Annotated in this window: 163 protein-coding genes and 7 pseudogenes; 106 read left to right on the top strand and 64 right to left on the bottom strand. The window is 60.9% G+C overall.

Going from position 1 to position 168,444, the window contains the following annotated elements:
• Positions 1 to 988 precede the first annotated feature (988 nt).
• Positions 989 to 1,720, bottom strand: a complete 732-nt coding sequence (locus ACMGE0_RS21440) for an SDR family oxidoreductase (protein ID WP_436817922.1) — start codon at positions 1,718 to 1,720, stop codon at positions 989 to 991.
• A gap of 135 nt (positions 1,721 to 1,855) precedes the next feature.
• On the opposite strand from ACMGE0_RS21440, the gene ACMGE0_RS21445 reads away from it, so the two are divergent.
• Positions 1,856 to 2,494, top strand: coding sequence for a TetR/AcrR family transcriptional regulator (locus ACMGE0_RS21445; RefSeq protein WP_436818073.1), 639 nt, complete (start codon positions 1,856 to 1,858; stop codon positions 2,492 to 2,494).
• 504 nt (positions 2,495 to 2,998) lie between these two features.
• On the opposite strand, the gene ACMGE0_RS21450 is transcribed toward ACMGE0_RS21445, so the two are convergent.
• Entirely contained in the window at positions 2,999 to 3,400 is a 402-nt protein-coding gene (locus ACMGE0_RS21450) for a hypothetical protein (protein WP_436817923.1), read from the bottom strand.
• A 493-nt stretch (positions 3,401 to 3,893) separates the two neighbouring features.
• Here ACMGE0_RS21450 and ACMGE0_RS21455 point away from each other — a divergent pair, with 493 nt between their 5' ends.
• Both ACMGE0_RS21455 and ACMGE0_RS21460 read left to right on the top strand, forming a co-directional pair.
• Complete coding sequence (locus ACMGE0_RS21455; RefSeq protein ID WP_436817924.1) at positions 3,894 to 4,319, top strand: AraC family ligand binding domain-containing protein; 426 nt, start codon at positions 3,894 to 3,896, stop codon at positions 4,317 to 4,319.
• A 73-nt stretch (positions 4,320 to 4,392) separates the two neighbouring features.
• Positions 4,393 to 4,689: a helix-turn-helix domain-containing protein gene (locus tag ACMGE0_RS21460; RefSeq protein ID WP_436817925.1), complete on the top strand. Its 297-nt coding sequence runs from the start codon at positions 4,393 to 4,395 to the stop codon at positions 4,687 to 4,689.
• A 377-nt stretch (positions 4,690 to 5,066) separates the two neighbouring features.
• Here ACMGE0_RS21460 and ACMGE0_RS21465 read toward each other — a convergent pair whose 3' ends face one another.
• A complete protein-coding gene (locus ACMGE0_RS21465; protein WP_436817926.1) occupies positions 5,067 to 5,438 on the bottom strand; it encodes a winged helix-turn-helix transcriptional regulator in 372 nt (123 codons plus the stop codon).
• 96 nt (positions 5,439 to 5,534) lie between these two features.
• Here ACMGE0_RS21465 and ACMGE0_RS21470 point away from each other — a divergent pair.
• The 3 genes and pseudogenes from ACMGE0_RS21470 (at position 5,535) to curA (ending at position 8,593) form a co-directional block, all read left to right on the top strand.
• Positions 5,535 to 6,259: pseudogene (locus ACMGE0_RS21470) on the top strand (SDR family NAD(P)-dependent oxidoreductase).
• Positions 6,260 to 6,287: 28 nt separating this feature from the next.
• On the top strand, positions 6,288 to 7,511 hold the full coding sequence (locus ACMGE0_RS21475; protein WP_436817927.1) for an alpha/beta fold hydrolase: 1,224 nt from the start codon (positions 6,288 to 6,290) through the stop codon (positions 7,509 to 7,511).
• A gap of 59 nt (positions 7,512 to 7,570) precedes the next feature.
• Positions 7,571 to 8,593: an NADPH-dependent curcumin/dihydrocurcumin reductase gene (gene curA, locus ACMGE0_RS21480; protein WP_436817928.1), complete on the top strand. Its 1,023-nt coding sequence runs from the start codon at positions 7,571 to 7,573 to the stop codon at positions 8,591 to 8,593.
• Between the two features lie 562 nt (positions 8,594 to 9,155).
• Here curA and ACMGE0_RS21485 read toward each other — a convergent pair.
• Positions 9,156 to 9,779, bottom strand: a complete 624-nt coding sequence (locus ACMGE0_RS21485) for a TetR/AcrR family transcriptional regulator (protein ID WP_436817929.1) — start codon at positions 9,777 to 9,779, stop codon at positions 9,156 to 9,158.
• Between the two features lie 74 nt (positions 9,780 to 9,853).
• Here ACMGE0_RS21485 and ACMGE0_RS21490 point away from each other — a divergent pair, with 74 nt between their 5' ends.
• Together ACMGE0_RS21490 and ACMGE0_RS21495 are read left to right on the top strand one after the other, a co-directional pair.
• Positions 9,854 to 10,291, top strand: a complete 438-nt coding sequence (locus tag ACMGE0_RS21490; RefSeq protein ID WP_436817930.1) for a DoxX family protein — start codon at positions 9,854 to 9,856, stop codon at positions 10,289 to 10,291.
• Between the two features lie 284 nt (positions 10,292 to 10,575).
• The gene (locus tag ACMGE0_RS21495; protein WP_436817931.1) at positions 10,576 to 11,667 is read left to right on the top strand and encodes an FAD-dependent oxidoreductase; all 1,092 of its coding nucleotides are present in this window, start codon (positions 10,576 to 10,578) and stop codon (positions 11,665 to 11,667) included.
• 302 nt (positions 11,668 to 11,969) lie between these two features.
• Here ACMGE0_RS21495 and scpB (ACMGE0_RS21500) read toward each other — a convergent pair whose 3' ends face one another.
• Together scpB (ACMGE0_RS21500) and ACMGE0_RS21505 are read right to left on the bottom strand one after the other, a co-directional pair.
• Positions 11,970 to 12,680, bottom strand: a complete 711-nt coding sequence (gene scpB / locus ACMGE0_RS21500; RefSeq protein ID WP_436817932.1) for an SMC-Scp complex subunit ScpB — start codon at positions 12,678 to 12,680, stop codon at positions 11,970 to 11,972.
• 3 nt (positions 12,681 to 12,683) lie between these two features.
• Complete coding sequence (locus ACMGE0_RS21505) at positions 12,684 to 13,586, bottom strand: DUF1403 family protein (protein WP_436817933.1); 903 nt, start codon at positions 13,584 to 13,586, stop codon at positions 12,684 to 12,686.
• 321 nt (positions 13,587 to 13,907) lie between these two features.
• On the opposite strand from ACMGE0_RS21505, the gene ACMGE0_RS21510 reads away from it, so the two are divergent.
• From ACMGE0_RS21510 to ACMGE0_RS21520, 3 genes are read left to right on the top strand one after another with little or no spacing between them, the layout of a single operon-like run.
• Positions 13,908 to 14,162: a type II toxin-antitoxin system VapB family antitoxin gene (locus ACMGE0_RS21510; protein WP_436817934.1), complete on the top strand. Its 255-nt coding sequence runs from the start codon at positions 13,908 to 13,910 to the stop codon at positions 14,160 to 14,162.
• Positions 14,162 to 14,548, top strand: coding sequence for a type II toxin-antitoxin system VapC family toxin (locus ACMGE0_RS21515; RefSeq protein ID WP_436817935.1), 387 nt, complete (start codon positions 14,162 to 14,164; stop codon positions 14,546 to 14,548). Before ACMGE0_RS21510 ends, ACMGE0_RS21515 begins: the two co-directional genes overlap by 1 nt.
• Positions 14,545 to 15,615 (top strand): site-specific integrase, encoded by a 1,071-nt coding sequence (locus ACMGE0_RS21520; RefSeq protein WP_436817936.1) that lies wholly within the window; start codon positions 14,545 to 14,547, stop codon positions 15,613 to 15,615. Before ACMGE0_RS21515 ends, ACMGE0_RS21520 begins: the two co-directional genes overlap by 4 nt.
• 20 nt (positions 15,616 to 15,635) lie before the next feature.
• On the opposite strand, the gene ACMGE0_RS21525 is transcribed toward ACMGE0_RS21520, so the two are convergent.
• Both ACMGE0_RS21525 and ACMGE0_RS21530 read right to left on the bottom strand, forming a co-directional pair.
• Complete coding sequence (locus ACMGE0_RS21525) at positions 15,636 to 15,764, bottom strand: hypothetical protein (RefSeq protein ID WP_436817937.1); 129 nt, start codon at positions 15,762 to 15,764, stop codon at positions 15,636 to 15,638.
• 483 nt (positions 15,765 to 16,247) lie between these two features.
• Positions 16,248 to 17,342: a PAS domain S-box protein gene (locus ACMGE0_RS21530; RefSeq protein WP_436817938.1), complete on the bottom strand. Its 1,095-nt coding sequence runs from the start codon at positions 17,340 to 17,342 to the stop codon at positions 16,248 to 16,250.
• A gap of 176 nt (positions 17,343 to 17,518) precedes the next feature.
• On the opposite strand from ACMGE0_RS21530, the gene ACMGE0_RS21535 reads away from it, so the two are divergent.
• Positions 17,519 to 18,961: a DUF7125 family protein gene (locus ACMGE0_RS21535; RefSeq protein WP_436817939.1), complete on the top strand. Its 1,443-nt coding sequence runs from the start codon at positions 17,519 to 17,521 to the stop codon at positions 18,959 to 18,961.
• Positions 18,958 to 19,362 (top strand): response regulator, encoded by a 405-nt coding sequence (locus tag ACMGE0_RS21540; protein ID WP_436817940.1) that lies wholly within the window; start codon positions 18,958 to 18,960, stop codon positions 19,360 to 19,362. The genes ACMGE0_RS21535 and ACMGE0_RS21540 overlap by 4 nt, the downstream gene beginning before the upstream one ends.
• 571 nt (positions 19,363 to 19,933) lie before the next feature.
• Here ACMGE0_RS21540 and ACMGE0_RS21545 read toward each other — a convergent pair.
• Positions 19,934 to 20,673, bottom strand: a pseudogene (locus ACMGE0_RS21545) (HipA domain-containing protein); the annotation flags it as partial.
• Positions 20,666 to 21,000 (bottom strand): annotated as a pseudogene (locus ACMGE0_RS21550) (helix-turn-helix domain-containing protein). The pseudogenes ACMGE0_RS21550 and ACMGE0_RS21545, both read right to left, overlap by 8 nt.
• A gap of 230 nt (positions 21,001 to 21,230) precedes the next feature.
• Here ACMGE0_RS21550 and ACMGE0_RS21555 point away from each other — a divergent pair.
• From ACMGE0_RS21555 to ACMGE0_RS21595, 9 genes are all read left to right on the top strand, one after another.
• Entirely contained in the window at positions 21,231 to 21,776 is a 546-nt protein-coding gene (locus ACMGE0_RS21555) for a hypothetical protein (RefSeq protein ID WP_436817941.1), read from the top strand.
• A gap of 18 nt (positions 21,777 to 21,794) precedes the next feature.
• A complete protein-coding gene (locus tag ACMGE0_RS21560; protein ID WP_436818074.1) occupies positions 21,795 to 23,588 on the top strand; it encodes a hypothetical protein in 1,794 nt (597 codons plus the stop codon).
• A 175-nt stretch (positions 23,589 to 23,763) separates the two neighbouring features.
• Entirely contained in the window at positions 23,764 to 24,789 is a 1,026-nt protein-coding gene (locus tag ACMGE0_RS21565; RefSeq protein ID WP_436817942.1) for a LacI family DNA-binding transcriptional regulator, read from the top strand.
• 68 nt (positions 24,790 to 24,857) lie between these two features.
• Positions 24,858 to 26,099 carry an ABC transporter substrate-binding protein gene (locus ACMGE0_RS21570; protein WP_436817943.1) on the top strand — a complete coding sequence of 414 codons (1,242 nt, stop codon included), beginning with the start codon at positions 24,858 to 24,860 and terminating at the stop codon, positions 26,097 to 26,099.
• A 93-nt stretch (positions 26,100 to 26,192) separates the two neighbouring features.
• The gene (locus ACMGE0_RS21575) at positions 26,193 to 27,122 is read left to right on the top strand and encodes a carbohydrate ABC transporter permease (RefSeq protein WP_436817944.1); all 930 of its coding nucleotides are present in this window, start codon (positions 26,193 to 26,195) and stop codon (positions 27,120 to 27,122) included.
• Positions 27,122 to 27,982 (top strand): carbohydrate ABC transporter permease, encoded by an 861-nt coding sequence (locus ACMGE0_RS21580; RefSeq protein WP_436817945.1) that lies wholly within the window; start codon positions 27,122 to 27,124, stop codon positions 27,980 to 27,982. Before ACMGE0_RS21575 ends, ACMGE0_RS21580 begins: the two co-directional genes overlap by 1 nt.
• Before the next feature lie 33 nt (positions 27,983 to 28,015).
• Complete coding sequence (locus ACMGE0_RS21585; protein WP_436817946.1) at positions 28,016 to 29,959, top strand: glycoside hydrolase family 127 protein; 1,944 nt, start codon at positions 28,016 to 28,018, stop codon at positions 29,957 to 29,959.
• A complete protein-coding gene (locus ACMGE0_RS21590; RefSeq protein ID WP_436817947.1) occupies positions 29,956 to 31,074 on the top strand; it encodes an ABC transporter ATP-binding protein in 1,119 nt (372 codons plus the stop codon). The genes ACMGE0_RS21585 and ACMGE0_RS21590 overlap by 4 nt, the downstream gene beginning before the upstream one ends.
• Positions 31,071 to 32,111 carry a 4-hydroxythreonine-4-phosphate dehydrogenase PdxA gene (locus ACMGE0_RS21595; RefSeq protein WP_436817948.1) on the top strand — a complete coding sequence of 347 codons (1,041 nt, stop codon included), beginning with the start codon at positions 31,071 to 31,073 and terminating at the stop codon, positions 32,109 to 32,111. The genes ACMGE0_RS21590 and ACMGE0_RS21595 overlap by 4 nt, the downstream gene beginning before the upstream one ends.
• A 230-nt stretch (positions 32,112 to 32,341) precedes the next feature.
• Here ACMGE0_RS21595 and scpB (ACMGE0_RS21600) read toward each other — a convergent pair whose 3' ends face one another.
• Entirely contained in the window at positions 32,342 to 33,040 is a 699-nt protein-coding gene (gene scpB / locus ACMGE0_RS21600) for an SMC-Scp complex subunit ScpB (protein WP_436818075.1), read from the bottom strand.
• A gap of 2 nt (positions 33,041 to 33,042) precedes the next feature.
• Positions 33,043 to 33,675: a DUF1403 family protein gene (locus ACMGE0_RS21605; RefSeq protein ID WP_436817949.1), complete on the bottom strand. Its 633-nt coding sequence runs from the start codon at positions 33,673 to 33,675 to the stop codon at positions 33,043 to 33,045.
• On the opposite strand from ACMGE0_RS21605, the gene ACMGE0_RS21610 reads away from it, so the two are divergent.
• From ACMGE0_RS21610 to ACMGE0_RS21625, 4 genes and pseudogenes are all read left to right on the top strand, one after another.
• A complete protein-coding gene (locus ACMGE0_RS21610) occupies positions 33,584 to 33,943 on the top strand; it encodes a hypothetical protein (protein WP_436818083.1) in 360 nt (119 codons plus the stop codon). The two genes, ACMGE0_RS21605 and ACMGE0_RS21610, sit on opposite strands and share 92 nt — an antisense overlap.
• A 71-nt stretch (positions 33,944 to 34,014) precedes the next feature.
• Positions 34,015 to 34,269, top strand: a complete 255-nt coding sequence (locus ACMGE0_RS21615) for a type II toxin-antitoxin system Phd/YefM family antitoxin (protein ID WP_436817950.1) — start codon at positions 34,015 to 34,017, stop codon at positions 34,267 to 34,269.
• Entirely contained in the window at positions 34,269 to 34,676 is a 408-nt protein-coding gene (locus tag ACMGE0_RS21620; RefSeq protein WP_436817951.1) for a type II toxin-antitoxin system VapC family toxin, read from the top strand. Before ACMGE0_RS21615 ends, ACMGE0_RS21620 begins: the two co-directional genes overlap by 1 nt.
• 86 nt (positions 34,677 to 34,762) lie before the next feature.
• Positions 34,763 to 35,775 (top strand): annotated as a pseudogene (locus ACMGE0_RS21625) (tyrosine-type recombinase/integrase); the annotation flags it as partial.
• A gap of 37 nt (positions 35,776 to 35,812) precedes the next feature.
• Here ACMGE0_RS21625 and ACMGE0_RS21630 read toward each other — a convergent pair.
• From ACMGE0_RS21630 to ACMGE0_RS21650, 5 genes are all read right to left on the bottom strand, one after another.
• Positions 35,813 to 36,292 carry a cupin domain-containing protein gene (locus ACMGE0_RS21630; RefSeq protein WP_436817952.1) on the bottom strand — a complete coding sequence of 160 codons (480 nt, stop codon included), beginning with the start codon at positions 36,290 to 36,292 and terminating at the stop codon, positions 35,813 to 35,815.
• A 21-nt stretch (positions 36,293 to 36,313) separates the two neighbouring features.
• Positions 36,314 to 37,321 carry a plasmid partitioning protein RepB gene (gene repB / locus ACMGE0_RS21635; RefSeq protein ID WP_436817953.1) on the bottom strand — a complete coding sequence of 336 codons (1,008 nt, stop codon included), beginning with the start codon at positions 37,319 to 37,321 and terminating at the stop codon, positions 36,314 to 36,316.
• Between the two features lie 97 nt (positions 37,322 to 37,418).
• Complete coding sequence (gene repA, locus ACMGE0_RS21640; protein ID WP_436817954.1) at positions 37,419 to 38,627, bottom strand: plasmid partitioning protein RepA; 1,209 nt, start codon at positions 38,625 to 38,627, stop codon at positions 37,419 to 37,421.
• A gap of 97 nt (positions 38,628 to 38,724) precedes the next feature.
• Entirely contained in the window at positions 38,725 to 39,282 is a 558-nt protein-coding gene (locus ACMGE0_RS21645) for an alcohol dehydrogenase catalytic domain-containing protein (protein WP_436817955.1), read from the bottom strand.
• An 86-nt stretch (positions 39,283 to 39,368) separates the two neighbouring features.
• Complete coding sequence (locus ACMGE0_RS21650) at positions 39,369 to 39,731, bottom strand: RidA family protein (protein ID WP_436817956.1); 363 nt, start codon at positions 39,729 to 39,731, stop codon at positions 39,369 to 39,371.
• 399 nt (positions 39,732 to 40,130) lie between these two features.
• Here ACMGE0_RS21650 and ACMGE0_RS21655 point away from each other — a divergent pair, with 399 nt between their 5' ends.
• Positions 40,131 to 40,598, top strand: a complete 468-nt coding sequence (locus ACMGE0_RS21655; protein ID WP_436817957.1) for a hypothetical protein — start codon at positions 40,131 to 40,133, stop codon at positions 40,596 to 40,598.
• Positions 40,599 to 40,705: 107 nt separating this feature from the next.
• Here ACMGE0_RS21655 and ACMGE0_RS21660 read toward each other — a convergent pair whose 3' ends face one another.
• The 5 genes from ACMGE0_RS21660 to ACMGE0_RS21680 form a co-directional block, all read right to left on the bottom strand.
• On the bottom strand, positions 40,706 to 41,104 hold the full coding sequence (locus tag ACMGE0_RS21660) for a hypothetical protein (RefSeq protein WP_436817958.1): 399 nt from the start codon (positions 41,102 to 41,104) through the stop codon (positions 40,706 to 40,708).
• Positions 41,101 to 41,754: an acyl-homoserine-lactone synthase gene (locus tag ACMGE0_RS21665; RefSeq protein ID WP_436817959.1), complete on the bottom strand. Its 654-nt coding sequence runs from the start codon at positions 41,752 to 41,754 to the stop codon at positions 41,101 to 41,103. Before ACMGE0_RS21665 ends, ACMGE0_RS21660 begins: the two co-directional genes overlap by 4 nt.
• Positions 41,755 to 41,819: 65 nt before the next feature.
• The gene (locus ACMGE0_RS21670) at positions 41,820 to 42,569 is read right to left on the bottom strand and encodes a LuxR family transcriptional regulator (RefSeq protein WP_436817960.1); all 750 of its coding nucleotides are present in this window, start codon (positions 42,567 to 42,569) and stop codon (positions 41,820 to 41,822) included.
• Positions 42,570 to 42,590: 21 nt separating this feature from the next.
• The gene (locus ACMGE0_RS21675) at positions 42,591 to 42,902 is read right to left on the bottom strand and encodes a helix-turn-helix domain-containing protein (RefSeq protein ID WP_436817961.1); all 312 of its coding nucleotides are present in this window, start codon (positions 42,900 to 42,902) and stop codon (positions 42,591 to 42,593) included.
• A 268-nt stretch (positions 42,903 to 43,170) separates the two neighbouring features.
• The gene (locus tag ACMGE0_RS21680; RefSeq protein WP_436817962.1) at positions 43,171 to 43,458 is read right to left on the bottom strand and encodes a MarR family transcriptional regulator; all 288 of its coding nucleotides are present in this window, start codon (positions 43,456 to 43,458) and stop codon (positions 43,171 to 43,173) included.
• Between the two features lie 350 nt (positions 43,459 to 43,808).
• Here ACMGE0_RS21680 and ACMGE0_RS21685 point away from each other — a divergent pair, with 350 nt between their 5' ends.
• The 16 genes and pseudogenes from ACMGE0_RS21685 to ACMGE0_RS21760 all read left to right on the top strand — a co-directional run bounded on the left by ACMGE0_RS21685 (position 43,809) and on the right by ACMGE0_RS21760 (position 57,457).
• Positions 43,809 to 44,135 (top strand): hypothetical protein, encoded by a 327-nt coding sequence (locus ACMGE0_RS21685; protein ID WP_436817963.1) that lies wholly within the window; start codon positions 43,809 to 43,811, stop codon positions 44,133 to 44,135.
• A 5-nt stretch (positions 44,136 to 44,140) separates the two neighbouring features.
• Complete coding sequence (locus ACMGE0_RS21690; RefSeq protein ID WP_436817964.1) at positions 44,141 to 44,836, top strand: lysozyme family protein; 696 nt, start codon at positions 44,141 to 44,143, stop codon at positions 44,834 to 44,836.
• A gap of 3 nt (positions 44,837 to 44,839) precedes the next feature.
• Positions 44,840 to 45,136, top strand: a complete 297-nt coding sequence (locus ACMGE0_RS21695) for a TrbC/VirB2 family protein (protein ID WP_436817965.1) — start codon at positions 44,840 to 44,842, stop codon at positions 45,134 to 45,136.
• Between the two features lie 5 nt (positions 45,137 to 45,141).
• Positions 45,142 to 45,480 (top strand): VirB3 family type IV secretion system protein, encoded by a 339-nt coding sequence (locus tag ACMGE0_RS21700; RefSeq protein ID WP_436817966.1) that lies wholly within the window; start codon positions 45,142 to 45,144, stop codon positions 45,478 to 45,480.
• The gene (locus ACMGE0_RS21705) at positions 45,473 to 47,854 is read left to right on the top strand and encodes a VirB4 family type IV secretion/conjugal transfer ATPase (RefSeq protein ID WP_436817967.1); all 2,382 of its coding nucleotides are present in this window, start codon (positions 45,473 to 45,475) and stop codon (positions 47,852 to 47,854) included. The genes ACMGE0_RS21700 and ACMGE0_RS21705 overlap by 8 nt, the downstream gene beginning before the upstream one ends.
• Positions 47,854 to 48,549 (top strand): P-type DNA transfer protein VirB5, encoded by a 696-nt coding sequence (virB5, locus tag ACMGE0_RS21710; protein WP_436817968.1) that lies wholly within the window; start codon positions 47,854 to 47,856, stop codon positions 48,547 to 48,549. The genes ACMGE0_RS21705 and virB5 overlap by 1 nt, the downstream gene beginning before the upstream one ends.
• On the top strand, positions 48,546 to 48,812 hold the full coding sequence (locus ACMGE0_RS21715; RefSeq protein WP_436817969.1) for an EexN family lipoprotein: 267 nt from the start codon (positions 48,546 to 48,548) through the stop codon (positions 48,810 to 48,812). Before virB5 ends, ACMGE0_RS21715 begins: the two co-directional genes overlap by 4 nt.
• Before the next feature lie 3 nt (positions 48,813 to 48,815).
• Complete coding sequence (locus ACMGE0_RS21720; protein WP_436817970.1) at positions 48,816 to 49,748, top strand: TrbL/VirB6 family protein; 933 nt, start codon at positions 48,816 to 48,818, stop codon at positions 49,746 to 49,748.
• Positions 49,749 to 50,056: 308 nt separating this feature from the next.
• Entirely contained in the window at positions 50,057 to 50,728 is a 672-nt protein-coding gene (locus ACMGE0_RS21725) for a VirB8 family type IV secretion system protein (RefSeq protein WP_436817971.1), read from the top strand.
• Positions 50,728 to 51,588 carry a P-type conjugative transfer protein VirB9 gene (virB9, locus tag ACMGE0_RS21730; protein ID WP_436818076.1) on the top strand — a complete coding sequence of 287 codons (861 nt, stop codon included), beginning with the start codon at positions 50,728 to 50,730 and terminating at the stop codon, positions 51,586 to 51,588. The genes ACMGE0_RS21725 and virB9 overlap by 1 nt, the downstream gene beginning before the upstream one ends.
• Positions 51,589 to 51,599: 11 nt before the next feature.
• Positions 51,600 to 52,753 (top strand): annotated as a pseudogene (gene virB10, locus ACMGE0_RS21735) (type IV secretion system protein VirB10).
• On the top strand, positions 52,750 to 53,760 hold the full coding sequence (gene virB11 / locus ACMGE0_RS21740; protein ID WP_436817972.1) for a P-type DNA transfer ATPase VirB11: 1,011 nt from the start codon (positions 52,750 to 52,752) through the stop codon (positions 53,758 to 53,760). The pseudogene virB10 and the gene virB11 overlap by 4 nt, the downstream one beginning before the upstream one ends.
• Before the next feature lie 279 nt (positions 53,761 to 54,039).
• Entirely contained in the window at positions 54,040 to 54,618 is a 579-nt protein-coding gene (locus tag ACMGE0_RS21745) for an alanyl-tRNA editing protein (protein ID WP_436818084.1), read from the top strand.
• On the top strand, positions 54,528 to 54,716 hold the full coding sequence (locus ACMGE0_RS21750) for an alanyl-tRNA editing protein (RefSeq protein ID WP_436818077.1): 189 nt from the start codon (positions 54,528 to 54,530) through the stop codon (positions 54,714 to 54,716). The genes ACMGE0_RS21745 and ACMGE0_RS21750 overlap by 91 nt, the downstream gene beginning before the upstream one ends.
• A 455-nt stretch (positions 54,717 to 55,171) precedes the next feature.
• Complete coding sequence (locus ACMGE0_RS21755; RefSeq protein ID WP_436817973.1) at positions 55,172 to 55,558, top strand: molybdopterin cofactor-binding domain-containing protein; 387 nt, start codon at positions 55,172 to 55,174, stop codon at positions 55,556 to 55,558.
• Positions 55,559 to 56,983: 1,425 nt separating this feature from the next.
• On the top strand, positions 56,984 to 57,457 hold the full coding sequence (locus ACMGE0_RS21760; protein ID WP_436817974.1) for a ProQ/FINO family protein: 474 nt from the start codon (positions 56,984 to 56,986) through the stop codon (positions 57,455 to 57,457).
• Positions 57,458 to 57,642: 185 nt separating this feature from the next.
• On the opposite strand, the gene repC is transcribed toward ACMGE0_RS21760, so the two are convergent.
• The 3 genes from repC to repA (ACMGE0_RS21775) all read right to left on the bottom strand — a co-directional run bounded on the left by repC (position 57,643) and on the right by repA (ACMGE0_RS21775) (position 61,397).
• Positions 57,643 to 58,926 carry a plasmid replication protein RepC gene (repC, locus tag ACMGE0_RS21765; protein ID WP_436817975.1) on the bottom strand — a complete coding sequence of 428 codons (1,284 nt, stop codon included), beginning with the start codon at positions 58,924 to 58,926 and terminating at the stop codon, positions 57,643 to 57,645.
• A gap of 225 nt (positions 58,927 to 59,151) precedes the next feature.
• Complete coding sequence (gene repB, locus ACMGE0_RS21770) at positions 59,152 to 60,174, bottom strand: plasmid partitioning protein RepB (protein WP_436817976.1); 1,023 nt, start codon at positions 60,172 to 60,174, stop codon at positions 59,152 to 59,154.
• On the bottom strand, positions 60,171 to 61,397 hold the full coding sequence (repA, locus tag ACMGE0_RS21775) for a plasmid partitioning protein RepA (protein WP_436818078.1): 1,227 nt from the start codon (positions 61,395 to 61,397) through the stop codon (positions 60,171 to 60,173). The genes repB (ACMGE0_RS21770) and repA (ACMGE0_RS21775) overlap by 4 nt, the downstream gene beginning before the upstream one ends.
• A 765-nt stretch (positions 61,398 to 62,162) precedes the next feature.
• Between repA (ACMGE0_RS21775) and ACMGE0_RS21780 the strand changes: the two genes are divergently transcribed.
• Both ACMGE0_RS21780 and ACMGE0_RS21785 read left to right on the top strand, forming a co-directional pair.
• Positions 62,163 to 63,296 carry an RHE_PE00001 family protein gene (locus tag ACMGE0_RS21780; RefSeq protein ID WP_436817977.1) on the top strand — a complete coding sequence of 378 codons (1,134 nt, stop codon included), beginning with the start codon at positions 62,163 to 62,165 and terminating at the stop codon, positions 63,294 to 63,296.
• Between the two features lie 294 nt (positions 63,297 to 63,590).
• Positions 63,591 to 63,758 carry a hypothetical protein gene (locus ACMGE0_RS21785; protein WP_436817978.1) on the top strand — a complete coding sequence of 56 codons (168 nt, stop codon included), beginning with the start codon at positions 63,591 to 63,593 and terminating at the stop codon, positions 63,756 to 63,758.
• 430 nt (positions 63,759 to 64,188) lie between these two features.
• On the opposite strand, the gene ACMGE0_RS21790 is transcribed toward ACMGE0_RS21785, so the two are convergent.
• The 3 genes from ACMGE0_RS21790 to ACMGE0_RS21800 are packed head-to-tail and all read right to left on the bottom strand — an operon-like array spanning position 64,189 to position 67,690.
• Positions 64,189 to 65,910, bottom strand: a complete 1,722-nt coding sequence (locus ACMGE0_RS21790; RefSeq protein ID WP_436817979.1) for a hydantoinase/carbamoylase family amidase — start codon at positions 65,908 to 65,910, stop codon at positions 64,189 to 64,191.
• A complete protein-coding gene (locus tag ACMGE0_RS21795; RefSeq protein WP_436817980.1) occupies positions 65,907 to 66,842 on the bottom strand; it encodes a dihydroorotate dehydrogenase in 936 nt (311 codons plus the stop codon). The genes ACMGE0_RS21790 and ACMGE0_RS21795 overlap by 4 nt, the downstream gene beginning before the upstream one ends.
• Positions 66,842 to 67,690, bottom strand: a complete 849-nt coding sequence (locus ACMGE0_RS21800; RefSeq protein WP_436817981.1) for a dihydroorotate dehydrogenase electron transfer subunit — start codon at positions 67,688 to 67,690, stop codon at positions 66,842 to 66,844. The genes ACMGE0_RS21795 and ACMGE0_RS21800 overlap by 1 nt, the downstream gene beginning before the upstream one ends.
• Before the next feature lie 341 nt (positions 67,691 to 68,031).
• Here ACMGE0_RS21800 and ACMGE0_RS21805 point away from each other — a divergent pair, with 341 nt between their 5' ends.
• From ACMGE0_RS21805 to ACMGE0_RS21835, 7 genes are all read left to right on the top strand, one after another.
• A complete protein-coding gene (locus tag ACMGE0_RS21805; protein ID WP_436818079.1) occupies positions 68,032 to 68,919 on the top strand; it encodes a helix-turn-helix domain-containing protein in 888 nt (295 codons plus the stop codon).
• 185 nt (positions 68,920 to 69,104) lie between these two features.
• Positions 69,105 to 69,878 (top strand): ABC transporter ATP-binding protein, encoded by a 774-nt coding sequence (locus ACMGE0_RS21810; RefSeq protein ID WP_436817982.1) that lies wholly within the window; start codon positions 69,105 to 69,107, stop codon positions 69,876 to 69,878.
• Complete coding sequence (locus ACMGE0_RS21815) at positions 69,878 to 70,645, top strand: ABC transporter permease (protein WP_436817983.1); 768 nt, start codon at positions 69,878 to 69,880, stop codon at positions 70,643 to 70,645. The genes ACMGE0_RS21810 and ACMGE0_RS21815 overlap by 1 nt, the downstream gene beginning before the upstream one ends.
• Complete coding sequence (locus tag ACMGE0_RS21820) at positions 70,638 to 71,435, top strand: nucleoside phosphorylase (protein WP_436817984.1); 798 nt, start codon at positions 70,638 to 70,640, stop codon at positions 71,433 to 71,435. The genes ACMGE0_RS21815 and ACMGE0_RS21820 overlap by 8 nt, the downstream gene beginning before the upstream one ends.
• On the top strand, positions 71,432 to 72,436 hold the full coding sequence (locus tag ACMGE0_RS21825; protein WP_436817985.1) for an ABC transporter substrate-binding protein: 1,005 nt from the start codon (positions 71,432 to 71,434) through the stop codon (positions 72,434 to 72,436). Before ACMGE0_RS21820 ends, ACMGE0_RS21825 begins: the two co-directional genes overlap by 4 nt.
• Before the next feature lie 2 nt (positions 72,437 to 72,438).
• Positions 72,439 to 73,182, top strand: a complete 744-nt coding sequence (locus ACMGE0_RS21830; RefSeq protein WP_436817986.1) for an ABC transporter permease — start codon at positions 72,439 to 72,441, stop codon at positions 73,180 to 73,182.
• A 9-nt stretch (positions 73,183 to 73,191) separates the two neighbouring features.
• A complete protein-coding gene (locus ACMGE0_RS21835; protein WP_436817987.1) occupies positions 73,192 to 74,376 on the top strand; it encodes a phosphopentomutase in 1,185 nt (394 codons plus the stop codon).
• A gap of 23 nt (positions 74,377 to 74,399) precedes the next feature.
• On the opposite strand, the gene ACMGE0_RS21840 is transcribed toward ACMGE0_RS21835, so the two are convergent.
• Positions 74,400 to 75,401 carry a LacI family DNA-binding transcriptional regulator gene (locus ACMGE0_RS21840; RefSeq protein WP_436817988.1) on the bottom strand — a complete coding sequence of 334 codons (1,002 nt, stop codon included), beginning with the start codon at positions 75,399 to 75,401 and terminating at the stop codon, positions 74,400 to 74,402.
• A 180-nt stretch (positions 75,402 to 75,581) separates the two neighbouring features.
• On the opposite strand from ACMGE0_RS21840, the gene ACMGE0_RS21845 reads away from it, so the two are divergent.
• The 14 genes from ACMGE0_RS21845 to ACMGE0_RS21910 all read left to right on the top strand — a co-directional run bounded on the left by ACMGE0_RS21845 (position 75,582) and on the right by ACMGE0_RS21910 (position 87,661).
• On the top strand, positions 75,582 to 76,100 hold the full coding sequence (locus tag ACMGE0_RS21845) for an NAD(P)-dependent oxidoreductase (protein ID WP_436817989.1): 519 nt from the start codon (positions 75,582 to 75,584) through the stop codon (positions 76,098 to 76,100).
• Complete coding sequence (locus ACMGE0_RS21850) at positions 76,097 to 76,486, top strand: NAD-binding protein (RefSeq protein WP_436817990.1); 390 nt, start codon at positions 76,097 to 76,099, stop codon at positions 76,484 to 76,486. Before ACMGE0_RS21845 ends, ACMGE0_RS21850 begins: the two co-directional genes overlap by 4 nt.
• Positions 76,486 to 76,689, top strand: a complete 204-nt coding sequence (locus tag ACMGE0_RS21855) for a hypothetical protein (protein ID WP_436817991.1) — start codon at positions 76,486 to 76,488, stop codon at positions 76,687 to 76,689. The genes ACMGE0_RS21850 and ACMGE0_RS21855 overlap by 1 nt, the downstream gene beginning before the upstream one ends.
• 1 nt (position 76,690) lies before the next feature.
• The gene (locus ACMGE0_RS21860; protein ID WP_436817992.1) at positions 76,691 to 77,455 is read left to right on the top strand and encodes a hydroxypyruvate isomerase family protein; all 765 of its coding nucleotides are present in this window, start codon (positions 76,691 to 76,693) and stop codon (positions 77,453 to 77,455) included.
• A gap of 120 nt (positions 77,456 to 77,575) precedes the next feature.
• A complete protein-coding gene (gene denD, locus ACMGE0_RS21865; protein ID WP_436817993.1) occupies positions 77,576 to 78,562 on the top strand; it encodes a D-erythronate dehydrogenase in 987 nt (328 codons plus the stop codon).
• Entirely contained in the window at positions 78,559 to 79,335 is a 777-nt protein-coding gene (locus ACMGE0_RS21870) for an SDR family oxidoreductase (protein WP_436817994.1), read from the top strand. The genes denD and ACMGE0_RS21870 overlap by 4 nt, the downstream gene beginning before the upstream one ends.
• 78 nt (positions 79,336 to 79,413) lie before the next feature.
• Entirely contained in the window at positions 79,414 to 80,481 is a 1,068-nt protein-coding gene (locus tag ACMGE0_RS21875) for an ABC transporter ATP-binding protein (protein WP_436817995.1), read from the top strand.
• Positions 80,482 to 80,635: 154 nt separating this feature from the next.
• Positions 80,636 to 81,940: an ABC transporter substrate-binding protein gene (locus ACMGE0_RS21880; RefSeq protein WP_436817996.1), complete on the top strand. Its 1,305-nt coding sequence runs from the start codon at positions 80,636 to 80,638 to the stop codon at positions 81,938 to 81,940.
• Between the two features lie 82 nt (positions 81,941 to 82,022).
• Positions 82,023 to 82,955, top strand: coding sequence for a carbohydrate ABC transporter permease (locus tag ACMGE0_RS21885; protein WP_436817997.1), 933 nt, complete (start codon positions 82,023 to 82,025; stop codon positions 82,953 to 82,955).
• Between the two features lie 10 nt (positions 82,956 to 82,965).
• Positions 82,966 to 83,865 carry a carbohydrate ABC transporter permease gene (locus tag ACMGE0_RS21890; RefSeq protein WP_436817998.1) on the top strand — a complete coding sequence of 300 codons (900 nt, stop codon included), beginning with the start codon at positions 82,966 to 82,968 and terminating at the stop codon, positions 83,863 to 83,865.
• Between the two features lie 361 nt (positions 83,866 to 84,226).
• Positions 84,227 to 85,459, top strand: coding sequence for a glycine betaine/L-proline ABC transporter ATP-binding protein ProV (gene proV / locus ACMGE0_RS21895; RefSeq protein ID WP_436817999.1), 1,233 nt, complete (start codon positions 84,227 to 84,229; stop codon positions 85,457 to 85,459).
• Positions 85,460 to 85,480: 21 nt separating this feature from the next.
• A complete protein-coding gene (locus ACMGE0_RS21900) occupies positions 85,481 to 86,362 on the top strand; it encodes an ABC transporter permease (RefSeq protein ID WP_436818000.1) in 882 nt (293 codons plus the stop codon).
• Positions 86,363 to 86,424: 62 nt separating this feature from the next.
• Positions 86,425 to 87,300 carry a glycine betaine ABC transporter substrate-binding protein gene (locus tag ACMGE0_RS21905; protein WP_436818001.1) on the top strand — a complete coding sequence of 292 codons (876 nt, stop codon included), beginning with the start codon at positions 86,425 to 86,427 and terminating at the stop codon, positions 87,298 to 87,300.
• A 61-nt stretch (positions 87,301 to 87,361) separates the two neighbouring features.
• On the top strand, positions 87,362 to 87,661 hold the full coding sequence (locus tag ACMGE0_RS21910; protein WP_436818002.1) for a helix-turn-helix domain-containing protein: 300 nt from the start codon (positions 87,362 to 87,364) through the stop codon (positions 87,659 to 87,661).
• A gap of 58 nt (positions 87,662 to 87,719) precedes the next feature.
• On the opposite strand, the gene ACMGE0_RS21915 is transcribed toward ACMGE0_RS21910, so the two are convergent.
• A complete protein-coding gene (locus tag ACMGE0_RS21915) occupies positions 87,720 to 88,811 on the bottom strand; it encodes an ROK family transcriptional regulator (RefSeq protein WP_436818003.1) in 1,092 nt (363 codons plus the stop codon).
• Between the two features lie 227 nt (positions 88,812 to 89,038).
• Between ACMGE0_RS21915 and ACMGE0_RS21920 the strand changes: the two genes are divergently transcribed.
• The 6 genes from ACMGE0_RS21920 (at position 89,039) to ACMGE0_RS21945 (ending at position 95,041) form a co-directional block, all read left to right on the top strand.
• Complete coding sequence (locus tag ACMGE0_RS21920; protein ID WP_436818004.1) at positions 89,039 to 90,610, top strand: ABC transporter substrate-binding protein; 1,572 nt, start codon at positions 89,039 to 89,041, stop codon at positions 90,608 to 90,610.
• 68 nt (positions 90,611 to 90,678) lie between these two features.
• Positions 90,679 to 91,647 carry an ABC transporter ATP-binding protein gene (locus ACMGE0_RS21925; protein WP_436818005.1) on the top strand — a complete coding sequence of 323 codons (969 nt, stop codon included), beginning with the start codon at positions 90,679 to 90,681 and terminating at the stop codon, positions 91,645 to 91,647.
• A complete protein-coding gene (locus ACMGE0_RS21930; protein ID WP_436818006.1) occupies positions 91,644 to 92,468 on the top strand; it encodes an ATP-binding cassette domain-containing protein in 825 nt (274 codons plus the stop codon). Before ACMGE0_RS21925 ends, ACMGE0_RS21930 begins: the two co-directional genes overlap by 4 nt.
• A gap of 16 nt (positions 92,469 to 92,484) precedes the next feature.
• Positions 92,485 to 93,216, top strand: coding sequence for a glycerophosphodiester phosphodiesterase (locus ACMGE0_RS21935; protein WP_436818007.1), 732 nt, complete (start codon positions 92,485 to 92,487; stop codon positions 93,214 to 93,216).
• Positions 93,213 to 94,151: an ABC transporter permease gene (locus ACMGE0_RS21940; RefSeq protein ID WP_436818008.1), complete on the top strand. Its 939-nt coding sequence runs from the start codon at positions 93,213 to 93,215 to the stop codon at positions 94,149 to 94,151. Before ACMGE0_RS21935 ends, ACMGE0_RS21940 begins: the two co-directional genes overlap by 4 nt.
• On the top strand, positions 94,148 to 95,041 hold the full coding sequence (locus ACMGE0_RS21945) for an ABC transporter permease (RefSeq protein ID WP_436818009.1): 894 nt from the start codon (positions 94,148 to 94,150) through the stop codon (positions 95,039 to 95,041). The genes ACMGE0_RS21940 and ACMGE0_RS21945 overlap by 4 nt, the downstream gene beginning before the upstream one ends.
• A 7-nt stretch (positions 95,042 to 95,048) precedes the next feature.
• Here the strand turns inward: ACMGE0_RS21945 and ACMGE0_RS21950 are convergent, their stop codons facing one another.
• Together ACMGE0_RS21950 and ACMGE0_RS21955 are read right to left on the bottom strand one after the other, a co-directional pair.
• Complete coding sequence (locus ACMGE0_RS21950; RefSeq protein WP_436818010.1) at positions 95,049 to 96,167, bottom strand: glycosyltransferase; 1,119 nt, start codon at positions 96,165 to 96,167, stop codon at positions 95,049 to 95,051.
• A gap of 8 nt (positions 96,168 to 96,175) precedes the next feature.
• Positions 96,176 to 97,564 (bottom strand): GumC family protein, encoded by a 1,389-nt coding sequence (locus tag ACMGE0_RS21955; protein WP_436818011.1) that lies wholly within the window; start codon positions 97,562 to 97,564, stop codon positions 96,176 to 96,178.
• Between the two features lie 258 nt (positions 97,565 to 97,822).
• Here ACMGE0_RS21955 and ACMGE0_RS21960 point away from each other — a divergent pair, with 258 nt between their 5' ends.
• Entirely contained in the window at positions 97,823 to 99,124 is a 1,302-nt protein-coding gene (locus ACMGE0_RS21960; protein ID WP_436818012.1) for a VpsF family polysaccharide biosynthesis protein, read from the top strand.
• Here the strand turns inward: ACMGE0_RS21960 and ACMGE0_RS21965 are convergent.
• The gene (locus tag ACMGE0_RS21965) at positions 99,105 to 100,544 is read right to left on the bottom strand and encodes a glucosamine inositolphosphorylceramide transferase family protein (RefSeq protein ID WP_436818013.1); all 1,440 of its coding nucleotides are present in this window, start codon (positions 100,542 to 100,544) and stop codon (positions 99,105 to 99,107) included. The genes ACMGE0_RS21960 and ACMGE0_RS21965 overlap by 20 nt on opposite strands.
• Before the next feature lie 213 nt (positions 100,545 to 100,757).
• Between ACMGE0_RS21965 and wecB the strand changes: the two genes are divergently transcribed.
• From wecB to ACMGE0_RS21980, 3 genes are read left to right on the top strand one after another with little or no spacing between them, the layout of a single operon-like run.
• Positions 100,758 to 101,909: a non-hydrolyzing UDP-N-acetylglucosamine 2-epimerase gene (gene wecB, locus ACMGE0_RS21970; RefSeq protein WP_436818014.1), complete on the top strand. Its 1,152-nt coding sequence runs from the start codon at positions 100,758 to 100,760 to the stop codon at positions 101,907 to 101,909.
• Positions 101,902 to 103,236: a UDP-N-acetyl-D-mannosamine dehydrogenase gene (gene wecC, locus ACMGE0_RS21975; RefSeq protein ID WP_436818015.1), complete on the top strand. Its 1,335-nt coding sequence runs from the start codon at positions 101,902 to 101,904 to the stop codon at positions 103,234 to 103,236. The genes wecB and wecC overlap by 8 nt, the downstream gene beginning before the upstream one ends.
• Positions 103,233 to 104,027: a WecB/TagA/CpsF family glycosyltransferase gene (locus ACMGE0_RS21980; protein WP_436818016.1), complete on the top strand. Its 795-nt coding sequence runs from the start codon at positions 103,233 to 103,235 to the stop codon at positions 104,025 to 104,027. Before wecC ends, ACMGE0_RS21980 begins: the two co-directional genes overlap by 4 nt.
• A 97-nt stretch (positions 104,028 to 104,124) precedes the next feature.
• Here ACMGE0_RS21980 and ACMGE0_RS21985 read toward each other — a convergent pair whose 3' ends face one another.
• Positions 104,125 to 105,567, bottom strand: coding sequence for a lipopolysaccharide biosynthesis protein (locus ACMGE0_RS21985; protein ID WP_436818017.1), 1,443 nt, complete (start codon positions 105,565 to 105,567; stop codon positions 104,125 to 104,127).
• Between the two features lie 145 nt (positions 105,568 to 105,712).
• On the opposite strand from ACMGE0_RS21985, the gene ACMGE0_RS21990 reads away from it, so the two are divergent.
• Together ACMGE0_RS21990 and ACMGE0_RS21995 are read left to right on the top strand one after the other, a co-directional pair.
• Positions 105,713 to 106,837 carry a glycosyltransferase family 4 protein gene (locus tag ACMGE0_RS21990; RefSeq protein ID WP_436818018.1) on the top strand — a complete coding sequence of 375 codons (1,125 nt, stop codon included), beginning with the start codon at positions 105,713 to 105,715 and terminating at the stop codon, positions 106,835 to 106,837.
• Positions 106,834 to 108,252: a phenylacetate--CoA ligase family protein gene (locus tag ACMGE0_RS21995; RefSeq protein ID WP_436818019.1), complete on the top strand. Its 1,419-nt coding sequence runs from the start codon at positions 106,834 to 106,836 to the stop codon at positions 108,250 to 108,252. The genes ACMGE0_RS21990 and ACMGE0_RS21995 overlap by 4 nt, the downstream gene beginning before the upstream one ends.
• Here the strand turns inward: ACMGE0_RS21995 and ACMGE0_RS22000 are convergent.
• Positions 108,246 to 109,499: a glycoside hydrolase family 5 protein gene (locus ACMGE0_RS22000; RefSeq protein WP_436818020.1), complete on the bottom strand. Its 1,254-nt coding sequence runs from the start codon at positions 109,497 to 109,499 to the stop codon at positions 108,246 to 108,248. The genes ACMGE0_RS21995 and ACMGE0_RS22000 overlap by 7 nt on opposite strands.
• 113 nt (positions 109,500 to 109,612) lie before the next feature.
• On the opposite strand from ACMGE0_RS22000, the gene ACMGE0_RS22005 reads away from it, so the two are divergent.
• Together ACMGE0_RS22005 and ACMGE0_RS22010 are read left to right on the top strand one after the other, a co-directional pair.
• The gene (locus tag ACMGE0_RS22005; RefSeq protein ID WP_436818021.1) at positions 109,613 to 111,526 is read left to right on the top strand and encodes a heparinase II/III family protein; all 1,914 of its coding nucleotides are present in this window, start codon (positions 109,613 to 109,615) and stop codon (positions 111,524 to 111,526) included.
• A gap of 120 nt (positions 111,527 to 111,646) precedes the next feature.
• Positions 111,647 to 113,449 carry an alpha/beta fold hydrolase gene (locus ACMGE0_RS22010; protein WP_436818022.1) on the top strand — a complete coding sequence of 601 codons (1,803 nt, stop codon included), beginning with the start codon at positions 111,647 to 111,649 and terminating at the stop codon, positions 113,447 to 113,449.
• 97 nt (positions 113,450 to 113,546) lie between these two features.
• Here ACMGE0_RS22010 and ACMGE0_RS22015 read toward each other — a convergent pair whose 3' ends face one another.
• From ACMGE0_RS22015 to ACMGE0_RS22045, 7 genes are all read right to left on the bottom strand, one after another.
• Complete coding sequence (locus tag ACMGE0_RS22015) at positions 113,547 to 114,050, bottom strand: cupin domain-containing protein (RefSeq protein ID WP_436818023.1); 504 nt, start codon at positions 114,048 to 114,050, stop codon at positions 113,547 to 113,549.
• A gap of 653 nt (positions 114,051 to 114,703) precedes the next feature.
• Entirely contained in the window at positions 114,704 to 115,129 is a 426-nt protein-coding gene (locus ACMGE0_RS22020) for a MarR family winged helix-turn-helix transcriptional regulator (RefSeq protein ID WP_436818024.1), read from the bottom strand.
• Between the two features lie 49 nt (positions 115,130 to 115,178).
• Entirely contained in the window at positions 115,179 to 115,673 is a 495-nt protein-coding gene (locus ACMGE0_RS22025; protein WP_436818025.1) for a MarR family winged helix-turn-helix transcriptional regulator, read from the bottom strand.
• Positions 115,674 to 115,699: 26 nt separating this feature from the next.
• On the bottom strand, positions 115,700 to 116,962 hold the full coding sequence (locus tag ACMGE0_RS22030) for a TRAP transporter large permease (protein WP_436818026.1): 1,263 nt from the start codon (positions 116,960 to 116,962) through the stop codon (positions 115,700 to 115,702).
• Positions 116,959 to 117,498: a TRAP transporter small permease gene (locus ACMGE0_RS22035; protein ID WP_436818027.1), complete on the bottom strand. Its 540-nt coding sequence runs from the start codon at positions 117,496 to 117,498 to the stop codon at positions 116,959 to 116,961. Before ACMGE0_RS22035 ends, ACMGE0_RS22030 begins: the two co-directional genes overlap by 4 nt.
• Positions 117,491 to 118,654 carry an NADH:flavin oxidoreductase/NADH oxidase gene (locus tag ACMGE0_RS22040; protein ID WP_436818028.1) on the bottom strand — a complete coding sequence of 388 codons (1,164 nt, stop codon included), beginning with the start codon at positions 118,652 to 118,654 and terminating at the stop codon, positions 117,491 to 117,493. The genes ACMGE0_RS22035 and ACMGE0_RS22040 overlap by 8 nt, the downstream gene beginning before the upstream one ends.
• A gap of 16 nt (positions 118,655 to 118,670) precedes the next feature.
• Positions 118,671 to 119,669 (bottom strand): TRAP transporter substrate-binding protein, encoded by a 999-nt coding sequence (locus tag ACMGE0_RS22045; RefSeq protein WP_436818029.1) that lies wholly within the window; start codon positions 119,667 to 119,669, stop codon positions 118,671 to 118,673.
• Positions 119,670 to 119,827: 158 nt separating this feature from the next.
• Here ACMGE0_RS22045 and ACMGE0_RS22050 point away from each other — a divergent pair, with 158 nt between their 5' ends.
• Positions 119,828 to 120,352, top strand: a complete 525-nt coding sequence (locus tag ACMGE0_RS22050; protein ID WP_436818030.1) for a nuclear transport factor 2 family protein — start codon at positions 119,828 to 119,830, stop codon at positions 120,350 to 120,352.
• 394 nt (positions 120,353 to 120,746) lie between these two features.
• On the opposite strand, the gene ACMGE0_RS22055 is transcribed toward ACMGE0_RS22050, so the two are convergent.
• From ACMGE0_RS22055 to pstS, 4 genes are all read right to left on the bottom strand, one after another.
• Positions 120,747 to 121,712 (bottom strand): magnesium and cobalt transport protein CorA, encoded by a 966-nt coding sequence (locus ACMGE0_RS22055; RefSeq protein WP_436818031.1) that lies wholly within the window; start codon positions 121,710 to 121,712, stop codon positions 120,747 to 120,749.
• 127 nt (positions 121,713 to 121,839) lie between these two features.
• Positions 121,840 to 122,838, bottom strand: coding sequence for a DUF808 domain-containing protein (locus tag ACMGE0_RS22060; protein ID WP_436818032.1), 999 nt, complete (start codon positions 122,836 to 122,838; stop codon positions 121,840 to 121,842).
• 107 nt (positions 122,839 to 122,945) lie between these two features.
• The gene (locus ACMGE0_RS22065; RefSeq protein WP_436818033.1) at positions 122,946 to 124,676 is read right to left on the bottom strand and encodes a Na/Pi cotransporter family protein; all 1,731 of its coding nucleotides are present in this window, start codon (positions 124,674 to 124,676) and stop codon (positions 122,946 to 122,948) included.
• A 42-nt stretch (positions 124,677 to 124,718) separates the two neighbouring features.
• Positions 124,719 to 125,792, bottom strand: coding sequence for a phosphate ABC transporter substrate-binding protein PstS (gene pstS, locus ACMGE0_RS22070; protein ID WP_436818034.1), 1,074 nt, complete (start codon positions 125,790 to 125,792; stop codon positions 124,719 to 124,721).
• Positions 125,793 to 126,081: 289 nt separating this feature from the next.
• On the opposite strand from pstS, the gene ACMGE0_RS22075 reads away from it, so the two are divergent.
• From ACMGE0_RS22075 to ACMGE0_RS22090, 4 genes are all read left to right on the top strand, one after another.
• Positions 126,082 to 126,888, top strand: a complete 807-nt coding sequence (locus tag ACMGE0_RS22075; protein ID WP_436818035.1) for a 3-hydroxybutyrate dehydrogenase — start codon at positions 126,082 to 126,084, stop codon at positions 126,886 to 126,888.
• Between the two features lie 40 nt (positions 126,889 to 126,928).
• Positions 126,929 to 127,672 carry an acetoacetate decarboxylase gene (locus tag ACMGE0_RS22080; protein ID WP_436818036.1) on the top strand — a complete coding sequence of 248 codons (744 nt, stop codon included), beginning with the start codon at positions 126,929 to 126,931 and terminating at the stop codon, positions 127,670 to 127,672.
• Positions 127,673 to 127,820: 148 nt separating this feature from the next.
• Entirely contained in the window at positions 127,821 to 128,951 is a 1,131-nt protein-coding gene (locus ACMGE0_RS22085) for a patatin-like phospholipase family protein (RefSeq protein ID WP_436818080.1), read from the top strand.
• Between the two features lie 187 nt (positions 128,952 to 129,138).
• A complete protein-coding gene (locus tag ACMGE0_RS22090; RefSeq protein WP_436818037.1) occupies positions 129,139 to 129,411 on the top strand; it encodes an amphi-Trp domain-containing protein in 273 nt (90 codons plus the stop codon).
• 428 nt (positions 129,412 to 129,839) lie between these two features.
• Here ACMGE0_RS22090 and ACMGE0_RS22095 read toward each other — a convergent pair whose 3' ends face one another.
• The 3 genes from ACMGE0_RS22095 to ACMGE0_RS22105 all read right to left on the bottom strand — a co-directional run bounded on the left by ACMGE0_RS22095 (position 129,840) and on the right by ACMGE0_RS22105 (position 132,319).
• The gene (locus ACMGE0_RS22095) at positions 129,840 to 130,517 is read right to left on the bottom strand and encodes a DUF1028 domain-containing protein (protein WP_436818038.1); all 678 of its coding nucleotides are present in this window, start codon (positions 130,515 to 130,517) and stop codon (positions 129,840 to 129,842) included.
• Positions 130,518 to 130,601: 84 nt separating this feature from the next.
• The gene (locus tag ACMGE0_RS22100) at positions 130,602 to 131,015 is read right to left on the bottom strand and encodes a RidA family protein (RefSeq protein ID WP_436818039.1); all 414 of its coding nucleotides are present in this window, start codon (positions 131,013 to 131,015) and stop codon (positions 130,602 to 130,604) included.
• A gap of 20 nt (positions 131,016 to 131,035) precedes the next feature.
• The gene (locus ACMGE0_RS22105; RefSeq protein ID WP_436818040.1) at positions 131,036 to 132,319 is read right to left on the bottom strand and encodes a flavin-containing monooxygenase; all 1,284 of its coding nucleotides are present in this window, start codon (positions 132,317 to 132,319) and stop codon (positions 131,036 to 131,038) included.
• A gap of 273 nt (positions 132,320 to 132,592) precedes the next feature.
• Here ACMGE0_RS22105 and ACMGE0_RS22110 point away from each other — a divergent pair, with 273 nt between their 5' ends.
• The 8 genes and pseudogenes from ACMGE0_RS22110 (at position 132,593) to ACMGE0_RS22145 (ending at position 142,249) form a co-directional block, all read left to right on the top strand.
• Positions 132,593 to 133,546, top strand: coding sequence for a LysR family transcriptional regulator (locus tag ACMGE0_RS22110; protein WP_436818041.1), 954 nt, complete (start codon positions 132,593 to 132,595; stop codon positions 133,544 to 133,546).
• A gap of 121 nt (positions 133,547 to 133,667) precedes the next feature.
• Positions 133,668 to 136,010, top strand: a complete 2,343-nt coding sequence (locus ACMGE0_RS22115) for a glycoside hydrolase family 3 C-terminal domain-containing protein (protein ID WP_436818042.1) — start codon at positions 133,668 to 133,670, stop codon at positions 136,008 to 136,010.
• Positions 136,007 to 137,212 (top strand): acetylornithine deacetylase, encoded by a 1,206-nt coding sequence (gene argE, locus ACMGE0_RS22120; RefSeq protein WP_436818043.1) that lies wholly within the window; start codon positions 136,007 to 136,009, stop codon positions 137,210 to 137,212. Before ACMGE0_RS22115 ends, argE begins: the two co-directional genes overlap by 4 nt.
• Before the next feature lie 70 nt (positions 137,213 to 137,282).
• A complete protein-coding gene (locus ACMGE0_RS22125) occupies positions 137,283 to 138,353 on the top strand; it encodes an ABC transporter substrate-binding protein (protein WP_436818044.1) in 1,071 nt (356 codons plus the stop codon).
• Positions 138,354 to 138,465: 112 nt separating this feature from the next.
• On the top strand, positions 138,466 to 140,202 hold the full coding sequence (locus tag ACMGE0_RS22130; protein WP_436818045.1) for an ABC transporter permease subunit: 1,737 nt from the start codon (positions 138,466 to 138,468) through the stop codon (positions 140,200 to 140,202).
• Between the two features lie 49 nt (positions 140,203 to 140,251).
• The gene (locus tag ACMGE0_RS22135) at positions 140,252 to 141,310 is read left to right on the top strand and encodes an ABC transporter ATP-binding protein (RefSeq protein WP_436818046.1); all 1,059 of its coding nucleotides are present in this window, start codon (positions 140,252 to 140,254) and stop codon (positions 141,308 to 141,310) included.
• 16 nt (positions 141,311 to 141,326) lie between these two features.
• A pseudogene (locus ACMGE0_RS22140) lies at positions 141,327 to 141,542 on the top strand (nucleoside hydrolase); the annotation flags it as partial.
• A gap of 29 nt (positions 141,543 to 141,571) precedes the next feature.
• Complete coding sequence (locus ACMGE0_RS22145; RefSeq protein ID WP_436818047.1) at positions 141,572 to 142,249, top strand: nucleoside hydrolase; 678 nt, start codon at positions 141,572 to 141,574, stop codon at positions 142,247 to 142,249.
• 23 nt (positions 142,250 to 142,272) lie between these two features.
• Here ACMGE0_RS22145 and ACMGE0_RS22150 read toward each other — a convergent pair whose 3' ends face one another.
• A complete protein-coding gene (locus ACMGE0_RS22150; protein ID WP_436818048.1) occupies positions 142,273 to 143,064 on the bottom strand; it encodes a DUF2243 domain-containing protein in 792 nt (263 codons plus the stop codon).
• Positions 143,065 to 143,194: 130 nt separating this feature from the next.
• A complete protein-coding gene (locus tag ACMGE0_RS22155) occupies positions 143,195 to 143,725 on the bottom strand; it encodes a DUF4142 domain-containing protein (RefSeq protein ID WP_436818049.1) in 531 nt (176 codons plus the stop codon).
• A 113-nt stretch (positions 143,726 to 143,838) separates the two neighbouring features.
• Between ACMGE0_RS22155 and ACMGE0_RS22160 the strand changes: the two genes are divergently transcribed.
• Together ACMGE0_RS22160 and ACMGE0_RS22165 are read left to right on the top strand one after the other, a co-directional pair.
• Entirely contained in the window at positions 143,839 to 144,075 is a 237-nt protein-coding gene (locus ACMGE0_RS22160) for a hypothetical protein (RefSeq protein ID WP_436818050.1), read from the top strand.
• An 82-nt stretch (positions 144,076 to 144,157) separates the two neighbouring features.
• Entirely contained in the window at positions 144,158 to 144,694 is a 537-nt protein-coding gene (locus ACMGE0_RS22165; RefSeq protein ID WP_436818051.1) for a metallophosphoesterase family protein, read from the top strand.
• Between the two features lie 514 nt (positions 144,695 to 145,208).
• Here the strand turns inward: ACMGE0_RS22165 and ACMGE0_RS22170 are convergent.
• The 5 genes from ACMGE0_RS22170 to ACMGE0_RS22190 form a co-directional block, all read right to left on the bottom strand.
• Positions 145,209 to 145,763: a flavin reductase family protein gene (locus ACMGE0_RS22170; protein WP_436818052.1), complete on the bottom strand. Its 555-nt coding sequence runs from the start codon at positions 145,761 to 145,763 to the stop codon at positions 145,209 to 145,211.
• Positions 145,756 to 146,136, bottom strand: a complete 381-nt coding sequence (locus tag ACMGE0_RS22175; protein ID WP_436818053.1) for a carboxymuconolactone decarboxylase family protein — start codon at positions 146,134 to 146,136, stop codon at positions 145,756 to 145,758. The genes ACMGE0_RS22170 and ACMGE0_RS22175 overlap by 8 nt, the downstream gene beginning before the upstream one ends.
• On the bottom strand, positions 146,133 to 147,332 hold the full coding sequence (locus tag ACMGE0_RS22180) for an LLM class flavin-dependent oxidoreductase (RefSeq protein ID WP_436818054.1): 1,200 nt from the start codon (positions 147,330 to 147,332) through the stop codon (positions 146,133 to 146,135). Before ACMGE0_RS22180 ends, ACMGE0_RS22175 begins: the two co-directional genes overlap by 4 nt.
• The gene (locus tag ACMGE0_RS22185; RefSeq protein WP_436818055.1) at positions 147,310 to 148,110 is read right to left on the bottom strand and encodes an alpha/beta fold hydrolase; all 801 of its coding nucleotides are present in this window, start codon (positions 148,108 to 148,110) and stop codon (positions 147,310 to 147,312) included. The genes ACMGE0_RS22180 and ACMGE0_RS22185 overlap by 23 nt, the downstream gene beginning before the upstream one ends.
• 136 nt (positions 148,111 to 148,246) lie before the next feature.
• Positions 148,247 to 149,158, bottom strand: a complete 912-nt coding sequence (locus tag ACMGE0_RS22190; protein WP_436818056.1) for a LysR family transcriptional regulator — start codon at positions 149,156 to 149,158, stop codon at positions 148,247 to 148,249.
• A gap of 116 nt (positions 149,159 to 149,274) precedes the next feature.
• On the opposite strand from ACMGE0_RS22190, the gene ACMGE0_RS22195 reads away from it, so the two are divergent.
• From ACMGE0_RS22195 to ACMGE0_RS22210, 4 genes are all read left to right on the top strand, one after another.
• Positions 149,275 to 150,000 carry an SDR family NAD(P)-dependent oxidoreductase gene (locus tag ACMGE0_RS22195; protein ID WP_436818057.1) on the top strand — a complete coding sequence of 242 codons (726 nt, stop codon included), beginning with the start codon at positions 149,275 to 149,277 and terminating at the stop codon, positions 149,998 to 150,000.
• An 83-nt stretch (positions 150,001 to 150,083) separates the two neighbouring features.
• On the top strand, positions 150,084 to 151,043 hold the full coding sequence (locus ACMGE0_RS22200) for a Bug family tripartite tricarboxylate transporter substrate binding protein (protein ID WP_436818058.1): 960 nt from the start codon (positions 150,084 to 150,086) through the stop codon (positions 151,041 to 151,043).
• A gap of 53 nt (positions 151,044 to 151,096) precedes the next feature.
• Positions 151,097 to 152,068 carry a Bug family tripartite tricarboxylate transporter substrate binding protein gene (locus ACMGE0_RS22205; protein ID WP_436818059.1) on the top strand — a complete coding sequence of 324 codons (972 nt, stop codon included), beginning with the start codon at positions 151,097 to 151,099 and terminating at the stop codon, positions 152,066 to 152,068.
• A 69-nt stretch (positions 152,069 to 152,137) separates the two neighbouring features.
• The gene (locus ACMGE0_RS22210) at positions 152,138 to 153,304 is read left to right on the top strand and encodes a serine hydrolase domain-containing protein (protein ID WP_436818060.1); all 1,167 of its coding nucleotides are present in this window, start codon (positions 152,138 to 152,140) and stop codon (positions 153,302 to 153,304) included.
• Positions 153,305 to 153,504: 200 nt separating this feature from the next.
• Here the strand turns inward: ACMGE0_RS22210 and ACMGE0_RS22215 are convergent, their stop codons facing one another.
• The 3 genes from ACMGE0_RS22215 to ACMGE0_RS22225 form a co-directional block, all read right to left on the bottom strand.
• On the bottom strand, positions 153,505 to 155,115 hold the full coding sequence (locus tag ACMGE0_RS22215; RefSeq protein WP_436818061.1) for a GMC family oxidoreductase: 1,611 nt from the start codon (positions 155,113 to 155,115) through the stop codon (positions 153,505 to 153,507).
• 53 nt (positions 155,116 to 155,168) lie between these two features.
• Complete coding sequence (locus ACMGE0_RS22220) at positions 155,169 to 156,131, bottom strand: Bug family tripartite tricarboxylate transporter substrate binding protein (protein ID WP_436818062.1); 963 nt, start codon at positions 156,129 to 156,131, stop codon at positions 155,169 to 155,171.
• 117 nt (positions 156,132 to 156,248) lie between these two features.
• Positions 156,249 to 157,745, bottom strand: a complete 1,497-nt coding sequence (locus tag ACMGE0_RS22225; protein WP_436818063.1) for an aldehyde dehydrogenase family protein — start codon at positions 157,743 to 157,745, stop codon at positions 156,249 to 156,251.
• Positions 157,746 to 157,878: 133 nt separating this feature from the next.
• On the opposite strand from ACMGE0_RS22225, the gene ACMGE0_RS22230 reads away from it, so the two are divergent.
• The 4 genes and pseudogenes from ACMGE0_RS22230 to ACMGE0_RS22245 all read left to right on the top strand — a co-directional run bounded on the left by ACMGE0_RS22230 (position 157,879) and on the right by ACMGE0_RS22245 (position 160,388).
• Complete coding sequence (locus ACMGE0_RS22230; protein ID WP_436818064.1) at positions 157,879 to 158,781, top strand: NAD(P)-dependent oxidoreductase; 903 nt, start codon at positions 157,879 to 157,881, stop codon at positions 158,779 to 158,781.
• Positions 158,771 to 159,244 (top strand): GMC family oxidoreductase N-terminal domain-containing protein, encoded by a 474-nt coding sequence (locus ACMGE0_RS22235; RefSeq protein WP_436818065.1) that lies wholly within the window; start codon positions 158,771 to 158,773, stop codon positions 159,242 to 159,244. Before ACMGE0_RS22230 ends, ACMGE0_RS22235 begins: the two co-directional genes overlap by 11 nt.
• Before the next feature lie 11 nt (positions 159,245 to 159,255).
• A pseudogene (locus tag ACMGE0_RS22240) lies at positions 159,256 to 159,599 on the top strand (GMC family oxidoreductase N-terminal domain-containing protein); the annotation flags it as partial.
• Positions 159,600 to 159,737: 138 nt separating this feature from the next.
• Positions 159,738 to 160,388 (top strand): GMC family oxidoreductase, encoded by a 651-nt coding sequence (locus ACMGE0_RS22245; protein ID WP_436818081.1) that lies wholly within the window; start codon positions 159,738 to 159,740, stop codon positions 160,386 to 160,388.
• A 43-nt stretch (positions 160,389 to 160,431) separates the two neighbouring features.
• On the opposite strand, the gene ACMGE0_RS22250 is transcribed toward ACMGE0_RS22245, so the two are convergent.
• Positions 160,432 to 161,406, bottom strand: coding sequence for a Bug family tripartite tricarboxylate transporter substrate binding protein (locus ACMGE0_RS22250; RefSeq protein ID WP_436818066.1), 975 nt, complete (start codon positions 161,404 to 161,406; stop codon positions 160,432 to 160,434).
• Positions 161,407 to 161,610: 204 nt separating this feature from the next.
• Between ACMGE0_RS22250 and ACMGE0_RS22255 the strand changes: the two genes are divergently transcribed.
• Both ACMGE0_RS22255 and ACMGE0_RS22260 read left to right on the top strand, forming a co-directional pair.
• Positions 161,611 to 162,714 (top strand): NAD(P)-dependent alcohol dehydrogenase, encoded by a 1,104-nt coding sequence (locus tag ACMGE0_RS22255; RefSeq protein ID WP_436818067.1) that lies wholly within the window; start codon positions 161,611 to 161,613, stop codon positions 162,712 to 162,714.
• A 76-nt stretch (positions 162,715 to 162,790) separates the two neighbouring features.
• Positions 162,791 to 163,405: a hypothetical protein gene (locus ACMGE0_RS22260; protein ID WP_436818068.1), complete on the top strand. Its 615-nt coding sequence runs from the start codon at positions 162,791 to 162,793 to the stop codon at positions 163,403 to 163,405.
• 259 nt (positions 163,406 to 163,664) lie between these two features.
• Here ACMGE0_RS22260 and ACMGE0_RS22265 read toward each other — a convergent pair whose 3' ends face one another.
• The 4 genes from ACMGE0_RS22265 to ACMGE0_RS22280 all read right to left on the bottom strand — a co-directional run bounded on the left by ACMGE0_RS22265 (position 163,665) and on the right by ACMGE0_RS22280 (position 168,043).
• Positions 163,665 to 164,312, bottom strand: coding sequence for a 2-hydroxychromene-2-carboxylate isomerase (locus tag ACMGE0_RS22265; RefSeq protein ID WP_436818069.1), 648 nt, complete (start codon positions 164,310 to 164,312; stop codon positions 163,665 to 163,667).
• Positions 164,309 to 165,901, bottom strand: a complete 1,593-nt coding sequence (locus tag ACMGE0_RS22270; protein ID WP_436818070.1) for a class I adenylate-forming enzyme family protein — start codon at positions 165,899 to 165,901, stop codon at positions 164,309 to 164,311. Before ACMGE0_RS22270 ends, ACMGE0_RS22265 begins: the two co-directional genes overlap by 4 nt.
• A 37-nt stretch (positions 165,902 to 165,938) precedes the next feature.
• Positions 165,939 to 166,910 carry a Bug family tripartite tricarboxylate transporter substrate binding protein gene (locus ACMGE0_RS22275; RefSeq protein WP_436818071.1) on the bottom strand — a complete coding sequence of 324 codons (972 nt, stop codon included), beginning with the start codon at positions 166,908 to 166,910 and terminating at the stop codon, positions 165,939 to 165,941.
• A gap of 212 nt (positions 166,911 to 167,122) precedes the next feature.
• Entirely contained in the window at positions 167,123 to 168,043 is a 921-nt protein-coding gene (locus tag ACMGE0_RS22280; RefSeq protein ID WP_436818072.1) for a LysR family transcriptional regulator, read from the bottom strand.
• 297 nt (positions 168,044 to 168,340) lie between these two features.
• Between ACMGE0_RS22280 and ACMGE0_RS22285 the strand changes: the two genes are divergently transcribed.
• The coding region (locus ACMGE0_RS22285; RefSeq protein ID WP_436818082.1) for a transposase at positions 168,341 to 168,444 on the top strand (104 nt) is incomplete at its 3' end.

Below are 168,444 nucleotides of genomic sequence, written 5' to 3' on the forward strand. Positions count from 1 at the left end.
GCCTTCCTTTATGCCGCATCCATCATGACCCTCGTCAGACGGATCGCACGCCGCTCATGAATTCTCGGACGGACTCTGAGGAGATCTACAATGCCAAGCGGCTGCACTCGGCCCTTGGCTACATGTCGCCAGCAGAATTTGAAACCCAACTCGCCCAGCAGGCGGCTTAGTTTGAAGCGCCTCGCTGGTCCAGCCCGAGGGGTTCACTCCAATCCCGGGTCAGCTCTCAGTGCAAATCAACAAGGAGACGTTCGTCGCGATCGTGGACGGAACCATCGGTAGCAATTGGCATGGCCAGCACTATAGGGGACCATCGACGGCTATTGAAGTAGATTCGGATGATGCCGTTTTGCTTTGAGCCGCCCTTCACGGCTAGCTTCGTCGGGCCTGAACGAAAGGCCGCTTCCCGACACCAAATGACGGCACTTGAATGACTGGCAGGGGTCGGAAGCAGCCGATACGGGTCTTCCCGCGGTACGCCATATTCGATTTCCGCGTACGTGGCCATGTGGCAATCGGCAGTGTTTGCATATCCATAGCGCGGAATATCGCACCATGACGTAGAATCGGCGGGATGGCGGACACGCCCGATGAAGATGAGCACTATGCGATCATCATAACCGTTTGATAATTATGAGTTACCCCGTGATTATGCGGCAATCGGCGGTTTTCGACGGCATAGATGGCTAACGGCGGCCATTTTTTGACTTTGACGGGGCAGTTCCGTTTCGCTCGCCAATTGCCACCATGCAGTCACTTCTTGGATCTGTCGTTCGTCCATCCTTCGCCACTGTTCGATCAAACGTCGGGAACTGGGACGAAGCCGTCATCCCGACACGATCTGAAAAACGGGGCTTTGGTTAGATTGGGTCGTTCACGAACCGGCTCCTCTTTTTACCACCCCTATACACAAGTCGCTAGCTAATGCTCGGTCCGCTTAAGGCAGGCAGACCAAAATTCCGCTATTTTAGCGCAGGGGCGTGAGGGCCTACCAAGGCGTCTCGCCGCCCGGCTCGACAAACCGGCCTGACACGGCATTCTCGCCGAGCAGCGCGTACTGGACCGGCAGTTTCGCGCCTTCTTCCGGCGTCATGAAACCGTTGTGTCCGGTGAGGTCGGTCTTCACGTAGCCGGGGCTGACTGAGTTCACGACAATTGGCGTGTCGCGCAATTCCTGCGCGAGCTGTACCGTCAGCATGTTCACCGCCGCCTTGGAGGCGTTGTAGCCGATCAGGCGCGCCGAATAATAAGGGGACGTCGGATCGCCGTTCACCGACAGCGACCCCAGCGAGCTGGACAGGTTGACGATCCTTGCCGCCGGCGCCTTGCGCAATAGCGGGAGCATCGCCTGCGTCACCTCGAGGGTGCCGACGAAGTTCGTGTCCATGATCCGACGAGCGGCTTCGGCGGACGCAGTAGTCGGCGGTCCGTCCGCGGCATCGACGATACCGGCGTTGTTGACGAGGATGTCGAGCTTGCCATGCTCCGCGCGGATCGTCTCGGCAGCTGCCGAGATGGTTGCGTGGTCGGTCAGGTCGATCGAGACAGACTGCGCCTTCAATCCCTGCGATGCGAGATCGGCGACCGCCGCCTCGCCTCGTGCCGGATCGCGGGCGCCGATGATGACGATGACGCCGGCCTGCGCGAGTTGGCGGGCGATCTCCAGACCGATCCCCTTGTTGGCGCCCGTGACGAGCGCAATGCGATTGGTGTCGGGCATGATCGATCCTTCGATGCTGGGTTCTTCTGAAGCCCTATGATATGAACGATGCTTCAGTTTGAGGATTCGCTTATGGCTTCGGTCCCGCCGGCCCACCTAACTCCCCGGAAAAGGCCGCGTCAGGCGCGTGCGACGGTGACGTTGGACGCCATCTTCGAGGCGACGATTCAGGTTCTGGTGGCCGATGGCCCGCACCGCCTCACGACGACACGAGTGGCAGAGCGGGCGGGTGTTTCCGTCGGCACGATCTACCAATATTTCCCTCACAAGCAGGCGCTGTTCTACGCCGTGAACGAGCGCTACCTGGATGTTCTGGCCGAGAAGGTGGAAGCCTATTGCCGGACACAACAGGGGGCTTCGATCGAGCAGATGGTCGACGGGCTCGTGACAACCTATTGGAGCGCCAAGGCCGAACGCCCCGAGGTGACCCGCGCGCTGTACCGGTCCGTCGCCGAACTGGATAACGAGCAGTTGATCGAAGCGTTCGCTCGTCGCACCGACGCGGCGACCGCCGCGATGTTGAGCAGCGCATCCGATGCCGATTTTGCCGATCTTCCGACCGTGAATCTGACGCTGCTGGCCACCATCTTCGGCACGGTCCGCAACGTGTTCGAGCGCGATCTTTCCGCTTCCGAGATCAGCGCCGTGCTTCGGCAACTCGCCTTGATGTGCGTTGCGTATCTCGAGGCCGTCAAAATCACCTCGCCCCAGCGCAAATGCTGTATAGGCGCACTACCAAAAGGCCGGTTTGTGGGATCGCTGCCGATCGCTTGAAGGGCATAGAGTGGGGCGGCTTCCGCCCGGCCGCTACACGAAGCATAGACGGCTGCTCATGTCAGCACCGGACGTTCAGGCCCCACACGAGTAAACGTCGTGGTTTGGTCAAAAGCTCCCGCGCCGCCGTTCCAGGCACATAAGGATCGGACAATCGCGTGGAAACGGCGGTTCGCTATACCGCACGGTGGTGTGCGGTGATCGGCGGCAATAGGGGGCCATGGAGGGTAAACGGCGGCGAAGTGGCGGGCCATGCCCGACGATGATGAGCACTACGTCTACGCTATAGCCCTCTAACACCGCCTGAAAGTATGGGTCCGTCCGAACCGTTTTCGCCGGAGTCGACCATGATCGGGTATTTGGGTGCTCTATATCCGACCCTCAAGGGCGGGTATCTGCAACGGTCGTCACCGAGATGATGCCCACCTCTTCCCTAGACAGCGGGGTGCACCATGATCATGCTGAGGCGACGCTGAAGGCCGCGATAGACTGCAGGCATCGTTGTCAAGCTGCGGATCGTGCGTGTTCCGACAGCAGCTTTTCAGCGATCTCCATGCCCTCCTTCCGGGAAGAGGCGAGCATCAGCGGATATCCCCAGAATTTCGCGAAGACTATGCCGAAGGCTTTGAACCCCAGGCGCTTGGTGGCGCTCGGCTCGATCAGGATCATCGCCAGCACGAGCTGGCGCAACTCGGCCTTGTGCTTTTTCATCCACAACGAGGTGCGTTTCTTTTCTTCCTGTGTGTGCTCATGGTCCTCGGTCGGCACAGAATTGCTGAGGAGGACGAATGGCTCCCCCCGCTTCAGGTTCGCCTCGAACTCTTCGAAGTCCTTGACGGGATCATGATTGGAGCTTCGTGCGAGGTTCATCCAGACGAAAGGAAAATTTGAACTGTCCATAGACATAGATTGCGTCCTCATCGGTGATTGATGCAGATCAGGTGGCCCGGACGTGCCGCCAGGACATGGCGACAGCGAATGATCCGGGAATCATGATGGCCAACAATGCCAGGAAGACGAGATGGCCGTTTCAGGTGCTATCGGAAACGCCGCGGAGCGTATTCAGAACCACGAGGACTCCACCAATTTGCCAGCATGCCTCTCTTGGCGGAGGGCCTTCCAAGCAGAGCAAGCAAGGCTGGGATAACCCAGGCGGCCATAAACGGCCGACACGACCGAGTCGGACTTTTACTCTATGGATCACCTCAACACTCCCATCCGAATAATCGTCAAAGGGTCGTCGCGAGCCGCCGCCCATTGAAGAGGAATCCTATTCACTCGCCACCTTATGGAACCCAACATCCGACAACGATAGATCAAGTCGCGCATGGCGTCATTGGGTAATCCAGCCTATATATGTTTCAGTTCGGCCGCACTGAAATTCGAGGCTATTATGTATATGGACGTCCGGGGCGACTGGTCTTCATACGTCGATGGGGTTCCTCGCGATCTCGTCGCGGCCAACGCCGTCGGCAGTCTCGAGAGCATGGAGCAATCGCGGCGGCACTGTCATCGGAATGCGCAACTGCTCTACACGGTCCGTGGCATTATCAACTGCGAGGTTGACGAAGGCGTATGGATCGTGCCGCCGCAATGCGCCGTCTGGATTCCGGGCGGGCTGACCCATGCCGCTTTCGGCTCGGGCGAGGTCGAGTGTTGCTGTCTCTTCATCGAGCCCAACGCGGCTCCAAACCTGCCGGACAAATGCTGCACGATCACCGTTTCGAACCTGTTGCGGCATCTGCTAATCCGGGCCAATGACATCCCAGAGCGCTACGACATCGGCGGGCCGGACGATCGCATCGCCTCCGTTATTTTTCGATGAGCTGGCTGCGGCCCCAATCGAGGACCTCCGCCTGCCGATCCCTGCTGATGCACGCCTGAAGAAGCTCACCGAGTTGCTGGTCGCCGCGCCGGCGGATCACGCAACGGTCGCAGAATGGGCCTCCCGCATCGCGCTCAGCGAACGCAGCTTGAGCCGCATGTTGATGGCGGAGATCGGCATGAGTTTCGGCCGCTGGCGCCGGCAATTGCACGTCATCCTCGCCCTTCGGCACCTGAGTGCCGGCCAGACTGTCCAAGCCGTCGCGTCTGATCTCGGCTATGAAAGCGCCAGCAGTTTCGTGACCATGTTCCGAAAGATGCTCGGCAAGCCCCCATGCCGTTATCTCCTAGAGCAGCAGAAGTCGGCTTGAACCAGCTCCGATCTGGCCACCAGCCAAGCGGCAATCGGCGGCGTCTGCGTAGCCATCGCGCAGAATATCGCGCCATAGCGTAGAATTGGCGGGGCTGGCGGCGGGCCACGCCCGAAGAAGATGAGCACTCCGTCTACGCTATAGCCCTCTAACGCCGCATCGTGCGACTTCCAGTGCTAACTGACGCACTTCATCAGCAGTTTTGGCTATTTTCTGAATGGCCGGGTCTGGTGGACAGCGGTCCGGCAGGTTTCGGGAACACAGGTGGCTATAGCTGCCGCCATCCCGCATCACGGGCTTTCTCGAAACGATGGTATTTTGGGACAGTTTGGAAGGAGGAGCATACGTCTTGGTTGCTAGACCTCTTCTTTGAACCCTCAGTGCCTTCTCAATCCATCATAGGCAAGTTGCGCTTCTGTCAGCTTTGTTCCGTTTGCAAGTGACCAGTTGTAGAGCGCAGCGAAGGGCTCGCGCAGCGAGGCGCCAAGAGCCGTGATCGTGTACTCGACGCCGACCGGCTGCGTCGGGAGTATTCTACGGCTGATGAGACCGTTACGCTCCAGACGCTTCAAAGCCTCAGACAAAGCCTTGTGGGTGATGCCGTCGAGGCGGCGCTTGAGGTCGTTGAACCGCGCCGGCTGCGTGCACAGGACGCTGAGGATCAGCACCGTCCACTTGTTGGCGATCTGTTCGAGGATGGGCCGCGTCGCGGCCACGTCGAGCGGCAGTTCGAGTGCATCAGTGGTCATGGGTATACGCCTCTATATCTACGCACTACTAGGTGCGTTCTTGTGCTTAGATATAGGAATGATATCTAGATGTCATCACCAGTGAAGTGAGGACACATGAGCAGACTTTCAGGAAAGATCGCGGTCGTCGTCGGCGGCCATGACGGCATCGGCGGCGCCATCGCGCAGCGCTTCGCAGCGGAGGGCGCCACCGTCTATGCGACCAGCCGCCGCGCCGAAGAGGGCGACGTAGGCTACGGTGCCGGCACGTTGCGCACGCGCCGCGTCGACGCTTCCAACGTGACGGCGCTCGCCGCCTTCTTCGAGGCGGTGCGCAGCGACGCCGGACGGGTGGACGTGCTCGCCGTCAGCGCCGGCATCTCCGAGTTCGCAACCCTGGATGGAGTCAGCGAGGCTCACTTCGACCGCACTTTCGGCCTCAACGTGCGCGCGCTCCTATTCGCCGCTAAGGCCGCGACCGCGATCATGCCGGACGGCGGCTCTTTGGTTCTGGTAGGCTCGATCGCCGATGAGATCGGCACCAAGGGCTACGGCGTCTACGGGGCGACCAAGGTGGCGGTGCGCTCGTTTGCGCGCACCTGGGCCAACGAGCTTGCCCCCGCAACATCCGCGTCAACGTCGTGGCGCCTGGTCCGACCGACACCGCGATGTTTGCGGCGGCCTCCGACGAGGTGCGCGAGACGCTGACGACGCTGATCCCGCTCGGCCGCATGGGCCGGGCCGACGAGGTGGCCTCCGCCGCGCTGTTCCTCGCCAGCGAAGAGGCGAGCTTCATTACCGGGGCCGAGTTGCCGGTCGATGGCGGCATGGCGCAGGTCTGATCCCCCAACCAAAAGAGAAAGATGCAACATGACTCGTTTCCTCTCACGGACGGCTCGGCCCCTCGCCACTGCCTTCCTCGCCCTCGCGCTCGGCGTCACCAACCTTTTGCCGGTTGCTGCGGCCGACGCCGGGCCTTCGCCGGTCGTGCTGCGGTCGGCGACGGCGCAGCCGGCGGTCCTTGGCGTCAACGCTGACATCCGACTCCTGCACCACACCATGCTCGGAGTCGGTGGACAGCCAGTGCCGGCCACCACGCTGCTGCTGACGCCGAAGGGAGCGCCCCCGGCGGGTGGCTGGCCGGTCGTCGCCTGGGAACACGGCACGACCACGCCGGGACAGAAGACATGTGCGCCGAGCCAGACCCCCGAACTCGACGGCGGCCTGACCCGCGACGGGTTCAAGAGCGATTATTCCTGGCAGATTGGCCGGTTCATCGACGCGGGCTATGCCGTGGTAGCGCCTGACCTCGAAGGGCTTGGCCCCGACGCGACCACCCCGTACCCCTATTACAGCTTGTCGAGCCTTGCGCGCTCGCTGATCGCAGGCGTGGTGGCGGCGCGCGCGGCGGAACCGCGCTTGTCAGACCGCTGGGCGGCCGTCGGCCATTCGGATGGCGGCCACGGCGTCCTGGGTGCCGAGGCTCTTGCGGGCGAAGCAGCAGGCCTCACCTTTGTCGGCACGGTCGCCTCGGCGCCCTACGTCGCGATCGAAGCTCACGCTGCGCGCTTCGGAGCGGATGGCATGGCGGCGTCGAACGAAGCGGCGGCGCATCAGGGCCTGATGATGCAGCAGTTCCAAGGCGCACTGATGGCGACCGGCCTGACGGTCACACAACCATCCTTCGATGAAGCGTCGATCATGGGTCCGGACCTTGCCGCGACGCTACCGCGCTTCCGCTTGCTATGCTCGGTTGGGGCGATCGGGACGATCGACGCGGCGGTTAAGGCGAAAGGCAAAGCCTTCAAGGGGTTGAATGCCGATTGGGCTAGTCAGCCGCATATGCACGCCTTCCTGGCCGCCAACGATCCCGCAGTGACGCCGGGCTACACGTTGCACCAGCCCGTCCTGATCGTCCAAGGCAATGCCGACCCGTTTGTTCTTGAGACGCTTCAGACGCAGTTTGCAGACAAACTGAAGGCCGGCGGTGCGCCGCTTACCTACAAGGTCTACGACGGCGCGGACCACTTCAGCATCATCCGCCGGGCCGACGCCGACGTGCTGGACTTCCTGCGCCAACAGTTTGCCCGTTGATCCGCAGTGCGCCGGCCTCTTGGGGCCGGCGCATCAACCCACCCGCACGGAGGCCATCCATGACCAAAACCGTCAACCGGCAGGTACAACTCGTCAGGAGACCGCAGGGCGCGCCGGTGCCCGGCGACTTTCGCATCGTGGACTGCCCTGTGCCGATGCCAAGCGAGGGCGAACTGCTGCTGCGCAACCTCTACCTGTCGCTCGATCCCTACATGCGCGGCCGAATGAACGACAGCCACGAGTCCTACGCGCGCCCCTATGCGCTGGACGCGCCGCCGGGAGGCGGGACGGTAGCGCGGGTGGTGCGATCGCGCCTCGACAGCTTCGCCGAAGGTGACTTGGTGGTCACGCCCGACGCTGGCTGGCAGACCTTCGCGATATCGGATGGGACCGGTCTGCGCTGCCTTCCGAACGACATGGCGCAGCCGTCGCAGGCGCTAGGCGTCCTGGGCATGACTGGCTTCACGGCTTGGTGGGGGTTGACGGCGATCGGGCGGCCACAGGCCGGTGAAACGCTGGTGGTGTCGGCGGCGGCGGGCGCTGTAGGCTCCGTGGTCGGACAGATTGGCCGTCTCCTGGGTTGCCGCGTCGTCGGCATCGCGGGCGGAGCCGACAAATGCCGTCAGGTGGTGGAGGAACTGAGCTTCGACGCCTGCCTGAATTATCGCGCGCCCGACCTTGCCGGCCGGCTACGCGAGGCCGCGCCCGATGGGATCGATATCTACTTCGAGAATGTCGGCGGCGCCGTCCGCGAAGCCGTCTGGCCGCTTCTCAACAACGACGCGCGCGTGCCCATATGCGGGCTGGTGTCGGGCTACAACGGCGTCACAGAGGGAGCAGGCGGTGTCCACGCCTTGCTCATGTCCTTGATCGTCAAACGCATCCGTCTCCAAGGCTTTATGAACGCCGATCACCTCGACAGCTTTCCGGATTTCGAGCGGCAGATGCGGGGTTGGCTCGACGCCGGCCAACTCCGTGCGCACGAAACGATCGTGGACGGGTTGGATCAGGCACCCACCGCCTTCGTCGGGCTGTTCGAAGGACACAACACCGGCAAGTTGGTGGTTAGACTGTTGGAATAAGCCGGTCACATGCCAAAAACGGCTTGGCAACGCCGTCCCGCAAACGAACGTTCAGCGGGACACCCGAGGCTGGTCCGGCTGCACCGACGCCCACAGCGAAGCGTTTCTCCCGAAATCTGTTCCCGATTGCCTTTTCCCGAAATTAGCTGCTGGAGATGAGCAGAGTAGCGCCTCAGCGTAGAATCGGCGGGTGGCGGGCCACGACCGACGAAGATGAGCACTCCGTCTACGCTATAGCCCTCTAATGCCGCACGGTGCCACCTCCAGTGCCAATTGGCGCAGTTCATCAGGTTTTTTGCCCCTTTCTGAATGGCCGGGTCGGGGTGGATTGCAGACGGGCCGCTTTTAGTTTTGGCCGCACAAAAGGAGACTTGCGGTTAGATGTACGCCGCATCGGCACATAGTCGTCATCTCGCTGGCGAGCATTTTCATCATGATACGGGCGGCCATTTCTTGCAGCGGCTACCGTCGTCGGCGGGTGGGCTTGCCCAAGCAGAATGTGGAGCATATCGGCCCCGAGTATACAGGCGCGCTCATCCGCATGCGCAGCTATGCAAAGCGATCACGACTGCACCATGGACAGCACCGTGTCCGCCGCGAGTTCGACTTTCAGATTGTCGGTTCGTTCCGGCGGGCCATCCTCTCCAAGCAGGAGGCGCAGAACGTCCGCGCCCAACAGACAATCGACATAGATGCGTGCGGCTTCAGCGATCTTGTCTGTTGGCGCCGCCGCTTTGGTCTCGATGATCTCGGACGCCAAGCCCTCGAAATGGGCAATAAAGCTGTCATAGGCCAGCGGCAGCAAGTGAGGAAATGAAGAAGCCTCGGCGATAACCAGGCGCATGAGCGCCACGTTATCGCTTTGCATGATCCTCTTGCGCATATGGGTCGCGCTTGTGACCAGTAATTCGCGGAAAGGGAGGCCGATCAGGCCCTCGAAATACGCCCGTTCCTTATCATCCCGGACGCGGCAGGCATCGCTGATGGTTGCCGCAAACAGATCGTCCTTGCTTTCGGCATGCCGATAAAGCGTCATCAACGAGATACCGGCACGTTCCGCAATCGCATCCATGCTGGTGCCGGCATATCCGGTCTGAATGAAACATGCCTTTGCTGCATCCAGAATCTCTCTGCGTCTTCGGGCCATCGCCTTGGCTTTGGGATGGTTCTTCGGCCAATCCTTCACGCGCTTGACTCCATACGATAGTTTGGACTACCAAATATAAGTGATAGCTAAGACTATCGTATATCGGACATCAGATGCCTGACGCAACGGAGATTGCCATGAGAAAAAGCTTATTGTTGTGGAGCGGCCAAGCGCTGCTTGCCGTGTTCTTCGCCTATGCGGGATGGATGAAACTCAGCCAAACCCCGGACATGCTGTCTGACATGGGTTGGCATTGGGCAGCAGATATTCCTCCTGCCTTGATAACGTTCATTGGTCTGGCCGAGCTCCTGGGTGCCATGGGTATTGTCCTGCCGGCGGCTCTGCGGATACTGCCCTGGCTGACAACGGCAGCAGCGTCAGGAATGGTGCTCTTGCAAGTCGCGGCTATTGTCCTTCACGTCGCTCGTGGGGAGTTCTCAAATCTCTGGCTCAACGTGGTTGTGTTAGCGTTGGCCGGAGCAGTCGTGGCAGCGCGCCTGCCTGACGATGTAAAGAGTTTGCGTGGGCCTGGGATTGCGGTTTCGGACTAGGCTGCTGCGATGGTGAAGCCGAACGGGGCCACCTTCGCAGGCATCAGCTTCGGCTTGAACAATGCGCCGCAACGGTGGAACGGCAGCTTTCGAGATCATGCACCAACTGCCTTAGTCGTCCGCAAGGTGATCTGTCTCAGCCCTACCTTGACTTCACCAGCGGTGTGGAAAGCGAATGTCGCTGCCTAAATAGAGCTACGAGCGAATGGCTCAAATTGGTGGAAAACTGACAGGCTGGTTTCGGGGCCGCAAATGGCCAGAGCTGCTGTTGGCTGGGCGGCCTCATGTTGGCGCGTGTCCTGCATGTGAACGACATCCCCGCGACGGTGTATGAAGCCCAGGCGACGGCCGGCGCGAGGGCGCAGGGAGGCCTGCTCGACATCCACGAGCATAGCGGCCAGCGGGCGATAAAGGACGCTGGCCTGTTCAACGCATTTCTGAACCTCGTTCGCCCCGGCGAGGATGCCAAGCGCGTCGTCGACAAGGACGGCGCGATCCTGCTCGACAACCCCGGCGATCACGCCTCCACTCGCCCGGAAGTGGACAGGGGCGAGCTTCGGGATTTGCTGATCGGGTCGCTTCCGGCCGGGACGATCAGATGGGGCCGGAAGGTCACGTCCATCGCGACCGAAGGCGGCCGACACGCCGTCACCTTTGCCGACGGCGCGACGATCGCGACCGATGTCCTTGTCGGGGCGGACGGTGCCTGGTCGAAGGCCCGGCCACTGCTTTCGGATATCAAGCCCGTCTATGCCGGCACCTGCTTTATCGAAATCGCGCTTCTCGATGATGACGCACGCCACAAGGCGTCCATCGACGCGATCGGCAGCGGCACGCTCATGGCGGTCGCTCCGGGCAAGGGCATCATTGTACATCGCTACTCTGACAAGGCCGTCCGCGGCTATGTGGCGCTGAACAAGCCGGAGGACTGGATTCGCTCCATCGACTTCGGCGACGCGCGGGCAGGCCTGGCCCATGTCGCGAGTCAATTCGAGGGATGGGCGCCGCACCTGACGGCGTTCATCACGGACAGCGAGATCGATCCGGTGCTTCGCCCGATCTATGCGCTGCCAGTCGGATATCGGTGGAATCCGGTACCGGGACTCACCCTGGTCGGCGACGCGGCCCATCTTATGTCCCCTTTCGCCGGCGAGGGGGCCAATCTGGCCATGTATGACGGCGCGGAGCTTGCCAAGGCGATCCTACGCCATCCGGACGACATCGACGCTGCGCTCGCGGATTATGAACGCGACCTGTTTCCTCGCAGCGGCGAAATCGCCGAAGCGTCCGCGCGGAACCTTGCTCGGTTTTTCGGCGATGCCGCACCATGGAGCGTGGTCGAGCTTTTCAAACGTGTCGCGCGTGAAGAAGCGTGAAGCAGCTTGCCAGAAGGAGCGCTTCCGGGGCGAAGTGCCAACCGCCGCAACGCCGGGGCGTGGGTCGTGAACTGCCTTTATTGAGCTGAATCAGTTTGCAGTGGGGCCAAGATATTTAGGGCTGTAGCGTAGAATCGGCGGTTCGCTATGCCGCGTGTTAGGCGTGCGGTGACGGGCGGCAATAGCGAGCTATAGAGTGCAGTCGGCGGCGTTTGGCGGGCCGAGAGAGATTCGAACTGCTTTCTCGAGACAATCCAAATACCAAGTAATTTTGTAGCCAAGGAAGTCCTTCCCCCGCGCCCTCAGTCCGGCGCGTCTGACAGCGGATCGATCTCGCCGCCGTCAATCTCGACGTCATTCTCGTCATCGTCAGGTTCGTCGCCCATCGCGATCGGAATGTCGGGCGTAAGCAGCTTCTCCTTGCTGAGCAGACCCGCATCCTCGAGCGCCTCTATGTCGGGCAGATCGCGCAGGCTCTCCATCCCGAACTGCGACAGGAATGTTTTGGTGGTCACCAGGGTGTAGGGCGCCCCCGGCTGCGGGCTGCGGGGACCGGACGCCACGAGCCCCAACGAACGCAGATGCGCGATTGTATCACGGCTGACCTCCTTGCCGATGATCTTCGAGATTTCGCCGCGGGTGATCGGCTGATGATAGGCGACGATCGCCAGCACCAGCAGATCTGCCTGCGATAAGGCCCGCGTCTGCTGTTCCGTTCCAGTGACGCTGCGGATCGCGTCGGCGAACCGCGGCCGCGTCCGGTGCTGCCAGCCGCCGGCGACCGAGACGAGCTCGTAGGGCCGGTCGCGCAGTTCGCCACGGATGTCGTCGATCAGCAGATCGATGCTGCAGTCGCGTCCAACCAGCCCGGCCAGCGTCTCGCGGGCAACCGGCTCGGAAGAGGCGAAAATCAGCGCCTCTACCCGGCCCATCCATTCGCGCCAGCGCAGTTCCGGCGGCAGATCAGCAAGCTCCGTGTCAAATTCCTCTCTTGGACGCGGCCGCCGTCCCATCGCCTAAAGCCCGTACAGTCGAAAGGTCGACCGGCCTGTCAGTTCGCGCACGCCACCGAGCGCCACGAGGCGCTCGAACAGCCGCCGGCTGGAGCGGTCGCTCACCGTCCTGCCAGTCTGGGCGGGTTGAGCATCTTCACTGATCAGGATCGCCACCATGGCGTCGGCGTCCTTGCTGCGTAATTGCGGCGCCAGTGCCAGCAGCCGGGTCGCACGCCGCGCCAGATCGGCGTAAAGATCAAAGGCCACGGTCGCCCCTCGCCCATAGGCCAAGGCACAGGCGGTCCGCCACTCAACCGGATCAGCACGCGGACCGGCCGCAAGCCGCAAGTCGTCCCGCTTCAGATGCGCGGCCAGCAGCGGCACGGGAACCGGCCAGTTCAGACGTCGGGCCAGCACCGCATCGGCGAGCCACAGCGCCAGGGGTCGGCTGTCGGGACGCAGCGCCAAGCTGGCCGCGGCCGTCGCGCTCGCCGCCTCGATCGGGTTCCTTGTTCCGACGCTCGCGGCCAGGGCGGTATTGATCGCCTGCTGCGCCGGTTCGTCGATCGTGACTGACAAGAGGTCGGTGAAGATCACCGGCCAATCGCCGTTGAGCGCTGCAGGCCCAAGCGACGATCCCCTGGCCAGTGCCCGCCAGGCCTGCAGCAGCCGGCCGGCGGGACCCGGATCGTCGCCCGGTCGGGTGAGGTAGAGATGATCGCGCAGCGCCGCGGCGTCCTCGGTGCGGCCCAACAGGCGGACGACGGCTTCGGCGGATTGCAGCGCCAGGCGCTGCCGCCAGAGTTGGCCAAGGGGGTGGTCGCTGCGAGCGATCGGGTGGATGGCTCCCAGGGCTGCACCGGCGAAAAGCTCCGCGTCTCCAGTGGATTGGCGCGCACCGGCCGCCCGCGCCCAGTCCGGCATGGGCGGGAAAGACGGAGGCGGATCGGGCAGGGTTCGGGGTCGAGAAGCCATAAGTCACCTTAGCCAGCTACGGCGCTTTTGGCAATATGTGAGGGCAGAAAGCGCCGCACCTGTCGTGGAATAAAAACGTCCGATAACCTTCCCTTATCGGTCGTTTTGTGCTTTATATCAGAAATGGCGTTTTCGCGGTCTTCAGTCGCACCGGCACCCACTTTTCCGGGTGAGCGTCGTGAGAGAGTGCGTCGGCGGGATCGTCAAGATTTCCGGCCGCCACGCCGACCTGAGGCAGAATATATATAACAAGGAACCTGGACACCTGCAATGGCACTCAGCATCAAGGATCCCGAGACGGAGAAACTCGCACGCGCGCTAGCGGCACGCACCGGCGAAACCATCACCATAGCCACGCGGCGCGCGCTCGAGGATCGGCTCAAGCGGATGGGTTCGCAGGCCAAGAAGGCCGCCCTTCTTGAGGACATGGAGGCGATGCAGCGGCGCCTGAGCGTTCTGCCGGTCCTTGATGACCGCAGCGATGAAGAGATCATCGGCTATGACGAAAATGGTATCCCGAACTGATGGTGATTGATACGTCAGCGATCGTCGCGATCTTCTTCAACGAGCCGGATGCCCAGCATTATCGCGAACGCATCGCCGACGATCCCATTCGGCTCGTTTCGGCCGCGACGCTTGTTGAGGCCGCCATGGTGGTCGAAAGCCGCTTCGGTGAGGTTGGGGGGGCAGAGCTTGATCTGTGGTTGCACAAGGCGAAGGTCGAGGTCATTACGGTCACCGCCGAGCATGCCGATCAGGCGCGCCGGGCCTGGCGTCGTTACGGCAAGGGCCGCCATCCTGTCTCCCTGAACTACGGCGACTGCTTCTCCTATGCGCTTGCCAGCCTGACGGGCGAGCCGCTGCTGTTCAAAGGCAATGACTTCAAACAGACGGATATCGAGGCGGCATGACCGGGGAGCCTGATATTATTCTTGAGGAAGAGCCGCTAGAAGAAGCCCCCTTACCTGCCCTGCAGCCGGCGTCCGCCCTGCCGAATCATCTGCAGGATCTGACCGATCGCGCCCGCGGCTATGTCGAGGCGGCCAGCTCCGCCAACACCCGCCGCGCGTACGCCTCCGACTGGAAGCATTTTTCCGCCTGGTGCCGGCGCTCCGGGCTATCTCCCCTCCCCCCGCATCCGCAGACCGTCGGCCTCTACATCACCGCCTGTGCTTCCGGCACCGCCGAACGGGGCATGAAAGCGAATTCTGTCTCGACGATCGAGCGCCGCCTCTCGTCGATATCGTGGAATTATGCGCAACGCGGTTTGAGCCTCGATCGCAAGGACCGGCATATCGCCACCGTCATGGCTGGCATTCGCAACAGCCACGCTCGCCCGCCGGTTCAGAAGGAGGGGGTGATGGCTGACGATATCGTCGCCATGATCGAGACGCTTGACCGCGGCACCCTGCGCGGCCTGCGCGACCGGGCCATGCTGCTGATCGGCTATGCCGGCGGTTTGCGCCGTTCCGAAATCGTCGGCCTCGACCTCAAGGCCAATCAAACGGAAGACGGCCGCGGGTGGATCGAAGTCCTCGATAAGGGCATGCTGGTCATCCTACGCGGTAAGACAGGGTGGCGCGAAGTGGAGGTTGGTCGTGGCTCCTCTGATGCCACCTGCCCGGTCATTGCCATCGAGACATGGATCAAATTCGCCAAGCTTGCGCATGGTCCTCTTTTTCGCCGCGTCACGGGACAAGGGAAAGCGGTTGGGCCGGAACGGCTGAACGACAAGGAAGTGGCGCGACTGGTGAAGCGGGCCGCGACGGCCGCTGGCATTCGCGGCGATCTCAGCGAGATCGAGCGGGCCTTCAAATTCTCCGGCCACTCATTGCGGGCGGGTCTCGCCTCCTCTGCCGAAGTCGATGAACGCTACGTCCAGAAGCAGCTCGGGCATTCATCTGCGGAGATGACCCGCAGGTATCAGCGGCGTCGGGATCGCTTCCGCGTGAATCTGACCAAGGCTGCGGGACTCTAGCCTGGGCCTGGTCGGGATCGCTACGGCTTCATCGCCGCGATCAGGATGTAGACCGGGAGGCAAACGCTGACCGCAGTCGCCAGGATGACGCAGGCGAACTTGGTCAGGTACGCGCGGGGCGCCTTTCTTGCATTCCACTCGTACGGCATCGATCTTCCCTGCTTCACAAGAGCAGACAATCATCGGCATACCCTTTTGTCGAGTGACCGGCTGCAACAGTCGGTAAAAGATTTGATAGAATCTCCGCTCAGAGCATCAACCGGGTTGAGCTTCAATGCTCCCTTCTTCCGCCGCTTCGTTTCTCGCGCGGAAATAAAAAGCCCGGTGCGAGAGGAGGTGCACCGGGCTTCGATCCTGACTGACAACTTGGGAGGAGGAGTGCTGCCAGTCGCACAAAGCGGCCCGGGAGGAGGTGAGCGGCTCTGATGAGGCACTATGCGCCGCATCGCACAAGGTTGCAAGCCAATATTGTGCGATGCAGCATTCGATTTACGCATCAAACAGACGCCGTTAAGTGCGAGCGAGGAGTGAGCTGCCGCCTTCCCTCCACCTTTCTAACTCTACATGACAGCAAGTGTTAGAAGTGCGTCAAATTGTCGCTGCGGATTTCCTGCTGTTTGCTATGCCCGCTCTCAACTGGCCTGAGCCTGGACCGGCGCCGCGAAAGCGGCGCGGGGCATTGAAAGTTTAATCAGGAGGCCGTCCGGCTGCCAATCTCTGGAAACGTCTGCGTCGAGAGTGCGGATGATCATTTGTTCGAGCCTCGTGCCGAACCCCGCATCGTTCGGTGCCGCTTTGCTGGAAGGCGGTCCGCCGGACTCTTGCCACGAGATTTCGTACTGTTCGCCATGCGGATTAAGCGTCACGTCCAATCGTCCCTCCGCCAGCGACAACGATCCATATTTCACGGCATTGGTGGCGTATTCATGAAAGAGCAATGCGAGGCTAGTCACCCTTTCGGCGCTGATCGGTGCGTCTTGGCCATGGAGGCGCCACCGCTTCCCCTCCCCTTCATCGTACGGCGAAAGCAGGCTGGACAGCAGCTGGAATAGAGTCGTGGAACGCTCCTGAAATGCTTCGTCTCCTGTAAAGCTCGGCAGTGTCATCTCGTGGGCATGCGAGAGCGCGACAAGCCGGTCTTTCATTGACGAGGCGAGCTCGCCTGGCGTCTGCGCCGTGCGGGCCGCCAACGTGATGATGCTGCCGGTGATGGCAAACAGGTTCTTGACCCGATGATGCATCTCGCGCAGCAGGAGATCCTGACGTTCCGCCGCCCGTTTCCGATCCGAAATGTCACGGGCGATCTTCGAGGCCCCGATAATCTTCCCGTCGCTGTTGCGGATAGGCGAGATCGTCAGCGAAATGTCGAGCAAGGTGCCGTCTTTCCGACGCCTGATCGTTTCGAAATGGTCGACGCGTTCGCCGGCATGGATACGCGCAAGGATCGCTGGCTCCTCGTCGAGCCGGTCCTCAGGTATGAGAATGGTAATCGGCTTTCCGACAGCCTCGGCCGCGCTGTAGCCGAAAAGCCGCTCGGCGCCTTTGTTCCAGGTGATGATGATCCCCTGAAGGGACTTGCTTACGATGGCGTCCTCGGAGGACTCGATGATGGCAGCCAGGAAGGCGCCTGCGTCGTGTGCCGGCTTATCCGCTCCCACGACCGCTTCAGGCCCCTGGGAGCGTCCGTCGGTTCCGTCGCTATCGCCGCTATCAGTTCTGCCCGCCATCGGCGTTACATATCCCAGGATGTCATCGAGTGAAAATGAACGGAAGGCCCCCTGCCCCGCCGGGAACCTTAGCTTCCCACGTCAGGAAATAAAGCCTTTTGTGTGGCGCGGCTGTTGCAAAATCTCCTGACGGTCCTACGGTGCGGCCGAACCCCACATCCTGGACGACGACTCCGATGAATGAACTTCCAAGACTATCGACTGGCATTTCCGGCCTGGACACCATTCTTGGAGGCGGCCTTGTCGAGGGCGCGTCCTACATCATCCAGGGTCACCCTGGTGCGGGCAAGACCATCTTCGCCAACCAGGTTGCCTTTGCCAACCTTTCGCGAGGCGGCAAGGTGCTTTACGTCACTCTTCTCGCTGAAACCCATGACCGGCTGTTTCAATCGCTCGGCACACTCGAATTCTTCGACAAGGAGCATCTAGGAACCTCTATCACCTATGTCAGCGTCTTCCAGACGCTCAGGGATGAAGGCCTTTCCGCTGTCGTGAGCCTGATCCGCCAGGAAATCGCCAGGCAAGGGGCAACGCTGCTGGTCTTTGATGGCCTTCTCAGCGCTCGCGATCGGGCTGACACGCAGCTCGACGTCAAGACCTTTGTCGCTGAAGTCCAAAGCCAGGCGGCGTTTGTCGGATGCACCGTCCTGTTCTTGACCAGCACCCGGATTGCGGAGGACAGCCCCGAACACACCATGGTCGATGGCGTCATCGAGCTTCACGACGAGCTCGTTGGTGTGCGGTCAGTCCGGCGCCTGCAGGTCAGGAAGTCGAGAGGAAGTGCCGCTCTCGGCGGCTATCACCAGTTCGAGATTACATCGGCCGGCATGATCGCATACCCGCGGATGGAAGCGATCGTAGCCCCGACGGTTGCTCCGGACGATCATGACGCTCCCCCTCCCCTCTCAAGCGGCACAGATGGGCTGGATCGTTTGATGGGTGACGGCCTGCCTCGGAGCTCAGTCACGCTGATGTTCGGTCCTTCCGGTTGTGGAAAGACAGCGATGGGCCTCAACTTTTTAAGCCAAGCCAGCAGGCAAGAGCCCGCCCTCCACTTCGGCTTCTACGAGACGCCTGCCCGCCTTCAGGCAAAAGCCCGTGCCTTGGGCGTCGATCTCGATACTCCAATCGCATCCGGCGCCCTCGAGGTGATCTGGAACCCGATGACCGAAAACCTGCTCGACAAGCTGGGGCATCGTCTCCTGGAGGCGATCCGCGCGCGCGGCGTCAAGCGCCTGGTGATCGATGGCTTGGGCGGCTTCGAGCGCGCGGCCGTGCACCCGCCGCGGCTCGTGGAATTTTTCGCAACGTTGATGAACGAGATACGCAGGCTCGGCGTTACCACCGTTGCGACCTGGGAACTGCGGGACCTGTTTGGCCCGACTGTGGCGGCCCCGGGCTCGGAGATTTCAAGCCTGCTGGATAATCTGGTGATGCTGCGCCATGTAGAGATCGACTCGCGGTACAAGCGCACCATATCGGTCCTCAAAGTCAGGGACAGCGCCTATGAACCGGTCATTCGAGAGGTCGAGTTCGGATCGAGGGGAATAGCGGTGTCCAGACCACTTGAGGCTGTGACCGGCGCGGCAACCGGTGTGGCGACACCCTCGCGAGATTGAATTTCGATTGGCTAAAAGAGCATGAGCAGCAACAGATGCCATTGATCGTAATTGCCGAGGATGAGTTTCTGATCGCTGACGTCTTGGCCATCATGCTGGAAGATGCCGGTTACGAAGTCGCCGCGGCCTCGCATGGCAAGGCGGCCCTCGCTCTCGTGCGCGAAAAGCGTCCCTCGCTGGTGATCACGGATTTCATGATGCCATTGATGACAGGGCTTGAACTGGCTCAGGCAATGCGTAGGGATCGCGAGATCTCACATATTCCGATCATCCTGGTGAGTGGAGCACAGGGAAGCATCGGTCGTGCCAACCCGGATGTCTTCGACGCCGTCCTGGACAAGCCTTACAACGAGAAGAAACTGATCGCCGCGGTGAGAGCGCTCCTGACGGAACCGGAGTAGGTCAGCGCGAGAACGGCGGATATTCGCACCAGAGAGCGGAACAGGTTTGCCCGCCGACAGTTCTGAGCCCATGACACAGGAACCTCAAAAAGAGTTGGCAAACGTGATCCGGCGCTACGCCAGCGATCCTGTGGTCACGCGTCAGCTGCAAAGGCTTCCTGCCTTCGCGCTTCCCCACAGCTCGGCTGAGATGTTTCATGGCTTGCTGGAGAAGCTGGAACAGAGGGAGCAAGCTAAGGCAGTGGGTTCTGCCTGACTCCGCATTTTCCGACGGCGTCGCACCTGGACGGCCTGGATAATTGAGCCTCGTAGTCTTCGGCGATAAGGTTGACGGTGACACGTTTACCAACGACCGTTCGTGCTCGCCTGCAGCGCTTGGAATGTTTCACTATCGATAGGTACTGCTTATCGATGGTTACATCGAAAACGATCATTTATATTTGAAATAAGCTCATGAACGCGGGATACGTTCAAATAAGCCAATAAAGATTCAGGCCACTGCCTTCGTTACAGTGCCAGCGCTCGCTTCAGGTCGTCATGCTCAAAGGCGGTAGCCATGCGATTGATTTCAGATGGCGCCGCTACGATCGAAGCGTCGAGACAACATGACGGCTTTGCCGGCCACCTCGATAAGTCGTGTTGTGGAGTCGCGATACCGGCCTGGTCAGCGAGTCTAAATGCGATCTCCTCCCAGGTCTCCATGCTTTATTCGTCGGTCTCCTTCGGAAACTTGGCGATGGAAAGATGGCCATGCTGATCGACGACGGAGGCTTTCGGCCGTGCGCCGCCCAATGACGAGCCGGGGGCAAAGATGAGCTGTAGGTCTTCGTCTGTCTCCTCGTCACGCAGAATGCGCTCGGTGATCTGCAGGAGCCGACCAAGCTCGATAACGGCCGGGACACCGGTCTGAATGGGAGCTTGGAAGACCTCCTCCCGACCCACCGGAACCGCAGCGCGCCGAGACGGGTTTCGTCGACGACACCCAGCAGGTAGTCGCTTTCGGCGAGTGTGCGAACGGCTCGTACCTCGCGTTCTGCGCTGCGACGCTCCGCGCGCTGCATCAGCCGCAGCCCCCAGGTATCGGGAGCGGAGTCACCGATCGACCCGAACGTCGCCAGCCCTGCCGGCGGAGCGAAGGCTCCCCGGGTCAGTGCAAGCGCAGGTTCCAGCGAGAAGCGATCAGGATCCTTCAGCTAGGCATCGTCATACTCGAACAGTATGGTCTCAGAGCCGCGGATGCGATTGCTCCTCGCAAGACCAATTCTGCGGGTATCTCCCAGCAAGGTCGATATGAACTTCGAAGTCAGCCATCGCGAGATGATCCTGACGCAGGCTTCAGGCGAACGCACTTTGGCAGTCGGCGCTGGCAAGCGCCTGGCCAACACTGTCGTTGCTGATGTCAGCAACCTGGGTCAGCCCGTCGAGGAGGCCTAGGGCTTGAAGGACCCCGGCGTAGATGCCGATGCTGACATTCGTGTCGCCCGCCTCGATTTTTTGCAGCGTCGAGCGCGACGTAAAGGCTCGCTCTGCTACCACAGCCATCGGCAACTTACGTCGGCGACGTGCGTCCTGGATATCCGTACCAAGCTTTCGCAAAGCTCGCCGAACTGCTGCTGAGGGTTGATGTGGGGTAGGCATATGGGACCTTCGCGCTACAAAAACGGACTTTATGTAGCACCAAGCTCACAATATTTCCAGTATGGCGTACTGCTCCGTCGGAAGGCCAGGCTATGTATGCGGATGCTTCGTTAGACCCTTGCGACAGCCCTTACCTGCCTACCTGTTCATTCTGGGCGTTACATCCTTTGTTAAACGAGAGCTTCTATTTCGGCTCGCCCTCGGCATTGGGGCCGAGAGGGAATATTAGCATGCCAAAACAAGATATTGCCTCAAGTCAGTTTCAACGAAAAATCTCCGAATTCTGTGAGGTGCGCATCGCACCGGTCACATCGCGACGGGTCTTGGAAAATATCAAGCCTTACCTCATTAGCCTGGTCATTTATCGCAAGTCCCCGCCTTTGCTGAATGGCCGCATCAACTGGACGGCCATTGCGGATGCGTGCGGGATCGATGACGAGCTGACAGTGGAGCTAAAAAAGCAGCTCCGTCCCGGCCTTGACGCCATCATCCGATGGCTGGGCGCGCCGGCAGCCCTGGAGGACCTACGACCATCAAAGCCGAAAATCAAACCGGCCAAAACTGATATCCGGGCGCGGGGATCGACCACATTGTCCACCCGCAAGCCTCGACGAAGGGGCAGCGAGGGAGCTCCGGTTCAAGCTGCTTCAGCGCAGAGAGGCCCACAGCCAAAGCCGATCCGAGAATTCCCCGAACCGCTGTTTGAAGCGACGGACGACCCGGCAACCTTCCAGGACGCGCTCGTGTATCATATGCGCCGGTTCGGCGACAGCTAGTGGCAGCTCTATCGCGCGATCGTTCCCCTCGGCGAGAACTTTGACGCCAAGACGCTGCTCTCCTGGATCCAGGGCGAACGCGCACCAAGATCCATTGCCAGCTTCGAAATCCTCTCCCGCATCGAGCGGCGCTACCAGTTGCGACAAGGATATTTCAGGGAGAAGCTGCCGCACCAATCCCGGTCTCTTCATGGCCCCGACCTGGACGACATCAGCCCTGCCGAGCGACGAAGACTGGCCTGGCATCTGCCCGAAGATTTCGGCAGCCTGCCGTTCTCGAAGCGCGAGGAGATCCTCGACTGGGTACGGCGGGTCATCATTTCCGGCTCGACCGACTACCGCCGCTACCAGGCAGCGGCCAGCAAACAACGGTATGCCATCCGCTTTCCCGGCGTCACCTATGGCGGAGGCTCGTTGTCTCCGCGATCGCTCACGCTACCCGCCGGCGCCGATCGCGCTGCGGAAGAAACGTTCGAGGATCCAGACCTTTTGTCCGGCGTTGTCGACGCGCCGCCGCGGCTGGCGATGGAGATGGCGGATCTGATCCGCTTCAAGACCTCGACGCTGACAGCGATCGGCTTCCAGCGCAACGGTGTCTGGGGCGAAGAAACCGCATCGCAGAAGATCGAACATCTTGGGCTGATGTTCGGCGCGCTGGCTGCTTCGCCTATCGGCATCGTCAAGGGGCGCGGCGTGCCGCTCAGTCAGTTGACCTTCGGCCTGCTGATCTTTCCGGGCGTCTGGGATTGGTACCTGCAGTGGCGCGAGCAGCGGCGTGGCTTCTATACCAAGTGGGAAGAGGACATGCTGATGGTGGCGCAAGCCCTCACTCGGGCAGAGGTGGGCTGGATCCGGCAGCACCCGGAGCTTCTGAAGAATGTCAGGCCGATCGAAGGCCTCATCGCACCAGAGGAGATCGAGTTCGCTGCGCGCGATTGGCACGGCGCCTGCGATGCGTTCCATCGGCATGCTGCCAATCGATCCAAGGAGGTGCAGCGGGTGATGCGCGTGCACCGCGATCCGTTTGAGCCGATCATGGTGATCCTGGAAGCCAACAGTCCATTGGCGGAATATCGCAAGATCACCGATGAGATCTTGAAGCGCAAGCCGGACCAGGATCGTTATCCGCGACCGGCCGCAGAAGCTGTCCGCTCATTCCTGATGCTTCGGCTCGGATTGCATCTGGGACTTCGGCAGAAGAACCTTCGCCAGCTTCGCCTTTGCCCGCGTGGCCATTTTCCGACCTCCGAGCGCCGGTTGGAAGACATGAAGTGCGGAGAGCTGCGGTGGAGCGACCGGGAGCGCGGCTGGGAAGTGTTGATCCCGTCCGTTGCCTTCAAGAATTCCGGTTCATCCTTCTTCGGGCAAAAGCCGTTCCGGCTGATCCTCCCTGATCTGCTCGATCTCTACAAATATCTGGAGGCCTATATCGACCGGCATCGCGGTGTGTTGCTCGGCGGTGCCAAGGATCCCGGAACATTCTTCGTTAAAACCGTGAAGACGACGAGCTATGATGCGGCCTACGACTCGACAAAGTTTTATGAGGCCTGGCGGACGATCATCCAGCGCTATGGCATCTATAATCCCTATACCGGCCGCGGTGCGATCAAGGGCCTACTGCCACATGGGCCGCACAACGTTCGGGATATCCTGGCAACGCACATCCTCAAGCAGACCGGATCCTACGAGCAGGCGAGCTACGCGATCCAGGACACACCGGACGTGGTGCAGCAGCATTACGGCCGCTTCCTCCCTCAAGACAAGACGGCGCTCGCGGCAAAGATCTTGAACCGGGTTTGGGAGGCCGCTTAGTCAGGAAGGGTGGAGCATCCGAGCACTCCAACCGTTTCGCCCAAAGGAACTACCCCGAGGGGTGCTTCCAGATTAGTGCTCTGCAGCCCCGGCTCTGAACATTAAGAAATGACCATGGGAAACCCTTTTCTCATGAAGATTGTTATGGTATATGCGTCTGAGAAACCGGTTTCCCATGGAGACGATGAGCGTGGCCGCAGCCAATCTCGATGCTCGAATTACGATTTACGATGTGGCGGCGGCCGCGGGGGTCAGCACTGCGACTGCATCGAAAGCGCTCAATGGAACTGGGCGGGTGTCGAGTAATACGCGCGCCCGTATCAAGCAAGTGGCATTGGATCTCGGTTTTCGCCCGAATGCGCTCGCCCGCAGCCTCACTCGAAAGCGGAGCTTCACCGTGGGCCTTTTGACGGACGATACCTACGGACGCTTTACTCTGCCGGTGATGGCCGGGATCTCTGAGGGCCTGATCGACCATGGCGTTTCGGTCTTCCTGTGCGCCATCGAGGACAATCCGGAGCTCGCGAAGACGCATGTCGACGCGATGCTGGACAAGCAAATCGACGGGATTATCGCTACCGGCAAGCGCGTGGACCGGCTGCTTCCCGTTGATCTTACGCATCTTCCTATTCCGGTTGTCTACGCATTGACGGCCGGTCCGGACGATGCGGTAACGATTGTGCCAGACGACAGTCAAGGCACACGTGAGGCGGTTGGCCACCTCATTCGTCAGGGCCGCAGGCGAATTGTTCATATCACTGGCCCCGCGAGTTTCCGGGTGGTTGAAGAACGTGCCACGGCGTTCACAGAAAAGCTGCAAGCCGCCGGCCTGTCCATATCGGGGTCCGCCATCATGCGGGGATCCTGGTCCGAACTCTGGGGCCATGAAGCTGTCAATGTGCTTTGGTCAGGCAGTGACCGGCCGGACGGCATCTTCTGCGGCAACGACCAGATCGCCCGAGGCGTGGTCGATGCTCTTCGTGAGCGCAAGATCGATGTGCCCCGGGACGTGTCGGTCGTGGGTTTCGACAATTGGGAGATCGTCGCGGAGCAGACCCGGCCGCCGCTCACCACGATAGACATGAACTTGAAGGAACTCGGGCGGCAGGCGGGACAAACGCTTATGCGGCTCGTGAATGGCGAAGCTGTCGAACCGGGACTATGGAGGATGCCATGCACGCTCGTTGTGCGCGGCTCATGATGACTTCGTAAGGGTACCGCATGCCAGATACAGTTGGATAAATCGGTTCAAGAGGGAGGAGACCTCATATGAAACTGCTCAAGATCGCGGCTCTCGCCGCCACCGTCGTTGGCGCACTTTCGTCATCAGCACCAGCACAACAAAAACTTACCATGTGGTCCCGCTCGAGCAGCGAGGCCTTCATGCCGACGCTGATCAAAGCCTTCAACGAGAAGCATAAGACGCAGATCGAATTGCAGATCGTGCCCAATACCGAAATGGTGCAGAAATACGCAACCGCCGCGGCAGGTGGGTCTGCTCCGGATTTCGTGTCGCTCGACCTCGTCTATGCGCCGGCCTTCGCCAAGTCCGGCGTTCTGGAAGATTTGACCGACATGGCGAAGAGCCTGCCCTACTTCGACCAGCTGTCGAAGGCGCATGTTGGCGCCGGTACGTATGAAGGGCAGATCTACGCCCTGCCGATGTCGGCTGACGCTTCGGTTCTTCTATGGAACAAGAAGCTTTTCAAGCAAGCCGGACTTGATCCCAACAAAGGGCCGACCACCTGGGCGGAAATCGAGGAGGCTGCAGGCAAGGTGAACGCCTTGGGCGACGGCGTCAACGGCTTCTATTTCGCCGGAGCCTGCGGCGGCTGCAACGCCTTTACGTTCATGCCGCTGATTTGGGCATCCGGTGGCGATATCCTTGTTGACGACGGCAAGAAGGCTACGCTCGACTCGCCGCAGATGCACGATGCGATCAATTTCTATCGCGGCATGGTCGCCAAAGGCTACGTTCCGGAAAGTGCCAAGACGGATTCCGGCAAGAACTTCTTCGGCGGTTTCGCCACCGACAAGATCGGTTTGTCGCCGATCGGCGCCTTTGCCATCGGCAATCTCGTCAAGAACTATCCGACCGTCGATTTCGGCGTGACCTTCATTCCTGGCAAGAACGGCGGCAAGGCGTCATTTGGCGGCGGCGACAACTTCGTGGTTACGGCGGGACGGGACAATCTGAAGGCGGCCAAGGAGTTTCTGGAGTTCGTCTATTCGCTTGAAGGCCAGACTTTGCTCGCCAAGGGCGGCAGCCTGCCGACCCGCGCCGATGTAGCCACGGAAGCGATCAAGTCGCTCGACGACCGCTATCAGGTCGCGACGGAAGCCATGAAGATCGGCCGCACCCCGTCGTCTCCCGTCTACAATGATATCATCAACAGCAGCACCGGCCCCTGGAAGCAGATGCTGAACGAGGTCTTGTTTGGCGATGACGTGAAGGGCTCGGTCGCAAAGGCACAAGCAACCATGCAGTCGATCATCGACGCGTCGAACTGACCCTGCCAAGCAACTGACATCTGTCTCGCTGCCAGCCCGGGCGGTCGTCTGATCCGTCCCGGGAGGCGAGGCCGACGCTAGGGACGATTTGCCATGACCGCACTTCCACTTCAATCCGCTGCCGTCGTGCCTGTTCGCCGGCGCAGCACCCGGCTCCGCCGCAACCAGTTCGCCGGTCTGCTTTTCGTTGCCCCGGCCCTCGCTCTGGTCCTGATATTCTTCGTCATTCCGCTCGGCATGGCGTTCTGGATGTCCCTTCACAACTGGCCGCTACTCGGCAAGCCCCGGTTCATCGGGATCGGCAACTATACGCGGCTGCTGGAAGATGCGCAGTTCTGGAGGTCCCTGCGCTTTACGGTATATTACACCGTGATCGTTACGATCGCGATCTTCTCGGTGGCATTCCCCCTGGCGCTGTTTGCCGAGAAAACGCGACCGCTCGTCAAGTTTTACCGGACGGCCTTCTTCCTGCCGGTGGTGGTCGGCTTTGGCTCCGCCAGTCTGCTGTGGGCCTGGTTGCTTGACGTCGATTCCGGATTGTTCTCGCCGCTTCTGGCAAATCTGGGGCTCACGGCAAAACGCGTCAACCTGCTTGCCGAGTTCGATACGACATTCTGGTCCATCGTCGTCATGGTGGTCTGGAAGACGGCAGGCTTCAACATGATCATCCTGATGACGGGCCTGCAGGGTATATCTACAGAGGTTCAGGAGGCTGCCCGCATGGATGGCGCCTCCTCCTGGCAGCGCTTCCGCAGGATCACGCTTCCCCTGATGCGCCGGACGATTGCGCTTGCGCTGATCCTCTCGGTGGCGGGCTCCATGCTCGCCTTCGACCAGTTCTATATCATCGCGGACGGCGGCCCGCAAAACAGCACAGTGACGGCAGTCTATTGGATATTCAGCCAATCGTTCGGCTCGTTCCGCCTGGGATATGGCGCGGCCCTGTCAATGGTCCTGCTTGCCATTCTCGTCGTCATCAGCGTCGTGCAGTTGCGGCTGCTCCGCAATCCGGAGGGCCTGTGATGACTGCCACCAGAAACGCTTCTCCCCGTCAGCTGCTTAAAACCGTGCGATATCATGGCATCGGCATCTTTGCCGGCCTGTTGTTTCTCGCGCCCCTTGTCTGGAGCGTGCTGGTCAGCTTCAAACCTTCTGTTGAGGCCCGGCAACCGCCGCTGCCGCCTTGGCCTGTCGAGAGCTTCAGCACGCAAAGCTACGACAACCTGGCGAAATACGGCGCAGGCATCTGGACCTACACCGGTAACAGCCTCACCGTCTCCCTCGCGACCGTTGTTGCTTCCGTCGTTGTTAGTCTCTTTGCGGGCTACGGCTTCTCGCGGTTCAACTTTCCGTTCAAGAACACGCTGTTCGTGCTGATCATCTCCACTGTGATGATCCCGTTCCAGTCCATCCTGACGCCGCTCTTCCTGATCCTCACGAAGCTCGGTCTGCAAAACACTTTGACTGGGATCGTGCTCGTCTACGTCACGCTGCACCTTCCCTTTTCGATCTTCATGATGCGCAACGCCTTCGACGCGGTGCCGAAGGAGATCGAAGATGCCGCACGCGTCGATGGAGCATCGGTTTTCAGGATGCTTTACCGCATCATGCTGCCGCTCGTACTGCCGGGCGTGGTCACCGTCGCGATATTCGCTTTCCTGGCATCTTGGAACGAGTTCCTCGCGGCCCTGATCCTGCTGACCGACCAGAAGAAATACACCCTGCCTGTGCTGATGGCAGCGGTCCGTTCGGGTCAGTTCGGCACGATCGACTGGGGAGCGGTGCAATCCGGCGTGACGCTGATGATGGCGCCGTGTCTCGCCCTCTTCCTTCTGCTTCAGCGCTATTACATCCGCGGCCTGACCGCGGGCGCCGTCAAGTGACATCAACAACCGAACGAATGGATGATATTGCTCATGGCATCCCTGGAAAAACCCGTTGCTAATGGCTTCCGCCCGCCCGCCGTCCCGGATGTGGACGTCCATGGTTTCTGGGGCGACCGCATCGACGCCATCGCCGACAAGACCGTGCTGATACTCTACGACCGCTGCGTCGCAGCCGGCATGTTCGATCAGATCGATCCCGACCGGCCGGTGCCGGACGTGCGCATGCCGTTCCACCTGCGCCCGGATGGCTCGCCGGACACCGTGAATGTCCAGATGTTCTGGGATTCCGACGTTGCCAAGGTCATCGAGGCGGCAGCCTATGCCCTCTACCGGAAGCCTAACCCGGACCTCGAGGCCAGGATGGATGCCATCATCGAAATGTTCGCCAAACTGCAGCTCCCGGACGGCTATCTGAACTCATGGTTCATCCGCATGCAGCCCGGTAAGCGCTGGACCAACCTGCGCGACTGCCATGAACTCTACTGCGCCGGCCATCTCATGGAAGCCGCCGTCGCCTATTTCCATGCCACGAAAAAACGCACGCTCCTGGAAGTGATGTGCCGCTACGCCGACCACATCGACCAGACATTCGGGCTCGGCCCGGGGCAGAAACCCGGATATTGTGGCCACGAGGAAATCGAGCTTGCCCTGATCCGCCTTGGCCGTGCGACCGGCGAACAGCGTTACTTCAACCTCGCCCGCTATTTCGTGGAACAGCGCGGCCAGCAACCGCACTATTTCGACTTGGAAGCGGCCGAGCGCGGAGTCGATCCCCGGCAGTTCCGGCACCGGACCTACGAATACAACCAGTCGCACTTGCCGGTGCGGCAGCAGACGAAGGTCATCGGCCATGCGGTGCGCGCCATGTATCTCTATTCCGGCATGGCGGATGTCGCGACCGAATTCGGCGACGACAGCCTGACGGATGCCCTGAAGATCCTGTGGGATGATCTTACCACCAAGCAGATGTATGTCACCGGCGGCATCGGCCCGGCAGCCAGCAACGAAGGCTTCACCGACTATTACGACCTGCCGAACGAAAGCGCCTATGCGGAAACCTGCGCCGCCGTCGGCCTGATCATGGTGGCGAGTCGGATGCTGGGCCGCGGCCCGGACCGGGTCTATGCCGATATCATGGAGCAGGCGCTCTACAATGGCGCTCTGTCGGGGCTGGCCACCGATGGGGCGACGTTCTTCTACGACAACCCCCTGGAAAGCCGCGGAACCCATCATCGCTGGACCTGGCATCGCTGCCCCTGCTGCCCGCCGAACATAGCCCGCACCGTGGCTTCCATCGGAAGCTACATGTACGGAGTATCGGCGGACGAGGCGGCGGTACATCTCTATGGCGAAAGTACCGCCCGTTTGATGGTCGGTACGACGCAGCTTACGCTGACCCAGCGAACCGACTATCCGTGGGATGGCCGCATCACGATCAGCGTCGGGCTCGATGCGCCGGCGTCGTTTAAGCTTGCGTTGCGCGTGCCTAGCTGGTGCGGCAAGGCCTCGGTCTCGATAGATGGACAGCCTCTGGACGTCGCAGCGATCGAGGACAATGGCTACCTGAGGATAGACCGCCAGTGGCGCGGCGGAGAAACCGTCGAGCTCGACCTGCCCATGGACGTCCGCTTCATTTACGCCAATCCCAAGGTGAAGGCAGACCTCGGACGTGTCGCACTGGCCCGTGGGCCGATGATCTATTGCGCGGAGGAAGTTGACAATGCCGCAGGGTTGAACAGTCTCCTCGTCGCCGACGATGCAGCCAATGCAAAGCCTGCTTCGGCCGAAGGATTGGGCCGCGCCGTTGCCATCGACGTGAAGGCGTGCCGCGAACGCTGGAGCGGCTGGGACGGCAAACTCTACGATACGGAAACGCCGACGCTCGAAGAGGCCAGCGTTCGCTTCGTCCCGTACCACCTCTGGGACAACCGGGCGCCGGGGGAGATGCTTGTCTGGGTTAGGGTGCAAAGATGACAGCGACCTCACACGAAAAGGCAAAGATCGAACTGCGCGATGTCCGCAAGAGCTTCGGCGCCGTGAACATCATCCACGGCATCGACCTCTCCATCGACGGCGGCGAATTCATCGTCTTCGTCGGTCCTTCGGGGTGCGGAAAATCGACGTTGCTGCGCATGATCGCGGGGCTGGAAGATGTAACGTCGGGCGATATCCTCATCGCCGGCCGGGACGTCACCGATCTCGATCCAGCCAAGCGCGGCATTGCGATGGTGTTCCAGTCCTATGCGCTTTACCCGCATATGAGCGTTCGCGAAAACCTCGCCTTCGGCCTGGAAATGGCCAAGACACCCGCCGACGAAATCGAGCGGCAGGTGCAGGCCGCGGCCCAGATCCTCAAGATCGGTCCGCTGCTGCAGCGTCGCCCGGGCCAGCTCTCCGGCGGCCAGCGCCAGCGCGTGGCGATCGGCCGGGCCATCGTGAGAAAACCCCTCGCCTTCCTGTTCGACGAGCCGCTGAGCAATCTCGATGCCGAATTGCGCGTCAGCATGCGCATCGAGATCGCCCGGCTGCATCGGGAACTCGGCAACACGATGATCTACGTCACGCACGACCAGACCGAGGCGATGACGCTGGCGGATCGGATTGTCGTGCTGCGCGACGGCCGCATTGAGCAGGTCGGTACACCGCGGGAGGTCTACGAGGATCCAAACAACCTGTTCGTTGCCGGCTTCATCGGCTCGCCGCGCATGAACATCGTGGACGCCATCTATGCCGGCGACGGACGTGTGAAGGCGGCCGATGCGGTCATCGCATTCGATCATTCGCTGACGGGCGTGAGCGCGGGCGACCCGATCAAACTCGGCTTTCGACCCGAACATCTGCAGGTGGGCGCTGCATCCGGCACCGCATTTCGGGCCAAGGTCGATTTTTCCGAATATCTCGGCAGCACGCGTTACCTCTATTGTTATCTTCCGAGCGGAGAAAGCATCACTGTCGAGCAGCGCGACGGCAGCGACTATGCCTCTGGGGAGGAGGTCTGGCTGCACTGCGTCGCCGGAAGGCTTCGGCTTTTTTCCGTCGGTGGCGAGCGATTGCGGCCAATCGAAACGGTCAGGGCGGCCACGGCATGACGTCGAAACTCGAAACTAAGACCTATCGACCCCTTATTGCACTTGCGATGGGCGATCCCGCAGGTATCAGCTCCGAACTCACCGCGCGCGTCGTTGCATCGCGCAGGATCGCGTCCGCCACTCGGCTGGTGGTGGTCGGAGACCGACGCATCCTCGAACAAGGCGCCAGAGGTGTCGGCCTCACCTTGGACATCGAGACGCGGAGCGCCGACGAGATCGGGCCTGCCAACCGACCGGTTTTGATCGACCTCGGCAACCTCGACCCGAAAGAGGTGCCAATTGGTGAGGCGACGGCCGCCGGAGGACGATTTGCAGTCGAAAATTTCAAAACCGCTCTCACGCTCGCGAACCTCGGTCGGGTGGATGGCGTCTGCTACATGCCGTTCAACAAAAAGGCCATGCGTCTGGCCCACCCAGGCTATGACGACGAAAGCCGTTTCATCGCGGAACACCTGCGGCTTACGGATCGGGTCAGGGAGTTCAATGTGCTGGACACGATCTGGAATGCGCGGGTGACGTCGCATATTCCGCTCAAGGCCGTCGCTGCCACCCTGACTGTCGACAGTATCCGCGCCGAGATCGCCCTGACGGCGGAATGCCTGAAACGTTCAGGCATCAGTGGTCCGCGCATCCTTGTGGCAGCGCTGAACCCCCACGCAGGCGATGGCGGCAGCTTCGGCATGGAGGAAATCGACATCATCGGCCCCGCCGTCGCGGCCGCTGCTGCCGAAGGCTTCGACGTCTCCGGCCCGCATCCGGCAGACACGGTTTTCGTGACCGCTCTAAAGGGTCGATATCATGCCGTGTTGACACTGTATCACGACCAGGGGCAGATCGCCATGAAGCTGATTGGATTCGAACGCGGCGTCACGATGCTTGGAGGACTCCATTTCCCGGTGTGCACGCCGGCTCATGGAACTGCTTACGATATCGCCGGTCAGGGAATCGCCAATTCTTTGGCAAGCGAAGAAGCCGTTCTGCTCGCCGCCAAGATGACCGCGGTGGCTGACAAAGAAAGTATCGCGCCCGCCAGGTGATGTGCCTGTCGTAGATAAGCACGTGCCACCATTGAGCGACTGGCGCGACGCTTGTAAGACGCCGCAAAGGTCCGGCCGTTCGAGCAGATTAAAGCATGACAGCTACCTATTCCGATAACCGCACCGCTCCATCAGTTGCTTCTCTTCCCGATAAAGTTGAGCCTGTCGATCGCGCCGGCGCCGGCGGCGATGCCTATCAGCCCAGCGCTGATCGCCACGGCTAGCCGGCTTCAATCGATAGTCGACGATTCCTCATCCGTCTCGTTTTCGCCGCCCTCTGCGGCGGCGATTTCGTTTTGAACCGGATGTCGGCTCAGAAGGCCAGCGATGTTCGGCAGGTCGCGCAAAGTCTCCATGCCGATGGCCGAGAGAAAGTGTGGCGTCGTCACGTAGGTATATGGGGCACCTGGCGTCGGGCTGCGTGGCCCGGAGCCGATGAAACCCGCGCCCCGCAAACCGCCGATGACGTCGCGGCTGACTTCCCTGCCGAAGATTTTTGAGAGCTCGCCGCGCGTGACCGGCTGGAAATATCCCACCGCCATCAGCACCATCGCCTCGAACTCCGACAACGCTGCGGCCCCTCCACTTGTCGGCGCCAAGGAAGCGTGAATCGTCTCGGCGAACCGCGGTCGGGTCCGATGCTGCCAGCCGCCGGCGACTGACACCCACTCGTAAGGCCGCGAACCAAGTTCCTCGCGCAAATCGTCGATGAGCAGATCGATGCTGCAATCTTTTCCCACCACCCGCGCCAGCGTCTCGCGACTGACCGGCTCGGCGGAAGCGAAGATCACCGCCTCGACGCGCAGCATCCATTCGCGCCAGCGCAGTTCCGGCGGCAGATCCTCCAGCTCCCGGTCATACAACATAGCGTGTTGTGGATTCCTGTCCGACGGCCGGCGCCTGGTTTTCGCGGTGCTCGCTCCCGCCATCGTCACAACCCGAATATCCGAAACGAGGACCGGCCGGAGAGCTCGCGCACCGCCTCGAAACTTTCCAGACGCTCGAGCAGCCGGTTTGCTGCCCAGCGGCATAGATCGCTGCCAGGCGCCGAAGCGGCCACGGCGTCCTCGTTCAGCAGTTTGCGGATCACCGACTCGGCGCCTTTGGTCCGAACCTTTGGCGCAACCGCCAGCAGCCGTGCGGCCCGGCGGTCGATTTTGACCGCAGACCGCAGCGCGGCCTCAACGTCGTCGACCAATGCTTGGCAAATCGCTTTCGGATAGGCAGTCTCGCCCGGTCGAACGCGACCGCAGCCGCCGATGGTGCGGAACGCGGGCCCAAAGCGCTCGGGCAACAACAGTGGCGCAGGTTTCGGCCAGTTCAGTTTGTTCGCCAGGACGACGTCGGCCAGGCCGAGCGCCAGCACCTCGGCGTCCGGGCGAACCGCCGAGATCGCTGTGATCAGGTCCGCCACCGCGAAGGGTGCGGCTCGCCCAGACTGGGCGGCTGTATCGACCAGATCCGGAACCGCCATGGCCATCATCCCAGCGAAGTCCGAGAAGATCGGCCAGCTCCTCAACGAAGGACGTCGTGACCGGGCCGGATCGGATCGGCGCATCAGCATTCGGGTGGCCCAAAACAGCTTGCCGGCCTGGGATCATCTCCCGCGGCGGCCAGCAAAACCGGGTCGCGGATGCCATTCTCGTCCTCATCCGGCCGAGCATCCTGGCAGCGGTGACGGCCGATTTGAGGGCAAGGCGATCGGCCAGCAGCCGAGCCATGGCGGATTGGCGTGGATCAGATCGTCCAAGGATTTCAGCGCGACACCGCCCAGCTTGGCAGCCGTGGCGACCAGTTGTTGCAGTAGCGGTCGCGAACGAATCCTCTGCTGAACATCTGCGCTTTCACCGGCTGGTAAACTTTGGTATATAGCTAGACAGTCTAGCTAGTCTGGAGCAAAACGATGGAATGGCAGCTACAAGACGCCAAGAACCAGTTCTCGAAGGTGGTGCAGAAGGCGCGTCACGAAGGACCGCAGATCGTCACCCTGCGCGGCGAGCGCACGGCCGTGGTGCTGTCCGCCCATGACTACGACGCTCTGCGCGCTGGGCGGCCGACGTTGGTCGACGACCTGCTCGGCGGTACCGCGTGGGACGATGCGCTCGCCGACGCGGTCGAAGTGCGCGCGAAGGCCCCCAGCCGCGACGTGGTCTTCTGATGTATCTCGTCGATACCAGCATCGTCTCGGAGGCGCGACGCGGCAAGCCGCAGGCGGTCGCCTGGCTGCGCTCCGTCGATCCGCTCAGCGTTCATCTGAGTGCGCTGACACTCGGCGAAATCATGCGCGGCATTGCCCTCAAACAGAAATCAGATCCGAAGGCTGCGGCCCACCTCGCCGAATGGCTGCGCAAGCTGCGCCACGACCACGGTGACCGCATCCTGCCGGTGACCGACCAGATCGCGGTCGAGTGGGGCCGCATCGCCGCAATCCGGCCGCGTGGCGATATCGACGGTCTGATTGCCGCGACTGCCATTGTTCACGACCTGATCCTCGTGACGCGTAACGTCAAGGATGTCGAAGACACCGGTGCGTTCGTGATCAATCCATGGGAGGCGCCGGCATGAGCCGCCAGGCGACAGGACCGAAACCACCGAAGATCGATCTCTCCCCTGTCGGCGAGGTGGCGGCCGATACCGATCCCGTGGGCGCCATGTTCCCCTCCCCTCCTCCGCAAACCGGCGCAAACATGCCGACCCATCTCGCGCAGTTGGCGGCTCGGGCCCGCGGCTATGTCGAGGCCGCGAGCTCGAGCAATACCCGCAAGGCCTATGCCTCGGACTGGAAGCATTTTTCCGCCTGGTGCCGCCGCCAGAATCTGTCTCCGCTGCACCCGGATCCCCCGGTGGTCGGGCTCTATACCACCGCGTGTGCTGCGGGCACGGCGGAACGCGGCATGAAGCCCAATACAGTCTCGACGATCGAGCGGCGTCTTCTGCGATCGGCTGGAACTGTGCCAGCGCGGCATGCCGCTTGACCGTAAGGACCGCGCCATGCCACCGTGATGGCCGCCATTCGCAACAAACACGCCGCCCCACCCCGTCAGAAGGAAGCGATCCTGCCCGAGGACTTGGTCGCCATGCTGGAAACGCTCAACCGCGGTTCTCTGCGCGGCCTGCGCGACCGGGCGATGCTGCTGATCGGTTTTTCCGGCGGCCTGGGCCGCTCCGAGATCATCGGGCTCGATCTCGGCCGCGATCAGACGGCCGACGGCCGGGCTGGATCGAGATTTCGACAAAGGCCTGCTTGTGACGCTGCGCGGCGAGACCGGCTGGCGCGAGGTGGAGGTCGGCGGCGGCTCGTCCGACGCCACCTGCCTGATTGCCGCGCTCGAAACCTGGATCAAGTTCGCTTGGATCGCCAAGGCGCCGCTCTTCCGTCGCGTCACTGGCCAAGGAAAGTCCGTCGGCCCCGACCGCCTGAACGACCAGGAGGTGGCGCGCCTCGTCAAGAAGATTGCGATCGCGCCGGCATCCGTGGTGATCTGCCGGAAATCGAGCGAGGCCTGAAGTTTGCCGGCCACTCGCTGCACACCGGCCTTGCCTCTTCGGCCGAGTTCGACGAACACCATGTGCAGAAGCAGTTCGGCCACGCCTCGGCCGAGATGACCGCCGCTATCAGCGCCGGTGCGATCGGTTCCGCGTCAATCTGAGGAAAGCGGCGGGCTGGCCGGTATCAAGCAGTGACAGGGAGGCGACCAGCTTCAGTCTTTGCCGCCATTCGTTGAACGCCGGGTCGAGCTTGGCGTGAAAGCGCCGCTGCAGGGTCTTTCCGTCGCCTTGAGGCACCGAGCCCATTCCGCCAGCGGGATTGCTTGCAGCGCCGAAATCAGCGGGCGCAGAAGCGCATCCTCCGAAACGGGAAGAAAGCTTTCGCGCCGCGGCACCATCAGGAATTGGTCAACCAGCACCAGGCGCCGGTCGGCTTCGGTCTCCGGCACTTTGATGCCGCGATCGGCGAAATCCGCCAGAATGGCTCTGATCAGCGGGTTGAGTGCTAGGGTGCATGCCACTTGCGGCATGCTGGCGCACAGATTACGCGCGATATAAATTGACACGAAGCGGTCCAGGCCGGCGCTTCTGCGATCGCAGTCCGTTTCTGTCTTTGATCCGACCTCTCCCAGCGCGAACGGGGCAGACAATACGCCTAAAGCGGGGCAGATCCGGCCCGGCGAGTTTGCCACTTTAGGAGACGCATGCGGCGCTCATCCCTCGGACGATGGATTATCTCTCTTGAAGCTCTCATACAGACCGGGAAGCTGCTCCATCACGTAGACGGCGAAAGCCTCGTCACGGCCCCTGTCGATTTGGATCTTGCAGTGCTTCGCGGAGACGGAGAGCTTTGCGATCTCTGCGCCCGCTTTCGATCTGGCGACGGTCGGAGCAAGTGAATGTGCGGGATTGCTTTCGTCCGCCTTCTTCAGCGCGAGAACGACTGCTGCGAAGCGGTCGTCCGAGTCCTTGTGACCGAACGTTTTGTCCTCGGTCGCTTTGCGCGCCTTCACGTCGGACGTGGAGCTCTTAAACAGGTCAGCGAGTTCCTGCCACCGTCCTCGGCCAATCTTGGGAGCCCGACCGATCGCGGCGACGAGCCAATCGGGCACGGCCTGAGCCACGGCGATGAGCTTCGAGACCTCAGCCCTATCAACCGACAGAGCCGATTGAATCAAGGGCCGTTGGAACCCGGCTGCCTCCAGTCTATTGGCGAATGTCGCACGCTCGATAAAGCTGAGGTCTTCACGCGCGGAGTTTTCAATGCCCTGCGAGACCACGAGCCGATCGTCGTCTAGGTCACGAACATACGCCTTCACGGCGATTCCCAGCGCGGCCGCGGCACGCAGCCGGCGATGCCCGTAGGCGACCTGATACCGTCCCGCCACGGCAGGATGGGGACGAACAAGGATCGGGATCTCCTGGCCGTGCTCCTTGATCGACGCTTTGAGCGCCTCGATGGCGGCAACATCCTGATCCAGGAAGCGGTCAGCGAATGGAGAAGGATCGACAGAGCCAGCGTCCAGCTCGACGGGCAGGGCGCCATCAGACACACGCCGCTTCAGCGCCTCGTATTCGCGTTCGACCTGCGAAAAGGTATCCTGCAAAGATCGGACTGCTCCAGATGTGATCCGTTGGGTGGGTGCGCGGGTCTCACTTGTTTGAACCTCATCGGCACCGGCTGCAAACAGCGATCGGATCGATTGGGTGCGCTTGCTCATAGTCAGTCCTTTTCGATCGGAGGAGGAACTCTCGTCGTTAGCATGTTGTCCGCCGACAACATGCTAACGTCTTGTATTCTCTTGAAAACCCTAGCCACTACCTGCCCCAGACGCCATTGATCAAATCAATTGCTTCCCGGTTTACCGCGTTGATCGACTCCATCGCTCGATCATAGGTCGATCGCCCAACGGCGCCTCTGGAAAGCTCGTAGAGGGATTGCTTTGTAAGACCCGCATTGGCGATCGCGGTGGACTTCCACGCCGACGCGGCCATCACATTGCTTGAGAACACATCACGCAACAGTGCGACGATCTCCTGCTCCGGGACATCACGCGGGTCATGGCGGGTGATGAGAAACCGTAGGAAATCGTAGTCGAGCCTGCCGCCGGCTTCTTCTATGACGGACACGAGATCGGAGGTCATGAGCAGGAACTGACTCATGGAGGCGACATCGACCATTTGAGGATGCACAGTGACGATCATTCCGGTTGCGGCATTGAGCGCGCCCATCGTCAAGAAGCCAAGTTGAGGGGGGCAGTCGACGACGATGACGTCGAAGTCTTGCTCGACCTGGTCGATCGCACCCGCGACACGCCTGAAGAAGAGGTCTTCCGGACTTCCCCGGTTCTGGAGCATGAACCGCGGTGTCTGATGCTCGAATTCCATCAACTCGAGATTTCCAGGAACGATGCTGATTCCGGTGAAATACGTCGGTCGAACAACCTCCTTCATCGGCACACGCCGGTCGTCATAACGAATGGCGCCATAGAGCGTGGTGTTTTCGGCGACATCGAATTCCGGTTGGTAGCCAAACATCGCGGAAAGCGATGCTTGAGGATCGAGATCAATCGCAAGGACACGATATCCCTGCAAGGCGAGACCCTGAGCAAGATAGACCGCGGTGGTCGTCTTCGCTGATCCACCCTTGAAGTTCGCTACGGAAATGATTTGCAGCTTCTCGCCCTGGCGGCGACGGGGCCAAAACCGGCTTGCCTCCTTGGGCCGAGCGCGTGCCAGGTACTCACGCAGTTCGTTGATTTGCTCGAGGGTGTAGGACCGCCGGCCAGCCGTCCCGAGGCCGGGCGAGGGCCCAAGTCCGTCAAGCGACAGCTGTCTAAGGTAGCCATCGGAAATGCCGACGATCTCGGCGACTTCACCGGAGGTGAAGGACCGCAGGGACTTTTGCGCGGTCGGGGGAAAGGCTCGCTCCCCGACCGCCCTTAGTCTGGCCGACAACGCTTCCGCGCACCGGGTGATATGTGCGGAAGTGGATGCCTGATTGATGTGTCTGTCAATCACGTTCATGGCGACCTCTGATTTTCAGACGGTTTATGGGCGTCAGACGCGTTATTTCCGTCTCAAGGTAAGCCACGATTCCCACAATGTCGCAAGGGAAATAGGGTTAACAGGATCTTAACGGACGGCCGTGATCTTCTCCGGAAATCGTCTTTCGCCTTTCACTGCAGGATGTTAAGGGCGGTATCCAGCGACGTCGACTGGGATCCAAATGGGGATTTGCACATGTTTTCGCGCGCCGCTGAGCCGTAGTCGCATCGCAGCCGATGATCCGAACGCCGACTCGGCAGGCGGTTGCGGCCGCCATTTCCAGGCCCTCCGGCACGATCCAGGTCCTCGTGGTTTTGACAGCCCGCATGGCAGCGTGCGATCCGCTCATATCGAAGCTCGTCACCCTCTGGCCCACGAAACGGTCGTGAACTTCGGGGCCGACCGCCATGATCTCGCCTGAGGCTGCATAGCCCAGAACATATCCTGGCGATGGAGGCTTCGTGGACGCCCTATCGATGAGATCGCCGCCTTCGATGGAAATAGCTTGGACCCTGATAACAACTCCATCAGGAGGACAGGAAGGTTCGGCAATGTCCCTTTCCCGCAGTACGTTCGGGTCGCCCGGAAAATCGTAGACGGCTGCCTTCGTTGGGTATCCTTCCGTTTCGGTCATCCAGGCGCCTCGTCACCTCCATTGCGGAGCCTGACCGAAGTTCACTAGTGCGGGCTATGGGAGAGTTGAAGAAGTCGTCGACGGTGTCACTGGGTCTGTGGGATACGCGCGATCACCTTGATCTCGAAGTCGAAGCCCGCGAGCCAGTTCACACCCACGGCGGTCCAGTTGGGATAGGGTTCGTGTGGAAATATCTTCTCCTTGACCGCCATGACGGTGCCGAACTGCGATTGAGGATCGGTATGGAATGTCGTCACGTCCACGACGTCGTCGAACGTGCAACCTGCCGCCTTCAGAACCTCGCCAAGATTGGTAAAGGCGAGTTGGACTTGCTCCTCGAAAACAGGTTCTGGAGAGCTGTCCTCGCGGCTACCGACCTGCCCGGAGACGAAGAGCAGAATTCGTGACGTGATCGGTATTAGTCCGCATGGGCAGGAAAGTCGTCCCAATCGAAAGCAGCCTTGTCTGGCGCGATCCAATGTGTTTGCCAGAGCGTTCGGATCGGGCTTTCCATTCATTGATCCCTAGAGCGGACAGCCCCGGCCGAAATCGGTCATTTTATCCGCGCCGGGCCGGTACGCCGTCCGATCAGGTGAGCCACGAGACGATCCATCCGTTCACCGCCTTCGGTTGGCCGCCATGCATCAGGCTGTGACGGCAGCTACCGGAACATTCCTTAAAAATCTGGGTACGGTGGCCGCCAGCCGCTGCGGCCGCCCTTGACGTCGGCCGAATTCCAGTCCCCCCTAAATTTTCAGGGGCAATCCGTCCTGAAAATCGAACGTCCGGGCGGACGCCGAAAGACCCAAGGGTGGAGCATGCTTGAAATATCAGATTCGGATGCTTGCTTGGACGCGATTGAACGCGCGGCGCGAGCATTGTTCGATCACGAGCGCGAGACGTTTCGCCAGGGCTTGGCCGAGCACAAAATTTCTGAGACGTCGAGCCTCGATGATTCCGGAAGCTGGGTGGATGAATGTGAACGTGTTCGGCTGGCCTATCTTCGGCGAGGCTGCGCCGTTGTCATGGCAGCGCTTCAGGCACTTTCCGACGATGCTGAGCCGGGGCTGATCAATCTCACTCCGGCGGTTCTTGAGACCGCCGGCAAGTGTCTGTTCGACACCGAGCAAGGCGAGATCATGTACGCGATCGCGGACCATGACGCATCCGGCGATCAGGCGTTCGGCGACGCAATCGGCCGCGACATTCCGGAGTGGGAAAAAGAGACCGAAGAGTTGCGGGCGGGCTATCGGCGCCGTGCGGAGGCGATGCTGATCGCAGCCTTGGCGGAAGCCGAGCCCGCTCCGCATGGGTGAGGTCACTGACGCCTGCTTGTTGGCGGGGCGCCGCGATGGAACCGCGCGGCGATGCAGCCTCGCGGTCCCGTGAGCGATTCCGAAGCACGCCCTTGGCGCGAGCCGGTTCATGGCGAGTGGTCCCGCCAAGCTGTGATGACATCGGAGTCCGTCACTGGCACAAGGACGTCGTCCTCGTGGCCCGAGCCGGCCTGGCTTCGCAGAAAGCGGACTGCTCCGAGTTGCCCGAGCATGGCAACTGCGTCATCGAGACCAGGCTGATCCGTCACTAGCCGCCGCAGGTCGGACAGACGGGTCTGCTGTCGACTAGCGGTCCGGGCGAGGAGGAGGATCAAGATTCCCATGCCAAGATCGACCGTGCCATTTCTTGGCCAGCTAGCGAGAATCCGACCGAAGGCGGACTCACGCGAATCGCCTTGTTCGCTCTCGTGTCTTCGCATCATCCCGATCTGCGAACCGATCTTAGTCATGGCGAAACAACCTGCCTGCTCGGTCGCCAAGGTCATGCCGCCTCTGGCTCGCATTGCCGAGCCGATTCCAGGACCGGAGAGGAAAGATCACCGGCCCGTCCAAGCCGGCGGCGCATGTCGTCGCTGATCTCGAAGAGGCCGGCATAGGTCATCACCTTTCCGATGCGGGTCGGCGTGCCAATGACTTCCGCAGGGCAGTCGGCGGCCTTGAATATTCTGGCCATGCGTGCGTCATAGACGGAAACGACGAACCGAATGCCGGCGAGCTGGCATATCTCGACGATGCCGCACAGCAGCTCGATCGTAACTTGGTTCAACAGGCCGTTCGGCGCGCCTCCGGCGACGCGGTGAGGAATGTCCGGATTGATCGAAAACCTGGAACTTTCCCAGATCAACGGGCTTTCGACCACCTGGTCGGGCGGAAGCAGCACGGGAAACACGTCGCGAAGCATGTTCGGCCCGGTTGTGGGCAACAGCCTCAATGAGCCCTGGACGCGACCGGTATTCTCGTCAAGCGAAATCAAATAAAGCGGATTTTCGTCATCGAAGCGGTCGATCTCCCGACCGTTCGTGACCGTGACGTCCCACCCGAGACGATCGTTGAAGACAGCCGCGCGAATGCGGTACATCTCGTCAACCATGGAGGCATGCTGAACACGCCGATGACCTTCTACCACCCTGATCATGTGACGCTCCACAAAAGTTGTTGGAGCGCTTCAACTATCATCTGGGTTGTAGGGCCGACATACGGTTACTTGACCGGATTCTTGGTCGCCGAGAGAAGATTTAGGTTGATCGCTTTGACGACTGCCTGGGTATTGTTGACGACATCGAGTTTTCCACGCGCGTTCTCGAGATAGAACCGGACCGTCTTGGTCGACAGACCGAGGATTGTCGCGATCTCCGGCGCCGTCTTTCCCTCGGAGATCCACAGCAGCACTTCCCGCTCGCGCCTGGACAGCGCAACCGCTTTCGGCTTCACCCCTTCCAGTCGGAGGATCATTTCGTGGATATGGGCGGCAAGAACCTGAAAATCCCGCATGTAGATGCGACGCATCGCGGCCCATTCCGCCGCCGGCACATCACTTGTTATCGTGAACAAGGCTCTCTCGCCATGCTGGCCTCGGATGGGTACGGTCACTCCGTAGCGGCCGACGCCGAATTCCGCGGCTTCCCCGAAGAACTTCTTCAGGCGAGGCTTGGAGACCTCGAACTCATTCCATTCGAGTGGAAGGAGGCGCTTGAACCCATCAAGGATCACCGGGTCGCAATCGAGATAATTTTCCCTCTTGTAATGTTCGACCCAATCCTTCGAATAGGTGACCGCGAGGTAAGGGTGGTGGTCCGTGACGCCTGGAATGCTGGTCCCGAGATAGGCAATATTGCGAAGGTTGTAGAGGCGCGTGGCGCGCTCCAACAGGTCGTGGGCAGTGGCGAGGGAATCGACCTTCTCAATACCCTGGGCGATCTCCTCGAAAATTCGATCTAACCGTCTGTGCATGGTCAAAAGCTCCGAAATCACTCACCGGCCGGCCCTCGACCCTTTTTCGGTTGAGGGTTCATCGCGTTGCTGGCTTGGGGTCAGCAAGGTCGCGGGCGGGAGGTCCAAATGCTTCGCGATCTTAACAAGCATGTCCAAGGATGGATTTCTTCTTCCGCGCTCGATACCGGAAATGTACGTACGATCGATATTGGATTCGAGAGCGAACGCTTCCTGCGACAAACCCCTTGCGTTGCGGGCCTTTCGCAGGTTGTAAGCAAGTATCTTGCGGTACTCTTCCATACCGTAATCGCATCGGATATGGCCTAACCGTCCACGGACCGATCGTCTCATTTCTTCGATTCACGCGGACGTGTATTAACATGATCAACCTCGGTTTGAACCGACCCCCGCGAAGCGCCAACTTCCGTGCTCGCCTCCGTTTTGCCGCGTGATTTCTGCTAAGATTCATTTTGCCTGCTCATTCCTGGGTTAAGGACCCGCCAAGGCACTCGACCCGAAGCAGGCAGTATGAGCAAGCGTTTTGCAACGTGCAATACTGATCTAAACCATCGAATATAACGGTTCTCACGAGAGGCCCGCGGCCCTGTCCGCTGGTGCCTTACGCCTTTTCGAACGCTTCCAGCTTCTCGAAAATATGCGGCGAAATTTCGAATAGACGCGCGCGTCCTCGCCCCATGGAATTCCTTATCTTCTTCTCGATCAGAATATTCCGCTTGATGAGCTGATCAACGCTTTCGTTGATGCCGCCTCGGGTAAGCCCTGTTTCCTCAACGATATTCGAGAGCGTCAGCGGACGGCGCCCGATATACATGTAATAGAGGACACTCATCATCCCCACTTGCTTCAGGCGCGACTGCGCGGTCTCGCCGTCAAGGGGATTATCCATGATCAATCTTAGAATCATGGCTGAGAACGAAATCGCATGCCAATTGGAAGCTAAAGGTCTTGGCATCGGCTTAACTGCATTGTATAAGACAATAAAAGCTGACGAGATATGCCGGGTTGCCGGCATTCGACGCGAGCGGGGAAAGGGGGTGTCGCATGGATCGCGGTGTCATTCGGGCCTTTGGCGTGGTTGCGGGAGCCATGTCGTTATATCTCACACCAGCCGGTAAAGCGAAGGCAGACGACTGGGGCTGCCAAGTTCTTCTTTGCCTGTCGAACCCAGGCGGCCCGACACAGTTCTCCGAATGCCGCCCTCCCATGGAGAGGCTCTGGGATCATCTCGCGCGGGGAATGTCATTTCCCATCTGCAGGGGGATCGGCTTCAGCGCGTCGAGGCCGGGATACGAACCCTATTACTGCGATACCGGTTTTCGACTGACCCACCGTCGAGGCGACAGCGGCAACGAGGTCGCCTGCGTATCGAGCGAGGCGCGGACGGTGGGCGACAGCCTTTGCCGCAGAGATTACGATGGGGGTTCCCCGATCGGCCGATGGCGGTTCGAGGCTGGTCGCCGTGTCTGCAAGGCCGACATCGCCAAGCGGCCGAACATCCGCCAAAGACCTCGCTTCGTCGAGGTGACGATCGACGGCCTTGGTCGCCGGCGTGTCTGGTTCTGATGCCCATGCCGATCACATTCGCCGACCTTGCCCACACATGCGCTCCGACGATCGAAGTGACCACGCTCGCCGGCATCGCGAGCATCGAAAGCGAGTTGTCTCCATGGGCAATCCGGATCAACACGGGCTATCCACTTGCGAAGCAGCCAGGTAGCAAGGCCGAGGCGATCGAGGTTGCCTCCAGCATGATTGCCGAGGGGCACAGCCTCGATCTCGGCTTGGCCGGCGTGAACTCCTCGCAGATCTCGCGGCTCGGTCTGACGCTGTCCGACGCATTCGACGCATGCTCGAACCTTCGAGGCGCCGCAACGCTGCTTGAGGGCTATTACCGCATTGCCGTCAGCGGCGGGGCCACGCAAAGCGCCGCGAGTGCGACGATGCTGCGCTCCTACTACGGCCAAGGCGATGCCTCGGTCGGCGAGATGGTCGGATATGACCGGCGCGTCGGCGAGGAGGGACGGCATCTCTCCACCGCTCTGGCCACCCTCACTCTCGCGACCTCACCGCCGGCGCAGCTTCCGCAGCGGGAATTCGCCCGCTCATCTGCAAAGGCCGAGGCAGACACCGCCAGTCCACCTGCTCGGCCGCGAGAAGCCGAAACGGGAGTGGCCGCGGCGCGTACTGCAACTCCACATTGGGATGTCTTTGCGTCGGGGCGGAGTTCCTCCGTCCTCGTCTTTTCCAGTCAAGGGAAGGAATAGACCATGGATACAGCGTTTCGGTTAAGGCCATTGTTCGCCGTCATCGCGATGGCGGGCATCCTGTCGATCGGCTTGGCGGAGCCGGCTTTTGCCCAATCGGCCGGCATCGAGACGGTGCTGCAAAACATCGTCACCCTGTTGACCGGCAACATCGCGCGGTTGCTCGCGGTCATCGCCGTCATCGTCATCTGCATCGCCTGGATGTTCGGCTACATGGATCTGCGCAGGGCGGGATTCTGGATCATCGGCATCGGGGGGATTTTCGGCGCCACCGAACTCGTCAATACGATCGCCGGGTGACGCCGATGAACTCCTCAACGGTCCTCGAGGAAGACACGCTGTTCCTTGCCTGCACGCGTCCCGCGATGGTCGCGGGCGTCACGATGGAAGCGATGGCGGTCAACGTCATGCTGACGACGATCCTCTACATCGTCTCAGGCTCGATCCTATACGCCCTGGTCGGGGTGGTCTTCCACGTCGTCTTCAGGGCGCTCACCAAGCACGACCACAACATGTTCCGCATCCTGCTCGCCTGGATCGAGACCCGCGGCCGCTCGCGCAACGGTGCGTTTTGGGGCGGGGCGACACTCACGCCGCTCAAGCTTGTGAGGCGCTACGACGAAAGGGATCTCGCCCTTGCCTAGCGTCGCCCTCACCAAGGCCCGTGAACTTGAGCCGGAAACATTCATTCCCTACGTGCGGCACGTCGACGAACGAACGATCGCCCTTGATTCGCGAGCATTGATGGTCGTCATAGCGCTCGATGGCGTGTCCTTCGAGACCACCGATCCGCTCGACATCAACGCGTTGCACCGGGCACTCAATACGCTCTACCGGAATATCGCCGACGAGCGGCTCGCCATATGGACGCATGTGATCCGGCGGCGGGACAACACCTATCCGGAAGGCGAGTTCGCCGATCCGTTCTCAGCGCAGCTCAATGCGCGGTACCGCGAGCGAATGGTCACAGAGGAGCTTTTTCGCAACGACCTCTATGTCTCGCTGGTTTGGCATCCTGGGAAAGGTCCCGCCGAGCGCGCCGCCACGTTGCTGGCGCGTTTGCGGCGGGCAAGACGCGCCGGCGTCGAACTCGACCGGGAGGCGTTCAAGCATCTCCAGGACACCACCGTCGACGTGACGGCCGGATTGGCGCGTTTCGGACCGCGTGTCCTCTCCATCCATGAGCGCGACGGCATCCTGTTTTCCGAGCCGGCCGGGATGCTTCATCAACTGGTTGGGGGGCGGCGCGAGCCGGTGCCGTTGACGGACGGCCGCATATCGTCGGCGATCTATTCCGATCGGGTGATTTTCGGCCGCGAAACCGCCGAGATACGCCATGAGGCAGACACCCGCTTCACGGCCGTGTTCGGTTTCAAGGAGTATCCCGCCCGGACGCGGCCGGGCATGCTCAACGGCCTGTTGACGGCGCCATTTGAACTCATTCTGACGCAGTCCTTCAGCTTCGTCTCGAAGAGCGACGCCAAGACGATCATGGGACGCAAGCAGAACCAGATGCTGAGCGCCGGAGATAAAGCCAGTTCGCAGGTCGATGAGCTCGATGACGCGCTGGACGATCTGGAATCGAACCGCTTCGTCCTCGGCGAACACCACCTGACGCTCAGCGTCTTCGGCAATTCCATCAAGGAACTCACCGACAACCTCGCAAAGTCGCGATCGCATCTGACCAGTGGCGGGGCGGTGGTCTCGCGGGAGGATCTTGGGCTTGAGGCCGCCTGGTGGGCGCAACTGCCCGGCAACTTTCGCTATCGTGCCAGGTCCGGCGCCATCACCTCGAAGAATTTTGCCGCCTTCGCGCCGTTCCACTCCTATCCGCTGGGGAAGGCCGACGGCAATGAGTGGGGACCCGCCGTCGCCATGCTGAAGACGGCCTCCGGCTCGCCCTTCTACTTCAACTTCCATTACGGCGATCTCGGCAACACCTTCGTCTGCGGCCCCACCGGATCGGGCAAGACCGTCATCTTGAACTTCATGCTGTCGCAACTGCAGAAGCATGATCCGCATATTGTGCTGTTCGACAAGGACAGGGGCTCCGATCTTTTCGTGCGCGCCCTTGGCGGCACTTATCTGCCGCTGAAGAACGGGATGCCAACCGGATGCGCACCCCTCCAGGGCTTGCAGCTGACCGAACCGAACAAGGTCTTCCTGGCGCAGTGGGTCGCCAAACTGGTCGGCTCGAAAACGCGTGAGCTGAGCGTCGGAGATGTCCGCGATATAGCAAGCGCCATCGATGGGCTCGCCGACCTGCCGGTTCAACAGCGGACGATCGGCGCCTTGCGTACCTTCCTCAACAACACCGATCCTGAGGGCATCGGCGCGCGACTGCGCCGGTGGGAGCGGGGAGGGCCGCTCGGCTGGGTCTTCGACAACGTGATCGAGAACATCGGGGTCGGAGAATTCGGCGGCGGAGGCAAGTTCGTCGGCTACGACATGACCGACTTCCTCGACAACGAAGAGGTCCGCACGCCTCTGATGGCTTACCTATTCCATCGTGTCGAGCAGCTGATGGACGGCCGTCGCATTATCATTGTCATCGACGAATTCTGGAAGGCGCTGGCCGACGAGGGCTTCCGCGATCTTGCGCAGAATAAGCTGAAGACAATCCGCAAGCAGAACGGCTTGATGCTGTTTGCGACCCAAAGCCCCCGCGACGCGATTGCCTCGCCGATCGCGCACACGATCATCGAACAGTGCCCGACACAGGTGTTCCTGCCGAATTCGCGAGGCAACGCGGCCGACTACGTCGATGGTTTCAAGCTGACAGCGCGCGAATTCGAGCTGATTTCCCGCGAGCTTTCCAACGAGAGCCGCCGCTTCCTCGTGAAGCAGGGACACAACTCCGTCGTCGCGGAGCTCAATCTCTCCGGCTTCGACGACGAGCTCACCATCCTTTCGGGTCGAACCGCGAGCGTCGAACTGGTCGACGTGATCCGGGCGCAGGTGGGCGACCATCCGGAGGATTGGCTTTCCCGGTTCCAGCAACAGAGGAGTGCAGGATAATGCCACGATCAACAGCCCCTCTCGGGGCGGCAACCGCTCTCGCGCTCAGTGCCGGCGCCGCAATCGGGCAGGGCATCCCGGTCATCGATCAGGCCGCGATCCTGAAGCAGGTGGAGAGCATCGCTCAGCTGAAGTCGCAGCTCGATGCTCTGAACACGCAAATTCAGAAGGCTGATCAGCTCTTCGACGCTCTGAACAAGCTCACCAACATGGGCGACGTCGCGAACCTGCTCAACGACCCGGCGATCCGCGAGGCGTTGCCCCAGGATTTCGCGGCGCTCGAGGGGCTGTTCAAGGGCAACGGGTCGGGCGTTTTCGGCGAAAGCGCATCCCGGCATCTGGACGCCAACTCCACCTATCGGACCACGGCCAACGACTTCTATGCAGAGGAGCTCGCCCGCGTGCAGAAACGAAATGCCGGGCAGTTGAGCCTCGGCCAGCAGATATATGAGGCCGCCACCAAGCGGATCGACGGCATCGATCAATTGCGAAGGCATATATCGAGCGCCTCTGACGCTAAGGAGATCGCCGATCTGCAGGCAAGGCTCCAGGCCGAAAGCGCGTTTCTGCAGATCGACGTCTTGCGAATGCAGGGGCTCCAGATGATCCAGGCGGCGCAGGCGCAGGTCGACCAGCAGCGCCAGGTCGAAGACTGGCGCAAGCGCCTGGATGCAATGAAGGCGGCGTTGCAATGATCCGCGTCATCGCCGTTATCGTGGGAATCGCGGTCGGCGGGGCCGCCACCTGGAACGTCTACAGTTATTTCAGCCCTGGCCCGGAGGTCATCACAGTCCCGATGGTCGACGAATACCTTGCGGGCGAAAAGCCAATTGCCGATCAACTGGCCAAGTGCCGGAACGATCCGGGCGCGCGCTGCAACAGTCCGTCCTGCGTCAACGCCGAGGCCGCCGACGCAAGGGCGCGCCTTAAGCGGATGAACGAAGCATTAGGAGGCTGACGCGTGTATCAGGTCTTCTCGTTCGTCGACAGTCAGTTCCAGTTCCCGCTTCAGAACTTCATTTCGTCGGGCACCTCGAACATCGCGTCGTGGGCGACCGGGCCGCTGACCGCAGCGCTCACCCTTTATGTGGTCCTTTACGGCTACCTTGTCCTGAGGGGCTCTATTCAGGAGCCTATCCTGGACTTCGCGTTCCGAGCCATCAAACTCGCGATCATCCTGATGCTGGTGCGCAATGCCGCCGACTATCAGACCTATGTCAGCGACCTTTTCTTCGAAACATTGCCCAGGGAGATTTCCAGTGCTCTGAATGTCGGCACCCAGCCGAGTGCCTCGACCTTCGATGCGCTTCTCGACAAGGGTCAGAGTTCGGCCAATGACATCTGGTCGCGCGCCTCCTGGCCCGTCGATATCGTAACGGGGATCGGGGGCATGCTGGTCATCGGCGCGAGCTTCGTCGTCGCCGCGATCGGCTACATCGTCTCGCTCTATGCTCGGCTGGCATTGGCGATCGTGCTGGCGATCGGCCCGATCTTCGTCGCTCTTGCGATGTTCCAGAGCACGCGGCGATTCACCGAGGCGTGGATCGGCCAGCTCGTCAATTTCGTCATTCTGCAGGTTCTGGTCGTTGCCGTGGGTTCACTCCTGATTTCCAGCATCGACAGCACGTTTACGGCAATCGAATCCTATGCCGACGTGCTGATGCGCCCGATCGCCCTTTGCGCGATCTGCATCGCGTCGCTCTACGTCTTCTATCAATTGCCTGGCATCGCCTCGGCGCTGGCGGCGGGCGGGGCCTCGCTCACCTACGGTTACTCGGCCCAGCGGGACGCCCACGAAAGCACGCTGACCTGGGGCGCGGCCGTGGCTGGGCGCACGGCCGGCCGGGGCGTACGGGCGATTGCCCGCAGGTTTTCTGCAAGAGGGACCGGCTAGGCCCTGAGGGGAAGGAATACGATGACAGGTTGGCTCTTGATGTTTCGAGCAGCACTTTTGCTTCTTGTCGCAATCGCAGTGACTGGCTGCGCGAACATGTCCTATCCGCTTCCGAAGTGCGACGGCTACGCCAGGCGGACGCTCAATCGCTCGATGTGGCAATGGGTCAGCGATCGCGGTAGCGCCTCGGCGCCTGTGGCAATGGACGAGACGGCACGGCAAACAGCGGCCTTGTCCTACGCACTCTCAGAACCACGCCCTGACCAGTTGGCCTCTTTCCGCGCTTGCACGGCTTGAGGGTGTTGCTGATGACCACCTCAGACAGCCTCAAGGCCTATTTTGAAAAAGCGCGGCGCTTCGATCAGGACCGCCTCATTCAGGCGGAGCGCTCGAGACGTGTCGCGTGGTTCGTGGCACTCGTCTCCAGCACGCTCGCCTGCGTATCGATTGTCGCGCTCGCGGCGCTGACGCCTCTCAAGACCGTCGAGCCATTCGTCATCCGGGTCGACAATTCGACCGGCATCGTCGATGTCGTTTCCGCTCTCACCTCCACCGCCGGCACCTATGACGAGGAGGTCACGAAGTATTTCGCTGCGCGTTATGTCCGCGCCCGCGAGGGTTACGTCTGGTCGGAGGCCGAGGAGAACTTCCGGACCGTTTCGCTCCTGTCGACCCAGCCGGAGCAGTTGCGGTTCGCCTCCACCTATCGCGGCAGCAACCCGGAGTCTCCACAAAACATATATGGCCGCGCGGCGACCGCAAGGATCAGTGTCAAGTCGATCTCCCTCATCGGCTCGGCGGTCGTCTCCGTTCGCTACATGCAGACGGTAACACGCGGCGAGGACGTGCGGACCACCCATTGGGTCGCGACGCTCACCTATACCTATGCCAATGCTCCAATGTCCTCGACCGATCGGCTGGTGAACCCGCTCGGATTTGTCGTCAGCGAGTATCGGGCCGATCCGGAGGCCATCAATTGATCAGCAAGCGCCTTGTCTCAGGGACGATCCTTACAGCCTTTCTCTCCTCGGTTGCGCACGCGCTGGAGGTTCCGCGTGGCGCCGACCAGGACAACCGCGTGCGCTTCGTGAACTACCAGCCTTACAACATCACGAAGATCGTCGGCACGCTGAGGTCGTCCGTGCAGGTCGAGTTCGCGGTCGACGAGGAAATCGCCCATGTCGCTCTCGGCAACACCGTGGCGTGGGAAGTCGCGCCGGCGGGAAACATCCTGTTTCTCAAGCCGCGCGAGAACCAGCCGATCACGAACATCTCCGTGGTGACGACCCGGCGTGACGGCTCCAAGCGCTCCTACCAGATGGAGCTCACCGTCCGGGACGGATCGGTGGCGGCCGGCGAGAACACCTACTTCTATGTCAAGTTCCGCTATCCTCAGGACGAAGCGGAGCGCAGGCGCCTCGAAGCGGCCGCGCGAGCTCAGGCCGAACGGGCCGGTTTCGTCGACAAAGTGCTGAATGTTCACGAACAGTACGGCCCGCGCAATTGGCGCTATTCGGCGCAAGGCTCGGCGTCCATCGAGCCGCAAGCCGTCTACGACAACGGCAAGGTCACAACATTCACGTTTTCCGGCGATCAGGAGATGCCCGCAATCTATACCGAGAATTCGGACGGAAGCGAGAGCCTCGTGCCGAAGACAGTGTCCGGTGATCTGGTGATCGTCCATGCGATCAGCCGCAAATTCATCCTTCGCCGCGGCGGCGACACGCTGTGCATCTTCAACGAGGCATTTACGCCGGTTGGCATCAACCCCGGCACAAACACAACGTCGCCGTCGGTCGAGCGCGTCGTGAAAGTACCTAATCAGCCGAAATCGAACTAGGGAGGGCGGCGATGGCGGATGAACCGGAGAAGGTCATCATAGGCGAGCGAGCGGAGACGCAAGCATCCCGCAAGCAGGAGCACGTCATCCTAAAGCGCGGCGTCGTCGTCTTCGCCGTCGTCGCATTCATCGGATTTGCGCTCTGGTCGCTACGCACCCCGCAGCAATCCGGCGACGCCAAGCAGCCCGAACGGGTTGTCATTCGACAGACGACGGCGTTCGAACCCGCCAAAGAGGTGGCGGCTCCGGTCGCGCTGCCGGTCCCGCAGGTCCAGTTGCCTACACCGTCCGCGGCGCCGGCGGGCGTGCCTGCCGCCGACGAGCTCCTGGAGTCGGCACGACGCGCACCGGTTATGGCGTATGGCGGCGGGCGGTCGGGCTCAAACTCTGGCGCCGCGGTATCGAGCGGAGGCGCCCCGTACATTCCGGTCCCAGCCGATGGCGTCTTTCCGGGCCAGCCGCAGACCGAGAATGAGGATCAGCGCTTCAACCACATGCTGACACCGACGACGCTGCAGGGATCGAAGGCAGGTCATCTTGGCGACCGCAACTTCATCGTCGCCATGGGCACGTCGATCCCCTGCACTTTGGAAACGGCGATGTCCTCGGACCAGCCAGGCTTCGTGAGTTGCGTGATCAATCGCGACATCCTCTCCGACAACGGCCGCGTGGTCTTGATGGAGAAGGGCACCCAGGTCGTCGGAGAATATCGGGGAGGGCTTCGCCGCGGCCAGAACCGCCTGTTCGTGCTTTGGAACCGTGCAAAGACACCGACCGGTGTGATCGTGACACTGGCCTCGCCGGCAACGGATGCCCTGGGCCGGGCAGGGTTCGACGGCCATGTCGATACGCATTGGTGGGAGCGTTTCGGCAGCGCGCTGCTCTTGTCGATCGTCGGCGATCTCGCGAGTCATGCCGGCGGCGAGCTTCGCGATCAGGATATCGATGTACAGGGCACGACGAATGCCGGCAAGGATGCCGCGGCGATCGCCGTGGAGCAGTCGATCAACATTCCGCCGACACTCACAAAGCACCAGGGATCCCTGGTGTCGATCTTCGTTGCCCGCGATCTCGATTTCTCCGGGTGACTGAGCCGCGCACCAAGATCTACGACCGGGCGGTGATGGGTGACTTCAGTCCGGCATCGCGCGTGATCAGCAAATGAGCGAGCCTGCCGATGTCGGAGTGGTGCGCGAGCTGCTGAACCCCATCTCGGCGTTCCTGAAGGACGAGAGTCTCTACGAGGTCGTCATAAACCATCCGGGTGTCGTGCTGACGGAGGGCAGGGAAGGGTGGCGCACGCATGATGCGCCGGACCTCACCTACGACAAGCTCATGCGCCTCGCGAAGGCCGTGGCAAGCTATTCGCAGCAGGCGATCGACGAGACGCGGCCGCTGCTTTCGGCCACTCTTCCCAACGAGGAGCGCATCCAGATCGTTATCCCGCCGGCGACCACCAAGGGCACGGTCAGCATCACCCTGCGCAAGCCGTCAGCGCTGTCGCTGACGCTGAGCGACCTGGCAAGCGGCGGCCTGTTTTCGGAGGTGGCGCGGGTGACTGACGAGATCAGCCCGGCGGACATGAAGTTGCACGAGCTCTACAAGGCCGGTGACTATATGGCGTTCCTCGAGCAGGCGGTCATTGACCGGAAGAACATCATCATCTCCGGCGCGACGGGCTCGGGCAAGACGACCCTGTCGAAAGCGTTGATCCGACATATTCCGGACGATGAACGGCTTATCACCATAGAAGACACGCCGGAGCTTGCGGTTCCGCAATCCAATCACGTTCGGTTGTTTTACTCGAAGGGAGGGCAAGGGCTCGCGAAAGTTGGGGCGAAGGATCTGCTGGAAGCCTGCTTGCGCATGCGCCCGGATCGGATCCTGCTGCAGGAGCTGCGCGACGGGACGGCGTTCTACTATATTCGCAACGTAAACAGCGGCCATCCAGGTTCGATCACGACGGTTCACGCCAATTCGGCACGCCTGGCATTCGAGCAGCTGACCTTGCTGGTGAAGGAATCTGAAGGCGGCCAGGATCTGCAACGCGACGACATCCGCAATCTCCTGGTGACACTCGTCGACGTCATCGTCCAGTGCAAGAGGACCGGCAGCCGATTTCGCGTGACGGAGATCTATTTCGATCCAAAGCGGGGAAGGGCTCTCCGTTAGGCGGGCCACCACAACAGCATCGTAATTGCCGAGCGCGAGCGTCATAGCGCGTCAACGGACTATCATTATCTGAGAGGAGGAAAAAGCTTCCGCTCCACAAAGGATTGTGTCGACAACTCTACCGGAAGTGGCATGATGGCTGTCCTACAATGGAAGGTAATCAATTAAACCGCAAACAGAGGGTCAATCACAACAGCCGAGGAAACGATGCGTACGAGTTGCATTTTTATGAGGACCCGTATTGTCGGGAGATTCCGGCGCGCGTAACAGGAGTTGGAAATGGCGCGATCTTGCTCGATCGCACTGTCTTCTTTCCGGAAATCCCTCAATCTGCCGGGCGACCGGGGAACATTGCGGCATGGGGGCCGCGAATACCTGGTGAAAGCCGCCAAATGGGCTGAGCCGAACCGATCGCAAGTCATCCATATTGTGGCCGGCGACACCGGATCGTTCAAAATCGGCGACGACGTCATGGCGAGCATCGACTGGGAACTACGCTACTTGAGGATGCGCGCGCATACGGCGTTCATCTGGTGGCATCCGTCCTGCCATACCCAATTGTCGGCGGGGTCCTTCACGATGGGTATGGGCATAAGGATTTTTCGATCCTCAAGAGCGGCATGCAGCGGCATGACATTGAAAGCTTTGTCGCCTTTTTGGTCGGCCGCGCCCTTCCGGTCCGGGAGACTTGGGATACGCGCCACGCTCTGGAAAGACGGCGACAATTGCGCGTTGTCGGGCCGGGAACGGACGATCGGTCAGATCGCGTGCGTGCCATCGAGATTGGCTATCTCGAGCCGCAGCCTTGCGACGGCCTCCACGTCCGGAATACGTCTGAAGTTGGCTGCCTCGAAGTGACCTCCATCGAAAGGATCGGTGGCCCGCGTTGGCGGGTCTGGCTTCGGTTGCAGGATGCGAACGTTGTGTCCGACGCGAAGATCTGCGCTAGTGCCTGAGCCCGCGCCGCCCGGTCTGCAAGCCTGCAAAGCGATCCTCGTTCACTTCGGCAAAGAGGCGCGGGGCGGAACCGACTCAACCGTTCTGAGGCAAGGCGTCGGGACGTTGCCCACAACCACGCCATGACGAATGCCCAGAAGCTCAAATTTCCTCCGACCAAGCGACAGGTTCGCGGATTCTGCCAGTTCTTAGGCATTCGTGAAGAGGCCACGAAATCGGCCTTCGGTTCCATCCGCCGATGTCGACTCCTCGCCCCTCGAGAATCCGTGGCGCCTGCACATGGATGTCTCACTTGCCCGCAGTCTTGGTTTCCAGCCCGTAGTGCGGACCGTCTATCAGGCCGTGCAGGAAAAGCTGAAATGATACGCGCCACTTCGGCCATCTGCTCCACTCGCAACGTCTGGATGAAGTTGGGGCGCAGGAAATAGATCGCCTTGGCGCCTGCAACATCACGATGAATGGCGGCGCCTTCGGCCGTCGCAGCGATCAGGATGTGGTGGCCGAGGCGGCCTTCCTCGCGGCTCGGCACCGCCGGCGGCCGGTCAAGCTGATCTGGTCGCGCGAGGAGGACATCGGCCGTGGCCTGTTCCGCGGTCACGCCGCCGCGCGGCTGCGCGCTGCCCGTGGGCCGGACGGGCTGCCCGTCGCCTACGACGCGCTTGTCGCGGCGCAATCGACCATCCGGTCGGTCGCCGGTCGTAACCTGTCCTTCACGCCAAGCCCCGACGGCGATCCTCCGTCGGTCGAGGGCCAGCCGGTGCTGTCGTCAGTGGACTCCCCTGTGCTGTCAATGCCGCCCCATCAGGTCTATCGGATCAGACGCCGGCGTCCCATTCCCTAGTTCATGCATTCATTGGTCCCGGCCGCCCAAGTGTGCTCGACCTGCGCGAGAGCATTCACGTGGCCAAAGACGGCGTTCCGGCGGATCCAGGATCGTCGCCGGCGGCCGTCAACGTAACCCGTGTCGCGCCACGCGCTCTCCGCTTCGCCGCGGCCGAGCATTCTGGCGGCGACCTTGCCGATTTGAGGACAAGGCGATCACCCCCAGCAACCGAACCACAGTGGATCGAAGCGGTTCTGATCATCCGGCGATTTCGGAGCAATACCCGGCGGGGAAGCTGGCCTCGCATTCAGCGATATCGCGTCCGCGCCACCGCGCCCATCCTGGCCGACGAGGCGACCAGATCGAGGTTAGTTCCGTGATTGGGGAGGCGAATCTATGGGAGGAGTATAATAAGGTGCGCGCTTTTTGGTGAAAAAACCGCTATAAACCGCACGCGCTGTCGGCGATTAAAACGACCGTTGAGATTGCATTGCAACGTGTTTCCCTCCCGATCGAGACAGCAGTCGTTCATTGAGCCAAAGGACAAGCCCTACCCGGCTCGCTCTGCTCGCTCAAAAGGCTCTCTGAACGCCGTGCAACCTCTTTATGATGTGCTGCGCAGAGCGGATAGTGACAACGGGAGGGCCTGGCCCTCTTCATGAGGTCGAACATAAAAAATTTCGAAACAAATCGCCTGGCCTGCACGCCCACCGAATGTTGCAACAAACGCCATCACGATCGCCACGAGGCGTCCACTTGAAGAGCGCCTCGCCTGTCAGCTCTGGCATTTCCAAGGCCGCTCTTCGGAGAACGGCTGCGATGTGAAGGCGCTGAAGAGCGAAGGCTGTCATCGGCAACCGCGCCGCCTTGAGATCATCTTGTCGCTGAAATCGGTTGCCAGGCTAATGGACCCAATCTGCAATCGATATGGAGCGATCCCCAAAGGGCACGGTCTGCTTTTCGCTCTTATTATAGACCATGGTTGCCGAACGTCTCTCCCTCACCAGAGAGAGCCAGGTTTTTGTGGAGCGGAGCAGCCGTGCTGGGGATAGTCGAGTAGCACACTGCGAGGTCTGCGCGAGCGCGTCATACTGTTCTCGGGTTTGCCGAGGCAGGGGTATTCCGGTTCTCAGGCATTCGCCGTCCGGTGGACGACCGCCAACAGTGCCATAGTCTCCTCCTCGCCGCTGCGCTCCAAGCTCAAAGCACCCCTTGATCCGCCCGTCACGCCATTGCATTCGAATGCGGATTCAGACAGGCGATCAGCTGACTTTCGGCCACCCTGGGGGGTACCGCCTCGGTCGAGAGCCCCACAACGGACAGATGGCTTGTATCGGGAAGCTCTATGAGGCAATACCGCCGCCACCGTGATCCGATTGAAACACAAGATGCCTAGCATCAATTCCGACTCGGATCTTATGAAATCCGCATGGAGTGCAACCTATGGATAAACTCTGGAAAGTCAGCCGTGGACCGATCGCGGCAACGGAACTGGACGTGAAGAAGTCTGAAGCGATAAACGCAATGCTGATTCATCCAATCGGGGTTCTCCCTTCCAAGGTGGGTGATCCCATCCGCCCCTTCGCTCTTGGCCTTTTCCAGGAGATCAGATCGCTGCTAAATTCGGAATGCGGCGTGACTGCGCTGCGTCGAGCAACCGGAGCTTATGTTCGTTCAAAGCGTTATTATTTCGCCAGCGCGCAGCCCGATTCCATGCGTCACGATATTCATGGCAACCCTGTTGAGCCGTTGACGACAGAGGATCGTTCCGCCGCGCAGCAACGTTTCCTGAGTTTAAAGCAGGACCGGACGGAGGACATTTCCACGCAGGCGGCCACTCCTTCTGCTTCTCCGCAAGCAACCAGGACGGAGCAAATCCGGGCGGCCCTTCTCGGGCGACGAGCTGATCGGCGGTGATCGCCAAACGGACCGAAACCGGAGCCTATGGGCAGTATCTTGCGCAATTGGCGTTGGACCTTATTTCGGAAAAGTACTCACTTTGCGCCTCGTCAGTCACAGGTGTCGTGCGCAATTCCGTCGAACGGGCGCCAAACCTTGTCAGCTGACAAGGTTTCTTCGGATGTAGTTCCCGGGTGGCCTCGCTAGCTCGCCTGTCGGTCTAAGGTCCCATTGGCTCGTAGGAGCGCCATGAGCATCGGGCCAATGGCGAACTCGCCTCTTTCACTGCGCCTCGTGAGATCCCGCAAATACCCTCCAGGAGAATTGATATGGGCGCCTCGCTCGAGAACACAGGCGATAACGGTTGCGGCATTTTCCGGACCCATGATCTCGCAGGCATCGCGATACGCAGCGGCGCTCACATCCAAGGTCGTATGCGCGACAACGGCAGCTGACATCAGATCCCGCCAATTCGATACGGTGCCGCCAGGTCCATAGTACGCAATGGTGGGGCACGCCCTCAGCACCAGGCTCAACGGGAAAGACCTTACCGCCGCTCCAGCCGCGGCCTTTGCCGTCCCACGACGCAGCATGGGGTTGCTTGCGCATTCCTTCGGAACGAGTTCTTCGCAAACGTCTGATGGGTACGCATCTGTAATATCCGGACCGGTTTCGAAGCTCGGTTCAGATTCAAGATGGGAGTCAGATTGTGAATTCTGTATGTGCCGCTCAGTTTGATAGGCATTGCCGCTTACATTTTTCTCTTTTTCAAGAATGTTCAACTGCTTAAGCGCGTTCGCGTAGATATAGCTCAACTTGTCCAGGGCCCACTCCAGTTGGGGCCGGGTTGGCCGCCGCGGGAAGTCGCGCAGCATGCTGATAAACGCGACCTGCATTTCTTCCCAGTCACCCTGAAGCCGCTCCTCCAAGGCAGACTGGATCAACTTGCTGATATCCCGGCGGAGGAGCGACAGTTTTTCTTTCAGCCGCAAGAACGCCGATCGTTCGGCATCGACTTCCCGTGCAAGGGCGTCGATCTCTGATGCCCGGACAGCCAAAGGTCGCAGGGAAAACCCATAGGCGGCATCGATCGCGCCCGAACGATTTCGGCGAACATACCGCTTTCCATTGGGGCTGTCGCGACGGATCAGGAGACCCGCCGCAATGAGCACCGTCAGGTGGCGGCGAATGGTTTGTTCGGCCATTCCGTGGGTTCTGAGCGATAGCTGCGCGTTCGAAGGGAAGACGACAAGTGCCTCAGACGGGTCAAGTTCGTTTTGGGGATAAAAGCTCAAGAGCGCATTTAAGACCGCGAGAGCACGATCAGTCACTCCCAGCTTGTCCTTAGCATGACATAAGCTGCGAAACAGCTTCCACTTATCGACCGGCGCCTCCAGCGTTGCTTGCTCAACCCTCATTTGGGTTGCAAGCAGCGCAAGCGACATCGACCGCCGCCCGAAGGGCGTCGTTCCTATATTCGGGTCCATCTTCGCCTCTATGCTTCAGGCAAAACGAAAACGGTCACCGATACGGCGCGAAATCATTGACAACTGATTCGGGGAGAGCTATTGCTATCTTCGCTACAAGAATACCAAAGGCTCTCGAATGGTTCGCCGTTAGGGGGCCTTTTCTTTTGCCAGTTGCTACCTTTCTTTCCGATTAGGATCTCATTTCCATACTCAAACAGTGTGATGCGCGGCCGGGCGGCTGGCTTACTCGCTTGAGTCCCGCGCCTCGAACCGGTCGATCAAATCTGGCATCTGATCCTGGAGGAACGCCGCGAACGCCGCGCCCCGTTTACCTTCCAGCGTCATACGCAGCTCCTTGGACGAGATACGAAGCTTTCCCAAGGGGTCTCCGCTCTTGGCAATGAGCTCAAGGTCGTTTGATTGCGATGGCGGCTTCTTCGTCGTCAGCGCCGAGAAGATGTGCTGAAACCGCTCGTTGGAATCCCCCCGCACCTTGTCAGCTGACAAGGTCTTGCGCGCAGCGTCGATGGCGGCGTCATTAGCCAGAAGCTTGGCGAGCTCACCCCACCGTGGCCGGCCGATTTTGGGCGCGCGACCGATCGCTTCGATCAGATCCAATGGAACCGACCGGTACACAGACCGCATGCGGGTAAGCTCTGGATCGTCGATTGCAAGCGCGGCCTTGATATCTCGCGGTTTGATGCCTGCCTGTTCCATGCGCGAGGCGAAAAGTGCACGCTCGATCCAACTCAGATCCTGCCGACTTGCATTCTCGATGCCTTGGGAGACGGCGAGATCGTGGTCGGACATCTCAATGACGAGCGCTTTGACCTTTCGCCCGAGTTCTCGCGCTGCCCGAAGCCGCCGATGGCCATAGACGACCTCATAGCGGCCTGCCTTCGTAGGATGCGACCGCACCTGAATGGGAACTCTTTGGCCTTCGGCTTCCAGGTTTTGCTTGAAAAGTAGGAAATCTGTGTCGCCGTCATCAGGGAGGCGGTCGGGGAAAGGCGAGGGGTCTATTACGGCTGTGTCAAGCTCCACGGATCCGGCAGCTCCTGCATCCAGCAATGCCTGAAGCCGATCCCGCTCGTTGCGGATGTCGCTGATTGCCCGATGCGTGACGCTTATCACCCCCGCACCCACGCGCGCCGGCGCCGGGACGGGGGCGGCGTGTTCGGTGGGGGAGGGGGATCCCGCCCTGATATCGGCAGCTAAGGCTTGAAAGCTTGCGGTGATGGAAGACCGCTTGGGAGGCTTTGTCATGTTCTCCCCCAACTCTTCTTGATCAAGTCTACGATCGCTTCGTTCGCGCTGTCCAAGGCTTCCCGCGCGCGACGATGTGTGTCACGACCGATCTGCCCCATCTCCAGCTCGTAAAGGCTGCGTTTGGCGAGGCCGGCAGCTTCGATTGCCGTGCTTTCGATCGCTGTCGGCACGAATACATCCTCGCCAAAAAGGTGGCGAAGCATGGCGACGACCTGCGACTGCGGCTGATCGTTTGGATTATGGCGGGTCACCAGATACTTGAAGAAGTCCTGATGGAGCGTCGCCCCACTCTCATTCAGCACCTGCATCAGATCGCCCATCATCAGAAGAAACTGACTCATCGACGCAACGTCGAGCATCGCGGGATGGACGGTGATGATCATGCCGGTCGATGCGTAGATCGCGCCGAGAGTGAGGAAACCGAGCGAAGGGGGTGTATCCAGAATGACGACGTCATAATCAGAGTCCACCTCCGCCAGGGCAAGACGCAGGCGCTCGAAGAAGATCCCGCCCGATGATCCTGCTCGCTGTGCAAGAACGCGAGGGGTCTCATGCTCATACTCCATGACTTCGAGATTGCCGGGAATGAGATCGATGCCATCGAAATAGGTCTTGCGGATGATATCCCGCATGGGACGGCGTTCGTCGTCACCGTATCGGAGCGCGGCATAAATTGTCTCGTTCGCGTGAACGTCGACTTCCGGCTGCGCGCCGAACATGGCCGAAAGGGATGCCTGGGGGTCGAGATCAATTGCAAGCACGCGGAAGCCATGCAATGCGAGATATTGCGCCAAATGTACGCTCGTTGTGGTCTTGGCGCTTCCACCCTTGAAGTTGGCGATTGCCAAGACCTGCAAATGCTCGCCCGGCCGCCGATGGGGCAGGAACCGGAGGGCTTCTGCAGGCTTTTGCTCAGCCATCAAGACCCGCAATTCGTTGATTTGGGTAAGCGTATAGGCTCGGTGATTGTTCTCGAGCCGGCTGGGCACGGGACCCCGACCTTCATTGGACAGCAACTTGAGCGTCGAATCTGGTATCGACGTGAGCTTTGAAACTTCATTCGTCAGGAAATGCCGCAGGCCTTTCTGGGCTTTCGGCGGATACATCCGGGCTCGAAGCGTTTGCAACTGCGCCGATAACAGGTCGGCATGTCGGACGATCTTGCTTGCCGCATCCTCGAAACCGGTCGGTTCGTCTTGTTGCTGATTCCTTAGCGCCATCTTTCCCTCTTGGCGGCCAACCACCGTTTTATCGGCCAACTTCCGCCAACAATGGCCATGATTCCATTTCGGCGTCCAGAGAAATAAGGTTAGCGAGCCGTTAAAAAATTGGCATTCCACCGTTGCATGCCGCGCGGGAAAATTCGAAAATGTGTTTTTTGCCAATGAGTTGCGCGAAAGCATACTGTTTCCAATTGGAAAAGGGCCTCCGCATAATTTCGACTTGCAGTTCTAATTTCTGATCCCGTCTCATCGATAGATGCGTCGCAAAGGGGCAGAATCAGGGTGTAAAGGGACACTGAGTCGTCTTCCGCTTCAGTAAGCAGCAGGAAAGTTCCATTGCGGACGCGGTACGCGATGCCATGCCCATTTTGCATGAAAGTTCAGCCGTTCGCCGCCGGTCATAGGTCATCAGTCTGGCTGTGTGGCCTGATCTTCCTTCAGCATCGTTGTAATAGCTGGCAACTGGGTCATCGACTTGTGCAGCAATTGTTGTATTATCTCCGACAAAGGCATTCCACGATTTGCTGATTCCGCTCCAAAGCAGATCGGGACCCATGGGCGGAGACAGTTGTCTCATCAGGCCCCGGTCCGGCGTGCTCGACCCTTGAGACGGATCGCTTGAGATGGCAGGGATTCGTTGTTGGGCTGCGGAGGACGACAACTGGTTTCATTGGTCATTCAGATCCGGCATGGTTAACGCGGCAGTAGCGAAACCAAACACGGAATTCGCTTTCATAATGCGAATCGGCCATAATAACTTCAATGCGTTACGATCTCGCCAAGCTGCTCCTCCAGACGCTGGTTACCCCGGTCACGGCGGCGACCGCGGCGCTCACACGTCTCGATGAGCGCATATCCCGTTCGCCGGTCGGCCAGGGGTGGATCGAGCGGGTGCATTTCGCCGACGCGGCCGCGTCGCTGTGGATCGACGGCGAGCTCGTGCATATCGAGGACCTCGTCCTCTACGAGGCCGGCATGAGCATCCGCGCCCCGAGCCACGAACTCACCATCGCCCACGACGTGCTGCGAACCCGACGCCGGATTCTTGCCCACCCGCGGAGTTGGGCGCTCACTGCCGACGGGCTGCAAAGCTTACGCGGTGGGGGAGGGAGGGGCAGCCTGGCGTCAGGCCCCGCGACGCGTCCGATGGTTTCAGCGCCGGATGCGGAAGAGCCGGTGGAGCTGAAGTCGATCGGGGAGGAGGCTCTCTTCGATCCGTTCGCAAAAGAGCTGGCGGAAATGGATGCGGTGCTTGCCCGCTCCCAAGCGGTGCTATCCGGCGCGCTCCAGCCATCGCCATCGCCTCCGGCTCCACGCGAAAAAAATCCGCTCGTCTACGAGCCGGACTGGGATGAGGGCGAACGTCTTGCCGAATGGCGAATCGTCCTGTCCGAAACCGAAGGACTGCCGCCCCTGCTGCGCGCCGTGCTGCTTCTCGATGCCTGGAATCAGCTGCAGGTGCTGCAGCACGCGCCCTGGCTCGGTCGGCTGCTTGCCGCCTCGCTGTTGCGTGAGGCCGATATCACCGCAGTGCATTTGGCCGCGTTCAATCTCGGCCTCAAAGCCATCCCACGCGAGCGCCGCACCAGCCGCGATCGCAACATCCGACTACTCGCCTTTCTCGATGCGCTGGCCGCAGCTGCAGAAGCCGGACTGAAAGAGCATGATCGGCTGCTCTTGGCAAAGCAGCAGATGCAGCATCGGCTTGCCGGAAAACGCCAGTCATCAAGGCTGCCGCAGTTGATCGAGCTCGTGCTGGCGAAGCCCATGGTCTCGGCCGCCATGATCGCCGAAGTACTGGGGGTCACGCCGCAGGGCGCGCTGAAAATCGTCGGCGAGCTGAACCTGCGCGAGCTGACCGGGAGGGGGAGGTTTCGGGCATGGGGGATAATTTAAGCCGCATTCGATCCCGCTTCTCCTCTCCCAGGGGTCGATAAAGTGAAGCCCCGTCCGGCAGACTCGGACGCCAGGCCGATCTGCTTCGGTAGCCTGATCGGCGATCGACCCGGCCGTGGTCACTGCGTCTTTCCGGAAACGTCGCCCAGAGTTGAAGGGCGGCATCCAGCGGCGCGAGGCTTCATGTTAAGGGCCGGGACGACGCGGCGATTAATCGGACGGGAGCGAGATCGCGCAACCGAACAGATCGGAGTGATGCTTCCGGGAGGAAACACATGAGCAGGACGAGGGATCATGTTCGAATATCTGCGCCCTGTGCATTACGCGGTCGAGAATCTGGATGCCATCGTCGAATATCTGGAGATGGCCTTCGACATAAGGCCGACCGGATCGAGGTCAGCAAGGGCAACCATCCCGCTTGCCAGGCTGTATGTTATGCGGGGATTATCGAGATCCGCTTGACGAGCCACTGGATACGACCTCTTCTCTGGCTAAACACCTGACCAAACCTGGGCCGGGCGTCAATCAAGATATCACGTATCACGGGTGGAGAGGTCGATGACATTTTCGCCTGAACCACTCCGAAATGCGCCGTTCCATTGATATCGAACGATGTGATTTTCATCGCCTGCTCCCCCTCATCTGCAAGGCCGCAAAAAGAGTGGCTCGGTGCAGGCGGTATGACGGGCGGCGCATCGCTGCCGCCAATCAGATTCCTGTCGGCAGCCATTAAACACGTGGCGGGCTTCTTTCAGGCAATCTCGCAGAGTAGTTCGAGGCGGACCCCCGGCAGGTGCGGTGAGGAGCCGGAGCGACAATGCCGCTTCCCTCTGGCAACCCGCCGCTCGTCTTGCCGATGGCGGGAAATTTCAGTTGCGCGCCGGAGGTGCTTTCAGGATGTAACCTCATTGGCTTGACTTGTTTTGCTCTGGCCGGACGTGGATGCGGTTTCCTCAGGCCGCTGGCGGTGGCCAACCAGGCCCAGGGCCACCGTCGAGAGCGCATGAAGACGAACGTCGGCGTCCGGATTTGCAAATGCCGTATCCAGCATGCTGGCGTACCCGTCAAGTCTCGACAATTCCTGATCGAAAACATGGGCATGGAGGGGCTCACCATAATTGGCGTCCGCAAACTCCTGTGCCGCGAGGCCCAGCATGAAATAGCCTACGGCGCGATCCGGATCGACGATCGCGGCCTCCTGTGCGGCCGCAACGGCGGCGTGATAGGCACGCACCGCATTGCCCTTCTGACGGATGATATCGGTGATCTTGGTGAACATGGGACCGGTTTCCTTTGCAGTCTGGCTGGCAGCCTTGGCTGGGTGAAGGGCTTGGTTTGGATTACGCAGGAACTCGTAGAGGACGGAGGCGGCGGTCTTGAAATCGTCGATCTCCATCGCCTCTTGCGGATTGTGCGATCCGTTGCGGTTTCGAATGAAGATCATGCCGGATGGAATGCCGGCTTCGGAAAAGACGGCCGCATCATGGCCGCCTCCTGAGGGGATGAGCGCCGGCTGAATGCCGATCGTTTCCGCAGCCCGGGCAAGTGCTGCGATAAGCGGCTTGCTGCAGAGCGCCGGGCTGGTCCACAGCGCCGTGCCGAGATCGAAGCGGACGCTGCGTTCGCGCTCGATGCGGGCGACATGCTTGAGGACGAGAGCGTGCATGGTTTCCAGCATCTCGCGATCCTGGCTGCGTATGTCGAGGCTGAATTCGACGCTGTCCGGAATACGGGAAAGCGCGTGCTTCTGCTGGTCGGTCGAGACCATGCCGCTGGTGACGACGAGGTCGCGGCCCTTGGCGACGAAATCGTGCCAGGCAGCATCGAGCACATTCAGGAGTTCCGCCATGGCCAGCACCGGGTCGTGTCGGTATGCGAGGGGAACGGCGCCGGAATGGCCGGCCTCTCCGAAGCAGGCTATCTTCTTGTAGCGGAAGTTGCCGCGGATGCCGGACACGACCGCCGCCGGAAGGTTTCGCTCGATCAGCACCGGTCCCTGTTCGATATGCACTTCGAGGTAGGCCTTGACGGCGGCGCGGTTAAGAAGCGGCTTGCCGACGCGAACGGATGCCATGTCGATGCCGACAGCTTCCATATGCTCGTCAAGCGTGCGGCCGTCCTGCTTGTGGCAGGCGGCGAGTTCGGCCCTGGACAAGATGCCGAGCATCGCTTTCGAGCCTATGTAGCAGGGGCCGAACCAGGCGCTCTCTTCGCCACGCATGGCGATGACCTTGACCGGTTCGGCCAGACGTGAGCCTTCGCGCCTTGCCCGGACGAGGCAGAGAAGCCCGGCCAGCACGCCGGCCAGCCCGTCGAAATTGCCGCCGCGCGGCACGCTGTCTGCATGTGAGCCGACGAGGATGTATTGCGCGGCATCGGCATGCTCAGGCAGCGAAAAGACGGCGTTGCGGCCGGTGTCCCATTGCGCGGCGAGACCTTCCGAGCGGGCGAAGTCGGCCAGGAACTGCAGCGTGCCGGTCTCGATCTTCGAGAAGGCGGGGCGGCTGACGCCTTCGACGTCGGCGGTACGCGTGGCGATCTCGGCGAACAGCTTTTCTGCCAGGCTGCCGATATCAAAGCATGCGGGTCTTTCGAGAACGGCGGCATTCATCATACATACTCCGCAAGGGTGATGGCTTCGTCGGCGCCCTTGACCGTGCCGATCAGCCCGCTGACGGAAGAAAGGCCGCGTTCGTCGAGAACTTGGTCCAACTCATGGATGAGGCGCGGCATGGTAGTGGGGCTGATGAAGGTGGCTGTGCCGACCTGCACGGCGCGCGCGCCTGCGATCAGGTATTCGAGCACGTCGTCAATGGTGGCGATGCCGCCGCAGCCGATGACAGGAATGGAGACGGCGCGGGCGCATTGATAGGTCATGCGCAGCGTGATCGGCTTGAGCGCCGGACCGGAAAGCCCGCCCATGATATTGCCGAGCGTCACCCGGCCGGTGCGGCTGTCGATCGCCATGGCAAGCATGGTGTTGGCGCTAACGAGCGCATCGGCGCCCGCCGCTTCCGCTGCCTGCGCGACTTCGACGACCTCGCCTGTGTTGGGCGACAGCTTTGCCCAAAGCGGCAGGTGCGTTGCGGAACGTATCTTTCTGATGACGTCGCCGGTTGCGACCGGCCGCATGGCGAAGGCCTTGCCATCGTCTTCGATATTGGGGCAGGAAATATTGACTTCGATCGCCGCCACGCCTGGCACGCTCACCTCTTCGGCAAAGCGGGCGAATTCATCGGCCGTATTGGCGGAGACGCTGATCACCAGCGGTGCGTCGTAATCGGCGTAAAACGGCACGACGTTGTCGATGAATGCCTGAGCGCCCTTGCTCGGGATTCCGATCGAGTTCAGCATCGCACCATTGATTTCGCAGACGCGGGGTACGGGATTGCCGGCACGCTTGGCGCGCGTGATGGTCTTCGTCACATGAGCGCCGAGGCATTCGAGATCGAAGACCTCGGCAAGCTCCTCTGAGAATGTGCCGGAAGCCGGCATGATCGGGTTCTTGAGCGTCAGTGCGCCGATTTTCGTGGAAAGGTCGGCCATCACAGTACCTCCTGCAGGCCGAAGACAGGACCTTCGCGGCAAACCCGAAGATTTACCGCGCCGCCATCGCGCCGGAAGGGGCGCACGCAGGCCTGGCACATGCCGATGCCGCAGGCCATGTGCTGTTCGAGCGCGACCTGGCCCCCGATGCTGTGGCGGGCCCCGATCGCCTGCAGCATCCGGACGAGCCGCGCGGAACCGCAGGTGAAGAAGGCGTCGATGCCTCGGCTGCGGATCAGGCCTTCGACCAGCGGCGTCAGGTTTTCGACACCGGAATTGCCTTCTGTATCAGTGACGGTGATGACCTCCGCGCCAAAGGAGCGGAAGAGATCGGCCGACATCAGGAGTTCCGGTGAGCGGGCGCTGCAGATGGCCACCGGCCTCTTGCCGAGGCGGGCGTATTCTTGGGCGAGTGGCGCTAGCGTCGCAAGCCCGACGCCGCGGGCGAGCAGCAGCGGCCGCCGCCATTCTGGCCGGATTTGGAAACCTTGCCCGAGTGGTCCGACGACATTCAAGAATTCGCCCGGCCGAAGCTCCGCCATGGCGCCTGTGCCGGTGCCGGCGACCTTATAGAGGAAAGAGAGCTCGCCCTTCGACCGGTCATAGGAATAGATGCTCATAGGCCGACGCAGATAGGGCTGGAAACGGTCCGTCTGCGGGCAGAGAAGATGGAAGAACTGGCCCGGTTCGCAATTGAGGACGCAGGACGGAGCGGCAAGTACGAGCAGTCGGTATTGGCCGTTCACCTGTTCATGGGATTTGATGCGGCACTCCATCTCGTGGATCGAGACGTGCCTTGAAACGTCGGAAGAGGCTGAATCGGGAATGACGCAAAGGTTTATGGGCATGACAGTTTCCGGAATCGAAAAAAGAATGCCTTTCGGCGGTTCTGGCCGCCGGGCGAAGGCATGTCTGTTGGGAATGGACGACGTGGATCCCCGGGGCAAGCCCGGGTCGTCGCGCGCGGCCGGTCGCTAAGATCAGCGTCGGGCGAAATGGCGGTCGGACGTCATAGGGTGCTCCCTGCGTTCAAAAACAAAGCCTATTTTGAAAATGCGAGGACTGTCAAGACGATTCTCAAAAATGAGATTTTTCGCATGGTAATTATCTTCGTTGCGAATTGTCCATTTTTTGTATAGAGAGTCGAAGATTTAACAACAACGTGACGAGAGGAATCGCCTTGGACATCGTGAGTTCCACCGAGGATGTCGGGCGTCGCCTTCGCGCCTTTCGCATGGGAGCAGGGCTGACGCCGGAGGAGCTTGCCGTCAGGGCCGGCGTCTCCCGCGCAGCCATCTATCGCTACGAGTCCGGCAAGCCGCCCAAAGTCGATACGCTTGGCAAGATCGCCGACCTGCTCGGGGTTTCACTCCCGACATTGCTCGGTGTCGGAGTGGAATACATTGCCTCGGCGATCAGCTTCTTCGAACGCATGCGGCAGATGGAAGAGGATGTGGACCAGATCACCGTCATGTTCGGCCCCGTCTCCTATCTGTTGACCACCGACCGCTACGACGAGCTTTTGCCGAAAGTGCTGGACGAGAGCATTCCACAGGATGTGGGCGACAGGGCAGCCGCAATCCGCGAGATCGGCGCCCTGATGGAGATCCTCAAGACCCGCAAGGAAACCTTCCGCCGCCGCCGCCCGAATATCGTCAGCCTGGTATCGGCTGCCGAGCTGGAGGAGTTCGGCCGCGTCGGCTTCATCGGCGCTTACAATCCGCCAGGCGTCAAGTTGTCCGAGCGCCAGGCGGCGGCCCGCGATGAGATCGCCAATATCGTCCGCATGCTGCGCGAACAGCCGATCGGCGTGCAGATCGGCGTCGTGATCGATTCCATGCCGGGCGCAAGCTTCCAAATCTTCAAGCGGGCAGACAAGGCGCAGGTGGCCGTCAGTCCTTTCCGGCTTGGCTCCTTCGCCAATATCCGCGTCGGTGTTGCGACCATCACGGCGGCGGCTGAGGCGGTGGATCTCTATGGAGGCATGACCGATCAGCTATGGCGGCGCAGCCTGAAGGGCGATCAGGCGGCTGACTTCATCGAGACGAACGTTTTGAACAGACAGGCCGCTGCGTGAACGCCATTCCTATATTGAAGTTCGCCCGCGCAATTTTGATACAAATCTCAACTTTGAGATTTTTCTTGCGCCCGTGAAAGTTTTGTGAAAGCTTGGCCGCTTTCCCGGGTGGGCTGGCGGTCGCAGAGGACATCGTTCCTCCGAAAACCCAATGGCTCTCCCGCTTCTAAGGCATGGAGTTTTTAGTGGCGCAATCGGAGCGGATGATCGACATTGCGGGTGTTCACAAGACATTCGTCGCAGACCATGGGACGGTGACGGCGCTGGAGCCGGTTACCATCACCATCAGGCAAGGCGAGTTCATCTCGATCGTCGGTCCTTCCGGCTGCGGCAAGTCCACCTTGCTGCGCCTTATCTCCGGCCTCGACCATGCGACCGGCGGTACGATCACGCTCGACGTCTCCGGCCGCAAGCGCCCGGTCGGTTTCGTTTTCCAGGAGCCGGTATTGCTGCCGTGGAAAACGATCCTCGACAATGTCCGTTTCCCGCTCGACACTGCCGGGGTCAGCCGCGCCGAAGGCGACAAGGTGGCGCTCGACCTCATCAAGATGGTCGGGCTTTCTGGCTTTGAAAAGGCGCTGCCGCGCCAGCTTTCCGGCGGTATGCGCCAGCGCGCGGCGATCGCCCGCTCGCTCTCCGACGATCCGCCGATCCTGCTGATGGACGAGCCCTTCTCGGCTGTAGACCTTCTTACCCGCGATACGCTGAACGACGAGCTGCTGCGCATCTGGCAGTCGACCGGTAAGACCATCCTCTTGGTCACTCACAGTGTTGAGGAGGCCGCCTACCTCGCTGACCGGGTGATGGTGATGACCGCGCGCCCCGGCAAGCTGAAATGCGTCCACGATGTCGGTCTGCCCCGCCCGCGCGGCGAGGAGACCAAGCTCGATCCGGCCTATCATGCGCTCGTCGCGCAGCTTCGCCGTGATCTTCGGACGCCGGGCGGGGAGGCGCATTGATGCGCCGGCGCCTGACCGCTTGGATCGATTACGCGCTGGCACTTGTCGTGCTTCTCGTGGCCTGGTGGTTTGCGACCGGACCGATGGCGCTGCCGACCTATCTCCTGCCGTCGCCGGTGCGCACCTGGAATGCGCTGGTGGGCATCGCCCTGACCGGCGAGCTCTGGCTGCATCTCGGGTTCACCTTGCAGAACATCATACTCGGATTGGTGCTCGGCTGCATCGCGGGGATCGCACTCGCCTACACCATGACGCGGTTCCCCAAGCTCGCGGTCTGGCTTGACGGACCGCTCGTCATTCTCCAGACGGCACCGAAGATCGCGCTTGCGCCGCTCTTCGTCGTCTGGTTCGGCTTTGGCATCATGTCGAAGATCATCCTCATCTTCTCGCTCGTCTTCTTTCCGGTCTTCATCGGCGCGATCGCCGGCTTCCGGTCTCTCGACCCGAAGATGAAGGATCTCGCAAGACTTCTGGGCCTCAGCACCGTTCAGCGCTTCCGCCAGATCGAATTGCCGTCCGCGATGCCGGAAGTCTTCGTCGGGCTGAAGATCGGCGCTGTGCAGGCGCTGGTCGGCGCCGTGCTGGCGGAGTGGATGGCCGGCAAGTTCGGGTTGGGTTACCTGATGACCTTTGCCGCGGCGACTTACAAGACGCCCCTGCTTTTCGCCGCCGTCCTGATGACCGTGGTGCTCGGCTTGGCTCTGCACGTCGCGCTCACCATCCTGGAAAACCGGCTGCTCTCCTGGAAAGGCGCCAAGAATGGCTAGGACGAGCGCTGCTTTCCCCTGGAAGAACGGTCGTCCGCCGCATCTGCCCTGCGGGCCCGGCGACATCGCCGAAAACGTGCTGACGCCTGGAGATCCCGACCGCGTGCGGCTGCTCGCCGATATGCTGGAGGACGTCACCGATTTCGGCCGCAAGCGGGAGTTCGCCCTCATCACCGGCATCTATGAGGGCCAGCGACTGACCATCTGCTCCACCGGTATCGGCGGGCCGTCCACCGAGATCGCTTTGGTCGAACTCGCAATGCTGGGCGCCAAACGTATCATCCGCATCGGTGGCATGTCGTCGCTGGTGGCGGAATACGCGACCGGCAGCTTCGTCGCGGTCGACAGCGCGATCGGCGATACCGGCACGGCGTTGACCTATCGCGCCGCCGGCGGAAAGGCCAAGGCCTCCCCGCGCATCGTTACGGGCCTCGTGGCCGCCGCCGCGCAGCTTGGGCTGGTCTGCCGTCCCGGCATGGTCGCTTCGGCCGACAGCTATTATTTCGGCCAGGACCGCCGCTATCGTCCCGTTGACGACGGAAAGGACGTGGCCGGCAGTTTCATCGATCGCTTTGAGGCTCAGGGCGCCATCGGCGTCGAGATGGAAAGCGAGATCATCATGACCGTCGGCGGGGCCATCGGCCTCGAAACCGGCTGCCTTCTTGGTGTCCATGGAAATCGCGCCACCGACGATTGGCTCGACGACTATGAGGCAACCCAGCGAAACCTTCTGCGCATCGCAGGAAGGGCATTTTCCTCCACAGAATGGGAACTCAGGAGCCAACCATGATCCAGTTTCGCGTGACGACCGCAGCCAGTCTCGTCGCTCTGTTCGCCTCGCCGCTCTTTGCCGTGACCGCCGAAGCCGCCGACAAGGTCGTGCTGCAGATCGACGGCGCTGCTGCGCCTTTCTATGCGCCGCTTTACGCAGGCGTCGAAAACGGCATTTTCGAAAAGAACGGCATCGAGGTCGAATTCATCTATGCCGCTGCCGCCGACATCCTCACCAATATCGCAGCCGGCAACGTCGATTTCGGCTTCCCGAACGGCGACGCCGTCGTTGCCGCTGCCGCCAATGGCCTGCCGGTCAAGGTCGTCCACACCACCTACCAGCGGGGGATCGGCGCGCTGCTCGCCAAGGAAGAGAGCGGCATCAAGTCCTACAAGGACCTGAAGGGCAAGAAGATCGCCGTCACCAGCCTTGCCAGCCCGAATTACCTGCAACTCCAGGTCGGCCTGCAGCAGGCGGGCCTGACGCTTGACGACGTATCGGTCGAAGTCGTCGCCACTGGCGCCATCATGCAGTCGCTGCAGGCCGGACAGGTCGATGCGATCGTCTTCTCGGAACTGCGCAAGTACAATCTTGAAGCCGACGGCACCAAGGTCACGATGATCCTGTCGAACGACTTCCTGCCGTCCTTCGGCAACGTCGTCGTCACCAGCGACAAGAAGCTTGCCGAGAATGCAGATGTCGTGAAGCGCTTCACCACCGCCGTGAGCCAGTCCTATGAGTGGGTGATCGACGGCCATATTCCGGAAGCGCTCGACATCGCACTGACGAAGTACACGCCCACCTGGCCGAAGGATCAGAAGGGCATCCTGATCGCAGCCTTCGAGCAGACCTTCGTTCCCTCCGTCTGGCAAAGCCCGCTGACCAAGGAAAAGGGCCTCGGCGCGGCAGATTTGGCCGGCTGGCAGAAGAACGCCGATATCCTGGCGCAGTACAAGGTGATCGACAGCGCCCCCAACGCGGCCGATTTCGTCGTCGATCCCGGCACCATCGGTCAGTAAGCATGATTTTGCGTGGCATAGCGGGTCTGATCGCGACCCTTGTCCTCTGGACGGCGATCGTATTCATCTTCAACGTCCCGGCGTTCCTTCTGCCCGGGCCTGTTGAGGTGTACAATCGCGTCGCCTTCCTGTTCGAGAACGCCAAGCTCACCCGGCATATCTGGGTGACGCTTTCGGAAATCATCGCGGGCTTCGTCATTGGTACCGTCGTCGGCATCCTTGCCGGTGTCGTGTTCGCGCGATTTCCCCGCATCGAACGCTTTGCCACGCCTCTGATCCTGCTCCTGCAGACCGCTCCAAAGATCGCGATCGCGCCGCTTCTTCTTCTCTGGCTTGGCATCGGCCCGGCACCGAAGATCGTGCTGATCGCGATCGTCACCTTCTTCCCCGTCATGGCGGGCATGGTCACCGGCCTGCGCTATGGGGAAGGGAGCTTCCGCGATCTCGCGGCGGTGCTGAAGCTCACCCCTTGGCAACGCTTCCGGCATATCGAACTGCCTTCGGCCCTGCCGTCCGTTCTGGCCGGCATGGCGGTCGCGACGACGCTTGCGATGACCGCGGCCGTCATCGGTGAGCTGATCGGCGCCAACGAAGGCATCGGTTATCTGCTGTCCTCCGGACAGGAGAACAGCGATACGGCGGTCGTCATCGGCATGGTCATGCTGCTGTCGCTGATCGGCTGGGCCTTCTACGAGATCATCGAATTGATCCGCCGCCGTTCGCTCGGCCGCTTTCAGCTTTCCTGAGCCGTGGCGATGGCCCGCGTTTTCCTCTGCGTTCTCGATTCCGTCGGCTGCGGCGGTGCGCCGGATGCCGCGCTCTACGGCGACGAAGGGGCAAACACGCTCCTTCATATCGCCGAGGCCTGTGATGCGGGCCGGGCGGAGGACGGCAGAAGCGGCTCCCTCAAGGTTCCGAATCTCGATGCTCTGGGATTGGGCGCGGCGATAACACTTGCTTCCGGCAAGGTCGCGCCCGGTCTTTCCGCCGTTTCCCCCATCGGTCGCTGGGGTGCCGCCCAGGAGGTTTCGGCCGGCAAGGATACCCAATCCGGCCATTGGGAACTCGCTGGCGTGCCGGTGACCCGCGACTGGCACTATTTCCCGCGCGCGATTCCCGCTTTCCCGGCCGATCCGATGGCGGAGCTGATCGCTCGCGCCGGCATTGCGGGAACGCTTGCCAATTGTCATGCCTCGGGGACGGAGGTGATCGACGCCTTCGGCCTGGAACACATCGCGACCGGCAAGCCGATCGTCTACACGTCTGCGGATAGTGTCGTACAGATCGCCGCCCATGAGACCCATTTCGGACTTGAGCGGTTGCTCGAAACCTGCCGCATCGCCGCCGAACTCTTCCATCCGCTGAATGTCGGCCGGATTATAGCAAGGCCGTTTGTGGGAGAGGCACCGGGCGGGTTCACCCGCACCGTCAATCGAAAGGATTTCGCCATCGCCCCGCCCGACGGGACCATCTGCGATCAGGTCGTGGCGGCGGGCGGCGCGGTGCATGCCGTCGGCAAGATCGATGATATCTTCGCCCATAAGAGTATTACCGACGTCTCCAAGGGCAAGGACGACATGGCGCTCTTCGACCATGTGCTTGCCTGGACGGGTAAGGCCGGGCCTGGCCATCTCGTCTTCGCCAATTTCATCGAGTTCGACAGCCTCTGGGGCCACCGGCGCAACGTCTCCGGTTATGCCCGGGCGCTTGAGGCCTTTGACGCCCGGCTGCCGGAATTGATCGGCCGCATGCGTGACGGCGATCTCCTGATCATCACGGCCGATCACGGGAACGACCCGACCTGGGCGGGCACCGACCATACCCGTGAAAGGGTGCCGGTGCTGGTGGCCGGGCCCGGCATAGAACCGGCAGAGCTAGGCATCATCCCGTTTGCCGGGGTGGCGGAGATGGTAGCCTCGCATCTCGCCCTCTCGAAATGATGCCTCGCCTTTTGGAAGCCACCTCAAGGTTCGCAGATTCCGGTGATCTCCGGTGTGAAGGCGATGATCTTCGGCTGCTCGCCCTCCGGTTCGGCGATCGCCTTGCATGCCAGTTTCGCCGCGGCCTCGCCCATCACCCGGCGCGGTGAGCGTGACGTCGCGATTCTGGCCGGCAGGGCACTGGCGAGGTCGAGGCCGTTGAAGCCGACGATCAGAATTTTTTCCGGAATCGAAAGGCCAAGCTCCATGCAGGCAAACAAGCCGCCGGCCGCCATGTCGTCGTTGGAATAATAAACGCAATCGAGATTCGGATCCGCGGTCAGTATGGCGGTCGTCAGCCGCTTGCCGAGAGTGATCGACGAGAAGGCGTCGTCGGCCTGCTGCTGCATGAAATACAGGCCGTTTTCCCTGAGCACGCGTTCGAAGCCTGCCTTCCGCTTGGCGGCTCGGGTATCGCGGTCCAGCGCGCTGCCGACATAACCGAACCGCCGCCGGCCGGCGGCAAGCAGCGCCCTTGCCATGTCCTCGCCGGCCTTGCCGTGGGAAAGCCCTACGTTGAAGTCGATCGGCGTGCCGTCGAGATCCATGATCTGGATGACCGGAATGGTGGCGTTTTGCAGCATCCTCACCGTGTCCTCGGGCTGGTCGAGGCCGGTGATGATGATGGCGGCGGGTTGCCAGGAGAGTATATCGCGGATGATGTTTCGCTCCTTTGCCAGATCGTAGTCGGATATGCCGAACACCGCCTGCATGCCCGAACCTTCGAGCCCGACAGAAATGCCCGTCAGAACCTCCGGGAAGACGATGTTCGACATGCTGGGAACGACGACGGCGACGAGATTGGTTCGCTGCAAGGAGAGCGAAAGTGCCAGTCGATTACCGACATAGCTTAGCCTCTCGGCCGCCAGCAGAACTTTTTCGCGGGTGTCCTTCGAGACGTCCGGCGTGCCGCGGAGCGCCCGCGAGGCGGTCATCTTGCTGACGCCGGCGGCCGCGGCAACCTCTTCCAGAGTGGATTTGCGCATCCCCAAGAATCCCCCCGATCATGCCGCGGTGTAAGCTCGCACCGACGCAGTCATAAGCCGATTGCGGATGAAGTCAAACTGCCGACCCTTGACATTTATCACAAGAATAAGGCTTGTTACCGATACCGGTATCGGTAACAGCCGGATTGAGACTTGTGTGGCGCCTAGGGAGGAAGAGCCGTGCAGGACGTGAGGAGAGCAGCGGTCATCGGCCTCGGCTCGATGGGATGGGGTGCTGCCCTGTCTCTTCTGAGGGCGGATTTTTCCGTTGCCGGATGCGATGTTCGGACGGACGTGCTGCAGCGCTTTGCGGAAGCGGGCGGAAAGCCCTGCACCACGCCGGCCAAGGCTGCAGAGGCGACCGAAGCGATTTTGATCTTCGTCGTGAACAGCAAGCAGGCCGAGGACGTGCTCTTCGGCTCCCAGGGGGCTCTGGAGACAGCCGTTCCCGGTACGGTTTTCCTGCTCTGCACCACAATGGCGCCCAGTGCCGCCATCTCGATCGCTGAGCGGCTGGAAGCCGTCGGCATGCTGGTCATCGATGCGCCGGTTTCCGGCGGCCATCTGAAGGCTTTGTCGGGCTTATGGGTTCGGGTTCCGACGAAGCTTTCGAGCGGGCTAAGGCTGCACTCGAGGCCGTTTCAGCCAAGGTTTTCCGGCTGGGCGACCGGCCCGGCCCCGGCTCGCAGGTCAAGATGATCAATCAGCTGCTCGCCGGCGTGCATATCGCCGCTGCGGCCGAGGCCATGACGCTCGCGGCCAAGACCGGTATCGACCTAAAGACACTGTATGACGTGCTGTGCGTTTCGGCCGGCTCGTCCTGGATGTTCGAAAATCGCGCCGAGCACATCGTCTCGGGCGATTATACGCCCCGCTCGGCTGTCAACATCTTCGTCAAGGATCTCGGCATCGTGACGTCCGAGGCGGGCAGGACCGGCGCCGTCACGCCGCTTGCGGCCACCGCGTTCAACCTCTTCAAGGAAGCCGCGGAAGCGGGCCTTGGTCTCGAAGACGATGCGGCGGTGGCCAAGATCCTCGCCCGCAAGAGCGGCGCCATCCTGCCGGGCATGGAAGAGCGGACCTGATGGCAACAGTGCTCGGCTGCATGGCGGACGATATTGCCGGCGTCATCGATCTTGCGCAGAGCCGCGCGGTGGCGCGTCTGCATTCCGGCCATTCCATGGCGCTGCTGCTCCCGCCGGGCATCGACCTGCACAAAATGCTGTCATCGCGCGGCGTGGTGCAGAGCGAGCGGCTCGTCCGCACCTACGACGTGGAGTGGGACTGAGATGCTGCTTTTTTCCGCCAATCTCGGTTTCCTATGGCAGGAACTGCCGCTTCCGGATGCGATCCGTACGGCCAAGGCAGCGGGTTTCGACGCGGTCGAATGCCACTATCCCTACGACGTGCCGGTCGAGGCGGTGCGAACGGCGCTTTCGGAAACCGGCCTTTCCATGCTCGGCATCAACACGATCTGCGGCGATGTGGCGGCCGGCGACAACGGGCTCGCGGCGGTGCCGGGGCGCGAGAACGAGGCCCGCCGGGCGATCGAACAGGCGATCGGCTATGCGCGAGCCATCGGAGCGCCCAACGTGCATGTCATGGCCGGCAAGGCCGCGGGCGAGGCGGCGCGGACGACCTACATGGCCAACCTGCGCCATGCCAGCGCGCTTGCGGCGAAGGCGGGGATCACCATTCTGATCGAGCCGCTGAACCGTCGCGATGCGCCGGGTTATTTCCTGCAGACGTCCGAACAGGCGCTGGAGATCATCGAGGCGGTCGGCGTGCCGAACATCAAACTAATGTTCGATTGCTACCACCTGCAGATCATGCAAGGTGACTTGACCCGCAGGTTGCAAACGTATCTGAATTCGATCGGGCACATCCAGATCGCGTCGGTTCCGGATCGGCGGGAACCGGACCATGGAGAGATCGACTACCGCTATATCCTGCGTCTCTTGGAACAGCTGGGCTACGACCGCCCCATAGGAGCCGAGTACCGGCCGGCCACGTCCACCGAGGCGGGTTTGCAGTGGTTGAAAGATTATCGGTGAAGGAGAAGACTGCGTCATGCTTGGCGTGACGGCTGCGAGGATTTCAAACGGGATTGAACTCTGATGCGGCATCGAGTCCATCTCGACGAAAGAGGACTGACGGCGGGAGGAGAAGCCGACATGCATGTGATGATTTTGGGTGCGGCCGGCATGATCGGCCGCAAGCTGGTCGAAAGGATTGCCAGCGAGCCTGGGGCGCTCGGCGGCGCGATCAGCCGCCTGACGCTGGTGGACGCCTTTCAGCCGCCGGTGCCTGAGCCGCTCCGGCCCGTATCGACGGCGCTCACGATCGATCTTGCCCGGGGCGGCGCCGCCGAAAAGCTGATCGAAACCCGTCCGGACCTGATCTTTCATCTCGCAGCCATCGTCTCCGGTGAGGCGGAGGCTGATTTCGACCGGGGTTACGCGGTCAATCTCGACGGTACCCGGGCGCTGTTCGACGCGATCCGCCAGCAGGGGCTGAAGTCCGCCTATGTGCCACGCGTGATCTTCGCATCCTCCATCGCCGTGTTCGGTACGCCCTTTCCGGAAGTCATCCCGGACGAGTTCTTCACCACGCCGCTGACGAGCTACGGCACCCAGAAGGCGATCGCCGAACTGTTGCTCGCCGATTATTCCCGCCGCGGCGTTTTCGATGGCATCGGCATTCGCCTGCCGACGATTTGCGTGCGCCCCGGGGCGCCGAACAAGGCGGCGTCCGGCTTCTTCTCCAATATCCTGCGCGAGCCGCTGGTCGGCAGGCAGGCGGTGCTGCCGGTCAATGACAGCGTGCGGCACTGGTTCGCGAGCCCGCGCTCGGCGGTCGGCTTCTTCGTGCACGCGGCGACGCTCGACACGGCGAAGATCGGGCCGCGGCGCAACCTCACCATGCCTGGCCTTTCGGCGCTGGTTTCCGAAGAGATCGAGGCACTGCGCCGGATCGCGGGCGACAAGGCTGTCGCGCTCATCAGGCGCGAACCCGATCCTGTGATCGAGCGCATCGTCGCCGGCTGGCCGACGCAGTTCGATGCGGGCAGAGCGTCTTCGCTGGGCTTCAAGGCCGAGACGAGCTTCGACGCAATCCTGCAGGTGCATATCGAGGATGAACTTGGCGGGAGGATTGCATGAGCGCTGCGTCTTCGAACGGCGAGGGCAAGATCGCGCTGGTGACCGGCGGCGGCAGCGGCGTCGGCCGCGCCATCGCCAAGGCGCTCGGCGCTGCCGGTTTCCGCGTGGTGATCTCCGGGCGTCGGTCGGACGTGCTCGATAAGGCCGCAGCCGAACTCGGCACCGAAACCGGCGCGGAAGTTCTCGCTGTGCCCGCCGATGTCGGCGACCCGGCCGCGGTGAAGGTGCTGTTCGATACAATCTCAACGAGGTACGGACGGCTCGACCTCCTGGTCAACAATGCCGGTATCAACGTGCCGAATGTGCCGATGGAGGAGGTTTCCTTCGAGCACTGGAACGCGATCGTCTCCGCCAATTTGACCGGCGCCTTCCTTTGCACCCAGCAGGCGTTCCGGCTGATGAAGAGCCAGGCCCCGCGCGGCGGCCGCATCATCAACAACGGTTCGGTGTCGGCGACCACCCCACGTCCGAACACGGCGCCTTACACGGCGACCAAGCACGCGATCACCGGCCTGACAAAATCGACGGCGCTGGATGGACGCGATTTCGACATCGCCTGCGGCCAGATCGATATCGGCAACGCCTCGACCGACATGACGACGACGATTGCGGCCGGCGTCATGCAGGCGAATGGAACGCTTGCGGCGGAAGCGACGATCGATGCGGCCCATATCGCCGACGCGGTCGTCTACATGGCAAGCCTGCCGCTCGGCGCCAACGTGCTGACGATGACGGTCATGGCCACCAAGATGCCCTTCGTCGGGCGCGGATAAACGGCGGTTTTCCGCCGGCAGCAAAAACGGGAATAGGAATACACAAGCGTGTAGTGCTCGATATCTGGGAGGAGGAGTATGGCAGGCGTTCAATTCGCGGATGTGCGGAAATCGTTCGGTGCGTTTCCGGTCATCAAGGGCGTGAACATCGATATTGCCGACGGGGAATTCGTGATCCTGGTCGGCCCCTCCGGCTGCGGCAAATCCACGCTTCTGCGGATGCTGGCGGGACTGGAGAACATTTCCGGTGGCGAGATCAAGATCGGTGGGCGGGTCGTCAACACGCTGCCGCCCAAGGATCGCGACATCGCCATGGTGTTCCAGAACTATGCGCTCTACCCGCATATGACGGTGCAGCAGAACATGGGCTTTTCGCTGATGCTGAACAAGGCGCCGAAGGCGGAAGCTGAAAAGCGGGTGAAATATGCCGCCGGCATCCTTGGCCTCGACAAGCTGCTCGACCGCTATCCGCGTCAGCTTTCCGGCGGCCAGCGGCAGCGTGTCGCCATGGGCCGGGCGATCGTGCGCGATCCGGAAGTCTTCCTGTTCGACGAGCCGCTTTCGAACCTCGATGCGAAGCTGCGGGTAGCCATGCGCGCCGAGATCAAGGAACTGCACCAGCGCCTGAAGACGACGACGGTCTACGTCACCCACGATCAGATCGAGGCGATGACCATGGCCGACAAGATCGTCGTCATGCATGACGGTGTCGTCGAGCAGATCGGCACGCCGCTGGAGCTCTACGACGAGCCGGCCAATCTCTTCGTCGGCGGCTTCATCGGCTCGCCGGCCATGAACATGATCAAGGGCAGGCTCGATCCCGAAAACCCCACGCGTTTCGTCACGACGGACGGTACGGCGCTGCCGGTCGCCAATCCGCCGAAAAGCGCCAAGGGCCGCGAGCTCGTCTATGGGCTTCGCCCGGAATACATGGCGCTCGCCGCCGACGGCCTGCCCGGTGAAATCGTGGTGATCGAGCCGACCGGCTACGAGACGCATCTCACCCTCAGGCTTGGCGGCAGCGACATCAGCTGCGTCTTCCGGGACCGCGTCAATGCGCGGCCGGGCGAAACCGTGCGCGTCGCGATCGACGCCTCGCATGTCCATCTCTTCGATGCCGAAACCGGCCGGAGATTGACAGACTGATGCCGTCCGGCGGCTTTCGCGGGAGAGGAGGAGACCTCCCGCGCGAACCGCCGGTCGACATGCATCCGTTTCAAGGATGCAAGGACCGCCGTTCACCAAGCGGGAGGTGGATGCCGGAAAGTTCGCTCCCGCTTTTTCGAAGAGGAGGAATATCATGATGATCAAGAGACGTGACCTGCTTGCCGCATCTGCAACCGCAGCAGGTATTGCGGGCCTCGGAATTCGCCCCTCGTTTGCCCAGGCCGAGCCGGCCTATAAGCCGGAAAGCGGCGCGAGCCTGAGGCTTCTGCGCTGGACGCCCTTCGTCAAGGGCGACGAGGACGCTTGGCTTGCCAACACCAAGAAATTCACCGACGCCACCGGCGTGCAGGTCCGCATCGACAAGGAAAGCTGGGAGGACATCCGTCCGAAGGCCGCCGTTGCGGCAAATGTCGGCTCCGGCCCGGACCTCGTCATGTGCTGGTTCGACGATGCACACCAGTATCCGGACAAGCTGGTCGATCTGACCGAGCTCGCCAACTATCTCGGTGGCAAGTACGGCGGTTGGTATGACGGTGTGAAGGGTTATGCCGCCCGCGGCGATCAGTTCATTGCCATGCCGCTTGCGGCGATCGGCAACGCCGTCGTCTATCGCGACAGCCATGTGAAGGCCGCCGGTTTCAGCGAATTCCCGAAGGATACCGCAGGCCTGCTCGAACTTTGCAAGGCGATGAAGGCCAAGGGCACGCCAGCCGGTTTCCCACACGGCAAGGCGGTCGGCGACGGCAACAACTATGCCCATTGGCTGCTCTGGAGCCACGGCGGCAAGATGGTCGACGAAAGCGGCAAGGTGACGATCAACAGCCCCGAGACGCTCGCCTCGATCAACTATGCGAAGGAGCTCTATGCGACCTTCATTCCGGGTACGGAAAGCTGGCAGGACGTCAACAACAATCGCGCCTTCCTCGCCGGCCAGGTGTCGCTGATCGCCAATGGCGTATCCGTCTATTATACCGCGAAGGGGGATCCGAAGCTCGCCGAGATCGCCAAGGACATCCGCACGACGAATTTCCCGATCGGTCCCGTCGGCAGGAGCGTCGAGCTGCATCAGACGAGCTCGCTCCTGCTCTTCAAGCACACCAAATATCCGGAAGCGGCGAAGGCCTATATCAAATTCATGATGGAAGCCGACCAGATGAATGCGTGGCTTCAGGGCTCCAGCGCCTATTGCTGCCAGCCTCTCAAGGAATTCGCCAAGAACCCGATCTGGACCGCCGATCCGATCCATGCGCCCTATGCGCGCGCCTCCGAAACGTTGCGTCCGAACGGTTACGCCGGCCCGCTCGGCTATGCCTCGGCGGCCACCATGGCCGACTACGTGCTGGTCGACATGTATGCCGCAGCCGTCACCGGTCAGTCCTCGCCGGAAGACGCCATGAAGGAAGCCGAGCGCCGGGCGAACCGCTACTATCGGGTTTGACTACGCGCCAAGACGAAGCGGCATGCCGGGTTTTCGGCGTGCCGCAGTCCTTACGGCTTCAAATGCAATCTGGAGATAAGCTATGTCGACGGTGAATTCCGGGGATACGCGCGGCCCGGTCTCTTTGCTCCTGCAGAACAACAACGTGCTCGGCTTTCTGTTCATGCTGCCGGCGGCGGTGTTCCTGGTCTGCTTCCTCACCTATCCGCTGGGTCTCGGCGTCTGGCTTGGCTTCACCGACACCCGCATCGGCCGCGACGGCATCTTCATCGGGCTGGAAAACTACGAGTTCCTGATGGACGACGCCGTCTTCTGGCTGTCGGTCTTCAACACCATCCTCTACACCTTCGTCGCCTCCGTGCTGAAATTTGTGCTCGGCCTTTGGCTGGCGCTGCTCTTGAACCAGCACCTGCCGTTCAAATCCTTTTTCCGGGCGATCGTGCTGCTTCCCTGGGTCGTGCCGACGGTGCTTTCCGGCCTGGCGTTCTGGTGGATCTACGATTCCCAGTTCTCGATCGTCTCATGGTCGCTGATGGAGCTTGGCCTTATCGACGGACCGATCAACTTTCTTGGCGATCCGACGAATGCGCGAATTTCGGTGATCATAGCCAATGTCTGGCGCGGCATTCCTTTCGTCGCGATCTCGCTGCTCGCCGGTCTGCAAACGATTCCCGCATCGTTGCAGGAAGCCGCCTCGCTCGACGGCGCCACGAGCTGGCAGCGTTTCCGTTATGTAACGCTGCCGATGCTGACGCCGATCATCGCCGTGGTGATGACCTTCTCGGTGCTCTTCACCTTCACGGATTTCCAGCTCATCTACGTGCTGACCAAGGGCGGCCCGGTCAATGCCACGCATCTGATGGCGACGCTGTCCTTCCAGCGCGGCATTCCCGGCGGCCAGCTCGGCGAGGGTGCGGCGATCGCGGTCGCCATGGTGCCCTTCCTGCTCGGCGCGATCATGTTCAGCTTCTTCGGCCTGCAGCGCCGCAAATGGCAGCAGGGCGGCCAGGATTGAGGGAAAAGCAATGTCGACAAACTCCAATGCCGCGGACCAAGTCCTGACCGACAACGCCGAAGGCATGAGCTATCTCAACCGCCTGCCGCGGCGGATCGTGATGCTCTATCTGCCGATGGCGGTCTTCGTCTTCGTGCTGCTCTTCCCGTTCTACTGGATGGCGATCACCGCCGTGAAGCCGAACGAGCAGCTGACCGATTACTCCAATTACAGCCCGTTCTGGGTGGTGGGGCCGACGCTCGCGCATATCAAGTACCTGTTCCTCGAGACGTCCTACCCGGGCTGGCTGTGGAACACGATGCTGGTGGCGGTCTGCTCCACCTTCCTGTCCTTGCTGGCTTCGGTCTTCGGCGCCTATGCGATCGAGCGCGTGCGCTTCACCGGTTCCCGCCCGATCGGCCTGGTGATCTTCCTCGCCTACCTCGTGCCGCCGTCGATCCTGTTCATTCCGCTCGCCTTCATCGTCTTCAAGCTCGGGATCTACGACTCGCGACTGGCGCTGATCTTCACCTACCCGACCTTCCTCATTCCCTTCTGCACCTGGCTGCTGATGGGTTATTTCCGCTCGATCCCGTTCGAGCTTGAGGAAAGCGCACTGGTGGACGGTGCCAACCGCTGGCAGATCCTCACCAAGATCATCCTGCCTCTGGCAGTCCCTGGCCTGATCTCGGCCGGCATCTTCGCTTTCACGCTGTCGTGGAACGAGTTCATCTATGCGCTCACTTTCATCCAGTCCTCGGAAAACAAGACGATTCCGGTCGGCGTGCTGACGGAACTGGTGCGCGGCGACGTGTTCGAATGGGGATCGTTGATGGCGGGCGCGCTGTTCGGCTCGCTGCCGGTCGTCATCCTCTACTCGTTCTTCGTCGATTATTACGTGTCTTCGATGACCGGCGCGGTGAAGGAGTAGAGCCCCCGCCGCGTCAGCCCGCAACCGCAAGATCGCCAAGGCGATCGCGCCGCGATGTGGCGTCGCTGTAGGAATTTTGATTTTTTTATGGACATCTGAATTGCGGCACCTTAAAACGCCTCTGTCTTCGCCACGGAAATGTTCTGCTCACGGCAGCTTCAAGCATTTCCTATGTTCAGCCACGTCTCTCTCGCCGGATCAACCCGGAAATGTGAGGGAGATACAGAAACGCTAGCTGATGGCGCGCCTGCCGCCGTCGAAGAAATCACACAATACTCGCAACTTGGGGGATTATACTCCCTTGTCGCCGAGTCGTAACTAAAGGAGAGTGCCTCCGCTATTGAGCCGAGGCTACATTCAAATGGTTTTTGCGACTGAAAACGATCTCTCGGCGCAGCCGACTTCGACCAAGATCAGTATCAAGAACGTCTACAAAGTCTTTGGCGAACGACCTCAAAAGGCGCTCGATCTCTTAAGCCAGGGCAAAAGCAAATCTGACATCCGCGCCGCAACCGGCTGTTCGATCGGTGTCGACAATGCCAGTTTCGACATCAAGGCCGGCGAGATTTTCGTCATCATGGGCCTTTCCGGCTCCGGAAAATCCACGCTCCTGCGCCTTCTCAACCGGTTGATCGAGCCGACCTCCGGTTCCATCGAGATCGATGGCAGAGATATCACCCGCATGCCGCGGCGCGAGCTGATCGAACTGCGCCGGCGTGACATCAGCATGGTTTTCCAGTCCTTCGCGCTGCTGCCGAACAGAAATGTCCTCAACAACGCCGCATTCGGCCTGGAGGTCGCCGGCGTCGGGGAGGTCGAGCGGAAGGAAAAGGCGCTCGCAGCCTTGAAGGCCGTCGGCCTCGACGGTTATAGCGAGAGCCGTCCCGATGAGCTGTCGGGCGGCATGAAGCAGCGGGTGGGACTGGCGCGCGCGCTCGCCAGCGAGCCGACGATCCTGCTGATGGACGAGGCTTTCTCTGCCCTCGACCCCTTGATCCGCACGGAAATGCAGGACGAGCTGGTCCGCCTCCAGGCAGAACACAGCCGCACGATCGTCTTCGTCAGTCATGACCTCGACGAGGCCATGCGCATCGGCGATCGCATCTGCATCATGCAGAACGGTCATGTCGTTCAGGTCGGAACCCCGGACGAGATCGTCCTCAATCCGGCGAACGATTATGTCCGGTCATTCTTCCGTAACGTCGATGTTTCCCGGGTATTCAGGGCAGGGGACATAGCCCGCAAGACGCAGGTCACGCTTATCGAACGGCAGGGGGTCTCGGCCGCCGCAGCCCTGGAGCGGATGAAGAATTTCGACCGGGAATTCGCGATCATCGTCGGCCGCGACAAAGCCTATCATGGCATCGTCAGCCAAGCATCGCTGGTCGAGAAAGTTCGCGCGAAGGTCGCCGATCCTTATCGGAACGCCTTTTTGTCGGAAGTGGAGCCGATCCTCGCCAGCGAACCGCTGTCGAACGTTCTCGGCAGGGTTGCCGGTAGTTCCTGGCCCGTGCCCGTGATCGATGATGAAAACCGCTATGTCGGTTCCATCAGCAAGTCGGCTCTCCTCGAGACGCTTGATCGCGCAAGCTGATTTTCAACAACGGATAGACAGATGAACTTCGACATTGGCGACGGCGTCGACAGCGCCGTCAACTACATCCTCGACAATTTCGGTCCGCTTCTCGATTTCATCGCGGCAACCATAGGTCTGGTGACGAACGGCATACAGGATGCTCTGCTCGCCATTCCCATGCCGGTCGGCCTTGCGATCTTCGTCGCCCTTTCGCTTTGGCGCGTCGGGCCAGGTTTTGCCGTTTTCACGGGCCTCTCGCTTTGGCTGGTGGAGCACATGCAGCTCTGGCCGGCGATGATGGAAACGCTGTCGCTCGTGATCGCCTCGACCATCATCGCGATGGTCATCGGTCTGCCGCTTGGAATTGCCATGGCGCGCGGCGACCGGGTCGCCGCCGCGGTGAGGCCCGCGCTCGATCTCATGCAGACCATGCCGGCTTTCGTCTATCTCATTCCGGCGGCGATGTTCTTCGGCCTTGGTGCGGTGCCCGGCACGATCGCGACTGTGATTTTCTCCATGCCGCCGGTCGTCCGCCTGACCAATCTCGGCATTCGGCAGGTGCATGTCGAGTTCATCGAGGCTGGGAACGCCTTCGGTTGCACGGCTTCCCAGCTTCTGTTCAAGGTGCAGTTGCCGAACGCCATGCCCTCGATCATGGCCGGCATCAATCAGACGATCATGCTGTCCTTGTCGATGGTGGTCATCGCCTCGATGATCGGCGCGGGTGGCATCGGCAATACGGTTCTGACCGGCATCCAGCGGCTTGACGTCGGCACCGGCTTCGAGGGCGGTATCGCCGTCGTCATTCTGGCGGTGATCCTCGACCGGATCACGCAGAGCCTCGGAAATAAGCGCGCCGGTGTCTGGCGTGCGCTTTTCCAGAAAGCAGCACGGCAGGAGACGGCGGAAGCGACCGCCTGATCTCGTGCTGAGCCATGGCGGCCACGTGCCGCCGAATGCGAACCTTCAAAAAAGGAGCAGATATGTTGAAGACACTCGTTACAATGAGCCTCGCGGCCGTCCTTTTCGGCGGCGTCACCACGGCAACGATGGCGCAGGATGCCGAGCCGGTCAAAATCGGCTGGGCTGCTTGGTCGGATGCGGAATTCGTCACCAAGCTTGCGGCAAAGCTCATCAAGGACGAGCTCGGTCAGGAGGTCGAACTGATCCAGACGGACGTCGCCCCTCTTTATCAGGGTGTCAGCCGCGGCGATCTCGATGCCATGATGATGGCTTGGCTTCCGCAGACCCACGCGGATTACTTCGCCAAGGTCAAGGACAGGGTCGAAACGCTCGGCAGCGTCTATGATGGCGCAAAGCTGGGCTGGGTCGTCCCGAAATACATTCCGGAAGATGCGATCGGCTCGATCGAGGACCTCAAGAAGGACGAGGTCAAGGAGAAGCTGAAGGGCCGTGTCGAAGGCATCGATCCGGGTGCCGGACTGACGCGCCTGTCCGAACAGGCGATCAAGGATTACGGCCTGGACGATTACAAGCTGCAGATTTCCAGCGAGGCGGGAATGCTGACCACGGTCGATCGCGCCATGCGTTCGGAGAACTGGTTCGTGGCAACCTCCTGGAGCCCTCACTGGATGTTCGGCAAATACGAGCTGCGCTACATCGAGGACCCCAAGAAGTCGCTCGGTGAGGCGGAGCACGTCGATGTCCTCGCGCGCAAGGGCTTCAAGGAGGACAACCCCAAAGTCGCCGACTTCCTGTCCCGCATGAAGCTGCCGCTTTCCGATCTTGAAAGCGCGATGTTCGACGCGCAGGAAACGTCCTACGACGAGGCTGTCGAAAAATATATCAAAGAGCATCCGGATCAGGTGAAGGCCTGGTTGGGCAGCAACGAAGGCTGAACCATTTGCGGGCTTCGCAGAGAAACGGTTGCGAGGCCCGCTCCATGTCTAGGGGTGTTTTATGATGTTTGATGAATATATCGCTTCTGCGTTGGCCGCGGACGATACGATCGGCGGTCGGATCTCGCTCGCGCGCGATGCACTGTCCATGTCGGTCGAGGACGCATCCCGGATTGTCGGGATCACATCGGAAACCTGGCGGAATTGGGAGAATGACCGTTCGGCGCCACGAGCCAATCAGCTCGACAGGATTGCTGGAGCGTTGCAGGTGAGCCTTGCCTGGCTGCTCAGCGGGAGGGGTATGGGCCCGGACTGGGACCAGCTTGGCACTGGCAGAACCCATTCGAGTTGGTTGCATTGATCGCTGGCATGCTTACGCGGCCACCACGCACGAGCAAGGAATTCGTCGGCGGCCAGTGCTAAAAACAGCACTTGTTGAGCGAATAAGCGGCAGCGCCGAGACTGGAAGCCTGCGGGCCGAGTTCGGAAATCAGAAGTTTGGGTGTCGGGCGCGACAGACCGTAGCGATTTATCTCGGTCAGGCTGACACGTTGAATGAGCTGGCGGGCAAGGCCCGTGGGAATCTGCCCACCCAGGATCACGGCCTGCGGATCGAGCACCGCCCAGAAAGCGGCGACGATCCTATTGAAATTCGGCGCAACGTCGTCGATCCACTCGTCAACGCCCGGCCATGAGGGATCGAAACGCGCCGCCATGTCCGAAATGGATGTGACGGCAATTCCCTCCGACTGTAACCGTTCCAGAAGAAATTGCAGTGCCGGCCGCATCGGGCGCTCCTCAGGCGTAAACAAAGCCGAAATCTCACCTGCATTTCCGCTACCGCCTGTGATCAATTGTCCATCGATGACAATGCTGCCACCCAGTCCATAGTTGAACGAGACATACGCAAAAGTCGGCAGCTGGCGGCCAAATCCAAGCATGGCTTCGCCAAGGGCCGCGGTATTGGCATTGTTTTCGATCCAGACGGGGAGACGAAACCGGGCCGAGAGCAGCGGGCCAAGTTCGATAAGCGACCAGTCCCGCAAGGGAAGGGGTGGATTGAACTGAGTTCCGCTCAGCCAGAACCCGGTGATACCGAAGCCCAGGCCGAGGCAACGATCATCGGCCAGGCGGTGGGCAATGCGCAGCGCCCGCATTCTGCGCGCGATCATCTCCAAAGTTGCTTCACGCCCCTCGCCGTCAAGCCGGAGTAATTCGTAGGCAATGGGACTGCCCGCGAAATCCATGAGGCAGAGACCGATTTCATCGGTGTTCAGGGACACGCCCCAGGTATAGGCAAAATCGGGAGCCAGATACAAAGAAGGGCTCGGTTTTCCGCGGCTGGACGGTGGCGGGGCTGCGCCTACACCGACAAGTCCGCGTGTCACCAGATCGACCGTGATGCGATGCACCGATTGCTGCGTGAGGTCCAGCTGCTTGGTCAACGCGGCGCGCGTGAGACCGGGCTGCCTCCAAAGCAGCCGCAGCATTCTGCGTTCGTTTTCCGACACGATGGGAGCTCCACGGGCACGTCGGAATTGCGCCGGTATCAGATGTTCCGGTCGATACACGATGATCCTCGCCGAATCCAAGTAGGTCGAGCGCGGTCCCGCGCGGGACTGATACCTAGCGCCTTAGACGAATATCACACCTTGGTGGTGATAAAAATGTTAACATGGCCCGGTATGCCGTCGAGCATCAATGCTGTGGCCGGGGTGTCCCCGCTAAGGAGACGGTTATGAAAAAGATATTCATCGCTTCAGCGTTCGTTGTCGCCAGCCTTTTGCCAGGCGCAGCAAGCGCGCAGACAGATAATGTTGCTTCTGAAGATAAACGCCCGAAGCTTTCCGTCGCCGTTGCCGATGTGCCGCCGACGCTGGAGCCGGCCCAGGAGCTTTCCAACCAGGGTGTGCGCATCACCTATTCGATGTTCGATACGCTGATCCGCCGGGATTTCCTGTCGTCGCCGAACGGCGACGGCTCCAAGCTCGTGCCGTCGCTGGCCGAAAGCTGGAAACGCATCGATGACCGCACGCTGGAGGTGAAGCTCCGCTCGAACGTCAAGTTCCACAACGGCGAGACCATGACCGCCGATGACGTCGTCTTCACCTTCTCGCCGGAGCGACTGACCGGCAAGGATGCGCCGCTGAAGCAGGGCCGTGCCTATTTCGGCGTCCTCGAAAAGGTCGAGGCAATCGATCCGCTGACGGTCCGGTTCACCACCAAGACGGCTGATCCGATCCTTGAGCAGCGGCTCGCGTCCTGGGCGGCCTGGATCGTCAACAAGAAGGACTGGACGGAGCATGCCAACGGCAAGTTTGCGAAATTCCCGGTCGGTACCGGTCCGTTCAAGCTCGCCGAATACAAGCCGGACGAAACGGTCAGGCTCGTCGCCTTCGACGATTATTTCGATGGCAAACCGACGGCCGCTTCGGTGACTTTCCGCGTCGTGCCCGAGCAGGCGACCCGTATCGCCGGCCTCGTCAGCGGCGAGTTCGACATCGCCACCAATATCGCGCCGGACCAGATCCAGCAGATCAACAGCTATCCGGACATCGAAGCGCGCAGCGTCGTTCTCGCAAACGCCCACGTGCTCGTCTACAATACCGAAAATCCGACCATCAAGGACAAGCGCATCCGCCAGGCGATGAACCTTGCCATCGACCGCAAGCTGCTTGTCGAAGCCCTGTGGAACGGCCAGGCCGTCATCCCGAAGAGCCATCAGTTCCCGGAATTCGGCGCCCTTTACGACGAGAAGCGCGCCGGCCTCGTCTACGATCCGGAAAAAGCCAGGCAGCTTCTCAAGGAGGCCGGCTACAAGGGCGAGGAGATCCGCTATTCGACCCGCGCCAACTACTATCTGAACGCCCTGCCGGCCGCCCAGGCGATCATGGAAATGTGGAAAGCCGCCGGGATCAACGGCAAGCTCGACATCGTCGAGAGCACAGACAACATCCCGAACAACGTGCGCATGGTCCGCACCTGGTCGAATTCCATCCGTTATCCGGATCCGGCAGGTGGCCTTTGGAACCTCTGGGGGCCCTTCGGCGGCGTGCAGCAGAACAAGGACTGGCTGCCGGCAGAGTTCAACAAGCTCGGCGAGGAACTCGACCGCACTGCGGACACGACCCAGCGCCGCGAAGTCTTCCAGAAGATGCTCGATATCTGGGAAGACGAGGCTCCGGGCACCATCCTCTACCAGCCGCTCGAAACCTATGGCGTTCGTAAGTCCGTGAAGTGGCAGCCCTATAACTTCTACTACATGGACCTGCGCCCTTATAACCTGACGTTCGAGGCCAAGCGCTCGTGACAACGCTGGAAGTTGAAGCGCGCCCTGCCGGTTCCAGCCGGCAGGGGACTCCCGTTTCGAGGCCGCCCATGCCGCAGGTGGAGAGGGTGCTCACCATCGACGGCCTGACGGTTGGGACCTCACGCGCCGATCTGGTGATCGATGTCTCGATTGAGGTGGGCGCGGGCGAGACGCTCTGCCTCGTGGGCGAAAGCGGTTGTGGCAAAAGCCTCACTTGTCTTGCCGCCATGGGACTGACGTCCGAACCGCTCATTCGCAAGGCCGGCCGGATCTCTTTCCTCGGACAGGCTCTTTCCTCGCTCAGCGAAAATAAGCTCGCAGACGTCCGCGGCCGCGACATGGCGATGATCTTCCAGGATGCCATGGCCGCGCTCAACCCCGTGCGTCGGGTCGGCATGCAGATCGCCGAAGTGCTGGTCGTGCATCGTGGGCTGACTTGGCGACAGGCGGAGAGGCAGGCGATCGACCTCCTTGCTTCCGTCGGGATCGCCGATCCGCAAATCCGTGCAAAAGCTTATCCGCACCAGCTTTCCGGCGGCATGTGCCAGCGTGTGATGATCGCAATGGCGCTCGCCTGCCGGCCCAAGCTCCTGATCGCCGATGAAGCGACGACGGCGCTTGATGTCACGACACAGGCGCAGATCCTGAGACTGATGCGCGAGTTGCAGGCGGAAACAGGTGCGGCGATGATCTTCGTCACCCATGATCTCGGCGTGGTTGCGGAGATCGCCGACACGGTCGCGGTCATGTATTCCGGCCGGGTGGTGGAGACCGCCGCCGTCGATGCGCTTTTCGAAAAGCCGCTGCATCCCTATACACGCGGCCTGATGGCTTGCCGCCTGCATGCGACGACCGAAAGACATGGACGCATCGCGGCCATCGAGGGAACGGTGCCGAGCCCGGCGCGCCGGCCCGAGGGCTGCAGTTTCCGGCCGCGTTGTCCCTACGCGGCCGAACAATGCATTGAACTGCCGGCTCTGCGTCCGATCAGTGCCGATCACCGCGCCGCCTGTCATTTCGCCGGAGACTTCGCATGAGCGGCAAGGGCAGCGTGGTTCTCGAAGATACCGTCAAGGTCTATCGCTCCGGCGGCGGCCTGTTCCGCGGCAAGACGAGCGTGCGGGCAGTCGATCATGTCAGCATCACGCTTGAACCCGGCGAAACCCTCGGCATCGTCGGTGAAAGCGGCAGCGGCAAATCCACGCTCGGCCGCATCGCTGCCGGTATCGAAAGCCCGACTTGCGGCAATGTTTTGCTGGATGGAAGACCCTATGCCCGCATCGGTTCGGCCGCATGGCGGCGTGAACGGCGCGGCGTTCAGATGGTTTTCCAAAACCCATCCAAGGCGCTCGACCCGCGCATGACGATCGCTGGCCAGATCGAGGAGGCCATGCAGGCGCATGGGCTGTTCGATCCCGAAGGGCGCAAGGCGCGCATGGAAGAGATGCTGGCGCTCGTAGGATTGCCTGGCATGGGCGGGCGTTACTCGCACCAGCTTTCCGGCGGACAGCAGCAGCGGGCGGTCATCGCCCGCGCACTCGTGCTTGAGCCGAGGGTCGTCGTCTGCGACGAGGCGGTAAGTGCTCTCGACGTCTCCGTGCAGGCGGAGATCATCAACCTGCTCAACGATCTCAAGTCCCGTTTCGGTATGGGTTACCTTTTCATCTCGCACGATCTCGGCGTGGTGCGGCACATCAGCGACCGGATCGCGGTGATGCAGAAGGGGGTGATCGTCGAAACCGGCAGTGCTGCTGAAATCTTCGCCGATCCGAAGCACGACTATACCCGCTCGCTGCTCGCAGCGGTTCCGGCGGCGACGCCTGCTGAACGGCGCGCTCGCGAGCGCCGCATCGCCTGACAACAAGGAAATCGTAATGTCTTTGCCCGCCATCATCGCTCATCGCGGCTACTCCACCCTCTACAGGGAAAATTCTCCAGCCGCCTGGACCGGCGCGATCGAAGCAAACGCCGACTATATCGAGGTGGACGTTCGCGTGACGAGCGACGGCAAGGTCGTGTGCTGCCATGACAAGGACCTGAAACGCCTCGCAGGCCGGGAAGATGCGATCGCCGAGGTGACGAGCAAGGAACTGGCAGTGATCGAGGCACAGGGCTTTCCTGCCGCGCCGGCGCTTGCGCTGCTTTTCGAAACGGTTCCGGAAGACCGGCCGATCCTCTTCGATGTCAAGGACGAGCGGCCGGAAGCGCTCGATATCCTGCTTGCCGCGTTCGCCGAGGTGGCCTCTCGTGATCTGACACTCGGGCTGCATGCGTCGGGCTCCGTCAGGCATGTTCGGACAGCAGGCTGGACTCGGCCCATCCTCGGGCTCGTCAAGAGTTTCGACGAGGAAGCCTTCTTCGAAGCTGGCGGCGATATCCTGCGCATCTGGGAATGGGATACGGGGCCGGGCCGCATCAGCGGTCATGTGGAGAGTGGCCGACCGGTCTGGATCACCGCCGGCGAGGGTGCCACCGGTCGCCGGGTGGGCGATTTCGCCGCAGACGATCTGCTGCGCATGGTGCGCGAAGGTGCCTCCGGGTTCCTCGTCAATGATCCGGTAGGGGCGCGGCAGGTGCTTGCCGAGACCTTGGAGCTTCGGCCATGAGGCTGCAATTCATCCTGACGAAGCTCATCCGCGGCTGCCTGACACTGCTTCTCGCCGTGACCTTCGTCTTTATCGTGCTGCGCGTCTCGGGAGATCCGGTGACGATGATGCTGCCGGACGACACGCCGCCGGCGATCGTGGCGGAATACAGGGCCGCCTGGGGGCTCGACAGGTCGCTTCCCGAGCAATATGCGCGTTATATCTGGTCTGCCGCGCAGGGCGATCTCGGCTATTCCTTCCGCGACGATCGGCCGGCACTCGAAGTGGTGCTGGAGCGCGTGCCGATGACCCTTCTGCTCGGGCTTTCCGGTTTTGCGATCACCGTCGTCATCGGGCTCGTTGCCGGGATTGCCGCGGCACTGAAGCGCGGCACCGGCGTCGACCATGCGGCCATGGCTTTTTCGATCTTCGGCCACAGCATGCCGAATTTCTTTTTCGCCATCCTGATGATCCTGCTCTTTTCCATGACGTGGCGGGTGCTGCCGAGCTCCGGAGGGGCTACCTGGTCGCACCTCGTCCTGCCGGCGGCGACGCTCGGCATCATCAATGCCGGTACTGTCGCGCGGTTTACGCGCTCCTCCATGCTGGAAGTATTGCACCAGCCCTATATGCGCACGGCCCGTGCCAAAGGCCTCAAGCTGACCCGGCGCGTGATCGCCCATGCGATTCCGAATGCGGCAATTCCGGTCGTCACCGTACTTGGCCTGCGCCTTGGTTCGCTGATCGCCGGCGCCGTCGTGGTCGAGACGGTGTTTGCATGGCCCGGCATCGGCCTGATGCTGGTCAATGCCGTCGGTCAGCGTGACCTTCCGGTAGTGCAGACGATCGTGCTTCTGGTCGCGCTCACCATGGTTCTCACCAATCTCATGGTCGATTTGACCTATGGCTGGCTCGATCCGCGCATCGAAACCCGGCAAGCCAAGGAGGACCGATGACCATTGACCAGTCACTGCCGGCGGGAAAGGCACGCAGGCTCGGCATAAGGGACGCTGGCAGGCCCCGGTTCGTCATCCTGTTCTGCATGGTGTGGCTGGCGCTGGTTCTGCTGGTGGCGGCCGGAGCCGACCATCTGGCGCCCTTTAGCTACACGGAGCAGAGCCTGCTGAACCGTTTGAAGCCGCCGGCTTTTTGGGGCGGTGATCCGAAATATCTGCTCGGCACCGATGGGCTCGGCCGCGATGTGTTGAGCCGACTGATCTATGCCACGCGCATGAGTGTGGTGATCGCTATCGTCGGCTCCATGATTGGTGCGACCTTCGGCACGCTTCTTGGCTTCTGCGCGGCTCATTTCCGCGGCCTGGTCGAAGATGTCGTGATGATCTTCGTGGATTTTCAGGCGAGCATGCCCTTCTTCATCATCGCGCTCGCGGTACTCGCCTTCTTTGGCAACAACTTCGAACTCTTCCTGGTGGTGGTCGGCCTTTATGGTTGGGAGGTCTATGCGCGGCTGACACGTGGCCTCGTGCTGCAGGCGAACGGCCACGGTTATGCTTTCGCGATCCGCACGCTCGGCGTTCATCCGGCACGCATCTACATGCGGCATATTCTGCCGAATATTCTCAGCGTATTGATCGTCCAGCTGACGCTCAATTTCCCCGAACTCATCCTCATCGAAACGTCGTTGAGCTTCCTTGGCCTTGGCATTCAGCCGCCACAGACAAGCCTTGGATTGATGCTCGGAGAGGGGCGAAACTATCTGGCGACTGCCTGGTGGACGGGCGTGCCGGCCGGCATCGTCATCTTCCTGACGACGCTGTCCATCAGCCTCGTCGGCGACTGGCTGCGCGACAAGCTCGATCCGACGCTGAAATCCGCGGAGATGTAATTCCGGCTTAAATTCCCTTGCCGATCAGGGTTTCGTAGCGGTCGCCGATGACGCCAATGCTGAAATCTGCCGCACGCATCTTGAGTTCCGGCACTTGCGGTGGCTCTGCCAGAGTCTTGCCGATAGCTTCTGCGAGTGCCGCGGCATCGCCGACAGGAACCAGCGCCCCGAAGCGGCCATCGGCAAGGATCTCGCGTGGTCCATGTGGCGCATCGGTCGACACGACCGGAATGCCGGCCGCCATCGCCTCGATCAAAACGTTGCCGAAGCCCTCGCTTGTTGACGAGAGAACGAAGAGGTCGGCGATCGCGTAGCACACGGCGGGATCGTTGACGTAACCCGGGAAAAGCACCCTCTCGGAGATGCCGAGTTCGCCCGCATAGGCGACGAGATTTTCTTTGAGCGGCCCGTCGCCAAAAATCACCAAACGGCACCTTTGCGCCGGATCAAGGATCGAGAATGCCTTTAAAAGCGTCCGATGGTCCTTGACCGGCACCAGGCGCCCGAGAGTGACGACCACCGGACCCTCTCCCATGGCTGCAAGGGCGGCCTGCCATGCGTGGGGTGCAGCGTTGCGCTGATGCAGGGGAGGAAGCGGATTGTGAATGACCGCCACCTGATCATCGTGGAATCCGCGCGCCGAAAGATCGCGGCCGATCCCGCTCGATACCGCTATTGCCCGGGTTGCGCGCCAAGCGATCAGCCGCGTCAAGATTGGCGCGATGCGCGAACCCAAGCCATTGCTCTCCAATGAGGCGGCGGCATGGTAGCTTGGAAAGAACGCAGCGCGACAGCCGCCGAAAAGGAGGGCGAGCGTGGTCAGCAGATTGGCGAATTCAGGCGCAGAGAAAACGGCATTGGGCTGCTCGCGGCGCAGGAAGGCCGCTGATCTGGCAAGTCCCTTGAGGGTTGCGGACTTTCCGAAGCCCTCGCCATGGATCGCCAGTCCTAGAGTGACGAGATTGACCTGCGGACCGATGAGTTCGGCATTGGGACCTTCGGCATTCCAGACGAAGAGCGTCACCGCATGGCCCCGCACCGCCATTTCATTGGCCATCAGGACGAAAACGCGCTCGGCACCGCCTCCCCTCAAGCTCGGAACGTGAAAGACGATCCGTTTCCTCATGTCTGCGTTCACGAATGGTGGAGCGCTTTTGGGGGCGAAAGCCGCAGATCAGCGATGATGCCGCGGATGACGGCAAGACCGAGACCGAGGATGAAACCGCCTATCGCGCCGATGATGAGGAGAACAGCCGTGCTTGGCGGCCACGAGCGGCCACCGGGGGGCAAGGCTCCGGTGATCACCCGGATGTTGTTGGTGTTGATTTGCTCGCGTTCGGTAATTTGCCGCGCGCGGGAAAGAAAGCTCTCATATATCGCAGCCTTGGAGGTCGCATCGCGCTGCAGCTCGCGCAATTCGATCTGAGACTGGTTGTCGTTGAAAATCGAGCCTTCGACCTCTGCCATTCTGGCGGTCAGCTCACCCAGTGCAGCATTCGCCTTGTCCAGTTCTGACTTGGCCGCGCTCGCAGCTCGGTCCAGTTCGACCTTCACCTGTTCACGAATGGACGAGAGCTGAGCTTTCAGCCTGACGATGGAAGGATGCCGCTCGCCGAAGACCACCTTCTGGTCATCGAATTGCTGTTGCATGGCGCCTGCGCGTTGGAGCAATTCAGCCAGTGCGGGGGAGACGGCGACCTGAGTGCCAACAGGGGCGCTTTCCGCCTTCTGAAGCGCATTGTAGGTCACCTGCGCATCGATGACGCGCGAGCGGGCAGCGACGATCTGGCTGTTAAGCTGGCTGATCGTCTGAGAGCTGACGGGTTGACCATTCTCGCCGGTCGACAGATTGTGATCGCGCTTATAGGCCTCGACCCGCTCTTCGGCCGCCAACACGTCGCTCCTGAGCTCTTCGAGCCTGTTATCGAGCGCGCTGGCGGCGCGGTTTGCACCCTCCGCATCCGCCGCGGCGAGTTCGGCCTGGAAAGCGCTGACGATTGCCTGCGAAATTGCTATCGCCTTTTCCGTTGTTTCAGCCGAGACGGACAAGCTTGCGATAAAGGACCTTTCGTCTGTACTGATGCCGACCTTCGTTCGCAGGGCCTTCAGGGCTGAGAGTTCGGGATTCGGTCTGGATGCCTCACCGCGTCTGAGAAATGTGAGAAAGCCAGCCGTTGGAGGCTTGTAGAACTCCGGATCCTCGTAAAGTTTCAGCTCCTTCACGACGCGCGACAACACATTGCCTGATGTCATGACGCGTATCCGACTGCCGAGATTAAGAAGCTGGCCGTCCACCTGGCCCGGCACCGTGAAAAGATCATTGTTGACCACCTGGAGATTGGCCGGGTCGATGAGAACGTCGGTGGTAACCGTATAGCGGGGGGGGCTGGCGATACCATATCCGGCGGCGGCGGCGGCTCCAAGCACGGCAAGGACAACGGCCAGCCCGATGCCTGCCTTCAGCCATACGAAGACACGACGCAGATCGAGTTCCATGAAGCTTGCGATCTTGTCGAGCGTCACGGTCTCCCCGGCGGCGGCCGGAGCCTCGGCCTGATGCCATTCCCTGTCAAAATCTTGTCGATCGGAAGCGCCCCCGCGTGGCGCATCCGCCAGATAATCGAGAAGAGAAGAAGCCATTAGGTTAACGCCTCGTTTCCTATGCTGGGGCTAGTTATAGAGGCATGCGGTTAACGGCTTATTTTCCCCTGTTGTAATTTGACGGTGCAGGTGGGGGCCGCAGACCGGAATGGCGGAAGGTTTCTTCGGCAAGGAGATGAAATGTCCTATTCTGTCCCAGGCTCTCAATATCCGCGAGCGGATGCCGACATCCGTCAGAACGCCCTTGGAATTCTGTTTCTCTTCCTGACGGCCGGGGTGCTCGTATTCCGTCTGGTCATGACGCCCCATCTGATGAACATGCTGGTGGATTACACGAACGAGGGCGGACCGTTTTACGCCAAGTTTCATCTGGGAACTTACGCCATTGCGGCAACGCTTGTTGCGGCGCTGTTCTGCCGGCCTTTCGTCCTTGCAGGAGACGATATCAGCCTCTTTCGCGCATTGGTGCGCTATGCGGCCCTCATGGGCGCTCTTGTCCTTTATCTCATCCTCGCCGGGCGATTGGGTGCGACAGGTTTCCTCATCGACACATACTTCACTGCGGTTCTGACGGCTCTCGTGATGCTGACGCAAAATGAGCAAAGCCGGAGAATCATCGCTACCACGGTTCTGTTGATCCTGCTTGCAAGCGCCGTCATTGCCATCGGCGAGGCGCTCACACAGCATCGCCTGATGCCTTTTACCGAGGGCGAACCCTTCTTCCGGGCCACCGGGCTTTCCGGTCATCCTTTGGCATTGGGGGCCCATTGCGCGATCGCAATCGGTTTCGTGCCCCTCACGCGCTGGCGGATCTGGATCAAGATGGCCGCCGTCTTCGTGCTTTTCATCGGCTGTGCAGCCGCAGGTGCCCGTCTCGCCCTGATGCTTTCCGCGGTCGAGATACTCCTCCTTCTGCTTTTCGTGCGGTGGCCAAAGCTCTCATCCCGCCACGAACGTCAGGCGAAATTCATCGCGCTGCTGGTGACGTTCTTCATCGGAGCGGTGTTGATCGCGGTACTATTGGCGGGTGGACTCCTCAGCCGTTTCAGCTCGGTCGTTGACGAGAATTCCTTGGCCCGCGTGAGGATTTATCAGATCTTCAACTATGTCGGCTGGAAGGAAATCCTGACTGGCATGGATGCCACCGACCTTCTGACGCTCGTCAACGAGAAGCTGGGGCTTCCTTTCATCGAAAGCGCTCCGGTCATCATCATCATGCTCCTCGGTCTGCCGGCCGCAATCGTCTTCACGCTTATCGTGATCCGGTATGTCCTGCGGCTTCTGCGCGGAAGCGAGGCGGCTGCGAAGATCGGGGCTTCCATCTTCATTCTGGTCGACCTGTCGAACAACGCCCTGGCCACCAAGACGCCCGACATCATTCTTCTCACCATTCTGATCGTCGGCTTCCGCAGCTCGGTTTCCACGGCGCATGTGCCGGCGAGGCCGCGGGCAGGCAAAGCCGTTATCGGGGGCTATCGATAACCTCCAGCCGCCCTGCTCGATTGAGGGTATGAATGCGAGCACGTGCCTTCGGCATCGGTCCCATGATCGGGAGTACCGGGCCAAGCTCGACGTTCGAAGCCTCCAGCTTGACAATTTCGCGCAAGCCCAGACCTCCCCCGTAAGTCTCGGTTCCGTCCTGCACCGGCAGAAAGATCTTGCCGGCCATGCAGATGGTATTTCCGCCCGGGCGAGCGCCGGCGCGGTCGATCACGATCGGGTTCAGCGGATGAGGCTCCCAGGGACCACGCAGATTGTCGGCGCTGTAGACCATCATCGTATCCGACGCACTACCGCTGCCAAATCGTTCCGTTCCAAACATCCAAAGCCGGCCCTGATGCTCGAGCAGGGTCGCGTCATTGAAGTTCCGGCCTTCGATCAGCACGGTGTCGCGCACCCAATGGTCGGGAAAGGATTGAGCTCGATAGAGGACAACCTGATCCGCCGATCCACTTTCCGGGATCATGAATATGGATCCCTCGCGCGCGAAAACATTCGGATAGGAAAGATGATGCGGCTCCTCCAGCACGGGGCGGGGACGATCGAATTTTCCCTCCTCGCTTAGTTCGGCAACCGAGATGATGCCTCGGCCACGCGCATAGGGGTATTCTTCGACGAACAGATATTGGCGTCCCTCATGTTCCATCGGGAAGGGATCGGCGTAGAAGCGCTGCCCGTCATCGGCCAGAACCGTAAAAGGCGGATCAGCGATCTGCCCGTCTTCGGCTATTCCCCGGCCGTCGATAAAACGGTAGGCGGTCTGCCAGGAGAATTCCCGGTGTCCGGGCCTCAGTTTGCGCAATGCCCGGGCTCCGAGGCCGGTGACGAGACGTTGCATATAGCCCGGCGCGAGGAAACGCGGCGCTCGTTCGACTTGTGCCGCATGCACCTCTTCGAGCCGACCCGCCTCGAAACAGGCAATCGAATGCGCGATCAGCGATTGTGCGGCCGCAAGAACTTCGTTGACATCGCGCGAGAGCCAGGCTTTGTCACTGATCATGGGGGAGGCGCCACCGATCGGCTTGCCGTCGAGCCGGGCGGTAATGTCGACAAGACCGGAGCCCGATCGCAGAAGGGCAAACGCTTTCGGCAGATAGGGACAGCCGTTGATTTCAATGGTCAGGACCGGGAGCCCGCGCGCAGATGCCTTGCCGGTAAGGTCGATCAGTAGATCCAATGCATCGGGGAGATGATCCGCCGGTGGCGGCGACGTCAGGGATGCAGACGAAGGGCCGCCCCGCCATGATTCCAGCGCGAGGACAGCATCCAGGAAAGGCATCGGCGGTGCGCCTTCGACCTGGGCGAAATAAACGTCATGACCGAGGGAGCGCAATCTGGCGCCGAGCTCGTGTTCCCACCGCCTCGCGCTCTCCTTGAATGTTGCAATAAGGATTTTTTTCAAGATCGCTCGAAGCCCGCGTTCGTATCACCCACCCCCTAGGTTTCTGACCCAGGCCTCCACTACAGATTGCAGGTCATGGTTAATGAAGAATTTAACAGGGTCGATTGCTGCGTATTTTTGTACAGGTCTTTAAAATTCTACTAATAAATTCAATCTGGCCGAAATCTATTTGCGCCACTCTGCCCGCGTCCAAGGTGATGACACGGGTTGATCATGAAGTTCGTACCAAGTCTCGAGTTCAGAAGCCAAAGGCGGCTGCTCATTGTATTCGGCACGAGACCTGAAGCGCTGAAATGCTTTCCGGTGGCGCGCGCGGCGCTATCCCATGCTGGTTTCGAGACGCAAGTCTGTATCACGGGGCAACATAGGGAGATGGTGGATCAGATCATCTCTCTGACCGGATTGCCGGTCCACCATGACCTTAACATCATGCAACCGGGTCAGACACTGTTCGACGTGACGGTGCGCGTCCTCAAAGGCATGGAAGAGGTGCTGGATAAGGCTAAGCCCGATATCGTGATGGTTCAGGGTGACACCACCACCGCAATGGCGGCGGCGCTTGCGGCCTTCTACAAGCGCATTCCGGTCGCCCATATCGAAGCCGGGCTTCGCAGCCACAACATCGACTCTCCCTTTCCCGAAGAGCTGAACCGGAAGATCGCCGGTGACATTGCCCGTTGGCATTTCGCACCGACCCAGCAGGCGCGCGCCAATCTTCTCGCCGAAGGAAAGACCGAAACGAGTATTTTCGTCACGGGTAACACCGTGATCGACACGCTTCTTTACTTCTCAGACCTTCTTGATGCCGATCAGATGAAGAATGCCGAGCTGGCCGCACGCTTCAAATTTCTCGATCCTTCGAAAAAACTCGTGCTGGTCACCGGCCATCGCCGTGAGAATTTCGACGGGGGAATCGAACGCATCTGCAGGGCTCTCAAGGTGCTGGGCACGCGTGGCGACGCGCAGATCGTCTATCCGGTCCATCCCAATCCGAATGTCCGGGAAGTGGTCAACCAAATGTTGGGCAACATTCCGAATATCCATCTGATCGAGCCGCAGGACTATCTGCCCTTCCTCTACTTGCAGAAGAGGAGCTATCTGGTTCTGACGGATAGCGGCGGCGTCCAGGAAGAGGCGCCCTCTCTCGGCAAGCCGGTGCTTGTGATGCGGGAGAACACCGAGCGACCAGAAGGTGTGGCTGCAGGCACTGCCCGGCTGGTCGGCACCAACGTCGATACCATACTGCAAAACACGAACACGCTGCTGGATGACGAAGCCGCCTACAGAGGCATGGCCGAGCAGCACAATCCCTACGGCGACGGCAGGGCCAGCCACCGAATTCTCGAGGAGCTATTACATGTCTGATATCAGAAGCGTTTCCGTCATCGGCATGGGTTATATCGGACTGCCCACCTGTGCGATTTTTGCCAGCCGCGGTTTCGACGTCATCGGTGTGGATATCAACGAGGCCGTCGTCGAGAAAGTCAATCGCGGCGAAATTCACATCGTTGAACCCGATCTCGACGGCCTGGTCCAGAAAATGGTGGCAAACGGCAAGCTGAAGGCCTTCAGCAGCCCGCAACCTGCCGATGCCTATGTGATTGCCGTTCCCACCCCGATCACGGATGACCGCAAGCCGGATATCAGCTACGTCCTGGCTGCGGCGCGGGCTATCGCCCCCATCCTGAAGAAGGGGGATCTGGTCGTGCTGGAATCGACGTCGCCGGTTGGAACCACGCGTGCCATGAACCTGTTGCTTTCCGAGCTTCGCCCGGATCTGACTTTTCCGGGAGCTGTCGACAAGGATTCCGACGTCTACGTCTCCTATTCCCCGGAGCGGGTCCTTCCGGGCAATGTCCTCAACGAACTCATCAACAATGACCGCTCGATCGGCGGGCTCTCCCGCCGGTCCTCGGAACAGACGGCAGCTCTCTATTCGAGTTTCGTTGCGGGTGACCTCTTCATCACCGTCGCGGAAGCGGCCGAACTGGTGAAGCTCACGGAAAACGCCTTCCGCGACGTCAACATCGCCTTTGCCAACGAACTCGCCGCCGTCTGCCAGGACCTGTCGCTCAACGTGTGGGAGGTGATCGATCTTGCCAACCGGCATCCGCGCGTCAACATCCTGCAGCCCGGCCCCGGCGTCGGAGGCCACTGCATCGCGGTCGATCCTTACTTCATCATCGACGCGGCACCTGACAGCACGCCGTTGATGCAGTCCGCCCGCCGCATCAACTCGAACCGGCCGCATTCCGTCGTCAGGGACATCGAATCCCTCCTGGAATCAGGACGCCAGCAGACGATCGCCTGCCTGGGCTTGAGCTTCAAGCCCAATATAGACGATCTGCGGGAAAGCCCGGCGGTGGAGGTCGTCAAGCTGCTTTCGGAGCGCAAGGACACCAAGATTGTCGCTGCCGAACCGAACACGCGATCGCTGCCCAAGGAGCTTGAGGGCAAAGGCATAGTCTTTACCGATGCGCTTTCGGCGATCGACCAGGCCGACATCGTCGTGCTGCTGGTCGATCATCGCCAGTTCAACTTCATCGATCCGGAATCGCTGAAGGGCAAGAAGCTTGTCGATACCAGGGGCCTGTGGACATGGCGCAAGGCGCGCAAGCCGGATGCCCGCATCGAAGGAAAGAAGAACAAGGGCAAGCAACCGGCCCTTTTGACCATGGAGAAGGCGGCATGAGCACTCAGCAAAACCCAGGCTGGTTCAGTCATCCGCTGCTTTCGTCGCGCAAGATCGAGTTCCTCGGTTGTCCGATGCACGGCATCACCATGGAAGAGACACTTGGCCTTGCAGAGGAAGCCATGCGGGAAAAGCGGCCGCTTCATCACGTGGTCGTCAACGTCGCCAAACTCATCACCATGCGCAAGAATGCGGAACTGCACGAGGATGTCGTCGGCGCGGACCTGATCAATGTCGATGGTGTCGGCGTGCTTTGGGGCGCCAGACTCTGCGGTGTGGAGTTGCCGGAACGCGTCGCTGGGGTCGATATCATGCTCAAGCTGTTCGGCCTCTGCGCCAGACGTGGCTATCGGCCGTATCTGCTGGGAGCCGAACAGCCGGTGCTCGATGCCGTGGCCTTGCGCCTTTCGACGGATCACCCAAGGCTCAAGATTGCCGGCATGCGCAACGGCTATTTCAAGCCGGAGGACGAGGAGGGCATTGTCAGGGCGATCAACGATTCAGGGGCTGACTGCCTGCTCGTCGCCATGCCCACACCGCGCAAGGAGCGCTTCCTGAAGAAATATCGTCATGTGCTGAAACCGAGCTTCGTCATGGGGGTCGGTGGCAGCTTCGACGTATATGGCGGCAAGGTTTCCCGGGCACCGAGGCTTGTCCAGGCGCTCGGGTTCGAGTGGCTGTTCCGGGTGATGCAGGAGCCCAAGCGGCTATGGCGCCGTTACTATGAGACGAATACCGCCTATGCTGTGTTGCTCAGCCAGGAGATCCGTCGTCGTCGCATCCACCGTTGACACTTTGATGGGAGAACGGAAGGCTGGCCGATCGCCAGCCTTTCTTGTTTGCGTATTTGCTCGCTGATGTCGAAATCCTGTATGCGGCGGGTAGATCCTAACCGAATTGCTGCAGCCGGCTCCGGACGATACCAAGGCCGTGCCGCGCTTCTTGCGGATAAAACAGGGCGTTCAGTCCAAGAAAACCAATCCCGGCGACGAGCCCGGCCGCGGCCAGGCGGAAGATGACATGCATGTCGCCGAGATAGCCGCTCACAAGCGCTGCTGCGACGCCCACGCTTGCCGAAATCGCAAGGGAAATCGCAAGGGCTCGCCACGGCAGAGGTATTGGCGTCAGGCGTTCGCTGATCAGCATCGAAACCAACAGGTTCACGATGGCGCCACCGGCGAGTGCGAGTGCGGCTCCAACCTCTACCATGCGGGGTATGAGGAGAAAGGATAGGGCGATGGTCGCGGTGGAGCCGGAAAACTTGCTTATGATGAGCAGCCAGGGCCTTTTATGGGCATAGACAACCGCGCCGTAAACGAAATCCGCGAGATTGGTGCAGACCGCACTGCAAGCGATGATCGCGAAGAGCAAATTATAAGGTCCGTCGTAGCTTGCCGGGAGCAACAGTTCTGTCAGATCGTGACCGAGGGCGGCCAGAAGAGCGGCAACCGGCAGGCTGAGCGTGAAGATAAGCGCGAGGAATTGTTTGAGAAGTGCAGCAATCGCGGCAGGTCCCTCTTCGTCAAACCGCGCGACTGCTTCTGGAAAGGCACCCATATTGATGGCATTGGCGATCATGTCGACCGGCTGGCGAGCAAGCGCATAGGCGGCCGCGAAGACAGCCACCGCCGTAGCATCGTGATAGATCTTGAGGAACACCCGCTCGGCGTTTGCAAGCCCGAAGCTGACGAGGGCCATCACGACGATCGGCACCCCGAGCGCGAAGAATTCGCGATGGGTGAAACGTGGGGGGCCGCTGATAACCCGCCGGGATGCGACGATGCCGGCGACGATGCCGGCGATCAGCGTACCGAAGCTGGAAGCGAGCGATATCGAGAGGAAGGAATTGTGTTCCACCAGTATGGTGGCCACGGGGAAGACGAGCTGCAGGAGCGCCCGCAAGAATTCCAGCATCGCATAGGTGGAGTGCCGCTGCTGCATCTGGAGGATAACGAGCGCGTAACGGGCAATCGCGCCGGCAACGAGATAGACGCAGACGGCGATCGAGAAATCCACCCAACGTTCCGGCACAACGAGATTGCTGGCCACGACAGCGATGACAAGGGCGAGAAGCGTCGTGCAGAGCAGGATGTTGCCGGCGCGCGCCAGGCTTCCGCCGGTAACGTCGCCTTTGCCGCCCAGCCTGAGCAGAGAGATGCGAAGCCAGTTCGTCACGGCCACATCGGTCATTTCTCCGACCGTCACCACCAGCGTCAGAAGGCCGTATTCGGTCTTGTCGATGAGCCGCGTGGCGATCACCAGAAACAGGAGGGCGGAGATGCGGGTCAGCAGGATGGCCGGGCCGTAGATGAGTGTGGATTTGAGCAGCAAAGAAGTTTCCTTGAAACGGTTCGGCCAATCCAGGTGACAATGCTGGCGATATGGGTGAAGCGCCGGATGATTTAACGGAATCCTAGTCGCCAAACGTTAACAGTAACGGTGGTTTGGTTTCAGGTCAGTGTAAAGCGAGGAAGACATGCTGCAGCGCAGTCCCGCCGAGCGTATCGTCAACGTCATGGTGGCCACGCCGGCTGGAGGGGCGGGGCAGGGCGGTATCGACAGGATTATGGCTTCCCTGAAGCGCGAGCTTGAGCGATGCGCTCGCAGCGATGTCAAAGTCCGCTTCCTGGCCACCCGGGGAAACGGGCATCTTGCCCGTTCCTTTTTATACCTGTCCGGTTTCTGCTTCAGCATGCTCATCGCCCGCATCCGGAAAGAGGTGGATGTCGTTCATATCAATCTTGCCAGTTACGGCAGTACCTATCGCAAGCTTGTTATTGCGATATGCGCGCGAATGCTAGGCATCCCTTATATTCTTCACCTTCACGGCGCCGAATACATGACGTTTTGGTCGGACGAGGACACATTTCTCAACCGGACAATCCGGTCCATGTTCAAACAGGCGAGCGGGATCATCGTTCTCGGCAAGGCCTGGCGGGAGTTCATTCTTCGGAAGGTGCCGGAAGCGGAGAAACGTCTGGTCATCGTGCCGAATGCCACGGAGGTTCCGCCCTTGCCCCATGAAGGCGGCGGCGACAAGGTTCATATCCTGTTTCTGGGAAGGATCGAGACGAGAAAAGGGGTTCCCGAGCTTTGCGAGGCGCTCGCCTCGCTGGCGGACCTGTCGGGCTGGCGCGCGACCATCGCCGGCGACGGCGAGGTGGCGAAGCTGCGCCTGCGGCTGGCGGAACTTGGCCTTTCCGACCGGGTCGTAGTTCCCGGATGGCAGGGACCGGAGGACGTCGCCCGCCTGCTTTCCAAGGCGGATGTCCTCACCCTCCCGTCCTTTGCCGAAAACCTGCCTATCTCGGTCATCGAAGGGATGGCAGCCGGCCTTGCCGTCGTTGCGACACCGGTCGGCGCGATAGAAGACATCATCAGCGACGGAAAGACCGGTCTCCTTGTGCCGCCCGGTGATGTCGGCGCATTGAAGAAGGCGTTGGAGCGGCTGATCAAGGAGCCGGACCTTCGGGAGCGTCTTGGTGACGGGGCGCGGGCGGCGCATCGGTTACGGCTCGATGTGGCGCCCTATACCGACACTCTGCGCAATATCTGGAAGGCTGCAGCGGGAACAGGCAAAACTCCGGTGGAAGACCGATGAAGCCTTTGGACGTCATGCGCGGCTTTTATGTCCGCAGCCCCCGCTTCGTGCGCGATGCGGTCAGACCTTTGATCTCGCTCGTGCCGACAAGCGTGAAATTCGGCAGGACCTATGCGGATTGGCGGGCTCGCATCGCGAGAGCCGAGGGCGACCCGCACTATGCCGATGAACAGCACCTTGCTTTTCTTCGCGCACTTCTTGCCAAGGCCCATCAGGGCAGCCCGTTTTACCATACTCTCATCGATGACGCTTTCGGCGCCGGTTTCAATCCTGCAGTCCTGATGCCGGAGGATCTGCGCCGCCTGCCGGTGCTGGGCAAGAAGCAATTGCGGGAGGCCGGCGACGCGGCCTTGGCGGTGCCGCGCTGGCAACTGGACAGGACGGAGACCAGCGGGTCCAACGCAGAGCCTCCCTTCAGCTTTTTTCTCGACAAGGATCGAAGCGCGAGGGAAATGGCCTTCGTCTACGATGCCTGGTCCAGGATTGGCTTCAGCGAGCGTGAGGCGCGGATCAGCCTGCGGGGCTTTCATCTGAAAGACGGTAGCGCCGGTCTTTATGACTGGGACCCTGCTTTGCGCGAACTGAAGCTTGCGGTTTTTCCAATGACGGTCGAGGATGTGAAGGCCTATCTCGACGAGATCGACCGGAGAGGGATCCAATTCCTGTACGGCTATCCGTCCGCCATCGAACTTCTATGCCGCCGCATGCGCCAGCTCGGGCGAATTCCAGCTTCCGGGATAAAAGGAATATTACCGATCTCGGAGCCCCTTTACGATCATCAGCGCGCACTGATCCGCAATGTTCTGGGTGACGTGAAATTCGGCGTCTTTTACGGCTTGAGCGAGAAGGTGGCCTTTGCCGTTGAAGTCCAAGGCGAAGACGGCCTTTATGAATTCAATCCGCTCTATGGCGTTGCGGAACTTCTCGACGAGAACGGCAATTCCGTCATCGAGCCGGGCCGGGAGGGACGTATCGTAGGCACCGGTTTCCTCTCGACGGGAATGCCGTTCATCCGCTACGATACGGGAGATTTCGGAAAGCTGGTCGAGCTCCCGACGCCTGAGAATGGCCGGCGGCTTCGTATCCGGGCCCTGGCTCCCCGCCGCAAGCCCGGCTTTCTCATTTCCCTCGATGGGCAGCGGATCGTGACGACCGACCTCACGCCGGAAGATCCGAAACTTTTCAACGGAATCGCTGAGTATCAGTTCTATCAGGATACGCCCGGAAAGGTCGTGATCCGATACATTCTCGACAGAGAGGGTTCGATCGCGGATGTCGAGAGGTTGCGTTCCTATGTTTCGGCAAAGAGCCGGGGATGTCTCGCCTTTGCGCTGGAGGACGTTCCGCAGATCGCCAGCGGTCGGGGCGGCAAACGGGCCTTCATCGACCAGCGGCTCGATGTCACGCGCTATTGAGCCGGCTGTTTCGGCAGCCCGATCGCCTGCAGCAGGTCCGCGTCGGGCACCGCCGGCCCCTGCGGCTCGATGACCGTCATCCCGTCAGGATTGGCATATTCCCAGATGGACCAGGGGAAGCCATGGTCCTCCGCAGTCTCGCGGACTGTCCGCAGATAGTGGAGCCTGTCGGCATCATATGCGCCGGAGCGGCCGTCGGCGGATATACGAATGACCCCGAATTCCCCCATGAAGAGCCTTGTCGGGGAAATGCCGTGTCGTGTCGCCCAATCCACCGCTTCGCCGATACGCGCCTTCAACTTCGCATCGTCCCAGTTCTCCTGAAAATATTCGGCGATACGCCCCTCGACCCTGGCGAGGTTTGCGGTCTGCTCGATCTGGTTCAGACCCGCCGCTTGCATATGGGCCTTCAGCCCCTGAACGACGCTTTCGGGCGAACCGCTTCTCGCGGGCCAGGGAAAGCCGGAGACGAAGCCGCCCGGCCTGTCCGAGCGCTGATGGGTGAAACTGTGCGGCTCGTACATGTGGAAACTGTAGTAGATGTTTTCGTCATCGAAGGTCGGCTCGATGTTGGCAAGCCCGGTAATGCTGCCGCCGCAGGCGCCGGTCGCAACGATCGTAAGCTCGGTGCTGACCGACCGGATGTCCGCCACCGTGTCGGTCATGATCCGTTGCCAGTCGTCTGTGCCGCTTGCGTCGCAAGGATAGTAGGCGGGCTCGTTATAAGGTTCGAAGGCGACCTTGTCGGTGCCGATCGCCATCAGCATGGATGCCACGGATTTCACCATCGTGCGGTAACGGGTAACGCCGTCGCTGTCCGCACCGCCATAGATCATGTCCATTCCGTAGGCGGGCACCTGGCTGACGCCATGCAAATTGAAGACGACCTTGAGGCCGGCGGAAGTCAAGCGCTGGACAGCGCCGGAGAGCAAGTCCAGCGCTTCCTTCCTGCGTGCGCCTTCGCTGGCGGCGAGCGGACCGGGGTCGACGGTCAGGCGGACGAAGTCGAAACCGAGCGAGCGGATACGGGCGAATTCATTGCCTTTCGGCCAATCGCTCATCGGTCGCCCCAGGGACAGCCACTCATCCACGGTGCGGTACGGCGGCCAGCGGTAGGAACCGTCCTTCTCGACTGGCGACCAGTTCAACCATCCGTGCAGGCCGACGCCGCGGCCGAGTGGGAGAGGCTCCGCCTGGGCGGCCGACGCCGTGATCATGATGCCAAGCAATACAACGGTCAGTCTCATCGGATGCGGCCCCTTTGCTTGAAAGGGATGTTAACCCATGCGTGGGAAAAGAGAACCGCGCGGCCCGAAAGCCTGACGGGATGGTAAATGTCGAGGCCGTGCTACGGAGTCCCATGAAGCTCAAATGGTACATCAGTCGGCTGCGCAGCATGGAGCCTGCCGAGATCCTTCATCGGGTTGGTGAGGTTGGACGCAAGGCGGTGTCCCGCCACGTCAAGAACGGATGGCAGCACCACCGGCCGGGCAAGCTCCTGCCGGTGTTTCCGGACCTGAGGGAGCGGCTTGCGGGAGCTTTGCCGGAACAGAGGCAGGCGATCGGGGAGGCTGCGGCGAAGGCCCTTTCCGGCAGTTTTTCCGCCCTTGGAATAGACTGGCCCCAGCGGAATTCGAGTTCGCTCTATCCGGACGATCTCTGGCGTCTCGATCCGGTGACAGGCGGCGCATGGCCCGGCGCCGGCACCTACACCTTCGACATCGACTACCGTCATGGCAACGGCCGGGGGGACATCAAATATGTCTGGGAGATCGGCCGCCTCCAGCAACTGCCGGTGCTCGCAGCTCATGCGGTCCTGAGTGGCGATTTTCGGGCGGTCGCTGCGATCGAAGCTGCGATCGAAAGCTGGCACAGGGCCAATCCTCCTTTTCGCGGCGTCGGATGGGCATCGGGCATCGAGGTTGCGCTGAGGGCGATCAGTTTGGTGATCACGCATGATCTCGTTTGCGAACGGATGAGTGCGGAATGCCGAAATCGCATTGGCGAAATTCTTGCAGCAAGCGCTTACTGGCTGCCCCGCTTTCCTTCGAAGTTTTCCTCCGCCAACAATCATCTCGTCGCGGAACTGGCTGGCGACTATCTGATTGGTCTTTCGCTCGGACGCCCGACGGAGGATGCAAGAGACCGGCTTGTCGCCGAGACCCTTAAACAACTCCTGCCGGACGGCTGCGGGGCGGAGCAAAGTCCGACATATGCGGCTTTTACCGCCGAGTTCATCCTTGTCTGCATGTGGGCGGCGCGACAGCACGGGCAATCGTTCGGCCGGGCTGCGGAAGACAGGCTCTCGGCCTTTGCGGATTTCGTCGAATGGCTGCCGGAACGGGCAGGTTTCGGCGATGACGACGAAGGGCGCGTCGTGACGCTCGGCGAAGAGGCGGATTATGCCTCATCGGTTGCATCTGCCATTCGGGGGTTTCTCAACCAGCCCGGAAGGATTCCGGAAAGCGGCGATTTCCGATCGCTCTTCTTCGACCGGCCGACTGGCGCAATCGCCAGCCACGACGGTTTGCGCGTATTCAGCGACGGCGGAATTTCCGTCTGGCGGGGAGAGGTGGGAGGACGACGCGCGGAACTCACATTCGATCATGGCCCCCTCGGCTATCTTTCCATTGCCGCCCACGGGCATGCCGACGCACTCTCCGTGACGCTCTTCCTCGACGGAGACCCGGTTTTGGTGGACCCCGGTACTTGGCTCTATGGCTCGGGTGGGGTCTGGCGAAATTGGTTCCGGTCGACGCCGGCTCATAACACGCTCAACCTCGCCGCCGAAGACCAGAGCGTGATGTCCGGTGCCTTCAACTGGTCTCATAAGGCTGCGGCCAAATTGATCGAAACCGCTTCCGAGCCGGACTGGTCGGTGATCGCCGAGCATGACGGATATCGGCGACGCTTCGGCGTGACGCACCGTCGCACCGTCCGGCGTTCAGGCGAGGCGATCCTGGTGACCGATTGTCTCATCGGCGGGGCATGTGACGCCGAGATCGTTTTCCAGGTCGCTCCGGATCTGGCCGCGGACGTTTGCGGGACGACAGCAAGCGTGGCGAGGCATGGGCGGAGACTGCTTGCGATCCGGTTTCCGCCGGGCGGGGTCTCGGTTCGAAGCGGCGGCGAAAAGCCGGGGGAGGGCGGCTGGGTCGCGCCGCGCTTCGGCGTGAGGGTCCCTGCGCCGCGCATCACATGGCGCGGCAGGGTTGGCGAGGAAGGCGTCGAGACCCTCCTGGAACCGGCTGGCGGGCTTTCGACGAACCGGTGATCCGATTGCTCCTGTCCGATTTCGGTGCGGTTGATCTTCTTCGGAAGAATTTGATCGAAACGCTTAGGCGAATGGCAATCGTGACGCTCTAAAATGGCTCCAGCAGATACAGGAAATCGGATGCACGACATCGACGCCAAATCGAGCCGGCGCGACGGCCCCATGGCACGTCCGGCCGCCGAACCGATCACCTTCGGCGGAACGATCGGGTTGTTCACGCCGGCGGAAGGCTCGGCAAGATCCCTTGCGGTGCTGTTTGCAAGTCCATGGGGGCTTGAGGAAATGTGCACACGAGGGTTCTGGCGCATCCTTGCCGAGCGGCTTGCGCACGAAGGCATCAGCAGCCTGCGCTTCGACTATCCCGGAACGGGCGATGCGCTCGATGAGGTTGTCTACCGCTCCGGCATCGAAACCTGGGCGAAGACATTTGTTGACGCCGCAAATCTCCTTGGGCAACGGTCGGGTTGCGACCGTGTTGTAATCGTCGCTCAGGGTATCGGGGCAGTGGTCGCCACCCAAGCGGCCGAGCGAATTTCCGGATTGGACGGCATCGCTTTTCTCGCACCGGTCGTTTCGGGTCGCTTCCATGTTCGCGAGCTCTCTGCCTTCTCCCAGATTATCAATGACAAGCTCGGGCTGAAAAAAGAGACGGAGGCCGCAATCGAGATCGCCGGTCTTTCCATGCCGCAGGAGATCGTGGACGATCTGCGAAGCATCGATCTCATGAAGACGGACCAGGCGCTTGCAAGGAATGCGATCGTCTTCTCCCGAAGCGACCGCCCGGCGGACGGCACTTTTGCGGCGCACCTGCGTGAACTTGGCGGAAATGTTCTCGAAGCGCCGTTTGAAGGTTATGAGAAACTCACATCCAATCCGACCGTTGCGGTCGTGCCTGAAACGATCGTCTCGCAACTGGTCTCCTGGGTCGTGGGCTTGGCCCCCGGGGAAAGTGCCGTTCGAGCGCCTTGGGTGTCGGAACATGCGTCCACCCATCACGGGGCCGATTATGCAGAGACTGCGGTGAGGCTCGGCCGTGGCGGAAGGCTGTTCGGCATCATCTGCAAACCCTTGAAACAGGATGCGGAGAAGAAGCCCACGGTGCTGCTCTTGTCGTCGGGCTATGACCGTCTTGCCGGATGGGGGCGCTCGACGGTCGAGGTCGCACGGTCTCTTGCGAGAGACGGCATCAGTTCGCTGCGCTTCGATTGCGCCAATGTGGCCGACAGCCCGCCGGTGGCCGGCCATACGGGCCAGGTTCTCTATGACGATGTCCAGGTGGCGGACGTCTGGGAAGCCATCGACTTTCTCGAAAGCTGCGGCATGGCTCCGGTGGTGACGGCAGGGCGCTGCAGCGGTGCCTATCTCGGATTTCAATCCGCCCTTGGTGATCCACGGATTGTCGGGTTGATTGGCGTCAACCCGGTGGTCTTTCAATGGGAGGAAGGACGATCAGTCGACGAGGCGCTTGAAAACCCGGTGCAGACCCTGGAGCATTATAGGCGACGTCTCTTCGAACGCGGGGCTTTGACGCGCATTTTGAGGGGGGAAGTCAATGTCGTACAGAAGGCGGCTGAAATATTCGGACGGTTGGCGAAACGCGCTGTCCGGCCTGTGGCAAGGGCCGCCGGGGGGGTGTCGGCACGAGAGCGCGCCGTTCTTGCAGGTTTTCATGCGCTTCACGGCCGGAGCGTTCCAGTCTCGCTTCTCTACAGCGCCGGAGACATAGGGCTGGAGGAACTGACGCATTTTTTCGGCAGGGATGCAAAGGGCATGCGTCGTTTCCCGAACGTCACGTTTTCGGTGGTGCAGGAAGCTGACCACAATTTTACGCCAAGGCATGCCCGCGCAGCCTATCTCAACGCCATATGTTCCGTGGTCTCGTCAGCCGCCAAGCACGCTGATCGGCATGATATTCCGCTTTGACGGGCAGAGGACGAACGTCCTTGGAGACGATCACGGCGACCGGCGCGCTCTGCCCTTCATTCAGCAGTGGTGCTGATCCGCATCCGATCAGGGGAGGTCACCCCATCAAACTGAAGCGGCCTGCCCCGCGCAACCGTGCGAGAACACGGTAATACAGGGACACGACAAGAGGGAACGGCTTGCGTATTACCGCGATCTTCTTGACGTAATTGTCTATGCGCCACGTGGCCCAGGTGCCTGCTTTGAAATATGCCAGATCGCCGGTTCGAAGGATGCGCATGGTGCCGTCTTCCGCAGTCACATGGACTTCGCCTTCCAAAATCACCACGATTTCGTCCCAGCCGAAGAACCAGCGGAATTGGCCGGCAGTGCAGTCCCAAACGGCCGTCGTCGCGCATTTGTCGTCTGCCTGGGAATGATTTGCCGCGCGGGCGACGGGATTGCCGGAGATTACCCAAGTCGGCTCGATCGGCCTCGGTTCCATCACCAATCCATGCGGACAGGAAGCCACAAGAGGCTCTTGTTGATGACGCTCCGGCAAATAGGATTTATATCGCACGGCGAAAGTCGCGGCAGCGGCTGCCAAGATCTGCCAACTCATAGGATCCCCCTTCAGCTTTTCACCCCGCATTATATCGCTTGGAGGTAAGCTGCCTGTTACGCAGAAGCTTCAAAGTTTAGCCATCAGGCCGCTTTGGACGACTGCCTTGGCTTCTTTTCGCAATGGATCGAAGTCCCGGAATTCAATGTGGCAGGTTTCAGCTATCCCAATCGTCGAACCGACGATCGACGTACCTCATCCAGTCGCCCAGATTCCCGAAGAGAACCGCAAGATCGTATTTCCATTCAAGCATAAGCAGAGTCCAGCTCATGCCTTCTGAGGCGAAGCCTCGCTGAGCAAGCTGGCTTCGAAGGAAGTCCATCTTTGCGGTGGGCGAAGATAGAATAGAAGAGCTATAGCCAGTCGAGGATTCTACAGGACTCGGTTGCGTTCCATCAGAGAAATTTCCAGTGCCGATCATATCAAATCCTCCATAGGACAGGAAACGACAGCTCATGAACAGGCTAATGTGCCTGCCAGGTTAAAATATGTCGTAAAGCGATATAAGTTCAAGGAAAGGGTGGAGCGAGCCGGCACAATAGCTCGTGATCGCCATGGGAGAGATCAAGACGTGACCGCTCTTCAGGCAGATATGGCGGCTAGGGCCAGGGTCACTTTCACACGGCGATCTGAAGTCCTTTCTTCCCGGAATCCTAACGATCTTTCTGCAGGTCGCTGAGGAGTTCGATGAGACGCGGCGCCATGTCGCGAACCTCGGTCAGATGGATGGCGCTCAGCCGCCTCAACACGTCGTCGGCGCGCTCGGTCAGGAGCAATGTCTGGCGACGCTTGTCGGCCGGATCCGAGCGGCGAGTCACGTAGCCGGCAAGCACCAGCCGGTGGACCAGTTCCGACGTGCTGTGCGGTGCGATCAGCAGCCTTTCCGCCAGCACGCCGATCGTCATCGGCTCTTCCGCGCGATAACCCTTGATCGCCAGCAGCGCCTGGTGCTGCTGGCTCGGAAGCCCCTCCTCCTGCGCCGCCGATGTCGAGAAATCGAGGAACCGCCGCAGCGTGTAACGCAGCTCGGCGAGCGCCTCGTAGCCGCCCTCGGAGAGTGTTTCGCCGGTGAATTTCATGCCCTCGCTCCGTGCCCTGCAGCCGATCCAACGTCCACGCCGACACCAATCAGTCCCACTCGATCAGGCGGTCAAGCGCATCGAGGAACAACGCCCGATTGCCGGGGCCTCCCAGTTTTTCGAGAAGCTTGCGCTCATAGCTTCGCTGCCGCTTTTCTGCTTCGGAAAGCAGGGAGAGCCCGTCGGGCGTCAGATCGATCTTCCTAGCGCGCCGGTCACCTTCCACAGGCGTTCGAAGGACCAGGTGACGGCGTACCAGACGGTTGACGAGGGCGACGAAATTGGCACGTTTCAGTACCAGCAGGTCGGCGAGTTCTGCTTGACCGGCTTCCGGCATGCGTTTCAGCAGCAGCAATAGGGCCAACTCGGCCGGACGCAGTTCAAGATCGTGAAAGTGACGGGAGAACTGCTCGAATGTGGCGAGCTGTGCACGCCTCAGCTTGTAGCCCAGAATGTCATCCAACACTCCAGCCGAAGGCTGCAGCTGTCGGTCGTGGGGCGCTGCATTGTCGTAAGCCTGTTTTTTTACCGCTGACGGGGCCATGTTTTCCTTTCGAAGCACGAAGGCGATTATCCACGGTAAAAGAGAGAAAGACCGGGCATAAGGATAACCACTAATAGCACAATAAGCATGATTGCGATGAACGGCACGACCGCTTTGCACGTCGTGAGGAAACTTTGTTTGAAGACGGTGGAAGCGATGATCACATTGATCGCAACCGGCGGCATCACGTAGCCGATCTGCAGGTTTACGATGATGATGATGGCAAAATGAACCGGATCAAAACCGTAAGCCGCGCCGATTGGGGCAAGAAGCGGTGCCAGGATGATGATTGCCGACCCTTCATCCATCAACGCGCCGGCGATGAGGAGAAGCAGGTTCACCGCAACGAGCATCTGCCATTCGCTCGATAGTTGCGATCGCGCCCATTCGACCAGCGATTGTGGGACGCCTTCGTAATCCAAAATGGTATTGAGGCTGCCCGCAAAGGCGATGATCGGCATCATGGTGCCGAGCAGCTTCACCGTTTCTACGCCGATGGAAAAAATCTCGCCCGCCGAAAGCTCTCGATGGATCAGCGTTTCCACCACCAGGGCATATCCAAGGGAAACGGCTGCCGCTTCGGTGACCGTAAATATTCCGGAATAGATGCCGCCCAGCAAGATCACTGGCATCAGGAGGGCGGAAATGCCGTGCCTGAGCGCGGACAACAGTTCGGAGAATTGAAAGGCCGTGCGAACGGAGTGAAAATTGACAAAAACCGTGTAGATGCACATCAGCAAGGTCATCAGCAGGCCCGGTCCCCAGCCGGCCTTGAAAAGATCCGTGACAGAAACATCCGTCGAAATCCCGTAGAGCACCATAAGGATGCTTGGGGGGATAATGACACCCAAGGTTCCGCCCGAACATAGCACCCCGAGCGCGTAACGAACCGAGTAGCCGTTCTTGACGAGAGCAGGATACATCAAGGCTCCGATCGCCATCATCGTGACGATCCCCGAGCCGGAAATCGCCGAAAACATCGCCATGGCCAATACCGCGGCCATCCCAAGACCACCCGGCAGAGGACCTGTGAGCGCGGTCATGATCCGCACGAGGCGGGCAGCGATCGTCCCTTGCGACATGATCACGCCGGCAAAGATAAACATCGGAATTGACAGCAGAAGTTCACGATCCAGCGTGAACCAGAGATCTTGGATGAGGTATTCCATCGCGCTTGCCGACGCGATGAACACATGAATGACGCCCACCAGCACCGCGAGCGTCAGGATGACGTTCTGGCGCAAGAAGGTCAGGATGAGGAAAATAGGGAATAACAGGAACGCGCTCATGCTGCAGCCTCTGCCTCCTGCGGCTGGAGGGCAGGAAAGAGGGCATAAATTATGTAGCGAACCGCGCCCGAGAGGAACATCCAGACGAGAACCGATTGGATCGGCCATACCAAGATCGCGAGCGAGGGATCCGTCTCGCCGAAATCACGCGTTTGTGCGACATAAAATGCGGCCCAGTAGACGAAGAAAATGCAGATTGCCGCACTGACCACGTTGGCCACGCGGCCCAAGGCCGGCTCCCAGCTTCTGGGCACCAGGGCGTCGAGCGCCGTAACCCGGATGTGGGATCCTGTGGCGATTGCGATCGGAAAACCGATCAAGGCCGCAATGGCGGTGGAATAGACCGCCACACGCAGCGAGCCGAACAGGCCGAACTGGAACAGCTCCCGCGTGAAAATATCGGCGAGCAATGCCGCCGCCGAAAGACATAAGAAAAAGACGGCGATGCCGCACTCGAGCCGAAAAAGAACTTGAAGAAAGCGTTGCGCGGCCCTAGCCCCGCGCTGGGGCGGCACGATTTGCTGCTCTTCAGACATGCTGCTGTCCTTGGCCTACGGTCTTGAACTCCTTCTGGAACCCACGGAGGCGACGAACGGCCCGGCGATACGGGAGGGGCCAGGTGGAGTCCTCGCCAAGCTCTTCCGCGGCCCGATGTGCCCAGTAAGGATCGTCGAGCTGTGCCCTTGCCATCATGATGACGTCCGCGGCGCCTTCGGCAATGATGGCCTCTGCCTGTCGTGCGTCGAAAATGACGCCGATCGCTGCGGTCGGCACATGCGTCTCGGACCGGATGCGGCGTGAAAAGGGCAGGTGATAGCCCGGAAAGACCGATACCTGTTCCTCTGCGACAAGGCCGGCGCTTGAACATTCGATCAGATCCGCGCCGGCGGCATGAAATTTGGAGGCCGCGCCGACCGCGTCGTCAGGCCCAAACCCGCCCGCAACCCAGTCCTCGCAACTGAGCCTGACGGAGAGAGGAAGTTCGTCGGGCCAGGCTGCACGGATAGCCTTCAGGACACGCAGTGGGTAAGCCAGCCGGCGATCCGGATCTCCGCCCCATTCGTCCGTGCGCCGGTTCGTCAGCGGCGAATAGAACGAGTGCATGAGGTATCCATGCGCGAAGTGGAGAGTAAGCAACCTGAAGCCTGCGAGATAAGCCAGGCGCGTGGCTTCTGTGAAAGCCAGTTCAACACAGTCGAGATCAGCGTCAGTCATCTCGTGGGGGCGCTGATAGTCGCCGAACGGAATTGCGCTCGGACCGTAGACGGGCCAAGACGCATCAGGTGGAAGAGCGTCGTTTCCTTCCCATGGCCGATTGCGCGCACTCTTACGGCCGCCGTGAGCCAGCTGGATCGCTGGTACGCTACCCTGCGAAGAGATGAAATCGGTGACCGGACGCAGAGCCTCGGCATGTGCCGGGGACCAGAGGCCGAGACATCCGGGCGTCAGCCGGCCGGCCGGTTCGACTGCGGTCGCCTCCGCGATGACCAGTCCCGTTCCGCCTACCGCGCGGGAGCCGAGATGGACCAGGTGCCAGGGCGAGGCGATCCCGTCGGTTGCCATGTACTGACACATCGGGGACATCGCGATACGATTCGGCAAGGTAACCGACCGCAATGCAAGCGGAGAGAAAAGAGCGCTCATGTGAAGGACCTCGAAACGTAAGAAAGAGGTAGCGCCGTCGGGCGCCACCCGATGCTTCCCGGAATCACCGCTGCGCGGCAAACTCCGTCTTGCCCTTCTTGATGGCCTCGTAGACCGTCTTGACGCGGTCGCTCATGGTGCCGATGAACTTTTCTATGTTGGGGGTTACGAGTGCCGCCCACTTCGCCCGTTGCTCGTCCGTCAGCTTGTAGAGTGTGCCGCCTTTTTCAGTGAACGCCTGAGCTCGCTGGTCCTGATCCGCCAGAAAGCGGTCGGTTGTCGAGAAGGGGGTCGGAGCCGCCTTCCGGATGGCTGCCTGGGTCTCTGCGGGAATCTTGTCCCACACGCGCTTGTTTACGAAATAGAGCCAGGGACTATGAATGTGATCGGTATAGACGAAGTGCTGGGCCACCGCCGCCCCCGGCGTCGTCGAATAGAAGCCGATCGGAAGATCTCCAGCCACGACCAGTCCCTGTTCGAGCGCCGGCCAGACGTCCGAAAGCGGGAGTTGCACGGGGATCGTGCCGATCGACTCCCAGAACATTCGGCCGCTCGCACTCGGAGACACTCTGGTTTTTTGTCCTTTCAGAGCGACGGGGTCGGAGCAGTTCATCTTGCAAAATACACCATTGTACCCTGCCTCCTGAACCGAGAGAAGGACGAGGCCCTTCTCTTCGAACATGGCAGCAAGCGGTTCCATCAAGTGGTGCGAATAGACGAAGTCGCGCTCTTTTCGGGAAATCCAGAGATAGGGGACGTTGAGCACGGCGATGTCGGGCATCGCGGCGGCGAGCGCGAGCGGCGATGTCACGCCGAAATCAAGGCGCCCCCGGAGCACTTGTTGGACCATCTCCTGCTCGTTGCCAACAAACTGGACTTCGATTTTGCCCAGCCCGTGGCTGGCTCCCGCCACGGCATTGGCAAATTCCTGGTCAAACGTTGCGCCCACATCGGGCGTGCGTTTGGCGGAAGCGAGCTTCCAATCCTCCTCGGCCGTTGCCGGGGCAGCCAATACCGAGAAGCCGAGGCCCACGGCCGCGGCCATGCTGTATATGGATTTCACGATGTACTCCTCCCTTGTTTTATTATGTCATTGACATAATCTTTCAGCGTACACCGATTCTGGGTTAACACAATGCTTTGGAGGTTGCAGACGTTGACCGGGTCGCAGCTAGAAGAACGTCCAAGGCAAGGCGGCTTAAGCGCCGCTCGGGAGGAGCCATGTTAAGTTCCAGCATTCCGGAGGTGCAGTACCTTCTCGATCGTCAAGCCATTCTTGATTGCGTCAATCGATACGCCCGAGGAATTGACCGGCATGACGACGACATGATCATCAGCGTTTATCATCCCGATGGAATCGACGAACACGGCGTGTTCGACGGGCACCCCGTGGAGTTTGCGAAATGGGCAAACGAATTCCATTCGGAAAACACATTCTCCCATACGCACAACATCACGACGCACAATTGCGAGATCGACGGCGACACCGCCCATGCTGAGTCCTATTGCCTCTATGCATTGCGGCGGAGGAACAAGAAAACCGTAATTCTGGGTGGCGGCCGTTATATCGATAAGCTGACAAAGGAAAACGGCGAGTGGCGGATCAAGCTACGCAAGCTGTATATCGACTGGCGAGCCGAGGCGGACGCGACCATTTTCGATACGCCCAACGGCTATCCTGAAGGCGCATGGGACCGCAGCGATGTCTCTTATCAGAGGCCTCTTACCCGCCGCAGCCAGGATTGAGGTTCTTCCGGTTGCTCCAAGTGGCGTTGGGCGCCGGGAGGGTTCACCTGCTATTCATGCACGACGAATTTACCCCATCGCTTGAGAATTGGTCACGCTTATATCCGTACTAGCTGGATTTCGGCGAGGCAGCCGGCGGGCGTTAACCGCTTCTCAACCGATGGCTCTGCGGTTCGACGTTGCTGGCTGTATCTGAAGTAGGTTCAATTCAACCAATGATCCCTTCTTATCGACCGGATCGAAACGCCGGAGTTCGACCTGCAGCGATGAGCGCGGAAGGGCCAAACAGCGGACCGACGCTGCTGCCACTGCCTCACGGAAGTCGGTCCGATAGTGAGCGCTCGGGTTTATCGACACGTCGATCTCCCTTCGACAAAGCGAGACAGTTCAAACGTCACAACCATTTGGCACGCTTGAAACCAACGTAGAGCACGGTGCATGACGCAGCGATGATGCCGAGAACCGTGAAATATCCATAGGTCATCTTGAGCTCCGGCATGTTCTCGAAATTCATTCCGTAAATTCCCGCGATCGCGGTCGGGACGGCAAGAATTGCCGCCCATGAGGCGAGTTGGCGGGTGATCGTTCCCTGCCGCTGCTGTTCGAGCAGGTTGCTGGCTTCGAATACGGAGGTAATGACCTCGCGTAGGCCTCCCACCATCTGCTCGACCCGGTGCATGTGCTGCAGGGCATCGCGGAAATAGGGCTTGGCTTCAACGTCGAGGCAGGGGAGGTCGAGATGCACGAGCTTGCCGCAGAGATCGAGCATGGCATCGAGCACGCGTTGGAACAGGATGACCTCGCGCCGCAGCCGGAAAATGCGCTTGATCTGGGCGCGGTCGAGGAAGCTGTCGAGCATTTTCCGCTCCATATCGAGGACGGAATCCTCGATGGTGCGGACGATCGGCAGATAGCCGTCGACGATGAAATCCAGGATGGCGTGAAGGATGTAGTCGGTGCCGTGGCGCAGTGTATGCGGCGAGGTCTCCAGCCGGCCGCGCAGCTCGCCATGGCCGCGATCCGAGCCGTGGCGAACGGTGATGATGTATCGGTCTCCCACGAAGATCGCCGTGCGGCCGTAGGTTATCCGGTCGCCCTCAAGCTTGGCCGTCTGGGCGAGAACGAAGATCTGGTCGTCGTAGGCGCTGAGTTTCGGGGTCTGCAGCGGGTTCAGCGCATCGTTGACGGAAAGTTCGTGCAGGCCGAAGCTTTTCTTGAGGAAGGCAAGCTCGTCCGGCGCCGGCTCATGCAGGCCGATCCAGATGAAATCGGTTTCCCGGGCAGGGATCGCGGCAGCGTGGAAGGGGACTTCCTCTATCCGTCTGCCATCACGGTAGAGATGGGATGCAATGACCGTCATGGCAGCCTCCTGCGCGATGCTGTATGGAACGCCTGCACGCCGTGGATAGCCAACCGCTTTGACACATATGTGAAAGCCGGTCGCAGGGTTCCCTCCGCGAGCGCAAACGCCACCTGCTGCCGCTCCTTCATGCGGTCTTCGTCCTGCGCAGGCGCGTCGCGCACCACTGCCAAGCAGGCGCGACGACATAGCCGACGGCCGGGATGGCCGCAAGTCCGACAAGGATGCCGACGAGACCCGAGCCGGCAGCCTGGACCAGCCAGGAAACCACGGCGCCGACGGCCGGCATCGCATGCGCGGCGCTTTCCCCGGCGTCGTGGAGGAGATGACTGAGCCAGACAAAACCGAAGGTTTCGGCGCCGTGCACGATGATGCCGCCGCCGACCCAGATCATCGCTGCCGTCCCGACCAGACCGAGCACCTTGAGAAGATAGGGCATGCCCTGCACCAGACCGCGCCCGAGCATGCGCAGGAACGCGCCCGCCTGGGAAGGGGAGGAGTGCTGGGCGAGCCAGAGGCCGAAATCGTCCGCCTTCACGATCAAGGCGACGACGCCGTAAACGGCAGCCGTGATCATCGTGCCGACCAGGGCGAGCACGAGCGCCTGCATCGCCAGACCTGCCTCGGACAGGGAGCCGAGGGTGATCGCCATGATCTCGGCCGACAGGATGAAATCGGTCCTGACGGCGCTCGCGACCTTTTCGTCCTCGAAGGTCTTCCGATCGACGCTGGTCGTCTCGAGCGCGGTCTCGTGGGCATGGGCAGCATGCGGCACGACAAGCTCGTAGACCTTCTCGGCGCCTTCATAGCAGAGGTAGAGCCCACCGAGCATGAGCAGCGGTGTCACGGCCTGCGGCAGAAGAAGGCTGAGCACGAGTGCGGCCGGCAGGAGGAACAGAAGCTTGTTCTTGAGGGAACCGACGGCGATCCTCGCGACGATCGGCAGTTCGCGCGCCGACGAAAGGCCGGTTACGTAACGCGGCGTGACGGCTGCGTCGTCGATCACGACGCCGGCGGCCTTGGCGCTGGCTCTGCCCGCTTGGGCGGCCACGTCGTCCAGGGAAGCGGCGGCCGCCTTCGCAAGGGCTGCGATATCATCAAGGAGGGCAATCAGGCCGACGCTCACAAGCAAACCTCTTGTTCAAGGACGATGGACAACGAGGATATCCAATCGGGCGGCAGCCAGGAAGAGGCGCCGCGACGGATGGTTGCGGCGCCTGATGGAGAGGTCGGTCACTCGGCCGGAACCGGGCTCAACCCGCTTTCGTCCATGGGGCGCTCGCGGCTTCCGCTCCGGGCGGCGGCCCGCGCCAGCACGTTCTGCCGGTTGACGGATTTGCGCTCGTCATCGATGCGGCGGATCAGGATTTCCGCACGCTCGATGGAGCCGAGAAGCGCCAGGATCGTGCCGCGTTCGCCGGCGCCGGCATTGGGACCGAGCGACAGGGTCTTCGCGCGCAGTTCTTCCAGTTTCGGATAGCTGACATGGCCCGCGGGCATCTTCGGATCGGCGACGCCGTAATCCGGCATGATCGTACGAAGTGCCGCATCGAGCCTGTCGAGCGCCGTGTTGACGATCGGTTCAGCCTGGCTGCCGAATTTCTCGCGCTTCACGCGGCGGGCGACCTGATGCATCGACTCCGTCAATGCGGCGGTGAAATCGGCTTCCTCGATCAGGCTGGCGATGAGGTCGAGCTGCTCGTAGGGCAGGTCTTCCTTCATCAGGTCGGCCGTGTATCGGCGGATGTCACGGCTGAGAATATCGGTCGCCAGGTAGTGCTCGCCGGGGTCCGAGGGAGCCTTCTTGTCGCCGCGGGCGATGTTGAGGAACACGGCGCCGGCCTGCAGATGGCGCGCCGTTTCCTGCTGGATGGCGGGGACGGCCTTGGCGACGTCATTGGCAAGCTTGCGGTCGAGGAATTTCGGCGTCGAGTAGTCCTCGATGTCCTCCTGGTCGGTGCGGCCGACGCGCGACAGCACGCGCTCGAACACGCCGGTGAAGGGGAAGAGCAGCAGCGTGTTGAAGACGTTGAAGACGGTCGAGTAGAGACCGACGGCGACCGGCACCAGCGGGAAGGTTTCCTTGCCGTCGACGACCACCGGGATGGCGGGGTCGCCGCCGAACCACTGCATCGCCCATTCGAGGATGCCGATGGAGACGAAGAAGAGGGGGACGGTGATGCAGACGCCGATGATGTTGAAGGAGATATGGGCGTAGGCTGCGCGCTTGGCGTTCTTCGAGAGATTGAGCGATGCCATCCAGGAGGTGATGGTCGTGCCGAGGTCGGCGCCGAGCGAGAAGGCGACCGCGGTCGTCCAGTCGAGGATGCCGGCGGCACCCAAGCCCATGACGATGCCGATGGTCGCCGAGGAGGAGTGGATCATCGCGGTGACGCCGGCGGCGATCAGCACGCACTTGATGAGGTTGAAATAGGAATCCGCCTTCAGCGTCTGCAGGAGTTCCATGACTTCAGGCAGGTTGCGCAGGGGGCGCAGACCGCCGGTCATCAGGTTGAGGCCGTAGAAGATCAGCGCGAAGCCCATGCAGGCGAGCGCGATGTTGCGGACCCTTTCGCTTTTCGCGAAGCAATAGATGAGCGCGAAGATGCCGCCGAGGATCAGACCGAGCGGTCCGAGCGGCAGTGCGATCAGGCCGTTGCCCAGCGTCGTGCCGATATTGGCGCCCATGATGACGCTGATGGCGGGGCGCAACCCCACCACGCCGGCATTGACGAGGCCGACGACCATGACGGTCATGGCGGTCGAGGATTGGATGACGCCGGTGATGAAGGTTCCCGCCAGCACGCCCTTGATCGGCGTGCCGGCCGCCTTGGCGAGGAATTCCCGCATGCGGTTAACGGAAAGCGCCTGGATGCCGTTGGCCATGAATTCCAGGCCGAGCATGAAGATGCCCAATCCGCCGATGACCGGCACCAGAATGTCCTTGAAGATATCGATTTCCATGGGAAGACTCGTTTCTATTGGAGCAAATACGGTGGTCCGGGCCTAGTTGCCGACGGGGCCCAGGTTCGCGGTCCAGTACGCTTCGATCTGGCTGGCAAGCGCCGGCGAGACGGGGATGTAGCCGAGAGCACTCGCCTCGTCGCCGCCGCGGCTGAAGGCAAGCCTGAACAGGTCGAGCACGCGGTTGATGCGTTCTTCCCCGCGGTTCTTCGGCACGACGGCATAGGTCACGACCGCCATCGGATAGACTTTTTCGCCGGCAGGATTGGTCGTGTCGGCGGAAAATCCGGTCGCACCGTCCCAGGCGACGGTCTCCAGGCCTGCCTTGAACGTCTCCGGGCTCGGGCGGACGAAGGCTCCGGACTGATTTTGCAGCGCAGCGAAGGGAAGGCCGAGCCGGAGGACCTGGCCGTATTCGAGATAGGCGATGCTGTTCTTCGTCGCCGCCGTCAGGCTCGCCAGGCCGCCGGTGCCTTTTTCACCGCGGCCGAGCGGCCATTTGACGAGCGTGCCGGCGCCGAGCTTGCCGGCCCATTCCGGGCTGACCTTGGAGAGGAAGCTTGTGAAGGTGAACGTCGAGCCGGAACCATCCTCGCGATGCAGCACCTCGATCGCCGCATCGGGAAGCGTAAGATCCGGGTTCAGCGCCTTGATGGTCGGGTCCGACCATCTGGTGACCTTGCCGAGATAGATATCGGCGAGCACCGGCCCGGAAAGACGCAGGGTGCCGGCCCCGACATTGTCGAGATTGGCGACGACCACGATGCCGCCCATGACGATCGGGAACTGCACGAGCCCGCGTTTCTTCAGTTCCTCCGCCGGCAGGGGCGTGTCGGTCGCGGCGAAATCCGTTTCCGGCTGGTTAAGACGCATGACGCCTGCGAGCGAGCCGACCGGCTCGTAATCGACCTGCCAGTCGGGCGAGGTGAAGTCGCCGCCATCCGTGCGCATCGCCTCATAATCACGGGACCAGAGATGGATGATCGGAGCGGCGAAGGTCGAGCCGCCGCCGCGTATCGGCTCGGCATGGGCATTCGCGGCGGAAAACGTGATGGCGCCGAGCATCAGCGCGATCCTGCACCAGGCGCTGCAGGCAGAGGGCCGGAAAATATTCATTATGAATCTCCCCTCGATAATACGCGCGCCGCCAACAGAAGGCCCCGCCGTCCCGGCGGTCTGTTGCAGATTGCCGGGCACCAAGTGCCGGATGATTTAAGGCGTCAAACGTCTACCCCACGTATTGACCGTTTATTTACTAATCCTATTACTTGACGATGAAATGACAGTATTGTTTTTTGCCAAAACAGCCGTCCGGATCACGCGGGAACGTCTGTCATCTCCATGAAATGTCGATGTGCTCCAACCTTGCGAAGAACGCCTGCGCCAAGCGACGATGGAGAACCCGATGAACGACGCGAGCCAGCCGAAAACCCTTGCCAACCGAACCGCCCTCATCACCGGCTCCACGAGCGGGATCGGGCTTGCCATGGCCCGCCGGTTTGCCGCTGCGGGGGCGAACATCGTCATCAACGGTCTCGGCGAGGCCGATGCGATCGAGACGGAACGCGCCGGCATCGAGGCGGAATTCGGCGTGCGCTGCATCTATTCGCCGGCCAACATGCTCTCTGGCGCCGAGATCGGCGACATGGTGAAGCTCGCGCTCGAAAGCTTCGGCGGCTGCGATATCCTCGTCAACAATGCCGGCATCCAGCACGTCTCGCCGATCGAGGAGTTCCCAGACGAGAAATGGCAGGCGATCATCCAGATCAACCTGATCGCCGCCTTCCATTCCATCAAGGCGGCGCTGCCGGCGATGAAGCAGCGCGGCTTCGGCCGCATCATCAACGTCGCCTCCGCCCATGCGCTCGTGGCCTCGCCCTACAAGTCCGCCTATGTGGCCGCCAAGCACGGCATCGCCGGGCTTACCAAGACCGTGGCGCTGGAAGCGGCCACCGACGGCGTCACCGTCAATGCCATCTGCCCGGGCTATGTGTGGACGCCGCTGGTGGAAAAGCAGATCCCCGACACGATGGCGGCGCGCGGCCTTACCAAGGAACAGGTCATCCATGACGTGCTTCTCGAAGCGCAGCCGACGAAGCAGTTCGTAACGGTGGATCACATCGCCGGCCTCGCCTTGTTCCTGGCCAGCGACGAGGCCGCGTCGATGACCGGCGCGATCCTTTCGGTCGATGGCGGCTGGACGGCGCATTGAGCGGCATCCGCAGGATTTCTCATCTCAAGGAACGAGGGATATGAAAGTCACCGACGTCCGCAATGTCTATGCCATGCCGCTGACGAACCCCGCCTATCCGAAGGGGCCCTATCGTTTCGTCGACCGGGAATATGTCATCATCAGCTACCGCACGGATCCCGATGCGCTCAGGGCCGTCGTGCCGGAACCGCTGGAGATCGCCGAGCCCGTCGTCAAGTACGAATTCATCAGGATGCCCGACTCCACCGGCTTCGGCGACTACACGGAATCCGGCCAGGTGATCCCGGTCCGCTTCGAGGGGCAGGAGGGCGTCTATGTGCACGCCATGTATCTCGACGACGACGCCCCGATCGCAGGCGGCCGGGAAATCTGGGGTTTCCCCAAGAAGCTCGCCTATCCCAAGCTCGTGCACGAGGGCGAGGTCATCGTCGGCACGCTGCATTACGGCTCGGTGCTCTGCGCCAGCGCCAGCATGGGCTACAAGCACCGTCCGCTCGATACCGCGGAGATCGCCCATTCGCTTGCCAAGCCGAATTTCCTGATCAAGATCATCCCGCACGTCGATGCGACGCCGCGCATCTGCGAGCTGGTGCGCTATCATCTCGAAGACATCACCGTGAAGGGGGCCTGGACGGGACCGGCCGATCTGCAGCTCTTCCGCCACGTCGTTGCCGACGTCGTCCGCCTGCCGGTCGTGGAGATCGTTTCGGCCGTACATTTCATCGCCGACCTGACCCTGGGCCTCGGCGAGGTCGTGCATGACTACCTGAATGAGCTGAGATAGGGCATTTCCGTCTTTATCAGGACGTGCTCCATCTCTTTGTTTTCATGCAACTCCGGATGCAAAGCGCTACGGGCTCGTGCCGGACTTGCTCTGGGGGACAAAAGCAATGGACGAGGCAATCAAGGGCAGGCCCAAGTTGGATTCCGACATGCCGGGCATCGCGGAACTGGTCGCCGCCTATCAGTCGGTCGGGCTGGTCTTCCAGGGCGGCGGCGCGCTCGGGGCCTATCAGGCCGGCATGTACCAGGCGCTCGACGAGGCGGGTATTGAGGCGAACTGGCTGTCGGGCGTCTCGATCGGCGCGATCAATGCGGCGATTATCGCCGGCAACAGGCGGGGCGACCGGCTGGACCGGCTGCGCAATTTTTGGGAGACCATCTCCAGCCGGAAGATCTGGTCCTATACGCCGGATGGAGATCTGTTCCGCAAGCTGCGCAACCAGACGAGCTCGTGGATGACGATGGCAGCAGGCCTTCCGGGTTTCTTTTCGCCGCACCGGATCAATCCGTGGTTCCAGCTTGCGGGTGCGACCGGCGCGACCAGCTTCTACGACACGTCCGAACTCGAGAACACGCTCAACCGCCTGATCGACTGGAAGGTGCTGAGCGATCGCAGCCACCGCCTCAGCGTCGGGGCGGTGAACGTCCGCACCGGCAACTACCGCTATTTCGATAGCCACTTGGAAGTGCTGGGCTCGCGGCACATCATGGCCTCAGGCGCTCTTCCGCCCGCCTTTCCCGCGATCCTCATCGAAAACGAATATTATTGGGACGGCGGTATCGTCTCCAACACGCCGCTGCAATATCTGCTGGAGCAGGACGACGTGCACGACACGCTGGTGTTCCAGGTCGATCTCTTCAGCGCGCGCGGCATCCTGCCGCGCGACATGGCGGATGTGCTCGCCCGCCACAAGGACATCATGTATTCCAGCCGGACGCGCAATAACACCGATACGTTCCGCCGTATGCACAATATGCGGTTGAGGCTGCACCGGGCGCTAATGCGTGTGCCGCCCGAAAACTTGACGGACGAAGACCGCCAGTTCCTCGCCAAGATGGAGGATGTACCGCAGATCAATATCGTTCATCTCATCTATCAGCAGAAGATCTATGAGAGCGACGCGAAGGACTATGAATTTTCCGGCACGTCGATGCGGGAGCACTGGGACTCTGGCTACCAGGACACGCGCAAGACGCTGAAGCACCGCCAATGGTTTGAGAAGCCGCCGGAATGGATCGGCATGAACGTGCACGACGTGCATCGGGATGACCCAAACTGATCATATATTTTAATCGGCAAGCTCGTGACCTTCCGGCCGTAATATATTTAAAGTAAAATTTTTATGAAATTTATTTGGCTATATCGTTTTATTATAATATTCACGCGCCTGATAACATTTTGTCATCGCGGTTTTACAGTTTTTCGCTTTGATTTAGTGGCCAATTTCCAATCAAAGGAACCGGGAAATGGAATCCGGACGCGAAATTGAAAAGGATTATTCTCTGGCGGAGTTTGTCGCAGAACTTCGCCGGCTGGCCGATACTCTGGAATCGAACGGGCGTTTCACGATCAAGATCGACGAAGAAGAGGTTCTTGTGTCGGAAGAGGCCACCGCTTCGATCGCTTTCGAAATCGAAGAGGGACGTGCGGAACTCGAATTTCAGTTGAGCTGGGAAGCTGACGAGGCGGAAGACGACGCCGAGGGCGTGAGCGAAGACGAAAATGAGGCTGCCGTGTAAGACCGGCTACCTTCGCACCAATGGTCCGATAAACGAAGAGAGCTCCTCCGTGCCGGACGGAGGAGCTTGGATGGGTTGCATCACTTTTTGCATCTGCAGAAACCCCTACTCCCGATCCAAAGCTCTACCGTTCCAGATCGAAAAAATCGCGTGACCAATAACCCAGCTTGGTCAGGCCCAACGCTCATTGTTTCAGCAGGCCGCGCAATATTAGCTCGAGGTGGGTGTTAAGGACGGCGCTTTTGTCCACGACACGCCGATCACCGAGAGAAAGGACGATGTCACCGTCGTTGATCTGCGCGGTTGTGTCCGAGGCCGTTGGGCCGATGAACTGCATCCGAAGGAGGCGGCTTCCACTGATCTCGCCGCGGTTACCGCGATATTCGCGCCGAGCACGCTGGCTTCCGGCTAATTGACAGGTTTGCGGATCATTCGTCGCCCGGTACACCATAGGAAGGAGCGGCCAGCGGATTGAGTGCTCGCATAACATAATCCGCCGCTTGCGGTTTGTAGACCTTCCATGCTTTCGCAACTGCGGCGATGGGGCAGCCCTCGTCCAGCCAGTCGATCCGCAGTTCGGCAAAAGGCCAGGATTCCTTGTCCACGATCAGCAGGCCTGCCGAATGAACTGGGCCGGCCTCGCCACCCGCATCGACTGCCGCCTTGAGCGCCGCGATCAGTTTGTCCCCCAGAGAACCTGACGTTGCCTCGAACGTTTCGACCATCGCTCGCGGCACTCCTTCATTTGCCAGCAGATTGCCGGCGGCAACACATTGGCGGCCGGTCGCCTCGGTCCAGTTTCCAAGCGCCTTGGGACCGGAATGAATGGCTGTTTCGCCTTGGGCATTTACCGCCAGCAACTGGCGATAATCCGGAAAGTCGTCGCTCTGACGCGCGGCCGAGACGGCGTCGGCCGCGCTTGCGCCGTTTGCAAGCTCCTCCAGCATTTTCGGGCCAAGCGCCGGATTGGTGACGTTCTGGGTGGCAACCGCGCCGATGCCGGCTCGCGCCCAGGCGCAGCGGGCGGCGACCGCGGGAGACGAAGACGAAATCGCCACACCGAGCTGGCCGGTCTGCTCGCAGCGAGCGACGATGGAGAAGGTCATGGGAACTCCTGTGTCAGGACGGCGGGGATATGATTATGTGTCTTCGTCGGCCGACGAAGGCCGGTTGACAGCTGTTTGAAAATCTCAGTCCGGAATGACGGCCGTCGCGTCGATTTCCACGAGCCATTCCGGCCGCGCCAGCGCCACAACGACGAGGCCGGTGCAGACGGGGTGCACGCCCTTGATGTACTCACCCATCGTTCGGTAGACAGTCTCGCGATGGCGAACGTCGGTCAGATAGACGACCAGCTTGGTGATATGCTCCATCTGACCGCCGGCTTCTTGCACCAGCTGGCGGATGTTCTGCATCACCTTATGGGTCTGTTCCACCGGATCATGGCTGTCGATGTTCTTGGCGGTATCGAGATCCTGCGGGCATTGGCCGCGCAGAAAGATCATCGTGCCGCGCGCAACAACGGCCTGGCAGAGGTCGTTGTCGAGGTTCTGTTCCGGATAGGTTTCTTTGGTGTTGAACTTGCGAATGCGCGTATGGGCCATTCTCTTCTCCATCGGATTGTTCATGCAGGCTGCCGGCGGTCTCTGCCGGTTGATCGGGGTTGCGGCGCGTAGGCGAGGTAATTGTCCTGGATGAGGATGTGGTCGGCCACATGTTTTGCATCGTGCCAAACGCCCCAGATGAAGCTGGAGCCGCGGCCGGACAGCCATGGAAGACCAAGGAAATAGATACCTTTTTCAGACGAGACGCCCCGCCGGTGCTGTGGGCGGCCGGCATCGTCGAAGGCATTCACCTTCAGCCAGCCATAGTCTGAAACAAAGCCCGTGGCCCAGATGATGGTGGTCACGCCGGCTTCTTGCAGGTTCAGTTCGCGCAGCGGGTTGGTGACGCAGTCGACCTGCGGCCCAAGCGTGCGCGCATCCGGCTCCAACGGCAGGTCGAGACCGTTGCGGAGAACGAAGGCATCCGCCTCGTCGAGCAGCGACAGATAGCTCTGATCGCCGCGATCGAGATTGTGGACGAGATCGTCCGCGAAGGAAAGCGATCCGTCCCGATATGCGCCGGTCATGCCGGCAAGCACCATACCTTGCGCCGCCAGACGTCGGAAATCGATGGTCTTGCCGCCGTGTGCGCCACTGACGGCAATGGTGACGTGCTCCGAACCGGGAGCCTGCGCCTGCGCATCCCATTTGCCGAGAACGCCCAGCCACCAGACGAAATCGCGGCCGCGATAGGCGCGGGGAGGGCGATCATGGGGGCCGACGGACAGATAGACCTTGCGGCCAGACAGCATCAGCTCTTCGGCGATCTGCACGCCGGACGAACCGGCCCCGACGACCAGGACGGCGCCATCGGCAAGCTGCGAGGGATTGCGGTAATCGCTCGAATGCATCTGCGTGACGCGAGCATCTGCAGGTACGATCGGCGGGATGGACGGCTTCTGGAACGGACCGGTGGCGGCAATGACATTGAGGGCTTCCATCACGCCATCTGAGGTTTCGACACCAAAGCCGGGGCGGTTCTCAAGTCGTTCGACCTTGGTGACATCGACGCCGCAGCGGATCGGCGCCTTGTGCATGTCGGCATAGGCTTCGAAATAATCGGCGACGCCATCCTTGGGCACGAACGCATCCGGATGGCCGGGAAAGGCCAAGCCGGGAAATCGGTCGTGCCATGCAGGGCCGTTGGCAACCAGCGAATCCCAGCGCATGGAACGCCAGCGCTCGGCAATGCGACCGCGCTCGAGCACGATGTGATCAACGCCGTTTCGGCTCAGGTGTTCGCTCATGGCCACGCCTGCCTGGCCGGCTCCGACCACCAGCGTATGGAACTTCTCGACTGACATGCAACTGCCCTTTTCTGTTTCGCCGCGACCCGTCGATCGGCGTCAGCTGTCGTTCCGCTCTAACGAACGCTTGCCATTCGGAAAATTATGATTTGCTGCAGCACTGGTTAGGATTGCCGAAAGCAGGGCAGGGGGACTTTCGGTCTGACCACGTTGGTGAGGGAACATTTACATTGTGGCAAACCGCAAATATTAGGCTGCCGTCTGGCGCCTTCGCATCGGCAGGGGCGTATCCTCCGCCTCCAGACGTGACACTTGGCATCAGGGCTTCACATGCGTTTCACACTGCGTCAGCTGGAATATTTCATCGCCACGGCAGAGGCTGGTTCGATTACACTCGCTTCGGAGCGTATTCGCGTTTCTCAACCCTCCATTTCCACGGCCATTTCGCAGCTGGAAATCGAACTCAACACCCAGCTTTTCCTTCGTCGCCATGCGCAGGGCCTGTCATTGACACCGGCCGGTCAAAAACTGCTGCTGCAAGCGAAAGCAGTGATCGAACAGGTTCAAAATCTCTACACGGCGGCGTCCGAAGCGACGGACCAGATCCGCGGGACCTTATCGCTCGGCTGCCTGCTCACCTTCGCGCCGATGTTGCTGCCGGAAGTGAGCCAGAGTTTCAAGGCAGCCTATCCCGGTGTCACCGTCCGGCCCACCGTCGCGGACCATCGCACGCTCCTGACGCGGCTGGAGCGTGCCGAGCTGGATATAGCGCTCTCCTACGATCTGCTGGTTCCGGAAGGTTTCGAGTTTACGCCGCTTGCGGAACTTCCGCCCTACGTTCAGGTCGCCGAAACCGATCCGCTGGCGGAGCGTCCGGCGATCTCGCTGGCCGAACTGGAACAGCACGAGTTCATCCTGCTCGATCTGCCCCTGTCGCGCGATTATTTTCTCGGGCTGTTCGCGGCTGCCGGTGCCGTGCCGAACATCGTCGCGCAGATCCAGCACCAGGAAGTCATTCGCACGATGGTCGCCAGCCGCTATGGGTATACGCTCGCCAATGTCCGGCCCAAAAACAAGGCGGCACTGGATGGCCGGCGGCTCGTCAGCCTGCGCCTGTCCGGTGAGCACAAGCCGATGCGTATCGGACTGATCCGGGTCGGGCAACAGGTTTCAACACGCATGGTGCGAACCTTCGAAGAGCATTGCAGCAATCTCATTTCCGACAATTACGTGCCGGGCATGGAGGCGCCGATCCTCAACCTGCGTCGGACACGCCAAGGCTAGGCTCGTTTTTTTCAAAGCATCAGTTCCGAATATCCTATTTTTCTTTTTGATCGGCGGCTGCCAGTGTGCGCGCCAAACGCCGCCTGATCAGTGCGGTGAGTGCCGCATCACGGAGTCCAGAATGCAAGAGAAGAGCCAGTCCGCAGACCAGACAATCGTGTCGATTGTCGAGGCGATGACCGATCAGGAAAAGGTTGATCTGCTTTCCGGTTTCGGAATGTGGAAAACTGCGGCGGTTCCCGCCTATGGCATCAAGCCCATCGTCATGACCGATGGCACCTATGGTGTGCGTTATTCGATCCCGCAAATCGACAGCGACGAGCGTGGCGGCATGGATCTCGATGCTTTCCTGGCCGTCGTCAACCAGCGCTCCAGCGATGTCGCCATCGCGTGGGGCGAAATGAAGCCCGCAACGTGCTTCCCCAACGGTTCGGCTATGGGCAATAGTTGGGACGAAGGCTTGATGCAGCGGCTGGGCGTGCTGCTCGGCCAGGAATGCCGCGCCATGGGTGTGCATCTGCTGCTGGGCCCCGGCATTAATCTGCGCCGCACCCCGCTGGCCGGTCGCGCCTACGAATATTATTCGGAAGATCCACTGGTCACCGGCAAACTGTCGGCGGCTGTGATCGAAGGCATCCAGTCCCAGGGTGTTGGCACCTCGCTCAAGCATTTCGCGTGCAACAATTCCGAGGTCGAGCGCACCACGATGGACAGCGTTGTCGAAGAACGCGCGCTTCGGGAAATCTATCTGAAGGGGTTCGAGATTGCCATCAAGCAGTCCAAGCCCTGGACCATCATGTCTTCCTATAATCGCCTGAACGGTGTGCAGGCCTCACAGGATCCTTGGCTTCTCAACGAGGTTCTGCGCAACGACTGGGGATTTGATGGCGTCGTCGTCTCCGACTGGCACGGCATCAAGGATCGTCCGGCCTCGCTGATGGCTGGCGGCGATCTCGACATGCCGGAAAGCCCGCGCCGCAAGGCAGATCTTCTTGCCGCACTCGACAGCGGTGTTGTTCCGACCGATGTGGTCAACCTGTCCTGCCGGCGCATGCTGAAGATGATCAAGCGCTGCAATGAAGGCGCAAGCCAGCCGGTGCCGGCTTATACCGCCGAGGAACACCATGCGGAAGCCCGTGCGATGGCGGCTGCTTCCATGGTTCTCGTACGCAATGAAGGCCTGCTGCCAATCCGGCCGGACATGAGGAACATTTTAATCGTTGGCCGCGATGCAGATACACCTGTCATTCAGGGTTCCGGCTGCGCCACCACGATCCCCACCATGGTCGACCAGCCGCTGGAGCAGCTGGAGCAGGCGCTTGGAGCAGGTCATGCTCTGACGTTCCGCGAGGAAGCCGATGCCGGAACGTTGGCACTTGCCGCTAAGGCGAATCTGGTTCTCGTCTACACCTCGACCGAAGGCGCCTATGATGGTGAGGGGTCAGACCGCACGACGCTGGCGCTTGGCCCCGGTCAGGATGCCATGATCGCGGCACTTGCCGCCGTGTCGGACAAGGTTGCCGTGGTGATTGCCTGCCCGGATGCGGTGGAAATGCCGTGGATCGACGACGTCAAGGCCGTGCTCGTGACTTTCTATTCTGGTCAAGCCATGGGTGGCGCGGTTGCCGACGTCTTGACCGGCAAGGTCAATCCGTCCGGCAAACTGTCCGTCACCTTCCCGAAGCGTCTGGCCGACGTCCCCAGCTTCCTGCATTACCCGGGCGAAAACGGCCGGCACATTTACGGCGAAGGCATTCATGTCGGCTACCGCGCCTACGATCTGCGTGAAATCGAACCGCTCTTCCCCTTCGGTCATGGCCTGAGCTACACCACCTTTGCCTATTCCGACCTGAGCCTCTCGTCTCCCCAGATCGGGCTGAAGGACGAAATCACCGTTGCCTTCACCGTGACCAATACGGGCGATCGTGCCGGTGCGGAAGTCGCGCAGCTTTATCTCCAGGCACCCGGCAAGCGGCTGAAGCGTTCGCCACAGGAACTCAAGGGTTTTGCCAAGCCGGCGCTGGCGCCCGGCGAAAGCAGGCGGGTCCAAATCACCCTCAAGGGTTCGGATTTGGCGATCTGGGATCCGGTGCTCGGGCGCTGGGTGCTGGAAGGTGTGGAGGCGCGCCTGGTTGTCGGCGCTTCCTCGCGTGATCCCAAGCTCTCTTGTGAGCTGACGATCAAACCCTCGGTCCTGCCGCTCCGCCGCATCGCCTATGACACCCAGCCGGCCTATGTTCTGCCAAATGCCATCGCCTGCGAGCATATCTGCGCCTACCTGGTGACCCGCTGCAGTATTTCGAAAGAGGATGCGATGCGCATGCTCAACCATTGCGCAAATTCCTTTTTCGGCATTTTCACCTCGCTGGAACGCCGTCTTCGTGTGTCCATTCCGGAAGCCGAAGTTGCCGGTCTCGTCGCCGAGATCAACGCGGCGATGGAAGAGGCGGAGGCGAAACTGTGACCTTGACGCAGGATTGGCTTGAGCGTCTCGTCGCTCATCCCACCGTCAGTTCGGATACCAACCTGCCGCTGATCGGGGAGATCGAGACGGCGCTGGCAAATGCCGGCGCTGTCTGCGAGCGTTTCTACGATGCGACCGAGCGAAAGGCGGCGCTTCTTGCGCGCCTGGGACCGGACGCGCCGGGAGGGCTGATGCTCTCCGGTCACGTCGATGTCGTTCCGGTCGCCGGGCAGGACTGGACGGTGCCGCCGTTCAGCCTGACCCGCAAGAACGGCAAGCTTTACGGACGCGGTACCACCGACATGAAGGGGTTTGTCGCCTCGGCCCTAGCGCTGGTGGAGGCGATTGACGTCGAAAGCCTTGCGGCACCATTGTGGCTTGCCATTTCCTATGACGAGGAGATCGGCTGCGTCGGCGTTAGGCAGATGCTCGAGGAGATCGCGGCAAGAGACATCCTGCCGGACCTGATCATCGTCGGCGAGCCGACATCGATGCAGCTTGGTCTCGGCCACAAGGGCAAGATAGCTTTCCATGTGAAGGCGACCGGCGTACCTCGTCACTCCGCCGAAGCGCCGCTCGCCCTCAATGCGCTGCATATCGCCACCGATTTCATAACCGGACTGCGCAAATTGCAGGCGGAGATCGAGGCGCGCGGTTCGCGCGAGGCGGGTTATTCGGTGCCCTATGCAACGGTGCATGTCGGCAAATTGATGGGCGGAACGGCGGTCAATCTGGTGCCTGACCATGCCGAACTGCTGATGGAATGCCGGATGATGGCTGCCGATGATCCGCTTGCCCTCGCCGAGCAGGTCCGCAAGGCTTGTGCAACTGCCGTTGCCCTGCACAAGGAACGCTTCAAGGAAGCGTCCATCGATATCGAGATTACCGGCAATTATCCGGGCCATTCGATTGATGGCGATCATCCGGTCGTGCAGGCCTTTGCCGCTTGTCTGCCAAAGGCCGCCAAGGAATGCCGCCTCAGTTTTGGCACGGAGGCCGGACTGTTCGCGCAGGCGCTGGAGGTGCCGGTGGTGATCTGTGGACCTGGCAGCATGGAGCAAGGGCATTGCCCGGACGAGTTCATCGAGGAAACCCAGCTTGCCATCTGCGATACAATGCTTGCTGCAGCTGTTATTCGCTTTTGCACAAGCCGTGGCCCGCTTGGTTCGCATGTCCCGAAGCAGATGTACGGAAAAATGTAATTTACCGAAGCCGCGGCGACGGGAAGAGTAGAGTTGACGAAGGTCAATACAAAAACGCCGGAGGGCTACAATGAACAATAACGTATCACGCCGTAGTTTCATGAAGACGACCACCGGCCTTGCCGCCGTGGCGCTTGCCGCTCCGGCAGTGCTCAAGGGCAACCGCGCATTTGCCGGTGAGACGCTGGTCGTGCGCGACATGGGCGGCGCTTTCTATGAAGGCTTCAAGGTGGCGTTCTACGACACCTTTGCCGCCGAGACGGGCGTCACGATCCAGACCAACACCAACGAGCCGGATCCGATCCCGCAATACAAGATGGCGATCGATACCGACACCAAGCTGTTCGACGTCGCGCTGATGACGCCGGAGCACGTGCTGCGCATCCGCAAACTCGGCGACCAATACATGCTGCCGCTCAACATCGAAGTTCCCAACAAGGACGACTTCACTCCGCATACCTTCGAAAAGGACTTTATCGGCGTCGCCATCTTCGCGCTGGCCATGGGCTACCGTAAGGACACGATGAAGACGGTCCCGGCCAGCTGGGCCGATTTCTGGAACACAGAAGTCTTCAAGGGTCGCCGTGGCCTGTGGCGCAGCCCGGTCACGACGCTCGAAACGGCGCTGCTTGCGGATGGCGTGCCGCTCGACAAACTCTATCCGCTCGATGTCGACCGCGCCTTCAAGAGCCTCGACAAGATCAGGTCCAACATCGACATCTGGTGGACCTCGGGCGCTCATGCCACGCAGCTTCTCCAGAACGGAGAACTGGACATGATGTCGACCTGGTCGACCCGTGCCCAGGCAGCGATCAATGCCGGTGCGCCGGCAGGCATCGTCTGGAACGGCGGCCTGTTCAACATCGACGGCTGGACGATTGCCGGCAACACGGAAAAGGCCGACCTTTCCCGCAAGTTCATCGAATGGTGCCTGGATCCCAGGCGTCAGGCAGCCTATACGGACGTTCTGGCCTGCGGTCCGACCAACATGAAGGCCTACGAGCACCTGAGCGCCGAAAAGGCCGAGCTCCTGCCGACCGCTCCGGCCAATATCAAGGGGCTGACGGTCCTCAATGCCGAATACTGGGCCGAAAACCAGGACGCGCTGACTGAGCGCTTCGAGCAGTGGATCCTCGGCTGATCCTAATCCACCTGAGTTTCAGGTCCCGTCTTTCGGCGGGGCTTCTTATCTGACATGGGTGGCCCGGCTCCGCGCTCTGCGGGACGGGCCATTTCAACGAACAGGACCCCCAATGGCTGAACTTTCTGCCACAGACACGATCTCATGGAAGCGCCTGCGGCTCGACAGCCTGTGGCTCTCCATGCCGGGGCTCGTCTATATGGCCCTGTTGCTGATCCTTCCGGCCGGCGCGCTGATCTGGCAATCCTTCATCGATCCCAAATCCGGCGCGTTCGACTTGAGCGTCTATCAGCAGATGTTTTCCGCCGGCGTCTATGTGAGGGTTCTGGCCAACACGTTTGCCATCGCCGCGCAGGTCACCTTTGTCACGCTTCTGGTGGGCTATGCGATTGCCGTGTGGCTGACCGGCATGTCAGAGCGTCGCCGGCGCATGGCCATGTGGCTGGTGCTGCTGCCTTTCTGGGTCAGCCCGCTTCTCAAGAATTTCGCCTGGATCGTCCTGCTCGCCCGCAAGGGCATCGTCGCGCAGATGCTGACAGGAATGGGCTTTGATACGCAGCTCGATCTGCTTTACGGGCGTGGCGCCGTGATTTTCGGCATGGCGCATGCCATGCTGCCGGTTGCGATCCTGACCATGCTGCCGACGATGCTGTCCATCGATGGTCGCTTGATCTCCGCCGCCATGACCATGGGCGCAAGCCGCAGCCAGTCCTTCTGGCGCATCTTCGTGCCGCTCTCCATGCCGGGCGTTGCCGCAGCCGGCCTGCTCATCTTCGTCATGGGCCTTGGTTTCTTCATCACACCAGCTCTCCTTGGCTCGCCCCGGGAAACCGTCATCGGCCAGATGATGATCACGCAGGTGCAGCAGCTCTTCAACTTGCGCCTCGCCGGGGCTCTCGCCGCCCTTCTCCTTGCCGTGACGCTGATCACCATCGCCATCTATGATCGCTTCTTTGGCATGTCGGCCGTCTCCGGCAACGGCGCGTCGACAAAACGCGGCGGCGTCATTGGCGCGATCGGCAAAGCAATCATTGAATTCGGCGCGGCCGTCAGCGACTTCATTGCCGGAATGTTTCCCGCCCATCTCAGCCGCAGCGTCTTTACCGTATTCGTCTGGATCGTCATCGCTGTCCTGATCATACCGGTTCTGGCGTTCCCACCCATGGCCTTCTCCGGCTCGAGCTTCCTCGAATTCCCGCCGAGAAGTTTTTCGCCGCGCTGGTTCCAGACCTATCTGAGTTCCGATCAGTGGATGGGCGCGACCACGCGTTCGGCCGTCGTGGCGATTGCGACCGGCGTCATCGCCACCATCATCTCTGGCATGGCGGCCTATGGGTTGGCGCGCACGCAGCGCAAGATGGGCGGATTGATCTTCCTGTCCTTCATGCTGCCGATGATCGTGCCCAATATCGTCATCGGTGTGTCGCTGTTCTACGTGCTGGCCAAGGTAGGCTTGATCGCTACCAACACCGGTATCATCCTCGGTCACACGCTGTCGGCCATGCCGATCGTCTTCGTCATTCTGCTGACCACCTTCCGAGGCTTCGACTGGCGTCTCCTTCAGGCCGCCGCAACACTCGGCGCAAACCGCTACCAGCAGATCCGTCTTGTCCTTATGCCGCTGGTCAAGGGCGGCGCCATCGCGGCATTCCTGTTCGGCCTCTTGCATTCCTTCGAAGAGCTCACCATTGCGCTGTTCGTCGGTGCGGGTGTCAAGCAGACGCTGCCAAAGCAGATGTGGGACGATATCATTCTCACCATTTCTCCGACCCTGGCTGCGGCCTCGGTCTTCATCGTGGCGGTGGTGACAGTCCTCTTCGTCATCGCCGAAAAGGCAAGGCCGCGGTGACCTGCGCGTTCTTGCCGATCCCATCACGACCAAAGGAACCCGTTTCGACATGTCAGCCGTTTCTGCCAGCACGCCGGAAATCAAGCTTCAGGTCCAGGGGCTTGCTAAGCTCTACGGCCAGACCACCGCACTCGATCACGTCGATCTCGAAGTGCGCAAGGGTGAACTTCTCACGCTTCTCGGCCCGTCCGGCTCGGGAAAGACGACGCTTCTGCAGCTCATCTGCGGCCTACAGGAGCCGACATCCGGCACTGTCATCATCGACGGCAAGGATCAGACCCATGCGCCGGTCAACAAGCGCGATATCGGCGTTGTCTTCCAGAATTATGCGCTCTTTCCGCATATGACGGTGGCCGAAAATGTCGGCTTCGCCTTGAGGATGCGCAGCCAGCCGAAGGCCGAAATCGATGCCAAGGTCGCCAAGGCACTGGAAGCCGTCGGTCTCGCGCATGCGGCGCAGCGCTCCCCTTCGCAGCTTTCCGGTGGCCAGCAGCAGCGCGTCGCGCTTGCCCGCTGCCTTGTCTATGATCCGGCCATCATCCTGATGGACGAGCCGCTTGGCGCGCTTGACGCCAAGCTGCGCGAAGTCATGCAGATCGAGATCAAGCGTATTCACCGCGAAACCGGCGCAACGATCATCTTCGTCACCCACGACCAGCAGGAAGCGCTGGCACTGTCCGATCGCATCTGCCTGATGAACGATGGCAAGATTGCCCAGCTCGGCACCCCGCGTCAGATGTATGATGAACCGCATAATCTCTTTGTTGCGGATTTCATCGGCGTGTCGTCGATCATCCGCGGCACGGTCAAGGCAGGTTCTCTCGAAACGGCGATCGGGGCTTTGCCGATCGCAGCCGAAGCGCCGGCCGACGGCACCAAGGGCGCAATCGTCGTTCGCCCGGAAGTCATTACGCTCGGTGAAGGTGCTTGCGAGGGACGTGTACGCGAAACCGTCTATGGCGGTTCGGAACTGCGCGTCATCATCGATGCTGGTGAACAGGAAATCATCGCTCGCGCGCCCGCAACCGCGGGTGATGTGGAGATTGATGCAATGGTACGCTTTGGCTGGGCACCCGAAGCTGCCCGCTTCCTCGTCGACCAGGGTTGAACAAAGGAACGGCGTCATGACTAGCCTGCGTTTCCTCTACGACTGCGATCCCGGCGCCGATGATGCGCTGGCCATGCTTCTGGCGCTTGGCCGGCGCGACGCGCTGGACATGATTGCGGTGACCTGCGTCGCCGGCAATGTCGGCCTGCAGCCGGTCCTCGACAATGCAAGGCGCATTCTCGAACTGTGCGGGCGGCAGGATATTCCGGTTTATTCGGGTGCGGCACGGCCGATCATGGCTTCGGGGGGCGTGTCTCGATCATGCATGGTTCGGACGGCCTTGCCGGCAGCACGCTGCCTGCCCCGACCATGCCACTTGCGCCCGGTCATGCGGCAAACGAAATCTCACGCATCGCCCGCCAAGAAGGCAAGCTGCATATCTGCGCTACGGGCCCGCTCACCAATCTGGCATTGGCCCTGCTGCTTGATCCCGACCTTCCTGATTTCATCGGCGCCATCACCATCATGGGCGGTGCGGCCTTCTGCCCAGGTAACACGACGCCACTTGCGGAATTCAACTTTGCCGTCGATCCGCATGCGGCTGCGATCGTTTTTGACAGCGGTATGCCGATCACCATGCTCGGTCTTGACATAACGCGTCGGGCCACAGTTACGGATGATATGATCCGTGAGGTGCAAGCGGTCGATGCGGCAGTCGCGGCAGAGGCGGCATACCTGCTGATCAATTATGGCTCGAGGGATCCCTGCTTGCATGATCCGGCGGCGATCGCCTGGATGCTGGAGCCTGGAATTTTTGAAACGGTGCAGGCGCACATTTCCATTTGCACCGATAGCGGACCTGCAGCCGGGCAGGTGGTCGCGGCGGTCAGCGAGCGGCATCTCGCAGGACGGGCGGCGAATTGCACGGTCGTCACCGAAGTTGATGTGCAGGAGTTCAGAAAGCTGTTTGTCGACGCACTTCGGGGCGCGCTCGCGTAGATCATCGGCCTTGCCGGCGAAGGTCAGGCTTTGATCCAGTTGAGGCAGCCGGCGGGGATGATCGAATTGCTGACCAACAACGCCCCATGACCATAGAGATCGCTCCCCCGGCCGCCGCTCGAGAGATCGATCGCCCATAGCTGCCCGGATCGGTCGACCCAAATTACTCGCCCGTCCACGGCTTGAACCGCCGCAAAGGCATCGGCGGGTGTTTTACCCGACCGGAACAGCACCATAACCGTCGTCTCTTTCGGGGCAGTCAGTGCGGCGAGCGGCCCCGCCACCATCACCGCTAGCACAAGACCAAGAGGAGAACGGGCCGTCCGTCTCCCCGGCGCTGAGCCGCCTCGGCGCATGATCCAGCCGATCCCTACCGGTGCCAGGCCGAAAACGGCCAACCAGAGCAAGTCCCAGAACAGCGGGTTGTTAACGTCCATGCGGATGCGGTGAATGCCGAGGACCCAGTGTGACAGAACGGCGTCAAGGATGTGCCAGATGCCGAATCCGATAATCGCACTGGCAAGCAGCCGGCGGTCGGCGTCCGTGTCGGAGAACTCTCGCCGCGTGCGGGTCAACAGCCAGAGACCGACGCCGGTGATGACATACATCAGGACGTGGAAGAGACCGTCTGCCAGGATGAGAACACGGATATCGTGGCGCGCTTCCTCAATCCCGCTCAGCAGATGGTGCCACTGCAATATCTGATGCAGCAGAATGCCGTCGAAGAAGCCGCCCAAACCAAAGCCGAGCGCTAATCCCGCCAGCTCAAAGCGCCTGGAGAATGCCCGGCCTGGATTTGCGATTGCGTCAGCCAAAATCCTTCTCCCGCAACACTTGGCGAGTGTGTCGCTTCCCCGAACTGAGGTCAACGATGAGGGAACCTGCTACCTTTAAATGCCCGCCGTCGCTGCGGCGAGCATCACTTCGTCATCTCGGTCAGCCTTGCTACTTGTTGAGATCCTCGGCCATCTGGAGATGATGCTCCAGCGCCGGGCGGGTCGTGGCCGCCCACGCCTTCAGTTCCGCATTCTCGCCCTCGTCGCCAAAGCGCTTGAAGAGATCGACCGCATCTTCGTGGACGTCTTCCTGGTCTGAATGGTATTGCTTGGTGAAGTCGTCGCCCTGCAATTTCTTCAGATCGTCCAGCATGCTCTGATGCGCGGAGGACATCGCCGTCGGAATGGTCGCCTGAACCTTGCCGCTGGAAACAAGCCCCTTCAGCTCGTCCGAGGTCTTTTGATGATCCGTCAGCATCTGCTGCGCGAAGGCCTTCGTTTTGTCGTCCGAACGCTCGAGCGCGAGCTTGCTGGACTCGATCTCGAACATGTCGCTGCTCGCCGCTTCGGTGACGAAATCCTGGGTCTTGGGGGCGACGCCCATGACCGAATTGACGCCGGACTTTTCCGCGGCGGATTGCGCGAATGCAGTGGAACCTGCAGCCGCAAGGATGATGGATGCGTAGATAAGCGCCTTCATGACGACCTCCTGTTGAACAAGGCGCAAACCTCCTGCGCGGCTTATGGTTCCCGGCCAGGCGGAACTTCGAGCCGGCACCAGGATTTATGGCTTTGGCAGCCCCGGAGGTGTTCATGAAAAATTTCATCAAAGAGCCCGTCGCAGATCTTGTCGCCCGACTTGAGCCGATGACACAGGACGAAGTTTTCGCCATGAGCGATCTGGAGGCTATGAGCGAAGGTGCTGAAGGCACGGAACGCGAGGAAGCCCTGTCGCAGATCGCATTGATCGAGGAAGAGATCGAAAAGCGTTTCCCTGGTCAGCTGCTGGCGCCATATCGCGAGTGGAAGAGATCGGAAGCGCTGCCATGACGACGGAGCGGAGCAACACCCCCTGCAGCGACGCCCTTCACGCAGGTCGTTTAATTGGCCCTGGGAATAACATCACAAGCCTATGATATACTTCATCAGCGACACCCATTTTGCCGATCCGCGCGTCCTGCGGATAGACCGCCGGCCGTTTCCCGACATGTCAGAGCACGACGTTGCGTTGATCCGGAACTGGAATGCGGCCGTCGGCGAGGAGGACGAGGTCTGGCATCTGGGGGACTTCATGTCTGCCCTAGGAGGCGATTGCGACCAACTGTTGTCGAGACTAAATGGGCTCAAGCATCTGATCATCGGCAACAACGACCCCGTGACGACAACGACCGCGGAAGGCTGGGCAAGCGTGCAGCACTACGCCGAGATCCTGCTCGACGGCCATTTGCTTGTCCTTTGCCATTACCCATTCCGGACCTGGAACATGATGGGCAAGAAGTCGATCAACCTGCACGGCCATTCTCACGGCAGGCTGAAATCCATGCCCCGGCAGTTCGACGTCGGCGTCGACGCACGCGGCCTGAGGCCCGTCTCTCTCCAGACGTTGCTTGCCTCATCGAGGCAGAGCCGAACGGACTATGACGGCGATTCAGCCCCAAACGACCGATGATGCCTTACATGGGACCGGCGAGGGCACTTCCAGCCCGCTCGGTCTTTCGCTGCAATAGGACGTTGTTCATCCAGTCACGGCCGAACCGGTTTACCTTCGCAGCCAGTGAGGTCGGGAACCTGTTGAAGCTATGCGACGCTTCCGGGACGATGAGACACTGCGCATTGTCATTGCCATTCCGCGTATATCTCGATGCTGTCGTCCAAGATCGGATACAGGCTATCAGGCGCTCGTGACCCTGTGGTGCCACTCAATATCTGATGGAGCACGATTCCGTCGAAGAACCCTCCAGGGGCCCAAGCCGAAGAGTATGCCGGCGGAAATGGGAAAGCTCCGGATGGAAAACGCCGACGGGTTCATTCATGGTGCGGCCCACGGAGGATCTGGCCTCAACCTGTGTAGCTTCCGGTGTCGAAGGACGAGGCCATGGATGGGCGGTGCAGGGTCGTGGAGCCGCTTTGAGTTGGACCTGCATCACATGCGCAGCAACGGCTGTGTATTGGATTCACTTTCGTCAAGTTCTGACGGGTTCGAGCTGACGGAAGCGGCTACCGTGAAAAATCAGGGGGGCGACTGCAGGCTCGCTTCGCAGGGTTTCGATGGCGAGAAGCACCAGCACGTGGTCCCCGGCATCGATTTCTCTCTCGATGGAGCACTCGATGTGGAGCGACGCATCGGTAATAAGCACTGCGCCCGTCTCCGACGCCTGCCACGACACCGACCCGAAGCGGTCCGCGTCCCTCGAGGCAAGCGCGCGGCAGACCTGATCGTGGTCTTCCGCAAGCACACTCAGGCCGATGCGCGGCAGGTGACGCAGCACCTGCCAGGTCGATGACTGCCGCGCAATGCAGACCGAGACGAGGGGCGGGTCCAGCGAAACCGAGGTGAAGGAGCTGACGGACATCCCAACCGGGGCGCCGTCACGCAAGCCGCAGAGCGCCACCACCCCGCTCGGAAAGCAGGCAAAAGCCTTGCGGAGATCTTCGGCGGCGAAGCGGGGAGACTGGGCGCGCCAGCCAACGGTCGTCAGGCCGCAGATCTCATCACCGGTTGCCGCCCTTCTACCCATGGGTATCGAGCTCCTTCAGCAGTCCCGTGACGATCGCCCAGCTATCGGTGCCGGCCGGCAGGCCGTGGTAGAGTGTGGCGTGTAGCAGGATCTCGCGCAGTTCTTCGCGCGTGACGCCGTTGGCGATCGCGCCCTTCACATGATTGCGGAGCTGGTTGGGTCGGCTCTGGCCGACCAGGATGGCCACGGTCAGCATGCTGCGGATCTTGAGCGGCAGGCCTTCGCGGCTCCAGACTTCACCGAAGCAGATGCGCGTAACCAGATCCTGCAACGGTTCCTGGAAGGAATCGGCCTGTTCGAAGCTCTTCATCCCTTCAGGACCAAAGATTGCGGCTCGCAGCGCCCGTCCGCGTTCAAACGCATCATCCCTCATGCAGTTCGCTCCCAAACGGCTTCATTCGCGGCGCAATCCGCAAGCGTGAGAGTTTCCAGCCTGGGCAGAACCTCGCGTGCAAACAGCGTGAGGCTGTCGGTGGTTTCGGCATGGTCGAGGGTTCCGGCCTGTCCCATCATGAGGAGGTTCCCGAAGCCGCCGACTTCACCATAGAACTGCTTGAGCTGCTCATAGACATCGTCGGGCGTGCCGACGAACATCAACCCTGCGCTCATATATCGTTCCACGGTCGCATCGGCGGGGAGGGGCTGGCCGTTGCGCATCGTTTGCCGATTGGCATTGGGACCGGCCTTGATCATCCGGATGGTTTCGTCGACCGACAGGAAGCCGGGCGTATTCCTGAACTGCGGATCGAGCCGCATCGCGGTGTCGAAATAGCCCTTCATCTTTTCGGCGCGCCGGAAGGCTTCCTCGCGGGTAGACGCGGTTGCTACGACGCAGAGATAGCCGAGTTTATTCTCGTGTGGTTGCCGCCCATGCGCTTCCTGATAGCTTTCCCGGTAACCCTGGAAGACCGAGCGGGCGACGGCCCCCGAGAGGAAGGTGGCGCAGGTGTAGTCATATTTGGCGTGGAGCGCGGCGCTCCCAGCGCTCGATGCCGTCATCCAAATCGGTGGGTTAGGCGCCTGGATCGGTCGCGGCCAGAGGCTCACAGTCCGATAATGGAAGTGCTCGCCTTCCCAGGAGAAGGGCTCGTCCGTGTTCCGGATCGCCGCAAGGATCAGGTCATGCGCTTCCCAGAAGCGCTCCATGAAGCGCGTCGGATGACGGTTCGACATGAACACCTCGTAAGAAGCGCCCTTGACCAGGCCGACCTCCAGCCGTCCGCCGGAAATGGCGTCGACCATCGCGATCTCCTCGGCGACGCGCATGGGATCGGTCCGGTTGGCAAGCGGAATGCCGAGCGCGAGCAATCGCGCGCGTTTGGTTTGCCGCGCCAGGATCGCAAGCGTGGTCATGCACGAGACCGACATGCAGGACGCGGTGGAATGGTGCTCGTTGACCATGATGTTGAGGCCGAGCTCGTCGGCTAGCATGTATTCGTCAAGATAGCGATTGAGCAATGCGCCCGCCTGCTCCGGTTCGCAGTGCTTCGAGGCGAGATTGATTCCCATCGACCCGGGAAGCGGCCAGGCCGGTGTGTAAGCCTGTTCACTGAATTGCCAGACCCGCATGATCGCGCTCCTTTCTGATGGTGGGAATGCCCGCAAAGCGGAAGATCTGTTCCGCAAGTTCTTCGGGCCGGTCTGAATACAGCCTGTGCCCGGCATTCTCGACAAGTTCGAGTTCGGCATTCGGAATCAGATTGGCGAAAGCACTTCCGCTTGCGGCCGGGATAAGCGCATCCTGCATGCCCCATAGCACCAGTGTCGGCAGCCTGAGCCGATGGAGTCGATGGCGCAATTTGGGGTTGTTCAGATAAGGCGACCAGCCGAACAGGCTGACCGCTTCACGATTGCGCAGGACCCGGCGCAATTCGGCTTCGTTCAGCGCCGCCAGGTCCGGAGCCTTCTTGCCGGACCTCTGCTGGCGACGCTCCGCATCCGCAGTGGTCAGCATGAAGATGTCCGTCATATTCGGCTTGTCGCGATCTGCGACTTTCAATCCGAGCGGGGCGGCCAGGATGAGTTGCGATACCCGCGCATCGTTCTTGATCAGCGCTTCGGCTGCGAACCAGCCGCCAAGCGATAGCCCGACGACGACCGCGTCCTCGACGCCCAATTTCTCGATGAGGTCGAGGAGAATGTAGGAGCCATCGTCTACGCTCGATACGTGCTTGGGCAGATCTGAAGCGCCGAAGCCAGGCGGTGACACCGCAATCACCTCGAAACGGGAGGACAGGCGTCGGATTAGCTCCAATGCGCCCTCAATCCCGTCCATCCCGGGCAATAAGAGGAGTGGCCGACCGGATCCGGTCCGGAAAATTTCAAGGGTGACGTTACCGGCGGACACGAATTCGCCGCCATCGATCGGTACTGCTGGAACAGGCTTCATACAAGCGCCTCCATGATTGTGAGGAAGCGTGATCCTCCGAAGCCTTTCAGTCCAATTCTTTATCAGCAGTAGTTTGATGCCTGGGGAGCATCAATCAGGCGAGTACCTGCTCGGGCGCGGCATTGTTGAAGACGTCGATGAGGTTAGCGAGCGCGGGAGACGCATTGTCCTTTCGCCAGACCAGAGCGAGTTGGAAGTCCACCACGAGCCCCTCGACGTCACGCAGAACGAGATTGCGCGGAAGGCGCGATGAGACTTCCGAGCCCACCAGACCGAGCCCCATCCCCGCCGAGATGAGGCTCAGCTGGATCGAGATCGTAGAGACTTCCTGGATGATCAATGGCGAAAAACCGCTCTGTACGCAGGCTGCCAGCAGCCGGTTGTTATAGCGCTGGAGATTGTCCCGGCTGAGCCATACGAGCGGCTCTGGCTCCAGATCTACGACCTCGATGCGTCTTGCCGATGCCAGCCTGTGGCCTTCAGGAACGGCCAGGCGGATCATGCTGCGGCAAATCGGCTTCCAGTCCAGTACCTCAGTATCATCGGCAGCGAGGTTCACGTCGTAGACAATGCCTGCATCCAGTTCGCTTTCGTGCAGGGCGCGGATTTGATGCGCCGACCGCAACGGCAAAAGCTCCACCGCCACATTCGGATGGTTCATGCGAAAGCGGTGGATCCGCTGCGGAATCTCGTCGTGCCAGGATGCGATATCGTTGAAGCCGAGCGAAATCCTTCCGGTGCTTCCGGTTGCGAAATCGCGCGCGCGTCGGCTTGCCACCGTCACCTGGGTCAGGATCGCATTCACATCCTGGGCGAAAGCCCGGCCGGCCGCTGTCAGCCGCACGCCGCGCGGAAGGCGCTCCAGAAGATCGACGCCGATCTCTTCTTCCAGTTGCCGGATCTGACGCGACAGCGCCGGCTGCGCAATGCCCAGGATTTGTGAGGCACGTCCGAAGTGCTCCAGTCGGGCGACGGCGGAGAAATAGCGGAGATGGCGCAGTTCCATGCAGGTTCGATATCACCAGGGTATCAGAACGGCAACAAAAAAGACTTGGACGGTAAGGCTCTGCTGGGCAACACTGCTCCCTGCAGGAATGAGGAACCTGCATCGGGAGGAACGAGATGCAGCCTTTGCAAGGCAAGGTCGCGATCGTCACAGGCGCTGCCGGAGGTCAGGGACAGGCCGAGGTGAGCGCCTTTGCCACCGCCGGCGCCTTCGTGCTCGCCACCGACATTCGGGACGAAGCGCCCGTTGCATTCGCAGAGTTCGGCGATAAGGTCGTCTATCGTCGCCACGATGTTTCCAGCGAAGAGGTCTGGCGAAGTGTCGTTGAGGACTGCCTCGATCGCTGGGGCCGCGTCGATATCCTGATCAACAATGCCGGCATTTACCGCCCCGCCTCGATGATGGAAACGAGCCAGGCGCTGCTCGACCAGCACTTCGCCGTCAACGTGCGCGGCGTCATGCTCGGCATGCAGGCTGTGGCAATGCCCATGATGAAGGCCCATAGGGGCTCGATCATCAACATCGCGTCGGGTGCAGGATCCAAGGGCACGAGCGGCATCTTCGCTTACTCCACGTCCAAATGGGCGGTGCGCGGAATGACGCGTTCGGCGGCCCGCGAACTCGCGGCCTTTAATATCCGGGTGAACGCCATCCTTCCTGGCCTGATCGACACCGCAATGATCAGCGGGCGGGTGAGCAAGGAAGATATGATCGAGCGCGTTCCGCTGGCACGGGTCGGCACGCCGGAGGAGGTGGCGCGCATGGCCCTGTTTCTGGCGGTCGAAGCGCAATCCTACATCACCGGAAGCGAGTTCACGATCGACGGAGGATACAACGCCTGAGACCTGAAGCTTCGCTTCGCCGCGCAGTCAGGTCGAATGATTGGCAACGCGTTTTCGCTGACGGCACAAGGGAGGAAACTGTCATGCTGAAATCGATCATTGCTGCTGTTCTCATGGGTGGTCTGGCGGTTAGCGCAGCCGCCGCGCAAGATTCTTATCCGTCCAAGGACGTCCGCTTCATCTGCGGGTTTCCCGCCGGCAGCGGCGCAGACATCATGGTGCGCTTCTTTGCCGAGCGGATCGGGAAACATATCGGTCATACCATCATCGTCGAGAACAAGCCCGGCGCCGGCGGCATGCTGGCACTGACGGAGACGGCACGTGCTGCACCCGACGGCCACACGATCCTGCTTGCCGGGGGCAACGCCGTCGCCATCAACGCAAACCTCCTTCTCAAGCCGCCGGTGGATGCCGGCAAGGAGCTGACGGTGGCGGCAACCATCAACAAGATGCCGTTCGTGCTCGCCGTTTCTGGAAAGTCACCTTACCAAAGCCTTCCGGATCTCACCGCGGCGATGCGCAAGCAGGGGACCCAGGCAAGCTACGCCTATTCCTCACCCTTCTCGAAGGTCATCGCGGAATCCTACAAGACCTCGTCGGGTCTCCAGACCGTTCAGGTCGCCTATCAGAGCATTACCGATTCCCTGAACGACCTGGCGAGCGGGTCTATCAACTTCGCGATTTTCGATCCCGTTCAGGGTCTTGCCCGCCAGAATGATGGCACCCTTCGCATCCTTGCCATCTCGACCGGAGAGCGGACAACCGCTACCGGCAACCTGCCGACCTTCCGCGAGCAGGGCGTTGACATCGATCTTCCCGGCTGGTGGGGCGCCCTGGTGCCGGCCGCAACGCCGGATGACATGGTGCAAGCCATCAATGAATGGTTCAAGGCCGTGCTGAATGAGCCGGAAGTCCGGACCTTTCTGAAAAGGAGCGGGGCGGACCCGCTCAGCCTCTCACCCAAGGAAGCGAACGCCTTCTTTCGGAAGGAGATCGAGACTTGGGGCAGGCTGGTCGACATGGTGAACATCGAAAAGCAGTGAAACGACCCCGCCGGGAGCGGAAGTTAGCCAAGAAGAACGATTGGGAGGAGGAGATGATGTTAAAAAGCCTGGTGGCGGCAAGCCTGTCGCTTTTTCTGGCCGTCGGCCTAATCGGGTCCGCCGCGGCCGAGGAGAACTACCCGTCGCGCGACGTGTATTTCCTTTGTCCGTTTCCTGCCGGAAGCGGCGCCGATGTTCTTGTCCGCTTCTTCGCCAACAAGATCAGCCAGGAGATCGGCCAGACCGTCGTCGTCGAGAACAAGCCTGGGGCCGGCGGCATGCTCTCGCTGACCTATCTCGCGCAGGCCAAGCCCGATGGATACACGATCCTACTCGATGGCGGAAACGCGGTCGCGATCAACGCAAATCTTCTGAAGGCCCCACCGATAGACGCAGGGCGCGACATCCGGGTGGCCGCGACTCTGAACAGGATGCCTTTTCTCCTCGCCGTCAGCGGAACCTCTCCCTACAACAACCTGACCGAACTGACCGAAGCGATGAAGAAGGCAGGTTCCGAGGCGACCTATGCCTATTCCTCGCCCTTCGCGAAGGTGATCGGCGAATCCTACAAGGTGGCCGGAGATCTCCAGACGGTGGACGTCGCCTATAAGAGCATCGTCGATTCCCTCAACGACATCGCGAGCGGCTCGATCGACTTTGCGATCTTCGATCCGGTGCAGGGGCTGGCGCGGCAGAAGGACGGTAAGCTCAAGATCTTGGCGATCTCGACCGCCAGTCGGACGCATGCGACAGGCGATCTGCCGACCTTCCGCGAGCAGGGCCTGGATGTGGATTTGTCGGGCTGGTGGGCCGCCCTGGTTCCCGCCGGAACGCCCGAACCGATCGTGGAAAAGATCAACACTTGGTTCAAGAACATTTCCGATGACGAAGACGTTCGGACCTTCCTTGCCAATGCGGGGGCAGATCCCTTCTATCTTTCGGCATCGGAAGCGAATGCCTTCTATCTTAAGGAGATCGTCTCGTGGGGGCGGCTCGTAGAGATGGCGAAGATCGAGAAGAAATAGGGTCTGCGATAAAGCAGCGGGGCTACGGCCGGTTCAATCCGGTCATGGGCTTGTTTTGGGAGGCCAGGGGTGGACGTCAAGGGTGACGGGGCGATCGTCAGCAGGGTCGAGGCGGTTGTTGGCGATGCGATCGACAAGCGCGCCCTCGTCGGGACCGTGATTCTCGTGAAGCAGGACGGCCGCCCGGTTTGCCGGATCGCCGCAGGGTGGACGGACCGCGAGGCCGCCACGCCGATGCAGGTCCATTCCGTATTCCGGCTGGCTTCCTTGACAAAGCCGCTGGTGGCTGCGGCAGCTATCCGGCTCGTCGAGCGGGAACGGCTGGATCTCGATACTCCCGTCACGGCCTTTCTACCCCTGTTCACGCCTCGTCTTGCCGATGGATCTGCGGCCACGATCCGGGTCCGGCATCTTCTCACTCACACGGCCGGCCTGAGCTACCGCTTTCTCCAGCCCGCAGGCTCGCCTTATCATGCCTTTGACGTGTCGGACGGATTGGATCTGCCTGGGCTTTCCGGAGAGGAGAACCTGCGGCGGCTCGCACAGGTGCCGCTTCTTTATGAGCCCGGCCAGGGTTGGGGTTATTCGCTGGGATACGATGTGCTCGGCATATTGCTGGAGAGACTTTGCGACACCAGCCTGGACGAGATCGTCCGTCGCTTTGTGACGCGGCCGCTCGGCATGGAACTGACCAATTTCTCGGTGGCCGACGGAACGGAACTGGTAGTGCCTTATGTCGATGGCAATCCGGAGCCGGTTCGCATGGAGGGCGAGACAATCAAGCCGCTGCTGCACAGCGCGGTCCGTTTTCACCCGGGCCGGATTCGCGACCCGTCATCCTACCAGTCCGGCGGCGCGGGAATGGCCGGAACGGCAGGGGAGTTCATGAGCTTCCTCGAGGCTATTCGATTGGATGGCGGTCCGATTCTTCGTCGAAGCTCCGTCGCGATGATGATGGACGACCATGTCGGTGCCCATGCCGCGACCCAGGGCCCAGGATGGGGCTTCGGGTTGGGTTGGGCCGTGCTGAGGGACTCAAGCCTTGCCATGACACGGCAATCAGAGGGCACGATTGAGTGGGGCGGCGCCTATGGGCACTCCTGGTTCATCGATCCGGTTCAACGCTTGTCGGTGGTGGCCCTCACCAACACCACCTTCGAAGGCCTGTCCGGCAGGTTTCGCACCGATCTCCGAAATGCCATCTATGATGATGTCATCCCTCGCTCGTCCTTCTAAAGGCGTTTCAACTGGTTGACGAAAGGTCTCGCCAATCGCCCCACCTTTCCGCAAGCACTGGGAGCTTGGACAGGCTTGCTGCGCCGGGCTCGCTTGCACCTCCGACGAGAGCTGCGAGGATTCTTGCCGCCATCTCGAAGAAGGCCTCCATGCAATGTGGGATTTGTCGTTGTCCGGTTCGGCTGGTGCGGGTTCTAGGCTTATGCGTTACGCGATCGGCGGATCAGGTCGGATGCTTTCTCGGCGATCATGATTGTCGGAATATTGGTGTTGCCCCCCGGCTCTTCCGGCATGACGGAAGCATCAATCACCCGCAGCCCATCAATGCCATGGACCCGCAACTCGCAATCCACCACGCTGCCCGGCGTGACACCCATCGTGCAGGTGCCGAGCGCATGTTGGCGCACAAGCACGGTGGCACGTATAACCGCCTCGAGTTCGGTATCGCTCTTCACCTCCTTGCCGGGAAATAGTTCATCCTCGATCAATTCTCTCTGTCGGCCTGAATTGTAGATTTCGCGGGTCAGCCGCATGGCCTTGACCATATCGTCCATATCCGCGCGTTCGGTGAAGAGGTTGAACTGGATGCGGGGAGCAGCATCCGGATCGGCCGAGCCGAGTTTCACCCAACCGCGGGAGCGGGGATAGAGCGTGCCGACGCGGGCGGTGAAGGAATGGACCGCCGGGGCAGTGAGGCCCGGGAACCGGAGCTTGGCGTCGTTCGCGACCGAGGAGCAGACGAGCTGCACATCCGGCCGATCCAGATGCGGCTCCGTCTTGGCGAAGATCACCGCCGCGGCCCCGTTACTGGTAAACGGGCCCTTCCGGAATAAGTGCCAGCGGGCGCCGGAGACGACGGCCCGATCGAGGCGCAACTGTTCGAGGAAGGTTCCCTTGTTCCTCGCTTTGAAGATTGCCAGCATGTTCGGATGTTCGGAGAGGTTCTGCCCAACACCCGGCAGATCATGCAGAACGCCTATTCCGAACTCCCGCAGATGGTCCGCCGGCCCGATACCCGAAAGCATCAGCATCTGCGGCGATTTGTATGGGCCTGCCGATAGAATGACTTCCCGATCCACATAGACCTTTCGAAGCTTGCCGTCCCGCCTGTATTCGACGCCGATCGCCCGGCCCTTCTCGATAAGAACCCGTCGCAGGATGGCGCCGGTTTTCACAGTGAGGTTCGGCCTGGCCAGAGCAGGGCGAAGATAGGTTCGCGCCGTGCTCTGGCGGATGCCGTCGCCGACAGCCAGTTCGATCCTGCTGACGCCCTCGGTGTCGGCGCCATTGTAATCGTCCCGGTTCGGCAGGCCATAGGTGAGGGCGGCGTCCTGCAACGCGTCATAGAGCATCTGCGGATGGCGGGTCTGCGAAACCTTTATGGGGCCTTCGCCGCTGTGATATTCGCCGTCGCCGCGCCAGCTGTTTTCCAGCCGCTTGAAATAGGGCAGCACGTCCTGATAGCTCCAGCCGTCCAGGCCGCGCTGGCGCCAGGTGTCGTAGTCGCGCGGATTGCCGCGTGCGAAGATCATTCCATTGATCGAGGACGTGCCACCGAGCGTGCGGCCGCGGCGCAGAAAAATGCGCCGGCCGTTGAGGCCCGGCTCGGGCTCGGTGCAGAACTGCCACGTGTAATGCTTGTTGAAGGACATCATGTAGAACGCAATCGGCAGGGCAAGCCACGGATGCCTGTCCGGCCGGCCGGCCTCGAGCAGCAGCACGCGCATGTTTTGGTCTTCTGTCAGCCGGTTGGCGAGGACACAGCCTGCCGAGCCCGCACCGACGATGATGTAATCATACGTGGAGGTCATGTCCTTACTCGGAAAAGAACGGCTCCCATGCTCGGGCGGAAGCTCGGGGATGATCAGCCGGCCGGCGGGATATTGGCGATCCGGATGAATTCACGCCAATCGTCGATCGCCTTGATCAGCATCTGCTGGGTCGCTTCAGGGGTACTGGACCATGGATCGCCACCGGAATTGTTGAGAAACTTCACGGTGTCCTCCTGTTTCAACGCGGCGTTGAACCAGCCGTTGATTTTGTCGACGATGGGCTTGGGCGTGCCTGCCGGAACGGCTGCGGAGAACCAGGTGGTCACGTCGATCGGAAGGCCGTTTTCCTTCAGGGTCGGGATGTCCGGGATCGAAGCAAGCCGCTCGGCGCTGGCGACAGCGAGGACTCTCAGCCGGCCCTCGCGTTGCTGTGCCAGCGAGAAGACCGGATCGAGAGTGGCGAAGAGAAGCCGGCCCGACAGAAGGTCATTCAGCGACGCCGCCGAGGTTTCATACTTTACCTGCACCGTATCGAGCTTGGCTGCCTGCTTGTAGAGTTCGCCGAGCACCATGCCGGAATTGGCAGCCGCCGCATAGGAGGCATTGCTGCCTTCCGTCTTCAGCTTCTCGGTGAGCTGATCGAGCGTCTTGATGTCGCTCTTGGCGTCTACCACGATCATGAAGGCTTGGCGGTTGATGCTCGCCACCATCTGCAGATCCTTGGCGACGTCGATCGGCGGTTGCTTGAAGCGCGACATGATCGAAGCGATCGTGGTGCCGGCATCCATCAGGATCGTATGGCCATCTGCCGGGGAGCGGGCGACGAACTGGGTGCCTATGCTTCCGGCCGCACCCGGCTTGTTCTCGACAATGACGGTCGCGCCGCCCGCCTGCGCCTTGATCTTCTCGGCCATGAAGCGGACGAGAATATCCGCGCCGCTTCCCGCCGGGAAGGTGCAGATGATATGGATGTCCTTGCTGGGATAGTCCTGGGCCTGGGCGCCGAGCGGTAATGCCGCGGCAAGCCCCAGCGCCATGAAAGTTCTGCGAAACATTCTGTCCTCTCCTCCCTTGTTTGCCGGTCGAGTGAAGCCGGCATGACACCCGATTGCAGTTGCCAGCACGACCTCCTCCGTCGCGCCGATCCTTATGAGAGTGGAGCGTCCAGGCCGTCAGAGCGCCATCGCCACGGACTTCAGCTCCGTATAAGCCTCAACGCCCTCGCGCCCGAGCTCGCGGCCCCAGCCCGATTGCTTGAAACCGCCGAACGGCAGGGCAGGATCCAGCCCTCCCCCGTTGACCCTCACGGTACCTGCTTTGAGCTTTTTGGCCATCTTGTGAGCAGTCGCCAGGTCCTTCGTCCATAAGACGGCGCCGAGGCCGTAGCTCGTGGCATTCGCTTCGCGGGCGATGCGGTCGAGATCGGCTTCCTCGTAGGACATGGCGCAGAGCACCGGCCCGAAAATCTCCTGCCGGACGACATCCATGTCGGGCCGTGTCCCCGTGAGCACGGTCGGCTGGACGAAAAAGCCTTCGCTGCCGATCCTGCCGCCTCCTGCGCGGACTTGGGCGCCCTGGCTCCTGCCGGAGGCGATGAAGCCGGAAATCCGGTCGAGCTGTTCCTGCGAAACGACAGGTCCCATCTGGGTGGAAGCCTCCAGACCGTTGCCGACGCGGAACTCGCCCGCCCGCCGTGCGACGCCTTCGATCAGCTGGTCGAATACATCGCGATGGGCATAGAGACGCGAGCCGGCGTTGCAGATCTGTCCGGCATTGGAGAAGATCGACCGGGCGGCGCCTTCGATCGCCCGGTCGATATCCGCATCGGGGAAGACGATGACCGGTGTCTTGCCGCCAAGTTCCAGCGTGACGCGCTTGAAGTCGCCGGCGGCCGCCTTGACGATGATGCGGCCGACTTCCGTCGAACCGGTGAAGGTGATCTTGTCCACACCGGGATGCGCCGTGATCGCGGCGCCCGCGGTCTCGCCGAATCCCGTCAGGATATTGACGACGCCGTCAGGGAAGCCAATGTCGAGAATGAGCTGGCCGAGTCTCAACGCCGTCAGCGGCGTCTGTTCCGCGGGTTTGAGCACCACCGTGCAACCGGCCGCCAGCGCCGGTGCCAGTTTCGAGACCGCCATCATCAGCGGAGCGTTCCATGGCGTTATCGATCCGACGACGCCGACAGGCTCCCGCATCGTGTAGGCGTGCCATGTGCCAGGGTTGGAAAGCGAAACGGACTCGCCGTTGAGCTTGGTGCACCAGCCTGCGTAGTAGCGAAGCACCTCGATCGAATGGGGCAGGTCAATGATCCTCGCGTCGTTGAGCGGCTTGCCATTGTCGAGTGTCTCGATGAAAGCGAATTCCTCTGCCTTCGCCTCCAATGCGTCGGCAAGCCGCCAGATGAGCTTGGCCCGTGCTGCCGGTGTCATGCGCGACCAGGGCCCGTCCTCGAAGGCGCGCCGTGCCGCCGCTACGGCAAGATCGACATCCGCGGCTTCAGCCGAGGCGATCTGCGCAAGGATGCTGCCATTTGCCGGATTGCGCGTAGAAAAGGTTTTTTCCGAAGATGCCGCGATCCATCTGCCGTCGATCAGCAATTGGTGGGAGCCATGAATGAAATCGGTCACGGCGGCAGGGATAGCCGCCATCGAGACATTGACGCTCATAGTTTTCTCCTCCTCGCCACTTCGTAAAGTGCTCCTCTGCGAGTATCAGGCCACCTTAGTATTCGTGATAGACAAACGCAATCCATCATCGTAAAAATTCCGCAGTTGGGGATCATCGTGACGGGAGGAAGACGTGAGGGATCGGATCATCGGATTCATCGGGCTCGGCAATATGGGCTCCCACATGGCGGCGCATCTGGTGAAGGCCGGATATGAGGTGCTGGCCTACGACATTGATACCGACAAGCGGGCCGCCTTCGCTCGGGAGCACGGAACGGCACTGCCTGATGCGCCGGCCGATCTGGCCCGAGCCTCGGTGATCATGACCATGGTGCCGACTGGTGCCGTGGTACGCGCCGTCCTCGACGAGGGCGGAGAGAAGGGCCTGCTCGCCAATCTGAAGCCCGGCAGCCTCGTCATTGACACAACGTCTTCGCCGCCTGAAAGCACACGTGAACTCGGTGCCCATCTTACGCGATATGGCGTTTCGCTGATCGACGCCCCTGTCTCCGGCGGCTGGATGGGCGCGCGCACTGCCAACCTCGTCTTCATGATGGGCGGCGACAGCGAAGAGGCAGTCGACCGTGCCGCTGCCGTGCTGTCCCATCTCGGCAAGAAGATCTTCCGGCTCGGGAAGCTTGGTTCCGGCCACGTGATGAAATCGATGAACAACTACGTTTCGGCGGCCGCCTATGTCGGTGCCTGCGAGGCACTGATCATCGGTCGGCAATATGGCCTCGATCCGGCGATGATGGTGGAGGTGTTCAATGTTTCGACGGCGCGCAGTTTCGCCACCGAAACCTCGATCAAGCGCATCATCGCAAGGAATGAAACCCGCAATTTCGCTCTCGACCTCTTCACCAAGGATATCAAGATCGCCGCTGACCTTGCCGATGCGAAGGCGGTTAAGGCAACCGTCACGCATGCCGTCCATGACCGCATGGCCGAGGCGCGTGACGCGATCGGCGGCTACGGCGATCACACCAGGGCCTACGCATTCTGGGCGACCGAGGTGGGAGAGGGCGATGGCCGATGAGGCCCACGAGATCGACATCGTCGTCGTAGGCGCCGGCAGCGCCGGTTGCGTGGTCGCCGGTCGACTGAGCGAGAATTCCAGCCTGAAGGTCGCGCTGGTCGACGCAGGAAAGACCGATCGTCTGCGCCTGACGAAAATACCGGCGGCCGTGCTGACAACGCTCGGTCATCCGCGCTACGACTACCGCTTCAGGACGGAGCCCGATCCTACCCGGAACGGCCGGGTCGACCAGATCGCCAGGGGCAGGGTGCTGGGCGGTTCGTCTGCGATCAACGGCCTGATCTTCGCGCGTGGCGCGCCGGTGGATTTCGACCGCTGGTCCGGCATGGGCAATCGCGGATGGGACTGGCTGAGCGTATTGCCGCTCTTCCGCCGGCTTGAGAACTCCGATTTGGCCGACAACGGCCTGCGCGGCGGACTGGGACCCCAGGACGTCGCCCTGCCGACCTATCGCCCCCGCTGACCAATCCCTTCATCGCAGCTGCTGGCTGGCAGGGATTTCCCTTCAATCCCGACTATAATGGCGCATCTCAGGAGGGAATTGGCTACGTCCAGGGCATGGTTCGCCGCGGCGTCCGCGTCTCGCCCTACGACGGGTATATTGCGCCTCATCTCAAGCGGTCCAATCTTCAAGTCCTGCCCGGCTGCCGAGCCGAAAGGCTGATGTTCGAGGGGCGCGTGCCACCGGTCTGGTGGCCAGGCGAGGCGACAGTCTCGTGACATTCAAGGCGCGACGTGGGGTCGTGATATCGCTCGGCACGTTCAATAGCCCGCAATTCCTGATGCTCTCCGGTGTCGGCCCATCGGACGTGCTGAAGCGGCACGGCATCGCGATTCGGCGGGACCTTCCCCGCCTGGGCCGGGACATGCGCGATCACGCGGGCTTTCGGATGGTCATGGAGGTGGATACCCCCACCGCCAACAATCAGTCGCGGGGATTGCGTGCACTCTATCATATGGCGCACTGGCTGATCGCCGGCCAAGGCCCGGTGGGAGCGGCTTCGGCGGAGGCCATTGGCTTTGTTCGTTCCAGGCCCGATCTCGAAAGCCCCGATCTACAGGTGACGTTCTTCCCTTATGCCAGCGAATTCAATACGGCGGGCAGGGTGGTGCTGAAGCCGAGATCACTGATCTCGGTTGGCGTCAACCTGAACTATCCGGGAAGCCGCAGCCATGTAACCCTCCGCTCCCGCGATCCCGCCGATCCGGTCGAAATCCACTATCGATTGTTCGAGGATGAGGCCGACCTCGAAACGCTTGCCCGCGGGCTCGGTATCGTGCGCCAGGTAATCGAGGAAGAACCTTTCGGACGGCATGTCGTGGATCGTTCATCCTATCCGCCGGCCGGAGCCGGACCGGAATCGGACCGCAACTTCGTGCGCCTCAACTCCCGCAGCTTCATGCATCCGATCGGCACCTGCCGCATGGGCAGCGATCCTGAGGCGGTGGTTACGCCCGATCTGAAAGTGCGCGGAACGGTGGGATTGTGGGTCGCTGATGCGTCGGTGTTTCCCGATCATATCAGCGGCAACATAAACGCCACCACGATGATGATCGGCGAGAAGGCGGCCGACATGATCAAGGCCGAATTCCACGCGGCTCTCTGAGATGCCGAAGGGGCCGGAGATACACCGGCCCGTCGCATGAAGACTATTGCGGCTCGATGTTGCCGACTTTGACGTAGCGGGCCCAATCGTTGATCTCGCGCTCGACCATCTTGTAGGTCGTGGCGGAGGAATCGGCCGTCAGCGGTTCCCCGCCGTTCTTGCCGACGAATTCGCGGGTCGCGTCGGACCGGACGATCTTGCTCAGCAGGCCGTTCAGCTTATCGACCACCGGCTGCGGTGTGCCGGCGGGGGCGGCAACCAGCCACCAGATGTTCAGGTCAACATCGACCCCCTGGTCCTTGAAGGGCTGCACATCCGACATGCTGGAAATGCGTTTCGCCGTGCTGATCGCCAATAGACGACCGCTGCCGTCCCGTGCGCGAGCGAGGCCGAAGACGGGATCGGCGACAATGAAGTCGATCGAACCGCTATCGAGGTCGTTGGCCACGTCGGCGGTCGCCTTATAGCGCACCTGCACCGTTTCCAGTCCGGCACTTTGCTTGTAGACCTCTGCGAGGATCGTCGAGACGTTGTTGGACGTGGCGTAGGACCCCTTCGAGCCCTTCTGCTTCATTGCGGCGGTCAGATCAGCAAGCGTCTTGTAGGGCGATTTCGAGCTGACCAGGAGCGTGAAGCCCTGACCGAAGATCGGCGCCACATAGACGAAGTCCTTGCGAGGATCGAACGGCGCCTGCTTGAAAACATAAGGTGTGGCGCTGAACGTATCGGCGCCGCCGATGAACAGGGTATAGCCGTCGGGCGTGGCCCGGGCCGCCGCGACGGCCGCGATGCTGCCAAAGCCGCCCGGCTTGTTTTCGACGACAAACGTGTGCTTCGTCGCTTCTTCCAGCTGCTTGGCAAAATAGCGGGAGTAGATGTCGGCGCCGCTGCCGGCGGCGAAGCCGGTGATGATCGTCACCTGCCGGCTGGGATAATTGCCATCGGCGGCGCGGGCGGCGCCGACCGCCAGGCAAACGGAAACACCCAGCGCAAAGGCGCCGGATATAAAGCTTTTCATTGCTTTCTCCTCCAAAAACGGTTCCGCTCTTCGAGCAAACCGGACGATCCTGACGCGAAACGTCTCCTCCCCTTCGCGTCAAATATAAGGTAACCATATGTTGAATCTCCGTCAAACAGCATTTTATAATGATCAACGGAGGATGCTTCCGCTTGGGGTCTCGTGACCCGGGCGAAGCCAAAGCAACCGATCCTGGGAGGAACCATGCAGATCAAAGCCGCCGTTGTCGGCAAGGACAACACCATCACCATCCGCCCATTGGAACTCAAGGGGCCGCAGCCGCACGAAGTGCTGGTCAGGATCGTTGCAGCCGGCGTCTGCCATACGGATCTGAAATGCGCGGGCTCGAACCTGCTCGTGAAGGCCCGGCCCGTGGTGCTCGGTCACGAGGGTGCCGGCATCGTGGAAGCGGTCGGAACGGCGGTTACGGAGCTGAAGGCGGGCGACCACGTGGTCATGACCTTTGCCTATTGCGGGACCTGCCGGAGCTGCCGGGAGGCGGAGCCCGCCTATTGCTACCAGCAGTATCCGCTGAACTTCGGTTGCGCGCGGCCGGACGGCGGCAGCGCCTATCTCTGCGACGAAGGCGGCGCGGCCGTGCATGGCGATTTCTTCGGGCAATCGTCTTTCGCCACCTATGCGATCGGCACGGAACGCAACGTCATCAAGGTGCCGGACGACGTGCCGCTGGAAATCCTCGGCCCGCTCGGCTGCGGCATTCAGACCGGAGCGGGCGCCGCTCTCAACGACCTCAAGGTCTGTCCCGGCGACCGGTTCGCAGTCTTCGGCGCCGGCAGCCTGGGCTTGAGTGCCGTTATGGCAGCACGCCATGCCGGCGCGAAGACGATCATCGCCGTCGACCGGGTGCAGACCCGCCTCGACATGGCGCTGGAGCTCGGCGCCGATCACGCGATCATGGCGACGGGCCCGGATGTGGTGGCGGAGATCCTGCGGATCACCGGCGACGGCGTCGACCAGGCGCTCGATACGACCGCGGTTGCCTCCGTCATGCGGCAGGCGATCGACGTCCTCGCACCACGCGGCATCTGCGGCTTCGTGACGGCGCCGAGCGACGGGTCTGAACTGTATCTGCCGGTACGCAGCATGCTGCTCGGCAAGAAGGTGCGCGGGATCGTGGAAGGCAACAGCAATCCGAAGCTCTTCATCCCCTTCCTGATCGATCTCTACAGGCAGGGGCGCTTCCCGTTCGACCGACTGATCCGCTTCTACGATTTCGACGAGATCAACGAGGCCTTTCACGCCCAGCACAGCGGCGAGGCGATCAAGCCCGTGCTGCGGATGGGCTAGCGCCGACCGCAACGGCCGCTCCGTCACCAACAGGATAACGGTTGGCGACGAATTCGAAGGCGGTCCCGGCGAGCTCGTGTTCGACCGGTTCGCGGCCTATGGCGGCACCCGGTATCGGGCCGGCGACCCCTATGCCGGCGAGCTGGTGGCGATGGTTGCCGAGACCGTCGCCAATTCCACGAGCACGGGCGGAAAGCTCGAGGAGTTCCGTTCTCAGCTTTCCGATATCGAGTCGGCGCATTGGGATCTCTATTGGCGGCTGTTCTGTGCCTGGGAAAACGTACTGCCGGAGCATGAAATCCGTGAGCGCCTGGCGCGCGTGAGGGCGGCCTCACATGTCAAGGCGGATCTCAATGATCGGCCCTGGATACTGACGGAAGAAGCGGTCGATGTCTCGGCCGTGCCGCACGCGACGATCTTTCCCGGTCCGGCGACGAAGACGGTCGAATATCATGAATCGTCGGGACGGGCGATGGTCTGGTGGACCTCGGCCGCGTCTGGCGCCTTCCAGATCGTACAGCGCCGTCAATCCGGGTGGGTCAACTGGGGAACCAATGGCGAGAACGAATGCCCAGAACTTCCGCTCGGATGCGATATCAAGACAGCCTATGGTCGGTTTGCCGATCGTTGGGCGGTGATCGCGGATCAACTTGAGACACCACCGATCATAGCGGTGTCGGGGATATCGTGAATTTCTCCGATGCGGGAACACGTCGAGGAACGTCTGACCGTCGGCAGCTATTTCACACCGCATATTGTCCGTCAGCTTTGAATAGCCGGGTGGTTCTAGTCTGTTCAGCTACAAAATGTGAGTTCGCCGATGTACACGCCGGCGCGATCTCCAAGTGACCGTCATCTTTTGGTTGCGCGTCACGCGCAGCTACAGCTATCCAGCACGGAGATCATTGGTGGTGGATGGCGGCGCGGGTCACGCTGACAATGCGAGGCCGCTAAGTCCCTTGGAGGAGGTTCACCCATTCGTCGCTCGTGGGCCAGCGGCCAGTCGCAAGCTTGAAATCGAGCATCCAAAGACGATCACAGCCCCACAAGGCCTCGCCATCGACAAAGAAAAAAGGCACTCCAAATACACCGCGGGCGATTGCCTTGTCCACAGCCTGCATGAGCCTTTCCTTGAGTTCCGGGGCGGCAAGAGCTTGCTCCAAACCTTGTACGTCCGCGCCGAAGGCAGCAGCCTCACTCAGAACGAACTCTGGTCGGGTGATATCCTCGCCGTCGACCCATAATCGTGCCGAGATACGCTTGACCAACTCCCGCGCCAGCGCAGGATCGTTGTCGCCAAGCCAAAGATAAGCACGGCACGCGGCGAGCGAGTTGATATTCTTGAGACCATGCCGACGCAACGGCACTCCAAGCATCGCGGCCTGCCGTTCGGCATCCATCCACGAATATGTGGACTTGAGGGGAGTGTCAGGGATCGGCTTGAGGCCCATCACTTTGGTCATCGTGATGCCGACGAGCAAAGGGTGCCATTCCACCGTTCTGCCATGCCTGCCGGCAAGCCGGTCGATCTGGGTCGTCGCGAGGTAGGAGAACGGAGATATCGGGTCGAAGTAGAAATCGATTGGAGAGCCTATCATCGGGCGGCGCTCTCCGAAGCCTCTGCCGCGAGCGTTCTCAACTTGACCTTCGAAACTTTTCCGAAGCCAACCTTTGGCAGCTCGTCCAGGAAGTGTATCTCGTGCGGAACCTTGAACTTGGCGAGGTAATGCTGGCATCGCTGCAAGATCACATTCGTAATCTCCTTTCCATAGCCGGCTTGCAGGACGACGAAAGCAACCGGAACCTCGCTGCGAAGTGGATCGGGTCTGGCCACGACCGCGACTTCCGCCACGCCATCTATCTGCTGGATCACAGCCTCGACCTCGCTTGCCGAAACACCTTCACCCCCCACCTTGATGACGTCCTTGATGCGATCGACGAACATGATGCTGCCATCCTCAAGCAGGCGCACCCGGTCTCCCGTCTTGAAAAAGCCCCTGTCGTCAAACGCGTCGCGGGTTGCCTGAGGGTTGCCGAAATATTCCCGAAATAGAGTGCGTCCGCGCTCGCCCCCAACCAGCAACTCACCCTCACCGCCAGGATCGACCTGTTCACCACGACGATCCTCAATTCTGATCCGGTAACCCATGGACGGCCGCCCGATTGAGTTTGCGGCGAGTGGACCATGATCGGTGCCACCAATGATCGGCTGGGCGATCATTTCTGTCATTCCCCAGGCCGATGAGAATTTCTGGATGCCGTAGGTGCGCTGCAGTTCAGGCATCTGGCGATTGGTGATCCACATCTGGAAAAAGTGGTGGTCCGGTTTTTCCTGCTGCTGCAAGGCGGCAAGTGTGAACGGAACATGTGCCGAGATCGTCGCGCGGTGCTTCAGGGCGAGGGGCCAGAACCGGCTCGCCGAGAAACGGGATTGAAGCAGCACGGTGCCTCCCGTCCAGAGGATTGGCAGGAAGGTCCAGGAAAAGCCAACGACATGGAAAAGGGGCAGGAAGAGTTGCACGACATCGTCTGACCGGAAACCCTGTTGTAGAGCGCCCAGGCAGGACGCCCAAAGAGAATTCTCGTGTGTCCACAAGACGGCCTTCGCGCGAGCCGTCGTGCCGGTTGTGAACAAGATAAGCGCTGGTGCATGCGGATCTGGTGGTGCCTGGAGCGCAAGCGGCGCGACCAGGAGGCGTTCAAACCGGAGAGCCCGTTCCGGAACGTCTGCAGCGCGTGGCTGAACGCCGGCGTCTGTCCCGGTGACGGCGATCCAGTCAAGATGAGGAACATGGGATGCTATGAGATCCGCGAATTTAGGCTGTGTAATTGCAGCGCGTGGTCCTGTCGTCTCTGCCAGATTTGCCAATTCAGGCCCGGCAGCCATGGCATTGGACGCAACGCAGACTGCGCCGAGCCAGGCACAGGCAAAACGGGCAAGGAGCGCTTCGGGGCAGTTTTCCAGATGAACCAGAACGCGATCGCCCTTGCGGATGCCGCGGCTGGCCAAGCCGCCTGCAATACAGGCGATCTGGTGCGCGAACGAGGCGTAGGTCCAGGTTGCCTCGGCTCCTTCCGCCGGTGCCCAGATGAGCAATGGATGATCCGGGCGTCTTATAGCCCGGTCATGGATCAGCGAACTCACATCCAGCTGACCGAATGGAGAAAGATTGTATTCCGTGCTCACGTCGGAACTGCTCCAGCTTGGATCGACCGGGTTTTCCTCATTGCGGCTCTATACCCGCCATCTTCACATATCGAGCCCAATCATCGATCTGCTGAACCAGCAGTTTCTGTCCATCCTCCGGGCTGCTGATGAAGGGATCTCCGCCATTTTGCGTCAGAAACGTCGCGGTCGCGGGTCGTGACAAGATCTCCCCGAAATATTCATTGATCTTGTCAACGACGGGTTTTGGAGTGGCAGCCGGGACCATCGCGGCAAACCAGCTCAGCATGACGAGATCGGGAATACCGGCCTCCGCGAATGTCGGATATTCGGGAGCAGCCTTGATCCGTTCCGGCGTGCTGACCGCAAGCACCCGCGCGCGGCCTTCCCGAACCTGGGCGAGGGCGAAGACGGGATTCATCATCGCAAAATCGATGACGCCACTTTGCAGATCGTTCAAGATGTCGATATCGGTTTTATACGCGATTGCCACCGTCTTGAGCTTAGTGGCGTCGGTGAACATACGGCCCATCACACGGCCGGTCGTGTTCGATTGGGCGTAGCTGCCCTTGTCGCCCTTATCGTCCATCCCCTCCACGAGCTCCGCCACAGTCTTGTAAGGGCTAGCCACAGGAACGATCAGCATGAAAGCCTGCTGATTGATGGTCGCCGCGATCTGCAGCTCTTTTGCGACATCAATTGGCGGCTTCTTGAACAGATGCATGTTCGCAGCCACTGAGCTCGCGGCATGCACGTAGATGTTATAGCCGTCCGGTTTGGAGCGGGCGACGTATTCCGCGGCGATATTTCCCGCGGCGCCCGCCTTGTTCTCGACGATGACGGTCTGCTTGGTTAGTGCCTGCAGTTCCTTGCCGAAATATCGCACGAGAATGTCCGAGCCGGACCCAGCCGGAAAACCGGTGACAAGGGTTATCTGCCCATTTGGATAGGGAGCGGCCTGCTGTGCGAAACTGCTTGTTGATGCCAAACCTGCGACTGACAGCGCCAGGAAAGTGCGACGAAGAAGCATGCTGTTCCTCCCAGATGCTTGTTTGAACGACGAACCGCTAATGGACAGCGCTCCTCATGCGCTTGCGACGTTCTCCGTTTTGCTGTTTGACGGCCGATCGCTTCCCGCTCGGATTTGCTGTCATGGGAAAATGTTTAGCACCATGGCTTGGCACCGGTAGGTGGTCCGACTTGGATTGGGGGTTCCAAAAATGGAACGGACTGCATTGCTGATCAACCGGCAGACGGACTTTCAACGAGTTCCTGTAGGCGTGCGGCCAGGAAATCGAGGAAGGTCCTGATTTTTCTGGGGGCATATTCTCTGGCAATGTAGGTGGCCGATGTCATCAAAGGCGGACTTTGCCAATCCAGTTCTATCTTAACGAGAGACCCGGCGTTAACGGCGTCCCGGCACATGACGTCAGGCATCAAACCAATTCCGAGGCCGCGAAGGACAAAGTCCCGGATCATGATCGCGTTGTTCGCCAAAGCTCGCGGAACGATGGGCGTTGCGCCTTCACCTTGCTGTGTTAGCCAGGGGAATATTCGGTCACGCATCTGAAACTGGTGGACGATCAGGTGATGGGAAGACAGGTCAATGTAACCTGAAGGGAGGCCATGCCGTGTCACATAGTCGGGCGTGGCATAGAAGCTGCGGGGGAGCTCGATTAGTCGACGTGTCGGGTGGAATGTCTCGGCCGGTTTTCCAAAGTGAATTGCAACATCGAATGGTTCATCCGCAACGTTGACCTGGCGGTTATGGGCTTCGATCTCCAGACAAAGCATGGGATGAAGCTGCGCGAAACCGGCGATGGCCTCCGAAACCCACTCCACAAAAAACGATGGCATGCTCACGCGCAGTACGCCCGTTAACTCGTCCTGTATCTGCGAGGTCTGCAGGTTGACTTTTTCCAATTCGTCGGCGATCAGCTCGCACCTCCGATAAAGGGCCTGCCCGCTCTCGGTCAAACCGAGCGAGTGAGAGCCCCGCTTCAGAAGGGTGGAGTTGAATTGCGCCTCGAGGAGGCGCAGACGCCTGCTGATGGTCGATTTGGGGATATCGAGAAGTTGAGAGGCCTTGTTGATGCTGCGCGCGTTGACGGTCTCGTAGAACAACATCAGCCCGTTGAGATCGATGCGGCCGGATTTTCTCAAAGATCCGTCTCCTCCGTTCAAACCGAACCGCTAGCAACTTGTCTGCTGCAAAGTCGGTCTCCACCTTTATCACGAATGAAACTCAAAACAGGAGACTAATGTTTTGGGGTTTTCACCGTAGCGATGATAGATAATGCTACGCATCGACTCTCTCCTAATTTAAGAGCAACAGGTCTGCTGCTAATCGCAAGTCACTGACTCCATTCAAACCGCGCCTGATCTGAACCCTTCAAACTGGACCGTTTTTGGGTAGGGTTTTCCGGTGATTTTTCCTGGCTGGGAAAGGAACGGAAGACGATGAAGGCATCGCAGTTTTCGGACGCGCAGAAGGCGTTCATTCTGAAGCAGGATGATGAAGGTGTGCCTGTGGCGGAGATCTGCCGCAAGGCGGGAATTAGCCA

The sequence above is a fragment of the Neorhizobium descurainiae genome (genome assembly GCF_051400715.1).
Taxonomy (GTDB): Bacteria; Pseudomonadota; Alphaproteobacteria; order Rhizobiales; family Rhizobiaceae; genus Neorhizobium.

Excerpts from the sequence above, each read along its gene's own strand:
- ACMGE0_RS21945 (WP_436818009.1), top strand. The coding sequence starts at position 94,148 with ATGACCATTGACCAGTCACTGCCGGCGGGAAAGGCACGCAGGCTCGGC.
- ACMGE0_RS22135 (WP_436818046.1), top strand. The coding sequence starts at position 140,252 with ATGTCAGCCGTTTCTGCCAGCACGCCGGAAATCAAGCTTCAGGTCCAG.
- pstS (WP_436818034.1), bottom strand. The coding sequence starts at position 125,792 with ATGAATATTTTCCGGCCCTCTGCCTGCAGCGCCTGGTGCAGGATCGCG.
- ACMGE0_RS21990 (WP_436818018.1), top strand. The coding sequence starts at position 105,713 with ATGCTGCAGCGCAGTCCCGCCGAGCGTATCGTCAACGTCATGGTGGCC.
- ACMGE0_RS21590 (WP_436817947.1), top strand. The coding sequence starts at position 29,956 with ATGACAGCGACCTCACACGAAAAGGCAAAGATCGAACTGCGCGATGTC.
- virB11 (WP_436817972.1), top strand. The coding sequence starts at position 52,750 with ATGAGCGAGCCTGCCGATGTCGGAGTGGTGCGCGAGCTGCTGAACCCC.
- wecC (WP_436818015.1), top strand. The coding sequence starts at position 101,902 with ATGTCTGATATCAGAAGCGTTTCCGTCATCGGCATGGGTTATATCGGA.
- ACMGE0_RS21475 (WP_436817927.1), top strand. The coding sequence starts at position 6,288 with ATGACTCGTTTCCTCTCACGGACGGCTCGGCCCCTCGCCACTGCCTTC.
- ACMGE0_RS21760 (WP_436817974.1), top strand. The coding sequence starts at position 56,984 with ATGGATAAACTCTGGAAAGTCAGCCGTGGACCGATCGCGGCAACGGAA.
- ACMGE0_RS21995 (WP_436818019.1), top strand. The coding sequence starts at position 106,834 with ATGAAGCCTTTGGACGTCATGCGCGGCTTTTATGTCCGCAGCCCCCGC.
- ACMGE0_RS22190 (WP_436818056.1), bottom strand. The coding sequence starts at position 149,158 with ATGGAACTGCGCCATCTCCGCTATTTCTCCGCCGTCGCCCGACTGGAG.
- ACMGE0_RS21505 (WP_436817933.1), bottom strand. The coding sequence starts at position 13,586 with ATGCCGGACTGGGCGCGGGCGGCCGGTGCGCGCCAATCCACTGGAGAC.
- denD (WP_436817993.1), top strand. The coding sequence starts at position 77,576 with ATGCATGTGATGATTTTGGGTGCGGCCGGCATGATCGGCCGCAAGCTG.
- ACMGE0_RS21925 (WP_436818005.1), top strand. The coding sequence starts at position 90,679 with ATGCCGCAGGTGGAGAGGGTGCTCACCATCGACGGCCTGACGGTTGGG.
- ACMGE0_RS22050 (WP_436818030.1), top strand. The coding sequence starts at position 119,828 with ATGTTAAGTTCCAGCATTCCGGAGGTGCAGTACCTTCTCGATCGTCAA.
- ACMGE0_RS21840 (WP_436817988.1), bottom strand. The coding sequence starts at position 75,401 with ATGCGCAAATCCACTCTGGAAGAGGTTGCCGCGGCCGCCGGCGTCAGC.
- ACMGE0_RS21680 (WP_436817962.1), bottom strand. The coding sequence starts at position 43,458 with ATGGATAATCCCCTTGACGGCGAGACCGCGCAGTCGCGCCTGAAGCAA.
- ACMGE0_RS21885 (WP_436817997.1), top strand. The coding sequence starts at position 82,023 with ATGTCGACGGTGAATTCCGGGGATACGCGCGGCCCGGTCTCTTTGCTC.
- ACMGE0_RS21570 (WP_436817943.1), top strand. The coding sequence starts at position 24,858 with ATGAAACTGCTCAAGATCGCGGCTCTCGCCGCCACCGTCGTTGGCGCA.
- ACMGE0_RS21815 (WP_436817983.1), top strand. The coding sequence starts at position 69,878 with ATGCGCCGGCGCCTGACCGCTTGGATCGATTACGCGCTGGCACTTGTC.
- ACMGE0_RS21980 (WP_436818016.1), top strand. The coding sequence starts at position 103,233 with ATGAGCACTCAGCAAAACCCAGGCTGGTTCAGTCATCCGCTGCTTTCG.
- ACMGE0_RS21715 (WP_436817969.1), top strand. The coding sequence starts at position 48,546 with ATGATCCGCGTCATCGCCGTTATCGTGGGAATCGCGGTCGGCGGGGCC.
- ACMGE0_RS22225 (WP_436818063.1), bottom strand. The coding sequence starts at position 157,745 with ATGAGCGTCAATGTCTCGATGGCGGCTATCCCTGCCGCCGTGACCGAT.
- ACMGE0_RS22095 (WP_436818038.1), bottom strand. The coding sequence starts at position 130,517 with ATGACCTTCTCCATCGTCGCTCGCTGCGAGCAGACCGGCCAGCTCGGT.
- ACMGE0_RS21880 (WP_436817996.1), top strand. The coding sequence starts at position 80,636 with ATGATGATCAAGAGACGTGACCTGCTTGCCGCATCTGCAACCGCAGCA.
- ACMGE0_RS21525 (WP_436817937.1), bottom strand. The coding sequence starts at position 15,764 with ATGCCGTACGAGTGGAATGCAAGAAAGGCGCCCCGCGCGTACCTGACC.
- ACMGE0_RS22160 (WP_436818050.1), top strand. The coding sequence starts at position 143,839 with ATGAAAAATTTCATCAAAGAGCCCGTCGCAGATCTTGTCGCCCGACTT.
- ACMGE0_RS21665 (WP_436817959.1), bottom strand. The coding sequence starts at position 41,754 with ATGATCAGGGTGGTAGAAGGTCATCGGCGTGTTCAGCATGCCTCCATG.
- scpB (WP_436818075.1), bottom strand. The coding sequence starts at position 33,040 with ATGGCGGGAGCGAGCACCGCGAAAACCAGGCGCCGGCCGTCGGACAGG.
- ACMGE0_RS21440 (WP_436817922.1), bottom strand. The coding sequence starts at position 1,720 with ATGCCCGACACCAATCGCATTGCGCTCGTCACGGGCGCCAACAAGGGG.
- ACMGE0_RS22085 (WP_436818080.1), top strand. The coding sequence starts at position 127,821 with ATGCCGGGCATCGCGGAACTGGTCGCCGCCTATCAGTCGGTCGGGCTG.
- ACMGE0_RS22195 (WP_436818057.1), top strand. The coding sequence starts at position 149,275 with ATGCAGCCTTTGCAAGGCAAGGTCGCGATCGTCACAGGCGCTGCCGGA.
- ACMGE0_RS21830 (WP_436817986.1), top strand. The coding sequence starts at position 72,439 with ATGATTTTGCGTGGCATAGCGGGTCTGATCGCGACCCTTGTCCTCTGG.
- repA (WP_436817954.1), bottom strand. The coding sequence starts at position 38,627 with ATGAACGTGATTGACAGACACATCAATCAGGCATCCACTTCCGCACAT.
- ACMGE0_RS21900 (WP_436818000.1), top strand. The coding sequence starts at position 85,481 with ATGAACTTCGACATTGGCGACGGCGTCGACAGCGCCGTCAACTACATC.
- ACMGE0_RS22035 (WP_436818027.1), bottom strand. The coding sequence starts at position 117,498 with ATGTCTGAAGAGCAGCAAATCGTGCCGCCCCAGCGCGGGGCTAGGGCC.
- repA (WP_436818078.1), bottom strand. The coding sequence starts at position 61,397 with ATGGCGCTAAGGAATCAGCAACAAGACGAACCGACCGGTTTCGAGGAT.
- ACMGE0_RS22125 (WP_436818044.1), top strand. The coding sequence starts at position 137,283 with ATGAACAATAACGTATCACGCCGTAGTTTCATGAAGACGACCACCGGC.
- ACMGE0_RS21910 (WP_436818002.1), top strand. The coding sequence starts at position 87,362 with ATGATGTTTGATGAATATATCGCTTCTGCGTTGGCCGCGGACGATACG.
- ACMGE0_RS21855 (WP_436817991.1), top strand. The coding sequence starts at position 76,486 with ATGGCAACAGTGCTCGGCTGCATGGCGGACGATATTGCCGGCGTCATC.
- ACMGE0_RS22005 (WP_436818021.1), top strand. The coding sequence starts at position 109,613 with ATGAAGCTCAAATGGTACATCAGTCGGCTGCGCAGCATGGAGCCTGCC.
- ACMGE0_RS22025 (WP_436818025.1), bottom strand. The coding sequence starts at position 115,673 with ATGGCCCCGTCAGCGGTAAAAAAACAGGCTTACGACAATGCAGCGCCC.
- ACMGE0_RS22130 (WP_436818045.1), top strand. The coding sequence starts at position 138,466 with ATGGCTGAACTTTCTGCCACAGACACGATCTCATGGAAGCGCCTGCGG.
- ACMGE0_RS22115 (WP_436818042.1), top strand. The coding sequence starts at position 133,668 with ATGCAAGAGAAGAGCCAGTCCGCAGACCAGACAATCGTGTCGATTGTC.
- ACMGE0_RS21455 (WP_436817924.1), top strand. The coding sequence starts at position 3,894 with ATGGACGTCCGGGGCGACTGGTCTTCATACGTCGATGGGGTTCCTCGC.
- ACMGE0_RS21835 (WP_436817987.1), top strand. The coding sequence starts at position 73,192 with ATGGCCCGCGTTTTCCTCTGCGTTCTCGATTCCGTCGGCTGCGGCGGT.
- ACMGE0_RS21820 (WP_436817984.1), top strand. The coding sequence starts at position 70,638 with ATGGCTAGGACGAGCGCTGCTTTCCCCTGGAAGAACGGTCGTCCGCCG.
- ACMGE0_RS22080 (WP_436818036.1), top strand. The coding sequence starts at position 126,929 with ATGAAAGTCACCGACGTCCGCAATGTCTATGCCATGCCGCTGACGAAC.
- ACMGE0_RS22020 (WP_436818024.1), bottom strand. The coding sequence starts at position 115,129 with ATGAAATTCACCGGCGAAACACTCTCCGAGGGCGGCTACGAGGCGCTC.
- ACMGE0_RS21940 (WP_436818008.1), top strand. The coding sequence starts at position 93,213 with ATGAGGCTGCAATTCATCCTGACGAAGCTCATCCGCGGCTGCCTGACA.
- ACMGE0_RS22265 (WP_436818069.1), bottom strand. The coding sequence starts at position 164,312 with ATGATAGGCTCTCCAATCGATTTCTACTTCGACCCGATATCTCCGTTC.
- ACMGE0_RS22235 (WP_436818065.1), top strand. The coding sequence starts at position 158,771 with ATGGCCGATGAGGCCCACGAGATCGACATCGTCGTCGTAGGCGCCGGC.
- wecB (WP_436818014.1), top strand. The coding sequence starts at position 100,758 with ATGAAGTTCGTACCAAGTCTCGAGTTCAGAAGCCAAAGGCGGCTGCTC.
- ACMGE0_RS21690 (WP_436817964.1), top strand. The coding sequence starts at position 44,141 with ATGCCGATCACATTCGCCGACCTTGCCCACACATGCGCTCCGACGATC.
- ACMGE0_RS22065 (WP_436818033.1), bottom strand. The coding sequence starts at position 124,676 with ATGGAAATCGATATCTTCAAGGACATTCTGGTGCCGGTCATCGGCGGA.
- ACMGE0_RS22100 (WP_436818039.1), bottom strand. The coding sequence starts at position 131,015 with ATGGCCCATACGCGCATTCGCAAGTTCAACACCAAAGAAACCTATCCG.
- ACMGE0_RS21555 (WP_436817941.1), top strand. The coding sequence starts at position 21,231 with ATGCCAAAACAAGATATTGCCTCAAGTCAGTTTCAACGAAAAATCTCC.
- ACMGE0_RS21905 (WP_436818001.1), top strand. The coding sequence starts at position 86,425 with ATGTTGAAGACACTCGTTACAATGAGCCTCGCGGCCGTCCTTTTCGGC.
- ACMGE0_RS22200 (WP_436818058.1), top strand. The coding sequence starts at position 150,084 with ATGCTGAAATCGATCATTGCTGCTGTTCTCATGGGTGGTCTGGCGGTT.
- ACMGE0_RS22165 (WP_436818051.1), top strand. The coding sequence starts at position 144,158 with ATGATATACTTCATCAGCGACACCCATTTTGCCGATCCGCGCGTCCTG.
- ACMGE0_RS22180 (WP_436818054.1), bottom strand. The coding sequence starts at position 147,332 with ATGCGGGTCTGGCAATTCAGTGAACAGGCTTACACACCGGCCTGGCCG.
- ACMGE0_RS21685 (WP_436817963.1), top strand. The coding sequence starts at position 43,809 with ATGTCATTTCCCATCTGCAGGGGGATCGGCTTCAGCGCGTCGAGGCCG.
- ACMGE0_RS21660 (WP_436817958.1), bottom strand. The coding sequence starts at position 41,104 with ATGACCTTGGCGACCGAGCAGGCAGGTTGTTTCGCCATGACTAAGATC.
- ACMGE0_RS21930 (WP_436818006.1), top strand. The coding sequence starts at position 91,644 with ATGAGCGGCAAGGGCAGCGTGGTTCTCGAAGATACCGTCAAGGTCTAT.
- ACMGE0_RS21585 (WP_436817946.1), top strand. The coding sequence starts at position 28,016 with ATGGCATCCCTGGAAAAACCCGTTGCTAATGGCTTCCGCCCGCCCGCC.
- ACMGE0_RS21890 (WP_436817998.1), top strand. The coding sequence starts at position 82,966 with ATGTCGACAAACTCCAATGCCGCGGACCAAGTCCTGACCGACAACGCC.
- ACMGE0_RS22010 (WP_436818022.1), top strand. The coding sequence starts at position 111,647 with ATGCACGACATCGACGCCAAATCGAGCCGGCGCGACGGCCCCATGGCA.
- ACMGE0_RS21755 (WP_436817973.1), top strand. The coding sequence starts at position 55,172 with ATGAATGGCGGCGCCTTCGGCCGTCGCAGCGATCAGGATGTGGTGGCC.
- ACMGE0_RS21670 (WP_436817960.1), bottom strand. The coding sequence starts at position 42,569 with ATGCACAGACGGTTAGATCGAATTTTCGAGGAGATCGCCCAGGGTATT.
- ACMGE0_RS21465 (WP_436817926.1), bottom strand. The coding sequence starts at position 5,438 with ATGACCACTGATGCACTCGAACTGCCGCTCGACGTGGCCGCGACGCGG.
- ACMGE0_RS21605 (WP_436817949.1), bottom strand. The coding sequence starts at position 33,675 with ATGCTGATGCGCCGATCCGATCCGGCCCGGTCACGACGTCCTTCGTTG.
- ACMGE0_RS21515 (WP_436817935.1), top strand. The coding sequence starts at position 14,162 with ATGGTGATTGATACGTCAGCGATCGTCGCGATCTTCTTCAACGAGCCG.
- ACMGE0_RS22255 (WP_436818067.1), top strand. The coding sequence starts at position 161,611 with ATGCAGATCAAAGCCGCCGTTGTCGGCAAGGACAACACCATCACCATC.
- ACMGE0_RS21615 (WP_436817950.1), top strand. The coding sequence starts at position 34,015 with ATGGAATGGCAGCTACAAGACGCCAAGAACCAGTTCTCGAAGGTGGTG.
- ACMGE0_RS21695 (WP_436817965.1), top strand. The coding sequence starts at position 44,840 with ATGGATACAGCGTTTCGGTTAAGGCCATTGTTCGCCGTCATCGCGATG.
- ACMGE0_RS22245 (WP_436818081.1), top strand. The coding sequence starts at position 159,738 with ATGGCGCACTGGCTGATCGCCGGCCAAGGCCCGGTGGGAGCGGCTTCG.
- ACMGE0_RS21700 (WP_436817966.1), top strand. The coding sequence starts at position 45,142 with ATGAACTCCTCAACGGTCCTCGAGGAAGACACGCTGTTCCTTGCCTGC.
- ACMGE0_RS21745 (WP_436818084.1), top strand. The coding sequence starts at position 54,040 with ATGGCGCGATCTTGCTCGATCGCACTGTCTTCTTTCCGGAAATCCCTC.
- ACMGE0_RS21920 (WP_436818004.1), top strand. The coding sequence starts at position 89,039 with ATGAAAAAGATATTCATCGCTTCAGCGTTCGTTGTCGCCAGCCTTTTG.
- ACMGE0_RS21780 (WP_436817977.1), top strand. The coding sequence starts at position 62,163 with ATGCGTTACGATCTCGCCAAGCTGCTCCTCCAGACGCTGGTTACCCCG.
- ACMGE0_RS21520 (WP_436817936.1), top strand. The coding sequence starts at position 14,545 with ATGACCGGGGAGCCTGATATTATTCTTGAGGAAGAGCCGCTAGAAGAA.
- ACMGE0_RS21850 (WP_436817990.1), top strand. The coding sequence starts at position 76,097 with ATGATCAATCAGCTGCTCGCCGGCGTGCATATCGCCGCTGCGGCCGAG.
- ACMGE0_RS22175 (WP_436818053.1), bottom strand. The coding sequence starts at position 146,136 with ATGAGGGATGATGCGTTTGAACGCGGACGGGCGCTGCGAGCCGCAATC.
- ACMGE0_RS21450 (WP_436817923.1), bottom strand. The coding sequence starts at position 3,400 with ATGTCTATGGACAGTTCAAATTTTCCTTTCGTCTGGATGAACCTCGCA.
- ACMGE0_RS21875 (WP_436817995.1), top strand. The coding sequence starts at position 79,414 with ATGGCAGGCGTTCAATTCGCGGATGTGCGGAAATCGTTCGGTGCGTTT.
- ACMGE0_RS21870 (WP_436817994.1), top strand. The coding sequence starts at position 78,559 with ATGAGCGCTGCGTCTTCGAACGGCGAGGGCAAGATCGCGCTGGTGACC.
- ACMGE0_RS22055 (WP_436818031.1), bottom strand. The coding sequence starts at position 121,712 with ATGACGGTCATTGCATCCCATCTCTACCGTGATGGCAGACGGATAGAG.
- ACMGE0_RS21580 (WP_436817945.1), top strand. The coding sequence starts at position 27,122 with ATGACTGCCACCAGAAACGCTTCTCCCCGTCAGCTGCTTAAAACCGTG.
- ACMGE0_RS21595 (WP_436817948.1), top strand. The coding sequence starts at position 31,071 with ATGACGTCGAAACTCGAAACTAAGACCTATCGACCCCTTATTGCACTT.
- ACMGE0_RS21785 (WP_436817978.1), top strand. The coding sequence starts at position 63,591 with ATGTTCGAATATCTGCGCCCTGTGCATTACGCGGTCGAGAATCTGGAT.
- ACMGE0_RS21575 (WP_436817944.1), top strand. The coding sequence starts at position 26,193 with ATGACCGCACTTCCACTTCAATCCGCTGCCGTCGTGCCTGTTCGCCGG.
- ACMGE0_RS21490 (WP_436817930.1), top strand. The coding sequence starts at position 9,854 with ATGCCTGACGCAACGGAGATTGCCATGAGAAAAAGCTTATTGTTGTGG.
- ACMGE0_RS21790 (WP_436817979.1), bottom strand. The coding sequence starts at position 65,910 with ATGATGAATGCCGCCGTTCTCGAAAGACCCGCATGCTTTGATATCGGC.
- ACMGE0_RS22275 (WP_436818071.1), bottom strand. The coding sequence starts at position 166,910 with ATGCTTCTTCGTCGCACTTTCCTGGCGCTGTCAGTCGCAGGTTTGGCA.
- ACMGE0_RS21960 (WP_436818012.1), top strand. The coding sequence starts at position 97,823 with ATGTCCTATTCTGTCCCAGGCTCTCAATATCCGCGAGCGGATGCCGAC.
- ACMGE0_RS21495 (WP_436817931.1), top strand. The coding sequence starts at position 10,576 with ATGTTGGCGCGTGTCCTGCATGTGAACGACATCCCCGCGACGGTGTAT.
- ACMGE0_RS21620 (WP_436817951.1), top strand. The coding sequence starts at position 34,269 with ATGTATCTCGTCGATACCAGCATCGTCTCGGAGGCGCGACGCGGCAAG.
- ACMGE0_RS21825 (WP_436817985.1), top strand. The coding sequence starts at position 71,432 with ATGATCCAGTTTCGCGTGACGACCGCAGCCAGTCTCGTCGCTCTGTTC.
- ACMGE0_RS21530 (WP_436817938.1), bottom strand. The coding sequence starts at position 17,342 with ATGGCGGGCAGAACTGATAGCGGCGATAGCGACGGAACCGACGGACGC.
- repB (WP_436817953.1), bottom strand. The coding sequence starts at position 37,321 with ATGAGCAAGCGCACCCAATCGATCCGATCGCTGTTTGCAGCCGGTGCC.
- scpB (WP_436817932.1), bottom strand. The coding sequence starts at position 12,680 with ATGGGACGGCGGCCGCGTCCAAGAGAGGAATTTGACACGGAGCTTGCT.
- ACMGE0_RS22215 (WP_436818061.1), bottom strand. The coding sequence starts at position 155,115 with ATGACCTCCACGTATGATTACATCATCGTCGGTGCGGGCTCGGCAGGC.
- ACMGE0_RS21610 (WP_436818083.1), top strand. The coding sequence starts at position 33,584 with ATGGCCATCATCCCAGCGAAGTCCGAGAAGATCGGCCAGCTCCTCAAC.
- ACMGE0_RS21510 (WP_436817934.1), top strand. The coding sequence starts at position 13,908 with ATGGCACTCAGCATCAAGGATCCCGAGACGGAGAAACTCGCACGCGCG.
- ACMGE0_RS22110 (WP_436818041.1), top strand. The coding sequence starts at position 132,593 with ATGCGTTTCACACTGCGTCAGCTGGAATATTTCATCGCCACGGCAGAG.
- ACMGE0_RS22170 (WP_436818052.1), bottom strand. The coding sequence starts at position 145,763 with ATGGGTAGAAGGGCGGCAACCGGTGATGAGATCTGCGGCCTGACGACC.
- proV (WP_436817999.1), top strand. The coding sequence starts at position 84,227 with ATGGTTTTTGCGACTGAAAACGATCTCTCGGCGCAGCCGACTTCGACC.
- ACMGE0_RS21725 (WP_436817971.1), top strand. The coding sequence starts at position 50,057 with ATGACCACCTCAGACAGCCTCAAGGCCTATTTTGAAAAAGCGCGGCGC.
- ACMGE0_RS22015 (WP_436818023.1), bottom strand. The coding sequence starts at position 114,050 with ATGAGTTGGCAGATCTTGGCAGCCGCTGCCGCGACTTTCGCCGTGCGA.
- ACMGE0_RS22220 (WP_436818062.1), bottom strand. The coding sequence starts at position 156,131 with ATGTTTCGCAGAACTTTCATGGCGCTGGGGCTTGCCGCGGCATTACCG.
- ACMGE0_RS22000 (WP_436818020.1), bottom strand. The coding sequence starts at position 109,499 with ATGAGACTGACCGTTGTATTGCTTGGCATCATGATCACGGCGTCGGCC.
- ACMGE0_RS21860 (WP_436817992.1), top strand. The coding sequence starts at position 76,691 with ATGCTGCTTTTTTCCGCCAATCTCGGTTTCCTATGGCAGGAACTGCCG.
- ACMGE0_RS22030 (WP_436818026.1), bottom strand. The coding sequence starts at position 116,962 with ATGAGCGCGTTCCTGTTATTCCCTATTTTCCTCATCCTGACCTTCTTG.
- ACMGE0_RS21950 (WP_436818010.1), bottom strand. The coding sequence starts at position 96,167 with ATGAGGAAACGGATCGTCTTTCACGTTCCGAGCTTGAGGGGAGGCGGT.
- ACMGE0_RS21800 (WP_436817981.1), bottom strand. The coding sequence starts at position 67,690 with ATGCCCATAAACCTTTGCGTCATTCCCGATTCAGCCTCTTCCGACGTT.
- ACMGE0_RS21645 (WP_436817955.1), bottom strand. The coding sequence starts at position 39,282 with ATGACCGAAACGGAAGGATACCCAACGAAGGCAGCCGTCTACGATTTT.
- ACMGE0_RS22075 (WP_436818035.1), top strand. The coding sequence starts at position 126,082 with ATGAACGACGCGAGCCAGCCGAAAACCCTTGCCAACCGAACCGCCCTC.
- repB (WP_436817976.1), bottom strand. The coding sequence starts at position 60,174 with ATGACAAAGCCTCCCAAGCGGTCTTCCATCACCGCAAGCTTTCAAGCC.
- ACMGE0_RS22250 (WP_436818066.1), bottom strand. The coding sequence starts at position 161,406 with ATGAAAAGCTTTATATCCGGCGCCTTTGCGCTGGGTGTTTCCGTTTGC.
- ACMGE0_RS22205 (WP_436818059.1), top strand. The coding sequence starts at position 151,097 with ATGATGTTAAAAAGCCTGGTGGCGGCAAGCCTGTCGCTTTTTCTGGCC.
- ACMGE0_RS22105 (WP_436818040.1), bottom strand. The coding sequence starts at position 132,319 with ATGTCAGTCGAGAAGTTCCATACGCTGGTGGTCGGAGCCGGCCAGGCA.
- ACMGE0_RS21935 (WP_436818007.1), top strand. The coding sequence starts at position 92,485 with ATGTCTTTGCCCGCCATCATCGCTCATCGCGGCTACTCCACCCTCTAC.
- ACMGE0_RS21675 (WP_436817961.1), bottom strand. The coding sequence starts at position 42,902 with ATGAGACGATCGGTCCGTGGACGGTTAGGCCATATCCGATGCGATTAC.
- ACMGE0_RS22145 (WP_436818047.1), top strand. The coding sequence starts at position 141,572 with ATGCATGGTTCGGACGGCCTTGCCGGCAGCACGCTGCCTGCCCCGACC.
- ACMGE0_RS22155 (WP_436818049.1), bottom strand. The coding sequence starts at position 143,725 with ATGAAGGCGCTTATCTACGCATCCATCATCCTTGCGGCTGCAGGTTCC.
- curA (WP_436817928.1), top strand. The coding sequence starts at position 7,571 with ATGACCAAAACCGTCAACCGGCAGGTACAACTCGTCAGGAGACCGCAG.
- ACMGE0_RS21535 (WP_436817939.1), top strand. The coding sequence starts at position 17,519 with ATGAATGAACTTCCAAGACTATCGACTGGCATTTCCGGCCTGGACACC.
- ACMGE0_RS21795 (WP_436817980.1), bottom strand. The coding sequence starts at position 66,842 with ATGGCCGACCTTTCCACGAAAATCGGCGCACTGACGCTCAAGAACCCG.
- ACMGE0_RS21565 (WP_436817942.1), top strand. The coding sequence starts at position 23,764 with ATGGAGACGATGAGCGTGGCCGCAGCCAATCTCGATGCTCGAATTACG.
- virB5 (WP_436817968.1), top strand. The coding sequence starts at position 47,854 with ATGCCACGATCAACAGCCCCTCTCGGGGCGGCAACCGCTCTCGCGCTC.
- repC (WP_436817975.1), bottom strand. The coding sequence starts at position 58,926 with ATGGACCCGAATATAGGAACGACGCCCTTCGGGCGGCGGTCGATGTCG.
- ACMGE0_RS22090 (WP_436818037.1), top strand. The coding sequence starts at position 129,139 with ATGGAATCCGGACGCGAAATTGAAAAGGATTATTCTCTGGCGGAGTTT.